Genomic DNA, 221,214 nt, shown 5'->3' on the forward strand with positions numbered 1-221,214 from the left:
GCCTCTACGACGCCATCTGGCAGGCCTTCGCCGTGCTTCTGCCGGTGCAGACCGTCGGCGTCATGGGCGATGGCCGCACCTACGAGTTCGTCTGTGCCCTTCGCGCCGTCACCTCGGTCGATGGCATGACGGCGGACTTCTACCACTACGACATGGAATTCCTCGGCCGCGCGGCGACGCGCATCATCAACGAGGTCCGCGGCATCAACCGCGTCGTCTACGACGTCACCTCGAAGCCGCCAGGCACGATCGAGTGGGAATAAACACGCGGACGCATCTGCTGCGTCGGCGATAGAAAGCGTTAAAGGGCGTGCTTCGGCGCGCCCTTTTTGCGTCCCGGCACAGACGCCGCCCGCATGCAGCCCTATTTCACCGCGTCGCGCATCCCATCGCGCAGTTTTCGGACCCGTTCGTTGAGGTCGATCATTTCCGGTACGGTAAAGCCGGAATTTTCCAGGAGCGCATCGGTCAGGCAACCGGTCTTCACGTGCAGGCTGCGCCCTTTCGCGGTGAGATGGACCTCGACCTGCCGCTCGTCCGTGACGCTGCGATGCCGACCCAGGAAGCCGGCGGCTTCGAGGCGCTTCACAGCCGGCGTGATGGTGCTCGATTCCAGACCCAGCCGATCGGCGATCGCCGAGATCGTCAGCCCATCCCGTTCCCAAAGCGTGCTCAGGACGAGATACTGCGTATAGGTCACGCCGAGTACATCGAGCATCGGCTTGTAGACGCGGTTGATGGCGATCGACGCCGAGTAGATCGAGAAACAGAGCTGGCTGTCGAGCGGCAGCGTTGTCGGGTCGTCGGACATTCCGGCCTCCTTGCGGCGCTTGCGGCCTTTCGCCGCAAAAATAGATATCGCGATAATTAATATCTTTACAAGAAAACCGAGTCGCCGTATACGATCCTTATCGCGATAATAAATGTCGCGAAAACAACTTATCGAAGGAGATCCGAAATGCTCAAGTCCCTGATCACCGCCGCTGCTTTCGCCCTCTCCGCAAGCGCGCTGACGCCAGCCCACGCGGCCCCCGCCACCAAGAATGTCGTACTCGTTCACGGCGCCTTTGCCGACGGCTCCGGCTGGCAGGGCGTCTACAACATCCTGAAGAAGGACGGCTACAACGTCACCATCGTCCAGAACCCGACTGTGACGCTTGCCGGCGACGTTGCGGCCACCAAGCGTGCGATCGCCGCGCAGGACGGACCGGTCGTGCTCGTCGGCCACTCCTATGGCGGCGTGGTCGTTTCGGAAGCCGGCACCGACGAGAAGGTGAAGTCGGTCGTCTACATCGCCGCCTTTGCGCCGGATAAGGGCGAGTCCGTTTCCTCGCTCATCGCCAACCCGCCGGCCGGCGCGCCCGTTCCGCCGATCCTGCCGCCGGTCGATGGCTTCCTCTCGCTCGACAAGGAAAAGTTCACTGCCGCCTTCGCGGCCGATCTCGATCCTGAGCTTGCCGCCTTCATGGCCGACTCCCAGGTACCGTGGGGCATTGAAGCGACGACCGGCGCCGTCACCGCTCCGGCGTGGAAGCAAAAGCCGAGCTTCTACCTGGTCGCGACCGACGACCACATGATCCCGCCGGCCGCCCAGCGCCAGATGGCAAAGCGGGCGGGTTCCACCGTCGTCGAGACACCCGGCAGCCACGCCATCTACGTCTCCAAGCCCGAGGCGGTGGCCGCGATCATCGAGCAGGCCGCGCAGGCGAGCAAATAAGCGGCCTCAACGGACAGCGACAGAAATGGGGGCGAAGCGCGAAGCTTCGCCCCTTCGCTTGTCTCCAGGGCCAGCCTAACGACCAATACGCGTGGAACCCTGCTCCACCGTCGCCATCATTGGTTAGAGCTTCTGACCACGCCATCCTCGATTGGCCGCTCGATCGAACGGATCGCCTTTTCTATCCTCCGTCTCATCAACTCAGGGGCATCAGCACCCGAGCCAATCAGAAACGGACCTCTTGAAAGGCGATACCCATGGAGAATGTTCAGGGAAAAGTCGTGGCCATCACCGGCGCAAGCAGCGGCATCGGCGAAGCCACCGCCAAGAAGCTGGCTGCGGCCGGCGCCAAGGTGGTGATCGGTGCACGCCGAGCCGACCGGCTGGAGCGCATCGCCGACGAAATCGCCGCTGCCGGCAGCGAAACGCGCTTTCGCGTGCTCGACGTTAACGACCGCGACGACGTTGCCGCCTTCGCCCGCTTTGCCCAAGCCGAATTCGGGCGCCTCGATGTCATCGTCAACAATGCCGGCGTGATGCCGCTGTCGCCGCTGGCAGCGCTCAAGATCGACGAGTGGGACCGCATGGTCGACGTGAACATCAAGGGCGTGCTCTACGGCATTGCCGCCGCCCTGCCGATCATGAGTTCGCAAGGATCCTGGCAGATCATCAACATCTCCTCGATCGGCGGCCATTCGGTGTCGCCGACAGCCGCCGTCTATTGCGCCACCAAGTACGCCGTCCGGGCGATCTCGGACGGCCTGAGGCAGGAGACCGACCGCATCCGCGTTACCGTCATCTCGCCCGGAACAACGACCTCCGACCTCGCCGATACGATCAGCGACCCCAGCGCGCGCGAGGCGATGAAGGAATGGCGGGCTATCTGCATCAGTCCCGACGCCGTTGCATCGTCGATCGCCTACGCCATCGGCCAGCCCGACGATGTCGACGTCAGCGAGATCATCGTGCGCCCGACGGCCAGCCCGCATTGAAGCAATCCGCTCCTGGGATCAAAGCGACAGAAAGGCACGCCTCGAGCGTGCCTTTCCCTTTCTGCAGCAGCAGAAAAATCAATAGCATTGACTAATCAATTAGTATCCGCTATTTATTTATTCATGATGATCGAAACCGCCCCTATCACCGCCGTCATGCGCGCCCTTGCCGATCCGACCCGGCGCGCCGTGTTCGAGCGCATCGCCAATGCCGAGGAAATCACAGTCGTCGAACTGACGCGCGGCAGCGGCGTGACGCAGGGCGCGATATCGCAGCACCTCAAATCGCTGAAGCAGGCGGGCCTCGTCGCCGAGCGTCCGGAGGGCCGCAACGTCTACTACCGCGCCGAGCCCGAGGGCCTGGCGCCGCTCGTCGACTGGATGAGCCACTACGGCAGCTTCTGGCGCGACCGCTTCGCCAATCTGCGCACCCTTCTCAAGGAGATCGATCCATGACCGACGCAGCAGCCTTGAAACTCGAGACCCAGGATATCGTCGTCGACGAGGTCTTTCCGCATTCACCCGAAACGATCTGGAGGACGCTGACCAACGGCGAATTGATGGGCCGCTGGATCATGCCGCCGGCGGGCTTCCAACCGGTGGAAGGCACCCATTTCACTTTCCAGACGACGCCCGCCGGCGCGTGGGATGGCACCATCCGTTGCCAGGTGTTGGAAGTGCGCCCGCATGAACGCTTCGTCTATTCCTGGAAAGGCGGCGACGTGGGCAATAGCGGCTATGGCTCGCGCCTCGATACGGTCGTCACCTGGACGCTGACGAAGGTCGACAACGGCACCCGCCTCCGGCTCGTTCATTCCGGCTTCGTCACGCCGAAGAACGACAGCGCCTATGCCAACATGAGCAATGGCTGGCCGAAGGTCCTGTCTCGCATTGGCACCGTTACCGACGAACAGCATTGAAGCCCGGGCGGATCGCCACGGCGATCCGGCACCGCACCCACCTCGATAGGCAAAGCGTTCGATCGGCGCCCGCCTGTGCGGCCGCGCGCCGGCTTTGTCGTGCCCGCAACAGGAGGAATGCATGAGCAAGTCATATATCGGCGGCTGCGCCTGCGGCGCCATCCGCTACGAGATCTCGAGTGAACCGGTCTTTTCCAACGACTGCCAGTGCCGTGATTGCCAGCACGAAAGCGGGACCGGGCACGGATCGCATATGACGTTCCGTCGCGAGGGCGTGAAGCTCGAAGGCCAGGCCTCGCATTGGGACATGGTCGCCGACAGCGGCCATGTGAAGACGCGCGGCTTCTGCCCCACCTGCGGCTCGCCGGTCTACATGACCTTCTCGGCCATGCCGGAATTCTTCAGCGTTCGCGCGGCAAGCCTCGACGATCCGAGCCGCTACAGGCCGCAGGCGGTGACCTATGCCGTGCGCGGCCTTGCCTGGGACCGTCTCGATCCGGACCTGCGGAAATTTAGCCGGATGCCGACGGAATAGCGAAGCAGGAGTCTCAGCCAACGGGCGAAGTCTTCCCTTGCCCACCGGATGTCCTTGGCATTGTCGGCCGGCATCCCCATCTGCCTTTGAGGCCACATGTCGTGGCGCGCGCCCCGGGCGGTGGAGGATGCCGTGTCGTCGAACCAATTCGCATTCGATCTCGGTGATCCCCAGCCGGCTCCGGCAACCGACATCCTCTACTTCGCGCTGCTTCCGGACGAGCCCGCCGCCACGCAGGCGCTGGCAATCGCCGAAAGGGATTTCGCCGACCAGGCGGCGGACGGCTTCATCTACCGGCCCGATCGCCTGCACGTCTCCGTCGACAAGCGCTGGCAGGGCCGCGGCATACCCGACTTCGCGGTCGCGGATGCGCTGCGGCAGGGTGCGTGCATCGACGTGCCGCCGGTCGAGATCCACCTCGACAGGCTGGTCAGCAACGGCAATGGCCGCGACCGCCCACGCACCCTGGCGACGAGCGACGCCGCACCGGGCTTCAGCGCGCTGGTTCGGCAAATCGGGGCGCTCAAACGCCCGCTCGCGGCAATCCCTCACATGACGCTCTACCGGAACGATCGGGTCGCGCCGGAGATCCGCGTTTCAGAACCGGTCTCGTGGGTGGCGCGCGAACTCGTTCTGATCCATGCGCGCAAGGGGATGGGCTCCGCGAAGATCCTCGCCCGCTGGCCGCTGCTGCCGGCGCGCTAAAGCGCCCGCGGTGCCATGACCGCCTTTGGCGGCCTACGGATTGCCGCAGCCAAAGGCAGGTCACCGCGAGACAGCATCGAGCGGCAGTGGCTCGAAATGCCGACTGCCGGGACGGCCTGAGATCAGGAATGCTTCAATTGCGTGTTGCAGATGCTGTAGTAGCCGCCACCCTTCTTGATCCAGGTGAGGCCGTTCAATGAATTGTTCGCCTTGTCGGCGTTGTACTGGTCGAGGCATGTGTGCATGCGCGCCTTGCCGGCTGTTTCCGTAGAGTATTTCGCATCGACCTTGCTCGGGAAGACCACGCCCTTCGGCGCCTTGGCCGTCGTCGCGGCCGGTTCCGGAGCACTTTCCGTGTTGCTTGCAGTGGGCTCTTCATTGGTCATGGCGGTCGGCTTGGCGGCAGCTTCCGTGCCACACTGGGCTTTTCGGAAATCGTTCCACTTCATGCCATTGAGCGAGCCGGCAGCCTGCGCCGACTTATACTTCGCGCTGCACTCGCTCATGCTCAGTGCGTGTGCGCCGGATGAAAAACCAGAGGCACCAAACGCCCAAGAGGCTCCTGAACGCCAGCCTCACCACGAGAATCTGCCGCGTTTGTGACCGGATGATGGAAATTGCACCGGGCTGAAGGTAGCCGGGCAATCACGCCTTGGTGATGTGGCGGCCAGGCTTAGACGAGAAGCCCTGCCCCTCATGCCGGCGGGATGAAGGGCTGGCTGATCGTCTGGAACACCGGAAGCGCTTCAAGCATGTCTGCATGCGCCTGCAGGCACGGATAGCGCCCCACCGCGACCAGATCGGGATGCACCTCCTTGAGGAAGCGCAACACGGCCGCAACGGCAATATCCGCATGGCCGATGCGCTCGCCGAACCAGTAGGCGCCCGTGCCTTCCGAGCGGCTCGTTTCGAGAACCTGAAGCGTCTCTTCGATCTGGCGACGGCAGCGGTCGACCCAGAGCGCCGAGACCGCGCCGTGCAGCCTTTTCTCGTAGAAGAGGCTGACGGCCTTGTCGCCGAGACCGGTCGCAAGCGTGGCGACCCTCAGCGCCCGATGGCGCGCCGGTTCCGTCCGCGGGAACAGGACCCGGTCGTCGGAAACGAGACTGTCGAGATAATCGAGGATGATATGGCTGTCGGCAAGCACCGTCCCATCGTCCAGCACCAGCGTCGGCACGCGCGTCAACGGATTGTAGACGCGAAGCTCGTCGGCATTGCCGAAGGACGACCACGGACGGTGCTCAAACGGAATGTCGTAGAGGCTGAGCGCGATGCCCACGCGTCGCACGAAGGGGGAGTCGTATTGGCCGATGAGGATCATCTTGCGGTTTCCTGCCTGTGGTAGGGGTTCAAGGAACAATAGGCCGGCCCTCCATGTCAAAGGCAAAGCGCCATCGGCGGAACCCGAAACCGCACCCCTGTTTTAGCGACTTGCGGAGCGCCGCCGGAATGCCGATAAGCGCCACCAGCATACGAAACGGGAGGAGCCCATGGACGTTTCCGAAATCATCATCGCCGGCGATACGCCCGGCATCGAATGGCGCCTGCCGGTCTTCCGTTTCAAGGGCAGGACAGCCGCCGCACCCAAGACCTACATCCAGGCGGCGTTGCACGCCAACGAGCTGCCGGGCACTGCCCTCGCGCATTTCCTGCTGCAGAGGCTGCAACAGGCGGAGAAGGACGGCGCCATCCTTGGCGACATCACCGTCGTACCCCAGGCAAACCCGATCGGAGCCGCGCAGTCGCATTTCGGCGAGCTGCAGGGCCGCTTCGACCTGGGGTCGCGCACCAATTTCAACCGTGATTTCCCGTTGATTGCGCTCGGCGACCGTGACCGGCTGATCGACGATCTCGACCGTTACTCCGCAACGGACCGGCTGAAGAGGCAGCTACTGCATATGGCGCTCGGCGCCGACCTGATGCTCGATCTTCATTGCGACGACGAGGCACTGCAATACGCCTATATCGACGACGCCTTCTGGCCGGAAGCCGGCGACCTCGCCTCGGCCCTCGACATGGAAGCGGTGTTCCTTTCGGACGGCGAAAGCTCCGCCTTCGAAGAGGCTGTCGCCTATGCCTGGAAATACGAAACCGGGCAGAAGAAGACGCGCCTGCCGGGACGCCTCTCGGTGACGGTCGAGCTTCGCGGCACGCGCGACGTCTATCCGGAGCTTGCCCGCAAGGATGCCGAAGGCGTCTTCCGCTTCCTCGTCGCCCGCGGCGTCGTGACCGGTGACGAAGAAACGATCGCCCCCTTCGCCGCCATCGTCGCGCCGCTCGACAACATCGAAATGATCCGGGCCCCTGAGGCCGGCGCCATCCTGTTCCACCGGGATATCGGCGAGAGCGTGAAGACCGGCGACCTGCTCGCAACGATCCTTACGCGCCCCGGCCAGGCGGATGGTGCCCTCGAAGTGCGCGCGCCGCAGGACGGGCTGATCGTCACCCGCGTCTCGACGCGCCTTGCACGCCGGCGCTCGGACCTGATGAAGATCGCCTGCGCCGCACCGTCGAGCGCCGTGCGCAAACCCGGGTCGCTCGAAGCCTAGGCCTGCCATTGAATGTTCAAGCGGCCGTCACGCCCCCGTGGCGGCCGTCATCTTTGGGCTGTCGAGCAGGATGGTCGAGCGCAAGGTCTTGATCTCGGCGATCTGCTCGAATTCGCTCCAGAGCAGGCGCTTGTAATCGGCAACGTCGCGCACCGCGATCTTCAGGAGAAAGTCGAAATCGCCGGCGACCGTGTGGCATTCCACCACCTCCGGCATGCGCGACACCAGCTCTATGAAGCGCTGGCCGACCTTGCTTGCGGTGCGCTCCAGCGTCACCTCGACAAAGGCCTGGAAGCCGATGCCAGCTGCCTTCGGATCGACGACCACCGTCTGGCGGATGACGCCGGCCGCATAGAGCCGGGCAAGGCGGCGCGACAGCGGCGCCGGCGAAAGGCCGACCCGCGCCGCAAGCGCATTGTTGCTGAGCGATGCATCCTCCACCAGCAGGCGGATGATCCGGCGGTCGATCTGATCCAATTCCATCGCTACCTTTTCAACCATCCTCGGCCCCTAGCGCGCAAATCAGCAAATCAATTGCAGAGTTTTGCGCAAATGGCACGCTGTCGATATTGTCGCCGTGGCAAATATCGCATCGATTTTGCGCTTGCGCTGACTTAAGAAGAAAGCCGCAGGGCAGCCGGAGGAACGGCGGCCGGCAGGCTTTCTCGACCGATATCGCATCGCTGCCATTCAAGGGGGAATTTCCGGCATGTTCGACGCTCTGACCCGCCAACCCGATGATCCGTTGCTGGCCCTGATCGGGCTTTACCGCAAGGACGAGCGCCCCGGAAAGGTCGATCTCGGCGTCGGCGTCTACCGCGACGAAACCGGCCACACGCCGATCTTCCGCGCCGTGAAGGCGGCGGAGAAGCGCCTGCTCGAAACGCAGGACAGCAAATCCTATGTCGGCCCCGAAGGCGACCTCGTCTTCCTCGACCATCTCTGGACGCTGGTCGGTGGCAACACGATCGATCGCAGCCATATCGCCGGCGTGCAGACGCCGGGCGGCTCCGGCGCGCTCAGGCTCGCCGCCGACCTCATCCACCAGATGGGCGGCAAGCGCATCTGGATCGGGCTCCCGAGCTGGCCGAACCATGCCAGCATCTTCAAGACCGCAGGCCTCGAGCCCGCCGGTTACCCGTTCTTCGACGTGCCGACGCAGACCGTGCTCTTCGACAACATGATGACGGCACTCCAGGGTGCTGCAGCCGGCGACGCCGTGCTGTTGCATGCGAGCTGCCACAACCCGACCGGCGGTGTCATCACTGAGGCGCAGTGGATGGAGCTTGCCGCCGTCATCGCCGAGCGCGGCCTGCTGCCGCTCGTCGACCTCGCCTATCAGGGCTTCGGCCGCGGCCTCGACGAGGATGTCGCCGGGCTCCGCCACCTGATCGGCGTCGTGCCGGAAGCGCTGGTTGCGGTCTCCTGCTCCAAGTCCTTCGGGCTTTACCGCGAGCGCGCCGGCGCGATCTTCGCGGTGACGAGCTCGTCGTCGTCGGCCGATACGGTCCGTTCCAACCTCGCCGGCCTTGCCCGCACCAGCTACTCGATGCCGCCGGATCACGGTGCTGCCATCGTGCGGATGATCCTTTCCGACGCCGAGCTCAAGCGTGACTGGCAAGAAGAGCTCGAAACCATGCGGCTGCGCATCACCAACATCCGCCGCGCGCTCGCCGAAGGCCTGCGCGATCGCTGGCAGGCGCTCGGCGCCGTCGCCAGCCAGGAAGGCATGTTCTCGCTGCTGCCGCTCGCCGAGGCCGACGTCATGAGGCTTCGGAACGAGCACGGCATCTACATGCCCGGTTCCGGCCGCATCAACATTGCCGGCCTGAAGACGGCGGAAGTCGACGGCGTCATCGCCAACTTCAAGAACCTCTGAGGACCATGATGGCCGAGCGCAGCATCGACGCGACAGAAACCCCGACCGAACGCCATCGCCTCTACGAGGATGCGCTGGCGATCCTGACGGGCACGCTGATCATGTCGCTCGGCATCATCATCTACAGCAAGGCGATGCTACTTACGGGCAGCACGTCGGGTCTGGCGCTGCTGCTGCAATATGCGACCGGCGCCGAGTTCTGGCTGGTCTTTTCGCTCGTCAACCTGCCCTTCTACATCCTGGCGGTCAAACGGCTCGGCTGGATGTTTGCACTGCGCACCTTCATCGCCGTCAGCCTCGTTTCGCTGTTTTCCCGGCTGACCGCCGGCTGGGTGGAGATCGCCCGGCTCGACCCGATCTATGCGGCGGTTGTCGGCGGCGGGCTGATGGGCATGGGCCTGTTGATCCTCTTTCGCCATCGCACCGGGCTTGGCGGAATCAACATCGTCGCAATCTATCTCCAAGAGAGGTTCGGCATCCGTGCCGGCTATTTCCAGCTGGCAGTCGATCTCGCCATTCTGGCGGCCGCCTTCTTCGTGCTGCCGCCATCGAACCTGGTACTTTCGGTGATCGGCGCGGCGGTCGTCAACATGACGCTGGCGATCAATCACAAGCCGGGGCGCTATGCCGGCGTGACCTGACGCAAGGTCTCGGTCTTCCCTCCCGCGCATCGGGCGGCTATCACTCCTGCCACGCTTTGAAATTGCGCGATTCCCGGCGTTCGGGAATTGTTCGCTGCGGCTGGAGCATGGGCATGACGGTTACGATTTACGGCATCAAGAACTGCGACACGATGAAGAAGGCGCGCACATGGCTCGACGGCCGGGGCGTCGCCTATCGCTTCCACGACTACAAGGCCGAGGGCATCGACCGCCCGCATCTGGAGCGCTGGTGCAAGGAAGCCGGGTGGGAAACGGTGCTGAACCGCGCCGGCACGACCTTCCGCAAGCTCGACGAGGCCGATCGACAGGACCTCGACGCGCAGAAGGCAATCGCGCTGATGCTCGCTCAGCCCTCGATGATCAAGCGCCCGGTGCTCGAAGCCGACGGCAACCTGCTGATCGGCTTCAAGCCGGACCTCTACGAGGCCGTGCTCGCCAAAGCCTGATCCCATTCGGAGCGACGACGATGTCGAAGACCACGCGCGCCACGCAGATGCTTTCGAAGGCCGGCGTCGCCTTCAGCGTGCATGCCTATGATTACGACCCCAATGCGGAGCGCGTCGGCCTACAGGCGGCCGAGGCGCTCGGCGAGGATCCGGGCCGGGTGCTGAAGACGCTGATGGCCGAGGTCGACGGCAAGCCGGTCTGCTGCGTCGTGCCCTCCGACCGCGAGGTCAGCATGAAGAAGCTCGCCGCTGCCTTCGGCGGCAAGTCGGCGGCTATGATGAAGCCGGCGGACGCCGAGCGGCTGACCGGCTACCATGTCGGCGGCATCAGCCCGTTCGGCCAGAAGAAGCTGGTGCCGACGGCGATCGAGGAGGCAGCACTTGCCGAAGCGCAGGTCTACATCAATGGCGGGCAGCGCGGCCTGCAGGTGCGGCTCGCACCGCGCGACGCCCAGTCCGCGCTAAAGGCGATCGCCGCACCGCTCATCGCCTGAGGCGCTGCCATCAAAATATCACAGATGCCTTATATGAGCCGCTGATGCGGGGACGGAAAGTGCAACTTTCACATGCATGCCCGCTTTCGAACGGCGTCGGGTCTCTCTCATGGCATTTGCAAGATTTCCCAGCGCGAAGCGTCTTTTAAAGCGTCTCGCCGTCGGCATGGCAGCGCTGGTCGCGGCCATGGTCATCTACCTCGTCGGTCTTCAGTGGACCGGCAATTTCCATACGCTCGTGGCCGGTGAGGTCTACCGTTCGGCGCAGCCGACGCCGGAAGCAATCGCCGCATACTCCAAGGCCTACGGCATCCGCACCATTCTCAACCTGCGCGGCGAGAAACCGGACGAGCGCTGGTATCGCGACGAGGTTGCCGCCGCAGAGCGCAACGGTATCCGGCTCATCAACTTCCCCATGTCCGCTTCGGCCGAGATCGACCGCAAGGAAACCGACGTGCTGATGGCGATCCTTCGGGACGCACCGAAGCCGCTTCTGATCCACTGCAAGGCCGGCGCCGACCGCACCGGGCTCGTCTCGACGATCTACCTGCAGCAGATCGCAGGGGTCGACGAGGAAACGGCCGAGTGGCAGCTTTCGCCGCTCTACGGCCATGTGGCCATTCCCTATCTCACCGGCACCTTCGCCATGGACGAGACCTGGGAAGCCCTTGAGAAGTCGTTCGGGCTGAGCAGCTAGGCGACGACGGCGTCCTGGATTGACGTTCGCCGCATCAGCCCCCTCATCCGGCCTGCCGGCCTCCCCCTCCGCAAGCGGGGCGAAGGAGACGCGTGGCGCCCGTTCGTCCTCATCAACACCCCCTCATCCTCGGCCTAACTTGAGAGTGGGGCAATTCGTGTCGACGTCGCAATTCAACGCCTGCGATGTCACTTTCCAAAACTAGAAGCCGCTACCTTAGCTTCGCCAGCAGCGCCGCCAGTTGCCGCGCTTCCGCTTCTGTCAGCCGGGCGCCGACATGGGCCTCGATCGACGGGCCGTAGGTCTGCCACATGCGGGCGCGCATCGCCCGGCCGGCCTCGGTGATGACAACCCATTGGCCGCGACCGTCGGCGTCGAAGGTTTCGCGGCGGACAAGGCCTTCCTTCACCAGACGATCGATCAGACGCGAAAGATTGTACTGCGCAAGGAGGGTCCGCGCCTCGATCTCGAAGGGCCGCAGCCGGCCGTCTTCCGCCTGAACCAGTTCCCACAACACGTCGTACCAGCCGAGCGGCGGCAGGCTGGCCGCCTTGAAATCGGCCTCGATCCGCGCAAGCACGCATTCGCGCGCGCGCATCAGCCCGATCCAGGCTGCGGTCGCGTCTGGGCCAGGGCCTTTTTTGTCGGTTTTCGTTTCTTTGCTCATAGATGCAATTACATCCATCTTGAAAGTCGAAGCAAGCCCACATACATGCATGTGCATCTACTTTTGTTCAACCGGGAGATCGCCATGCTTATCCTCGTCAGCCACCATCTCTGCCCCTATGTGCAGCGCGCCTCGATCGCGCTCGACGAAAAAAGCGTTCGCTTCGAGCGAACCTATATCGACCTCAAAGCCAAGCCCGACTGGTTCCTGAAGGTTTCGCCGCTCGGCAAGGTGCCGCTGCTGCAGGTGCCGCAGCCGGGCGGCGAAGCGGTGCTGTTCGAAAGCTCCGTCATCGCCGAATATGTCGAGGAAAGCCAAGCCGGCCCGAAGCTTCACCCGCAAGATGCGCTGGAGCGCGCCCGTCATCGCGGCTGGATGGAATTCGGCTCGTCGATCCTTTCTGACCTTTGGGGTTTCGAGACGGCCCGAGACCAGGAAACCTACGAGCAGAAGCGCCAGGCGATCACCGGCAAGTTTGCGACGATGGAAGCGGCGCTCGGCGACGGCCCCTACTTTGCCGGCACACAATTCTCGCTCGTCGATGCCGTCTTCGCACCGATCTTCCGTTACTTCGATCTCTTCGACACGCTTGCAGATCACGGCATTTTCGACGGGCTCGATCGTGTCGGCGCCTGGCGCAAGGCGCTCGCCGAGCGGCCGAGCGTCAAGGCGGCCGTGACGCCGGATTACGGTGAGCGGCTGATGACCTTTCTCAGGGAACACGATGCCTATCTGCTGCGCGCCGGACAGGCATAGCGAAGAGCGCGAGATCACGCCGTCCTTCAGTTTGGCGCGCGCCTGCTCTATGACAGGGCGCAAGCCATGCTGGAGGAGCGCCTTGTGACCGACATGATCTCGACCCTGACGATTCTTGAGCCCTATCCCGGCGTCTATGCCTACTATGACGGGCGCGTTGCCGGAGTGCGGCTCTATTCGCAGGCGGCGAACTGGCTCGATGACGGCGCCTACGAACTCGGCGTCGCCTCCTACGCCATCGTCGACGGCCGCGAGGCGCTGGTCTACGACACCCATATCTCGCTCGATCACGCCCGGGCGATCCGCAACCACCTCGAAAGCCTTGGCGTCACCACGATCCGCGTCGTGCTCAGCCATTGGCACAAGGACCACGTGGCCGGAAATGCCGTCTTTGCCGATTGCGAGATCATCGCGCTCAGGCTGACGGCAGAGAAGCTTGACGAGAACCGCGAGAAGATCGAAACGGCGACGCCACCGATCCAGCCGCTCGTCATGCCGAGCCGGCTGTTCGACGAGACGCTTCTGCTGACCGTCGGGACGCGGCCGGTGGAACTGCATCACTTCGCCATCCATAGCGCCGACGGCAACGTGATCTGGCTGCCCGAGGAAAAGTTGCTGCTGGCCGGTGATACGCTCGAGGATACGACGACCTTCATCAGCGAGGCCGATCGGACGGCGACGCACATCGCCGAACTCATGCGCCTGCGGCAATGGCCGATTGCTCGGATTCTCCCGGCCCACGGCGACCGCGAACGCATCGCCAGCGGCGGCTACGGGCCGGAACTGATCGACGCCAATCGCGGCTACATCGAGCGGCTGACGCAGGCGATCTCGACCGGTGCTGCCACAGGCACGCTCAAGGAATTCGCCGCCGCGGATATCGCCTCCGGCGCGATCCTTTATTTCGCGCCGTACGAGGCCGTGCACAGGAGCAATGTCGAGCGGGTGCGTGCGGCCCTCGGCGCGCGCTGATTGCACCAAACCTCCGGCACTCAGCCTTCATTTTCGCCGCAAAGCGCTCTAAGTCTTCTTCTTCCGATTTCAGAAAGACAGGTAGATCATGACCTTTCCCGCCAATACGCCCGATCCGATCGACCCGGTGAAACTCGACAAGCTCGCGGAAGTCGCGATCCAGGTCGGCCTGCAGCTTCAGCGCGGCCAGGACCTTGTCATGACCGCGCCGGTCGCGGCGATGCCGCTTGTTCGCCTTATCACCAAGCACGCCTACAAGGCCGGTGCAGGCCTCGTGACGACTCTCTATTCGGACGAGGACACGACGCTTTCGCGTTATGCCTATGCACCGGACGAGAGCTTCGACCGGGCAAGCGACTGGTTGTTCAAGGGCATGGCCGAAGCTTTCGCCGGTGGTGCAGCGCGGCTTGCGATCTCCGGCGACAACCCGATGATGCTGTCGGCGCAGGATCCGGCCAAGGTGGCGCGCGCCAACAAGGCGAACTCGATCGCGTACAAGCCGGCGCTCGAAAAGATCTCCAACTTCGACATCAACTGGAACATCGTCTCCTACCCGAACCCGTCCTGGGCGAAGCTCGTCTTCCCTAATGATCCGGAAGAGGTTGCCGTCGAGAAGCTCGCCAACGCCATCTTCGCCGCCTCGCGCGTCGACGTCGCCGATCCGGTGGCCGCCTGGAAGGAGCACAACGCCAACCTCGCCCGGCGCTCGGCCTGGCTGAACGGCGAACGCTTTGCAGCGCTGCACTTCACCGGCCCAGGCACCGATCTGACCGTCGGGCTTGCCGATGGCCATCTCTGGTGCGGCGGCGCATCGGAGGCCAAGAACGGCGTCACCTGCAACCCGAACATCCCGACCGAGGAGGTGTTCACGACCCCGCATGCGCTGCGTGTCGAAGGCCATGTCTCCTCGACCAAGCCATTGTCGCACCAGGGCACTCTGATCGACAACATCCAGGTGCGTTTCGAGGGCGGCCGGATCGTCGAAGCCAAGGCATCGCGCGGCGAGGAAGTACTGAACAAGGTGCTCGACACCGACGAGGGCGCGCGCCGGCTCGGCGAAGTGGCTCTGGTGCCGCATTCCTCGCCGATCTCGGCAAGCGGCATCCTGTTCTACAACACGCTGTTCGACGAAAACGCCTCGTGCCACATCGCGCTCGGCCAGTGCTATTCCGGCTGCTTCGTCGACGACGCCAAGCTGACACCTGACCAGATCCGCGCCCAGGGCGGCAATTCCAGCCTCATTCACATCGACTGGATGATCGGTTCGGGCCAGGTCGACATCGACGGCGTGCGCGCCGACGGCAGCCGCGTCCCGGTCATGCGAAAGGGCGAATGGGCCTGATCATGGCCCCTCTCCAGTATCGTCCGGCCTGAAAGGCTTGTGGCCGCCGCAGGACATGCGGCGGCCTTTTCTATTGGGGAAACTGCCCCTTCAAGCGTTGGCAGCCCGCTTCAGACGCGGCATCTCCGCCGACTGGTAGAGCGACAGGACATGACCATCAGGATCGGCAAACTCCGCCGACCAGCCGCCCGGCGCATGGCTCACCGGCGTGACGATGGTGGTTCCCTTTTCGGCGAGGCCGCCCACGACATCGTCGATGCCGCCTTCGGCGAGATCGAACACGACGATCGGCGTGTTGCCCGGTTTGCTTTCCGCGACGAAGAAGATCAATTCGACCTCGTCTTCTATCTTGGCCATCAGCCAGGCGCCGGCTTCGTCGTCCTCCATGCTCTGGACGTTGAGACCCAGGACATCACGGTAGAAGGCTTCCGTCCGGGTAAGTTCCGAGACGAAATAGCAGATGGCCCCGATACGTGGTTTCGACAGCATTGGTTGATTCCCTTGTGCTTGTTACGCCGGCTTGTTGCCGCCGGTTGCCGTTTCGTGAGACGCGCGCGGCGAAAAATTGATCGCAAAGAGATGTCCATCAGGATCGTGGCTGGCAAAGGCGGCGCGTCCGCTCCGCGTGATCGGCAGCAACGCCTGGCGGATGCGGCCGCTTTCGAGCGGATAACGAAGCCCGGTCAACTCCAGACTGGTCTCGACATGGCCGGCATCACGCCAGGCCCGGCGCAGCATCAGGATGCGCTGGCGCAGCGCTTCATCGGAAATGCCAAGGAGGTGACGGATTTCGAGGCGATTGTGGCCGGCGATCGCAAGCAGCATCACGATCCTGAGACTGGGGGAAAGCGTGGCGGCGAAGGCGAGCGGATCGGCGGAACTGGCGTCTTCCGCTTCTGGGATATCAAGCTGCTGCTCCCGGCGAAGTCGGCGAGCGGCAGTACGCGCCTGCATCGCCGCGAGCTTGCGGAGAACGCCGCAGAACCAGGCGCGATCGCTGCCGGTCGGAAAGCGCCCTGCTTTGAGCGCCACGATCAGCGCCTCATGCAGCAAATCCTCCGCTTCTGCTGCGCGGCGCGTCTGGCGCCTGGCGAAACGGAGGAGATCAAAATAGTGCGCCGGCGTCAGTTGCTCGGTCATTGCGGCATGCGCTTCCTGGGAATTGAGGTCCCGGCAATGTGAAGCGCATGCCCTGTGGTTGCAAGCCCGCTTTCAGGCCCGCGCCGGTCGCACCTTCGGGGCGAGTTGCGCGCGCTGGCTGAGCCAGACGCTGAGGAAGACGACGAGGATGCCGAGCGCCTGGACCGGTGTCAGCTGCTCTCCGAGCACGCCCCAGCCGAGCAGGATGGCGACGACGGGGCTCAAGAAACCGAGCGGCGACACGGCAGAAGGCTCGAGGCGCGAGAGGCCGCGGAACCAGAGCAGATAGGTGAAGGCGGCGCCGATCAGGCCGAGATAGGCAAGACCGAGGACGTTGGCCGTCGTCAGCGGCGGCAGCGACGGCTCGAAGAACAGCGCCACCGGCACGAGCATGAGGCCACCGGCCGCCAATTGCCAGGCGGTGAAGGTGAGCGGCGGCACCGGCGGCGCCCAGTGGCGGCTGAGCACCGTGCCGAAGGCCATAGAGACCGCGCCGGCGAGACCGGCGAGCACCCCGAGCGGATCGAGCGCGGCGCCGGGCGTGAGCACCAGTAGGGCAACGCCGGCGATGCCCGCAAGGCCGGCGACGACGCTGAGCAGACGGATCGGCGAGCCCAGGAAGACGCGCGACAGGAGGATGACGATCAGCGGCTGTACGGCACCCACCGTGGCGGCGACGCCGCCCGGCAACCTGTAAGCCGAAACGAAGAGCATCGCCCAGAAGAAGGAAAAGTTGAGTGCGCCGAGCACGAAGGTGCGTGGCCACCAGATGCCTTCCGGCAACCGCCGGACGATGAGCAGCAGGAGCAGCCCGGCCGGAAGCGCCCGTAGCATGGCGACCGTCAGCGGATAGCCGGACGGCAGGAACTGCGTGGTGACGAGGTAGGTGCTGCCCCAAATGGCAGGTGCCAGCGCGGTCAAGGCAAGGTCGACGGTGCGTTTCGAGCTCATATCTTTACCTCAAGAATCTCTATATCAAGATAAATTGAGGATAACGCGGTTTATCTCTAAGTCAAGATACTCTATGCTGAGATAAATGTATGGGGGTATTGATGGATCGCGTCGACAGGATTTTGGCCCAATGGCACCGGGAGCGGCCGGACCTTGACGTTTCGGCCATGGGCCTGCTTGGCCGGCTCTCACGGGTCTCGACACATATCGCCCGTGAAATCGAAAAGTCGTTTTCCGAACGCGGGTTGAATGCGTCGAGCTTCGACGTGCTTGCGACGCTTCGTCGGTCCGGGCCGCCCTATCGGCTTTCGCCCGGAGAACTTCTCGATACGACCATGGTCAGTTCCGGCACCATGACGAACCGCATCGATCAGTTGGAAAAGGCGGGGCTCGTCGAACGGATCGCCAATCCCGAGGACAGGCGGGGCGTGATCATCGCCTTGACGGAAGAAGGCTTGCGCCGTGTCGACGAAGCCGCGACCGCGCATGTGGCCAACCAGCATCGCGTGGTTTCCGCGCTCTCGCCCGAGGAACGCGTGGTGCTCAACGCACTGCTGCGCAAATATCTCGCGACGTTCGAGTAGCCGCGATCATAGACTTGAGGCAAGCCGGCGGACGCGCTCCAGATGCGCCTTGCGCTTGGCGTCGGTCGCCCGGTCCATGTCGTGCAGCGCCAGCATGCGGAAGTTCAGCCCCTTGGCGCAGAAGGCGGCGATGCCGCGCTTCAACAGCCGCTTCACCGGATTGCCCATATAGAGATGCACCACCCACCAGGGCGAGCCGGTCGTCGTCAGCGCCCAGAAGAGCTTGATATTGTTGAGCCGCGGAATGATGCGGCCGCCGGCCGGGTCGTTGTCGAAGGCGACACCCGGCGCAAAGACGCGATCGAAGAAGCCCTTCAGGATCGCCGGAAAATTGAACCACCACTGCGGAAAGACGAGCACCAGCCCGTCGGCCGCCTGCAGCCGCGCGATCCAATCTGCCGTGCTTGAGCGATCATAGGCGTCGGTGAAGTAGCTGCCGCGCTCGGCAACGGTGAGGCGCGGATCGAAATCCTCGCGATAGAGGTCGAGCAAGTCGACCGAATGACCGTTCGCCTCCAAGGCGGCGCGCGCCTGACGCGCTACGCTTGCGGCAAAACTGTCTTCGAGCGGGTGAGCAAGCACGAGCAGGATGCGCATCCGGCGTTCCCTAACATATCGATCTGGAATCAAGATCCGTAGCCGGGAAAATGAGCTGAAAAATCAACCGAATACAATGCCGTTTTTCGCGAGCGACGAGCGGCACCGAAGAATGATAGCCGGCTCACTGTTCTTAGACCTGAGATCCTCCAGATCCTGCCCGCGCCTCCAGCGCCAGTGCGTCGAAGGCGGAGGGCGCGCGGCGCACCGACCAGGCGGAAATCAACTGCGCGGCTTGGTCCTCGGCGGCCTGCCCCGGACCGAGCTCCAGATCGTAACGTTGTCCGAAGTGAATGCGGTGAAAATCATCCGCGGCGCTGCCAATCGGCCGGTCGGCGCGAAGCCGTACGCGCCGGACCAGTTCGTCGAGTTCACAGTGAAGCGCGACAAAAAACACGTCGAACGGCTGAAACATCACCGCGAGCTCGGACGCCCAGCCGGGCTCCTCGAGAATGTGCTCCAGCAGGAGATTGTTGCCGGCTGACGCATAGGCGACCAGCGAGCGGTGGAACCCGTCGAAGAAGCGCGCTCGATGTTCCTTCCAGCAAAAATCGCCGCGGCGGAACCGTTCCATCGGCACCGTTCCCGAATCGCGAAGATGGTCGATCGAGACATGCCAGAACGGCTCGCCCATCTGCGCCTGGACCGCCCGCGCCAACGTCGATTTTCCGCTGCTGGAGGCCCCGTGGATGAAGATAATCTTGGCTCGCTCGACCATGCCGGGCTCCGTCGCTGTCGTGGGAACGCTGGCGTTACGCCGTCGCCATGACAGCGGGATGACGCGCTAGAACAGGTTGCCCTGTTTCGGCGGGTCCCCCGCCGCCTCTGCAGGTTTTGTCTGCTTCTTGCGCGGCACAGTCGGCGGGGAAGCCGGCTCGCCCTCGCCTTCGCCGGCAATCGCCGAAACGCGACCGTCGGCGAACTCCAGGCTGAGCGTCATGCCAACCGAGACGGATGCAGCCTGGCGCACCGGCCCGCCTTCGGCGTCACGCACCAGCGCAAAGCCGCGCTGCAGGACGTTGCGATAGGAAAGCGACTGCAGGATGCGGTCCTGGGCGACGATGACGCTGCGCAGGCGGCGCACGTCGGCCCGCACGGCCGCATCGGACCGGGCCGCAAGGCCGGCGACGCGATCGGATGCCCGATGGATCTGGCCGATGAGGCGCGAAGGCAAGGCGCGCAATGCAGCGTCGGCCGCCGAAACCCGCGCCTCGCCGCGATGTACTTGCCGCTCGACGATGCGGTCGGCCTTGTTCATGGCGTCGACCAGGCGCTGGCGGCGCTCGGAAAGCTTGCCCTTGAGAAGATCGGCACGCAACTCGGCCGAGGCGCGCTCGAACTGGCGCCGCTTGTTGGCTGTGTTCATCGTGAGGCCGCGCCCGAGCCCGAGGGCGGCCTCGTCGAAGCGGCGGCGCGGCAACGCCAGCAACTGGTCGAGCGACGGCAGCGCCCGTGCGAGCGCCCGCACCGACTGGCGGCGATTGTCCATCTGGCGGCCGACGGCCGACTTGAGGCGGGCCGACAGGCCAGAGAGACCGGCTTCGAGATCGGCCCTGACCGGCACTGCCATTTCGGCAGCACCCGTCGGCGTTGGCGCGCGCTGGTCGGCGGCATAGTCGATCAGCGTCCAGTCGGTCTCGTGGCCGACGGCAGAAATCAATGGGATCTCGGAGGCGGCGGCTGCGCGCACGACGGCCTCGTCGTTGAAGCCCCAGAGGTCTTCGAGGCTACCGCCACCACGCGCAACGATCAGCACATCCGGCCGCGCAATCGGCCCGCCGGGCTCGACCGCGTTGAAGCCGCGGATCGCCGCTGCCACCTCGTCACCCGAGCCATCGCCCTGCACCCGAACCGGCCAGACGACGACATGGACGGGAAAGCGATCGGCAATGCGGTGCAGGATATCGCGGATGACGGCGCCGGTCGGCGACGTCACGACGCCGATCACCTTGGGCATATAGGGCAACGGCCTCTTGCGATTGGCGTCGAACAGCCCTTCGGCGGCGAGCTTGCGCTTGCGCTCTTCGAGCAGCGCCATCAGCGCGCCGGCGCCGGCGGGCTCCATCGTCTCGATGACGATCTGATACTTCGACGAGCCGGGGAAGGTCGTGACCTTGCCGGTCGCGATCACCTCCATGCCCTCTTCCGGACGGAAGCGCAGCCGCGAGAAGGTGCCCTTCCAGATCACCGCGTCGATGCGCGCGCGGTCGTCCTTGAGCGCGAAATAGGCGTGGCCCGAGGAATGCGGGCCGCGATAGCCCGAGATCTCGCCGCGCACGCGCACCTGGTCGAAGGTCTGTTCGACCGTTCGCTTGATCGAGCCCGAAAGCTCGGACACCGAATATTCGGTGAGGTTGCTCGGAGAATCGTTGTCGAAGAAAGAGGCCATTGCCTCTTTTACCGCACCCTTCGCCGAAGGCCAGCACATCCCTCACGCTTTCCACGCGCCAGGGGCGTGGCGCTCAAGGCGACAGCGTGTAGAGCCGGATGGGTGAGCCTTCCGACACCGGCAGCGGCGTCAGAAACGCCGGCACGCGCCCGGCGGCGAGGTCGGCATAGAGACCATCGGGGGCGCGGGCAGCTATGATCTGCGTTTGCACGTCGACGGCGCAGAAGGCGAGCACGGGCTGGCCGAGCTGATGCAACAGGACGGCTGCGACTTCAGGCTCGGCCAGGCCGATCTTCAATTCGCGGAGCATGCCGGCGGCATTGCGATGATAGGGGGCACTGAGCACGCGGTGTTCCGTGCGGCGAAGCAGCGTCGCGCCGATATCCGACGGCCCGACGACCAGCGACGGCGCAAGCCGCTCAATATCGGCAAGTGCGACGTCGCTCAGGCACGCCTCGCCGTTGGTGACCGCTCTTTCTGCCGCAGCAAACCCGTTGATCCCCTTTTCCGCAAGCGTTCCGGCAATGGCCCACGTCGCCGGAACGGAAACGAGCAGCGCGCCGACATAGAGAAGGGAGGCGCGGGACCCAGCCGTTCCGCCGCCCGACCGCGCGCGCAGATCGGCCAGCAGCAGCGCCATCGGCACGATGGCGAGCAGGTTGGAGAATGCCATGCCGCGGACCTGGACAAGCGCGATCGCCAGGCTCGAAAACACCAGGGCCAGGAGCACGAGATGGAGATCGACCCGGTCGCGACGCCAGATGCGCCAGACGCAGATGGCCGAGGCAAAGGCGCCGGTGAAATAGTAAGCGCCGATATTGGTCGGCTCCTGCGCCGCGATCAGCGCGACGGAACGGGCTTCGGAGACCTGGTCGAGCCAGAGCTCGACGAGCAACGGATCGAGACCGGCCAGCGGATTGCCGACGCATTCCGGCGCCACCGCCAGGGCGACCGCGACAACGCCGAGACCGCAGAGAGCGAGCGCGCCGAGGCGCAGCGCCGGCGCGCGGTGGCTGACCGTGACGGCCGCGAGCGCCAGGAGGACGCCGCCGGTCAGCGCCAGCGAGTAGAAGGCGATCGAGAGATTGTCGCAGGTCGCGACGAAATAGAGGCGCGGCGGCACGGTCGAAAAGAAGATGACGCTGAGGCCCGTTGCCAGCGACAGGCCGAATGCGACGGTCGCGCGGGCGGCCGGTTGGCCGGCCCAGAGCCATTGGCAGGCAACGATGGCGCAGACGACGGCCACGAAGGGCGTGGTTTCCGCACCGACGGCGATCGCGATGGCCGCCGCCACCCCGGCAAGCGCATAGTTCAGGGCACGATACCGGCGATCGACGAGCATGGCCACCATGACCGCGGCCAGCACCAGTTGTACATTGTGGTGGTCGATCGCGCCCCCGAGGAAGCGGTTCGACGTGGCGATGTAGATCGCAGTCAGCCCCAGGCAGAAATGCATGGCGGCCGTGCCGCCCGCCCGACGTCCGGCGAGCCCCATCACCGCCAGCAGCGCGACCGCGAGCGCCATCGGCCAGATCGCCAGCGCCAGGACTTCCGCCTGCGCCACGCCGACAAAGGGCCGGAACATGAACATCAGCCCGGCGATCGGCAGGTCGATCAGGCGCGACCAGTGCATCAGCGTCCCACCCTCGAGCCCCAGGCGGGGCTGCGTCAGGTCGAACCAGCTCTGGCCGGCAAGGAGGTCGCGCACCTCGACCAGGCGCATGGCATCGTCATTGTCGCGGCCGAGATAATCCGGTGCCCGCATGAACTGGATGACGAGGAAAAGAACCGTGGGCACGCCATAGGCGAGCCCCATCCATAGGAGGTTCGACGAGAACCGTCGCTGCCTGGGCATCGCCGCCATTTCCGGTAGTGCTGCCGTGCCGCCCGACATACGTCTCCGCCCCCTCTTGATCGCGCGGAGCTTACGCCCCTGCGATCAAGAAAGCGTAAAGCGCACGGCAGCGGCGCATGCCGCTTGGACCGCCCCGCGCGGCGCACCTTGGCACCTTGTTAACACCCTGATCCTATGATGGCGCGATCCAACAGCAACCGAGCCACCCTGATGTTCGACCGCTTCAACATCGCCGTTCTCCTGCCTTGCTACAACGAAGCGTCGACCATCGGACAGGTGGTCCAGGGTTTCCAGACGGCACTGCCGACGGCACGCATCTTCGTCTATGACAACAACTCGACCGACGGCACCGCGCTGAAGGCGATGCTCGCCGGCGCGACCGTCGTGCGCGAGCGCCGGCAGGGCAAGGGGCACGTGGTGCGGCGCATGCTCGCCGATATCGACGCTGACATCTACGTCATGGCGGACGGCGACAGCACCTATTGCCCGACCGATGCGGAAGATCTGATCCGCACCCTGATCACCGAGCGCGCCGACATGGTCGTCGGAACGCGTCGCGGGGTCCACGACGACGCCGGCCGGCAGGGCCACGCCTTCGGCAACAGGCTCTTCAACATTCTCTATCGGGAAATTTTCGGCACGGATTTCAACGACATCTTCTCCGGTTACCGCGTGCTCTCGCGGCGCTTTGCCAAGAGCTTCCCGGCCATTTCCAACGGCTTCGAAATCGAGACGGAGATGTCGGTCCATGCCTCGCGTCTCAAGTTGCCGGTCGCGGAACTTGAACTGGACTATGGCCGGCGCCCGGAAGGGTCCCATTCCAAGCTGTCGACCTACAAGGACGGCGCCAAGATCCTCTGGACCTTCGCGATGCTCATGAAGGAAACGCGGCCCTTCACGTTCTTCGGCGTGATCGCCATGGCCTTCTTTGCGACGAGCATCGGCTTCATGATGCCCGTCCTGCTCGAATATTTCGCGACCGGGCTCGTGCCGCGCATGCCCACCTGGGTCTTTGCGCTGGCCATGCTGATGATGTCGATCATCACGTTCACGGCAGGCCTGATCCTCGATTCGGTCTCGCGCGCCCGCACCGAGCAGCTCCGGCTGCACTACATCGCAACCCCTTCGCGGGCCATGCCGGCCGAGAGCGTCGACATCCAGGAGGCCGGATTGCAGTCGGCACCACGCATTGTGCGGGAGCGCCGCGGATGAACCGGGAAACGACCAATCGCATCCGCTTCCTGATCGAAGACGTCATTCCACCGATCCTCAGAGATTCGCGCCTGTTCAAGGGCATGGCGAGCCTCGCCTGGGGCAAGCACATCGCGCATCTCGCCGACTTTCGCGCACGGGCGCCGTTCCTGTCGGCGAACGAGTACGAGGACCTCTACCGGCAGCATCCCCGGGTGCACGAGGGAACGGATAACTCCGAAGCCTGCGTGCGCAAGATCGCGGCAAGCGTCGTCGGCGACAGCGTCTGCGACGTTGGTTGCGGCACCGGTGTTCTCCTGAAGCAGATCCGGGAGACCAAACCTGGCCTCACGCGCCTCGCCGGCGTCGACTTCGCAATCGACGATGCAGCCCGGATCGAAGGCATCGAATACCACGCCGCGATGATCGAAGACCTGCCCTTTGCGGACGGTGAATTCGACACGGTCGTCTGCACGCATGTGATCGAGCACATTCTCGACTATCGCAAGGCGATCGCCGAGCTTCGCCGGATCACCCGCCGGCGGCTGATCATCGTCGTGCCGCGCGAGCGCGAGTATCGCTACACCTTCAATCCGCACTTCAACTTCTTCCCCTACACCCACTCCTTCCTGCGGGCGATGCATCCGGTTCCAGCCGCGCACACATGTGTCGATATCGGCCGCGACATCTTCTATTGCGAAGACAGAACTGCCGCGGCGGAGTGAGGCATGGCGATGAACCTCAATCTCGCACCCACCGTCTGGTTCGGGCTGTTTTTCACCCCGGTGCTGATCTCGGCCGGGCAGATCCTCTTCAAGCTGACAAGCGCGAAGACCGGGAATGCCAGTGCCCAGGGGCTTCTGGCCCTGGCCCTCAGCCCGACCCTGCTGATCGCGCTCGCCGTCTATGGCATCGGAACGATCATCTGGATCTTCACGATCAAGTCGGTGCCCCTGACGATCGCATATTCCTTCATGGCGCTCACCTTCTGCATCGTGCCGCTGCTCGCCGCCGTCTTTCTCGGCGAGGCGGTGACGCTGCGCTACGCCTTCGGCGCCGCGCTGATCATCAGCGGCATGATCATCATCAACTCCTAAGGGGATAGCCGGGCCTCATGATCGTAACCGCATCTTTCGTCCTCGGCATTGCCATATGCGGCCTCAAATCCGCCCGCGCCTGCCTGTTTGCCGGCACGGGGCTGCTGGCGCTGGCCGGCGCAAACGGCGACTGGATCCAGGCGGCGGCAGCGATCGGCGCCTACAACATGGGCGTCGCGCTGATGATTTGCGGCGCAATCGCCATCGGCATCGAGCGCGACCGGTAGCCCGTCATCCCTTGCGTTCGAAGAACGCCCTGGTCTCCTCGTCCGCCGGAAAGAAGGATTCGATCAGCACGCCCTCGACCAGCGCATCCTGGGTCGAGCCGAAAGTCTGAAGCGTGGTGATGAAGCTTAGTCGCAGGCCGCCGATGTCGAGCTCGATCGGCAGAACCGGCAGCCGGTCGGTGTCCGGATGGTTCTCGATCGCACGCGCCACGGCCGGATTGGACGCGGCCTTTTCCAGCCGTTTGCCGAGACGGCTGCGCGGACCTTGCAACCAGGCTTCGGTCCTGACCCGCTGCACCAGATCGGCGGCAGCGGCCTCCCAGTTGACGACCAGCTTGCGCACATTGTCGTTGCCAAGAAACGTGTCGAGGAAGTTCTCTCCGGGCTGGAACGGAATGTCGGCGGCAACAGCAAGGCTCGCCAGCGCCGGATTGACGACAAGCAGCGTATATTCGTGGTCGAGCACCAGCCCCGGATAGGGATCGTGGCGCGCGAGAATCAGCCTGATGGCATTGGCAACGACCGGCGGCATGGCGTCCAGCCCGGCGGCAGGCCGCGTCGCCATGCGCGGTCGATAGCCGGCTGCCGAAAACAGCGTGCCCTGGTCGCGGGCGGGGACTTCCAGCACCGAGGCCAGCCGCAGGATCATGCCCTCCGACGGTTTCGAGCGGCCGGTTTCGAGAAAGGACAGGTGGCGCGCCGAGATGCCGGCGGCAACCGCAAGATCAAGCTGGCTCATGCGGCGGTGCCCGCGCCATTCCTTCAGATGTTCGCCAAACTGCATGGGTCGTGATTCTCCGTTTTGCCGGAGAGTGGCGCGCGGCGGACATAAAATCCATTACCTCAGAGGTAATTGGTTTAATGACACCGAACCGGCAGTCTCCGGCCATCGACAAACCGATGGAGCCGACGATGAACCTCTCGAACCGCAGCCTGCTCAACAAGACCTTCCTTGCCGACGGCGTCTACTCTCTTGCCGTCGGCGCCGTGTTGATCCTGTTTGCCGCCCCGCTTGCTTCGCTCTTCAGCCCTGCCGCGACGGCGACGATGATGAAGATGCTCGGCGTCGGGCTGGTCTTCTGGGGGATCTTTCACCTCGCCGCGGCGCGCGACGGCGGGCCGGTCGCTTCGGCGGCACGCGTCAGCATCGCCGGCGACATCCTCTGGCAGGTGGCAAGCGTCGCGCTGCTGGTCGCGGCCTATCCGTTGCTCACTGTCGCAGGTATCGGCTTCATCGCCATCGGCCTGATCACGGTCGCCGACTTTCTGATCTTCAAGCTGCGGGGCCTCGCACGAGAACAGGCAGCGCTTGCCTGACCGGATGGTCGCAGGAGATCAAGAGGCAAGGGCCTGCCGGCAAGACCGGCGGGCCCTTGCCGTCGATCAGATGGTCTCCCAACCGTCCTTGGCGCTGGCGCGGTAGATCGCGTCGATGAATTTCTGATTGAGGCGGGAGTTTTCCAGCGTCACCACTTCCTCGTCCTCGCCCCTGGCGGCGCGGGCGAAAGCCTCGGCCTGGAGCTTGTACTGCCGCGCGTCCTGGAAGCGGAAGAGCTGGGACTGGGCGTGGTTCTGGTTCGTCAGTTCCACTTCCTCGCGGCCATAGCGGTCAGCGTTGAAGGGCGACTTCACCTCGATGAAGCCCTTGTCGCCATGGAAGACCATGACCTGGCGGGCCGCCAACTGGGTGGAGATGTAGAAGCTCAGCTCGAAATCACCGAAATCGGCGCGCACGCTCGAATAGATATCCGTGCCGAATTCCGGATCGCGATCGGTGCTTGCCTGAACGCGCACCGGCTCCTTGCCCGTGACGAAGCGGGTGGTGATCGTCGGGTAGACGCCGATATCCGGCAGGCCGCCGCCGCCGAGCGCCGGGATGTTGCGCATGTTGTTGGGGTCGCGGTTGAAATAGGTGAAGGCACCCTGGACGTGGCGCAGCCGGCCGATCGCGCCCTCGGCGATCAGCGAGCGGACCTTTCGCCAGACCGGGCTGTAGGTGACCATGAAGGCTTCGGCGATCACGACGCCGTTGCGGTCACGCGCGGCGATGAGCTGGTCGATCTCGGAGGCACGCAGCGCAATCGGCTTTTCGCAAAGCACATGCTTGCCGGCATTGGCGGCCTTGACCGACCACTCCACATGCTGCGCCGTCGGCAGCGGAATATAGACCGCATCGATGACGTCGGAGGCCAGCATCTCTTCGTAGGAACCGAAGGCATGCGGCGCGGAGAAGCGATCGGCCATGGCCCGGGCCTTGGCGAAGTCGCGGCTGGCAACAGCCGAAACGACGGCGTTCTCCGCGTCCTGAATGGCCGGCACGACGAGGTCGCGGCCGATCCTGGCCGTGGACAGAATTCCGAAACGTAACATGACAAGGCTCCCTGATTTGGCGGCAGAGACTAGCGCCGAGGTACGTACCTAGCAAGCGGCAGAGCGCGGTTTGGCGAAGAAGGGTACCGTGCAGAAAATTGCCGAAAAGCGGGTGACAATGTCAGCCTTTCTGCCCTATCTTTCCCTCGCAATCCGCCCGATCGCAACATGCCTTCATCCAGTCCAATGGAGCGAAACCATGGAAAAACTGAGACTTGGCCGCACCGACCTGACAATCGCGCCCCTCGTCTTCGGCGGCAATGCCTTCGGCTGGACCGCCGATGAGAAGACCTCTTTCGCGCTGCTCGACGCCTTTTTCGATGCCGGGTTCAACGCCATCGACAGCGCCGATGTCTATTCTTCCTGGGCGCCCGGCAATCAGGGCGGCGAGTCCGAAACGATCATCGGCAAGTGGCTGAAACAGTCGGGCCGGTCTCGCGACAAGGCGGTCATCGTCACCAAGGTCGGCTCCGAACTCGGCCCCGATCGCAAGGGACTTTCGCGCCGGTGGATCCTGCAGGCGGTCGAGGATTCGCTGAAACGCCTGCAGACCGACCATATCGACCTCTATCTCTCGCACTGGCCGGATCCGGAAACGCCCTACGAGGAGACGCTTGCGGCCTATGACCAGCTTCTGTCCGAAGGCAAGGTGCGGGCGATCGGCGCCTCCAACCTCAATTCGCTGCAACTGCGCGAGGCGCTCGACGTGTCCGCCAACCAGGGCCTGCCCCGCTATCAGGTGCTGCAGCCGGAATATAATCTCTACGACCGCGATGCCTTCGAAGGGCCGCTGCGCGACCTCTGCATCACCGAGGAGATCGGCGTCATCAGCTATTTCGGGCTGGCGCGAGGCTTCCTTTCCGGGAAATACCGGACGCACAAGGACCTCGAAGGCTCGGTGCGCGGCAGCGGCGTCGAGAAATATCTCGACGGACGCGGAATGCGCATCCTCGGCGTGCTCGACGACATCTCGGCCGACACCGGAGCTACCCAGGCGGAAATCGCCCTTGCCTGGATCCGCACGCGCAAAGGCGTCACGGCCCCCATCGCCAGCGCCACCAGCCTTGCGCAATTGCAGAGCCTCATTCGGTCCGCCGAACTCAGGTTGTCGGACGAGGCGGTGCGAAAACTCAACGACGTCGGTGAATGACGGGAGCAAAAACAACACGATGGCATTGACGATACGCGCCGCGACAGGCGGCGACGAGGCGGACTGGCGTCGCCTCTGGGCCGGCTATGTCGCCTTTTCCGGCAGCGAACTCGCCGAAGACATCATCGATAGCACCTGGAACCGGTTGATCGATCCCGTCGCGCCGCTCTTTGCGCGGCTGGCGATCCTCGACGGGCAGGTGGTCGGCTTTGCGATCTGCCAGGAGCAGCTCGCCACCTTCTTCCGCCATCCGATCTGCTACATCGAGGATCTCTATGTCGAGCCTGCCGCACGCGGCCAGGGCGTGGCGCGGGCGATGATCGACGATCTGATCGCGCATTGCCAGGATAAGGGCTGGGACCGGCTCTACTGGTACACCGAGGCCGACAATGCAACGGCGCGGCGGCTCTATGACCGCTACTCCGGCACCGACGAGCATGTGCGCTACAAGGTCAATATCGGCGCGGTCCTCAAGTCAGGAAACCCGGCATAGGCCTCGGCATGGCGGCCTCCCTGGTTCGCCGCACCGGCCTTGGTCAAGACACCGCGCGGCTCGACGAAACTCATGATCCGGCGCGCCGGCCGCTCGTGCCATTGGATGTTGAAAGCCCAGAGCTTCGGGAAGAAACAGAGCGAGGCATAGGGCAGATGGTCGTGGATCCACCAGGCGATCGACTGCCAGCCGCCGATCTCGCCGCGCCGGTCCCAGACCCAGGGGATGACGATACAGGCGGTGGCGCCGATGCATCCGTCTGCATCGCGCATGTCCCAGATGTGATCTGCGGCCGAGGCCGCATTGGTCGAGCAGTTCAGCCCGTTGGCATTGCCGAAGCCGTTGACGGCGCGGTTGCGGTAGCCGGAGCGGATGACGAGACGACCGAAGGTCGCCTCCAGCGGCTCCAGCAACTCTTCGCATAGACGCCGCCCGGCCTCGATCGCCAGATCCGGATCATCGGGAATGTTCGGGATGCGGTAGAAATCGGCGATCTCCGAATGCAGGAAGTCGCGGAAGAAGAAGTTTCGGGAAAGCCGCACCCGGCCGAGGTCTTCAAGGCCCTTCATCGAACCGGGCTTCTTCATGGGCCTTCCTCTCATCAAGACACGAAACCGATGGCATTCCAGATCCGGGCCTGTCGCGCCACCCGATTTCGCGCCGCGGCTATCCGCTGTGCCGGAAGAAATCGATGAAGGCGCGCAGGGCCGGCCGCATCTGCCGGCGGCTCGGATAGTAGAGATAGGGACCGGCATAGGGTGCGCACCAGTCCGCCATGACGCGCTCCAGCTTGCCTTCGGCAATCGCGGTCTCGACGCGCGACAGGAAGAGATAGGCGAGACCGGCGCCACCCATTGTCGCCTTGATGATCGGCCGGTCCTCGCCAAGGATCAGCGGTCCCTCCACCGACACCGTCAGTTCCTCGCCATCCTTCTCGAATTCCCAGCGATAAAGCGTGCCGTTGGAGAAGCGCCGGCGGATGCAGCGATGCTGCGCGAGGTCGCGCGGATGCTGCGGCCGGCCGTAGCGTTGGAAGTATTCGGGCGACGCGACGACGGCGCTTTCGAGCTCCGGCCCGACCTTCACCGCGATCATGTCGGCCTCCAGGCTCTCACCGAGCCTGATGCCGGCATCGAAACCTTCTTCAACGATATCGGTGAAGCCGTCCTCGTTGGCGATTTCGAGCACAATCTCGGGATAGCGGTCCAGGAAGGCGCCCAGGCGCGGCGCAAGGATCAGATCGGCAGCGAAACGCGGTGCAGTGATGCGCAGGTTGCCGGCGGGACGCTCGCGGGCGTCCGACGCCGCTTCCAACGCATGGGCGATCTCGTCGAGCGCCGGCGCCAGCCGTTCGAGCAGCCGGCGCCCCTCCTCCGTCGGCGCGACGCTGCGGGTGGTGCGGGCGAGCAGGCGAATGCCGAGGCTCGCCTCGAGGCTGCCGACGGCGTGGCTGACAGCCGAAGGTGCGACGCCCAGTTCGCGCGCGGCTCCGCGAAAGCTGCCATGGGCGGCGACGGCGGCCAATACCGCGAGTTGGGAGAGCTGTGTTCTGTTCATTGATCGAAATAATAGAACAGCCCGTGAGAATTGACAGTGATTTTCAGTCGCCTCGCCGAGGCCTATTCTTCATGCGTTGCCAAAGCTCGAACGACGCGAGGAGCGCGTTCGGCAATGGCACAGAGGAACCTGCCGCTCCGTGATGGAAGGTGTAAGCGGCGGTTTTCACCCACCCATTCATGCCTCGGACGATAGACGTGTGCTCCCAGCGCGCTACCTCCGACGCATGGCAGCCAGACAGGATCAGACATGAAAACCCGCAACCTCGGAAGTGACCTTACCGTCTCCACAATCGGCCTTGGATGCATGGGCATGAGTTTTGCCTATGGCGCCGCCGACGATGCGGAATCGATCCGCACGCTACAGCGCGCCGTCGATCTCGGCATCACCTTCTTCGACACGGCCGAAGTCTACGGCCCGTTCGAGAACGAAAAGCTCGTCGGCAAGGCGCTCGGCCCGATGCGCGACAAGGTGGTCATCGCCACCAAGTTCGGCTTCCGCATCGAGACCGGCGTGCCGAGCGTCCAGGCGATCAGGGGCGTCGATGGCCGGCCGGAGCATGCGAAGGCGGTAGCGGAAGCCTCGCTCAAGCGACTCGGCACAGATGTCATCGATCTCTACTACCAGCACCGCGTCGACCCTGACGTACCGATCGAGGACACCGTCGGCGCCATGGCCGAGCTGGTGCGCGAGGGCAAGGTGCGCGCGCTCGGCCTTTCGGAAGCGAGTGCCGCCACCATCCGCCGCGCCCACAAGGTTCATCCGATCGCCGCGGTGCAGAGCGAGTATTCGCTCTGGTCGCGCGATCCGGAAGAAGACGTGCTTGCCACTTGCCGCGAACTCGGCATCGGTTTCGTGCCATACAGCCCGCTTGGACGCGGCATGCTGACCGGCGCGATCCGCAAGGCCGAGGATCTGGAAGCCGACGACTTCCGCCGCTCGCTACCGCGGTTCCAGGCGGAGAATCTCGACGCCAACGTCCGGCAGGTCGAAACGCTGCAGGCGCTGGCCGAGGAAAAGGGTGTCACCGCCGCCCAACTGGCCCTTGCCTGGGTGATCAACCAGGGCGACTTCATCGTGCCGATCCCCGGCGCACGCAAGCTTGAGCATCTGGAGCAGAACGCCGCCGCTGCGGACATCACGCTCACGGCCGAAGAATCGAGCCGGCTCGCCGAAGCCCTCTCCCCGGCCCTTGTGGCCGGAAAGCGCTACACGGATGCGTCGCTGGCGCTCACCAACCGCTGACACCTTCTCCTCGCGCCACCGGCGCGAGGAGATCACCCATCGAAATTCCCGCCGGGTGCCCTACCTCTCGATCGACGGTCAAAAGGTCAGGAGGAGCGGGGATGTCCGACGAACAGGCGATCAGTGCAGTGGTGCACCTCTATGTGGACGGCATGGCATTTGCCAACGAAGGGGCGCTGCGCAAGGCGTTCCATCCGGATGCTGCGATCATCGGCAACTACCAGGGCGCACTCGAATGGATGACGCGTGACGGCTTCATCAAGGCGATCCTCGACACCGGTGCGGCACCGCCCGGAACACAGCCGGAAATGGACGTGCAGATGATCGACATTACCGGCGACGCCGCCACGGTGAAGGTCATCGACAGCTTCGCCGGAGAGCGCTTCTCCGATTACCTGTCGCTGGTGAAGATCGACGGCCGCTGGCTGATCGTCAACAAGATCTATCACCTGCACGCGCAATGACGGACGGCGGACCCGAGTCCACATCGACCGGCCGGCTGCTTGCCATCGACCATGTGCAGCTTGCGATACCGGAAGGCGGCGAAGACTTGGCGCGCGGCTTCTATGGCGGATTGCTCGGGCTGACGGAGGTCGTCAAGCCCGCCAATCTGCTTGGCCGTGGCGGCTGCTGGTTCGAGCGGGGCAGCATCCGCCTGCACCTCGGCATCGACCAAGATTTCGTGCCGGCGCGCAAGGCCCATCCGGCCTTTTTGGTCGACGATCTCGAGCGTATGATCCTCAGGCTCGAAGCCGGCGGCGTGACGATCGCCGAGGACGAGCCGCTTGCCGGCTACCGCAGATGTTATGTCAACGACCCGTTCGGCAACCGCATCGAGCTGATGCAGCGCGCGCAATAGGCCGCAACGAAAAGGGCCGCTGCGGTGCAGCGGCCCTTCGGTATCCGTTTTGTCGAACGGATCAGGCGCGCAGTACGCCGCCGGTCGTCTTCGTCACATTGGCGACGATCTTGGCGGTGAGCGCCTCGAAATCCTCGTCGGTGAGCGTACGCTCGACCGGCTGGATGGTCACCTCGATGGCGATCGACTTCTTGCCTTCACCGAGCGATGCGCCCTCAAAGACGTCGAAGACGCTGACGCCGGTGACCAGCTTGCGGTCGGCACCGGAAGCGGCACGCAGGATGGCGCCGGCTTCCACCGTCTTGTCGACGACGAAGGCGAAGTCGCGCTTGACCGCCTGGAACGGCGAGAGGTCGAGCGCCGGCTTGGTGCGGGTTGCCTTCTTCTTCGACTCGGGCATGGCGTCGACATAGATCTCGAAGCCTGCAAGCGCACCCGAGACGTCGAGCGCTTCGAGCGTCTTCGGATGGAACTCGCCGAAGGTGCCGAGAACGATCTTCGGGCCGAGCTTGATCGTGCCGGAGCGGCCCGGATGGTACCAGGCGGGACCGCCCGGCTCGAACTGGACGTTGCCCATCGGCACGCCGCAGGCTTCGAGCACCGCAATGGCGTCGGCCTTGGCATCGAAGACGTCGACCGGCTTGCCGCCGCCCTTGGCGGCGTTCGACCACAGACGGCCGGCGCCGTTCAAGGACGCAGTACCACGACGAATACCGCCGGCAACGCGGCGCTGCGCGTCCGCCGTATCGCCTTCATAGGTGCCGGAGACTTCGAAGATTGCGACGTCGCCGAAACCCTTGTCGGCATTGCGCTGGGCGGCGGCCAGCAGACCCGGCAGCAGCGACGGACGCATATCCGACATGTCGGAGGCAATCGGGTTCGCGAGCTTCAGCGCCGGCGCGCCACCACCAAAGAGCTTGGCCTGTTCCTCGGAGATGAACGACCAGGTGACGGCTTCGAGCATGCCGCGGCTTGCAAGCGCGCGCTTGGCAAGGCGCGTGCGGATCTGCAGCGTCGTCAGGATCTTGCCGTTGACGGTGCCATGGCTCGGCAGCGGGGCGGCGACAATGTTGTCGACGCCGTGAATGCGCATGACCTCTTCGACGAGATCGGCCTTGCCGTCGACATCGGGGCGCCAGGACGGAACCGAGACCTTGAAGCGATCGCCGGAACCTTCGACGCCGAAGCCGAGCTTCTTCAGGATCGAGACGCTCTCCTCGGAGCAGACTTCGAGGCCTGTCAGGCGCTTCACTTCGGAAACCGGGAAGTCGACGATCTTCGGCTCATGACCGGCATAGCCGACGACTTCGGCCTTGGCTGCCGTGCCGCCGCAGAGTTCGAGCACCAGCTCGGTGGTGCGCTCGAGACCGGGCACCATGTATTCCGGGTCAACGCCACGTTCGAAGCGGTAGCGCGCATCGGTGATGATGCCGAGCGTGCGGCCGGTCTTGGCAATGTTCATCGGGTCCCAGAGCGCCGACTCGATCAGCACGTCGGTGGTGTTCTCGTCGCAGCCGGAATGTTCGCCGCCCATGACGCCGCCGATCGACTCGATCGCCTTTTCGTCTGCTATGACCACGTTGTTCGGGCCGAGCTTGTATTCGCGCTGGTCGAGCGCCAGCACCGTCTCGCCGTCCTTGGCGCGACGGACCGTCAGGTTGCCCTTGACCTTGGCGGCGTCGAAGACGTGCATCGGGCGACCCTGGTCGAAGGTCATGTAGTTGGTGATGTCGACCAGCGCGTTGATCGGGCGCAGGCCGATGGCGAGCAGACGCTGCTGCATCCACTTCGGCGACGGGCCGTTCTTGACGCCGCGCACCAGGCGCAGCGAGAAGCCGGGGCAGAGATGCTTGTCTTCGCCGAGGTCGAGCGTCAGCTTGGTGGGCGTGTCGCCTTCCACCTTGAAGGTCGGCGCGTTGCGCGCCTTCAAGGTGCCGAGGCCGGAAGCGGCGAGGTCACGGGCAATGCCGTAGACGCTGGTGCAGTCCGGCCGGTTCGGCGTCAGGTTGATCTCGATCATCGGATCGTCGAGGCCGGCGTAAGTCGCGTAGCTCGTGCCAACGGGTGCGTCGGCCGGAAGGTCGATGATGCCGTTGTGGTCCTCGGAGATCTGCAGTTCCTTTTCCGAGCACATCATGCCGCGGCTTTCGACGCCACGGATGGTGCCGACGGCGAGCGTCACGTCGATGCCGGGAACATAGGTACCGGGGGCTGCAAAGGCGCCGACAAGGCCGGCGCGCGCATTCGGTGCGCCGCAGACGACCTGGATCGGAGCGCCGGCGCCGGTGTCGACCATCAGCACGCGCAGCTTGTCGGCGTTCGGATGCCGCTCGGCCGAAACAACCTTGGCGATGACGAAGGGCTTGAAGGCGGCCTTGTCGTCGACGTCTTCCACTTCGAGCCCGATCATCGTCAGGCGCGCGCAGATCTCTTCCAGCGAAGCGTCGGTTTCAAGGTGGTCCTTGAGCCAGGAAAGCGTGAATTTCATGATTTCACCTGTGTCCTAAATATCTGCGCGCGATCAGGCCGAGAGGCCGCCGAACAAGGTCGGCATGTCCAGCGGGCGGAAGCCGTAGTGCGTCATCCAGCGAACGTCGGCGTTGAAGAAGTCGCGCAGGTCCGGCATGCCGTATTTCAGCATGGCGATACGGTCGAGGCCCATGCCCCAGGCGAAACCCTGGTACTCGTCCGGGTCGAGCCCGCCGGAGCGTAGCACGTTCGGGTGCACCATGCCGCAGCCGAGGATCTCCATCCAGTCGGTGCCTTCGCCGAACTTGACGATCGGGCCGGAACGGTCGCACTGGATATCGACCTCGAAGGACGGCTCGGTGAAGGGGAAGAACGACGGGCGGAAGCGCATCGTCACCTGGTCGACCTCGAAGAAGGCCTTGCAGAATTCTTCCAGCACCCAGCGCATGTTGGCGACATTCGCCGCCTTGTCGATCACCAGGCCTTCGACCTGATGGAACATCGGCGAATGGGTCGCGTCGGAATCCTGCCGGTAGGTCTTGCCGGGAATGATGATGCGGATCGGCGGCTTCTGCGCTTCCATGGTGCGGATCTGCACCGGCGAGGTGTGCGTGCGCAGCACCTTGCGCTCGCCCTTCTCATCCGGGTTGAAGAAGAAGGTGTCGTGCATCTCGCGAGCCGGATGCCCTTCGGGGAAGTTCAGTGCCGTGAAGTTGTAGTAGTCGGTTTCGATGTCCGGCCCTTCGGCGATCGAGAAGCCCATGTCGCCGAAGATCGCGGTGATCTCGTCGACGATCTGGCTGATCGGGTGAATGCGGCCACGCTCGGCCGGCGACGAGCGCACCGGCAGGCTGATGTCGACGGTCTCGCGCGCCAGGCGCTCGGCGATCGCCTGGTCCTTGAGCGCCGACTTGCGAGCGGCGATCGCTTCGGCGACCGTGTTCTTCAGCGCGTTGATCTGCGCGCCGCGGGTCTGGCGCTCCTCGGGCGTCATGGTGCCGAGCGTCTTCAACAGCTCGGAGATCGAGCCCTTCTTGCCGAGTGCGTTGACGCGCACCGCCTCGATCGATCCTTCGTCGCCGGCGGCGTCGATGTCCGCCAGGAGTGTCCGTTCCAGTGTTTCCAGTTCGCTCATTCTGTCCTGCCTCGATGCGGGAATGGGTTCGGTTCTATATCGGTTCTTGTCTTCAGGAATGTGATTGCGTCGCACCCGCCAGATAGTCCGTCGCAGCGATGAAACGGATGATATCGTTGCCCTTGCGGAAGCGCAGGAGGAAGCGCGCCAGCGGCAGCAAGCGGATGAAGAGCGGCATGATCTCGGTGAGCGCCCTGCTGGCTTCCGCCGGAGCGGCGGACTTCCAGGCGGCAAAGGCCACAGCCGGGGTCTCCGGCAGCAGGGCTCGGCTCGCCACCTGCAAAAACAGCAGCCAGAGATCGCGCGCCTGGGCGGTCGCCAGCGGCATGACGCTCGCAGGCACTTCCTCGAAATCGAGGAAGCCGAATTCGCCGTTGTCGATGATGAAATCGCGCGGATGCGGGCGTCCGTGGCAAAGGCCGGCGCGATGCAGGCGCCCGAGTTCCGCAGCGCAGCGCACCAGCAGCTGATCGTGCGCGGCGGCGTCGCTGTTGCGCAGCGGCCCCATATGCTTGCTGACCGGCAGGCCGAGATGGGAGAGAACCAGCACCTTCGGTCCGCGATAGACGACCTCGGGCGTCATGAAACCGGCCTCGGAGAAGGTCGCGATCTGGCGAACTTCGCGCTCGATCATGCCCTCGACGTCGAGAAGTGGGGAAGGCAGCAACACGGGAAGGCCACAGACCCGGGCGATGAAGGCTTGGGTGCGCAGCCAAAGACGGGGGCCTTGGCGACGATAGCGCTTGATCCAGACCATACGATCCTTGAGCTCGCAACGCTCAACACGCTCCCGGCCGGCTGCAAGCGCTGCCAGCAGAGACGTCATATCGTCGTCATCAAGCTCCGGGACCGCGCATGGTCCCCTTCGATCGTGGTACACTTTCGTCCCGTAAAACAAGAAAAACCCGCGCCAGCCCTGCCAGCGCGGGTTTCCCAACTAATTTCAAAAACGATTTTGGGAAAACGCTGGCTTAACGAACAGCGCTTTCAAACTCGTTTTCCGTACCGGCTTCCTTGAGGTAGGCGAGCGCCTTCTTGGAAGCTTCTACGAGGGCGCCGAATGCTGCCGGCTCATGGATAGCCATGTCGGACAGAACCTTGCGGTCGACTTCGATGCCAGCCTTGTTCAGGCCGTCGATGAAGCGGCCATAGGTCAGGCCGAATTCGCGGACGGCAGCGTTGATACGCTGGATCCAGAGAGCGCGGAAGTTGCGCTTGTTAACCTTGCGGTCGCGGTAAGCGTACTGCTTCGAACGGTCAACCGCTGCCTTGGCGGCGCGGATGGTGTTCTTGCGACGGCCGTAGAAGCCCTTGGCTGCCTTCAGCGTCTTCTTGTGCTTGGCGTGGGCGGTTACGCCGCGTTTTACACGTGCCATGTCATGATCTCCTTAACGTGTCCAATATGCCTGAAAGTCTTAGAGACCGTTCGGCAGGTAGTTCTTGACGACCTTCTTGCCATCGGGCTCAGCGAGGATCATCGTTCCACGTGCGTCGCGGATGAACTTATTGGTACGCTTGATCATGCCGTGGCGCTTGCCAGCAGCTGCAGCACGAACCTTGCCGGTGGCGGTGATCTTGAACCGCTTCTTGGCAGACGATTTCGTCTTCATCTTGGGCATTTTGCTACTCCATTGTTCTTAAGAATCGAAACGGACAGACGAGGTCCATTTCCAGCGTTAAGAACGGCCACGGCATGCCCTGCCGGACCGTTCGGACGGGGGCTTATAACCGCACATCCCGAAAAGCGCAACTGGGGAATCGAAGACACAGGCTGCAAGCGGCGATCCGATGCCTTCAGGGCCGGCACATTCCGCCATTTTGCGACGGCGCGTTGCGCCTCAGGCCGGATCACGCGGGCGGCGGCTGCCACCGCCGACGTCGAAGATCAGCGCTACCTCAAGACCACCCAACGCCGATTGCCCGAGCGACATGGTCGCACCATAGGCCTCCGCTATATCGGCGCTGATCGCCAGTCCGAGGCCATTGCCGGAAGCGTGGCCCGGCGCTGCATCGGCGCTGTGGCTCCCGCGGCGCATTGCCTGCGCGCGATCGCCCTCCGCAATGCCCGGTCCATCGTCACCGACGGCGATCCGAACGCACCCGTCGATCATCCCCGCCGAAAGCCGGATGCGCGCCCGCGCCCATTTGGCAGCATTGTCGAGCAGGTTGCCGAGACACTCGGCAAGGTCGGCCGGATCGACGTCGATCGAAATCGACGGATCGATATCGACCTCCCAGGCAACGTCGCGCTCGGCGGTCACGGGACGCAGGACGCTGACCAGCTTGTTGCCGAGGTCGGCGATCGAGGTCGTTGCCATGCGCTCGACGCCCATGCGAGCCGCCTGAAGCTGGCGGTCGGCGCGCTGGCGCACGAGGTCGACCTGTTCGAGGGCGATGTCGCGCTGCTGTTTCGGCAGGCCTTCGGCAAGTTGCGCCAGCACCGTCAGCGGCGTCTTCAGCCCGTGGGCAAGATCGCTGGCGCGCGCCCGGGCCTGCGCCAACGCCGTCGCGCGCTCCGCAAGCAGAAGATTGATTTCGCTGACGAGCGGCTGCACCTCGCTCGGGCCGGCCAGGCCAAAGTCCTTCTCCTCGCCGGACCGGACGCGGGCGGCCCGCTCCCGCAGCCGCACCAGCGGCAGGAGGCCGAGCGCACCTTGCAGGAATGCGGCGCCGGCAAGCACGGCCGCCGTCGCCAGCAGCATCAGCCGGATGCGGCCGTGAAAGGCGGACAAGGCGTCATCGAGTTCGCCGCGCGCAAAACCGGCGGTGACGGCGAACCGCTTGGCATCCGCGCCCTCGCCGAGCGTCAGGGCCTGGCGGTAGACGAGGATCGGCGCACCGTCAGGCCCCTCCGCCTCAAGAAAACCCAGGTGGTGCGGCGCCGACGGGCGATCGGCATCGATCACCGTGTCCCAGAGGGAGCGTGAACGCAGCGGCGTGCCGCCGTCGCGGTCGAGCTGCCAGTAGCGGCCGCCGGCCGGCAGGCTCAGGCGTGGATCGGCCGGCTCGCGCGGCAACAGCAGTTCACCGTTGCGCACCCGCACCTGGGCGGCAACGGTATCGACAAGCGTTGCCATTTCGGCGCGGTAGCGTCCGGCAACATAGTCGGTGAAAAGCCGGCTTAAAGACAGCCAGACCACCAGCAGAACCAGGCAGATGGCGACCGATGCGCCGATTGCCAGCCTCAGCCGCAACGAGCGGATCATGCGCCACCGTCCGGCAGCACATAGCCAAACCCGCGCCGCGTTTCGATCGCGCCGCTCTCGGTCTTCTTGCGCAGGCGGGCAATCATCGCTTCCACCGCATTCTTGGCGGCATCGTCGTCGCGGCCCTGCACGTGGCTTGCCAACTCGAGCGGCGTGACAACCTGGCCCTTGCGCTCCACGAACAGGGCGAGCATGCGATATTCGAGCGGGCTGAGGTCGAGCGGCTGCCCGTCGAAGGTCACCCGGCGCCCTGCCTCGTCGAGGGTGAAGCGCCCGGCAGCACGCACCGATGTCACACGCGGACCGGCGCGCCGCAGAAGCGCGCGCAGCCGCGCCAGGAGTTCCTCGGCGCGGAAGGGTTTCGGCAGATAATCGTCCGCCCCGGCATCGAAACCGTCGACGCGCTCCATCCAGGAGCCACGCGCCGTCAGCACCAGAACCGGCGTCTCCAGCCCCGCCTGCCGCCAGCGCTTCAGGATCGACAGCCCGTCCATGCCCGGCAGGCCGAGATCGAGGATGACCAGGGCGTAGTTACCGCTCTCCCCTTGCTCCCAGACATCCGGGCCATGGGTGAGCGTATCGACGCCGTAGCCTTCCGCCTCCAGCCGGCTTGCCACATGGGCTGCAATATTGGGATCGTCCTCCGCCAGAAGAATCCGCATGCCGCTCCTCTAGAACCCGAAAATGTTCACGAACTTGCCGGTTCGAGCATTGATGCGCAGGTTGCGGATCGTGCCCTGCCGGTCGCGGGTGCGGAGCCGGTAGATCTCGCTGCCGCCGGATCGCTTGAGATCGACCGCGATGACCCGGCCGTATTTGTCTTCGTCGACCAGCCGCAGAACCTCCTTCAGCGGCAGGATGTCGCCCTTTTCGACGCCGTCGCGCGCCCGCTCCTGATCGCTCCCCAGGGCACCGCCGGCGCCATCCGGCCCGAGGTCTTCATCGTCATCATCGTCTTCGTCGTCGTCATCATCATCGTCGTTGCCGTGACCGCCGCCGCCATGCGAGCCGCCGTCATCATCATCGTCATCATCCTTGGCCAGGGCCGCGATGCCGCCAGGCTGCGGCGCGAGCGAAAGCAGGAGCGAGCAGCAGAAGAGCGCGATCAGGTCTCGTCGTGTCATCGCCATGGCTTCATCCTGTCGCAACTGCTCCTCAGCTTCGGTTCCTTCCAAACGCGTTAGCGGATGCGCCCACCAGGTGGTTTCTCTACCGCGACGCCGCGGGCATCGTTCGGGGGCGAGCCTATGCCAGCCTTGGCGAGAACGCCAGCGACGCGCATGCCCCCAATGCCGTCTCGGGCACCGGGGGCATGCGCTTGCCGGGTCGAGCCGCCGGGCGGGCTGGTGACGGCCGACCATTGCTCCGGCGCATGGTGTGGGGCGAATGCGCCGGGCAAATCGTGACCGGATCAGAATGCCGGACGGATGGAGACGCTACCGATCGGCCCCGGATTGCGGCGGATATCACTGTCGTGCGGCTCGACCGTCACGACGCGAACACCGCGTTCGTATTCCACCTCGACCTCGAGCACCCGGCCGAGATTGTCGACGGCAACCAGCGAGCCATTGCGCAGGCCGCGGAGATTTTCATCGGTCACCCGCAGCTCGATCTCGTGATCATCCCGGGCATCGTCGAAGTCGTCGTCAATGTCGTCGAAGCGGTCGTCATCATCGTCATCGTCACGATGACCGGGACCGCGATCATCGTCATCGTCGCGATCATGGCCCCGATCGTCGTCGCGGTCGTCATCGCCACCACCGCGGTCATCGCTGTCGTTGTCGTCATCGTCGGCGAACGCCATGGTCGAGAAAGGATGCGACGGACCGGCGGCAACGAGCGAGGCGCCGATCGGCGCCGACACGAGGCCGCAGATACCGACCGTAGAAACGAGCAAGGCCTTTCGCAGCACTGAATTCATGATCTCGGCTCCTTCTCCCGATTTGATGCAGAGAGGATGGCACGAGATGCCTGACAGCTCGCTGAGGGCGACTGTCAGCATTCTGTCAGCAAAGCCGGAACGATCGCACAACGAAAAAAGCCGCCCGGAGGCGGCTTTCGTCATATCGACGGATGGGCGGAAGCGCTTAGCGCGGCGCGAGAACCATCATCATCTGGCGGCCTTCGAGCTTCGGCTCGGCTTCCACCTTGGCAATCGCCTGGGTGTCGTCCTTGACCTGCAGCAGAAGCTTCATGCCGAGTTCCTGGTGGGCCATTTCGCGACCGCGGAACTTCAGCGTGACCTTGACCTTGTCGCCGTCCTCGAAGAACCGGTTCATCGCCCGCATCTTCACGTCATAATCGTGCGTGTCGATGTTGGGACGCATCTTGATTTCTTTGATTTCGACGATCTTCTGCTTCTTGCGCGCTTCGGCCGCCTTCTTCTGGTTGGCGAACTTCAGCTTGCCAAGATCGAGGATCTTGCACACCGGCGGTTCGGAGTTCGGCGCGATTTCCACCAGATCAAGACCGGCTTCCTCCGCCATGCGGAGCGCCTGGTCGATCGGAACGGCGCCGATGTTCTGGCCTTCGGCGTCGATAAGCTGAACCCGGGGCACCCGGATTTCCTTGTTTGAGCGCGGCCCCTCCTTGACGGGGGCGTCCGCTTTGAACGGTCTGCGAATGGTCGTACTCTCCTCGAGCTATTTCGAAAAATGTTGTTTAATTCGTTCGCCGGCGCGATCTCAAACGAAGCGCCTGAATCTGTCACCGACGGCAATGTGTGAATTGCGACGGGAGAGTCAATAGCACGGCTTGCAAGGAAAATCACCACCTGTCGATAGCAAGACGAATCTGTTTTAGAAAGAAAATCGCCAGCGAAACGGGCCTTTGGAGAGAATTTGCATGCAGGATACGCCAGCCGAGACGAAAATCAGCTTCATCGAGGTCGGCGCAGCGGAGGCCGCGCGCAAGATCGCGATGCGCGTGCGGCATGCCGACAAGCCGACGGACGGGCAGCCGACATTGGTCTGGCTCGGCGGCTACCGCTCGGACATGACAGGCACCAAGGCGGTCGAGGTCGAGCGCTATGCGATGGAGCGAGGCGCTGACTGCGTGCGCTTCGATTATTCCGGCCATGGCGCCTCCGGCGGCGCCTTCGCCGACGGCACGATCTCGCGGTGGCTCGAAGAAAGCCTTGCCGTCATCGACCAGGCCGCACCCGGACGCGTGGTGCTGATCGGCTCGTCGATGGGCTGCTGGATTGCCTTGCGGGTCATCCAGGAACTCCGGCGCCGGGGCGACGGAAACCGGGTCGCCGGCCTCGTGCTGATCGCGCCGGCACCCGACTTTACCGCCGAACTGATCGAACCCAACCTGACGGATGCGGAGCGGGCTTCGCTTTCCGAACGCGGCTATTTCGAAGAGCCTTCCGAATATAGCCCCGAGCCGAACATCTTTACCCGCGCGCTGATCGAGGACGGGCGAAAGAACCGGGTGCTCGACGGCACGATCTCGACCGGCTGCCCGGTGCACATCCTGCAGGGCATGCGCGACCCCGACGTGCCCTATACCCACGCCCTGCGGCTGATGGAGCACCTTCCCGCCGACGACGTCGTGATGACGCTCATTCGCGATGGCGATCATCGCCTCTCGCGCGAAGAAGACATTGCTAAAATGAAACAGGCGATCGGCACGATGCTCGCCTGAGCCGTTGCCGGAATATCCCTTCCTTTCGACCAGAACCCAAGGACAAAACCGCTCCCGCGCCGCAGATCCCCTGCGGCGCAACGGTTCCCGTGCGTCCAGTTCCGGTTTTAACCATAAACTCCGATGTCCCGATTCCGGAGATTGACTCTGCAGTCCCGACGTTATTAACTCTTTATTAACGATTAGAGCAGCGCCGGGGACGAACCTAAACAAGCTGCCTTCAACTCAGGATTGCGCGAATGCGTCCGGACAAAGAGCGTCCGGCATACCGCGCCGCAGGGGACTTGTATGGCGTCTTGGACTGGAGTTAAGGGAAGTATCGCGGCGTTCTGCGCACTTTTCATTTCAGCAAACACGGCAATCCCCGCACAGGCGGGATCGTCTCCCTGGATGCAGACTGGCTCGGCGACCTCGCAGCCGATCGGCCACTACGAATTCTGCCAGAAATACAAGAGCGAGTGCAACGTACGCTCCAAGGGAACCGTCGCTGCACGCGTGACCGAACGGGGCTGGGCAACGATCCGGCAGGTGAACGCGACCGTCAACCGCGAGATCACGCCGATGACCGACCTGGAACTGCACGGCCGGGACGAAGTCTGGTCCTATCCGGACGGCGCTGGCGACTGCGAAGACTTCGTACTCGAAAAGCGCAAGCGCCTGATGAGCAAGGGCTTCTCGGCAAGCGACCTGTTGATCACGGTGGTGCGCAAGCCCGACGGCGAAGGCCATGCGGTATTGACCGTGCGCACCGCGCAGGGCGACTTCATCCTCGACAACCTCGAAAACGGCGTCAAGCTCTGGACCCATACGCCCTACCGCTACCTGAAGCGCCAGGCGTCCAACCACAGCGGCCGCTGGGTCACCATCCAGAACGGCGCGGAAGTCCTCGTCGGCTCGGTCGGCAACTGACCTCAAGGCAACACGAAAAATTTCAAAAAGGGCCGGTCGAACCGGCCCTTTTTCGTATCTGCCGCGCGCCGTCAGGCGTTGCCGATCAGGATGCCGGCCGCCAGCACCAGACCGCCGCCGAGCACCACCTGGAAAGCGGCCCTGAGGAACGGCGTTTCCATGTAGCGGTTCTGGATGAAGGCGATCGCCCAAAGCTCGACGAAGACGATCACGGCCGCCGTCGCGGTCGCCGTCCAGAAGTGCGGGATCAGATAGGGCAGCGCATGGCCGAGACCGCCAAGCGCGGTCATGATGCCCGACGCCAGGCCGCGTTTGATCGGCGAGCCGCGACCGGAAAGCTTGCCGTCATCATGGGCAGCTTCGGTGAAGCCCATGGAAATACCGGCACCGACGGAGGCCGAGAGACCGACGAGGAAGGTCTGCCAGGTGTCCTGGGTCGCGAATGCGGCGGCGAAGATCGGCGCCAGCGTCGACACCGAGCCGTCCATCAGGCCGGCGAGACCGGGCTGGACGTAAGTCAGGATGAACTGGCGGCGCGCGGTCTGGTCCTCCTCGGCGCGCACGTCCTCGGGCGTGTGCTGTTCGCCAAGCCGACGGGCCAGCGATTCATGCGACTTTTCGGCAATCGCGAGATCGCCGAGCAGCTTGCGGGTGGCCGCATCCTGGGTTCTGGTCGCGGCCTCGACATAGAAGCGGTGCGCCGCCGCCTCCATCGCTTCGGCTTCCTCGCGCGCCTTTTCGATCGGCATTTCGGCAATCAGCCAGTCGGGCTTGCGCTCGGGGAAGTCGCGCACATGCTCGCGCCGGATGAGCGGGATGCGGTTGCCGAAACGCTGGACGTGCAGATCGATCAACCATTGCCTGTGGTGACTTTCCTCCTCCGCCATCTCCTCGAACACTTTTGCCGAGTGGGGGTATTGCGCCCGAAGCGCATCGGCATAGGCGAGATAAATGCGCCCGTCGTCCTCTTCGGAGGAGATCGCGAGCGCCAGGATTTCCTGCTCGCTCAGGGACAAAAACGGGCGCTTGGAACGGGAGAAAAGACGGGAAAACATCGGGAGGAAACCTTCTTTAGAATAATTCTAAAATAGAAATGCGGGATCGCCCCGTCAAGGCCAAAGCCATGCAATCATGCGACAATCTCTCGACAGAGTGTCGCGGCTCGGCCACCATGCCGGCCACCCGCGAATCTCATTTCCTTCCCCGGAGCGATCGCCTCGATGAGGACCATCTATCCGCTTTCCGAAAGCAAAGACACAGTGTTGGATCGTCTCGGCGCAAGGCTCGCCGCGCGCCTGCAGGCGCAGACATCCGGCTACGAGCCCTACACGCCATCCGATCAGGAAACGCTGGCGCGCACGCTGCGCCCGGGCGACATTCTCCTGATCGAAGGTAACCAGAAGGTTTCGGCAGCGATCAAGTATCTGACGCAATCGACCTGGTCGCATGCCGCCTTCTTTGCCGGTGACCAGATGCCGCTGACGCTCGATCAGGCGACACTGCCCGTCATCGAGCGGCCGCAACTGATCGAGGTAAACATCGGCGAGGGCTGCGTTGCCGTGCCGTTGAAGAAATACGCCTCGTTCAACACCCGCATCTGCCGGCCTATCGCGCTGACGCCGGATGATCGCACAGCACTCGTCGGCTTCATGATCTCGAGGCTCGGGATGAAATACGACCTGAAGAACATTCTGGACATGCTGCGCTACTTCTTGCCGACACCGCCGGTTCCGGTGCGCTGGCGGCGGCGCCTGCTTGCCTTCGGTTCCGGCGACCCGACACGGGCGATCTGCTCGACGCTGATTGCCGCCGCCTTCGAGCAGATCCGCTATCCGATCCTGCCCGAGGTTACCCGCGCGCCCGGACGGGCGGCCGCAACCTCGACCTATTCACGCGAAGAGATCCTGCACATCCGCCACCATTCGCTCTACACGCCCAGGGATTTCGACCTCTCGCCGTTCTTTGCGATCGTCAAGCCGACGCTGGAGTTCGGCTTCGACTACAAGCGATTGCGCTGGCATGCGGACGAAGAGAGCAATTCCAGCAAGAGTGTGTAGCGGTTCTCCGTCCGGAATTGCGTCTCTTCTAGAGATGGAGCGCGAGCGCCTGTTCGCGGGCCATGTAGTCGCGCTGGCGGTCGGTGATGTAGTCGCGCACGATCGGCGCCGCATCGCGCGAGCGCGACAGCTGCATGTGGAAGACGAGCTGGCTGCCGGTGCGGAACATCATCTCGGCACTGATCAGATAGAACTCCCACATGCGGGCAAAGCGCTCGTCGTAGAGGGCGATCACCTTGTCGCGGTTCGCGTCGAAGCGCGCGCCCCAATGGGCTAGCGTCGTTGCATAGTGCACCCGCAGGAATTCGAGATCGGAAACCCAGAGGCTGTTGCGCTCGACGACCTCGAAGACCTCCGACAGCGCCGGCGAGTAGGCGCCCGGGAAGATGTACTTGCGAAGCCAGGAGCTCGCCATGCCGGGCGGGCTCATGTGGCCGATCGAATGCAGCACCGCAAGCCCGTCGTCCGGCATCAGTGCGTTCAGCTTCTTGAAGAACTCGTCATAGTGATGCACGCCGACATGTTCGAACATGCCGACCGAGACGATGCGGTCGAACGGCCCCTGGACATCGCGATAGTCCTTGAGTTCGAAGCGCACCCGATCCGAAAGGCCAGCCTTGCGCGCCCGTTCGGTGGCAAGCGCCTGCTGCTCCTTGGAAAGCGTCACGCCGAGCACCTGAACATCGGCGAGCTGCGCGAGATACATCGCAAGGTCGCCCCAGCCGCAGCCGATATCGAGCACCTTCATGCCGGGCTCCAGGCAAAGCTTGGAGGCAAGCAACCTCAGCTTGTTGCGCTGCGCCGTCTCGAGCGTCTCGTTCGGCTCGCGGAAGTAGGCGCAGGAGTAGAGCATGTTCTCGTCGAGGAACAGCTTGTAGAACTCGTTGCCGAGATCGTAGTGATGCGCGACGTTCTGCTGTGCCTTGCCCTTGGGGTTGGCCTGTTGGCGCTTGCGGAAGCGCATCTTTACCGCGCGCAGCAACTTCTGGATCGGGTAGGAGCCGAGCGACAGGCGGTTGATCGAAAACAGCGTCAGGAAATCCCGGAGGGTGGAGCCCTCCTCGAAGCGCATGGTGCCATCCATATAGGCTTCGCCGGCGGCCAGTTCCGCATTGAAGACGAGGCTGCGATAGAGCTTCTTGTCGGTGAGCCGCATCGTCACTTCCGGCCCGGGCGTCCCGGAATAAACGTGCCTCTTGCCATCGGCATCGATCACCGTCAGGCGACCCTTGCGAATGAACGACTTCATCATATGCGACAATGGGAACATGCAGGCCCTCTCGTGAGATGTCGTATCGGCGCCGCATCCTAGCACCCGTTTTTCGAAATGCGCCCCTTAAATTTCTGGTTGCTCACGCAACCTACCGGAAACGAAAACGGGGACGGCAACCTTCGCTGCCGTCCCCGTCCAAATTGACCTGGTCGATGCCTCAGTCCTTGGCGCGCTCGACGTAGGAACCGTCTTCCGTCGCAATGACGACGCGGGTGCCGGCCTGGATGTGCGGCGGAACGAGCGTGCGAACGCCGTTCGACAGAACCGCCGGCTTGTAGGACGACGAAGCCGTCTGGCCCTTGACGACCGGCTCGGTCTCGGTGATTTCGAGCGTCACGTGGCGCGGCAGGTCGATGGCGATCGCCAGGCCTTCGTGGATCGAAAGAATGACGGCCATGCCTTCCTGCAGGTAGGCCTTGAGGTCGCCGATATCCTCCGTGCTCATGACCAGCTGGTCATAGCTTTCCGGGTTCATGAAGTGGAAGCCTTCGGCGTCTTCGTAAAGGAAGGTGTGCTCGCGGTCTTCGACGAAGGCGCGCTCGACCTGTTCGGTCGTGCGGTAGCGTTCGGAGACCTTCACGCCGTCGGAAATGCGGCGCATGTCGACCTGGGTGACCGGCGTGCCCTTGCCCGGGTGGAAGTTCTGGGCGGTAAGCACGACATAGAGCTTGCCGTCGACGTCGAGAACGTTGCCCTTACGGACAGATGAAGCGATGACCTTGACCATTAGTCTTCCTTGTAACAGAGGTATGCGCGACACCGTGGGCCGGAAACACTGGCCCTGAAGGACGCGAAAATAAGGATTTCGCGCCGCCACTACCCTAATTTCGCGCAAATAGCCAGCCTGAGCCGGCATCTGCGCGAAGAAAGCCTGGACTGAACCGACCATGTCGCATGCCTCACCCTGGTGGACACCCGATGTCCATGCCGACCGGCGCCCGTTTCTTCTCGGCCGCAACCGGATCCAATCGGCATTGCGCCGGTTCTTCGAGACACGCGATTTCATCGAGGTCGACACGGCAACGCTGCAGGTCTCGCCCGGCAACGAGGCGCATCTGCATGCCTTCGCCACAGAAGCGCTCGACCATGACGGCTCCGGCCATCCGCTCTATTTGCACACCTCGCCGGAATTTGCCTGCAAGAAGCTGCTGGCGGCCGGCGAACAGCGCATCGCCTGTTTCGCCCATGTCTACCGCAACCGCGAGCGCGGACCACTGCACCACCCCGAGTTCACCATGCTCGAATGGTATCGCACTGGCGAGAGCTATGAGGCCTTGATGCGCGACAGCGCCGAGATCCTGGCGCTTGCGGCGGAAACGACCGGCACGAAGCAGTTCGTTTTCCAGGGGCAGGCCTGCGATCCCTTTGCCGCGCCGGAGCGCCTCAGCGTGGCGGACGCCTTCGAGCGTTTTGCCGGCATCGACCTGTTGGCCTCGATGGCCGCCAACGGCGAAACCGACCGCGAAACTCTTGCCGCAGCGATGGCCGCGGCCGGTCTTCGGGTCGCCCATGACGACACCTGGGCGGATCTCTTCAGCCGCGTGCTCGTCGAAAAGGTCGAGCCGCATCTCGGCTTTGGCCGCGCGACGATCCTCGACGAATACCCGACGGCGGAAGCCGCGCTCGCCCGCCCCGCCGCGCGCGACCGTCGCGTTGCCGAACGCTTCGAGCTCTATGCCTGTGGCGTCGAACTTGCGAATGCCTTCGGCGAGCTGACCGACGCGGCCGAGCAGCGCCGGCGCTTCGAGATGGAAATGGTCGAAAAGGCCCGCGTCTATGGCGAGACCTATCCGCTCGACGAGGATTTTTTGGCGGCACTCGCGATCATGCCCGAAGCAAGCGGCATTGCGCTCGGCTTCGACCGGCTGGTGATGCTCGCAACCGGGGCGTCGCGCATCGACCAGGTGCTCTGGGCGCCCGTGGCGGAGACACGAGCGTGAACGTGCACCGCCCGATCAAGACCGCGCGCGAACTCGTCGATACCGGCCTTATCGACGAAGCCAAGGAGGCGGCGGTTGCCGCTGTTGCCGAGCGTTATGCCGTCGCGATCAGCCCCGCCATCACCAGTCTCATCGATCCCGACGATCCCAATGACCCGATTGCACGGCAGTTCGTGCCCGACGCGGCCGAACTGACGCTGCTGCCTGAGGAACGCGAGGACCCGATCGGTGACAAGCCGCACAGCCCCGTCACCGGCATCGTTCACCGCTATCCGGACCGGGTGCTTCTGAAGGCCGTGCATGTCTGCCCGGTCTATTGCCGTTTTTGCTTCCGCCGCGAGATGGTCGGGCCGCAGGGTCTCGGCACGCTGACGCCGGCTGAACTCGATGCTGCGATCGCCTATATCGCCGCGCACGAGGAAATCTGGGAGGTGATCCTCACCGGCGGTGATCCGCTGGTGTTGTCGCCGCGCCGGCTCACCGAACTTATGGAACGGCTGAAGCCGATCCCACATGTGAAGATCGTCCGCTTCCACACCCGCGTTCCCGTGGTCGAGCCGGCGCGCATCGACGCCGACCTGATCGCGGCGCTGAAAGCCAGCGGCAAGGCGACCTATGTGGCGCTGCATGCCAACCACCCGCGCGAGCTGACGGACGAGGCACGTGCCGCCTCTGCCCGCCTGATCGATGCCGGCATCGTCATGGTCAGCCAATCGGTGCTCTTGAGGGGCGTCAACGACGATGCCGAGGTGCTTGCCAGCCTGATGCGCGCCTTCGTCGAAACGCGGATCAAGCCCTACTACCTGCACCACCCGGATCTCGCCCCCGGCACCAGCCATTTTCGCCTGACGATCGAGGAAGGCCAGGCGCTGGTCGCCGCCCTGCGTGGCCGGGTCTCCGGTCTCTGCCAGCCCACCTACATCCTCGACATCCCCGGCGGGCACGGCAAGGCGGTGATCAGCGCTGCCTCGATCGCGGACGAAGGCGGCGGCTGTTACACGGTCACGGATTTTCGCGGCGGCGAGCACAGCTACCCACCGAAAGCCTGATGACCGCGAGAAATCGCGACTCTCAAATTATTGAAACTTCTTCAAAATAATCAGCTCATGCATTTTTCTTCGCGTCCTGCGAGAAAAATCATTGAGCCCGCGTCACAGCTGTCCGGCGTCGATCGTCAATTGGTCATAAGCAACACGACAACGATGGAGTTGAGACCATGACCGATACCAAAGCCGTCCGCTACGAACAGGAAATCTCCGATGTGCTCGGCGCGCTCGCCGACGTGCACAAGACCATGGACCTGCACGGACTCGACCGCACGATCCACAATCTCGTCCAGCTGCGCGCCTCGCAGATCAACCGCTGTGGCTTCTGCGTGAAGATGCACACCAAGGAGTCCCGCGCCGAGGGCGAGAGCAACGAGCGGCTCGACCGCATCATCGTCTGGGACCAGGTCAGTGATTTCACCCCGCGCGAGAAGGCAGCCCTTGCCTGGACCGAGGCACTGACCGAACTCGAACCGCGCACCGACTTTGCGCCGCTTCGCGCCGAACTGCGCCAGCATTTCAGCGAAAAGGAGATCAGCGTTATCACCGCGACGGTGGCGATGATCAACCTTTGGAACCGCATCCAGATTTCGAGGCACTGACATGAACGACCGGCAGCATATGCAGATCTTCGAGGAGGCGCGTCCGCGCCTTCTCGGCCTTGCCTACCGCATCCTCGGCTCGCGCGCGGATGCCGAAGATGCGGTGCAGGACACGTTTCTGAAATGGCAGGAGGTCGACCGCCTGTCGATCGAAACGCCGGCTGCGTGGCTGACGACGGCCTGCACGCGGCGCTGCCTCGACCTCCTGAAAGCGGCTCACCGCAAGCGCGTCGACTATGTCGGCGCATGGCTGCCCGAGCCGATCCATACGGCGAGCGACGACAATGCCGAAGAGAAACTGGCGCTGACCTCCTCGCTCACCACCGCGTTCCTTTTGATGCTCGAACGGCTGACGCCGAAGGAACGTGCCGCTTACCTGCTGCACGAAATCTTCGGCCAGCCTTATGAGGAAGTCGCCGAGACGCTCGACATGCAGGAAACCGCCGCGCGCAAGCTGGTGTCACGCGCCAAGACCAACATCGGGCTCGAAAAGGCGCGGCACCAGACCCCGCGCGAACGCCAGGACGAACTGCTTTCCGCTTTCCATAGCGCAATCCACGGAGGCAATGTTACCGGGCTCTCGGCCCTGCTTTCGGCCGATGTGAAGCTAACGGCCGACGGCGGCGGCAAGGTGGCGACCGTGCTCGGCGTGCTCGCCGGCAAGGAAACGGTGCTCGCCTTCATCGTCGAGCGGCTTACCGAATACTGGTCGCATTACGTCTGGGAAATGGGCGACATCAATGGCGGCCGCGGCATCGTGCTTCGGGACGAAGCGAAAAACGAGATCGCGGCAACCGTCGCCTTCGGCTATGACGGCAACGGAAACGTCAACGACATCTTCATCATGCGCAACCCGGAAAAGCTCACGCGTTTCGGCGAGGCTGCGCTCCACTGATACTGGCGGCTTCGCCTTTGCAAACGTGATCCCAACGGCCAGGCCGGTCGCACGTTTACGGCGATACCCCTGCATGAGGTACTGACATGCTCGAAAAAACATCCGCTCCCCATCAGGAAACCGGCTGGCGCGCGCTTTTGACCGGCGGCAACGCCGTGCATTCGCTGGTGCTCAGCGGTGGCGTCGCGCTGCACGCGCTCAACATCTACGTCGTGACGACGATCATGCCGTCGATCGTGCGCGAGATCGGTGGGCTCGAATATTACGCCTGGAGCACGACCGTCTTCGTCGCCGCCTCGATCCTCGGCGCGGCCCTGTCGGCCCGGCTGCTTGGTGCCGTCGGCGCCGGCGGCGCCTATGCGATCGGTGCGCTCGTCTTCGGCCTGGGCACGCTCCTCTGCGCCGCGGCCCCGTCAATGGAGATGCTGCTTGCCGGCCGGGCGATCCAGGGCTTTGGCGGCGGGCTGCTCTATGCGCTTGCCTATGGCGTGATCCGCGAGGTCTTCCGGCCGGAGCTCTGGACCCGCGCCATCGGCCTGATTTCGGCCACCTGGGGCACGGCGACGCTGGTCGGCCCGGCGATCGGTGGCATGTTCGCCGAGTTTTCCACCTGGCGCGTCGCCTTCTGGTCGCTCTTGCCGCTGACGGCGTTATTGGCGACGCTCGCCTTCTCGACCTTGCCGCGCAAGGCTGCCGGCGAGAGCGTGCGCACACCGCTTCCCTTGGCGCAACTGGCGCTGCTCGTCGCCATCGTGCTTGCGCTTTCCGTCACCAGCACGCTGACCACGGCGGCCGAGCAGTTAGGCTGCGTCGGCGCCGCAATCCTCATGTTCCTGGCGCTGCTCGTCGTCGAGAAGCGGGCGACCGGCAAATTGCTCCCCTCCGGCAGCTTCACCCCGGCCTCCCCGCTCGCAGCCCTTTATGCTACGATCACCCTGCTGATGGTCGGCCTGCAGCCGGAAATCTATGTGCCGTACCTTTTGCAGGAGTTGCACGGCTTGTCGCCGCTGGTCGCCGGCTACATTGCGGCGCTGATGTCGATCGGTTGGACTGCCGGGTCGATGACAAGCGCCCACTGGCACGGCGAAAGGGCGAAGCAGACGATTTTTGCCGGCCCGGCCTTCGGCTTCGTCGGCCTGGCATTGATTGCGCTGTTCATGCCGATGACGGGCTCTGAATTCATGACGATCGCCGTGCCGCTCAGCATCGGCATCATGGCGGTCGGTTTCGGCATGGGCTTTGCCTGGCCGCACATCGTGACGGCCGTCTACGAATTTGCGCCGGAGGGCGAAGCGGAGAAGGCCTCGAGTTCGATTACCACGGTCCAGCTCTTCGCCGCAGCGCTCGGCGCGGCGCTTGCCGGACTGACAGCCAATCTCGCCGGCATCGAAACGCCGTCGACGGATGGCGTAGCAACGGCGACGCGCTGGCTCTTCTGGCTGTTCGCGCTGATGCCAGCGCTGGCCGTGCTGACAGCCGGACGCGTCTGGCGGGCGCGGCGGGTGGCAAATTAGGCGCATTGCTGGCTTTCCCCGGGGGTGGAAGGCCAGCAAATGCAAGCTGTACGAGGGGTGCGGGCGCCCTTGGGAGGAGAGGATGGAAGCCGAGGAGATCGGCCTTCATGGTGTACGGGAGACCCTGTTGGTCACGCTCCAGGCCAAGGCCGCGGAGAGCGCGTTCCCGGATTCCCTGCTCAACGATCACTTTGCCGCCGATCTGATGCGGCGGCTTGCCGGCAGGCCGAAACCGCCCGATGCAAGCCATGACATGACCATCGGCATCGCGGTGCGCGCCCATATGCTCGACCGCTGGACGAGCGACTTTATCGGGCGCCACCCGGACGCCATCGTGCTCAATCTCGGGTGCGGTCTTGATACGCGCGTGCTGCGGCTCGATCCGCCCGCATCCGTCGGCTGGTTCGACGTCGACTTTCCCGATGTGATCGCCTTGCGGCAACAGCTTTTCCCGAAGCGCCCGGGCTGCACGACGATCGCTTCCTCGATAACGGAGCGCGACTGGATCGACCTCGTTCCGGCGGACCGCCCGGCGATCGTCGTCGCCGAGGGCGTGTTCCCCTATCTTTGCGAACAGGAGGTCCGCGATGTCTTGCGACGGGTGACCTCCTGCCTTACCGGCGGGGAAATCGTTTTCGATGCCTACAGCCATCTGGGCATCGAACTTTTGCGACTAAACCCGTCCCTGCGGGCGACCGGGGCGGAGCTTCGCTGGGGGCTGGAAAACGCGCGGGCGCTGGAGCGGGACGTGCCCGGCCTGACCTTGCTCGACGAGATCAGCGAATACGATGCCGCTCAGGTCGCGCGCCTGTCGCCTTTGGCTCGGATAGCGGCGCATGTCGTCAGCGCCCTGCCGATGCTACGCCGGATGGGTCGCCTGTTGCGCTACGGCTTCTAGTTCGACGAAAATGAAAAAGGGCCGCGCCTTGCGGCGTGGCCCTTTCACTGAAAGCCGTCGATTTCGACCGATCAGGCCTTGATCGGCGCGATCGAGATTTCGACGCGGCGGTTCTGCGCGCGGCCGGCTTCGCTTCCGTTGGATGCGATCGGACGCTCCTTGCCGTAGCCCATGGCCGACATGCGGCGCTGGTCGACGCCCTGGCCCGCCAGGTAGTTGGCGACCGAAGCGGCGCGGCGCTCGGAGAGGCCCTGGTTGTAGGAGGCGCTGCCGGTCGCGTCCGTGTGGCCGTCGACGTCGATCATCGTCTTGTTGAACTTGCGAAGCACGATCGCCACCGAGTTCAGCGTGTCGTAGAAGGCCGGGATCACCTGATCGCGATCGGTCGCGAACGTGATGTTGGACGGCATGTTGAGGATGATGCGGTCGCCGGCGCGGGTGACCGAAACGCCGGTACCCTGCAGCTGGGCGCGCAGTTCGGCTTCCTGGTTGTCCATGTAGTTGCCGATCAGGCCGCCGCCGAGACCGCCGATTGCGGCGCCGACGAGGGCCGAGTCACGCCGTCCTGCTGCACTGCCGCCAACCAGCAGACCGGTTGCCGCGCCGAGGCCTGCGCCGATCAGCGCGCCACCGGCGGTGTTCGACATCTTCTGTTCGCCCGTATAGGGATCGGTGGTGGTGCATCCCGAAAGATAGATGGCCGCGACAGCCAGAATGGCGCATTTCTTGATCATGGAATCAGTTGTCCCCATTGGTGCTCGAAGTTGCTTCATACTAGCGATTGCGGCAGGAAGATGAAGAGGCGTCCCATTCACGCCACGGTTTGCCGGCAAATCCCGCTTCTCCAGCGGCCGGCGTGGCCATCAGGGCACACAATAACCGATCCTTCACACGCTCTTGATAGGACGGGCATCCAAGAAAAGAGAGGCAAGCTCCCATGGCAATCGAGTTCGGCGACACGCAACGCAGTCTCAGCGACACGCTCAACGGCATGATTGCCTCGATCCGCGGCGAGACGATCACGCTGCGTGAACTGATGACGGAAATCGGCGAGCAGGGTTTCCTGCTGCTGTGCGCCCTGCTGACGCTGCCGTTTCTGCTGCCGGTGTCGATCCCGGGCGTCAGCACCGTCTTCGGCGCGGCGATCATCCTGATTTCCGTATCGGTCACGCTCAATCGCCTGCCGTGGATGCCGCAGCGCATTCTCGATCGCCGGATCGAGACCGAGAAGCTGGTGCCGACGCTGCAAAAAGGCGCGGATATCGTTTCCAAGCTCGACCGCTATGTCCGCCCGCGTCTCGGCTTCCTGACGCAGGGCGCGCTGATGAACCGCTTCAACGGCCTGATGATCATGGCCGGCGGCATCCTGCTGATGTTTCCATTGGGCCTGATCCCGCTGTCGAACACGCTGCCTGGGATCGCGATACTGCTGCTCTCGCTCGGCATCATCCAGCGTGACGGACTGATGGTGGCTGGCGGCTATCTCTTCCTCGTCGCGACGACGGTCTATTTCACGGTGCTTGCCTATATGGCCTTTGCCGCCGGCCAGGGCCTGTCGACGTTCTTCGTTTCCTGACGCGCGTTCGCATCGGAAGCATGGATCGGCCCGGCTGACTGCCGGGCCTTTTTCATTCCAACCCTCTGTTACGCGCAATTCCGGACGGAAAACCGCTGCAACTGCTGGAACGGCCCTAGGCAGCCAGCCCGCCGAAGGCCCGGTAGCTGGCGAAATCGGTGCGGATGCCGAGCGTCTTCATCAGTGCCTCGCGATCGAGGCCGAGCTGGCGATCGAACTCGATCAGCGCGGCTGCGACCTTGGGCGCGACGTCGGCACTCGCGAATTCGATCATGGTGATGAAATCGAACTGGCCGGGACCGGCATGCTGCTCCAGGAACAGGTCCTTCACATAACCATCCTGCTTGCGGATGACGGCCAACGTCTTGTCGACCAGTTCGACGAATTGCGGCCGCGCTTCCGCCGGCACGGTGTATTTGTTGATGCGGTAAAGCGGCGCCACGCTATTTGACTGACTGCTCATAGCTTTTTTCCTCTGATCTCTTTTGAACGAGAGCAGTCGTACGACCTCAAGCAAAGTTGAGGTCAATAGCGGAAAGCGCATTTTTCCCAATGCTGACCTTTAGCCAGAAATACCCTTCAGCACATTGGCGACGTTGAGGCCGATTTCCGGCACGCCGTAGCCGCCCTCCATGCAGACGACGATGGGCAGGCCGGTGCGCTGCAGCGCTTCACCCATGCGCAGATAATCTTCGGATTTCAGTCGGAAGAATGAGATCGGGTCGCGCTCGAAGGTATCTACGCCGAGCGAGACGACCAGGGCTTCGGCACCGAAGGCCTCGATGCGCGAGAGCGCATCGGCCATCGCCGCCGACCAGGCGTCAAACAGCGTACCGCGCGGCAGCGGATAGTTCTTCGTCGTGCCGAGCCCGGCGCCGGCGCCCTCCTCGTCGGCAAAGCCGAGGAAATGCGGAAAAGCCTCGACGGGGTCGCCATGCAGCGAGGCGAAGTAGACGTCGCCGCGCTCGTAGAAGATATCCTGGGTGCCGTTGCCATGGTGGAAATCGACGTCGAGCACGGCAATCTTTTGAGCACCATGATCCCTTAGGCGCTGGGCGGCGCAGGCGGCGTTGTTGATGAAGGAATAGCCGCCATAGAGATCGATCGCCGCATGATGGCCGGGCGGGCGGCAGAGCGCGAAGGCGGCACGGTTGCCGGCATGGATGTGGTCGGCGGCCGAGATGGCGCAATCCATCGCGGCGCGCGCGGCCGCATAGGTACCCTCGGTGATCGCCGTTTCCGCCGCGAAGGAATAATAGCCGAGCGCTCCGTCGATATCCCTCGGCGGATGCTGGCGCATGCGCCGCGCCGGAAAGCAGGCCGGAATCGCCTCGCCGCGGTAGCCATCGGCAACCCAACGCGCCCAGGCGGTTTCGAGGAAGTCGAGATAATCGGGCGCGTGCAGCTTGAGGGCGACATCGAGACCGTGACGCTCGGGTGCCAGGACATCTTTGAAGCCCGCTTCCTTGACCGCCGCCAATATCCATTCGGCACGAAACGGCGCCTCGAAAGGCGGCACAAGTTCGCCGCCGAAAAGCTCGGTCTTGGCGTCACGGAGCTTGTGGTCTTCGGTGTAATAGATGCGCATGGAGTCTCCTGAGATGGAAACGGACGGGTGCCGGTACCCTACCCCAGGTTTCGAGGTTGGCAACCTCGAGCGGTCAGCCCCTGCCTCGTGCATGTCCCCCTCGCCCCGCGAGCGGGGAGAGGGTTAGTCCTCCGGTTAAACCGAGGAGAGGGGGAAAATCCCACCAATGCAACTGCTCTAAGCCGCGATCCGCTTGTAGAAGAACGTCGTGGCGCAGAGGCCGCCTTCCGGCCACATGGCATAATCCGGGATGACTCCGACGCGCTCCCAGCCGAGGCGCGGATAGATCGCCTCGGCATCGCTGCCGGTCGCGGTATCGAGCACCAGCAGCGTCTTGCCACGAGTAGCAGCCTCGCGCTCGACCGCGTCCATCAGCCGGCGCGCCAGGCCTTTGCCGCGGGCGTCGCGATGCACCAGCAGCTTCTTCAGGTCGCCGCGATGCGGCTGGTTCGGCATCTGCGCGACGCCGACCTGCACCGTACCGAGGATGCGGCCGGCAACCTCGGCAACCATCAGCAGCGTCTCACCGCCGGCAACCGCCTCGGCGACGCCTCGCCAGTAGGCGAGTGCCGCTTCCGGCGGATAGGGCTGCATGAAACCAACCGAGGCGCCGCCCTCGACGCAATCGGACAGCACCTCGGCAAGCGCCGGGATGGCGTCGCGGGCCTGGGCTTCATCGAGCAGACGGATCTGAATGTCGGACATGGTCAAACCTTGGTGCGGCAGAGGATGACGGCATAGTGAGCCGGCTCATCGTGGGGGTTGTGGAAGATGTGGCCCGCCTCCAGCCCCATGAACAGGCAGTCGCCTGGCTCGAGCGAATGGAAGCCGGATGCAGTCGTCATTTCGAGCCGCCCGGAAAACAGCCAGAGATGCTGGGTGATGCCGCGATCAGAGGGTTGCCGCTCGAAGACAACGCGGGCACCGGGCGGAAACTCGACCTCGACGATATCGATCGGCGAGCCAAGACCGTCCGGGGAGACGGAGCGGCGCAGATAGCCGGATTCCGGATCGCGCCAGAGCCGCTGATCGGCGCGCCTGGCAAGCGGCGATGCTTCCTCGGCTTCAAAGGCAAAGAGCGCAGAAAGCGTAGTCGAGAGCGCGCTGCAGAGCTTGGCAAGAAGCTGGGCGGTCGGGCTCGCCTCGCCGCGCTCGATGCGCGAGATCATCGCCCGGCTGACGCCGGAGCTTGAGGCGAGCTCGTCGAGCGTCAGGTTCTGTTGCGTCCGCAGCGTGCGAATGCGCTCGCCGATAGCATGTTCGAGGGGGTCGGTGACGTTTTCCATTATCTGAGATTGCATTCTTATATAGTGGAGTCAAGACTGAGAAAGACTGAAAATACAGGCATGCGATGCCGCATTGGCGACAGCGCGACACGGGTGTTTCGGCTATGGTGGCGGCTTCGGACGCTGAAACGAGAAAAGCTTTCACTTCAATACTTTAGACGGCCCTCATCCATCACGCCGGCGCACCCGCACGGGCGGCCTCCATCGACAGGTTGGACATGACCAAGCAGCCCTCCTCGCTGACCTCGATCGCCAGCATCGTCGCCTCGATGACGGCGGTCGCGATCGGCAACGGCATGATGCTCGCCTATGTGCCCTTCGCGTTGACGCGTTCGGACGCACCGGATTGGGTGCCGGGTGCGGCGGTCACGATGATCGCCTTCGGCGGGCTGATCGGCTGCGTCATCGCCGGGCCGATGATCCGTCGCGTCGGCCATGCGCGCGCCTTTTCCTGCTCGATGGCGCTCGTCATCCTCTCGGCCCTGACGATCGCGCTCGGCATGCATCCGCTGCTGTGGGTGCTTGCGCGCGGCCTCTATGGCGCATCCGGCAACACCAATTTCATCATCGCCCAGAGCTGGCTCAACCATGCGAGCGAAAACCACTGGCGCGGCAAGGCGATGGCGCTGTTCTACATGGCCTATGTCATCGGGCTCGGCACCGGCGCCTGGCTGTTCGGGCAGATCCCGGCCGACGGCAACCTGCCGCCGCTCGTCACCATCTTCTTCACGGCCCTTGCCCTTCTGCCGATCGGGCTTACGCGCCTGCCGACACCGCCGCCGCCGGCCAAGGTCAGCATCGACATCCCGATGGTCTGGCGCAATTCCCCCGTCGCCTTCATCGGCGTACTCGCCGCCGGCGGCCTTTCGATGGTGGTGCAAGGCTTCACGCCGATCTATGCGGCCGCCAACAATGTCAGCCAGGGCGACGTCGCCAACCTGATGTTCGTCATGCAGTTCGGCCTCATCGCCATCCAATATCCGATGGGGACGCTGTCGGACCGGATCGACCGGCGCCTGGTGCTGATCGGCACGTGCCTGCTGATCCTTGTTGCCGGCTTTTTCGCGCTGTCGGCCTCCTTCAGCAATCTGCTCCTGCTGATGCTGGTCTTTGCGCTCTTTGCCGGTGCGGTCGAGACCGTCTATTCGATCGCCAATGCGCACGCCAACGACCGCACGGATCCGGCCGATTTCGTGCCGCTTGCCAGCACCATGCTGGTCGCCTGGTCGATCGCCGCAACCGTCGTGCCGATGCTGGTAACGCTGCTGACACCGGTGTTCGGGCAGCGCACGTTCATCTATGCGGCGATGGTCGTTGCCGCCCTTTATGCCTTCTTCGTGCTGCTCAGGTTGCGCAAACGCGATGAGGTGCCGGCGGCCGAGCGCGAGAGCTTCGAGATCAGGAGTGCGCAGGTGCCCAATGCCGGCGCGCTCGTCGATGCGGAGGCGAGTGCCGAATAGCCTGATTTATAGTGAACGAAGCCTTCATTTCCCGCTTTGCGGCGGTTGAAGGCACTGCTATATGCGGCCCATGAGCACAACATCTTCGAAGACGCCCCTTTCGCATATCCGCAACTTCTCGATCGTGGCCCACATCGACCACGGCAAGTCGACGCTTGCCGACCGGCTGATCCAGTCCACCGGCGGCCTCGCCGAGCGCGAGATGTCCGAGCAGGTGCTCGACAGCATGGATATCGAGCGTGAGCGCGGCATCACCATCAAGGCCCAGACGGTGCGCCTGCACTACAAGGCCAATGATGGCGAAACCTATGTGCTGAACCTGATCGACACCCCCGGCCACGTCGACTTCGCCTACGAAGTCTCGCGCTCGCTGTCGGCTTGCGAAGGCTCGCTGCTCGTCGTCGACGCGTCGCAGGGCGTGGAAGCCCAGACGCTCGCCAACGTCTACCAGGCGATCGACAACAACCACGAACTCGTCACCGTGCTCAACAAGATCGACCTGCCGGCGGCCGAACCGGACCGCATCAAGGAGCAGATCGAGGAAGTGATCGGCATCGACGCGTCCGACGCCGTGCTGATCTCGGCCAAGACCGGCCTCGGCATCCCCGACGTGCTCGAAGCGATCGTCACCAAGCTGCCGGCGCCGAAGAGCGACGGCGGCGATGCGGCGCCCTTGAAGGCGCTGCTGGTCGACAGCTGGTACGACACCTATCTCGGCGTCATGGTTCTCGTGCGCATCATCGACGGCACGCTCAAGAAGGGCATGACCATCCGCATGATGGGCACCGACGCCAAGTACACGATCGAACGCGTCGGCGTGCTGACCCCGAAAATGGTGGCGATGGATGCGCTCGGCCCCGGCGAGATCGGTTTCATCACCGCTTCGATCAAGGAAGTGGCCGACACCCGCGTCGGCGATACCATCACCGAGGACAAGCGCCCGACCGCTACCGCACTGCCGGGCTTCAAGCCGGCGCAGCCGGTGGTGTTCTGTGGTCTCTTCCCGGTCGATGCCGCCGACTTCGAGGACCTGCGCTCGGCGATGGGCAAGCTGCGCCTCAACGACGCCTCGTTCTCGTTCGAAATGGAATCGTCGGCGGCACTCGGCTTCGGCTTCCGTTGCGGCTTCCTCGGGCTGCTGCACCTCGAAATCATCCAGGAGCGTCTCGAGCGCGAGTTCGACCTCGACCTGATCGCGACCGCGCCTTCGGTCGTCTACAAGCTGTTCATGACCGACGGCTCGGAACGCGAACTGCACAACCCGGCCGACATGCCCGACGTCGTCAAGATCGCTGAGATCCATGAGCCGTGGATCCGCGCGACGATCCTGACGCCCGACGACTATCTCGGCGGCATCCTGAAGCTCTGCCAGGACCGCCGCGGCATCCAGATCGAGCTGACCTATGTCGGCACCCGCGCGATGCTGACCTACGACCTGCCGCTCAACGAAGTGGTGTTCGACTTCTACGACCGCCTGAAGTCGATCTCCAAGGGCTATGCGTCGTTCGACTACCAGATCACCGACCACAAGGAAGGGAACCTGGTGAAGATGTCGATCCTCGTCAACGGCGAGCCGGTCGACGCGCTCTCGATGATGGTGCACCGGATGGCTGCGGAAAAGCGCGGCCGTGAAATGTGCGAGAAGCTCAAGGAGCTGATCCCGAAGCACATGTTCAAGATCCCGATCCAGGCGGCCATCGGCGGCAACGTCATTGCCCGCGAAACCATCTCGGCGCTGCGCAAGGACGTGACTGCCAAGTGCTACGGCGGCGACGCCACCCGCAAGCGCAAGCTGCTCGAAAAACAGAAGGCCGGCAAGAAGCGCATGCGCCAGTTCGGCAAGGTGGAAATCCCACAGGAAGCCTTCATCGCCGCCCTCAAGATGGGCGACGAATAAGCGGTAGCGCCACATGTTTCTACGTTTGAAAGGGCGGCCCTCGGGTCGCCCTTTTTGGTTTGTGGCCACCAGTCGCAGCTGCCCGTTACCTCGCCACACCTATTCCGGCAGCTTCTTCGGCAGCCAGAGCCAGGCAATGATACCCAATGCGAGCAGCGACAATGCGCCGACGCCGGCTGCGATGTGGAGGCCGGTGAGGAAGGCGTCCTTGGCCTGCAGCACCGCTTCGGAAGCAAGGTCCGGCTTATCAAGGGTTTCGTTGAGCGTGCCGGCGACGCCGGGGCCGAGCAGGCGGAAGCTGAGGGCGGCCAGTGAGCCGAGCAGCGTGATGCCAAGCGCGTTGCCGAGTTCGTTGCTGGTTTCGGCGATCGAGCCCGCGGCACCGGCGCGTTCAGCAGGCACGGCCGACACGGCGATCTCGGCGACGAGGCTGAAGGAGAGGCCGTAGCCGATGCCCGCAACCACCGTCGAGGCGATGAGCGCTGCCACGCCCGCCTCGACGCTCGTGAGGAGCAGCAGAAAGAGTCCGGCTGCGATCAGGAGATGCGTGGCGACAAGCGCCCTTTTGCGGCCGACCGCATCGACGATGCGCGCCGTCCCGACGCAGGTCGCCATCAGCACGACAGCGCCCGGCACGGTCAAAAGTGCCGCGGTAAAAACATCGAAGCCCAGAACCGATTGCAGATAGATGCCCGAGAGGTAACCGACGGCGGACCAGACTACCAGCGGCAGGAGGCCGGTGAGAATGGCGATGGAAAAGATGCGGTCGCGAAACAGGCCGAGATCGAGCAGCGGATAGGCGATCCGCGTCTGCCGGCGAAGGAAGAGCACGATGGCGAAGATGCCGACGATCCCGGAGAGCGTCTGCAGCGGCGTGAAGCCGTAGGCGGCCGCGGTCTTCAGCGAATAGGTGGTGAGCAGGATACCGGCAAAGGACAGGACAAGGCTTGGCAGGTCAATGCGGCCATAGGTCGTGGAGCGCACCTCGCGAAGCAGAATGGGTGCGGCGACCAGGAAGCCGAGCACGACGGGAACGTTGATCAGGAACACCACGCCCCACTCGAGCCGCTGCAACAGGATGCCGCCGATCACCGGACCGATGGCGAAGCCGGCTGCAAAGGTGGCGGCGAAGATGCCGATCGCCTGCGCCCGCAGTCGCGGATCCGGAAACAGCGCGCTGACGATTGCCAGCCCCGAGGGCAGCAATGTCGCGCCGCCGAGCCCCATCAGCGCCCGGGAAGCAATCAACGCCACGGGCGACTGCGCATAGGCCGCACCGAGCGATCCTGCACCGAAGATCACCGCGCCGATCATGATCAGCTTCAACCGCCCGTAGCGATCGCCGATATTGCCGAAGGCAATCAGCAGCGAACCGACGACGAAACCGTAGATATCGAGGATCCAGAGCGCCTGGTCGGCGGTGGGCAAGAGAGCCGAGGTCACGCGCGGCATGGCGAGATAGAGGATGGAGCCATCCATGGCCACGATGAGGACCAGTGGCAGCACGGCGATGAGGCCGAGCCATGCGCGTCGGCCTTGGGAGTGAGGGAGTGAGACGTCAGTCATTGGGCACGAATCCTTTGCAAACGGCACGCGTCGGCATGCCGCTTCGGCCGCCGCCCGTGAGGAGGCGGATGGTTGCGGTTGGGAGATATCTTCTATATACTTAAGGTAAGTTACTTTTGGTATATAGTGATGTCAAGCACCATGGAAAGAGACACGGTCACCGCCAAACGCGTTCGCCTCACCCGCGAGCAGCGGCTACGCCAGCTGCTGGACGTCGCCTGGAGGCTCGTTCGCGAGGAAGGGACCGATGTGCTGACGCTGCCGCGCCTGGCCGAGGAAGCGGCCGTCGCCAAGCCGGTCGTCTATGATCATTTCGGAACACGCAACGGACTGCTCGCCGCGCTCTACCAGGATTTTGATGTGCGCCAGACGGTGGTGATGGACGCTGCCATTGCCGCGAGCGACCCAACGCTGGAAGCGACAGTCAGGACGATTGCCGCCTCCTATGTCGACTGCGTGCTCACGCAGGGCCGCGAGATGCCCGGCGTGCTGGCGGCCCTCGCCGGCTCGCCCGAGCTTGCGGCCGTCAAACGGGACTATCAGCTGGTCTATATCGAAAAGTGCCGAAAGGTGCTGGGCCCGTTCATCGGGCAGGGGGGCATCGCACAGGCCGGTTTCTGGGCAATGCTCGGTGCAGCCGATGGCTTGTCCCACTCTGCAGCGACGGGCGAAATCACCGCCGACGAGGCTCAGGACGAGCTTTACGAGACGATCATTGCCATGGTGAACAGAAGCAGCCGTTAGAGCGGCACGCTTTCAAGAGGCGCCCTTTGCGAGCGTCGGCGCTTTTTTATCGCCGACGCCTCTCGCCAAGGCGTGGGCCGATCTCCTCAAGACCGATCCACCCTATGATGTCAGCTGCCTCTCCGGACTGAACTTCAGGCCCGGCGATGAAGACCGGGAGGGTGGCGCTGCCAGAGCGGCAGTGCTCGCCTCATCCGTCCTCAAGCACGTACCGCTTCGAAATGCGATCCACCAACTGCCCGTCCTTCAGCGGCACCGCCTTGTCGACCTTGTAGTCGACGAAACCCATTTTGCCGTAATAGCTGAGCCCGCTGACGTTGTCCGCACGGATGGTGGCGTTGAGGGCTTTCAGGCCGATCGAGCGGGCGAAGTCGCAAGTGGCATTAAAGAGCGCCGTGCCGGCGCCGGGCACCTTGTTGTCGGGGCGCGAGAAAGTGCCGATGTCGGCCCAATCCTGCGGTATGCCGTCCCACTGGTCGAGCGCCTGGAAGGCGCAAGGCTCACCCGCCTCGTCTTCGGCGACGAAACAACTGACGAAGCCCGGGCCGGCGAGATAATGCGCCACGAAGCTCTCAGGCGTGAACGGCGTCTGATGGGCGGTGGTGCCACCGATCGCGATGATCTCGTTGAGGAAAGCGCACAACGCAGGTGCATCTTCTGGCCGCGCCGGGCGCACATGGATCGTCTTCATCTCATTCGTCATCAAAAATCATTCCTCCTGAATCGCGTTACGTAGACACGCCGCGGAGCGGCCGCGCCGGGTTGCCGGCAACCACGGCGCCGGCCGCCACGTCCTTCGTCACCACCGAGCCCGCACCGACGATCGCGCCATCCCCGATCGTGACACCGCCGAGAATGATCGCGCCGCCGCCGATCCAGACATCGGCACCAATCGTCACCGGCTTGGCGACTTCGAGGCCTTGGCCGCGAAGCACGGCATCCCTGTGGTGCTCGGCGCAATAGATCTGCACGTTCGGCCCCAGCATCGTCCCCGCCCCGATCGCCACGCGGCCGCTGTCGAGGATCGTGCAGCCGGCGTTGAGATAGACGCGGCCGCCAAGGTGGATGTTGATGCCGTAGGAGCAATGGAACGGCGCCTCGATGAAGACGTCATCGGCAACGGCACCGAACAGCTCCCGCAGCGCCGACGCCATGTTTCCACGCTCCGCCGGCGGCATGGTGTTGTGCTGATGGACAGCAATACGCGCCGTCTTCCTCAGCGCCTCGAGTTCGTCGACGAGGCAGGAGTACCATTCTCCGGCTGCCATCTTGTCGCGTTCGCTGGCTGTCACGCTTTTGCCTTCGCTTCCGCGGCCGCGCGCCGTGCCAGGCTTTCCGGCGGCCACATGGTCTTCATGTCGTAGTAGACCTCGAAGGCCGGCGCGCCGCCTTCGAGCGACAGCCACTGAACCTTGGAGCGGGTGAAGATATGCGCGTCCGGCGGGAAGTTCGACGGGTGGTCAAGGCTTGCGATCCGGACGAAGGAAAGCCAGCCGCGCCGGCCGTAGTCGCTCCAGAGCGCCGTCTGGCATTCGGCGCAACGGTAGACGTCATGCGGGCGACCGCTGTCCGTCGGAAGCGTCACGACGACCGGCTCGCCTCCGGTAAGTTCGATGTTGTCACGCTCGATCACGCCGTTGACGACGAAGGCGCTGCCGACCTGGCGCTGGCAATCGCTGCAATGGCAGCAATTGACGAACATCGGCGCTGCCTTCAACCGATAGCGGATCCTGCCGCAGAAGCAGCCGCCGTTTCGTGCCTCGCTCATCCGCTAATCTCCTCCAACGCCGGTTCCTCATTTGCCGCGCTGCCCTGCTGGCGGATGATCGTCGCGACCCAGGCCCGGGCAAGAGCCAGGCCCGCGGTATCCGCCTGCCGGCCGTGGCGCGCGGCGTGTTCATGGTAGCGCGCAAGCCAGGTGGGATCGAGCCGCTTGATCGTGTCCGGGAAGGCGCGGTTCCAGTCTTCGACGAGGTGCGTGTCCGCCTCGAAATGGAACTGGGTGCCGTAGGCGGCACGGCCGATGCGGAAGGCCTGATGCCGGGTAACGGCGTTTTCGGCGAGATGGACCGCCCCTTCGGGCAGCGTGAAAGTGTCGCCATGCCACTGGAAGATCGGGAAGCGCTCGCCAACGCTGGAAAGGACCGGGTCCTCGGCACCTTCGCCGCGCACCTGCACCTCACACCAGCCGAATTCCTTGGCCTCGCCCAGCAGGTTGCGGCCCCCATAGGCGCGGGCGAGAAGCTGGCTGCCGAGGCAGATCCCGAGCACGGAACGGCCGCTGTCACCGAAGCGGCGCATCAGCGCGGCAAGCTCAGGCAGATAGGGATAGGCGGCGTCGTCGAGTGCGCTCTGCTCGCCGCCGAGCACCACAAGCGCGTCGTAGCCTTCCTGTGTTTCGGGAACGGCCTCGCCAAGATAGGCGCGGCAGATCTCGATCTCGGCCTTTGCCTCGCGAAGCGCCGTGCCGACCTGGCCAAGCTCGGTCTTCGCCATGTTTTCAACCACCAGCACCCGCATCATCGCATTCCCTTTGCATCGACCGTGGAGATTGACCACGAGCGCGGCCACTGTTCAAGAGGCCACATGGCGATGCGATGATGCCGACGGGTCCATGCGGGCCTTGACTTCGGGAGCGAACTTTCCGACCCTTGGGGCATGATGATGCCGATGATTTCTTCTCATTGCTGCTTCCGGGTGTGCCCGATCGCAGGAACCTGACCCCAGCCCGGACGCTTGCGCTCTCCGGGTCAGGGGAGCCTTTCGCGTCGGCAGAAGAAATTTCCGAGCGCGGCTGAACGAGCGCCTAATCTCCAGAAAACCTATTCGATTGCGCCCTGTCGTGCGCTTCGATTGAACGTGTCAGGTCCCATCATGGCGGCAACCCGCAAGAAACTTCCCCCGATCATCATCAATGCCGAAGACCACAAGCGGCTGACGGCGCTCGCCTCCTCCGCGCTCGAGCGCGTGCCTGATGTGGCCGAGGCACTGCTCTCCGAACTCGACCGCGCCCGCGTCGGCACGCCCGGCGCGCTGCCCGCCGATAGCGTGCAGATGGGCTCCACCGTCGCCTTCGAGGCCGACAACGGTTTTGCCAAGCAGGTGACGCTCGTCTATCCCGGCGAGGCCGATATCGAGGCCGGCCGCATCTCGGTGCTGACGCCTGTCGGCGCGGCGCTGATCGGGCTCTCCGTCGGCCAGTCGATCGACTGGCAGGACCGGTCGGGCAAGGTACACCGGATGACCATTCGCAGCGTCACGGCCAAGGAAAGCGCCTGAGCGATCAGCGACGGCGGAAGCCTCGCTGCCAGCCAGACGAAAACGGGGAGGCCGGTTTTCGCCGCCTCCCCGTTTGTCCGACCGTCGTTCGTTCGATCAGAACTGCTTGCCGAGCTTGGCGTCGACAGACTGGCTGTTGGCGCCGCGGATGGCGAAGAAGAACAGGATCGCTGCCCAGAGAATCGACTTCTCCGCGCCGAAGAGCCCCTCGCCCTGGACGATGCCGTGGAAGTAGACGGTGACGAGCAGAACGATCATGCCGGCAAAGGCGGCGGGGCGCGTCAACAGACCGATCGCGATCAGAATGCCGCCGAAGAACTCGGTGGCGGCGAGAAGCGGCGACCAGAAGACGCCCGGATAGAACCCGAGGCCCTCGACCATGCCGATCGCGCCGAAGGGATTGGTGATCTTGCCAAAACCGTGAACCGCGAGCAGAGCGCCGGCGAGCACACGCAACAGCGTTTCGGCGGATGTATTGAGCGGCAGATAGATCTTTTCCAGCGCCGGCAGGATGGCGCGCGGGCGGGAACTGGAAACGGTGACGTCGGTCATTAAGGAGCCTCTCCGGCGGTTGGTGCGACAATTTGTGCAATGCCGCATTGTCTCGCCGCGACGCCCACGCAAAGCAAGCTATCCGCCGATAAAAACATGACTAAATTGGTTGACAATCATGTGAGCACAGCGTGAGCATGAGCTCCCGGAACGCAGTTGTTTCCAACTGAGGCGACCGCTATGGTCGCCGCCCGAAGCACATCCGAGACACCGATGGACCAGAAGCCGCGCATCACCATCCTCTACTGCACCCAGTGCAACTGGCTGCTGCGCGCCGGCTGGATGGCGCAGGAACTGCTGCAGACCTTCGGGCAGTCACTCAGCGAAGTGGCGCTCATTCCCGGCACCGGCGGCAACTTCGAGATCCGTGTCGATGACGCGCTCATCTGGGAGCGTAAGCGGGACGGCGGTTTTCCCGGCCCCAAGGAACTGAAGCAGCGCATCCGCGACATCATCGAGCCGGAGCGCGATCTCGGCCATACGGACAGGAGCTGATCCTGGATTTCGGAATTCTTGCCGGCGTCTTTTCCGCAGCGTTCCTGTCGGCGACGCTGCTTTTCGGCATGTCGGAAGCCGCGATCGTCGCCGCCGCCCTGCACGGCGAAACGAGCCGCCCTGCCCTTTTCATCGCCGCGACGTCAGGCAACGTGCTCGGTGCCGTCGTCAATTTTGCGCTCGGGCGTTTCCTGATCCGCTTCGAGGGACGCCGCTGGTTTCCGGTTTCGCCGGCCAATCGGCAAAAGGCAGAGGCGCTCTTTGCCCGCTACGGCCAGCCGGTGCTGCTTCTTTCCTGGCTGCCGGTCATCGGCGACCCACTGACGCTGGTCGCCGGATTGCTGCGCATGAAGCTGCCGCTGTTCCTGCTGTTCGTCACCATCGGCAAGGCCGCGCGTTATGCGGTCGTCCTTTACCTGACGCCGTAGCCGCCCAACGCAGCTCAGCTGTGGGCGAAGATATCCGTCTCGTCCCAGCCGAGCAGGTCGAGCTTGGAGCGCGTCGGCAGGAACGCGAAGCAGGCATCGGCATGCTCCATGCGACCATCGCGGATGAGGCGCGCCGTCAGCTTGTCGCGCAGCGCATGCAGGTGCAGCACGTCGGAGGCGGCATATTCGAGCTGCGCCTGAGACAGGGTCTCTGCTGCCCAGTCGGACGATTGCTGCTGCTTGGAAATGTCGACGTCGAGCATTTCCTTGAGGTTGTCCTTGAGGCCGTGGCGATCTGTGTAGGTGCGGGCCAGCCGCGAGGCGATCTTGGTGCAGAAGACCGGCGTCGTCGTCACCCCGAAGGTATGGAAGAGGACGGCAATGTCGAAGCGGCCGAAATGGAAGATCTTCTGGCGGGCCGGATCGGCAAGCATGGCGACGAGGTTCGGCGCCTCCTTCTGGCCGGAGGCGATGCGGATCACGTCAGCCGTTCCGTCGCCCGATGACAGCTGCACCACGCAAAGACGATCACGGCGGGGGATGAGGCCGAGCGTTTCCGTGTCGATCGCGATCGCGCCTCGGTAACGGTCAGCGTCGGCCGCGGAGATATCGCCTTCATGGAACCGTATTGCATTCGCCATCGAAAATCCCCAGATCAAACGCAGTGACGTGGCCTATAGCGCAAGTTTGGCGTCGGCGATACCGTTGTCACGTTCCGCCCGCCGGATGCCCTTTGAAAGTCCTGACGATGACGTCTTTTCAACCCGCCCTCGCTCTTTCCACGCTCGCACTGGCGATCGGGCTGACGGCCGTGCCGGCGCCCGCACAGACCTATCGGGACCTGCCGGGCGTGCGACAGATGGATCCGTTGAACGGCGGTGGCGACCAAACCGTCTGCGAGCAGACCTTTGTCGACCGCAACTATCCGTTCGAATCGTCGGCCCGCGGCGGTCCCGTCTACGACACGATCTACAATTGCCGCCGTGGCGACGGGCCGGTGTTCCAGGGCAGCGACCTGCCGCCGTCGCTCTATCGGCAGAAGCGTGGCCTCGGTTACTAAGCAAAAACTGGGCAAGCCTGCTCGTCCGAAGGCAATCACCAAGACCGCCGCCAGTTGGCAAGCGGGGGATTTGTTCCTCGCCTCCGCTAGACGGGCGCATCCTCCGTCTGCAGCGCCCGGCATCCGCGCAAAGGTCGCTGTAGCACTTTGAACTCCTGCATGTTCTTATCCTCCGATCGACATGATCAAAGGAAACAGGCAGTGGGAGGAACCATGCCCGACAACCGGCCGCTTGCCATCAGTGTACCCGCACCACGCACGCTCGATCTCATCTTCACACCGGAAGCCCTCAAGGACCTGCATCGCCGCTACCGCATTGTCGAAGCGGATCCGGAGGATATCGCAAGCCTTGGCGACGAGGTACTCGGCAACGCCCACTATATCATCGGCCAGCCGCCACTCGACCACGCCACCCTGCAGCGCATGGGCCAGCTGAAAGCGATCCTCAACGTCGAAAGCAACCTGATCAACAACATGCCCTATGAGGTGCTGTTCGAGCGCGGCATCCATGTGGTGACCACCGGACAGGTCTTTGCCGAGCCGGTGGCGGAACTCGGCCTCGCCATGGCGCTCAATATCGCCCGCGGCGTCGTCGACGCCGACCTTGCTTTCCGCGAGGGGCGCGAACTTTGGGGCGGCGACGGCAACCGCTCGGCACGCCTTCTCTCCGGCGCCGAGATCGGCATCATCGGCTTTGGCGATCTCGGCAAGGCCTTGAACCGCGTACTCTCCGGTTTCCGGGCGAAGATCCGCGTCTTTGACCCTTGGATGCCGGCTTCGATCCTGCGGGACAACGGCGTCGAACCGGCATCGCTCGACACCGTGCTTGGCGAGAGCGACTTCGTCTTCGTCGTCGCTTCCGTGACCAGCGAGAATGAAGGCTTCCTTGGCGAGAAGGCGTTTGCTCGAATGCGTCCCGGTGCTGCCTTCATTCTGCTCAGCCGTGCCGGCGTCGTCGATTTCGATGCACTAATCGCCGCGGTCGAACGCGGCCATATCGTGGCGGCGAGCGACGTCTTTCCGCAGGAGCCCCTGCCGCTCGACCATCCTGTTCGCCGCCTGCCGGGCTTCCTGCGTTCGGCCCATCGCGCCGGCGCGCTCGACAGCGCCTTCAAGAAGATGGGCGAGATGGTGCTCGAGGACATGGACCTGATGGATCGCGGCCTGCCGCCGATGCGCTGCAAGCGCGCCGAACGCGAAACCGTCGCGCGCATGCGCTCGAAGCCCGTAACGGTGAACTGAGACATCGATTTTTCGCTGCTGATCTCGGCGGGATCGTGCATCCCGCCGGTTAACGTGTTTTATGGGATTCGCATTTAACTTTTCTTGCACATGCGACCGACCTTGCACGTTAAGGTCGTCGCCGAGGCATCGTTACGGATTCAGAGAAACGCGATGGTAGACACGGCGCCCGGCGCTCGACAAGGCAAGACACGCGATGGCTGGAACAGTTCGCTGCGATCGCTGTTCAGCCTCGTCATGGTCGCCATGCTGATCGTCGTTTCCGCGACGCTTGTCGGGCTCGACTACCATCGCTCGCGCAACGCCGCGATCGCCGACGCCGAAGCCAACATGCGCGGCTTCATGAACCGCCTTGTCGACCGGCTGGGCGTGCTCTCGGGCGACACGTCCGCCCTCGTCAATCTTGTCTCCTCCGTCGCCAATTCCTTCCTCGTGCCCCCGCCTGAGCGCATGAACGACAAGGTGGCGGTGCTTCGCGAAGGCATCACCCGCTCGCCGCACATCGATGGGGTCTATGTCGGCTATCCCAATGGCGCTTTCTTTCAGGTCGTCGACCTCAAGCAGGTTGCTTGGCGCATGGCGCTCGACGCGCCCCGTGGTGCCGCCATTGCGGTGCGCTCGATGGAACGGGATTCGAACGGCAAGCCGCTCCAGCGCGTTCTCTTCCTCGACAAGGACGGCACGCAGTTCTCCGAACGGCGGCTGCCACCATCGAGCTTCGACCCGCGCACCCGGCCCTGGTACCGCGCAGCAGTCAACGGCAAGGCCGCGGTCTCGACCGGGCCCTATGAAAGCGCCACCACCGAAACGCTGGGCATGACCATCTCGCAGGCGCATCGCGGCAATCCGCAGATCGTCATCGGCGCCGATGTCGTGCTCGATACGATCACCGACTTCCTCGCCCGCGAGCGGCTGACTGCTGGTTCGGTCTCCTTCATCCTCGATGCCGTCGGCCGGCCGATCATCCACTCCGACAGGGTGATGATGCGGCGTATCATGGCGGCCAAGGACAAGGACGCTCCGATCGTGCAGGCCGACAGCGACCCGTTGATCCAGAGCATCCGCCAGCATCCGCCAGCGCCCGGCAAGGCCGATTTCGTGCAGGTCGGTGACCGCACCTATCTGGTCATGGTGATGCCGCTCGAATCCGCGCTGCTTCTCTCCGGCAACCGGGCCGTGGTGGCCGCCCCGCTCGACGAACTGATGGCGGACGCCAACAAGACGCTCGTTCAGGGGTTGGCGATTTCCGGGGCCGTGGTAGCCTTGGCGGTGCTCGCCTCGCTGGTGCTGGCGCATCTGATCACCAAGGGGCTCAACCAGCTGACCGCCAGCGCCAACCGGCTGCAGGACCTCGACTTCACCACCCCGATCGACGTTTCCTCGCATGTCAGCGAAATCTCGACGCTCGGCGGCGCCATGAACCGAGCCCGCGACGCAATCTTCACCTTTGCGCTCTATGTGCCGAAGGAGCTGGTGCGCAAGGGCATCGAATCCGGACATTTTAGCGGCCGTGCCGCCTGGCGCCAGGAAGTCACCGCGCTCTTCACCGACATCTACGATTTCACCACGCTCAGCGAACGGCATTCGCCCGAGGAGGTGGTGGCAATGCTGTCGGAGTATTTCGACATCTTCAGCGAGACGGTCGGCGAGCACGACGGCACGATCATCCAGTTCCTCGGCGATTCGGTCTTCGCCATGTGGAACGCGCCTGCACCGGACGACAAACACGCGGAGAATGCCTGTCGGTGCGCGCTCGCGGTCCAGCAGCGCCTCAGCGTCTTCAACGAAGCACAGCGCAAGAAGGGACTGCCGGAGTTCCGCACGCGCTTCGGCATCCACACCGGCACCGCCGTCGTCGGCAATGTCGGCGCCAAGGAGCGGTTGCAATATACCGCCATGGGCGACACGGTGAACGTCGCCTCGCGCCTCGAGGGCATGAACAAGAACTACGGCACGACGATCATGGCGAGCGGCGCGGTCGTCGCCCATACGGGTGGCACGATCCACTTCCGGCCGCTTGGCACAGCACAAGCCAAGGGCCGAGCGTCGGCGCTGGAGATCTACGAAGTGCTGGGCGCCGAGCCGAAAGCCCTCGATGACGAGTCGACGACGCGCGACGGTTCGCCGGCCGGCTCCGAAAGCCGCGGATAGGCGTCAGGAGCCGAGGCTGCGGCCTTGCCGCGTGACCCAGCGGATGCCGCCGACCACGGCGAAGGCGAGTAGCGGCCAGACGGCCCAGAAGACGCCGCGCCAGGTCAAGAGATTAATGGTGAGAAGCACCAATCCCGAGAGCACCAGCATGCCGATGCTGCGATCCACCCACGGGTTGGCCTTGATCCAGGCAAGGCCGGCCAGGATGGCAAGGCCAAGCATCGGCCAGACGGACCAGAAGGTTCCGTTCCAGGTCAAAAGGTTGAGAGCGACCAATCCTGCAGCGACGATGCAGAGAACCGGGAGCGATCCGCTCCTGATCGCCGCAATCACGCCCACGGGTTCCGGCTCAGGGCGCGGTTGGGCCGCTTCCGGAGCGGCGGCTTCAACGCGACGGCCGAAGGTTTCGGCGGCAAAGGCCGGACGGGGATCGTCCGTGCCGATGCGCACGGCATAGCTCGGCACACCGCCATCGATGTTCTTGACCTCAAGGGGTCCCAGAAAATCGAAACCGACGGCGACCTTGTTGCGCACCTGGTCGTACACGGTGTTGGAGATGACGATGCCGCCAGCCGGGGCGGACGCCTGCAGCCTGGCTGCCACGTTGACACCGTCACCATAGAGATCGTCGCCCTCGGCGATCACGTCGCCGAGATTGATACCGATGCGAAACAGCATCTGCTCGTCCGCCGCACATTTCTCGTTGCAGCCGGCAAGTTCGTTCTGCACGTCGATAGCGGTGCGCAGCGCTTCCACGACGCTCGGAAACTCGGCGATCAGCCCATCGCCCCAGGTGTTGACGACACGGCCCTCATGCGCCTCGATCAGCCGTCCCATGGCATCGCGGTGGCGCTTCAACGTGGCGAGCGTGCCTTCCTCGTCGGCGCGCATCAACCGCGTGTAGTCCTGGACGTCCGCGGAGAATATGGTCGTCAGCTTGCGACGTGTCTCAGACATCGCTTCGTCCTCCTCAAAGCCGCCGCCCCGGCGGACGATAACATGGGCGCCGCCCTCGCTCGGAAAGCCTGCCCTTTCATTGCCGATAGAATATCAATGCTGCCGACCCAAGCTTCAAGGCGCACCGCGCGAAAATATCCCGAGCATGCAACCATTATGGTCGAAAATGAGGATTGGAAGGCAGGAGATCGCCGCGGAATCCGGCCAGAGGCTAGAAACGAAAAAACCCCGGCGAACCGGGGTTTTTCAAAACCAAATCAAAGATTTGGCTTGGGAATTTGGTGCCCAGAAGAGGACTCGAACCTCCACACCCTTTCGAGTACCAGCACCTGAAGCTGGCGCGTCTACCAATTCCGCCATCTGGGCGACGAGCGGGTGTGTAAAAGGCTCGAGTCGAAGTGTCAACAGGCTTTTTGAAGTTTTCGTGTCGAAGGACAAAAAACTCAGTTCGAGGTGGTTTTTGCCCAATGCCGGATTGTGGATAGACCGCTCGAAAGCAGCCGCTCGGCCGCCTCGACCGTATCCGCCTCGACATAGCAGCGCATCTCTGGCGCATTTCCGGAGGGGCGGAAGTGAATGATGCGACCGTCGTCGAGTGTCACCCGCAGCCCGTCAATGTCGCTGACACCCGCCGGCTTGCCGATCGGCGCCAGAAATGCGGCGAGGTTTTCGTCACCGCCGCGCAAATAGGCCATCAGCCGCGCGCTGGTTTCGACCGGAAAGTTCTCGAGCCGGTCGCTGAGCGCCACGGGAAGGCGATAGGATGCGGCCATCGCCGACAGCGAGAGATTGGCCTCTGCCGCCGCGGCCAGTGCAGCGACGATCGGCAGGACACAGTCGCGGGTGGGCAGCGGCTGGAGGGTTGCGCCGTTGACGACGAACGGGCTGGCCGTCAGCGTGCCGCCATTGGCCTCGAAGCCGGCGACTTTGGTCGAACCTTCGTCCAAGGCCTGCTGCATCCCGGCGATCACGAAGGGCGACCCGACACGGGTGCGCAGCACAGAGAGCCCTTCCCTGCGCTCCAGGCCGGAATTCGACGTGACCGGCGTAACGGCCCGCGTCGCACCGAGGAAGCCGCAGGCAATCAACCCGAGGAGATCGCCGCGCAACGGCGCGCCGTTCTCGTCCGCGACCAGCGGTCGGTCGCCGTCACCGTCGGCCGATACGATCGCGTCGAGCCGGTGTTCGCGGGCCCACTCCTGAAGCCGTTCGATCGTTTCAGCGGACACTGCTTCGGTGTCGACCGGGATAAAGTGTTCCGAGCGTCCAAGGGCGACGACCTCGGCGCCAAAGAAGGCGATCAGCTCGGCGAGAAGGTCCCGGGCGACGGTGCTGTGCTGGTAGACGCCGACCTTGAGGCCGACAAGCGCTCCGGCGGGCAACAACTGCCGGTTCCGCTCCATGAAACGCGTGGCTGCGCGGGACTCATGATCCTCACCGATCCCCTGATCCGCGACGGGTGCGACCTGCCCGGCGATTTCATCGGCAATCCGGCTGATGGCGACTTCATCTTCCTTGTCGATCTCGCCGTCCGGCCGATAAAACTTGATGCCGTTGCGATCGGCCGGGATATGGGAGCCGGTGATCATCAGGCCAGCGGCTCCGCATTCGCGGCCATAAAGCGCAAGCGCCGGCGTCGGCACCGTGCCGCAATCGAAGACGCGCAGCCCTTCGCGCGCAAGCGCCGAGGCGCAGACCGCGGCGATCTCCGGGCTCGAATCGCGAAAATCGCGGGCGATCACGATGGGATCACCCGGCTGGCTGCGCCCGGACGTCAGAAGATAGCGCGCAAACGCGGTCGCGTAGCGAGCCGAAGGCTCACCCTTCAGTTCCTCTGAGAGGCCACGCAGGCCGCTGGTACCAAACTTCAACTGCATCGCATTCTCCGCTGCCCAGATCCCGAGAAGACAGGGCAAATATTACAGTGACGCGCGGCACGGACCGGCGCATTCTGGACAAGACGATGCACGGACGGAAATCCGGTGGCTCTCCGCTACGCGCTCCTTGCCCGTTGCCATGAATAAACCAAGAAAAGAAAACGTAATACAGACAGGGACACAACCGGAAGGCAGTGCTTTCCGAAAGCGAGGACAAAATGACGGGATTTCGCAATTTCGTTATCGGCTGCAGCTTGGCCGCCACCTCCCTGATCACCCCCGTCGGACCTGTGCAGGCGATGCCGCTTCAGGCGCCCGACCTTCAGATCAAGGCACAAGGCGACGTCCAGAATGTGCAGTATTATCACCGCCGTTACGGCGGATATGGCGGATACGGCTGGCGCGGCGGTTGGGGAGGCCCCTACTACAGACGCGGATGGGGTAGCCCTTATTATGGCGGCTCCGGCCTGACCTTGTATTTCGGCTCGGGCGGCTACTACGGTGGCGGTTACTATGGCGGCGGTTACTACCCCCGCTACGGCTACTATCCCCGTTACGGCTACTATCGCGACTATCCCCGCCGTTACTACGGCGGCAACTACTACTATCGCGATCGCTATGTCGGTGGCGGCAACGCCCACGTCAGCTGGTGCCTGTCGCGCTACCGTTCCTACAATCCGGCAACCAACCGGTTCTTAAGCTACGGTGGCGCCTACAAGGTCTGCTATTCGCCTTACCGCTAGGGCCGATGCGTCCACGTGAACGCGCAAGAAAAGCTCTAGCGCCCTGACCGAGGCCCGGCCTGGCCGTGCCGCCTGCGCCCCTTTGGCCCCCGCGTCAGCGGGAGGAGGAAGCTTTGCGCGCCATCGCCGGCTATTGCGTGTCCCAACATCTCGGCAGCGCCAGTTAAACCGGCATTAACCGCGAAGGCCTACCGTTTCGAAACGATCCATCGTGCTGCCAGGATGAAACATGCTGCTTCCGACCCAGCAATCTGCCGCCACCGCGACGACCAATCTGGTCGGCTCGATCCTCAGGGACATCGAGAAGCGACAGACGGAGGAAGAGGAAAAGGCCAAGGGCACAAAGGACGACAGGCTCCTGAGGGAGCAGGTCAAGCCTGATGGCGCTCAAAAGGCGGCCAACGAGAAGATCAACGGCTACTTCTTCGATCATGCCCGCAACGACGCCAGCAACAACCGCGCCGTGCTCATCCGAGAGGTCGGAAAGATCTTCGGCGTCGAGCGCGAAACGTTCAAGTCCGATGCGGCCTTTGCAAGGGAAATCGAGAACCAGCTGAAGGAAATGAGCCCCGGCGCCATTGCCGGCGTCGAGAAGGCGCTTGGGCTTCACAAGCTCAGCATTTCTCTGAGCGAGTTGATCCAGGCGCTCAAAAATCCAACCGGCCGCGAAAACGACCTGCTGAAGGCCGCGCTTGGCGAAACGGCCGACAAGGGGCCGCAAAGCACCGCTCAAGCCGCAAATGCCGTCGACCGCCTGGCGCGCGCGACAGAGCCTCAGTCGATCAAGGAAGCGCAGCTCGACAGCCTGCGCAGCGACCCGACCCGCAGAACCGACAAGCTATCGCTGGACGAAGAGGAACAAAAGTTGCGGGCGCTCCAGCTCAAGGACGAGATGGAAGATGTCGCAGACCAGCGCGCGGCGGGCGCACCATCCTTGCTTCGCTTCGACGACAACGGCCTCTACAGGCTCGCTGCGCTAAGCCTCTGACCGCTTCCGGCGCACGATGCCGAGCCGCGCCATGACCTCCTTGGGTATGCCGTAGCGACGAACCACATCGCGGCTGTCCCGCAGGCCGCAAATCTCCCGCTGAATGAGGAAAGCCCAGACGGCATCGGCCGCCTCGTCGAGGACCCGCTCGCGCAGGTCCCTCGATGCATCGCCCTTTAACGCCGCAAGCGCGGCGAGCGCCTTTTCGACCTTGAGGCCATGCCGGCCAAGTGCGTCGGCGCGCTCGGACATCAATTCGTATTCGAGCACGTTGAAGGCGCTAGCCGTCGAGAAGCTCGGGCTTAGGGCTTTTGGGGGACGGACTGTCATCCGAAACTCCTGGCACAGACAACGTACGAGCCTGCAAAAAGGCTCCTTTAAAGATAGGCTTTGCCAACCCGTCCGCAAGCCGGACCGCGACAGGCGGGGGCGTCGAAACATGGTTAAGAATTCATAAACCTCTTTCTCCTAATCTCAAACCATCATGCCGATTCTCCTATCCGCGGCCGAGCCGCGGCTGTCTGGCCATTCGCCACGACGCGCATGAGGCGCCAACCCGCAAGTGATGAACAGAAAGTCGCGCGCAAGCTGAAAAGTCGGACCGCGCCCAAGCGCGTTTCGTCGCTCGACGACGATTGGTCAAACTGAGGTCAAGCGAGATGGAGACCAGAATGCTGATACCCATCCAGGCGGCCCGAACCGCGGCCAGCACAGAAGAGACGACCGCAAGGACGCTGCAGCCTGCAGCACCGTTGACCGCCAGCCAGCGTGGCGAAGCCATACAGAAAATCCTCGATGCGTTGACACGGCATCTGTCCGGTCGCGAGGTCCTTTCGAAGGACGCGCTGGTGCGACTGATGGAGGATCTGGCGCGCATCCTAAAATTCCCGCCACTGCCGCAGGAAGGTGGGCGCGATTTCGTCCGGCGGCTGGTCGCCTTCCTCGAATCCATGCCGACGTCCGACCGGGTGCTTTTGGAGCGGCAGCTCGGTGGGCGCAATCTTTCAATCCGCGTCGGCCTGCTGGCGGAGCTGCCGGCCATCCGCAACGGCACGAACACGCCGGGCGGCACTGCGACACCCATGCCGGCGCAGGCGCGTGACGTCATCCTGCGCAACCCCTCGCTCCAGCCGGCGCTGCCGTTGAGCCAGGCTGCCGCACGCACGCCGCTCGGCGGTGAAGTCGCCCTTCTACAGGCCGTGCTGCGCAAGACCTTTGGCGTCGGCAACGATGTGACCGAGCCGCGGGGCGAGGAACTGGAAACGTTCGGAACCGAAGCGTCGTCGAAGGGCCGGAGCGAAAAGCCCGCGGAGCGAGGCGACGCGCGCGCAAACGGCGCGAAGAGCGCTTCGTCAGGCGATACGCCGATCGGCAGCGCTGCCTCCCTGCTTGCCGGCGAAGGCGAGATTGCGGAAGCCGCATCGCTGGCCGGCCCCATGGCTGAGGCCGAGGAAGCCCTGCAATCCGGGAAGACCGGGCATGGAGAGATAGAAGCCCCGGCCGAAGACAGTGCAGCAGCGCCGCTCGACGCGCACGGCGCCGATGGGACGGAGGCGGCAGAAACGATCGAAGGCGAGGATCCCGACGGCACCTACGGACCGCTGCCCGATGCCGACGAGGAAGACGGCCACAGAACCACTACAGCCGGCCGCAACGATCCGGAGGTGCGCCCGGCACGCGTGCTTTCCGAGGCGATCAAGACGCTCATCCGCGACAGCGTGGCCTTGCCTACTGGCGCGGCCGATGGCGATCCCGGATCGGCGGCGCAGCAACCGATTGAGGAACCGGCCACCCAATCCCAGACGCCCGCCAAGGACGCCGGCACGCGCATCGCCGATGCCGCCGCCCGCCAGCGCGCCGCAACGGACGCCGACACGAGCTTGCCGTCGCTCCTGGATGATCGCTCCGAGGAGACGGTCCAGCCGCGCGCACCCGCGGACGTTCGCCCGCAACGCGCCACGGACGAACAGACGGTGCAGCAGATGATCGCCAGGCTGGTGGAAAACGGCCTGCCGCGTGAGGCCATCCCCTTCGCCATGATCCCCTATCCGACGGACGCGGGCGAGGTGGAAGGCGAAGACCATTCGCGCGGCATGCCTGGAGGCTCCGGCGAAGAGGCAACGGGCGAGGAAGAAACGGCACAAGAGGGCAGCGACGGAAATGCGGAAGACGGAGAGCCGACCGGCGAAGCCATGCCGGAGGACGAGGCACCGGAAACGCCCGACGCCTATGATCTTTACCGCAGGCTCGGCGGTCTCGGTTAGGACACCGGCTCAGACTTGGGTTCGGACCAGGCCGCGCCCGAAGCTGCGCGCCGATTTCACACTTCGGACTTACAAAGAAAAACCCGCGGAGATCGCTCTCCGCGGGTTTTTCAGTTCAGATGTCAGGCAACGATTACTCGTTGTTCTGGCGGTTCTTCAGAGCCGCGCCGAGGATGTCGCCGAGCGAAGCGCCCGAGTCGGACGAACCGAACTGAGCAACGGCTTCCTTCTCTTCAGCGATTTCCAGAGCCTTGATCGACAGCTGGATCTTGCGGTCCTTCTTGGAGAAGTTGGTGACGCGAGCGTCGACAACCTGACCAACCGAGAAACGCTCCGGACGCTGTTCGTCACGATCACGCGACAGGTCAGCGCGGCGGATGAACGAGGTGATGTCTTCGTGGTTGACGAGCTTCACTTCGATGCCACCATCGTTGATCGCGATGATTTCGGCCGAAACAACGGCGTTCTTGCGCAGTTCGCCCGAAGCAGCGGCGTCGCCGACTGCATCCTTGCCGAGCTGCTTGATACCGAGCGAGATGCGTTCCTTCTCGACGTCGACGTCGAGAACAACAGCGCGAACGACGTCGCCCTTGTTGAACTCTTCGATGACCTGCTCGCCCGGACGGTTCCAGTCGAGGTCGGAAAGGTGAACCATGCCGTCAACGTCGCCGTCGAGGCCGATGAACAGGCCGAATTCGGTCTTGTTCTTGACTTCGCCTTCAACTTCGGTGCCAGCCGGATGGCTGTGCGCGAATGCCTGCCACGGGTTCTCGAGCGTCTGCTTGAGGCCGAGCGAGATACGACGCTTGGTCGGATCGACTTCGAGAACGACAACGTCGACTTCCTGGCTCGTGGACAGGATCTTGCCGGGGTGTACGTTCTTCTTGGTCCAGGACATTTCGGAGATGTGGATCAGGCCTTCGATGCCCGGCTCCAGCTCGACGAACGCACCGTAGTCGGTGATGTTCGTGACGGTACCGGAGATCTTCTTGCCGACCGGGTACTTCGCACCGATGCCATCCCACGGATCCGACTCGAGCTGCTTCATGCCGAGCGAGATGCGGTGGGTTTCCTGGTTGATGCGGATGATCTGAACCTTGACCTGCTGGCCGATGTTCAGGATCTCCGACGGATGGTTCACGCGACGCCATGCCATGTCGGTGACATGGAGCAGACCGTCGATGCCGCCGAGGTCGACGAACGCACCGTAATCGGTGATGTTCTTGACCACGCCTTCGACAACCTGGCCTTCTTCAAGGTTCTGAACGATTTCAGAACGCTGTTCGGCGCGGGACTCTTCGAGAACCGTACGACGCGATACGACGATGTTGCCGCGGCGCTTGTCCATCTTGAGGATTTCGAAGGGCTGCGGGTTGTGCATCAGCGGGGTCACGTCGCGGATCGGACGGATGTCCACCTGCGAGCGCGGAAGGAAGGCAACGGCGCCGTCGAGATCGACGGTGAAGCCACCCTTGACCTGGTTGAAGATGATGCCTTCGACGCGTTCGCCGGCTTCGAACTTCACTTCCAGGCGCATCCAGCTTTCTTCGCGGCGAGCCTTTTCGCGCGACAGAACAGCTTCGCCGAGCGCGTTTTCGATGCGCTCAACGTAGACTTCGACTTCGTCGCCGACCTTGAGCGAGCCGTCCTTGGCCTTCGCGCCGAATTCCTTCAGAGCGATGCGGCCTTCGACCTTCAGACCGACGTCGACAACGGCGACGTCCTTTTCGATGGCCGTAACGATGCCCTTGGCAACATAGCCTTCGGCGAGATCGGTCTTCGCGAAGGATTCTTCGAGAAGCGCTGCGAAATCGTCACGGGTAGGGTTGGTAGCAGACATGGAATCTCCTGCATGCATCTCATTCGAGACGCACATGCGCCGGGGGCTGGTGTTGAACAGGCCTGAACCCAGTCCGCTCCATTTGAAGGAGCAATCCGGCGCGTGGACGGAATTTCAGGCTTATGCAAGAAGGGCGATCCTGACAGTGTCTGGGATGGGCTCTTCTTCAGATCTTCTTGATCAGGGCCGCCTCGATCAAAGTCTTCGCGGCCTGAAACGCCGCCTCTATACTCATTTCGGACGTATCAAGCAAGTGCGCATCCTCGGCCGGACGCAAAGGACTGTCGGCACGCCCCATGTCGCGCTCGTCGCGCTTCTTCACATCCTCGAAAATCGCCTGGTAGTCGGCCGGCTGGCCATTGCCGATGATCTCGTCGTAGCGGCGCTTGGCCCGCACTTCCGGCGAGGCGGTGACATAGAGTTTTACCGGCGCATCCGGGCAGACGACCGTGCCGATATCGCGGCCGTCGAGCACCGTGCCGGGCTCGCGCAGCGAAAAAGCCTGCTGCGCCTCGACCAGCGCCCTGCGCACGGCCGGCATGACTGCGATCTTCGAGGCCGCCTCGCCGATCGCGTGGGCGGAAAGGACCGAGCGATCGAGGCCTGCCAGTTCGACCTCGCGCGCCACCTTCTCGGCGACCGCCTCGTCGTCGAGCGATAGGCCGGCATCGAGCAGGGCCTTGGCGGTGGCGCGATAGGTCAGCCCGGTATCGAGATGATGGAAGCCGTATTCCTCGGCGATGCGGCGCGAGAGCGTGCCCTTGCCGGCTGCGGCCGGTCCGTCGATGGCGATGGTGAACGTCATTTTCCAACCTGCATATGTATATGGTCGTCGTGCCTGGCGGCCCGGCAACCCTGAAACCGAATGGACTCCGCTTCGACGCCAAGTCGCTGCGCCAGATGCGGCTCCACGAAAATCTTCTCGATGCCGAAACCGCTCCCCTCGCCCGAGAGCCAGCGGAGCGCCTCTGCGGTTCGGCCCTCCTCCAGCGGCAGGGGCTGCCACAGCGACTGCAAGAAGTCCAAGTCCCAGCGCAACGTCAAGAGGTCTTCGCGATCCCGGCATGGGAGAATGCTCTCCGCTCTCGGTTGCTCGAAGGCGAAATAGCCGATCGGCGAGCGGGTCGCCCTATCCTTATAGCTGCCCTCGGCATCCTGATAGAAGAATGCGACATCGAGCTTCCGACCATCCGAATGGGAGAGATGCGGGAAAAGCGGAAAACCGTCGAAGAACGGAAAGTTGGCGTCGAGCGCCAAGGTGGTCGTTTCGGGGAACGCCTGATCCATATGGCGCGACAGGGCGGTCGCCGCTTCCTTCAGTTCCGGAACGACATATTGGCGGTTCAGGACGCAGAAGAGCGGTGACTGCATCTTCAGCCGCGACGTGCCGTCGTCGAAACAGGGCAGAGGCAAGCGGCCGAAGATCGGCGCAACGGCATAGCTGAGCGCGGCCCCGCCGCATAGAGGCCGAGAAAGAGCGCGAGGAACATGGCAACGCCGGCCCTCCTTCGGCGCAAGAGCGCACGCGTGACGAGCCAGACGGCGCCGCCGATCTGCGTCAGCAGGGTCAGAAGCACCACGACCGCAAGGGTCAGCAGCCATCTCATTGTCACTGCCAGCGTCGTCGAACTCACGCGATCCTCGCGCCGAGGCCGGACATCAGGTCCAAGAAGCCAGGAAAGCTTGTCGCGATCATCGACACGTCATCGACGGTGACCGGATGTTCGGCTGCAAGTCCAAGAACCAGAAAGCTCATGGCGATGCGGTGATCGAGATGGGTCTTGACCGATGCACCGGCTGCGTTTCCGAGCCCTTTGCCGTCTCGACGGCCGCGCACCATCAGCGAAGAAGCCTCCTCCTCGCATTCGACGCCATTGAGCGCCAGGCTTGCGGCGATGGCGGCGAGACGATCGGACTCCTTTACCCGCAGTTCGTCGAGGCCGGCCATGACTGTCTTACCCTCGGCAAATGCGGCGGCGATGGCGAGAGCCGGGTACTCGTCGATCATCGAGGCGGCGCGCTCTTCAGGAACCGTGACGCCGCTCAGTTCGGAATGCCGTACGCGCAGATCCGCCACGTCTTCCCCGCCAACCTGGCTGCTGTCGATCACCTCGATATCCCCGCCCATCTCCTGAAGCGTCAGGATCAGGCCCGTGCGCGTCGGGTTCATCAGCACGTTGGTGATCGTGATGTCGGAGCCCGGAACGATCAGGGCCGCGACCAGTGGGAAAGCCGCCGACGAAGGATCGCCGGGCACGTCGATCTCCTGGCCGGTAAGCTTACCTCGACCTTCAAGGCGGATCGTGCGGACGCCGCTGATCTCGGTCTCGACAGAGAGTGCAGCGCCAAAAGCCTGCAGCATCCGTTCCGTGTGATCGCGCGTCATGACCGGTTCGATGACGGTGGTGATGCCAGGCGCGTTGAGACCGGCGAGCAGCACCGCCGACTTCGCCTGGGCAGAGGCGACCGGCACCCGGTAGGCGATCGGCGTCGGCGTCTTCGGTCCGCGAAGGGTCACCGGCAGGCGATCGCCTGCGGCCGCCCTCACCTGCACGCCCATTTCGCGCAAGGGGTCGAGAACCCGCGCCATCGGCCGGCGGCTGAGCGAGGTGTCGCCAACGAATGTCGTTTCGAAGTCATAGACGCCCGCCAGCCCCATCACCAGACGGCAGCCCGTGCCGGCATTGCCGAAATCGAGCGGCACCTCTGGTGCAAGCAGCGCGCCGTTGCCGACGCCATCGACGACAAAGGTGTTACCCTCCTTGCGGATGCGGGCCCCCATGGCCTGCATCGCGCGGCCGGTGGCCAGCACGTCCGCGCCTTCTAAAAGGCCCGTAATGCGCGTTTCGCCGCCAGCAAGCCCACCCAGCATCAGCGCCCGGTGCGAGATCGACTTGTCGCCGGGAATGCGGATCGAACCGCGCAGATCGGCGGACTTTCGGGCGGTGGCGGGTCTCGGGCCCGATCCATGAGACATGCGGCATCCTCTGGCCCGAAAAAGGGCGCTCTTGGCGAAAGGCGCAACCGCGCCCGTTCCGCAGCACTCCTATCACAACCCCTGCTGCGTGTTCCACAAATCGCGGCCGCACGGAGATCGCCACAGGGGGCGGCAAGGGCCGGAAAGCCGGCAACGCCGGGGCTTTGGCGATTTGTCTTTGACAGATGCGGTCAAGACGATTATGGGGACCGGCTAATCATCATAAGCTTGATACCCTTTCCACCCGCCGGCTTTCCGGCAAGCGCCGGCTCGGCCGGCCATTCAAGAGGCTTTGACTGTGGCAAAACCGGAACTTGGAACAAAGCGCATCGACCCGGAAACGGGGCGCAAATTCTACGATCTGAACAGTGATCCGATCGTTTCGCCCTACACCGGCAAGTCCTATCCGCTGTCCTTCTTCGAAGAAACCTCGGTCGCCAAGGTGCTCGAGAAGGAAGAAGAAGAAGACGTAACGGAAGTCGATGCAGAGAACACCGAAGTCGAACTCGTTTCGCTCGAGGATGCCGATGATGAGGCAGCCGGCGGCGACGACCTGCCGGATCTCGGCGACGACGACGTCGAAATCGACGGCGACGACGATGACGACACCTTCCTGCAGACCGACGACGAAGACGACGACGACGACATGAGCGACCTCATCGGCGTGTCGGACGACGAAGAAGACGTCTAAGCGCTTCAAATGACAAAGAAATGCTCCCGTCCTCGGCCAAAGTGGCCCGGACGGGAGAAAAATGGCCCGGACAAAAAATAAATCCACAGGCCACGCATTTTTCGGCTTGCCATCCTCAAAAAGGGGAAGTAATAAGCCGCCACTCGCCGAGCACAACAGTTCGACGAACTTCCCGGACCGGCCTAGCCGGAACCCGATATGGGGCTATAGCTCAGCTGGGAGAGCGCTTGCATGGCATGCAAGAGGTCAGCGGTTCGATCCCGCTTAGCTCCACCAAAATCTTCCTTCGATTGATCAGTACCCAGTCCTCAGGGACCTTCGTTCGCGGCCATTTCGTCCAGCGAATCCAGGATCATCGTCAGCAACCGGATGATGTCGGCGGATTCGAGCAGAGCATTGCGGATTTCGCGCTCGGACCGTTTGGGTATGGAACCGGCAATGTCCAGCAGGATGTTGGTCACGTCAGGCGCTTCGGTGTTCGGTTCCATCCCCGTCTGCTCGCGCATGCAGCGGATCAGCGCCACTGCGCCTTCAAGCAAACGCTGTGCCTGCACCGGGGTGAGGTCATGGACCTCGTTGGCGGCACGAAACAGCTGCGATCGGAAGCCGGCTATCGTGGTCATCTCGCGGATGATACTCCTTTCGGCTTCAAATGAAAGTGGTGGCCGGAGCCGCCCACGCAACGTTCGGATGAACAGGATGCATGCGCTAGCTTGCGCGAACACGAACAGCCGTTTCGCGCGCACCATCTGCCCGCGCCGCCATGCATTCATAATTTGTTAAGCAGCTGAACGCAGAAGCTGGTGCCATGTTTCTGATCTCGAAAATCTTCTGGCTCATTGTGCAGCCGCTGTCGTTCTCGCTGCTTGCCGTCATCGCCGGGCTGCTTGCGACGGCCATCGGCTGGCGCCGCATCGGCGCCGTTCTCGGCAGCCTGGGCGCGTTGGTGCTTTTCGTCAGCCTGTTCACCACCGCTGGCCCCTATGCGCTGCAAGCGCTTGAGGATCGATTTGCGCGCCCGACACCGCCGACGGCGCTCTCCTGCATCATTGTGCTCGGCGGCGCCTTCGAAAACGAAGTCATGGCGAGCCGTGGCGGCACGGAACTCAACCAGGCGGCAGACCGCTTCATCGAGACCGCGAGCCTCGCCAAGCGTTATCCCGAAGCGCGTATCCTCGTCTCCGGCGGCGACGGCTCGATCAGCGGCGCCTACGAGGGCGATGCGCTGGCCTCGAAGGCGTTCTTCGACATCTTCGGCATTGCGGCCGATCGGGTGATCCGCGAGGAAGATTCGCGCACCACTTTCGAGAACGCGCGCTACACCAAGGATCTTCTGGCGGCAAACGGACTTTCACAGTGCGCGCTCGTCACCTCGGCCTATCATATGCCGCGCTCCGTCGGGCTCTTCCGCGCCAACGACATCGATGTCCTGCCCTGGCCGACCGACTACCGCACCAGCGGCAAGGTGCGGCTTGGCTTCGATTTCACCCAGCCCTCGCTGAACGCGCAGCTGACGACGACGGCCGCCAAGGAATGGACCGGGCTTGTTGCCTATTACCTGCTCGGCCGCACCCAGGCCGTGCTGCCGCGATAGCAAGACATGACCCACTGCTGCAAATGGCAGTTCGCCCCCTGACTTCATCCTGGCGGTGCGCTAATGATCTGCGAGAGCCAATCGGGCTGAAACGGAGCGCCCATGCCGATCCTCGAAATCCTCGACTATGCCGGCGTGGCCGTGTTTGCCGCCACCGGGGCGCTGTCGGCGTCGCGTAAGCAGCTCGACATCATCGGCTATCTGTTCCTGGCCTCGGTCACCGGCATCGGCGGCGGCACGATGCGCGACGTCGTGCTCGGCGCCACGCCCGTCTTCTGGGTCACGAACCCGACCTATCTGCTGGTCTGCGCCACCGTCGCCGTTCTCCTGTTCTTCACCGCCCATCTCTTCGATTCGCGCTACCGGGTCCTCGTCTGGCTCGACGCGATCGGCCTGTCGGCCTATTGCGTGATGGGTGCGGCGAAAGGCTATGCGGCCACGGGGTCGCCGGGCGTCGCGCTCGTTACCGGCATGCTGACGGCGACGTTCGGCGGCGTGCTTCGCGATCTGCTGGCCGGAGAACCCTCGGTGCTGCTGCGGCCGGAAGTCTACGTGACGGCAGCACTGATCGGTGCCAGTGCCTACGTGCTGGCGACGATGGTGGGACTACCACTTGTGGCCGCCTCGGCGCTCGGCGTGGCCTCGGCCTTTGCCGTACGCGCCGGTGCGCTCAAGTTCGGCTGGACGCTGCCGACCGGCAAGGCATTGCCTGGCCGCGACCCGGACGACGTGATGTGAGCCTTGGGCACCCGCCTGCCTATGACAGGCGCCGGACAGCACGGGTAGCGTAGTTGATGCGGTGTCGGCCGCCACCCGGGCGGCTCCAGCGAAAGGGATACCGCATGCGCTTCCTCAACAACAAGCTTGCCGCACTCGCCCTTCTTTGCATGGCCTCGCCGGCATTTGCCGCCACGACGATCAAGGTCGTCGAAGGTGGTGAAGCGGGTGGTCCGATGACACTGACACTCGACCAGTCGACGATAGAGGCCGGAGAGACGGTCTTCCTGGTGCACAACGACGCCATGACCGAAGAGCACGAGATGGTGCTGGTGAAGCTGAAATCAGCCGACCAGAAGATCAATCTCATCGCGGCCAAGCATCGCGTCGACGAAAAGCAGCTCAAGAGCCTCGGTGAGGTTTCCGAGCTGAAGCCGGGAGCCGACGGCCAGCTGAAAGCCAAGCTCTCGCCGGGCACCTATGTGCTCCTTTGCAATATCAAAGGGCACTACGAGGCTGGCATGCGCGCCAATCTGACGGTGACGGAATAGCGGCGATCGATCGCCATCGCGGCCACCGTCACGGTGGCCGCCCTATTAGCGGCTGTTCTTGCGGCGCAGACGGATGACCACATCGACATGGGCGATCTCCATGCCCTCGGGCGGCTCCGGCAGATTGTCGATGTGGATGTTGCTGACCGGAATATCGAGAACCTCGTTCTGGCCCTCGACGAAGAAGTGATGATGGTCCGACACGTTGGTGTCGAAATAGGTCTTGGCACTTTCCACCGCCAGCACGCGGATCATGCCGGCCTCGGTAAACTGGTGCAGCGTGTTGTAGACCGTCGCCAGCGACACCGGCACGCCGGCCATGACGGCCTCTTCGTGCAATTCTTCGACGGTCAGGTGGCGATCACCCTTGGCAAAGATCAGATCGGCGAGGGCAACGCGTTGACGGGTCGGACGCAGGCCTGAGTGGCGAAGCCTTTCTTCCGAACTCACTTCTGTTGCTTTCGTCATCAAGGGTCGTTCCATGTATCCCGTCGAAATTCACAATACTTCCTCCGCGATATAACTTTTACGTCCTCGCCTTTCAATAGATTCCAGCCCTGACAGGCGTTGCAAAGCCCGAAAAACCGGTCAAACTCGGGGAATGCTGGCAATTAACTCTGGTCGCGCCCACATTGATCCTGTAAGCGACGGCGGAGTGAAATCGTCATCTGGAGCGATGGAGACCGGACGGAAAACCGCAAGATCCGGGTCGCCACGCTTCATTTCAAGCCAAACTTGCTCTAAAGCAGGTCGGACAACACAATTTGTTACGCGGGGAAACATCTATTCATGACGACCAGACAATCCAGCTTCAACTATGAGGAAATCCTGGCCTGCGGCCGTGGAGAATTGTTTGGCCCCGGCAATGCCCAGCTGCCGCTGCCGCCGATGCTGATGGTCCACCGCATCACCGATATCTCCGAAACCGGCGGAGCCTTCGACAAGGGCTACCTGCGCGCCGAATACGACGTTCGGCCGGACGACTGGTATTTTCCCTGCCACTTCCAGGGCAACCCGATCATGCCCGGCTGCCTCGGCCTCGACGGCATGTGGCAGCTGACCGGCTTCTACCTCGGTTGGCTCGGCGAGCCCGGCCGCGGCATGGCGCTTTCCACCGGCGAAGTGAAGTTCAAGGGCATGGTGCGTCCCCACACCAAGCTTCTCGAGTACGGCATCGACTTCAAGCGCGTCATGCGCGGACGGCTCGTGCTCGGCACGGCCGACGGCTGGCTGAAAGCCGATGGCGAGACTATCTATCAGGCGACCGACCTCCGCGTCGGCCTGTCGAAGGATAAGGCCGAGTAAGATCCAGGCCTTTCCGCAGCCAACGAAATAAAGAAAAGGTCAGTACCATGAGACGGGTTGTTGTCACGGGCCTCGGCATCGTTTCCTCGATCGGGAACAATGCAGACGAAGTCACGGCGTCGTTGCGCGATGCCAAGTCGGGCATCACGTTTTCTCCCGATTTCGCCGAGAACGGCTTCAAGTGCCAGGTTTGGGGCGCGCCGTCGCTCGATCCGACCGAACTCGTCGATCGCCGTGCCATGCGCTTCCTGTCGCAGGGCGGCGCCTGGAACCACGTGGCGATGAAGCAGGCAATCGCCGACTCCGGTCTGGAAGAAGCCGTCATCGCCCGCAACGAGCGCACCGGCATCATCATGGGCTCGGGCGGACCGTCCACCCGCACCATCGTCGAAGCGGCCGACATCACCCGCAAGAACGTCAGCCCGAAGCGTATCGGCCCGTTCGCCGTTCCGAAGGCGATGTCGTCCACCGCATCGGCGACGCTTGCCACCTGGTTCCAGATCCACGGCGTCAACTATTCGATCTCGTCGGCCTGCTCGACCTCGGCCCATTGCATCGGCAATGCTGCCGAGATGATCCAGTGGGGCAAGCAGGACGTAATGTTTGCCGGCGGTCACGAAGATCTCGACTGGACCATGTCCAACCTGTTCGACGCCATGGGCGCCATGTCGTCGAAGTACAACGAAACGCCGGCGACAGCTTCGCGCGCCTATGACGCCAACCGCGACGGCTTCGTCATTGCCGGTGGCGCAGGCGTTCTCGTTCTCGAAGAACTGGAGCACGCCAAGGCCCGCGGCGCGAAGATCTACGCCGAAATCGTCGGCTACGGCGCGACCTCCGACGGCTACGACATGGTGGCTCCGTCGGGCGAAGGTGCTGCCCGCTGCATGCGTCAGGCGCTCTCGACCGTGAAGGGCGATGTCGACTACATCAACACCCACGGCACATCGACACCGGTTGGCGACAGCAAGGAAATTGGCGCGATCCGCGAAGTGTTCGGCAGCAAGATTCCGCACATCCAGTCGACCAAGTCGCTCACGGGCCACTCGCTCGGTGCGGCCGGCGTACAGGAATCGATCTATGGCCTGCTGATGATGCAGGCCGGCTTCATCGGCGAAAGCGCGCATATCAGCGAACTCGACCCGGAATTCGATGGCGTTCCGATCGTTCGCAAGCGCATCGACAATGCCAAGATCGATACGGTTCTTTCGAACTCCTTCGGCTTCGGCGGCACCAACGCAACGCTCGTCTTCCAGCGCTACAACGGATAACACCATGACGGGACTGATGACTGGAAAGCGTGGCCTCATCATGGGTGTGGCCAACAACCATTCTATTGCCTGGGGCATCGCCAAGTCGCTTGCAGCGCAAGGCGCGGAGCTGGCCTTCACCTATCAGGGCGAAGCGCTGGGCAAGCGCGTCAAGCCGCTGGCGGCCGAACTCGGTTCCGACTTCCTGCTTCCCTGCGATGTCGAAGACATTGCGTCGGTCGATGCCGTCATCGATGCGATCAAGGAACGCTGGGGCAAGCTCGACTTCATTGTCCATGCCATCGGCTTCTCGGACAAGAACGAGCTGAAGGGCCTCTACGCCGACACCTCGCGCGACAATTTCAGCCGCACGATGGTGATTTCCTGCTTCTCGTTCACCGAGATCGCCAAGCGCGCGGCCGAGCTGATGGATGAGGGCGGCTCGATGCTGACACTCACCTATGGCGGCTCCATGCGCGTCATGCCGAACTACAACGTCATGGGTGTCGCCAAGGCGGCACTCGAAGCGTCCGTGCGCTACCTCGCCGCCGACTACGGCGTTCGCGGCATCCGCGTCAACGCGATTTCGGCAGGCCCGATCCGCACGCTTGCCGGCGCCGGTATTTCCGACGCTCGGGCGATGCTCTCCTGGCAGCAGAAGAACTCGCCGCTGCGCCGTACCGTCACGATCGACGATGTCGGCAGTTCGGCCCTCTATCTTCTTTCGGACCTTTCGCGCGGCGTGACCGGCGAAATCCACTATGTCGATTCCGGCTACAACATTACGTCCATGCCGGCACTCGATGCGCTCAGGACAGCCGACGCCGAGTAACGGCAGCGGCGAACGACCCAGCTTCTATCGAAAACCCCGGCGAGACATCTCGCCGGGGTTTCTTGTTTTGGGGTCGGTAAGGCTCGAGAAACATCAACCCGGAAGGCCGGCCTTGTGGAAGCCGTCGACGAAGTGCGCCAGCGTCGCTGCGTCACGAAACGGCTCGGTCGTCGCCCAGAAACCGGTCGTAAAATGCGGGTTGGCGACAAGGAACAGGTCGACCTCGGCGCGCGCCTCGTCGAACCGCCCCAATTGCGCGAGGCTCGCCGCCAGGAAGCGACGGGAGCTGGTACGGTAGGTCTCATCCTTGCGCAAAGTCTCGACCGCGGCTTCGTAGTCTCCGGCCGCATACTGCGCCTGGCCGAGGGTCAGATAGTACCAGCTTGCCGGATAGGGGTTCAGCCGGAACGCCTTGCGAATGTGTTCCAGCCCTTCCTCGACCCGGCCCGCCAGCACCGTGATGTCGGACAATGTCGCCCAGGTGTCGGCTTCGTTCGGGTCAAGCTCGATGGCCCTGGCAAACTCGGCGTCGGCCTCGGCGAAGTTGCGCTCGTAGGCAAGCAGGTTGGCCAGCACCCAGCGGCAGCCGGCGTCGCTGGGATCGATCGCGACGGCTTTGCGCGCCAATTCCAGAGCGATGCTGCGGGTCGGCTCGATCGGCGCGCCCCAGTGCACCCACCCCATCCAGTGGTTCATGGCGAGCCAGCGATAGGCCTCGGCATAATCAGGGTCGAGCGAAACGGCACGGGTGAGCATCAGATGCGCTTCCCGGGCGGTCTGCGGCGAATCGTCGATCAACTTGCGCGCCCGCACGCAGAGATCGTAGGCCTCGAGGCTCCTAGGGCGATTGCGTGACGGCGGGGTGCGCAGCCGGCCAAGCAGCGCCTCGACGATCTTCGCCGTCACCTCGTCCTGAACGGCAAAGATGTCTTCCAGATTGCGATCGAAGCGCTCGGCCCACAGGTGCTCTCCACTCAGCGCGTCGACCAACTGGGCATTGATGCGCACGCGTCCGGAGGCGCGCCGTGCGCTTCCTTCCAAGAGGTAGCGCACGCCGAGGTCTTCCGCGATCGCGCGCACGTCCATCGCCCTTCCCTTGTAGGCAAAGGTGGAGTTGCGGGCGATGACGAACAGGCCACCGCTCCGGGAGAGATCAGTGATCAGGTCTTCCGTCAGCCCGTCCGCAAAGGAATCCTGATCGGGATCGTTGCTGAGATTGACGAAGGGCAACACCGCGATCGACGGCCGGCTCGGCAACGGCAACGGCTTTCGCCCGCCCGCCAACCGCTCGATATTGCCCATGAAACGGTAGCCGATGCGCGGAACCGTTGAAATCCACTCGCCGCCGTCGGCAGCCCGGCCGAGCAGCTTCCTGAGCTGTGCGATCTGTACGGTGAGATTGCCTTCCTCGACGGCCGTGCCCGGCCAGGCGGCGTCCATCAGCTCGGTCTTGGCAAGGATTTCACCTGGCCGTTCCACGAGCGCCGCAAGCAACTTCACGCCGCGATGCCCGACTGCAACCGGATCATCGTTCCGCAGGAGCGTTCCCGCACCCGGATCAAGCACGAATGGACCAAAGGCAAACCGCGTCTCCTGCATGCGGCGATCTATAGCCCGTTTGGAAGTTTTTGAGAACTTTTTGGAAGGGCTTAAGTACGGCGTCGATCCTATTTCGCAGAATCCAACCTCCTTCAGATCGAGGATCTCCGGATCCCTCAAAGCCGATAGCGAGGTTGTCATGAGCAACGCCCCCTTTTCTCCCATCGTTTCCCCTCAGCCAGCGGCGCCAAAGACGCGGGGGAGCCCGACGCGTTCGCTTTACCCTGTCGAGACGCTGAGACGGGTGGTCGCCGCCTGGCGTGAACGGAACCATTTTCACGTCGAGCTCGAGCGAAAGCTCAAGGGCGATCCACATCTGATCGACGATATCGGCCTGACGCGACGCCAGGTCGAGGAGGAGCTCGCCAGACCCTTCTGGCAAGTGCTTTGAGGTGACCCGCGCAATGACATCGGACCAGCAGCCACCACCGGCGCCGCTCCTTGGCGAGGCGATCACAACGCTCCGGGAAGATCGGACCCCATGGGCGGCGATGGCGGGCATCATCGCGACGGTCACCGTCTTTGCGGTGGCGCAGGGGCTGACCTATCCGCTGCTCAGCTTCATCCTGGAGCGGCAGCGGACGGAACCTGCCCTCATCGGCCTGTCGGCGGCCATGACGCCGCTTGGGTTCATCCTGTCGGCGCCTCTGATCCCGATGCTTTCACGGCGGCTGGGCGGTGCCCGGCTCGCGGTCCTGTGTTCGGTGCTGGCCGCCAGCACGCTTGCCGCCATTGCCTGGACCGCCGACGTCTGGGCCTGGATGCCACTGCGCTTTCTGCTGGGCGTCTTCGCCAATCCGCTATCCGTGATCAGCGAGACCTGGCTGGTGGCGATTACGCCCGCATCCCGACGGGGCCGCATCATGGGCCTCTACTCTTCCGTCGTTTCGGCCGGCTTCGCCATCGGGCCGCTGTCACTCGGGCTGGTCGGAACGGCCGGCTGGTCGCCATTCCTGATCGGCATCGTGGCTTTCCTCGCCTGCGGCCTGATCCTGCTTGCCCTAGTGTCGCGCCTGCCGGAGATGCCGCAGCATGGGGAGGCGACTTCGGTCGCCGGCTTTTTCGCGCTGGCGCCGTTGCTGCTGTTTGCGGTCGCGACGGCTGCGGCCTTCGAGCAGACCCTGCTTTCGCTGCTTGCTGTCTATGGCGCAGCGCTTGGCAGCGACGAGGTGCGCGTCGCACCGCTCATCACCTGCTTCATTGCCGGCAATGCGTCGCTGCAGGTCCTGCTCGGACGGCTCTCCGAACGCAGGGGATCGAAGCGGACCATGCTGTTCTGCGTGCTTTCATCCCTGGCCGGATGCCTGCTGCTGCCATGGCTGTTCGACAGCTGGCTCATCTGGCCGCTCGTTTTTGTCTGGGGCGGGGTGACGTTCGGGATCTATACCCTGTCGCTGATCCAGCTCGGCGAGCGCTTCGGCGGTCGGGCCTTGATCGCCGGCAATGCCGCCTTTGCCTTCGCCTGGGGCCTTGGCGGCATGGTCGGCTCGCCGGCAACGGGACTTGCCATGCAAGTGACCGGACACCACGGCCTGCCGCTGTCTCTCGGCCTGCTCTGCGCCGCCCTCGCTGGGCTGTTGATCGTCAAGGAACGCCGCAGTTGACGGCCCCGGTCCGCCCGCTTTCTGCCGGCTGCCTCAAACCAGGATGAAGAGCACGAGCAACGCCACGATGACCGTCACTACGACGAAACCCGTATGGGTTCGGCGCGCCGGGTCAAGCGGCGAACGGTAGAGGCTCTGCAGGAACGACATGGGCACCTCGGAGGTCGCGCCATGTCCCTCGCCCTGCTTGATGTCCTTGGCGATAGCTTCGGCCGCATCCTCGCTCAAGGGCGGCCTGTTCACTCCCGACGTCATGGATGTCATCCTCCGGCAGCAAAACCGGGCACATGGTGAGCCGGATCTGCGGCGAAGGCAACGGGCAAAGTCTGGCGTGCGGCCAGATGCAAAAAAGCCGGGTCATTCGCCCGGCTTTTCCATTCTCGGTTCGTGCAAAATGGGCCCTACTGGGCCTAGCGCTTGGCCCAGAGCACCTTGAAACGGGCGTTGCGGCAGGTCTCGCCATATTCTTTGGAATTTTCGGCCAGCACCTGCTCGTAGGGCAGGCCACGATTGGCGACCATCATAAGCTTGCCACCCTGCTTCAGCGCCTTCAGCGCCGTCTTGATGATGGCGACGCCGAGCGCCGGCTCAGCCGCGTGGCCCTCATGGAAGGGCGGGTTCATGACGATGAGGTCGTACTTGTCGCGCGGCTCTTCGCTCGTCAGGTCGAACCAGTAGAAGCGCGCCGGCATGCGCGGCGCGTTCGCCATCATGTTGACGCGGGCCGCCTCGAGCGCCTCGTGATCGGCCTCGAAGAGATCGACCCCCTTGGTGCCCGGCGACGCTTCAGCGAGCTTGGCTGCGAGATAGCCCCAGCCGGCGCCGAAATCGGCGGCGTGGCCGTGGAAATCGATCGGCAGACGCGAGGCCAGCAGTTCGGAGCCGGCATCGATGCGGTCATGCGAGAACATGCCGGGCGATGCCTCGAACAGGCCATCGACGCGCACCGGCACCTTGGCGAGCTTCTGTACGGCGTCGGTGACATCTTCCGGACGGGTGAACCAGAAGGCGACGCCGTGGTATTTCGGCAGATGGTCGCCGTCCCATTCGAACTTGGCGATGCGCTTCTTCAGCGACTGGATGCCATCTTCCTTGCCGCCGGCAACGACGATCAGGCCGCCTTCGCGCGTGCGCTTCAGCGCCTCGGCGATCCGGTCTTCGTTCTCGCCCTTGTGCTTGCCGCACAGGATCAGCGTGACGTCGTAGTCCTCGCCGGTGATTTCAGGCGCCACGTCGGCACGGGCGGCCTCCAGGGCGCGATAGAGCGGCCGCAGCGGCTGTACGGCAGTGATCGACGCCTCGAAGCCCTGGGGCAGCCTGTAGCCCGCTTCCGCGCCAAGGAACAGCACGCGCTCGCCCGCGCCCGGCGGGTCGATCACGCCGCTGTCGAACGGGTAAAACAGGGTCTTCAACGAATCTCGGCTCATCGGTCTATCCGTCATCTTCTTACAAGAAAGGGGCGCGGAGCGAACCGCCCCGCGCCCCGAATGCATTCGGGTGAAGCGCGCTTATTCAGCGGCTTCGCCGTCGCCCTTCTTCTCGGACTTCTCGGCAGCGATTTCCTTGCCGGTGGCCTGGTCGACGACCTTCATCGACAGACGAACCTTGCCACGCTCGTCGAAGCCCATGAGCTTGACCCAGACCTTGTCGCCTTCCTTGACGACGTCGGTCGTCTTGGCGACGCGCTCGGAAGCGAGCTGCGAGATGTGGACGAGGCCGTCACGGGCGCCGAAGAAGTTGACGAAGGCGCCGAAGTCGGCGGTCTTCACAACGGTGCCTTCGTAGATCTGGCCGACTTCCGGCTCGGCAACGATCGAGTGGATCCACTTGCGGGCCGCTTCGATTTCCTTGCCCGACGAAGAGGCGATCTTCACGGTGCCGTCGTCTTCGATGTTGATCTTGGCGCCGGTCTTTTCGACGATTTCGCGGATGACCTTACCGCCCGAACCGATGACTTCGCGGATCTTGTCGACCGGGATGTTCATGACTTCGATGCGCGGGGCGAATTCGCCGAGCTGGCCACGGCTTTCGGAGATGGCCTTAGCCATTTCGCCGAGGATGTGGAGACGGCCGCCCTTGGCCTGGTTGAGCGCGATGCCCATGATCTCTTCGGTGATCCCCTCGATCTTGATGTCCATCTGGAGCGAGGTGATACCGGCGTCGGTACCAGCGACCTTGAAGTCCATGTCGCCGAGGTGGTCTTCGTCGCCGAGGATGTCGGAGAGAACGGCGAAGCGCTCATCTTCCTTGATCAGGCCCATGGCGATACCGGCAACCGGCTTTGCAAGCGGAACGCCAGCGTCCATGAGGGCGAGCGAGGTGCCGCAGACGGTAGCCATCGAGGACGAGCCGTTCGATTCGGTGATCTCGGAAACGACGCGCAGCGTGTAGGGGAACTGCTCGGCTTCCGGCAGCATCGGGCGGATAGCGCGCCATGCGAGCTTGCCGTGACCGATTTCGCGACGGCCCGGGGAGCCCATGCGACCGGTTTCGCCGACCGAGTAGGGCGGGAAGTTGTAGTGCAGCATGAAGCGTTCTTTGTACATGCCGGTCAGGCTGTCGACGTACTGTTCGTCTTCGCCGGTGCCGAGCGTGGCAACGACGATCGCCTGCGTCTCACCGCGGGTGAACAGGGCCGAACCGTGGGTGCGCGGCAGAAGGCCGACTTCGGAAACGATCGCCCGAACGGTTTCCAGATCGCGGCCGTCGATGCGGCTCTTGGTGTCGAGGATGTTCCAGCGAACGATCTTGGCTTGCAGGTGCTTGAAGACGGCGCCGATGACTTCGGCAGTGTGCTTCGGCTCGGCGCCTTCCGGGAAGAAGTGTGCCTTCACCTTTGCCTTGACGGCGTCGACGGCAGCGTAGCGGGCAGCCTTCTCGGTGATCTTGTAGGCGTCGCGCAGTTCGGCTTCGGCCATGCCGAGCATTTCGGCTTCGAGCGCGGAATGATCTTCCGGCTGGAAGTCGCGCGGCTCCTTGGCGGCAACTTCAGCGAGCTTGATGATCGCGTCGATGACCGGCTGGAAACCCTTCTGGCCGAATACGACGGCGCCGAGCATGACGTCTTCCGCCAGTTCCTTGGCTTCCGATTCGACCATCAGCACCGCTTCCTGCGTGCCGGCGACGACGAGGTCGAGGGTCGATTCGTCCATCTCGTCGAGATGCGGGTTCAGCACGTACTGGCCGTTGATGTAGCCGACGCGCGCGCCGCCGATCGGGCCCATGAACGGGACACCCGACAGCGTCAGCGCAGCAGAAGCGGCAACCATCGACAGGACGTCGGGGTTGTTTTCGAGGTCATGCTGCATGACCGTGACGACGACCTGGGTGTCGTTCTTGTAGCCCTCGGGGAACAGCGGGCGGATCGGGCGGTCGATCAGGCGCGAAACAAGCGTTTCGTTTTCGCTCGGACGGCCTTCGCGCTTGAAGTAGCCACCCGGGATCTTGCCGGCGGCGTAGGTCTTTTCCTGGTAGTTGACGGTCAGCGGGAAGAAGTCCTGGCCCGGCTTCGGCGCCTTGGCCGAAACGACGGTGGCGAGAACGACGGTTTCGCCATAGGTGGCGAGAACGGCGCCGTCAGCCTGACGGGCGACCTTACCGGTTTCGAGCTTGAGCGGACGCCCAGCCCATTCGATTTCAACCTTGTGGGTATCGAACATGTTCTGTCCTTCGTGTGCGGCGGACCTCTCCGCGGCTGTTGCAGCGCGGGCGGTCGAAGGGCCGCATGAAATGGCGCATCACGGGCAAGACAACGGGAGGCTTCACGCTTCAATCGGCTGGTTTCCGCTTTGCCCGTCCACCCGCTTTGAAGCGGCGTTTCCGGCAAGCAGGGGCCGAAGCATCCTGCAATCCTGCCCCATGACGGGCCATCGGTTGATCCGCGATACCGGCCCATCCGGCTCGCTGGACGCTCTCGTTTAGCCACGTTTCCTATGCGGCTGGAGAGTTTAATCGTCGAGCGTTCAACGCTCCATAAAAAAGCCGGCGGGCCGCAAAGACCCGCCGGATAAGTCGCTTAGCGACGGATGCCCAGGGCACCGATCAGCTTGGTGTAGCGCGCTTCGTCTTTCTTCTTCAGATAGTCGAGGAGCGAACGACGGCTGGAAACCATCGCGAGCAGACCACGGCGGGAATGGTTATCCTTCTTGTGGCCCTTGAAGTGTTCGGTCAGGTTGTTGATCCGTTCCGTCAGGATAGCAACCTGGACTTCCGGAGAACCGGTGTCGCCTTCAACGGTTGCAAATTCCTTGATGAGCTGAGCCTTACGCTCTGCAGCAATCGACATCGGATGATCCTTTCGATTTCGAGGATTTAGGGACGCCGTCAGCCGGGATGTCGTCCAGCTGCGGCCGTGAATGCAACGGGCATTTAGCCTTTTGCTGGCGTGCCTATAAACGAATTGGATGAAAAAGGAAAGGGTCATGGACCGGCGCTCGCGAAGGCCGGCGGATGGCCTCAATAACCGGTCGGGCACCGCTCCATCGGGGGCGATTTTATCCGGCCGCGATCGGCAGGTGTGCGGCTCGGATCGGCGGAGAAAACCCGCCGGCGGCCGGTCATGGCGCGTCGTCTTCGCCGGCCTGTCGCGGCACGGTGATCCGCCACTCGATACCGTCGGCATGCATCGTCCGCTCCAGCACCGCATTCAGGGCCATGCCGAGCATGCGTTCGAGCACGAGCGTGCCAAAACCCTTGCGGATCGGATCTGAGGGCTTGCCCGTGAGATCGGCCCCCTCCTCCCGCCAGCGAATGGCGATGCCCTCATCCTCCAGCGACCAGCTCAGCTTGACGACCCCGGTGGTATTGGCGAGCGCGCCGTATTTGGTGGCGTTAGTGGCGAGTTCGTGCAGAGCCATGCCGAGCGTCTGGGCGATCTGGGTCTCGAGCCGCAAAGGCGGGCCGGACAGGATCACCCGCCTCGGATCGTCAGGCGTGAACGGTTGCAGCTGGTTCTGGGCCAGTTCCCGAAAATCGACCCCTTGGGCGGCATTGGCGATCATCAGGTCGGTGGAGCGGGCGAGCCCGGCGATGCGCTTGCGGAAACTGTCGGCGAAATCGGCGGCGCTCTCGGCCGAATAGACCGACTGGTTCAACATCGACTGGATCACCGTCAGCTGGTTCTTCGAGCGGTGCGCCACCTCGCGCATCAGGAACCGGATTTCGCTCTCCGCCTTGGTGCGCGCGGCTGCCGCCCGCGCCAGTGCCGCCGAAACCTGCTCGACCTCGGCGATCATGTGCGGGCGCGGCTCGATCCGCTCGCCGGCGCCAAGGCGGCGCGCATCCTGCGCCACGAGCTTCACACCCTGCGACAGGAGCCGCGCGATGGCCAGCGAACCGGCGATCGCGATGCCGGCAAAGATGATGCCACCGAGCGAAAGCCACAGGAACGACCAGACGGCGGGCGCATCGACGATCGAGCGCGGCGCCCAGGCGATGATCCGCCAGCCGGTGATCACCGAGAATTCGGTCGCCACCCGATATTCCGTGCCGTTCTCCTTGATGTTGCGAACGCCGATGCTGATCGCTGGGACCTTGTCGAGAAAGAACGGCTTGCCGGCCTTGACCGCCGCATCCGAGGAGATGATGACCTTTCCCGCGCCGTCGACGAGGGCCGCGTTCCAGCCAGGCGTCAGCGTATCACGGTTAACGGCCTTGGCCATGTTCTCGGCGTTTTGCGTCAAGGCCAGCAGGTATTCCTCCCCGGTCGAGAGTTTTGCCGGCAGATAGACGTTGAACACCCATTTTCCGGCGGTCTTGCCGAAGAAGACATTGGAGACGAGCGGCGCGCCGTTGTTGGTGAAGGCGCGCTCGATGGAGTCCGGGTCGGACCCCTTGCCGAGCTGGGTGCCGAAGGGAACGCGGGTGTTGAGCCGCTGCTCGTGCTTGCGATCGATGACGATCAGGTAGGAATCGGTCTGCGCCAGCGCTGTCGAGGCTCTCTCGTAAAAGGCCTGCAAATTGGTGTCCTCGATCGCCCGCGAGGTCGAAAGCACCTTCAGCGTCGTCAGCATGCCCTCGATATCGCGCTCGACGATGCGCGTCACCGATCCGGTCGAGGCCTGCAGCAGCGAGGTGATAACCTGCTCCTGCGCATCGACACTGCGCTTCAGCACAACAAGCGAAAAGATGAAGGCCGGAACGATGGCGACCAGCAGCAGCGACGTCAGATAGAAACTGAACGGGCGGGTCAGCCGATGGCGGGCGCGATCGACCATCGCCGCCAGGCCATTGCTTGCCCTGCGTTTTCCTTCCTCCGTCACACCGGTCACCTGCAACGTCCCTTTCCGTTCCCTGCCGGCGGCATCAACGCCTTGGGCGCACGTCGCCGCAAATGGCGCAACCGCCAAACGGCAACGAAACGCGATACGGAAACGGAATCACCTCGGATGGACTGGGAACCCATGCCGGGATCATGCGTCAAGGATCAAGCAAAGGCAAATGGTTCCGGGCGCTTAGCTTCCGGCGAAGACACGCTTGGGGCGGAATTCGCCCTCGGCGATCTCACCGATAGCGACCAGCTTGCCGCGCGCCGTGGCATAGGCCTCGGGCGTCGCCAGCGGTGCGTCGCGGCCGCGCAGGATGATGGGATTGCCCATTCTGAGACGGTGCGCCTGGTCGTCGTTGACAGGCACGTGCGGCAGGCTGGAAAGCGCTTCGCCGGTCTCGATCAGATAGGCGTCGAGTGCCGCCAGACGTTCCTGGTCGTCCTCGATCTTTTCCAAAGCCACCAGGTCGGCAAGCGGCACCATGTCCTCTTCCCCGAACGGGGCGACGAAGGTACGTCGCAGCGACGCGATGTGGCCGAAACACCCGAGGTCGCGGCCCATGTCGCGGGCGAGCGAGCGCACATAGGTGCCCTTGCCGCATTCGATTTCGAAATGGGCGAGATTGGGTGCAGCACCCAGCAGCGTCAGCCGGTGGACCTCGACCTCACGGGCCGGGATCTCGACCGTCTCGCCGTCGCGGGCGAGATCATAGGCGCGCTCGCCATCGATCTTGATCGCCGAGAACTGCGGCGGGACCTGGCTGATGACGCCGGTGTATTTCGGCAGCAGCGCGCGGATCGCCTCTTCGTTCGGCCGCTCGGCCGAGGAATGGGTGACCTCGCCTTCGAGGTCGTCCGTTGAGCGCTCCTCGCCCCAGGCGACGGTGAATTCGTAGATCTTGCGTCCATCCATCACGTAAGGGACGGTCTTCGTCGCATCGCCGAGCGCAATCGGCAGCATGCCGGAGGCGAGCGGATCGAGGGTGCCGGCGTGGCCGGCCTTCTGGGCCTTGAACAGCCACTTGATCTTCGAGACGGCTTCGGTGGAGCCGAAGTCGAGCGGCTTGTCGAGGATCAGCCAGCCCGAGATCGGGCGGCCCTTGGGCTTACGCGGTTTGGACATGAAATCTACTATTCTTCGTCTTCGGTCTGGTCGAGATCGCGGCTGACTTCCGGCGAACGCAGGAGTTCATCGATCTTCTTGTAGTTGTCGAAGCTCGTATCGTCGCGGAAACGAACGTCGGGCATGTATTTCATCTGCCTGAGCTGCGGGCCGAGGCGGCCGCGAATGTACTTGGCATTGCGGTTCAGCGCTTCGATGACTTCGTCATGGTTCGGTACGCCGAGCGGGGTCACGTAGGCGGTGGCGATTTTGAGGTCCGGCGACATGCGCACTTCCGAGATCGCGATGACGGTCTTCTCGATCACGGGATCGCGAACTTCGCCGCGCTGCAGAACCTGCGTGATCGCAGCACGCACCTGTTCACCGACACGCAGCATGCGCTGGGAAGGGGCAGAGGATGTGGCTTTGGTCATGGTCGTTGGCTTTCCAAGGTATTGCGCCCGCCCGGGGCGGCAATCCGTTTTATTCTTAAGCGTAATATAGCGTCCCTGCCTCAGGCACGGGTAGCCCTGATTGCCTGCGCCCGCTTTCTTTGACGCAGCCACAGAAAGACGCCCGTAGCGGTCAACACGAGCGCGGACAGCAGATGGATCAGTTCGAACTGCGGATGAGCGCAACCCTCATTGATGGCCGACTGCCATACCCCGTGCTCGGCATCTCCCCAGGATGTGATGGCCATCAGCAGGAGGAGGCCGCCGAGAAGACTCTCGACCCAAAGCAGCGCCCGAAGGCGCAAAACCACTGAACCGATCAACAGACAGAAAAGCGCCGCCAGGCCGACCCAATTGGTCAGAAAAGCGGCCACCTCGTTGAAAACCGAGAAATCCTGCCCATCCCATCCGGGATAGATCTTGTCGCAGACTTCCGCGAAAGCCGGCGTCCGCCAAAACGACACAACAGCGGCCAAGGCCGCCGTTGTGCAAATTTGCCGGGCTTTCAGCCCCATTAGAGCGTCCGGGTGATATGCTCGACGCGGAAGCACTCGATCGTATCGCCGGCGCGGATGTCTTCGTAGTTCTCGAAGGCCATGCCGCATTCCTGACCGACGTTGACTTCAGAGACTTCGTCCTTGAAGCGCTTGAGGGTCTTGAGCTTGCCTTCGTGGATAACGACGTTGTCGCGAACCAGACGGACGCCGACGCCACGCTCGACCTTGCCTTCGGTGACGCGGCAACCCGCGACCTTGCCGACCTTGGTGATGTTGAACACCTCCAGGATCTCGGCGTTGCCGAGGAAGGTTTCGCGACGCTCCGGCGAGAGCAGACCCGACATCGCCGCCTTCACGTCATCCACCAGATCGTAGATGATGTTGTAGTAGCGGATCTCGATGCCGGCACGCTCGGCGGCCGAACGGGCCTGCGAGTTGGCGCGGACGTTGAAGCCGATGATCGCGGCGTTCGATGCCTCGGCGAGCGAGATATCGGACTCGGTGATACCACCGGCACCCGAATGCACGATGCGTGCACGCACTTCGTCGGTTCCGAGCTTGTCGAGCGCACCGGCGATCGCTTCGATCGAGCCCTGCACGTCGCCCTTGATGACCAGCGGGAACTCCTTGAGACCGGAGGTCTGGAGCTGGGTCATCATCTGCTCGAGCGAACCGCGCGAGCCGGACTGACGGGCAACCTGCTTCTCGCGGGCGAGACGCTGGCGGTATTCGGAGATCTCGCGAGCACGGCTTTCGTTTTCGACGACGGCGAACTTGTCACCGGCAGCCGGCGTACCCGACAGGCCGAGAACCTCGACCGGCATCGACGGGCCAGCTTCCTTGACGTGTTCGCCCTTGTCGTTGACGAGCGCGCGCACACGGCCCCACTGATCACCGGCGACGATGATCTGGCCCGGACGCAGCGTGCCCTTCTGAACGAGCACGGTCGCAACCGCACCACGGCCACGGTCAAGCTCGGCTTCGACCACCGTACCTTCGGCCGTCCGGTTCGGATTGGCGCGCAGGTCGAGGATTTCCGCCTGGAGCAGGATCGCTTCCAAAAGCTTGTCGAGGTTGGTGCCATTCTTCGCGGAGACTTCCACGTCGAGAACTTCACCGCCCATGGATTCGACGAAGACTTCGTGCTGCAGCAGTTCGGTGCGAACCTTCTGCGGGTTTGCCGTCGGCTTGTCGACCTTGTTGATCGCCACGATGATCGGAACACCCGCCGCCTTGGCGTGGTTGATCGATTCGATCGTCTGCGGCATCACGCTGTCGTCAGCCGCAACCACGAGGATCGCGATGTCGGTCGCCTGGGCACCACGGGCACGCATGGCGGTGAACGCCGCGTGGCCGGGGGTGTCGATGAAGGTGATCTTGTTGCCGTTCTGCTCGACCTGGTAGGCGCCGATATGCTGGGTGATGCCACCGGCTTCGCCGGCTACCACGTTGGCATGACGGATGGCGTCGAGCAGCGAGGTCTTGCCGTGGTCGACGTGACCCATGATCGTGACGATCGGCGGACGCGGCTCCATTTCTTCGTCCGAGTCCGAAACGTTGAAGATGCCTTCCTCGACGTCGGATTCCGAAACGCGCTTGACCGTGTGGCCGAATTCGCCAGCGATGAGTTCAGCCAGGTCGGCGTCGATCAGATCGCCGGGCTTCATCATCTGACCTTCCTTCATCAGGTACTTGATGACATCGACGGCGCGTTCAGACATGCGCTGCGACAGTTCCTGAATGGTGATGGTTTCGGGCAGAATGACTTCGCGAGAAATCTTCTCGCGGGTTTCCTGCATCTGGCTGCGCTTGAACTTCTCCTGGCGACGACGCATGGCCGACAGCGAGCGAGCGCGCTGGCCGGCATCCTCATCGCCCGCGGTGCTCAGCGTCAGCTTGCCCTGGCGGCGACCATCGTCACCCTTCGGGCGGGCCGGAACCTTTGCCGGCTCCGGACGCACGACCTTGCCGCGAACCGGTCCTGCGCCAGGACGCGGACCACGATCCTCATCCTTTTCGTTGTCGACCTTGCGGCCGCGCAGAGCGCCGGCCGGTGCCGGGGTCGGAAGTCCAGTTGCAGCTTCCGCAGGCCGTCCAGCCTGCGGGCGGCTGTCGGCGCGACGCTCGGTTGAAGCGGGTGCGCGAGCTGCCGCGGGGCGCTCTTCGACAACCTCTTCGACCTTTGCTTCGGGCTCAACTGCCGGACGGGCTGCTTCTTCAGCGGCGCGGCGTGCGGCTTCTTCCTTCTCCTGAAGGAGACGGGCTTCTTCCTCGCGCTTGCGGCGCGCTTCGTTCTCGGCGCGGATGACCGCTTCTTCGGCGTCGCGGATCTGCGCTTCGGCCAGAGCACGGCGGCGTGCGTCGATCTCACCGGCTGAAAGCTGGTTCAGAACGACACCCACACGCGGCCGGTTGGCCTGGTTGGCTTCCTGGCGCGTCGAGTGTTGCTGCGGCTGCGGGGCCGGGCGGCCGGAAGGCTGCGGCTGAGCCGGACGCTGCTCGACCGGACGTGCGGCGGGAGCCGCGGCAACCGGCGTGATCGGGCGCTCGTCCTTAGGGCGATGGAAGGGGCGTTTCTTGGTTTCGACCACGACCGCCTTGGTGCGGCCACGGCCCATGTCCTGACGCACGGTCCCCTGCGAAACCCCGTGGGGCTTCAGGGTCAGCGTCTTCTTGCCTGCTGCGCTGCCTGTCTTGTCGTCGTTGTTGTCGGTCATTCCGTTCCGTTCCTAGCGATCAGGGCCGGATGCGTATCACCTGACCCTGTCTTCCAAATTGTCTCAAACAATGTACGCGATGCCAGACTGTGCCGGTGACTCGGGTCATTGCTGTGGCTTGCCAGCGCCGCCTTCGGCCCGGACCGGGACGGATCCTCGGTACTTTTCGAGCATGATTGCGCGCTTCACTACACCCTCACCCGCCTGCCCTGCAAGCGCTGCGGCATGGATAAAAGCATTACTTCCTAAAAGGCCCTCCATTTCCGCCCCGGTGAAGGGACGGAACGAAGGTATTTCCGTTTCGTCGTCGGCCACGAAGCTCATCGCCTTGCGGGCCTGGTCTATCTTGCGCACGCCGTCGGCGGCAGCATCGGCCGCGTGGAACACGGCAAGCGCTGCCAGACCGCGCACGGCCTGCTCCGTCTTCGTCGCGCCGGAAATGAACTGGGCCGCCTTGCGCGCCAAGTTCATCATTCCGGCCAGCTGCTCACCGAGCAGCCGGTCGACATCGTCGGCGAGCGTCGCGTCAGCCTTGACGTCCGCCTTGAGTGCGCGGGCGAAGAACTTCTTCGCCACCGCCTTCTCGATCAGCGCCCGCTCGGCCTTCACCCAGCAGCCGCGCCCCGGAAGCTGACGCTTCAGATCCGGAACGACGCGACCGTCGGGCCCGGCCACGAAGCGGATCAGCTCGTCGGGCGATCCGCTTTCGCGGGTGACGATGCAGGTCCGCGTGCTGCCGCTGCGATCCTTCGGACCCCCATCTACAGGCAGGGTGTCCGAAGGCAGGCTGTCGGCCTCATCAGAGACGGTCATCGCCCTTAAGCGTCCTGCTCGGCGCCTTCGGCAACGTCGATCGGCTCTTCACCTTCGACCTCGTCGCTTGCCAGGTCCTCTTCCGTGATCCAGCCAGCCGCAAGGCGGGCCTGAACGATCATGGCTTCGGCTTCGGCGCGCGAAACTTCGAACTTCGAGAAGGTGCCCTCGAAACGCTTGGTCTCGCCGTCCTTGCGTTCGCTCCAGCCGACGAGATCGTCCGCGGCGCAACCGGCAAAGTCTTCGACCGTCTTGATGCCTTCTTCGCCGAGCGCAACGAGCATCTGGCTCGTCAGGCCGTCGATCGAGCGCAGTTCGTCGGCAACGCCGAGTTCCTTGCGCTTGGCATCCAGTTCGGCTTCCAGCTTTTCCAGGAACTCGCGGGCGCGGGTCTGGATTTCGGTCGCGGTCTCGTCGTCGAAGCCGTCAATCGAGGCGATTTCGTCGAGATCGACATAGGCGAGCTCCTCGACGGCGGCAAAGCCTTCCGAAGCCAGAACCTGGCCGACCATTTCGTCGACGTCGAGCGCGTCCATGAACAGGTTGGTGCGCTCGGTGAATTCCTTCTGGCGGCGCTCGCTCTCTTCCTGCTCGGTCAGGATGTCGATATCCCAGCCGGTCAGCTGCGAGGCGAGGCGAACGTTCTGGCCGCGACGGCCGATGGCGAGCGACAGCTGCTCGTCCGGAACGACCACTTCGATGCGCTCTGCATCCTCGTCGAGAACGACCTTGGCGACTTCCGCCGGCTGCAGCGCGTTGACGATGAACGATGCCGGGTCCTGCGACCACGGAATGATGTCGATCTTTTCGCCCTGCAGTTCGCCGACGACGGCCTGAACGCGCGAACCGCGCATGCCGACGCAGGCGCCGACCGGATCGATCGAGCTATCGTTGGAGACAACGGCGATCTTGGCGCGCGAACCCGGATCACGGGCAACCGACTTGATCTGGATGATGCCGTCGTAGATCTCAGGCACTTCCATGGTGAAGAGCTTCACCATGAACTGCGGATGGGTACGCGACAGGAAGATCTGCGGGCCGCGCTGTTCGCGGCGAACGTCGTAGACGAAGGCGCGGACGCGGTCGCCGTAGCGCATGTTTTCGCGCGGGATCATCTCGTCGCGGCGGATGATGCCTTCGCCACGACCGAGGTCGACGATGACGTTGCCGTATTCGACGCGCTTGACCGTGCCGTTGACGATTTCGCCGACGCGATCCTTGAACTCGTCGAACTGGCGATCGCGCTCGGCTTCACGAACCTTCTGCACGATGACCTGCTTGGCCGACTGGGCGGCGATGCGGCCAAAATCCATCGGCGGCAGCGGATCGGCGATGAAGTCGCCGAGCTTGGCATCCGGGTTGCGATCGCGAGCAAGCTCGAGCGGGATCTGCGTGGAGTAATCGTCAGCCTTCTCGACCACTTCCAGAAGACGCTGCAGGCGGATTTCGCCGGTCTTGGAGTTGATGTCGGCGCGGATGTTCGATTCCGACCCATAGCGCGAGCGGGCGGCCTTCTGGATCGCGTCGGCCATCGCGGCCAGAACGATCTCACGGTCGATCACCTTTTCACGCGCGACAGCATCCGCGATCTGCAGAAGCTCGAGCCGGTTAGCACTGACTGCCATGTCTTGTCTCCGTTGGGTTGCAGGGGGCTTCACGCTCCGCCCGACTTATTCCTCAATAGGTGAATCTTCGTCTTCGAAATTTTCATTCGCAGCGCGTGCTGCCTTCGCCTTCTTGTCGGCGGTCAGCGCATCACGGATCAGATCGTCGGTCAGGATCAGCCGCGCCTCGGAAAGCGTGGTGAACGGGATAACGACGACGGGCTCCTCGCCATAGGCAACCTGGTCGCGCTCGAGCCGGAAACCGTCGTCATCGACGGAAACGATCTTGCCGCGGAACCGCTTGCGGCCGTCGACCAAAACCGACGTCTCGCATTTCAGCAGGTGACCCTGCCAGCGGAAGAAGTCGGACTTGCGCACCATCGGGCGGTCGATGCCCGGCGACGACACTTCGAGATGATACGCCTTGTCGATCGGATCTTCCACATCGAGCACCGGCGAAATGGCCTTGGAGATCTCTTCGCAGTCCTCGACGGTCATGGTGCCGTCGGTGCGCTCGGCCATGATCTGCAGCGTCAGGCCATTCTGGCCGGACATGCGCACGCGCACGAGCTGGTAACCCATCGGCACGATGACCGGCTCGATGATGTCGGCGACGCGCTGGTCGAGACCGGTTTCGGTGATCAGGCGGGGTTCATGTGCATTTTCAGCCGTTGTCGTATCGGACAAACGATCATCTCCTCATCGGACCGGCTAATAAAAAAGAGCGGGTCCTGACGGGCCCACTCTTCATCTACCGATCAAGAATTTGAGGCTCATATACGCCCCATCGCCGCAAATTGCAAGGCGTTGGGCCACCCGACGCAAATCGCCGGACGATCCGCCGGCGAGCATCTTCGCCAACAAGGTCAGTTTCAGCGGGTGGCACTTCGCGTTGCCCGGCCTATAACAGGTAACGAACCGCTTCGAGACGACAATCAAGAAACGAAGAGAGAAGACGAGGTGCCCACCCGTATTTCGCCGCTTGCCCCCTTCAAGCACGACATCTTCCGCACGATCTGGATCGCGAGCCTCGCCTCCAATTTCGGCGGCCTCATTCAATCGGTCGGCGCCGCCTGGCTGATGACCTCCATTTCCTCATCAGCGAACATGGTGGCGCTGGTGCAGGCTTCCACCTCACTGCCGATCATGCTCTTTTCGCTCGTCTCCGGCGCGCTTGCCGACAATTTCGACCGGCGGCGGATCATGCTGGTGGCGCAGTGTTTCATGCTCTTCGTCTCGGCACTCTTGACGATCTTTGCCTATGTCGGGCTGATCACACCCTGGCTGCTCCTGCTCTTCACCTTCCTCATCGGCTGCGGCACGGCGCTCAACAACCCGTCCTGGCAGGCCTCGGTCGGCGACATGGTCCCGCGCGAAGACCTGCCGGCGGCAGTCGCGCTCAACAGCATGGGCTTCAACATCACCCGCAGCGTCGGCCCGGCGATCGGCGGTGCCATCGTTGCGGCACTCGGCGCGGCGGCGGCCTTCTTCGCCAACACGCTCAGCTATTTCGCCATCCTCTTTGCGCTGGTGCGCTGGCGTCGCGAGGTGCCGACGAACACCCTGCCGCGCGAAACGCTGGGTCGCGCCATTTCAGCCGGCCTGCGCTATGTCGCGATGTCGCCCAACATCGGCAAGGTGCTCTTGCGCGGCTTCCTCTTCGGCCTTTCGGCGAGCGCCATCCTCGCGCTTCTGCCGCTTGTTGCCCGCGACCTCGTCCAGGGCGGGCCGCTCACCTACGGCCTGATGCTCGGCGCCTTCGGCCTCGGCGCGATCGGCGGGGCGCTGCTCTCTGCCCGGCTGCGCGAGAAGCTTTCGAGCGAGGCGATCGTGCGCATCGCCTTTACCGGCTTTGCCGCCAGCGCCGCGATCACGGCCTGGAGCACCTATGCCTGGCTGAGCTGTCTCGTGCTGCTTATCTCCGGCGCCTGTTGGGTGCTGGCGCTGTCGTTGTTCAACACCACCGTGCAGCTTTCGACGCCGCGCTGGGTGGTCGGCCGGGCGCTGTCGCTCTACCAGACCATGACCTTCGGCGGCATTGCCGGCGGCAGCTGGCTCTGGGGTACGGCCGCCGAGCAATATGGCGCGGCCAACGCGCTGATGGGCTCCTGTCTGCTGATGTTCGCCGGGGTCGTGGTCGGCTTCCGCCTGCCCTTGCCGGAGTTCACCTCGCTCAACCTCGATCCGCTCAACCGCTTCAACGAGCCGCCGCTCGAACTGGACCTGAAGCCGCGCAGCGGCCCGATCGTCATCATGATCGACTACGAGATCGCCGACGACGATATCCCGGAGTTCCTGACGACGATGGCGGAACGGCGGCGCATCCGCATTCGCGACGGGGCGGGACATTGGGCGTTGATGCGCGACCTCGAAAACCCGACCACCTGGACTGAGACCTATCACGTGCCGACCTGGGTCGAATATGTGCGCCACAACCAGCGCCGCACCCAGGCCGACGCCGCCGTCGGCGACCGGCTGACGGCATTGCATAGCGGCAAGACACCACCGCGGGTGCACCGGATGATCGAGCGCCAGACGATCGTCCCGACGCATTACGAGCGCTACAAGCGACAGGTGAATGTGGACATGCACTAGGTACTGTTGCCGGCTCTTGCGCCGACATGGGGATCATGCGACGAAAGAGGCCCCGTCACCGGGGCCTTTTTCGTTTCGGCAATCGGCACGCCGGCGCCTCCGGCTGCAATTGGCTTTACCGCAGCTTCGCCTTCAGCGAGGCATCCGGGAAGCAGGTGGCGGCAAGGCCGCTCTTTGCCTGCCAGTCGCCGAGCGAGCGGCGCGTCTTGTAGCCGGGAAGACCATCGACCTTGCCGACGTCGTAACCCTTGGCAACCAGCGCCTTCTGCATCTTGAGAACGTCCGAACGCAGCATGTTGCCGACGTCGCCCCAGGTGCCGCGGAAGGCGCCGCCGCCGGTGGCGATGCGGTCGGCAAGGTTGCCGATGAACAGCGCGTAGAGGTCGGAATTGTTGTATTCCTTGAGCACGTAAAAGTTCGGCGTGACGATGAACTCCGGCCCGTGCCGGCCGGCCGGCACCAGCATCATCGAGGATGCCGACAGTTCGTGCGACGGGAAGGCCTTGCCGGAAATCCGGGTAATGCCCTTGTTCGCCCAATTCGACAGGGGTTGGGCGAGATCCGGGCCTTCCTGCGCACAGGAGACCGCTTCCGGGATCGACACCTCAAAGCCCCAGTCACGCTCGCGCTGCCAGCCCTTCTTGACGAGATAATTGGCGATCGACGCCAGACTGTCGGGCACCGAATTCCAGATGTCGCGGCGGCCGTCGCCATCGAAATCGACGGCGTATTGCAGGAAGCTCGACGGCATGAACTGCGGCTGGCCCATCGCGCCGGCCCAGGAGCCGCGCATCGCCGCCTCGTCGACGTCGCCGCTGTCGAGAATGTGCAGCGCCGCGATCAGCTCGCGGCGAAAGAGGTCCGGCCGCGTCGACATGAAGGCTTTGGTCGCCAGCACATCGACCACCGGATAGGGGATCTTGGCGCGACCGAAGCCGGACTCCCTGCCCCAGATCGCCACGATCACCGGGGCCGGTACGCCATAGGTGCGCTCGATCTTCTTGAGCGTCGAGGCATGGGTGGACGCCAGGCTGCGGCCGGTGCCGGCGAGCCCCTGCAGGCGCTTTTCCGAGAAGTAGTTTCCGGGCGAGGAAAACTCCGCCTGGCTCTGCTTCTGCTCCTTCGGCTTCGGGAAGCCGGGGGGCGCCAGATCCGGCAGATCCCAGTTGAGCTTCACGTCGGAAAACGCCGCCTTGAAGGATCCCGCCGAAATGCCCGCCTTCTTCGCTTCCGGCCACAGGTCATTCTGCAACCAGGTGCGGAATTGCGCCTCCACATCGGCCTTGGTGGCGGCGTGGGCGGGGAGGCTGAGAGCGAGGAACGCTGCGACGGCGGCGAGGAGGTGTGCACGGGGATTGCCTCCCTCTGCGCGACCGGAAAACAGCGAACGAACCAGAGACTTCAAACGCATCGGCATCCCTTCAGATCGACGTGCGGGCACGAAGGGCAGCTGCCAGCGTGCCCTCGTCGAGATAGTCGAGCTCGCCACCGACGGGCACGCCATGGGCAAGCCGGGTGATCTTCACCTCCATGCCTTCGAGCTGGTCGGTGATGTAGTGCGCCGTGGTCTGGCCCTCGACGGTGGCGTTGACGGCGATGATCAGTTCGCGCACACCGCCATTGGCGACGCGTTGCACCAGGCCCTTGATGTTGAGGTCGTCGGGACCGACGCCGTCGAGCGGCGAGAGCGTGCCGCCGAGCACGTGATAGGCGGCGTTCATCGCGCCGGCGCGCTCCAGCGCCCAGAGGTCGGAGACGTCCTCGACAACGATGAGCACGGAGTGGTCGCGACGCTCGTCGGAACAGACGGTGCAGGGATCGATCGTATCGACATTGCCGCAGCAGGAGCAGATGCGGACCTTGCGGTGCGCTTCGCCCATCGCGTCGGCGAGCGGACCCAGCAACTGGTCCTTCTTCTTGACGAGATGGAGGGCGGCACGCCGTGCGGAGCGTGGCCCAAGCCCCGGGACTTTCGCCAGGAGCTGGATGAGTTTTTCGATTTCGGGGCCGGTGACTCGTTTTGCCATGCGGCGCTTTTAGCCCATATCGGCCCGAAACGGAATCGCCTTCGAAACCCCGTCAACGCGGCATCCGGCGGCTCTCATCGTCGGCATGCAAAGGAAGCGGTCGGCAAGACCGCCCGCTTCCTGAACTTAACGCCTGGAAGCGATCAGAACGGCAGCTTCATGCCGGGCGGGATCGGCAGGCCGGCGGTCAGCTCGCGGGTCTTTTCCGCCTGCACGGCCTCGGCCTTGTCCTTGGCGTCCTTGTGGGCGGCGACGATCAGGTCTTCGAGGATCTCGACGTCGTCTTCCTTGAACAGCGAGGGATCGATCTTCAGGCTCTTGAGGGTGCCCTTGCCGTCGAGGCGAACCGTGACGAGGCCACCGCCGGAGGTGCCGTCGACTTCGAGTGCGGCGATTTCCGCCTGCATCTTCTCCATCTTGGCCTGCATTTCCTTGACCTTGCCCATCATCCCCATGATGTCGCGCATCGTCGTCTCCTGTTCTTCTGTTTCTGCTCGCAGACGGGATTATTCGATGTCGTCGCCAGGGACGATATCGCCGTCGGCGGATTCGGCTGTGGCCGGAGCCTGGCTCTCGACCTCTTCTTCAACGGCGCGAATGCGCACGTCGGTGATCTTGGCGCCCGGGAACCGGGCGAGAATGGCGGCGACATCGGGATCCTGGCGTGCGTCGTTGACGCGCTGCTCCTGCGCCCGCTGTTCCGCCTCGATCAGTGTCGGCTCGCCGGCCTCGCGGCTGTAGCTGACGATCCAGTGGATACCGGTCCATTCCTTGAGCTTGACCGCAACTTCGCCAAGCAGGGTCTTAGGCGCGTCGTCCGAGACGTTGACGTCGAGGCGACCGGGCTCGATCCGCACGAGCCGCAGGAAACCGCGCACGAGCGTCTTCAGCTTGATGTCGCGGTTCTTGGCGCAGAGATCGGCGATGTCGGCGATCGAATTGACCGGCACCGACGGCTGCGGCTTGGCCGCAGGCGCCGCCATCGGGCGTTCTTCGATGCGGCCGACCGCAACCGCCTGGGGCGCTACGTCCGGCACGGCGCGCAGCATGGTCGCGCCATTGCTCGTCGGGCGTTGCACCGGCATCGGCTGCAATGCCTGGGCCGACACGGACACGGAAGCCTGGGCCTGAGCGCCGCCGCCGTTTCCACCCGAAGGTCCAGGACGAGCGCCGCCGCCTTCATTACCGGAAAGCTCCAGCAAGCGCCGCGCAGCCTCTTCCGGCGCCGGCAGATGTGCCGCATGCGCCAGGCGGATCAGCACCATTTCGGCGGCACCCGCCGGGCGCGACGAGCTTTCGGCTTCCGGAATACCCTTGAGCAGCATCTGCCAGATGCGCGACAGCGCGGTGACCGCGACGCTTTCGGCGAAAGCAGCACCGCGGGTGCGCTCGATCTCGCTCAAGGACTGATCATTGACCGCCTCGGGCACGTATTTCATGCGGGTGACGAGATGGGTGAAATCGGCAAGGTCGGTCAAGACGACCGTCGGGTTGGCGCCGGCCTCATACTGAGCCGTGAATTCCTCGAGGGCCGCGGCGACATCGCCTTTGACGACGTGTTCGAAGAGATCGACGATGCGGGCGCGGTCGGCAAGGCCGAGCATCGAGCGTACGGTCTCCACCTCGACGGCGCCGCCGCCGTGGGCGATCGCCTGGTCGAGCAGTGACAGGCCGTCTCGGGCAGAGCCTTCGGCGGCGCGGGCGACCATGGCGAGCGCCTCCGGATCGAAGGAGACGCCTTCCTTGCCGAGGATCGTCGAAAACAGGCCGACGAGATCCGATGCGCTGATGCGGCGCAGGTCGAAGCGCTGGCAGCGCGACAGAACCGTGATCGGCACTTTGCGGATTTCGGTGGTGGCGAAGATGAACTTCACGTGCTCCGGCGGCTCTTCGAGCGTCTTCAGCAGGCCGTTGAAAGCCTGGGTCGAGAGCATGTGCACTTCGTCGATGATGTAGACTTTGTAGCGCGCCGAAACCGGGCGGTAGCGGACCTGCTCGATGATCTCGCGGATATCGTCGATGCCGGTGTGCGAAGCGGCGTCCATTTCGATGACGTCGACATGACGTCCATCCATGATCGCCTGGCAATGTTCGCCGGGAACGCGCAGGTCGATCGTCGGCCGGTCGATATCCGGCGTCTTATAGTTCAGCGCGCGAGCGAGGATGCGGGCGGTGGTGGTCTTGCCGACCCCGCGCACGCCGGTCAGCATATAGGCCTGGGCGATGCGACCGGTTTCGAACGCGTTGGTGAGCGTGCGCACCATCGGTTCCTGACCGACCATCAGGTCGGAGAAATCCTTCGGGCGATATTTGCGCGCCAGAACACGGTAGGCGGCTGGTTTCTCAACGGATGAAATGGACGTATCGTCGCTCATCGACCCTGCCGCTGTTCGAACTCTTGTCCCGACAGGACGGAAAAGGTGGGAGGCTGGCACGATGACCCGTGCCGGAGCTCGTTGGGGCTGCTTCCTTCCGGACCTGACCCGGTTGGCGAGTGGCTCGTCCACCACCAACCTCCCGGCTTCCATATCGGCAATATCGAAAGCAAATGCAAGCCAAGCCATCAAAAAACTGATATCGATATGCAAAACAAGGCGAATCCGCCATTCTCAATAGCCGAGGAGAACCCGTTGACGACCTTCACCCTCGACGAGCGGCTCGAACGCGACGGCATTCCGATCGCCTCGATCGGGCTTTGCCAGATGCGGCTGATGAACGATCGCCGCTGGCCCTGGCTCGTGCTCATTCCCCAGCGTGAAGGCATCTCCGAGATCTTCGACCTCACCCCGCTCGACCAGACGATGCTGACCTTCGAGACGACCATGGCGGCGACGGCGCTGAAGAAGGTCACAGGCGCCGAGAAGATCAATATCGGCGCCTTGGGCAACATCGTCCGGCAGCTTCATGTGCATATCATCGCCCGCAGCGACGGCGACCCGAACTGGCCGGGGCCGGTCTGGGGCTTCGGCAAGGCGGAGCCGTGGGACGAGAAAGAACATCAGGCCTTCGCAGCCCGCATTCTGGAAAACCTCTGAACATGACGAAATCGATCTTTGACCTTCGCAGCCCGCATCCAGAGCCAAGCACCCTCGTCGCCTTCTCGGAGAATCATCTGGATCGCCAGTCGGAACACCGCGCCGACGATTGCGTCGAAGTGGCGCTGAAACACCCGGGTGCGCACTTCCTCGCCTTCTCCGGAGCGAAGCTCATCGTCAAGCATGACGAAAAGATCATCGACCCGCTGTTTGCGCCTTATGAGCTCGAAGGCCTCGAACCCGTTCTCGACGAGACGATCCTGCTCGGCTACCTCGCGAACGGCGAACCACGGCTGGCTGTGCCGACGGGCCTCACCGAAGAGACGATCACCGAGCCCTTCAAGATCGCCGATGGCCGCACCCTCTATCGCCAGCAGATGCTGCCGGAGGAACTGCTCGGCCAGTTCGCGCAAGGCTCGAGCCTGATTACCTGGAATGCCAACAACCGCTTCTGCGGCCGCTGCGCCGGCCCGATGGAAGGCAAGTCCGGCGGTTACCGCCGGATCTGCACCGCCTGCGGCCACATGGTCTTCCCGCGGACCGACCCCGTCGTCATCATGATGACGATCGACCTTGAGCGCGATCTCTGCCTGCTCGGTCGCAGCCCGCATTTCGCGCCGGGCATGTATTCCTGCCTTGCCGGCTTCGTCGAGCCGGGCGAGACGATCGAAAACGCCGTGCGCCGCGAAACCCTCGAGGAGTCCGGCATTCATATCGGCCGGGTGCGCTACCATGCTTCGCAACCCTGGCCGATGCCGCACACGCTGATGATCGGCTGCTATGCCGAGGCGAAATCGACCAACATCAAGCGCGACGAACAGGAGCTGGAGGACGTGCGCTGGTTCACGCGCGAGGAAACGACCGCGATGCTCGAACGCTCGACCGGGGTCGCCGACACCGGCGACGTGCATATTCCGCCGCCGAAGGGCGCGATCGCACACCAGTTGATGCGCGACTGGCTCGCCTGGGGCGAGCGGGCGTAGGCGCGCTCTAGAGGAGACCGGCCTTGTCCCGCTCCGAACGGCTGCTCGACCTCCTGCAGGTGCTCCGGCGCTACCGCCAGCCGGTGAGCGGCCAGAGGCTGGCGGAAGAAACCGGTGTCAGCCTCCGAACGCTCTACCGCGATATAGCCAGCCTCCAGGCCCAGGGCGCCGATATCGAGGGCGAGCCGGGACTCGGCTATGTGCTGAAACCCGGCTTCATGCTGCCGCCGATGATGTTTTCCGCCGAGGAGATCGAAGCCTTGGTGCTCGGTTCGCGCTGGGTCTCCAAACGCACCGACGACGATCTCGCCGGCGCTGCCGCCAATGCGCTCGCCAAGATTGCTGCCGTGCTGCCCGCCGAGCTTCGCGAGGAACTGGACAGTTCGACCCTGCTCGTCGGCCCGAGCCCGCCGGCCACCAACGGCATCGACATCGCGGCACTCCGGCGCGCGATCCGCAACGAACGCAAGGTGGAGCTCGACTACGTCGACAATGACGGCAGCGCGACGCAGCGTACCATCTGGCCCTTTGCGCTCGGCTTCTTCGAAAACGTGCGCATGGTCATGGCCTGGTGCGAGCTGCGCCTGGACTTCCGGCACTTTCGCGCCGACCGCATGCAGCGGATGGCGGTGACCGAGGCGCGCTATCCCCGCCGCCGGCAGGTGCTGATGAAGGATTGGCGCGCGAGCCAGAACATGTCGGCATCAAAACGCCAGACGGTCGGCTCCTGACGGGCGCACATGCGCCGATGCTGACAGAAACTGGCAGCGGCCAGTCCTAGCCTTGGCACTCCCGCAACAAGGAGGAAAACCATGGCCAAGGCAAATCTCATCGTTCTCTACGTCAAGGATCCGCTCGCAAGCGTGACGTTCTACCGGGGGGTTCTCGCGCAGGAACCGCAGGTCGCCTACCAGACCTTCTCGTCCTTCGAGCTGCCGGGCGGTTTCACCCTCGGGCTCTGGGCCGAACATACGGTCTCGCCGGAGCCGGCGGCATCGGGCAGCCGATCGGAACTGGCCTTCATGGTGGAGGACGAGAGCGCGGTGCGCGCACATTACGAAGATTGGAAGGGGAAAGGCCTGCCGATTGCGCAGGAATTGACCGAGATGGATTTCGGTCCGACTTTCGTCGCGCTCGATCCGGATGGTCACCGGCTGCGCGTCTGCCTCTACGATTCATAAGCGAGAGGGTAGGCGGCGCGCATCCCGCCAGCCTGAAGCGGCGGGATGCGCGAATGGTATGGATTAACGGCCGTAAACGGCGGCCTGGATCTGCGAACGGGACAGACCAATGTCGCTCAGTGCGTGATCGTCGAGAGCGTTCAGCTCGCGGATCGCACGGCGGGTCTTCGCATATTCCATGATCTTCTGACGGATCTTCATTTTTAAAACTCCTTACTTGACGAGCGTCAAATAGGCATTTGCCTAAAATTTGTGTAGCGCCACGATTGCAAACTAGGCATGCACCAGACGCGTAGCCGGTTAACGAACTTTTGCCACTTTCGCCCCCGTAGGGCGTGGCGAAACCAATGATTCCCTCGGAGAATGATCGCGGACGGAACGCGCAGGACTTAAGCATGAAGCTGTAAAAATCTTAGCCAGATGGCAGACCCGCGAATACACAGCGCAAGAAGACCGCAACCATAGGCTTTATTTTGATTAGAAATCAGGCGCACTCGTGACCTGCGGCCTCCAGCTACGGGAAAGCGAAAACGACCGCCCCACCGGAGGCGGTCGGCGCTTGCCTGCGCAGGCTTTTCTCGCAGAAGTCTGGCGCCGGAGCGGATCTGCTCAGAGAACGCCGCGCATCGGGTGTGCGTTATAGGTTCCGAGGATGCGGACCTTTTCGGAGAAGAAACGCAGCTCGTCCATGGCGTGGCGCACGCCGACGTCGTCCGGGTGCCCTTCGATATCCGCATAGAACTGCGTCGCCACAAACCGGCCGCCGAGCTGGTAGCTCTCGAGCTTGGTCATGTTGATGCCGTTGGTGGCGAAACCGCCCATGGCCTTGTAGAGCGCTGCCGGGATGTTGCGGACATTGAAGACGAAGGTGGTGATCATCAGCTCTTCGTCGCTGGTCCGGGATATGCGCTGCTCTTCGCGGGACAGCACGACGAAGCGGGTGACGTTGCTCTCGGTATCCTCGACATTTTCAGCGATGATTTCGAGGCCATAGAGATCGGCGGCCAGTCGCGGCGCGAGCGCTGCCATCGAGCGGTCGCCCTTTTCGGAAACGAGCTTTGCCGCACCCGCCGTATCGCCGGCGACGACCGGCTTCCAGCCGTTGGAACGAACGATCTTGCGGCACTGGCCAAGCGCATGGATGTGGCTGTGCACGGTGCGGATCTCATCACGGGTGACACCCGGAAGCACCATCAGCTGGAAGCGGATTGGCATGAAGTATTCGCCGACGATATGCAGCCGCGATTCCGGCAGGAGGTGATGAATGTCGGCGACGCGGCCGGCGATCGTGTTCTCGATCGGGATCATCGCCAGATCGGCGTCGCCGTTCTCGACCGCGACGAAGGCATCCTCGAAGGTCTGGCAAGGCAACGGCTCCATCGACGGGAACATGTCGCGGCAGGCCATGTCGGAATTGGCGCCATAGTCGCCCTGGAAGGAAATCCTGTTGGTCTTGGCGGTCACGGTAGCGTCCTTCTCAGGTTCTGATATCAGCGGTTAAGGGCGGACAGGATGCGGCGGGCCTTTTCCAGCTCGACCGGCGTGTCCACACCAAGCGGGACCGAATCGACGATCTCGACATCGATGCGCATGCCGGCTTCAAGCGCACGCAGCTGCTCCAGCGATTCGCGGCGCTCGAGCACGGAGGGCCGAAGCGAGACGAAATGCTCCAGCGCCTGGCGGCGATAGGCATAGAGCCCGATGTGGTGATAGAGCGGGCCTTCGCCATAGGGCGCGGTCGCGCGGGTAAAATAGAGCGCGCGCAGGCGCGTGTCCGAAAGCGGCGAACCGACGACCTTGACGATGTTCGGGTTGGTCTTCTCGCTCTCTTCGGTGATCGCCACCGTCAGTGTTGCTATATCGGTGGCGGCATTTTCGAGCGGGTTCAGCGCCGCGCGGATCGAGGCCGGCTCGACCGTCGGAAGGTCACCCTGGACGTTGATGACGAACTCGGCTTCGCCGTTCGGATCGGCCTTCTGCAGCGCTTCGTAGATCCGGTCGGAACCGGACTGGTGGTCGACGCGGGTCATGATCGCTTCGAAGCCGGCCTCGCGCACCACGTCGAAGACCTGCTGGTCGTCGACGGCAACGACGACACGGCCGACGTCCGCTTCCTGCGCCCGGGTCGCTACCTGGACGATCATCGGCAGGCCGCAAATGTCGGCGAGCGGCTTTCCGGGTAGGCGTGTCGAAGCCATGCGCGCCGGAATGAGCACGATGACTTTACCTGAATTTTCGCGATTCATGATCTGGCCTTCAAAAACCCCGCCGAAAGTGTCAATAAGTCTCAGTTAGGGGCCGATAATCACTGTTGCAACGCAGAGCCAAAAGACATAGGTTCCGCGCGATTTCAAGATAGGCCGGGTTTTTGTTTGCGCCGGTGGCAAAGGGAGCGTTTGCAGATGAATTCATATGTGAACATGGGCGTGGGCGCCTTTCTGGGAACGGTCTTCGTTCTGATGTCCGTGTCCATTGCATCGGAAGGCATTTTCCATTCCGAAGCTCCCGAAAAGGAAGGCTTTACGATCGTCGCCGAAGAAGGCACGTCTGAAGCCGGTGCCGGCGGTGCCGCAGAAGTCGAAGTCGACATCAAGCCGCTGCTGCTCAAGGCCGATGCTTCCGCCGGTGAAGCCGTGTTCAAGAAATGCGCAAGCTGTCACACCGCCGACAAGGGCGGCGCAAACAAAGTCGGTCCGAACCTCTGGGGCCTCGTCAACCGCCCGATCGCTTCGCATGAGGGCTTCAGCTACTCGGCCGGCATGAAGACGTTTGCCGAAGGCGGCAAGGTCGTCTGGGACTACGACCACCTCAGCTACTTCATCGAAGCACCGAAGAAGCACGTTCCGGGCACCGCCATGGGCTTTGCCGGCGTCAAGAAGCCCGACGAGCGCGCCAACCTGATTGCCTGGCTGCGCGAGCAGGCCGACGCTCCGGCAGCACTGCCGGACGCATCTGCCGGTTCTGCCGAAGCCGCACCGGCTGCCGGCGAAGCAGCGCCGGCTGCTGGCGCCGAAGGTGCAAAGCCGGCCGAAGCCCCGGCAACCGAGACCAAGCCGGCCGAAGGCCAGCCGGCACCGGCGCAATAAGTTCAGCGGTCGGAAGCGACCCTATTGCAAAAGGCCCGGCTCGCGCCGGGCCTTTTCGTATTCGGGCACAGCGACGGATGTCGCGCACGGAACGTTGAGACGGATCCCCCTCTCCGGCGAAACAGTTTGCCGGAAAGTGCGACAATCACATCAGCAGATAGGCCCAGACCGAAACGCTGACGACGCCGAGCGCGGTCGTCAGCGTGATCGTCGAGGACGCCAGCCCATGGCCGACATTGAAATGGTTGGCGATCAGCCAGGCGTTCACACCCGTCGGAACGGCCGACGTCAGCACCAACGCCGTCGTCCAGTTGTCGTTGAGGCCGAGCAGGTGGCAGCTCGCATAGACGACCGCCGGCATGACGACGAGCTTCAAGGCGCTCGTGACCGAGGCGAGCCCAAGATTGCCGGCAAGGCCGTATTTATCCAGCGCCATGCCAATCGAGATCAGCGCCGCGGGTGCTGCCATCGACGCCAGCTGATCGACGACGGTCTTGACCGGACCGCCAAGCGGCTGGCCGACAAGATGGAAGGCGGCACCGCAGGCAAGACCGATCACCAACGGGTTGCGCACCAGATTGCGGGCGACGCCGGCCAGGAGCTGCAGCGGGCTCTGCCCCGGCTTGCCCCCGGCGCGCCGCTCCGCACGCTCCATCAGGAGCGTGCCCGCGATCATCATGACCGGCAGATGCACCGAAAGCAGGATCGAGATCGCAACGATGCCCTCCTCGCCGACGATTCGCGACACCAGCGGCAGGCCGATGAAGACCGTGTTGGCGAAGGCAGAGGAGACGCCGGCGAGAACCCCCATGCGCGCATCCCGCTTGAAGACGAGCGTCGCCGCCACGTGTCCCAACGTCCAGGTGACCGCAACGCCCGAGAAATAGGCGACCCAGAGCGGCCAGGGCGAACCGTCCTTGAAATCCGCCTCGGCGATCGTGCGAAACAGCAGGATGGGCACCGCGACGCGAAAGACGAAATCGCCCAAGGCTTCGCCGACGGCCGGTTTCAGGTAGTTCAAGCGCACCAGCAACCAGCCGGCAAGGATCAGGATGAAGATGGGCAGGACATTCTGGAAGATATCGGACATGCGCGGGCCCTGGATCACGATGGCCTTGGAGCGGATCGATCCAAGATCTTCGGGGTCGGTTGTCATGAGGTGAGCGGGAGCCGGGCGGAAGACCGTAAATGCTTTCCTCTTCCCGCTCCTGGAGTGGTCCTGCCAGCAATAACGTTGTTCGCACCTGCGCCGCAAGCGCGCGAACAGCTGGCAGAGAGAGGGGAACATTCACAGCCCGCAGGCGTTCCGAAACAGCATGAGGAACGAGCCATGCCGACAGAGAAGCCGATATACGCACATAAGGACGACGATCCGCATCTCACCGATGATGCGCTCGCCGACAAGGTGCTGCGCTACATCCAGTATGCGGCGATGATCGATACGCGCGACATCTCTGTGATGGCGCTCGGCGGGGTCGTTGTGCTTTCCGGCCATGTGGCGCAGGCATCCGACATCGCCTGTGCCGGCGACGCCGCAGCATCTGTGATCGGCGTGACCAGCGTCGAGAACCGGCTGGCAGTGACGCCGGGCGCGGGCGAGGCTGATCGCTGAGCGAGCGGTTGCCGTGCGGAAATCCGGATGATAGGACATGCCGGCATGAGATTTCGGCAGGCTTGGCGCTACCGCCGCAGAGCCGCCATAGGAGCCGCAGATGAGGACCGACCCGTCAGCAACCAGGTAAGCCGCAACAACGGTTGAATAAGTTGTTGCGGCGTCTGTCGGCTCACACTCAGAAGATTTGATGAAGTGGCAGATCGCCGCCGAATGTTTTCATTTGCGCGGATGTATCATCATGCCCGATCGTAATTCCCCCACCTGGTCCTACTCGCTGCCGGCAGCCCTTCTGCTGATGGCGCCCTTCGACATCCTGACGTCGCTCGCCATGGATATCTATCTGCCCGTCGTGCCCGACATGCCGGCCATTCTCGGCACGTCGCCCGCAGTCGTCCAGCTCACGCTCAGCCTTTACATGCTGCTTTTGGGCCTGGGCCAGTTGCTGTTCGGCCCGCTGTCCGACCGCTTCGGCCGCCGGCCCGTGCTTCTCGGCGGCGCGACGCTGTTTGCCCTGTCGTCGCTAGGACTGGCGGCAACCACCTCGGCGCCGGTCTTCGTCGCCTTGCGGCTCGTCCAGGCGGCCGGCGCCTCGGCCGCCCTGGTCGCGACCTTCGCGACCGTGCGCGATGTCTATGGCGCGCGTCCGGAAGGCGTGACCATCTATGGCCTCTTCAGCGCCATGCTCTCCTTCGTACCGGCGCTCGGGCCGATCGCCGGCGCGCTGATCGCAGGCGCTTTCGGATGGCAAGCGATCTTCGTGACGCTTAGCGTTCTTGGCCTTGCCGCACTCGGCCAGGCCTTGCCGCGCTGGTCCGAAACCCGGCCCGACGCCGCTGCACCGGCAAAGCCGAGCTTCATGCCCATGCTCACAAGTGGTGCCTTCTGGACCTACACGCTTGGCTTCAGCACGGCGATGGGCGCGTTTTTCGTGTTCTTCTCCACCGCCCCACGCCTGCTCATCGATCGCGCCGGCTATTCGCAGCTGGGCTTCAGCCTGGCCTTCGCGACCGCTGCCGTCGTGATGATCATCGCCACGCGCTTCGCCAGGGGCTTCGTCGCCCGCTACGGGACCGCCGGTTGCCTGACCCGCGGCATGGCCCTGATCATCCTCGGCGGGCTGCTGCTTGGCGCGGGCGAAGTCTTGGCCGCTCCGTCGTTCGAGAGCTTCGTGCTGCCGATGTGGGTGATCGCCTTCGGCATCGTCATGACCACCTCGGTCACCGCCAATGGGGCGCTCAAGGCCTTCGATGCCATCGCCGGGACGGCGGTGGCGCTCCACTTCTCGATCCAGAGCCTGATCGTCAGCCTTGTCGGCACTGGCGCCGTGCTGCTGCTTGGTGGCGATACGGCCTGGCCGCTCGTCGGCTATTGCCTCGGCATGGCGGCGATCACGCTGCTGGCGCTGGCGTTTCTCGACCGGCGCAAAATTCGATAGCCCTGCCCCTCCCGGAGCGGTCACCCACTCCGGGAGGTCTTCAACCGGAAAGACGGCAACATGCCCCTTGACCTCGCCCCTGGGGCTGGCCCCAGACTGCTCTCATGACCGATTCCTACTTCCTCGCAGGCCGCTTCGGCGCCGCCACACGATTGTCGCCGAAGGCGCTCCGGCTCTATGCCGAGCAGGGCCTGTTGGTGCCTGCCCATGTCGATCCCATAACCGGTTACCGCTACTACGCCGCCACGCAGGCAAGCCGCGCCAGACTGATTGCCCGGCTGCGGCAGCTGGGCCTACCGATCGCCCGGATCGCGCGGCTGATCGATCTTCAGCCTGACGTTCGCCTGACGGAGCTTCGCGCCTGGCTGGAGGTGCAGAGCAAGCGGCTCGAGGATCAGCGCGAGTTGGTGGAGGCCATCATCCGGCAATCGAGCGGCGGCGACGATCCGCTTGTCATGGCCGTTGCCGTGCGCGACGTCGCGCCTTCGAAAATCGTCTATCGCCAAAACCATGTGACGGTGGATGCTCGAGGCCTTCACCGAAAGCGCCGAAACGGAGATCCGCGGCTATCTTGCGCAATCGGGCAAGAGCGACGACGGGCCGATGACGCTGCATTTCCACGAGCCGGTCAATCACGACGGCAAGGGTCTCGTCGAGGTCGCGATCGGTTATGACGGCAGTCTCGAACCCACAGGCGATCTGCGCATCCGCCTCCAGCCGGCGGGGCGCGAGGCGTTCCTCGCCGTGGCCGAACCGTTCGAGACCTTTCCGGCGGTGCTTCGCGTCTATGATGCGATCGAGGCCTGGTTCGAGCAAAGCGACGACATCTGCTGCTTCGGCAGCCCCTACGAAATCTATCCCGGCAGCGGCAGCGCCCGCTTCGATGTCGCCTACCCCATCGTGCGCTAAGCCAATCCCCGCACGTCCCAATCACTTCCTCCCCGATTTCTCCTTCCCTCGATTACTCAAGGATCAACCGATGCAGCACTTTTCATATGTGGGTTCCGGCCCTTATTGCTACGCCAACTCGTTCGCGATGATGTTCGGCGAGGCTGCACCCTCGACCTCGACCATCGAGCTTGCCACCGGCAGTCCCTTCGGCATGCAGATCGTCGGCGGCACGCTGCCGTTCTTCGATCCCTATGGCTGGGATCCGGAGGCCGGGTTCGACGGCGCGCTGAACGCGCTCGGCTGGACGTCGCAGGTCAGCAGCGGCGGCGAGCCCGAGGACGCGCTTTCCCGCCTGCGCTCGGCACTGAAGGATGGCCCCGTCTGGGTCGGCCCGGTGGAGATGGGGCATCTGCGGCACCAGCCGGGCATGACTGGGCCGATCGAGGCCGATCACTACGTCGTGGTCCTCGCATTGGACGAGACGCGCGTGCTGATGCACGACCCGCAAGGATATCCCTACGCCTCTCTGCCGCTCCACGATTTCATGACGGCCTGGGGCGCCGAGACGCTGAGCTATGGCGACCCCTACACCATGCGATGGGGATTCTCGCGCGTCGCCGACGTGAGCGAGATCGAGGCAATTCGCGCCTCGGTGCCGGCCGCCATCCACTGGCTCTCGATGACCACGGACCGGCTGGTGCCGGTGGGCAGCCTTGGCAATGCCGACGCTGCCGAAGCGCTCGCTGCTCGGATCGAAGCTAACTGCGACAAGAACCTGCGGGCTCACCTCGTGCACTTCGCCGTTCGCGTCGGCGCCCGCCGCGCCGGCGACGCGGCATCCTGCCTGGCGCGGGCGGGCCTTGCCAAATCCGCCGCGATCGCCGGCGAGCAGGCACGGCTGATCGGCGCCCTGCAGTATCCGCTGGTCCTGCGCAGGGATGCCGAGGCGGCCGAAAGCCTGCGCCTGCTGGCGCCGACCTACGACCGGCTGCTCGCCACCCTGCAAGCCGGGGAGTGAACTTACAAGCCGCGCAGTCCCGGACGGAAAACCGCTGTGCACTTTTCCTTGGAATTCGCTCGTTTGGCTGGCGCAATCCCGGACGGAAAACCGCTACGCACTTTTCCTGGAATTCGCTCGTTTGGCTGGCGCAATCCCGGACGGAAAGCCGCTACGCACTTTTCCTGGAATTCCTCGTTTGGCTGGCGCAATCCCGGACGGAAAACCGCTACGCACTTTTCCTGGAATTGCTTTAGGCAATGAGCTCCGAGAAGCTTTTCGGGCGCGCCGACTTCGTGTCGCGCACCGTCTCGTAGTGAAGCCCGACGACGCCGTTGTCGTAGTGCTCGCTGCCGATCAGCCGCAGCTCGTTCTTGTCGCGCAGCCGGGCGAACCATGGTTCGCCCGGCGATACGACCGGGTAGACGAAGAAGTGGTAGCGATCGACGAGGCCGAGGCCAATCACCGTCTGTGCAAGGCTCGCGCCGCCGGACAGATGGATATCCCGGCCGGGTTCAGCCTTCAGGCTGGTCAGGAAGCGCGAGAGCGCCGCATCATCATGAACCACCGCCCGCTCGGCATTGTGCCAGGGGCTGATTGCCTGCTCGCCGGTTCGGGAGAACACGATCTTGCGATAGTCGTGCATGCGCCCTGCCATCACCCGATTGGTCTCGCCGCCCGCCTCGTCGTTCAGTGCGCCCGGCCAGTAGCCGACCATCTCCTCATAGGTCGTGCGACCGACCAGAACCGTGTCGTAGCCGGCGTAAAGGCGGTCGATCGCCCGGTATTGTTCCTCGACCACCGTGCCCATCCAGGCAAGCGGATCGTCCAGGCGGCCATTGAGCGTCGTCATCATCTGCAGCACGATGTTGCGCATGGGATCGGCTCCTCAGTGGGTTTGCTCGACGAACCGGGCCAGTTGCTCGGCGACAGTCCCCCAACCGTCGTGAAAGCCCATCTCCTCGTGCATCTTCCGGTCCGCGCCGCTGCGATGCATCACATGGGCGGCGTACTCCGTACCGCCAGGATGATCGCTGAGGGTGATGATCGCCGTCATGAAAGCGTTTTCCGCCGGGCGCCAGCCGGCAAGCAGCGTGTCAGTGAAGACGATGCGCGAGAGTTCGTCGACCGCGAGAAAGCAGGCATCGATATGCGGCACGAAAGCGCCGCCGCCTTCGCTGATCCGCGTTACGAAGCTGCCGCCGGGCCTGAGATCCATGTCGATCACCTTGCATCTTGCCGGCTCGGGAACCCACCATTGTTCGAGCCGCGTGGGATCGCTCCAGGCGCGCCAGACGGTCGCGCGTGGCGCCTTGATGACGCGGGCCATCGTCAGGTCGAGTTCAGGATCGGGAGAGCGGGTCATGTCATTCCTCCTCGTGTTCAGTGACGAATTTTTCCAGCCGGTCGGCACGGCCTTCCCAGAGCGCGCGCTGCGCCGAGAGCCAGGTTTCGACTGCAGCGAATTGCGCCTTCTCGATCGCGCAGGTGCGCACCCGGCCCTGCTTGTGCGTGCGGATGAGCCCGCTGCCCTCGAGGAAGTGGATGTGCTTCATGAAAGAAGGCAGGGCCATGTCGAAGGGTCTGGCGAGATCGCTGATGCTCGCCGGACCGCCGCCGAGCCGCGAAAGCACGGCACGCCGGGTCGGATCGGCGAGCGCCTGAAAGATCACGTCCAATCGGTCCGAATACTGTTCCATAAGGCTAAGTATCATGCGCAAATACTTAGTGCAATAGCTAACTATTGATCGACGCGAAGCCACCGGCGGCAGCCAATTTGTCACATCGCCGTTTTCTTGACCTCAAGCCTGGTTGAGCTTCTACAAACCCCGTCGGTTCAATAGGACAAGGGGGCCGACGTGGCATTCAAAAACCAGATGAAGACTGAAAATACCGGGACCGGCACCGCATCCGCGGGCATCGCCGAGCCCCGCGGCGCATCGTACGCCGCCGACTGGCTCGCAGGCCTCGCCACCGGGCCGGCATTGCCAAGTGCAAGCGCGCGCAACGCCTCCCTCCTTACAGCAAGGAAGGAATGATCCGATGTCCGGCCCTATCGCAAGGATTCTCGATTCGCGCGCCTTCGGCATCCTCGCCCGCGTGCTGCTGACGCTCGTCTTCTGGTCGAGCGGCCTTGCCAAGCTCTTCGACTTCAACGCCAACGCCGCGGTCATGGAAGGCTTCGGCCTGACGCCAGGATGGCTGTTCAATACGGCGACGCTGATCCTGCAGATCGGCGCCTCTCTCCTGATCATCCTCAACCGCTGGGTCTGGCTTGCTGCCGGCGCGCTCGCCGTCTTCACCATGCTGACGGTCCCGATCGCCCATCCCTTCTGGCTGAAGCAGGGCGAAGAGGCCTTCCGCGACATGACCGTGGCGCTGGAGCACGTCTCGGTGATCGGCGGACTGGCGCTGGTATCGATCCTGTCGCGCAAGCGTTGAACGTCAACAACGACGGCTCGGCGGGCGGCTCAACCTTCGCCGATCTCGGCCAGGAAGCTCGTCAGCACATTGTGGTTCTGCGCCAGCTTTTCCGTCTTTTCCTCGACGAGGCGGATCTGCTGACGCAGCGTCACGCGCGACTCGTCGCAGGGCTCGAAAATCGGCCCCTCGCCGCGCACGCAGGCCAGGAACTGCAGGATGGTCGGAAGGGTCATGCCGCCGGCCCCGAGCAGCTTGATGCGCTCGACGGTGCGCACCTCCGCCATGTCATAATCACGATAGCCGGTTTCGGTGCGCTCCGGCTTCAACAGACCTTCCGCCTCGTAGTAGCGCAGCATCCGGATGCTGACGCCGGTGCGTTTCGACAGCTCGCCGATCTTCATGCAATCACCCTTGAAAGCGCCCTTCAACACACCCTTGACTCTGACAGCGCTGTCAGACCTTAAGGCTATGGCTCCCTTATGCAAACCGCACCCAGGAGCAAAATCATGGCGACCGAAACCCACCACTATCCGGCAGCAATCGACGGCCGCCCGGCCGACGCGGCGGAGCTGACTGCGCTCGCCTTCGCCGGCTTCGCGCACTTCACGGCGATCCAGGTCCGGGACCACAGGATCAAGGGCCTGGACCTGCATCTCAAGCGCCTGCACGGCGCGTCGATCGAATTTTTCGGCCGTGCCGTGCCCGAAGAAACCCTGCGCGCCCGCATCCGGGCCGCGGTCGACGCCGGCCCGGCCGACCAGTCCCTGACCGTCACGGTATATTCGCCGGACGGCGAGTTCACCGCCGACAGCATGCAGGGAGACCTCTCGGTCCTCGTGCGCAGCGGCCCGCCCTCCAACGGGCCGAAGGGACCGCTCAGGCTCGCCGTCGTCGAGCACGAACGCCCGCTCGCGACCATCAAGCACGTCGGAGAATCCGGCAAGACCTATTACCTGCATCAGGCGATAAGGCAGGGCTACGACGACGCCGCCTTCATCGACCGTCGAGGGCACCTCAGTGAAGCGACGATCTGGAACCTGGTCTTCTGGGATGGCCAAGCCGTCATCTGGCCCAAGGCCGAGATGCTGACCGGTACGATGATGGGCACGGTCCAGCGCCAACTCGAACGTCTCGGTGTTCCGCAGCGGCAGGAGGAAATCACCCTCGACCGGCTGAAGACGCTCTCCGGCGCTGCGGTACTCAATTCCTGGACGCCTGGCATCGCCGTCAGCGCCATCGGCTCGACGGCGATCCCGGACGCGGAGGCGTTTATCAGCCTGCTGCATCGGGCACATGCCGCCGAACCGGCTGCGCGCGGCTAGGACGCATCAAGACCGGGGCCGCGCCGCCGCTCCGGTCTTCAGCGCTTGCGAGCGACGATGTAGGGACGGTTGTCGTTGCTCGCCGATGCGTGATTTTCCGCCGACAGAAGTTCGAAGCCGGCAGCGACAATGTGCCGTCTGAGCTCGGCCGCACTGAAGGCTCCCGCATAGGGCGCCAAGCCGACCGCCCGCATCGCCGGCAGCAGGAGCCGGACGAGCGGGTTCATGTCGCCGACGCAGGGCGTCTTGGAGATGAACACCCCCTTGGAGGCAAGCAGGGTGTGAATGTTGTCGAGCGTGGCGGGCAGGTCGCGCACGAGATGCAGGTAGTTGAAGCCCAGCACCGCATCGAACTGACCGCATTCGGCCGCAAGCGTTTCGGCCGTCGCGGTGCGAAAGGCGAGGTTCGGAACCAGGTCGACGGCATATCTCTCCCGAGCAATGGCGATCATCTCGGTCGAAAAATCGGTCGCAAGATAATCGCGCACATCGCCCGCCAGCCGAAACGCCGTCGTTCCCGTGCCGCAACCGAGTTCAAGCACCCGGTCATCGGGCAGAAGCAAGGCGCGGGTGCGGTCGAGCGTGTGTTCATAGGCGGCCGGGTCCGCGATCGTGCCCTTGGCGTATCGCCGCGACGTCCGGTCCCAGAAACGCGCGTCGCTCGCCAAACTCATGCTGCCTCTCCCCAGATCGCAACCAGTCCCCCCCGCTGCGATGCCCGGCGCCGGTGCAAGACCGGCCAGGAAAACCTGCCAAGAGCCAACGGCTGCCGACACCAGCGAAGGTTCAGCAGTAGCGCGGAACCGTCAACACTTGGCGAAGAACCGCCCCTCAATCGGCAAAGAGCCGCTCTCCCGCAACTCAAGCGAGCCGAACCCAATCGACGGTTTCAAGCACATAGGGAGCGAAGAGAAAATCGCGCATCGCGACGATCTCGTCGCCGCGCCAGTCGAGAACGACGAAGTGCGCCGGCTTTTCCATCGGGCCGACACTGTCGAAAACCAGCATGGCCGGCCGCCCTTCGATCGCCCCCAGCGCAAAACGCCACCGCGTCTCATGCGCGTAGCGGGTGAAATAGCGGCCGATTCCCTCCCGGCCCTCCAGCTTCAGCCTGTTGACCAGCTCAAGCTTCACATCGTCGGCCAGCATGGCGCGGATGGCATCGAAGTCTCCGCCTTGAAAGAAGCGCACGAAGCTTGCCATTTTCTGCCGGTTCGCATCGGACATCAGCGGCAGCCGCATATCTTCCGGGCGTTGGGCCAGCTGCCGGAGCGCCACCCTGGCGCGCTGCAGCGCCGACTTGGCCGCCGCCGGCGTGCAGTCGGCGATATCGGCGATTTCCTCGATCGAATGGCCGAGCACATCTTTCAGGATCACGGCGCAGCGCTGAAGTTCCGGCAGCTGCAGGAAGGTTTGATAGCCGACCGCGACGATGTCCGCCTCGGGCAGCGGCGCGTCTTCCATGTCATCGAAAAGCGGGACGATCTTGTGCCGGGACCGTCGGCGCAGAAAATCGAGGCTGGTGTTGTGGGCGATGCGCAGCAGCCAGCCTTCGAGATTGTCCACTTTCACGCCATCCGCCCGTGCCTGCACGGCCTTGATCAACGTGTCCTGCAGCACGTCCTCGCCATCCACGGCCGAGCCGGTCATGCGCGCGCAATAGCGGTGCAGCCGCGGCCGGAGTTCCCTCAGCCGATCCTCGAAGTCTTCCGCATTCATGGTATCGAGTTCCATCGGGATATCTCCAGGCGTCCGGTTCGGACGATAGCGTGGACGAAAGAAAATGTCCGCTGCCTGACTGATCGCAACCCGTCTTGGCAGCGGACTACCGTGCAGCGTCACCTGTTATCGCTGAGGACTACCTCGCCGACGACCGATTCGAGGCTCGCCAGTTCTAGGATCTGTGGGAAATAGGCCTTCATCCTGGCATCGGCGCGCATCGCCTCGACGGCCGCGGGCGTCTCCCATTCCGAATAGATGATGACACTTGTGCCGTCCCTGGCGGCAATCAGCCGGCTCGTCCGCCAGCCATCGAGCGTGCGGATGACGGTGTCGATGTTGCGCTTCAGAAGCGCGATCAGCTGCGCCTGCTTGCCGGGTTCGACCTTCAGAACGTTGACGAGAGTGACGGGTGCAGTGGTCATGGTGCTTCTCCTTCGTTGCAGATGCAGCAAAGACGAAGCGAAGAGGCGAAACGGATCGCGCACGCGAAGATTTTTTGGCGCCAGGCGATTCGAACGTCGGGCAACACTCCTTTGGCAAGGGAGTGCCTTCAGCCGGTTTCGTGGCTCGGACCATCCGTCCTTGGCACATGGCCCGCCGACAGAGACCGACCGTCAGAGAGCAAAGCCGCCGGCGGCCACCGGCTCGCCGTCGTCGCGAACCTTGAGGATGGTGTCGATCAGCCCCCACTCCAGAGCCTCCTCGGCCGTCATGAAACGGTCCCGGTCCATGGCGCGTTCGAACTCCTCGTAGGTCCGTCCGCAATGTTCCGCATAGAGCCGCGTCATGCGCTGCTTGGTGCGAAGGATCTCCTCGGCGTGGATTTGCATGTCGGACGCCTGGCCCTGAAAACCGCCCGATGGCTGGTGCACGAGGATGCTGGCATTGGGCAAGGCGGCCCGCTGTCCCGGCGTACCGGCCATCAGCAGAAACGAACCCATGGAGCGTGCGGTCCCCATGCATAAGGTATGCACCGGCGCCCGGATGTAGCGCATGGTGTCGTACATGGCGAAACCGCTGGTCACGACGCCGCCCGGCGAATTGATGTAGAGATGGATGGGTTTCTTCGGGTTTTCCGCTTCGAGAAGAAGCATCTGGGCGCAGACCAGCGCGGAGACCGTGTCGTTCACCTCACCATTGAGAAAGATGATTCGCTCGCGCAACAGGCGGGAATAGATGTCGAACGATCGCTCTCCACCATTCGACTGCTCAACGACCATAGGGACGAGTTGCATCGCTTCGCGCATCGGCGAACTCCATTTAACCAGAGTTTGTGGGGAAGCCCGTCGGCTTACGCGGCGAGCATGAGGGTATCGTTGTTGTTCGCGGCCCTCCTGGTTACGCGACCGCTGCGAGCATTCGGCAGTTCGTGCACGATCCGCAGCCTGGTTCTGTCGGCACCGATCGGCGCGATCCGGAAGGTGACGGTACTTTCGAGATACGGAGCCTCGGTTTCGCGCAGCCTGTAGCGGACCTCCTCTCCAGGCACGACAACGGCGCCTTCGGGATCAGCCAAGGCCTCCTTCGGCAGCCAGTTTTCACGAAACGCCGGGATGCTGATTGCGCGCCAGACCTTCTGCGGCGCCTCGTCGAGTTCGTATTCCAGCTCAAGGCTGTTTTCGTTCGGAGCGCTGCTTTCACGGTTCATTGGTCCATATCCTTCAGCAAGATCTTCAGAGCTTCGATGCGCGCGGGCCAGTAGGCACGGTACTTCGCGAGCCATTGCGCAATATGGGTCAGCCCGTCCGGATCGACTTCGTAGTTTACGAACCGGCCTTGCCGCTGCTCCTTCACCAACCCGGCACTCCGCAACACCGAAATGTGCTGGGACATCGCCGGCTGGCTGATGTCCATGCCTTCTCGCAAGGCGCTGGCATTCATGCTTCCGTCGGCAAGCTTCTCGAAGATGGCGCGGCGCGTCGGGTCAGCCAGGGCTCGGAATATCTCGTTCTCGATCATGACCAACACATAAGCACGGACTTATCTCAATAACAAGTGCGCTGTTCAGCAGGAGGAGAAAAGAAAGGATCGCGGCTTTTGCGCGCCGCAAGATGCGGTCAAGGCGCCGCAGATCGATACCTGCCAGCAGACAGGAATGGGTCGCGCTGTGAACAAATTGGCATGGGAAGCAGAACAAGGGGGAGATGGCGGACAGAGAGGGATTCGAACCCTCGATACGCTTTCACGTATACACGCGTTCCAGGCGTGCGCCTTCAACCACTCGGCCACCTGTCCATCCGTCAGCAGCCGACGGTCAATCCGGCTGGATGGGAAGGGCGGGGCCCTTCGGCGTCAGCCAGCTTAGAACCGGCGGACGCGCGTCTATATACCGATGATTTGCCCGGGATCAACTGCTTTCTGACAGATTATTGACATCTTGTGACGTGAGCGGGTTTCCGGTTCCCATTGTGCACTCCGGGCAAGGGGCTTATCTCTTGCGTCAGGGCGCGCCCGATGCGTCCGGCCGGTCTCCGCCACATCCTCCGGCCTGCCAGGTTGCCGCATATTTTCATTGCCGGGCCTTGTCCGAGGCACGGGCGATCGGAGAAGATGCGGCGGGGCGACGCGCCGAGCCGACGACTGGGCGCCAGCCAGCGAATTGAAGGGAATGCCGTGCGATGCGATTTCTATTGAGGCTGGCGAGCGCCATCGTGTTGTTTGCCGCCGTGCTTGCCGGTGCCGTCGACGCGATCCAGTCGGTCGCCGCATCGGAACTGGTGATGACGTCGCTCGGCGACGACCTGGAGGCGCTTGGCGCCGACACGGCAAGCTGGGTCCAGTTTGCCCAACGTTCCGATACCGCACCGACGATCTGGCACGGGATGCTGCATTGGCTGCTGCAGCAGCCGGCCTTCGCGGTGCTCGCACTGATCGCTCTCATCCTGTGGATGGCCGGATACAAGAAGCGGCCGGCGGCTGGACGGTTCGCCGCCTGACACGGCGCGGGCCACCTTCGCACCGAAAGGAGTATGCTGTTGTTCCTGATCGACATGTTCAACAAGAAGACGATCATGCCGGACGCGCAGACGGCGCTGCCGGGCCGTGACGCCGCGATCCCGACGGCCGAGACGCATTTCGTTTCCGGCCGGCCGTTGAAAGGCCCCTACCCCGACGGCACCAAGCGCATCCTTCTGGGCATGGGCTGCTTCTGGGGCGCCGAACGATTGCTGTGGAACATCCCCGGCGTCTACGTGACGGCGGCCGGCTATGCCGGCGGGCTGACGCCGAACCCGACCTACCAGGAAACGACGACCGGGCTTACCGGCCATGCCGAAGTGGTCCTGGTCGTCTATGATCCGGAAAAGGTGAAGCTCGCGAGCCTGCTCAGGACCTTCTTCGAGGAACACGACCCGACGCAAGGCATGCGCCAGGGCAACGACATCGGAACCACCTACCGCTCGGCGATCTATGCCTATGACGACGAGCAGTTGGCCGAAGCCAAGGCCGCGCGCGCCACGTTCCAGACCGCGCTGAAGCACGCCAACCACGGCGGCAGGGTGACGACCGAGATCGGCATGGCAGGCCCGTTCTATTTCGCCGAGGACTACCACCAACAGTATCTGGCCAAGAACCCCAGCGGCTATTGCGGCCTGCGCGGCACCGGCGTCAGCTGCCCGATCGGCCACTAGGCGCATACCCCCCGGGTGGTATCCCGCGTGCGGTCGCGATACCCACAACCCTGAGGCCGCGCCGGACCGGTCGGGACACCTCGCCCGGATCTCAAAAACGCAACAGAACCGGTGCCTTACGGGTGCCGATATCCGTGGCTTCAATTTTTACCATCTGAAAAATTTTGAGTGTTTTTTTTGCCGTGACCGTGCAAGGATGCGCCACCCTAGCCCCAAGGAGAAGGGGGTGGGTTCCGCAGACAGGCTTCTGTCAGGGAGCCGGCGGGAGGACCCAATAAGATCAATAGCGACAACAGGGCTGCACGATGAAAAAAACAATTCTCGGTCTCTTTGCCTTTTCAATGATGTCCGCGACGGCACTGGCCGCCGACATCAAGCCGGCCATCATCTACGATCTCGGCGGCAAGTTCGACAAATCCTTCAACGAGGCTGCCTTTAACGGCGCCGAGAAGTTCAAGACGGAATCGGGTGTCGAATACCGCGAGTTCGAAATCGCCAACGACGCCCAGCGCGAACAGGCGCTGCGGCGCTTTGCCAGCGACGGCAACAGCCCGATCGTCATGGCCGGCTTCAACTGGGCGGCTTCGCTCGAAAAGATCGCCCCGGAATATCCGGACATCAAGTTCGCTATCATCGACATGGTCGTCGAGAAGCCGAACGTCAAGTCGGTCGTCTTCAAGGAACAGGAAGGCTCCTACCTCGTCGGCGTTCTCGCCGGTCTCGCTTCCAAGTCGAAGACCGTCAGCTTCGTCGGCGGCATGGACGTTCCGCTGATCCACAAGTTCGCCTGTGGCTACGTTGGCGGCGCCAAGTCGACCGGCGCTGACGTCAAGGTTCTGGAAGCCTACACCGGCACGACGCCGGACGCCTGGAACGACCCGGTCAAGGGCGGCGAAATCGCCAAGTCCCAGATCGACCAGGGCTCGGATGTCGTCTACCACGCAGCAGGCGGCACCGGCGTCGGTGTTCTGCAGGCAGCTGCGGACGCGGGCAAGCTCGGCATCGGCGTCGATTCGAACCAGAACGCCCTGCAGCCGGGCAAGGTCCTGACCTCGATGCTGAAGCGCGTCGACGTCGCCGTCTACGAAGCCTTCACGGCGGCCAAGAACGACAAGTTCGAGTTCGGCATTTCCAATCTCGGCCTCAAGGAAGACGGCGTCGGCTATGCCCTCGACGACAACAACAAGGCGCTGATCACGCCTGAGATGCTCGACGCGGTGGAAAAGGTGAAGGCCGAAATCATCGCCGGCAAGGTCCAGGTCCACGACTACATGAGCGACGAGTCCTGCCCCTACTAAGAGCAGCGCTTGCGTCATAAAAAAGGCCGCCGGTTCGTTGGACCGGCGGCCTTTTGTTTGTCCTGACTTGATCGCGGCGATCAGTAATGCGGCGGCTTCGTAATGGCCGGCGCGTCGAGCGACTGCTCTTCGAGCGACAGGAACCTTTCGGTCAGCCGGTCGAGCTTGGCGCGGGTCTGCTCGACCACCTTCCACTGCTCGGCAAGCTGATCGGAAAGCTCCTCGATGGTCTTGGCCTGGTGGGCCACGGTCTCCTCAAGGCGGGTGATCCGTTCGTCCGTGTTGCTCATTCCTGCAAACTCCATGGGCGCGCAGCGCCGTTTGCCGGCAGATTGGCCACCGCCGGCCTTATGTCAAGCAACAGCCTTACGCCTTCGCCGCGACACGCAGCGAGAACCCGGGATCTTTCGCCGACAGCCGCTTGTGCAGATGCACCATCAGGCCGGCGGCAAAGAGCGGCGTCAAAAGGTTGACGAAGGGTACCGCCAGGAAGCCGGCGAGCAGCAGCCCGGCGAGAAAGACGGTCGAGCGATGCTTTTCCCGGAAGAGCCGCGCCTCCGCCGGCGCGCGATAGCGCATCGCCGCAAACTCGAAGAATTCGCGGCCGAGCAGATAGCCGTTGACCAGGAAGAAGGCGACGAGATTGACGCCCGGAACGAGCAGCAGCACGAGCGCCAGGAGGTTGCCCAGGATGACGACGCCCAGGAACTTGAGCGAGCCGGCAATCGCCTCGCCGAGCGGCAGCGGCCGGCCCTGGGGCTCGTTCGGATAGTCACGCTTCTCGATGACATCGGCGACGTCGTCGAGGAAGAAGCCGGCAATGAGCGCGGTGACGGGGGCAAGAAGCAAGGCGAGCACGAGGGCCAGGCCAAGGCTTGCGAAGATGCCGAGCATGAAGGTCAGCCAGCCGGCCCAGACGGGCGTGCCCGGCATCAGCGTGTCGATCCACGGCAAGGCCAGCCAGATGAACACTTCGCGCACCGCAAACCACAGGGCGGCAAGCGCGAGGACCGTCAGCCCCAGCACCTTCCAGAAGACCGATCGGGTCTCGGATGCAAACAGGTTGGCAAGCGACAGCCGCGCCGCGTCCAGGATCATCATCGCTCTCCAGCATGGGCCAAGGTTCGATGGTGCATGTAGGCAGAGGCGCTACCGGCGACAAGATCGTTCCGGCGGGCACCCGTCTTTATGCAAGATTCATGCACCTCATCTAAGGGAAGCATGGAAAACGCCGGGAGCGGCGATATTGTAGACATATGGGATGCCGGCAGCAGCGCTCCGCGGAGGATGACATGACAGAACAAAAGACACTCGCCAGCCTTTCCGTGCTGGTGCAGAGCGGCAAGCTGGATCCGGTGGAGCTCGCCAAGGAAACCTATGCGGCGATCGACGCCCACGGCGATTACGCCATCTTTGTCGAGCTGACGCCGGAGCGCGCGACACGGGATGCGGAGGCTGCCTCGAAGCGTCTGAGGGCCGGGCGGTCGCTCGGCCTGCTCGACGGCCTGCCGGTCGCCTGGAAGGATCTGTTCGACACCGCCGGCAGCGTCACGACCGCCGGGTCGGCGGTGCTGCGCACGAACGCGCCGGCCACGAGCGACGCACCCGTCGTCGCCGCCGTTTCCGCCGCCGGCATGGTCAGTGTCGGCCGCACCAATCTCAGCGAATTCGCCTTCTCCGGCCTTGGCATCAACCCGCACTACGGCACGCCGCGCAACCCCGTCGCCACCGACGTCGAGCGCATTCCCGGCGGCTCGTCGTCGGGCTCGGCGGTCGCGGTTGCGGCCAGGCTGGTGCCGGCGGCCATCGGTACCGACACCGGCGGATCCGTCCGCATTCCCGCAGCCTTCACCGGCATCGTCGGCTATAAGGCGACACGCGGCCGCTATGCGATGAAGGGCATCTTTCCGTTGGCGGAAAGCCTGGATTCGCTCGGGCCCCTTTGCCACACGGTGCAGGATGCCGTCTGGGTGGACGCCGCCATGCACGGGCTGACGGCGCCGACCGTGCGCCGCGCCGACCTCTCGAGCATCGCGCTGGTGATCCCGGAAACGGTGGTGTTCGACGATGCGGAGCCGGAAGTCGTCGAGGCCTTCGAGGACGCGATCAAGCGGCTCGAAAAGGCGGGCGTTGCCGTCAGCCGCCGCGCTTTCCCGTCCTTCTCGGCCGTGTTCGGGCTGATGGCCCGTCATGGCGCCCTGGTAACGGCCGAGGCCTATGCGCTGCACCGCGAGCGTCTCGCCGGGCCCGAGGCCAATGCGATGGATCCACGCGTCGTCGCCCGCACACGGCTCGGCGAGAAGATCTCCATGCCCGACTACATCGCGCTCCTCGACGCGCGCGACCAGCTGATCCACGAGACGGTCGAAAGTCTGAAGCCGAACGAACTCATCGCCCACCCGACGCTGCCCCATGTCGCCCCACCGATCGCGCCGCTTCTCGAAGACGACGAACTGTTCTTCAAGATCAACGGCAAGACGCTGCGCAACACCTCGATCGGCAACTTCCTAGATTTCTGCGGCATCTCCATTCCTTGCGGGCTCGGGGCGGCGGAAATGCCGGTCGGCTTCCAGCTTGCGGCCCCGCATCACCAGGACGACCGGCTGCTTTCGGTGGCGCTTGCGGCCGAGGCGATCATCCGGGGTGAGGCATGATCGTCTGTTTCGATATCGGCGGCTCTGCAATCAAAGGCGCGATCGTGCATTCGCGCGACCGGATCTTTCCGCTGCCGCGCCGAACCACGCCGCTTACCAATTTCCGCCAGTTCGTGCAGGCGCTCGAATCGGTCCTCGACGAAGCGGGCGGACATCCGGCTTGCGTCGCGATCTCGATCACGGGCGTCATCGATCCCGAGACGCAGCGCATCAAATGCGCCAACATCCCCTGCATCGACGGTCGCGAACTGGTCGCCGAGCTGGAAGCGGCGCTGCATCTTCCCGTGAAGATCGCCAATGACGCCGACTGTTTTGCGCTGGCCGAGGCCGGAGCGGGTGCAGGGCGCGGTCATCGCATCGTCTTTGGTGCCATCCTCGGCACCGGCGTCGGCGGCGGCCTTGTCATCGACGGCCGGCTGATCAATGCCGATGGCGGCTTTGCCGGCGAATGGGGCCATGGCCCGGCAATCGCGTCGGAGGCCGGGGATCCACCAATGGCGATTCCCGCCTACGCCTGCGGCTGCGGCCAGAAGCGCTGCGTCGATACCGTCGGCGGCGCCCGCGGGCTGGAACGGCTGCACCAGACCGCTCACGGCAAGACGCTTTCGAGCCAAGAGATCATCGAGGCCTGGAAGGTTGGCGACGCCGAGGCGAAACGCACGGTCGAGCTCCTCGTCGACCTCGTCAGCTCGCCGCTGGCGCTGGTCATCAACATAACCGGGGCAACGATCGTGCCCGTCGGCGGCGGCCTTTCCAATGCCGAGGAGTTGCTTACCGAGATCGACAGGGCGGTGCGTAGCCGGATTCTGCGGCGGTTCGACCGGCCGTTGGTTGTGCGCGGCGAATGCCGGATCGAGCCCGGCCTGATCGGCGCGGCGCTGCTCGGGCTTTCAGGAGACAAGGCATGAGCGACATCAAACTCGAAGTCTGCGTCGACGATGCAGACGGGCTTTACGCGGCCATCGAAGGCGGCGCCGACCGGATCGAGCTTTGCGCCGCCCTTTCCGTCGGTGGCCTCACGCCCAATCCCGGCCTTATGGCGCTGGCTGGCCCGCCACGAGTGCCCGTCTACGCGATGATCCGGCCGCGGCCCGGCGACTTCATTTTCTCAACCGCGGACCTCGATGTGATGCGTCGCGATATCGACGCGGCGCGAGACGCCGGTCTGGCCGGTGTCGTGCTCGGCGCGTCGCTGGCCGATGGCCGGCTCGACGCGTCGATGCTCATCAAACTCACCGGCCACGCGGCCGGGCTCGGCATGACGCTGCACCGGGCGTTCGATCTCGTGCCGGATTTTGCCGAGGCGATGGAAACGGCGGTGGAACTCGGCTTCGAACGCATACTGACCTCGGGCGGCGCGAAGAGCGCGCCGCAGGCGATCGACCGCTTGGCGGACATCATCGAGCGTGCAGCCGGGCGATTGTCGATCATGCCCGGGTCCGGCGTGACGCTGGAAACCGCGGATGCCCTCTTAAGTAAACTGAGTGTCGGCGAGGTTCACTCCTCCTGTTCCGTTCGTGAGCCGGCTCAGGATCCGCGACTGGTGGAGATGGGCTTCGTCTCCGCCGACCGGCGTCGCACCGATGCGGACACGGTGCGAGCGATGAAGGCGAAGCTTGCGGCCCTTAGCCCGCGCTAACAAAAAAGCCCAAAAAAAAGACCCGGAGAGCGAAGCGCTTTCCGGGTCTTTCTGTCAGGTCTTGTTGTCCGTGACGTCGCAATCAGGCTGCGTAAACCTGCGTGCCGCCGATCCAGGTGGAACCCATGCCGAGTTCCGGCGTGAGCAGCACGAAATCGGCATCCGCTCCGGGCTTCAACCGGCCCTTGTGGGTGGCGAGACCCATGGCGTCGGCCGGATAGGCGGAAGCCATGCGCAACGCTTCCTCGACCGGCAGGCCAAGCTTTTCGTGCACGAAACGAACCGAGGACAGCATGTCGATGTCGGCACCGGCGAGCGTGCCGTCGGCAAGCGTCAGGCGGCCGCCCTCGCGCAGGATTTCGCGGCCGTTGAGCTGGAAGCTCTTCATGTCGGTGCCGATCGGCGACATCGCGTCGGTGACCAGGAAGATCTGGCCCGGCCCCACCTTGGCGCGCAGCGCCACGCCCATCGACGCCGGCTCGACGTGATAGCCGTCGGCGATCATGCCCGCATGCAGCGTGCCGGTGGCAAGCGCTGCACCGACCACGCCCGGCTCACGATGGCCGAGACCGCTCATGGCGTTGAAGAGATGGGTTACCGTGCGTGCGCCCGCCTTGGCATAGGCGACCGCGGTTTCATAGCCGACATCCGTATGGCCGAGGCTGACGACGGCGCCGGCGTCAGTGAGCGCCCTCACCTGTTCCTTGGTGGCGTTTTCCGGCGCCACGGTCACCATCAGGACGCCGAGCGCCCTGGCGCAATCGAGCATTTCGGCGAGATCGGCGTCGTCCATCGGGCGGATCAGTTTCGGATCGTGCGCACCCTTGCGCACGACCGAAAGATGCGGGCCTTCGAGATGCAGCCCGAGGAAACCGGGCACGCCGGCAGCCTTGGCCTCAAGGCCGGCCTTGATGGTGGCGCTTCTAATTTCGCGCGTATCGGTGATCAGCGTCGGCAGAAGTGCCGTCGTGCCGAACTTGGCATGGGCCGAGCAGATCTGCCGGATGCCTTCGACCGTCGGCTCCTCGTTCAGAAGCGCACCACCGCCGCCGTTGACCTGCAGGTCGATGAACCCCGGCGCCAAAAGCATGCCGTGAGCATCGATCCGCTCGGCGTCGGCGGGAACGTCGGCTGACGCCACGATCGCCTTGACCCTGCCGGCCTCGATCACGAGGGCGCAGCCGTCGTGCCATTCGACGCCGTCGAACAGGCGGGCGCCGGTGATTGCCTTCCTCTCGCTCATCTCGTCTCCGTTACCTTCTTGAGGCTTGCGGGCGCATCGGGGTTGAGACCGCGCGAACGCGACCAAGCCTCGACGAAACCGTAGAACGGCAGGATCAGCGTCAGCGCGTCGGTGATCGGGTGACCGGTCTCGACGAAGGGCAGGCGCTTGGCCTTGGCCGCAAGACCAGAGGTAGCATGAACCACCGCGCCCTTTTCCGCCATACCGTCGGCGATGCCGGCGACCGAGGTCTCGGCCGCATCGCGAGCCGCGAGCGTCAGCACCGGGAACTTGGCGCCGACGAGCGCCACGGGTCCGTGCAGCACTTCAGCCGCGGAGTAAGCTTCCGCGTGCATGCCGGAGGTTTCCTTGAACTTCAGTGCCGCTTCGCTGGCGATGGCGAGCGCCGGGCCTCGGCCGAGCACGTAGAGCGATTCGGCTTCGCCGAGATCGTCGGCAAAGGCCTGCCAGTCGAGCTTGACGGCCTTGGCAAACTGGTTCGGCAGGTCGGCGACCGCACGCTGAAGCGCCGCATCACCGGTCCACTCGCCGAGCACGGCAAGGCCGGCGACGATCGAGTTGACATAGGACTTGGTGGCGGCGACGGCGATTTCCGGACCGGCCAAGATGTCGAGCGGGTTGGTGCAAGCCTCGGAAATCGGCGAGGGCAGCGTGTTGGTAAGCGCGATCGAGACCGCGCCGGCATCGGTGGCAGCCTTCGCCATGGCGACGATGTCAGGGCTCTTGCCCGACTGCGAAATCGCGATCGCTGCGGCGCCGCCGAGCTTCAGCTTGGCACCGTAGATCGAGGCGAGCGACGGGCCGAGCGAGGCGACGGGCACGCCGGCCTGCAGCTCGATCGCATATTTGAGGAACAGCGCCGCATGGTCGGAGGAGCCGCGGGCGATGGTGACGAGGAAGGCCGGATCCTTGGCGCGGAGTGCCGCACCGGCAGCCTTGAGTTGGTCGGCGGAGCGTTCCAGCAGACGCTGGGCGGCTTCGGGGATTTCGTCGATTTCTCGGCGCATATTGGTCTGCATGGTCAATTCCCTTTCTTGGCGGAGCCGTCGCTTTAGGATTCCGACAGCGTCAGTTCCGCGACAAAGTCATAGGCATCGCCCCGGTAGAGCGAGCGGGTGAATTCGACGACGCGTCCCGATGCGAGATAGGAAACACGTTCGATGGAAAGGCCGGCCGAACCGACGGCGACGCCGAGCATCGAGGCATCCGGATCCTTGATGTTGCAGGCGGAGATGCGCTGCACGGCGCGCACCGGTCGCGAGCGCGTCTTGTCGAGCGCAGTATAGAGCGACGAGGTAACAGTCTGCGGGTCCGGCAGGAACTCCGCCGAAATGCTGGCGCGCTCGATCGCAAGCGGCATGTCGTCGGCGATGCGTAGGCGCCCGAGGCGGGCGACCAGCGCGTCGGCCGGAAGGCCGAGCGCCATCATTTCATCCGGCGAGGGATGAAACAGGCCGCGCTCCAGCCAGCGGGCATGGGTGTTCAGGCCACGGCGGGCCATGTCCTCGGTGAACGAGGTCAGCCGCGACAACGACTGCTGCACCTTGGAGACCGGCTTGACGACGAAGGTGCCGGAGCCGTGGCGGCGAACCAGCAGCCCGTCGCGCACGAGATCGTCCACCGCCTTGCGCACGGTGACGCGGCTGATATTGGCGTAGTCGGCAAGGTCGCGCTCCGGCGGCAGAGCGTCGCCGTGATTGAGCTTGCCCGACTGGATCGCGTCTTCGAGCGATTGCCTGAGCTTGAGATAGAGCGGCCCCGACCCTCCGGACTGCAGGCCCTCGAGCGGCAGAATGGAAGCGAGCTGGTGCGTCATGCCCCTGCCCTCGCCTGGGTGCCGAAACGCTGGGCGGCAACGGCGACCGATCCGGTCAGCGCGTCGGCCTCCGCTTCGACGAGCAAGGCCTGATGCCGATCGGCAAGCCAGGGGCGATAGAGCGGCGCCAATCCACCGAGAAGGCACAATCTGTCGCAGCCCCTTGCGACGACGACATCAAGTGCCTCGTCCACTGTAAGCGCGGCGGCCTTCAGGATGCGCACGGCAACCGGATCACCGGATGCGGCCCCCTCGAACACGCGCGGCGCATAGCGGCCGAATTCGCCGGGCTTGGCGAGGCGGGCGAAATCGACGACGTCCCGCGCGTCGTTGTTGAATTCGGCAAGGACCGATGCCGTCACCGCCGAGGCTTCATGAATATTGTCGAAGGCAAGCAGGCTTTCCTGCAGAAGCGCGTGGCCGATGCGGGCGCCGCTGCCATGGTCACCGATGGTGAAGCCCCAACCGCCGACATAGCTGACGGTTTCGCCCTGGCGCAGGATATAGATGCTGCCGGTACCAAGAATGGCGACCGCGCCGTCACGATTGCCGAGCGCGCCCTGTAGGGCGATCAAGCCATCGGATTCGATGTCGGCGGCGGCGAACGGAAGGCGGCGCTTCACATAATGCACGGCGTCGCCGACATTGTGCCCGGCGACACCGACGATCGCCTTGGCGGCGCTAATACCCTGGGGATCAAGGCCCGCCTCTACAAAGGCGGCGCGTGCGGCCTCACCGATATTGGCAAGCGCGGTTTCCGGATCCGTCAGGATATTGGCGGCGCCGGACTTGCCGCGCCCGAGAATGCGCCCGTCCGCCGTTGCCACGGCAGCCCGGCAGCTCGTTCCGCCGCCATCGATTCCGATCAGGTAATTTGTCATGAGCACCTCCGCCCATTGAGGATACCAAAAAAATACCAATATCCAAGCCTGAATCCACTCGCGGTTTCGATTTCGTTGCAATACGTTGAAATCTAAGGGCTAATTTAGCTGTTTAGTTTTTTCAGGCGCCAAAACTTAAATTCTGCTGGACAATTGGTATTTTTTTGGCATTAATTTGACCAAGAGGAGACACAACCCATGCCGTCAGCCAAGACCGAAGAGCGCCACGACAACGCCAAAGGCCTGGATCTTATGCATCCGGCGCTGGCGCTCCGGCTGCTCGCGTCCGGCCAGCAGGCGGCCGCCAAGGCCGTCGACGCGGCGATCGAGTCGATCTCGGCTGCGGCATCGATCGCGGCCGAATCCCTCGCATCCGGCCGGCGTCTCGCCTATGCCGGCGCCGGCAGTTCCGGCCTGATGGCCATGGCCGACGCGCTCGAACTGCCCGGCACCTACGGCATTGCCCAGGACCAGATCGTCGTTCTGCTTGCCGGCGGCACCGCCAGTCTCAGCGACCTTGCGGGCGGCTACGAAGACGACATGGACCTTGCCCGTGAAGACGTGCGCAAGGCCGGCATCGGCGCGGGCGACTGCCTCGTTTCCGTTTCCGCCAGCGGCTCCACCCCTTACGCGCTTGCTGCGGCCGACGAGGCCCGCAAGCTCGGCGCCAAGGTGATCGGGGTCGCGAACAATCCGGGTGCGGCGCTGTTCAAGGACGCCGACGTGTCGATCCTTCTGCAGACTCCGCCGGAAGTGGTTTCCGGCTCGACCCGCATGGGCGCCGGCACCGCGCAGAAGATCGCCTTCAACATGTTCTCGACGCTGGTCGGCATTCAGCTCGGCCACGTGCTCGACGGCCACATGGTCAACCTGCGCGCCGACAATATCAAGCTGCACGGCCGCGCAATCCGCATCGTTACCGACATTACCGGCATCAGCGCTGCCGAGGCCGGCCGGCTGATCAACATGGCCTCCGGCTCGGTCAAGGTCGCGATCCTGCTCGCCTCTGGCGCAAAGGACGTTGCGGTCGCGGAGGCGGCACTGAAAGAGACCAGGCAGAATCTGCGCCAAGCGATCGACATCGTCTCGGCCTGAGTAATTCCGGGATCCAAACCGCGCCGGAGGGCGCTTATAAAGAGGGAGAAACTGCATGATCCGTACGACAATCAAAGGCCTGCTGCTCGCTTCGAGCATTCTCGGCACGGCCGGGCTGGCGCACGCCGAGGACGTGACGCTGACCATCGAAAGCTGGCGCAACGACGACCTGGCGATCTGGCAGGAAAAGCTGATCCCGGCGTTCGAAGCCAAGCACCCGGGCATCAAGGTCAAGTTCGCGCCGACCGCGCCGACCGAGTACAACGCCGCACTCAACGCCAAGCTCGACGCCGGCTCCGCAGGCGATCTCATCACCTGCCGTCCGTTCGACGCCTCGCTCGAGCTTTACAACAAGAAGCACCTCGCTGACCTGACGGGTCTGGCCGGCATGGAGAACTTCTCGCCGGTCGCCAAGTCCGCCTGGACCACCGACGACGGCAAGGCCACATTCTGCGTGCCGATGGCTTCGGTCATCCACGGCTTCATCTACAACAAGGACGCCTTCGACCAGCTCGGCATCCAGATCCCGACGACGGAAGCGGAATTCTTCGCCGCCCTCGACAAGATCAAGGCCGACGGCAACTACATCCCGATGGCGATGGGCACCAAGGACCTCTGGGAAGCCGCGACCATGGGCTACCAGAACATCGGCCCGACCTACTGGAAGGGTGAAGAAGGCCGCGCCAAGCTGATCAAGGGCGAAGAGAAGCTGACCGACGACGCATGGGTCGAGCCCTATCGCGTTCTTGCCAAGTGGAAGGATTATCTCGGCGACGGCTTCGAAGCACAGACCTATCCGGACAGCCAGAACCTCTTCACGCTCGGCCGCGCTGCAATCTACCCGGCCGGCTCGTGGGAAATCGGCCTGTTCAACACGCAGGCCCAGTTCAAGATGGGTGCCTTCCCGCCGCCGGTGAAGAACGCCGGTGACGCCTGCTACATCTCCGACCACAACGACATCGGTGTCGGCCTGAACGCCAAGAGCGCGCATGCCGAAGAAGCCAAGAAGCTGCTGACCTGGATCTCCTCGCCGGAATTCGCCGAAATCTACGCCAACGCGCTGCCGGGCTTCTTCAGCCTGAACTCGACGCCGGTGAAGATGGCCGATCCGCTCGCCCAGGAATTCGTCTCCTGGCGCGAAAAGTGCAAGCCGACGATCCGCTCGACCTACCAGATCCTGTCGCGCGGCACGCCAAACCTGGAAAACGAGACCTGGGTCGAATCGGCCAACGTGATCAACGGCACGGATACGCCTGAGGTTGCCGCCGAGAAGCTGCAGAAGGGCCTCGACGGCTGGTACAAGCCGGCGAAGTAAGACGTAAGCGCAACAGGTTCCCTCCCCTTGACGGGGGAGGGTCGGCCCTACAGCGCCGCACGTCCTGGACGTGCATAGAGCACCTTAAGCCAGATGGATTTAAGGATGCCGTGGGGACCGGGCGGGGCGACATGCCGAATGACGGCACTCCCCCAGCCGAAGCGTCACCGGCCTCCCCCAGTGGGAGGCCGCCGACGCAGTCGTTTGCAAAAGAACGCGATAGACTTAACCTTCGTCATGAGCCCTCGATAAAGGGGCAGACGGCATGCGGCGCGACCGGCCGCGTGGCGCCGGTGCGCATCATGATTGCCTGGGGACCGGTCTTCTAGAAACGGATGGATCCATGAGTGACGCTCTTTCAGTGCAAGACGGACAGCCGACCGCAAGGCGGCCGAAACGCTGGCACATCCTCGTCTTCCTGCTGCCGGCCTTCCTGGTCTATTCGGCGGTGATGATCCTGCCGTTGATCGAGACGCTCAGGCTTTCGCTGTTCAACACGGTCGACGGCCAGCCGGCCTTTGTCGGCCTTGCGAATTTCCAGACGCTGTTCGGCGACGAACGCTGGGCGCACGATTTCTGGAACGCGCTGAAGAACAACGTCATCTTCTTCATCATCCACATGTGCGTGCAGAACCCGATCGGCGTCGCGCTCGCCGCCATGCTGTCGATCCCGAAGCTGCGCTTCGTGACCTTCTACCGCACGGCGATCTTCCTGCCGACGCTGCTCTCCTTCGTGATCGTCGGCTTCATCTGGAAGCTGATCCTGTCGCCGATCTGGGGCGTTGCACCCGGCATGCTCGATCTCGTCGGCCTGAAGTCGCTGTTTGCCCCCTGGCTCGGCAAGCCCGGTTCGGCGCTCGTCACCGTGTCGCTGATCTCGGTCTGGCAATATGTCGGCATCCCGATGATGCTGATCTACGCCGCCCTGCTCAACATTCCGGATGAGGTGATCGAGGCTGCCGAATGCGACGGCGTCACCGGCTGGAGCCAGTTCTGGAAGATCAAGCTGCCGCTGATCCTGCCGGCCATCGGCATCATCTCGATCCTGACCTTCGTCGGCAACTTCAACGCCTTCGACCTGGTCTACACGGTGCAGGGCGCCCTTGCCGGCCCAGACGGCTCGACCGACATTCTCGGCACGTTGCTCTACCGCACCTTCTTCGGTTTCCAGCTGCAGCTCGGCGACCGCTCGATGGGCGCGACGATCGCCACGGTGATGTTCCTCATCATCCTCGCCGGCGTCTCGCTCTACCTCTTCGTCATTCAGCGCCGCATGCGCCGCTACCAGTTCTGAGGAGACCGGAGATGTCGAAAGCACGCGATTCATTTCTCCGCACCGGCTTCGTGCATGCAGCGCTCATCGCCTACACGCTCATCTCGCTGTTCCCGGTGTTCCTGACGATCATCAACTCGTTCAAGGATCGCAACGCGATCTTCCGGGCGCCGCTGACGATCCCGACGCCGCAGACCTTCAGCCTGATCGGCTATGAAACGGTCCTCGGCCAGGGCGACTTCGCCACCTATTTCCAGAACAGCTTCATCGTCACGATCGTCTCGATCGCGCTGGTGCTGCTCTTCGGGGCGATGGCCGCCTTCGCGCTGTCGGAATACCGCTTCCGCGGTAACACGCTGATGGGGCTTTATCTCGCGATCGGCATCATGATCCCGATCCGCCTCGGTACCGTCGCCATTCTGCAGGGCATGGTCGCTGCCAACCTCGTCAACACGCTGACGGCGCTGATCCTCGTCTATACCGCCCAAGGCCTGCCGCTTGCGATCTTCATTCTCTCGGAGTTCATGCGCACGGTCTCCGATGACCTGAAGAACGCCGGACGCATCGACGGGCTGTCGGAATATTCGATCTTCTTCCGCCTGGTTCTGCCGCTCGTCCGGCCGGCCATGGCAACGGTCGCGGTCTTCACCATGATCCCGATCTGGAACGACCTCTGGTTCCCGCTGATCCTCGCGCCGGCGGAAGCGACCAAGACCGTGACACTCGGCTCGCAGATCTTCATCGGCCAGTTCGTCACCAACTGGAACGCGGTTCTGGCGGCGCTGTCGCTCGCCATCCTTCCGGTTCTCGTCCTCTACGTCATCTTCTCGCGGCAACTGATCCGCGGCATCACGGCAGGAGCAGTCAAGTGAGTGCAAGCAGCAAACCGGTCCGGGTCCTCGTCGCGGGGCTCGGCAACATGGGGCGCAGCCACGCGCTCGCCTATCACAACAATCCCGGCTTCGAGATCGTCGGCCTCGTCAACCGTTCGAAGGTACCGTTGCCGGAGGAACTGAGCGGCTACACGATCCATCAGGACTTCAAAGCGGCTTTGGCCGAACTGAAGCCCGAGCTCTGCTCGATCTGCACCTATTCGGACAGCCATGCCGACTTTGCGGTCATGGCGTTCGAGGCCGGCGCCGACGTCTTCGTCGAAAAGCCGCTCGCGACCACCGTCGCCGACGCCGAGCGCGTCGTCGCGGCGGCGAAGAAACACGGCCGCAAGCTGGTGATCGGCTACATCCTTCGCCATCACCCCTCGTGGATCCGGCTGATCGCCGAAGCGCGCAAGCTCGGCGGCCCCTATGTCTTCCGCATGAACCTGAACCAGCAGTCGAGCGGACCGACCTGGGAGACGCACAAGTCGCTGATGAAGACGACGTCGCCGATCGTCGATTGCGGCGTGCACTATGTCGACGTCATGTGCCAGATCACCGACGCCAAGCCGGTGGAAGTGCGCGGCATGGGGCTTCGCCTCTCCGACGAGATCGCGCCCGACATGTACAATTACGGCCACCTGCAGGTGATCTTCGAGGATGGTTCGGCCGGCTGGTACGAAGCCGGCTGGGGACCGATGATCTCGGAGACCGCCTTCTTCGTGAAGGACGTGATGTCGCCGAAGGGATCGGTGTCGATCGTCATGGACCAGAATGCGAAGTCCGACGACATCGACATGCACACCAAGACCGCGGTGATCCGGCTGCACAATGCCGAAACCGGTCCCGATGGCCGATTCCTCAAAGCCGACGAGGACCTGAAGATGGACGGCGAACCCGGCCACCAGGAACTCTGCGACCGCGAACAGGCCTATGTGCTGAAGGCCATTCGCGAAAACATCGACCTCGACCGTCACATGAACGACGCCGTGCAGTCGCTCCGCATCTGCCTTGCAGCAGACGAAAGCGTGCGCACCGGCAGACCAGTCAAACTTTAAAGGGGGCAACCAGGTGGGATCGCTTCAACTCAAATCCATCCGCAAGGCCTACGGTAGCCATGAGGTGCTGAAGGGCATCGACCTCGAGGTGAAGGACGGCGAATTCGTCATCTTCGTCGGCCCGTCCGGCTGCGGCAAGTCGACCTTGCTGCGCACCATCGCCGGTCTCGAGGACGCGACCTCCGGCAGCGTGCAGATCGACGGCACGGAAGTCGGCCATGTGGCGCCCGCCAAGCGCGGCATCGCCATGGTGTTCCAGTCCTACGCGCTCTATCCGCACCTGTCGGTGAAGGACAATATGGGCCTTGGCCTGAAGCAGGCAGGCGCGCCGAAGGCGGAGATCGAGGACAAGGTCGGCAAGGCAGCGAGCATGCTGTCGCTCGATCCCTACCTCGCCCGTCGCCCGGCCGAGCTTTCCGGCGGCCAGCGCCAGCGCGTGGCGATCGGCCGCGCGATCGTGCGCGAACCGAAGCTCTTCCTGTTCGACGAGCCGCTTTCGAACCTCGATGCGGCCTTGCGCGTCAACACCCGGCTCGAGATTGCCCGGCTGCATCGCAGCCTGAAGGCAACGATGATTTACGTGACCCACGACCAGGTGGAGGCGATGACGCTCGCCGACAAGATCGTCGTCCTCAACGCCGGCAAGATCGAGCAGATCGGCTCGCCGATGGACCTCTACAACAGGCCTGCCAACGTCTTCGTCGCTGGCTTCATCGGCTCGCCGCAGATGAACTTCATCGAGGGCGCCCGGCTCGGCGATGTCAAAGCCAAGACGATCGGCATCCGCCCGGAGCACATGGCGCTTTCGCGCGAGAGCGGCGACTGGAAGGGCAAGGTGGTGCATGTCGAGCACCTCGGCGCCGACACCATCGTCTACATCGACAGCGAGCAGGTCGGCACCATCACCGTCCGCCTCTTCGGCGAACACCGCTACGCGCCTGACGACATCGTCTATGCGACGCCGACGGTCGGCGCCATGCACCGTTTCGGCGACGACGACCGCGTTCTCGCCTGATCCGCTTTGAGGCCGAGGCCTCATCACAGCTACGTGAAAAGCAACCGCCATGGGCTTAAACCCCTGTGGCGGTTGATTTATTTTTTGATTGTCCGTGCTGAACGACTCTGTTGCACCGCAAAGCAATTTAACATACATTTGTGTTTGTATATTAGCTTTCCGGTATTTTCCCCAAGCGATACCGGTTCTGCTCCCCTTCACTTCCGGACCGTACGGGCACCTTGCGAGATGCACCTGTCGCCTGCGGTCACCGAATATGGACATCGCTATGCGCATGAACCGACCGACACTGGCCGCCGCCTTGGCAACTGTGATTCTTCTTTCCGGCTGCCAGAAAGAGGAAGCACAACAGGGCGCCGCCGCATTCCCACCGTCCGCCGTCGCGGTCTTCACGACCAAGGCCGAAACCCTGCCGATCACCAACGAGCTGCCGGGCCGCATCGCCGCGACCCGCGTCGCCGAGGTCCGTCCGCGCGTTTCCGGCATTGTCGTCGAACGCGTCTTCCAGCAGGGCTCCAAGGTCAATGAGGGCGATGTGCTTTACCGCATCGATCCTGCGCCCTTCCGCGTTCAGGTTGAAAAGGCAGAGGCAACGCTTCGGCGTGCCCAATCCATTCGCCAGCAGGCCCAGCAGAAGGCCGATCGCCAGGAACAGCTGAGGAAGGCGAACGTCGTCGCCGCGCAGCAATTGGAAGATGCGGCTGCGCTGCTTGCGACCGCCGACGCCGATGTCGCGATCGCCGAAGCCGGCCTCGCGGCGGCCAAGCTCGACCTGCAATATGCCGACGTGACGGCGCCGATCAGCGGCCGCATCGGCCGTGCGCTGATCACCGAAGGCGCGCTTGTCAGCACCAACAGCTCGGAAAACCTCGCGACGATCCAGCAGCTCGACCCGCTCTACGCCGACTTCACCCAGTCGGCGACCGACCTCATCCGCCTGCGCAAGGCGCTCGAGGATGGCAAGATGATGAACGGTGACGGCGAGGAAGCCGAAGTCCAGCTGGTGCTCGACGACGGCACGGTCTACGAGCACAAGGGCAAGCTCCTGTTCTCGGAAGCCGCCGTCGATGCGACGACCGGCCAGGTAACCCTGCGCGGTGAGTTCCCGAACCCCGACAACGACCTGCTTCCCGGCATGTATGTTCGCGTGCTCGTGCAGCAGGGCGTCGAGAAGGACGCGATCACCGTTCCGCAGCAGGCCGTCCAGCGCAACAATGCCGGCCAGTCGCAGGTCTATATCGTCGGCGCCGACAACAAGGTCGAGTTCCGCAACGTGACCCTCGGCCGCACGATCGGCACCCGCTGGCAGGTGACCTCCGGTCTCAAGGCCGGCGAGAAGGTCATCGTCGAGGGCTTCCAGAAGATCGGCCCCGGTGCCCCCGTCGAACCGACGGACTGGAACCCGGACGCCAAGCCGACTGCCGAAGCAGCGCAGACGACGGCCTCTGCCGACGAAAAGCCCGCTGAAGCCACAAAGTGAGTGCTGATTAATGCCCAGTTTTTTCATCGACAGGCCTATTTTTGCCTGGGTGGTGGCGATCTTCATCATGCTCGCCGGCATCATCGCGATACCGCTTCTGCCGGTATCGCAATATCCTGATGTCGCACCGCCGCAGATCTCGATCAACACGAGCTATCCCGGGGCGTCGTCCCAGGACACCTACCAGAGCGTCACTCGGCTGATCGAAAATGAGCTGAACGGCGTCGAAGGCCTGCTCTATTTCGAGTCGACCTCCAGCGCCTCCGGCTCGGTCGAAATCAGCGCCACCTTTGCACCGGGCACCGACCCGGGACAGGCGGCCGTCGACATTCAGAACCGCGTTCGCCGCGTCGAACCGCGCCTGCCCGATTCGGTCAAGCGCCAGGGCGTGCAGGTCGATGAAGCCGGCTCCGGCTTCCTGATGATCGTCGCGCTCACCTCGACCGACGGCCAGATGGACGCCATCGCTCTCGGCGACTATCTCAGCCGCAACGTTCTGAACGAAGTCCAGCGCGTGCCCGGCGTCGGCCGTGCGCAGCTGTTTGCCACCGAACGCTCGATGCGCATCTGGCTCGATCCGGACAAGATGCTCGGCCTCAACCTGACGGCTGCCGACGTGACCAATGCGATCCAGGCCCAGAACGCCCAGATCGCATCCGGCTCGATCGGCGCCCAGCCGAACCCGATCACACAGCAGATCAGTGCCCCCGTCGTCGTCAAGGGCCAGCTGTCGAGCGCCGAGGAATTCGGAGCGATCGTGCTTCGCGCCAATCCGGACGGTTCCTCCGTTCGGCTGCGCGATGTCGCCCGCGTCGAAATCGGTGGCGAGAGCTATGCGTTCTCGACCCGCCTGAACGGCAAGCCGTCTGCGGCTATCGCCGTGCAGCTGTCGCCGAGCGGCAACGCCATGTCGACATCGGCCGCGATCAAGGAGCGCATGGACGAACTGTCGAAGTTCTTCCCGCAGGGTCTCGAATATTCGGTTCCCTACGACACTTCGCCGTTCGTTGCCGTTTCGATCGAGAAGGTGCTTAAGACGCTGCTCGAAGCTGTCGCGCTCGTCTTCGTCGTGATGTTCCTGTTCCTGCAGAACATCCGCTACACCATCATCCCGACGCTCGTCGTTCCGGTCGCCCTGCTCGGCACCTGCGCGGTGATGTTGGCGATGGGCTTCTCGATCAACGTGCTCACCATGTTCGGCATGGTGTTGGCGATCGGCATTCTCGTCGACGATGCGATCATCGTCGTCGAAAACGTCGAACGCATCATGTCCGAAGAGGGGCTGACGCCAAAGGACGCGACCCGCAAGGCGATGAAGCAGATCACCGGCGCCGTCATCGGTATCACGCTGGTTCTGGCTTCGGTGTTCATTCCGATGGCCTTCTTCCCGGGCGCCGTCGGCGTGATCTATCGCCAGTTCTCGCTGACGATGGTCGTGTCGATCCTGTTCTCGGCGCTGCTTGCCCTGTCGCTGACGCCAGCCTTGTGCGCCAGCTTCCTCAAGCAGGTTCCCAAGGGCCACCACCACGCCAAGCGCGGCTTCTTCGGGTGGTTCAACCGCTCGTTCGACAAGACCTCGCATGGCTATAGCGGCATCGTGAAGCGCCTGGTCCACCGGACCGGCCGTTACATGATCATCTATGTCGCCGTGCTTGCCGGCCTCGGCTGGCTGTTCATGAAGCTGCCGTCGTCGTTCCTTCCGGACGAAGACCAGGGCTTCGTGATCGTCATGATGCAGCTTCCCTCCGAGGCGACGGGCAACCGTACGACCGAGGTGGTTGAGCAGGCCGAGAACATCTTCGGCAAGGAGCCGGCTGTCGAACGCATCATCGCGATCAACGGCTTCTCCTTCTTCGGCACCGGACAGAACGCAGCGCTCGCCTTCGTGACGCTGAAGGACTGGAGCGAACGCGACGCCGACAATGCTGCTCAGTCGATTGCCATGCGGGCAACGATGGCTATGAGCCAGATCAAGGATGCGATCAGCTTCGCGCTGTCGCCGCCGGCGATCCAGGGCCTCGGCACCACAGGCGGCTTCTCCTTCCGCCTGCAGGATCGCGGCGGCCTCGGCGAAGCGGCTCTGTCGCAGGCCCGGGACCAGCTTCTCGGCCTTGCGGCTGAGAGCAAGATCGTCACCGGCGTTCGTTTCGAAGGCATGCCCGATGCGGCTCAGGTCAGCGTGACCATCGACCGCGAGAAGGCCAACACCTTCGGGGTTACCTTCGCCGATATCAACTCGACGATCTCGACCAACCTTGGCTCGTCCTATGTCAACGACTTCCCGAATGCCGGCCGCATGCAGCGCGTGACGGTGCAGGCGGACGAGGGTCAGCGCATGCAAACGACTGATCTGCTGAACCTCAACGTTCGCAATGCCAATGGTGGCATGGTGCCACTCTCGGCCTTTGCGACCGTCGAGTGGGTCAAGGCATCGACCCAGACGATCGGCTACAACGGCTACCCGTCGGTGCGTATCAGCGGCGAAGCAGCCCACGGCTACTCGTCGGGTGACGCGATCGCCGAGATGCAAAGGCTTGCGGGCGAGCTCCCGGCAGGCTTCGGCTACGAGTGGACCGGCCAGTCCCTGCAGGAAATCCAGTCCGGTACCCAGGCGCCTCTCCTGATCGCGCTGTCGTGCCTTCTGGTGTTCCTGTGCCTTGCCGCCCTCTATGAGAGCTGGTCGATCCCGGTCGCGGTGATCATGGTCGTTCCGCTCGGCGTCATCGGCTCGGTTCTCGCCGTGATGATGCGCGACATGCCGAACGACGTGTACTTCAAGGTCGGCCTGATCGCGATCATCGGACTCTCGGCCAAGAACGCGATCCTGATCATCGAGTTTGCCAAGGAACTGCGCGAACAGGGCAAGTCGCTGATCGACGCGACGCTGGAGGCGGCACACTTGCGCTTCCGGCCGATCCTGATGACGTCGCTGGCCTTCACGCTCGGCGTTCTGCCGCTCGCGATCGCCACGGGTGCCAGCTCCGGCAGCCAGCGCGCCATTGGCACGGGCGTCATGGGCGGGATGATCTCGGCAACGGTGCTCGCCATCTTCTTCGTTCCTGTCTTCTTCGTGTTCGTCACGAAGCTGTTCAGCCGAAAGAAGGTGGAAAACACACCGACAGCCGCAGAAAACCCCACACCCGCCGAGTAAAACAAGATTGGACGGCCCGCCTCTGGCGGGCCGTCGCATGAGGAGGAATGAATGCGCCGAACAAAGGCCGATGCAGAAGCAACAAGACAGAAGATCCTGAGCGCCGCCGAGCGCGTCTTCTACGAAAAGGGCGTCTCGAACACGACGCTGGAAGAAATCGCCAAGGCCGCCGGCGTGACCCGTGGCGCCATCTACTGGCACTTCGCCAACAAGACCGACCTGTTCCTCGCGCTGCACGACGCCGTGCCCCTGCCGCAGGAAGACATGGTCGCCCGCGAGATCGAAGCGGAAGCTGCCGACACCCTCTCCATCCTCGAAGGCGCCATGGGCGACTGGCTGGATGTTCTGGCCGCCGACGAGCAGCGCCAGCGCATCCTTACGATCATGCTGCGCACCAATTACGACGGCGACCTCGGCGAAGTGCTCGCCCGCCAGAAGGAACTCGACGAGCACCATAATGTCGTGCTCGAACTCGCTTTTTCCCGCGCGCTCGCCAAGGGGCAGATGCACGAGACCTGGACCCCCGCCTCGGCGACGCGGACGCTGCACTGGATGATGCTGGGGCTCTGTACGGAATGGCTGCTCTTCGGCCGCCGCTTCGACCTGGCAGCCGAGGGGCGCGAAGGCCTGAGCCGGCTCTTTGCCAGCTTCCGCGCGCCGGCCGTTACGGCAACGGCCGTGGTCGCACGCCTGTAACCACCGTAGCCGGCACTCCAGAAAGTACCGGCTACACGAGGGCCTTCCGGACCCCTTAGCTGAACACCACGGTCTTGTGGCCGTTGAGCATGACGCGCCGCTCCAGGTGCAGCTTGACGGCGCGCGCCAGCACCCGGCTCTCGATATCGCGACCGGTGGCGACGAAATCTTCCGCTGTCAGCGCATGGCTGACGCGCTCGGTTTCCTGCTCGATGATCGGCCCCTCATCGAGGTCCGGCGTAACGTAATGCGCGGTCGCCCCGATCAGCTTCACCCCGCGCTCATGCGCCTGATGGTAGGGCTTTGCCCCCTTGAAGCTCGGCAAGAACGAGTGGTGGATGTTGATCGCCTTGCCGTAGAGGCGCTTCGACAGATTGTCCGAGAACACCTGCATGTAGCGGGCGAGGATGACGAGATCGGCGCCGGTCTCCTGAACCAGACGCAGAAGCCTTTCCTCTTGCTCGGCCTTGTTGTCCTTCGATACCGGCCAACAGTGATAGGCGAGCCCTTCGGCCTCGGCCGTGCGCCGGCTGTCTTCGTGGTTGGAGACGATGGCGACGACCTCCGCGTTCAGCCAGCCCACACGGATCTGGTAGAGCAGGTGCAGCAGCGCGTGGTCGAACCTGGATACGAGAACGAGGATCTTCGGTTTGACCGCAGCATCCGTGAGCGTGGTCCGCATCTGGAAGCGCTCGACCGCCGGGTGAAGCGCCCGCTCGACATCACCTGCCTGAACGCTCGCTGCAACCTGAAAGGCGATGCGCATGAAGAAGCTGTTGGTCCTGGTATCCCAGAACTGATTGCTCTCGGCGATGTTTGCGCCAAGGGCGGCAAGCTCCGTGGTGACGGCGGCGACGATGCCGGGTTTGTCGTCGCAGGACAGGACAAGAATGAAAGTCTTCGGCGCCATGATCTCCTCCGATTGTAGCCGTTTCGGACGAGGCTTCCAGCCCCTTCCCTAGGGCTGCCTATGAGGAGTCGAACGCGCCGGCAATCGTTCCGGCTGCGGCGGCCTACGCTTTCTATCATCCTGATGGAAAGGCGCCCGGGAGCATGAAATGCCCCCGGGCGCTGCAAGATTCGTCGCATCCGACTTTTGAGGTTTTCTGAGAGGATTCCATCAGAAAACCCGCTGCGCACGACTGGATCAGTGTGCCTCGTCCCAATTGGTCGCCGCGCGCGCGTCGACCTTCAGCGGCACCTTCATGTCGAGCGCCGGCATGGCGGCGTTCTCCATCACCGAGACGACGACCGGAATGGTCTTTTCGACCTCGGCGTCCTCGACTTCGAAGATCAGTTCGTCGTGCACCTGCAGCAGCATGCGGGCCGAAAGCTTCGCCTCCGCAAGCGCCGGTTCCATCTTGACCATGGCGCGGCGGATGATGTCGGCGGCCGAGCCCTGGATCGGTGCGTTGATCGCTGCGCGCTCGTTGAAGGCGCGATGCGAGGGGATCGACGAGCGGATGTCGGGATAATGCGCGCGACGGCCGAAGATCGTCTCGACGTAGCCGTGCTCGCGGGCAAACACCTTGGTGCCTTCCATGTAGTCGCGAATGCCCGGGAAGCGCTCGAAATAACGCTTTATGTAGTCGCTGGCTTCCGAGCGTTCGATCGACAGCTGGTTGGCAAGGCCGAAGGCAGAGATGCCGTAGATGATGCCGAAGTTGATCGCCTTGGCGCGCCGGCGGATTTCGCCGGGCATGCCCTCGACCGGCACGCCGAACATTTCCGATGCGGTCATCGCATGGATGTCGACGCCGTCGGCGAAGGCCTGGCGCAGCTGCGGAATGTCGGCGACGTGGGCAAGCACGCGCAGTTCGATCTGGCTGTAGTCCGCCGAGAGCAGCTTGTGGCCCGGCGTCGCGATGAAGGCGGTGCGGATCTTGCGGCCTTCGGCGGTGCGCACCGGAATGTTCTGCAGGTTCGGGTCGGACGACGACAGGCGGCCGGTGGTCGTGGCGGCGAGCGCATAGGACGTGTGCACGCGCTTCGTCTGCGGATGGACGAAGCCCGGAAGCGCATCGGTGTAGGTGGACTTGAGCTTGGTCAGCTGCCGCCAGTCGACGATCTTGCGCGGCAGTTCGTGCCCTTCGGCTGCCAGGTCTTCCAGAACCTGCGCCGAGGTCGACCATTGCCCGGTCTTGGTCTTCGAGCCGCCGGCAAAGCCCATCTTGCCGAAGAGGATATCGCCGAGCTGCTTCGGCGAGCCGATCGTGAAGGTTTCGCCGGCGAGCTTGTAGATCTCGTCCTCGAGACCGGCCGCACCCTGGGCGAGCTCGCCCGAAAGCCGCGACAGGATCTGGCGGTCGACGGTGATGCCGCGGTTTTCCATGCGTGCCAGAACGTCAACCAAGGGCCGCTCCAGACGCTCGTAGACGCGCGTCAGTCCCTTGGCGGCCAATCGGGCCTTCAGGATATGCCAGAGCCGCAGCGTGACGTCCGCGTCCTCGGCGGCGTAGGCGGTCGCCCGGTCGATGTCGACGAAGTCGAAGGTCACCGACGACTTGCCGGTTCCGGTGATGTCCTTGTAGGCGATCGGCTTGTGGTTCAGCCAGCGCTCGGACAGCGAGTCCATGCCATGGGTGCCGTTGCCGGCATCGACGACGTAGGACATCAGCATCGTGTCGTCGAAGCTTTCGACGGTGACGCCGTGCCGCTTCATCACGAGGTAGTCGTATTTCAGGTTCTGCGCGACCTTGAGGACGGACGGGTCCTCCAGCAGGCGCTTCAGCCGGCTCAAGGCTTCGGCGACCGGGATCTGGTTTTCGGCGAGCCCGCCGCCGAGCAGGTCGCCGACGCCGGTCTTGTGGATCAGCGGCACATAGGCCGCCCGGATCGAAGCGCCGGTCGGATCGGCCTTGTGGTCGGCGATCGCCAGCGAGAAGCCGACGAGGTCGGCCTGCATGGCATCGAGCGAGGTCGTTTCCGTGTCGAAGCCGACGACACCGGCTTCGCGCGCGTCCGATATCCACCGGTCGAGGGTGGCGATGTCGCGGATCGTCACATAGGCGCTCCGATCCATCGGCGCCTTGGCGAAGATTTCAGCGCGCGCGGCAGCGAGCGCCTCGGGCGTCGCGTCCGCGCCATTCGCTTCGGCGCCACGCGACAGGACGGCGGCCGCTTCCGCGGCCTCGCCACGGGCGACAGCCGCCGTGGAAGAGCCTTCGCTGACCTTCGCCGCTCCATCGCCCTTGTCGAGATCAGGGCCGCGCGCATCGGCGCCCCATTCCACCGGCACTGCGGCTGCTTCGACGGCATCGGCGTCCGTGCCGGTCGCAGCGGCAACACGACGTGTCAGCGTGGTGAATTCCATCGCCTTCAGAAAGGCGATCAGCTTGGGACCGTTCTGCGGCTCCAGGCTCAGATCTTCCAGCGGAACGTCGAGCGGCGTGTCGGTCTTGAGTTCGACGAGCTGTCGCGACAGCCGCGCGAGGTCGGCATTGGCGATGATGTTTTCGCGGCGCTTGACCTGCTTGATCTCGCCGGCGCGGGCCAGCAGCGTTTCGAGATCGCCGTACTCTTCGAGCAGCTGTGCGGCCGTCTTCGGGCCGATGCCGGGAATGCCGGGCACGTTGTCGGTGGAATCACCGGTCATCGCCTGCAGATCGATCATCTTTTCCGGCGGCACGCCCCATTTCTCGATCACTTCCGGGATCGAGATCTGCTTGTCCTTCATGCTGTCGTACATCGACACGTTCGAGGTCACGAGCTGCATCAGGTCCTTGTCGGACGAGACGATGGTGACGTCGGCGCCGGCGGCTTCCGCAAGCCGGGCGTAGGTGGCGATCAGGTCGTCGGCCTCATAACCTTCCTTCTCGATGCAAGGCAGGTTGAAGGCGCGCGTCGCGTGACGGATCAGGCCGAACTGCGGGATCAGATCTTCCGGCGGCGCCGTGCGGTTTGCCTTGTACTGATCGTAGAGCGCGTTGCGGAAGGTCTTCGACGAATAGTCGAAGATAACCGCGAAATGGGTCGGCGTAACGCCGACCGACGTGTCACGCGCATCGGTGAGCAGCTTCCACAACATGTTGCAGAAACCCGATACCGCGTTGACCGGAAGGCCATCGGATTTGCGGTTGAGCGGCGGGATGGCGTGGAACGCCCGGAAGATGAATCCGGAGCCGTCGACGAGGAAGAGATGATCACCGTTTTTCATGGGCAAATGGATAGCGCGGGGCAAGCCAAAGGTCCATTGCGGTTTTCCCGCCAGACACTACATTCTCCACCAGTCGCGGTAGCCGCGATCGCCACCGCGGATTGCGGAAACGGGGGTCGATTTCGCCCTGGGATCGAGCGCCTGAAGGCTTCGCAAGCGGCCGTTCAGCTTCACGCAAACGTTACGTATTTGTAATGTCCGATTCAGCCCTGGTATCCTTGAAAAGCCACATTTGAATCCTCAAATCTTAGTCAACGGCACCGAGTGATGCCGTCTTCTGGTGATTGGCCTGTCCCCCGCCCGCACCAGATGAGGACAAAGGCCTTATCCCCCTCTCCGGGCCTTTGTCCCGTTTTCAAAAGACCGTCACGGCGCCGCCTCCGCACCGTGACGGTTTTTTGTTTCTGCCGTCCGATCACCTCCGCTCAAATCCCGGTGAACCGCGACAGTCTCAAGGTCCATCGCCTGCATTGTAACTTGTCTTCATGGCGGTTCGGGCGTACCGATAGGCATGGCCTTCAATCGTATGGAATCTGCGACCTACCTGGCCAGCCTGCTGGCGAAGAGCTTTTCGCGCGCGCTTCACGAGCGCGGCCAGAAGCTTGGTTTCGCGCCAGGTCAGTTTCCCATCCTGCTCGAGCTTTGGGCCGAAGAGGGCCTGACGCAGAAACAGCTGCTCGATCGGCTCGACATCGAACAGGCGACGATGGCCAACACGCTCGCTCGCATGGAGCGTGACGGGCTCATCCTGCGCCGCAAGCATCCGCAGGACAAGCGCTCGCAACAGATCTACCTGACCGAAAAGGCAAAGGAGATGGAGGCGGCCGCCAAGGAGGCAGCGCTTGCCGCCGACCAGTCGCTGCTTGCCGGCCTCAGGAACTTCGAGCGCGAACTGATGCTCGAATATATGCGCATGGCGCTCGCCAGCGTGGCACGAAGCGACAGTCGCGCCTGATGCGCCATCGCCCGGCCTGATCGTTCCATCAAAAAATTTGGCTTAAATCGGGCGTGCGCCCGTTCTAATGCAGGAGGCAGACGCGCCGATCCGGGCGCCCCGGCACTCCCCTTGCCAAGGCGCCAGGCTCTCCGTTCACCGTCACCTGGGACCTCTGCCCAAAATCGCTCAAATCGATTTCGCTTTGGCGGCACATGCAGTAGGTTCCGGCGAAACTTGAAGCAAGGATATGCATGATGGCTGACATCACCCCCGTTCTCGAACGCGCAGACGCCAACCTGCCAAAGAGCCTCGATCGGCTGTTCGACCTGGTTCGCATCAAGTCGATCTCGACCGACCCGGCCTTCAAGGCGGAATGCCGCAAGGCGGCAGAATGGCTGGTGGCCGAGCTCAACGCTCTCGGCTTCACCGCATCGGTCCGCGACACCCCCGGCCATCCGATGGTCGTCGCCCACCATGACGGCGCCAAGCCCGATGCGCCGCATGTGCTGTTCTATGGCCACTATGACGTTCAGCCGGTCGATCCGCTGAACCTCTGGGACACGGATCCGTTCGAGCCCGGCATCAAGGAGATCGAGCCCGGCCGCAAGGTGATCACCGGCCGTGGCACGGCCGACGACAAGGGCCAGCTCCTGACCTTCGTCGAAGCGGTGCGCGCTTACAAGGACGTGCATGGCGCCCTGCCCTGCCGCGTCACCATCCTGTTCGAAGGCGAGGAGGAGTCCGGCTCGCCGTCGCTGAAGCCCTTCCTCGAAGCCAATGCCGCCGAACTCAAGGCTGATTATGCGCTGGTGTGCGACACCAGCATGTGGGACCGCGATACGCCGGCGATCTCCGCTGGCCTGCGCGGCCTCGTCGGCGAAGAGGTCATCGTCCGGGCTGCCGACCGCGACCTGCATTCCGGCTACTTCGGTGGTGCTGCCGCCAACCCGATCCGCATTCTCACCACCGTTCTCGCCGGCCTTCATGACGAAAACAGCCGCGTGACGCTGCCGGGCTTCTACGACGGTGTCGAAGAGACCCCCGCCCAGATCAAGGCTGCCTGGGAAACGCTTGGCCAGACGGCAGAAAAGTTCCTCGGCGAAATCGGCCTGTCGATCCCGTCGGGCGAAAAGAACCGCTCGGTTCTGGAACTGACCTGGGCGCGACCGACCGCGGAAGTCAACGGCATCACCGGCGGCTATACCGGCGAAGGCTTCAAGACGGTGATCGCGGCCGAGGCTTCGGCAAAGGTTTCCTTCCGCCTCGTCGGTAACCAGAACCCGGAAAAGATCCGCGAAGCGTTCCGCGCCTATGTGCGCTCGAAAGTTCCGGCCGATTGCTCGGTCGAGTTCCACGCCCATGGCGGCTCGCCGGCGATCCACCTTCCGTACGAATCGCCGCTGCTCAACACCGCGAAGGTGGCCCTTTCCGACGAGTGGCCGAAGCCGGCCGTCATCATCGGCATGGGTGGCTCGATCCCGATCGTCGGCGACTTCCAGAAGATGCTCGGCATGGAATCGCTGCTGGTCGGCTTCGGGCTCTCCGACGACCGCATCCATTCACCGAACGAGAAGTACGAGCTGCAGTCCTATCACAAGGGCATCCGCTCCTGGATCCGCATCCTCGACGCGCTCGCCGCCTGATGATCCGTGCGGGACGGGTCGCGGTTTTCCGGGCATCCCGCCCCGCATATTTGACCCCGGAAGCCGTGGCGAAGCCCTCCGCCACGGCTTTTTTCGATTTGATTGCGCGGCCGCCGATAATGCAGCCCTTGCGCGCAAACCCCGCTTCGACGCGCACGCATCCCTGCCCGATCGGCGCCATGCCCGCGCTTTACCGTTTCCCCTTCATTGTTTCCCGGCGGTTTCTCCGCTGTCGGCAGGCCGTCAATCCTTGACCTCCGAGGTCTCAGGTGCTTCCTTTTTGTGAAACAAATCACAAAGGGAAATCGGATCGTTGGCAAGGGTAAGGACCGAAGCGTCGCGCTGCGGGCGTGATGCTATGACAAAGCGGCTCAGAAAACAGAACGTCTCCGCTCGGAGAATCCCTCCGGCCGCTGCAACGGAAGTGTCCTTGAAACACCCCTGCCACGCCCTCGCACCGATCACGGCACCGGCATGAAGCGGCTGCAGACCTATTTCTGGCCCGTCGTCGGCCTTCTCGCGATCCTGTTTTCGGTCAACGCGCTCTACCATGAGCTGCGCGGCCTGTCGTTCGACGAGTTTCTCGCAAGCTTCAATGCGATTTCGCTGAGGAGCTGGCTCCTGGCGATCGGCTCGACGCTCCTCGCCTATGCGGCTCTGGCGGCCTACGACCGACTTGCGCTCGACCACCTCGGCCACCGCATTTCGCTCTGGTTCATCACGCTCTGCTCGTTCACGACCTACGCGCTGTCGCACAATCTCGGCGCCTCGGTGTTCTCCGGCGCGGTCGTGCGTTACCGCGCCTATCGCTCCAAGGGGCTTTCCCCGGGCGAGGTCGGCGTGCTGGTCGCCTTCTGCTCCTTCACCTTCACGCTCGGCACCTTGGTTCTATCGGCCGTCGTGCTGCTGATGCGTCCCGACATCATCGAACGTTTTGCCGAGTTCCTGCCGGTCGAAATGTCGCTGACCACGGGCGTGCTGATCCTCATCGTCATTGGGCTCTATGTCATCGGCAGCCTCGTCGGGCTGCCATCGTTCCGCACCCGCTGGTTCCAGCTGCACTACCCCAAGCCGAAGATCGTATTCCGGCAGCTGGTGGTCGCGCCGGTGGAGCTGATCGGCGCCGCCGGGATCATCTATTTCGCCCTGCCGGAAGCCGGCAATCCGGGTTACATCGTCATTCTCGGTATCTTCCTCGCCTCGTTCTCGGCGGCCCTGCTTTCGCATGCGCCGGGCGGGCTCGGCGTGCTGGAACTGATCTTCATCGCCGCTTTGCCGGAAATGGATCCGGCAGCCGTGCTTGCGGCGCTTGCGATCTTCCGGCTGCTCTACCTGATCATCCCCTTCATCCTGGCGCTGGTGGTAATCCTGGTGTTCGAGCGAGCGCGGTTCGTGGCGGAGCGCCACCAGCCGAAGGAAAGCGACCTCCCCTAGGCGAGGGGCGCGTCCATTATCAGGGCGCGTTGCAGACCGTCGGCAGCGCCTGTTCGAGCGGCCCCTTCACCTCGTGCAGGCGCGCCGCTTCGATCTGGTAGGGTGTGAACGGCGGCACCTGCAGCGACGGATTGATGATGCGGGTGACGTAGCAGCCGGCGAAGAACCGCACCCGCCCCCGCTTCTCGATCGATTTCACCGCGACGGGAACGGCGGAATAAATGCTGCCCGCCCCGGCCTCCGTCTTCACCTTGCCCACCTTGATCTCGACAGACACCGTGCGCTCATAGCCGCGGGTGAAGGCCTTGAAGCCGCCGACAGGCTTCGATTCGCCGAAATAGCCATAGGCGCGGGCATATTCCTTGCGGTTGACGGCATTGTAGAGCGAGCGCACGAGCGCTGGCCCATCGGACCGGTCATCGACATAGGCGACGCTGTCCTGCGCCAGAGCCTCGCCGTTCAGGGCTGCAAAGGCGCCGAGGGCGAAGACGGTGGATCGAAGCTTCATGGCAGTCCTCCTTTGTCGTGGCGGCAGCCGAACACAACAATGAGGCGAAGCCATAGCAGGATTCGCGAGGAGATCGATAACGGCATAGGCCATCGTCCGGCGCGGCGCCGGCGATCCGTATGACCTCAGGAGATATGGGAGGCGGTGGCGTCCTGATGCCGATGAGCAAAAAGCCACGGGCGTACGCGCAAATGAAAAGAGCCCCGTGTGGGAGGAGGTACACGGGGCTCTCGAACTTGATCGACAGCTGGGAGGAGGAGTGCCGCCGATCCGCATCGGGCGCCGCGGGAGGAGGTGCAGCGCTTCGATAAGTCGTATAATAATTATGCGTCGCAACAATTTCAAGACATCATTTTTGCACTGCACAAAATCGTGAAGAGAAGGCAGGGGCGAGAGGCATCTTTCCTGATGTCCAGCCTCAAGGCGGCGCTCCGATGGTCAGCCGAGCCCCGGTAACTTCATGGAAACCACAACCACTGATGGACGTTTCCTTTCATTCAGCTTTTTCGATATACGACTATACGTAAGTCGATAAGAAATTTTCACTCAGTAATTGCAGGCGCTCAGATGAAATTGCTGCTCCAGATTCCGACCGCGCTCATCGTTGTGCTGATCCTCGCGACCTGGCTTGCCAGCCTGCGCCTCGTCGTGCTGCCGCCCGGCTCCCTGAAGCTGAGGTCAATGACGGCGCTCGTCTATCAGGGGCATGGCTTCCGCCTGGTCGACAGCCCGCTCGGCATGTGCGGACGTCAGGCCTACCCGGCGGCCGACTGCGAGGAGGTGGCCGTGAACCATCTGGGCAAGCGGGTTCTGCTGCGCCTGCCCTTCAGCCAATGGCTCTACGATTTCACCGATCCCTATCCGGTGAGCCCCACGGCATCGGTCGAAGCGACACCGCTTCGAAACTCCATCCAGTAGGAACCGGCGCGCGCAGGTGGGACTTGGGGCGCATGCGAGCCGCCGTCAAGGTTTTGAACCGTCAGGCTTTTTCACAACGACTTTCTTAACCACCCCTTAAATTGCCGCATTTAAAGTTCACCCGGTCGCCGTGGCGGATGGGCGTGGGACGCCGTTACCACCGTCGAAATCGATTGGCCGCAACGATAGCGCCAAGGGCCACCGCTGAGCGGTGAGGGATAGATCAAACGGCATGGCAGCAAGCGGCAGGTCAGGACAGCGGATCGAGCCATCGTTCGGCGGAAACGAGGACGATGACGACGACGATTTTCGCGTCGAGGCCAGCGACCGCGTGACCACCAGCCGCAAGACGCCCCGCAGCAAACCTTCCGGCAACAGCAGCAGAGGCAGCGGCAAGAAGAAGCCAGCAAGCAAGCGCGGCGGCGGCCGTCGCGGCTCTGGTGGCGGTGGTCTTATCGGCCTTGTCCGCACCCTGTTCTATTGGTGCATCGTGCTCGGCATCTGGGGCGCCATGGGCGTCGGCGGCCTGGTGCTCTACTACGGCGCGCGCATGCCGAGCGCCGAAAGCTGGTCGATCCCGGAGCGCCCGCCGAACGTCAAGATCCTTGCCGTCAGCGGCGACATCATCGCCAATCGCGGCACCACCGGCGGCGAAGCGCTGTCGCTGGAAAACATGTCGCCCTACATTCCGCAGGCCGTCATCGCCATCGAGGACCGCCGCTTCTATTCGCATTTCGGCATCGATCCCCTGGGCTTGGCCCGCGCCATGCTGACGAACCTCACCACCGGCCGCATGGTCCAGGGCGGTTCGACGCTGACGCAGCAGCTGGCCAAGAACCTGTTTCTGTCGCCGGAGCGCACGCTTGAGCGCAAGGTGCAGGAAGTGCTGCTCGCCTTCTGGCTCGAGCAGAAATATTCCAAGGACCAGATCCTGGCGATGTATCTCAACCGGGTGTTCTTCGGCTCCAACGCCTATGGCGTCGAAGCCGCCTCGCGGCGCTACTTCAACAAGTCGGCGCGCGACGTGAACCTCGGCGAGGCGGCCCTGCTCGCCGGCCTTTTGAAAGCACCGTCCCGCCTGTCGCCGGCGCGCGACCCGAAGGCCGCGGAAGAGCGCGCCCAGGTCGTTCTCGGCGCCATGCGCGAGGAAGGCTACGTCACCGACAGCGAAATCAAGACGGCGATGTCGCAGACCCCGACCAAGGCCAAGAGCTATTGGTCGGGCGCCGAGCACTATGTCGCCGACATGGTGATGGACCAGCTTCCCGGCATGATCGGCGAGATCAAGGAAGATCTGGTCATCGACACGACGATCGACCTCAACCTCGAGAAGAAGGCCGAAGAGGTCATCGCCGCGACGCTGGACGCCGAGGGCAAGAAGCTCGACGCCTCGCAGGCCGCCCTCGTCTCGGTCGACGGCACCGGCGCCATTCGGGCGCTCGTCGGCGGCAAGGACTATGCCGAGAGCCAGTTCGACCGCGCCTCCAAGGCCAAGCGCCAGCCGGGCTCGGCCTTCAAGCCCTTCGTCTATGCCGCGGCGATGGAGATCGGCCGCACGCCGATGTCGATCCGCAACGACGGGCCGGTCCGGATCGGCAACTGGACGCCCGAGAATTACGACCAGAAATACCGTGGTGAAGTGACGCTGGCCGATGCGCTCGCCAATTCGCTGAACACGATTGCCGCGCAGCTCGTCATGGAGGTTGGCCCCTCGAACGTCGTCAAGGTCGCACACCGCCTCGGCATCGATTCCGAAATGCAGGCGAACGCTTCGATCGCGCTCGGCACCTCGGAAGTGAGCCTCGTCGAACTGACGTCGGCCTATGCCCCCTTCATGAATGGCGGCTTCAAGGCAACGCCACACGTGATCCGCCGCATTTCCAAGGCGGACGGCACGGTGCTTTACGAAAACACCTACGACAACCCGCCCCGCGTGCTCGATCCGGCGATCGTCAGCGAGATGAACCAGATGCTGCTGCGGGTGCTGACCAAGGGCACCGGCAAGAAGGCGCAGCTGAAAGGCTGGGAAGCGGCCGGCAAGACCGGCACGACGCAATCCTTCCGCGACGCGCTGTTCGTCGGCTACACCTCCAACCTCACGACCGGCGTCTGGTTCGGCAACGACGACGGCAAGTCGATGAAGAAGGTCACCGGCGGCGGCCTGCCGGCCAAGGCCTGGCACGATTTCATGATGGCCGCCCACGAGGGGCTTTCGCCGTCGCCGCTGTTCGGGACGACCGGCGTGCAGCCGGTCTTCGACGACGGAACCGCGCCGCCGTCAGGCGACCTGATGTCCGGCGATCCGGAAGCCTTTCCGGACGCACCCGTCGGCGTCGATGGCGGCGTTGCGGTCGGGCAGCGTCCGGTCGATCAGGGCGGCGATCCATGGGGTGGCCAGACGGCGGACCAGGGCAACGGCGGCATGGTGCCGCCGGCCGATGTCGGCCAGACGACCGGGGCCACGCGCCGCACCACGCTTTTCGATATTCTGACCGGCGGCTGAGCCGCCCGTGAACCTCGATTTGACAGGGGATCCGGCCTGTAGGCAGGCTGCGGCCGGTGGCCCATTTCGGGCTAGACAAATCCCGGGCTTGCTTTTGCCCCCAAACGCCCCGCAGAATGCCTTGCAGTCCGAAACGCCGGTCCTTATATACGCCGCATCGGCGCAGTCTAAGCTGCGAAGAAATCCAAAGACCATCCCGTTAGGGGCTGTCTCACGAATGCCTGACCGGGTTCCGACAGTCCGCTGCAAGGAGAGAACGACATGGCTAAAGTTATTGGTATTGACCTGGGAACGACCAACTCCTGCGTCGCCGTCATGGACGGTAAAGACGCGAAGGTGATCGAAAATGCCGAGGGTGCGCGCACGACCCCCTCGATGGTGGCCTTCAGCGAAGACGGCGAACGTCTCGTTGGCCAGCCGGCCAAGCGCCAGGCTGTCACCAATCCGGAAAACACGCTTTTTGCGATCAAGCGACTGATCGGCCGGACCTTCCAGGATCCGACCACGCAAAAAGACAAGGACATGGTTCCTTACAAGATTACCAAGGCCGACAATGGCGACGCCTGGGTCGAAGCGCATGGCACGGATTACTCACCGTCGCAGATCTCCGCCATGATCCTTCAGAAGATGAAGGAAACGGCCGAATCCTACCTCGGTGAAAAGGTCGAGAAGGCCGTCATCACCGTACCGGCCTACTTCAACGACGCTCAGCGCCAGGCAACCAAGGATGCCGGCAAGATCGCTGGTCTCGAAGTTCTGCGCATCATCAACGAGCCGACCGCGGCAGCGCTCGCCTACGGCCTCGACAAGAAGGACGGCAAGACGATCGCCGTTTACGACTTGGGTGGTGGTACCTTCGATATCTCGGTTCTCGAAATCGGCGACGGCGTCTTCGAAGTGAAGTCGACCAACGGCGACACCTTCCTCGGTGGCGAAGACTTCGACATGCGTCTCGTCCAGTACCTCGCCGGCGAGTTCAAGAAGGAACAGGGCATCGACCTGAAGAACGACAAGCTCGCTCTTCAGCGCCTGAAGGAAGCTGCCGAAAAAGCCAAGATCGAGCTGTCCTCGTCGCAGCAGACCGAAATCAACCTGCCGTTCATCACGGCTGACGCTTCCGGTCCGAAGCACCTGACGATGAAGCTGACCCGCGCCAAGTTCGAAGCGCTTGTCGACGACCTGATCCAGCGCACCGTCGCGCCGTGCAAGGCAGCCCTCAAGGATGCCGGCGTCTCGGCTGCCGAGATCGATGAAGTCGTTCTCGTCGGCGGCATGAGCCGCATGCCGAAGGTGCAGGAAACCGTGAAGCAGCTGTTCGGCAAGGAGCCGCACAAGGGCGTGAACCCGGATGAAGTGGTCGCCATGGGCGCCGCGATCCAGGCCGGCGTTCTGCAGGGCGACGTCAAGGACGTTCTCCTGCTCGACGTAACCCCGCTGTCGCTCGGCATCGAAACGCTCGGTGGCGTCTTCACCCGCCTGATCGAACGCAACACGACGATCCCGACGAAGAAGTCGCAGACCTTCTCGACCGCCGACGACAACCAGTCGGCCGTGACGATCCGCGTCTCCCAGGGCGAGCGTGAAATGGCTGCAGACAACAAGCTGCTCGGCCAGTTCGACCTCGTCGGCATTCCGCCGGCACCGCGCGGCATGCCGCAGATCGAAGTGACCTTCGATATCGACGCCAACGGCATCGTGCAGGTTTCGGCCAAGGACAAGGGCACCGGCAAGGAACACCAGATCCGCATCCAGGCATCTGGCGGCCTCTCCGACGCCGACATCGAAAAGATGGTCAAGGACGCCGAAGCCAACGCTGAAGTCGACAAGAAGCGTCGCGAAGGCGTGGAAGCCAAGAACCAGGCCGAAAGCCTGATCCACTCCAGCGAGAAGTCGCTGAAGGATTACGGCGACAAGGTTTCGGAAACCGACCGCAACGCGATCTCCGACGCGATTGCCGCGCTGAAGACCGCCGTCGAAGCTTCCGAGCCGGACGCAGAAGACATCAAGGCCAAGACCAACACGCTCATGGAAGTATCCATGAAGCTCGGCCAGGCGATCTACGAAGCGCAGCAGACGGAAGCCGCCCATGCGGATGCCGCCGCCGACGCTGCCCGTGACGGCGATGTCGTCGATGCCGACTACGAAGAAGTCAACGACGAAGACGATCGCAAGCGTTCGGCCTAAGTCGCCCTTCAAACAGACGAAGAAGCCCGGGTTCGCCCGGGCTTTTTTGTTGCCGGTCTCGCCCGTCAGGGCCTGCAATATCGGCGATCGGCACTGTGACTTGGCGCAAACGTACCTTTTCCGACAAAAAACCGTATCTACCGCTGTTCGGGCTATGGTATCGCGCTTCAAGGTTTACTAAATCGGTGGCAAGGTAAACGGGCAGCCGCCGAGCCATCGCGCTGGCTTGCCAACAGGATAATCTTCTACGAATGAAACGTGATCTCTACGAAACGCTTGGTGTTGCCAAGAACGCCGACGAAAAGGAGCTGAAGAGCGCCTTCCGCAAGCTCGCGATGAAGTATCATCCGGACAAGAACCCCGGCGACGCGGCAGCGGAGAAGACCTTCAAGGAAATCAACGAAGCCTATGAGATGCTCAAGGACCCGCAGAAGCGGGCGGCCTATGACCGCTACGGTCATGCGGCTTTCGAGCAGGGCGGCATGGGCAACGGATTCGGCGGCGGTGGTGCCGGCGGCTTCTCCGACATTTTCGAAGACATCTTCGGCGAGATGATGGGCGGCGGGCGCCAGCGGCGCTCATCGGGCGGTCGCGAGCGCGGCGCCGATCTTCGCTACAACATGGAGATTTCGCTCGAGGAAGCCTTCGGCGGCAAGACGGCGCAGATCCGCGTTCCGACCTCGATCACCTGCGACGTCTGCACCGGCTCCGGCGCCAAGCCCGGCACCAGCCCCAAGACCTGCGGCACCTGCCATGGCTCGGGCCGCGTGCGCGCCGCTCAAGGCTTCTTCTCGATCGAACGCACCTGCCCCACCTGCGGCGGCCGCGGCCAGACGATTACGGATCCCTGCGGCAAGTGCCACGGCCAGGGCCGCGTCACTGAAGAGCGTACGCTCTCGGTCAACATTCCGGCCGGCATCGAGGACGGCACCCGCATCCGCCTCTCGGGCGAAGGCGAAGCCGGGCTTCGCGGCGGACCGGCAGGCGACCTCTACATCTTCCTCTCGGTCAGGCCGCATGAGTTCTACCAGCGCGACGGCGCCGATCTCTATTGCAGCGTGCCGATCTCAATGACGACGGCTGCCCTTGGCGGCAAGTTCGACGTGACCACGCTCGATGGCACCAAGTCGCGCGTGACCGTTCCCGAGGGCACCCAGGCCGGCAAGCAGTTCCGCTTGAAGGGCAAGGGCATGCCGGTGCTGCGTTCGGCGCAATCTGGCGACCTCTACATCCAGATCCAGATCGAAACGCCGCAGAAGCTGACCAAGCGCCAGCGCGAGCTGCTGCAGGAATTCGAGCAGATCTCGTCCAAGGACAACAATCCGGAATCGACCGGCTTCTTTGCCCGGATGAAGGATTTCTTCGATACGCTGAGCGACTAAGGCTTCAAGCCCGACGCATTATAGAGCGCCGCGCGCCGGAAACGGTTGCGCGGCGCTTCTGTTTCAGAGCAAGGCCACGAGCTGCCACAACCCGGCCAAAACGAGCGCTACCCCGGCGATACGGGATAGGACCCTGCCGCCGGGCACCACCTTCTCCGCTAGAACGAAGATGGCGATGGCAGCGATCCACAACACGTTCATCACCCCGCCGACGAACAGCAGCGCCATCAGCGCCCAGCAGCAGCCGACGCAATAGAGCCCGTGCCGCACACCGAGGCCAAAGGCGCCGCGAGCTTCGCGACGAAAGCCGCCGTGGTTCTGGATGAAAAGCAGCGGCGCCTGGCATTGGCTGAGACAGCGATTCTTGAGTGACGTGAACTGGAACAGGCCGACAGCGACCAGCACGATGCCGCTGAGAAGCCCACTGGCGCTTGAAAGCGCCGGTGTGAGCAACAGGGCGCGATCGAGCAGCCATTGCCCGAGAACGGCGACGAGCGCGAACAGGAGCCACGCCGACAGGTAGCCGACGGCAAAGAAACCGGTGGCGGCAAAGGGCTTGCCCTGTTGTGCCGCCTGGCGGCCGACGCGGGCGTAGAGCAGGATCATCGGCGTCGCCGACGGTACCATCATGCCGACCATCATCACGGCCCACATGACGAAGGCATAGGCGAAGGTCGTGGCGGTCCAGGGAGTGGCAACCGCGCCCGCCATCGATGCCATCGAGCCCTCCTGCGCGCCCGTGGTCATTGGCATCTCCATGGGCATATCCATGTCCATGCCGGAGCCCATGTCCATGCTGCCGGAGGGAACCGGGGGAGCAGCCATGTCCATGGCCGACGCCAGCCACAGTACGTAGAGCCAGCTGATCACCGTCAGGGTAACCAACGCCGCCACGACGACGACGCGGTCACGTCTGAGCAGGGTTTCGAGCGCCGTGTCTCCCATCGGCGTCAGTGGATCACGCCGCTTTCGGTCAAATGCATCGTGGCGAAATGGGCATGCGAATCCGCAAGCGCCAAGGTCAGTGGCCCTTTCGTATCGGCCCACCCCCGTCCGACTTCGCAAAGATCGTATTCGAAACCGTGAGGCAGATTGATGCGTGCCTGGTGAGCCATGCCGGTCACCGGATTGAGGATCGGCTCACCGCGCGCGACAAGCCAGCCCGGCACCTCCAGCCGCGCCGTTCGGGCGCCGATATCGACCTCGAAATCGATGTCGGCAAAGACCGGATCGTGCATGGTCTCGAAGGTGGTCGCGAAGACCTGGAAGAAGGTCGCCCCGGGCTCCGTATCCTCGCCGCTCATGATGCGTAGCAGCGCGCCGCGCTGCTCGCCCGATGCGCGGATATCGACGATCGGCACCACCTGCCCCCTGCCCTCATGGATCGCGCCCGGCCAGGCGGCGATCAGGCCGCCGCGAAGCCCATCGAGCCGCGTGTCGCCGTGATAACCTTCCTCGATCTCGAAGGCGCCAACGGCGCTGCAATGGCCTTGGGTCGGCAGGGCATTGAACTGGCAGGGGCAGCCATAGGCGCAATTGCAATGAATGAACTCACGCCCCTTCATCATCCATCTGACACTCGTCATCGTCTCCTCCTGGGATCTGATCGGTGTTCGTCTCGCGTATTCGCGCAAACGGATGCCTTTTATTAGAGTTGGAAAATATACTCTTCTCCGTCGCCGATGCCAACGGCGGGCAATGCCAGAGACGGCAACACGATGGCGCCGCGGGTCGGCTGGACCCGCGGCGCTTGGATCATCAGGCATTTGCGCCTTTTATCGGCGCCTGTCCTAGAGCGTCGCCATGCCGCCATCGACGATCAGTTCGGCGCCGACGGTGAAGGTGGCTTCGTCGGAGGCGAGGAAGACCACCGCCTTGGCAATCTCGCTCGCGTCGCCAAATCGGCCGAGCGGGATCTGCGCGGCGATCGCATCGACCACCTGCTTGTTCTCTTCGGGCGTCGGGGCGTGGCCGTCATGGAGCGGTGTGCGGATCGGGCCAGGGCTGACGGCATTGACGCGGATGCCGCGACCGATGAGTTCACCCGAAAGCGTGCGGGCCAGCGACAGCAGCCCCGCCTTGGTCAGCGCATAGACGCTGGAGGTCGGCATGCCGATATGGGCGTTGATCGAGGTGTTGAGCACGACCGAAGCGCGTTTCGAGAATACCGGCAGCAGCGCCTGGATCAGGAAATACGGGCCCTTGACGTTGATGGCGACCGAGCGGTCGAAGCTTGCCTCGTCCCACTGCTCGACCGGCTGCAGCTTGGCGATGCCGGCATTGACGAACAGGATGTCGAGCGTGCCGAAGGCGGCGCGGATCTTTTCGGCAACGGCCGCCTGGCCGGCGACATTGCCGGCATCGGCCTCGATGATGAGCGCGGCCTCGCCAAGGACAGCGCGGGCTTCCGCGATGTTCTTCGGGTTGGTGCCGGTGACGGCAACACGTGCGCCTTCGGCAATGAACTGGCGGGCGGTTTCGAGACCGATGCCGCTGGTGCCGCCGGTGATGAGCGCCGTCTTGTTCTCCAAACGTGACATGATGAAATCCTCTTGCTGGGTTGATGAGGAGGCCGGTTCGATTGGCCGTCCTTCGATGCCCACAGATATGGCGGAAAACGGTCGTTCGGATTAGTCTTCCAATTGTGGAACTCGAATTCGGAAAAACCGAACGATGATGAAGATCGAAGGGATAGCTGCCTTTGTCGCCGTGGCCGAAGCCGGCTCGATCAGCGAGGCGGCACGTCGCCTGCGGCTGTCGAAATCCGTCGTCAGCGAGAGAGTGGCAGAACTGGAACGCGGGCTCAACGCCACACTTCTCCACCGCACCACACGCAAGCTGACGCTCACGGAGGATGGCATCGCCTTTCGCGAGCGCGCCATCCGGATCGTCGGCGAAATGCAGGCCGCCGCCGACGATCTTGCCGAACGCCGCGGGTTGCTGACGGGACCGCTTCGGATCGCAGCCCCCGTCAGCTTCGGCAGACGGCATCTCGGCCCGGCGCTCTATCCCTTCCTGACCCAACACCCGGAGATCGAGCTGACGCTCGACCTGGACGACCGTCGGGTCGATGCCGCCTCCGAAGGCTACGATGCGATCGTGCGCCATGGCGTGATCGCCGATTCGCGGCTGGTCGTGTGGAAGCTTGCCAGAAGCCGGCGCCTGCTGGTCGCCGCGCCCGACTATCTCCACCGGCACGGTACACCGGCGTCGCTTGCCGAACTCGAAGGCCATCGCGGCATCTTCTACACCAACCGGGGTGCTGCCGATTGGCGCTTCGAAGGGCCTGGCGGCGCGACGGTTGTACGGGCCCGCCTGGCGCTCGGCATGAACAACGGCGACATGCTGCACGACGCCGCCGTCGCCGGGCTCGGCATCGCGCTTTTGCCCGCCTTCATCGCCGGTCCGGCCGTGCGGGAAGGGCTATTGAACGAGATCGACGTAGGGCTCAGTCCAGAGCCGGAGTTCATCTACATGGCGCATCCGGAGGGCCGGCGCGCCTCCACCAAGCTCAGAGCCATCGCCCAGCACCTCAAGGAAGCCTTCGGCGATCCACCCTATTGGGATCCGTGACGGCTGCTGCAATGCCGGCACAATCGTTGCGGGCGACGGTATCGCGCCGATCGCCGATCAAGTCTTGACCAAGGCTTGACCGAAACCGGCTGGCATCATCAGCGCATCCCCTGACAACCGAAAACTGGATTCCTATCTCTCATGCGGAACCGCTTTCTGAACTGGATCGTCCTTATGGCGCTTGGCACCAACGCTCACGCAAGTCCGCTTCCCCCGCCCACCGACGCAGAAATTCAGGAGACCCTGGCCGACCGGATCGACAAGCAGCAGCAGTCGGTCGGCATCGTCGTCGGCATCATCGATGCCAATGGCCGGCGCGTCATCGCGCATGGCCATCCGACCAAAGGCGATCCGCGCGCTGTCGACGGGCAGACGGTGTTCGAGATCGGCTCGATCACCAAGGTCTTTACCGCGCTGCTGCTGGCCGATGCGATGGAGAAAGGCACGCTCAGCTTCGGCACACCTGTGGCCACGCTTCTGCCCGAGCGCGTGATCATGCCGGAGGACAAGCAGACCCCGATCACGCTCGGCGACCTCGCAACGCACATGTCCGGCCTGCCGCGGCTGCCCAGCAATCTGGTGCCGGCCGACATGAGCAATCCCTATGCCGGCTACGACGCGGCGAAGCTCTATGCCTTCCTCTCCAGCCACAAGCCGCAGCGCCGCCCCGGCGTCGAGCATGAATATTCCAACCTTGGCGCCGGGCTTCTCGGCCATGCGATCGCGCTGAAGTCCGGGCTCTCCTATGAAGACCTCATCGTCAGCCGCATCGCCCTTCCCCTCGGCATGAAGGATACGGCCATCACGTCGCGACCCGCCTGGGCCGAACGCCGGGCAACGGGCCACGATGCGGCCATGGAGCCGGTCAGCGACTGGGATCTCGACGTTCTGCAGGGCGCAGGCGCCCTCCGCTCGACCGTGGACGATCTCCTGCTTTTCCTCGAGGCGGCCATGGGAAAGACGGCATCGCCGCTCGCTCCCGCCTTCACCACGCTGCTGGCGACCCGCCAGCCGATCGGCAACGGCGATCAGCAGGCGCTCGGCTGGGTCGTCTCGGGCAAGGGCGACGAGCAGTTCATCTGGCACAACGGCGGCACCGGCGGTTACCGATCCTTCGTCGGCTACCGTCCGTCGACGGGTGTCGGCGTGGTCGCTCTGTCGAATGCGTCGACCGACGTCGGCGTCGACGACATCGGCCGCCATCTGCTCAATCGCAACGCGCCGCTCGCGCCGCCAATCGTCAAACGCACGGCCATAGCGATCGATCCGGCGCGCTATGATGCCTATATCGGCACCTACAGGCTGGCGCCGGATTTCGAACTTACGATCTTTCGGTATGGTGAAAGCCTTTTTGCCCAGGCGACCGGGCAGGATCGGCTCGAAATCCTTCCGGAGGCCCATCACCGCTTCTTTACGAAGCTCATCGATGCCCAGATCAGCTTCACGCTCAAGGGCGACCGTGCCGAAAGCCTGACCTTGCACCAGGGCGGGCAGAACAGCCTCGCGCCTCGGGTCTCGAAATGATGGGTGCCTCCCGCCTCATAAGCAGGCGGGAGGCGATTTCCGCATCGATCAGAACAAGAGGTCGATGGTGAAGTAGGCGAGCGCCGAAATCGCCGCCGCCGCCGGCATGGTGATGAACCAGGCAATCACGATGTTGCCGGCAAGCCCCCAGCGGACCGCCGAGACCCGGCGGGCCGCGCCGACGCCGATGATCGCGCCGGTGATGGTGTGCGTGGTCGAGACCGGGATGCCGAGCCAGGTGGCGGCAAAGAGCGTGATTGCCCCGCCGGTCTCGGCGCAGAAGCCCTGCATCGGATTGAGCTTGGTGATCTTCGAGCCCATCGTGTGGACGATGCGCCAGCCGCCGAACAGCGTGCCGAGCGCGATCGCCGCCTGGCAGGTGATCACCACCCAGAAGGGCACGTAGAATTCCGAACCGAGATAGCCCTGCGAGAACAGGAGCACGGCAATGATGCCCATGGTCTTCTGCGCGTCGTTGCCGCCGTGGCCGAGCGAATAGAGCGAGGCCGAGATGAACTGCATCACGCGGAACGTGCGGTCGACGGCAAAGGGCGTCTGCCGAACGAAGATCCAGGAGACGATCAGCACCAGGAGCAGCGCCAGGAAGAAGCCGATCGCAGGCGACATGAAGATGGCACCGACGGTCTTCAAAAGGCCGGTCCAGACGATCGAACTGAACCCGGTGCTGGCAAGACCGGCGCCGACGAGGCCGCCGATCAGCGCGTGCGACGAGCTCGACGGGATGCCGAACAGCCAGGTGACGATGTTCCAGACGATCGCGCCGATCAGCGCCGAGAAGATCACCAGCGGCGTGACGATGCCGGGATCGATGATGCCCTTGCCGAGCGTTTCGGCCACGTGCAGGCCGAAGAACAGGAACGCGATGAAGTTGAAGAAGGCCGCCCACATGACCGCATATTGCGGCCGGAGCACCCGTGTCGAGACGATCGTCGCGATCGAGTTGGCGGCGTCGTGCAGACCGTTCAGGAAGTCGAAGAACAGCGCGATGCCGATCAGCCCGACGAGCAACGGAAAGGCGAGCGTCGCATCCATCAGACGTTCTCGATCACGATGCCGCTGATTTCATTGGCGACGTCCTCGAAGCGGTCGACCACCTTTTCGAGCTCGCCATAGATCTCGCTGCCGATGATGTAGGCCATCGGGTTGCTGGCGCCGTGGCGGCGGAACAGGTCCTTAAGGCCCTGTTCGTGCAGTTCGTCGGAACGGCCCTCGATGCGGGTGACCTCTTCGGCGATCGCGATCAGGCGGTCGTGATTGGCGCCGATCCTATCGAGCAGCGGAATGGCCTCGGCGATCAGGTGCGCGGCCTTGACGACCGTGGTGCCCATTTCGCGCATGCCGGGATCGAAGCTCTTCTGTTCGTAAAGGCGGATCGTCTTGACGGTCTTGTGCATCATGTCGATGGCATCATCCATCGACTGGATCAGATCCTTGATGTCGCCGCGGTCGAAGGGCGTGATAAAGGACCGGCGCACGGCCAGCAGTACCTCGGCGGTGATGTGGTCCGCCTCATCCTCGAGCGCGACGATCCGGTCGCAGTGTTTTTCCAGATCGTCGCCGCCAGCGAGAACCTTGTCGAGCGCATCGGCAGCACCGACGACGGTGCGCGAATGTTTTGCGAAGAGGTCGAAGAAGCGATCCTCGCGGGGAAGAAGTTTGCGGAACCAGGCCAGCATCACACGTATATCCATCTGTGGATTGTCATGCGGCTGTCATATTTCACTAGGTCCTTTATGAAAAGCACCGAATCAAAGGGGTTTGTCGCCTTTCCCCTGTCGATATCGGCCTATCTTGCACGATATGGCGACGCGCCCCATTTCGCCTTGCCTTGGCAGGCGCTTTCGTCCTAGCTGCGCCCAACGTCGAATCCGGACTGCCGATGCCAAACAAGGTCTTTCTCAACCGCCTGAAGCTTACGGAGTTCCGCAACTATGCGGCCCTCTCGCTTGAGCTCGATCAGCGCCATGTGGTGCTGACGGGGGAGAACGGCGCCGGCAAGACCAACCTCATGGAAGCCGTCTCTTTCCTTTCGCCCGGACGCGGCCTCAGGCGCGCAGCCTATGCGGACGTGACCCGGGTCGGTGCCGGCGACGGGTTCTCGGTCTTTGCGGAAGTCGAGGGCATGGAGGGAACCGTCGAGATCGGCACCGGGACTGCCGGCGTCACGGAAGGGCAATCCCGGCGGCTGCGGCTGAATGGAACACCGGCAGCGACCGTCGACGAATTGACCGACCACCTGCGCGTTCTCTGGCTGACGCCATCGATGGACGGGCTCTTTACCGGCCCTTCAGCCGACCGGCGACGGTTTCTCGACCGGCTGGTGCTTTCGCTCGATCCGGAACACGGCCGGCGCGCCAGCGAATTCGACCGGGCGATGCGCAGCCGCAACCGGCTGCTCGGCGAGTTCCGTCCGGACCCGGCCTGGCTGACGGCGATCGAGCGCGAAATGGCCGGCCTCGGCGTCTCCATGGCGCTGGCGCGGCAGGAAATGCTTGGCCTGCTGACGGCTCTCGTCGAGCGCACTGTCGACGAGAGCGTCTTTCCGTCGGCCCGCCTGGCGCTATCGGGCTTTCTCGACGACGAAGGCCATCGTCCGGCCTATGATCTGGAAGAACAATATCTGACGATGCTGCGCGACGGGCGTGCGCGCGATGCGGCGGCCGGCCGCACGCTCGACGGGCCGCACCGCAGCGACCTGCTCGTGCGTCACCGGGAGAAAGACATGGAGGCGGCGCGCTGCTCCACCGGAGAGCAGAAGGCGCTGCTCGTCGGGCTGGTGCTGGCGCATGCGCGCCTCGTCGGCGACATGACCGGCCACGCGCCAGTGCTGCTCCTTGACGAGATCGCCGCCCATCTCGACGTCAACCGGCGCGCCGCGCTGTTCGATCTCGTCGATGGGCTTGGTGGTCAGGCCTTCATGACCGGGACGGACCAATCGATGTTCGAAGCGCTGGGAGAGCGCGGCCGTTTCCTGACCGTTTCGCACGGCAGCGTTACGGGATAAGCAGAAGTCAGCGAGGAGGATTGCCATGACCGGTGAGAACAAGCTCGACCAATCGGAGATCACCCGCTACGCCCGCCATATCGTGTTGCCGGAAATCGGCGGCGCCGGGCAACAACGACTGAAGGCAGCCCGTGTGCTGGTGATCGGGGCCGGCGGCCTCGGCGCTCCGGTGCTCGTCTATCTTGCCGCCGCCGGCATCGGTCGGATCGGCATCGTCGACGACGATACGGTCGCGCTTTCCAACCTGCAGCGGCAGATCATCCACCGCACCGAAGACATCGACCGTGCCAAGGTCGAGCGGGCCGCCGAAGCGATCACCTCGCTCAACCCGCATGTCTGCGTCGACGAACACAGGCTGCGCCTCAACGCCGACAATGCCGAAGCGCTTTTCCGGCAGTACGATCTGGTCATCGACGGCTCGGACAATTTTGATACCCGCTACCTCGCCGCCGATACGGCGGCAGCAGTCGGCATTCCGCTGGTGACCGGCGCCGTCGGCCGCTTCGACGGCTCGCTGACGGTGCTTATGCCCTATAGCGCCGGCCCCGATGGACGGCCGAACCCCTCCTACCGAGATCTCTTTCCAGAACCGCCACCGGCCGGCGTCGTGCCCTCCTGCGCGGAGGCCGGCATCGTCGGCGCGCTGACTGGCGTCATCGGCACGCTGCAGGCCATGGAGGCGATCAAGGTGATTGCCGGTTTCGGAGAACCGCTGGTCGGGCGGCTGTTGATGTATGACGCCTTGACGGCACAGTTCAACACCATCCGTTACCGCAAGAGAGCATAGGCGATGGTGCAGATCTTTCGTATCGACGAAGCATTCGACCGGCACGAGGAACTGCTGGCGCTGATCCTTGGCGCCTTCTCCTACATGGATGGGCGGATCGACCCACCCTCGTCGGCGCATGCTTTGAACATCGAATCGCTGCGCAACAAGATTGCCGACGAGATCGCCTTCGGCGTCAGCGATGGCGAGCGGCTGGTCGGCTGCATCTTCTGCAAACCGGAGGACGACTGCCTATATATCGGCAAGCTTGCCGTCGCGCCTGAGACGCAAGGAAAGGGCATCGGCCGAATGCTGCTCGCTGAAGCCGAAGCGACGGCGCGTGCGCTGAAACTTCCGGCGCTGAGACTCCTCACCCGCGTCGAACTCGCCGACAACCACCGCGCTTTTGCCGCCTGGGGCTTTGTTCAGAGCGACACGATGTGTCATCCCGGTTTCACCCGGCCGACGGCGATCGAGATGCGCAAGACGCTTTAGTTTTCGAACGTCAGCGAAGCAGCTGGCGACCGCACGATAGGATCGTGCGGCGTTTCGCTATCAGTCGCGGCCCGGCAGAACCCGGTCCGGCGGGCGGTGGCCGTCAAAGAAGGTGCGGATGTTGATCACCACCTTCTCGCCCATGTCGATGCGGCCTTCGAGCGTGGCCGAACTCATATGCGGCAGGAGCACGACCTTGCCTTCGCCGGCAAGTTTGATCAGCTTCGGATTGACCGCTGGCTCGTTCTCGAAGACGTCGAGGCCGGCGCCGGCGATCTTGCCTTCACGCAGGCACTTGATCAGCGCCGTCTCGTCGATAATGCCGCCGCGGGCGGTGTTGACGATGTAGCTGTCCGGCCGCATCAGGGCGAGCCGGCGGGCCGAAAGCAGATGATAGGTCGCCGGCGTCGACGGGCAGTTGACCGAAACGATGTCGACGCGGGCGAGCATCTGGTCGAGGCTATCCCAATAGGTCGCCTCCAGCATCTCCTCGGTTTCGGCCTTCACCCGGTGACGGTTGTGGTAGTGGATCGAGAGGCCGAAGGCCTTGGCGCGGCGGGCCACAGCCGTCCCGATCCGGCCCATGCCGACGATGCCGATGCGCTTGCCGGCAATGCGGCGGCCGAGCATCCATGTCGGCGACCAGCCGGCCCAATCGCCCTTGCGGTCGGTCAGGATCTGCGCACCCTCGGCAAGCCGGCGCGGCACCGCGAGGATAAGCGCCATCGCCATGTCGGCAGTGTCTTCCGTCAGCACGTTGGGCGTGTTGGTGACGGTGATGCCTTTGCGGGCGGCGGCATCGACATCGATGTTGTCGACGCCGTTGGAAAAGCTTGCGATCAGTTTCAGCTGCGGGCCGGCCTGCTCGATCAACGCCGCGTCGATGCGATCGGTCACCGTCGGCACCAGCACGTCGGCGCGCTTGACCGCGGCCACAAGCTCCGGCTGGCTGCGCGGCGTATCGTCGATGTTCAGCTCCGCATCGAAGAGCTCGCGCATGCGCGTCTCGACGATGTCTGGCAATTTGCGGGTGATGTAGACCGTGGGCTTCTTCTTGCTTGTCATTGCTGCGACGGGCCTTGTTGACGGGTCCTTAACCAAGTTGGGCGATACTTTCTCCCTGTAGCCGCAATTTCTACCAGACCCCACCGGGAAGACAAACAAAACTCGCGTCGTCGTCCCCGCGATTTCCGCCCGACCCATGGGCCTCAAGTGAACTGCGCCTGCAAAAGCTAGTGCCACGGAAAATGGGCTTCGTCATGCGTCACGTCATTTCCAGATTCTCGCTCTCGTTGATCGCCGCCTGCCTCGGCGCCGCGATCATGACGTCGGCGGCTTACGCTCAGGGCGCCAGCGGGCTGCCGCTGCCGCGCTTCGTCAGCCTGAAATCCAAGAGCGTCAATCTCAGGATCGGCCCGAGCGTCGATTACGCGGTCGCCTTCCGCTACATGAAGCCGGGCGTGCCGGTCGAGATCATCCAGGAATACGATAACTGGCGCCGCATCCGCGACGCCGACGGCACCGAAGGCTGGGTGAACCAGGCGCTGCTCTCCGGCGACCGCACAGCCGTCGCAGCCCCCTGGATGCGCGGCAAGGGCGAAGGCGTCTTCGTCAACATGCGCCGCGACGCGCAGGGCAATTCCCCGATCGTCGCCCGCATGGAGCCCGGTGTCATCGTGAAAGTCGGCGAGTGCAATGGCGACTGGTGCCATGCCGAAGCGCAAGGCGTCGAAGGCTGGATCGCCCAGGGCGAAATCTGGGGCGCCTATCCGGGCGAGGCCTTCAAGTAAGGCCGCGCCCGTCTTTAACCAAAAATCAATTCGGTCGGATCAGGCGAGACCGGCCTGCTTGGCGGCCGTTTCCAGCGAGACCATCGGCCGCGGCCCGATCTGGCCGATAACAATGCCGGCCGCAAGATTGCCGAGCTTGCTGCAGTCTTCCAGCGAACGCCCCGTCGTGTAGCCATGCAGGAATCCCGCGGCATAGAGGTCGCCAGCACCTGTCGTGTCGACCACCTGGGCGATCGGCGTTGCGCCGACACGAACCCGTTCCTCTCCACGCACGACCACCGAACCTTCTTCGCTGAGCGTCACGGCGGCGAGCTTGCAATCCTTCGACAGCTTCTCCAGCGCCAGATCGAAATCCTCGGTCTCGTAAAGTGCCAGCGCTTCCTGCTTGTTGGCAAAGACGATATCGACCGTGCCGGAACGCATGAGGTCCAGGAACTCGTCGCGATAGCGGTGAACGCAGAAGCTGTCCGACAGCGTGATCGCGGTCTCGCGGCCGTTTGCGTGGGCGATCCGCGCGGTCTCGCGAATGGCGTCCTTGGCGCGCGGCGGATCCCAGAGATACCCTTCGAAATAGGTAACCTTGGATTGGGCGACGACCTCGGGCTCCACGTCCTCGGGGCCGAGTTCGACGCAGGCGCCGAGATAGGTGTTCATCGAGCGCTCACCGTCCTCGGTGACGAAGATCATCGAGCGCGCGGTCGGCGGCGTGTTCTCCAGCGGCTTGGTCTCGAAATAGACGCCCTGCGCGCGAATGTCGTGGGCGAAGATCTCGCCGAGCTGGTCGCTCGCGATCTTGCCGAAATAGGCGGCGCGACCGCCGAGGCTGGCAACGCCCGCTGCCGTATTGCCGGCACTGCCGCCGGAGGCTTCGACCGCCGGGCCCATGCGCGAGTACAACAACTCGGCTCTTTCGGCGTCGATGAGGTTCATCGCGCCCTTTATGATGCCGTTTTCATTGAGAAAGGCATCGTCGCAGCGCGCGATGATATCAACGATGGCGTTGCCGATCGTCAGCACGTCGTATTTTGTCATGAACCTCGTCCGGTCTCCGTGATGGCCGGTGTTCGTTAATACCGGTTTTCCGGCCATTTGGAAGACAAAAGACGCGTGCGGGCGGCTTCACGCCGTAGGAAGCGCGCTTTCGTCATAGGCGGCGGCGAATTCGGCACTCGGGGGAATGGGCTTGATGATGTCGATCAGCACGCCATTCGGATCGGCCGTAATGAAATGACGCTGGCCGAAATCCTCGTCGCGCAAGGTCTTCAGGACCGGCAGGCCGGAGGCAAGCGCTTGCGCATAGATGCGATCGGGATCCTCGACCTCGAAGTTGAGGAGAAGACCGCGGGTGGGCGCGCGCGCCTCTTCGGGGATCGTCTCGTGGCGGTAGTCGAGCACGGCAAGCGTCACATGTTCGTCCTCGATCGATTGCAGATGCACATACCAGTCGCTGGTGAAGAGCGCCTGGAAACGGAAGTGATCGATGTAGAAAGCGGCAGTGGCGGCAACGTCAGCCGTCATGATGACCGGGTAATAGCTCGTCGATTTCATGGCTTTTCCTCGCTCCTGCAATATCATACAATCTGTATGTTTCTTTAATTAACATACAGGCTGCATGTATGCAACAAGACATTTCCCGCCGCTCCAACCGCGAGCGATCCGACACGACTCGTGCCGCGATCCTCGATGCTGCCCGCGGCCTCTTCGTTACCAGGGGCTATGCCGACACCTCGACGCCGGACATCGTCGCAACCGCCGGCCTCACCCGCGGCGCGCTCTATCACCACTTCGAGGACAAGAAGGCGCTGTTTCGCGCGGTGGCGGAGCGGGAAGCAATTTCGGTGGCGACGTCGATCGAACAAGCGACATCACGCGACCTCTCAGCCCGAGAGGCACTGAAGGTCGGCGCCCGCGCCTATTTCGACGCCATGCGCGAGCCGGGGCGTATCCGCCTGCTCCTGCTCGATGGGCCGGCCGTCCTCGGCAAGCGGGAAATGATGGCGATCGACGCGGCCAACGCGCAAAGAACGCTCGAGGAAGGGATCGCCGAGGCAATGGCTCCGGAAACCGTTTCGGCCGACAGACTGTCGGCCATGGCCTCACTGCTTTCGGCTGCCTTCGATCGTGCGGCGCTCGACATTGCCGATGGCGCGTCGAGCGAGGTCTACGTGGAAACGATCGGCACGCTGATCGACCGGATGGTTTCGGCCTGACGGCTCAACCAGCAGCCGAGATCATCTGCGGCGGCAGTTCGACCAGCGGCGCCGGGATATCGCAGGTCTTTTCCGGCGACTTGCAGAGATCGGCGATGACGCAGCGCTCGCATTCGGGCTTGCGCGCCTTGCAGCAGTAGCGCCCGTGCAAGATCAGCCAGTGGTGAGCGTGGTAGAGATACTCGTCGGGGATGATCCTGATCAGCTTGTCTTCGACCTCGTCCGGGGTCTTGCCCGGCGCCAGACAGATCCTGTTGGCGATGCGCAGGATGTGGGTGTCGACGGCGATCGTCGACTGGCCGAAGGCCATGGAAAGCACGACATTGGCGGTCTTGCGACCGACGCCCGGCAGCGTCACCAGTTCCTCCCGCGTGCGCGGCACCTCGCCGCCGAAATCCCGGATGAGCTTCTCACTCAGCGCGATGACGTTCTTTGCCTTGTTGCGAAAAAGTCCGATCGTCTTGATGTAGTCCCGAACCTTCTCCTCGCCGAGCGCCAGCATTTTTTCCGGCGTATCGGCGATGGCAAAGAGCGCGCGCGTCGCCTTGTTGACGCCGGCATCGGTCGCCTGCGCCGAGAGCGCCACGGCGACGACCAGCGTGAAGGGATTGACATGCTCGAGCTCGCCCTTCGGCTCCGGCCGCTGGATCGAGAAGCGCCGGAAGATCTCCTTGAGCTCGTCCTGGCTATAGAGGCTCTTCACCCGCGGCATGGCGCGACGACCGGCTGCAGGCTTTGGTTTGGCGGCGCGAACAGGCAATTTCGGCTTCACGTTTTTCATGATGCATCTATAGTCAAAGGTCATGATCAATGGCAACGCCACCACCCCATCCGAGGACGCTCCGGTCTTCACCGCCGAGCTCAAGCCCTATCGTTCGCTCGGGCGCCGCGGCTTCAAGATGTTCTTCCTGATCGCCGGGCTCCTGAGCCTCGTTCACGGTATCGTCTTCCTCATCATCGGCGCCTGGCCGGTGGTGTTCTTTTTCGGGCTCGACTACCTGCTGCTGTTCGGCGCCTTCTGGCTGAACAACCGCTCGGGGCTCAGCCGCGAAGAGGTCAGCGTCAGCAGGACGGACGTTTCAGTGCGCAAGTTCACGCCCTCGGGCCAGATCAGCGAACATCGCTTCAATCCGTTCTGGGCACGCTTGAATGTCGCCCGGCATCAGGAAATCGGCATCGTCTCGATGACGATCAGCGGCGGTGGCCGCCGAACCGATATCGGCTCGTTCCTCAACCGCGACGATCGCGAGACCTTTGCGCTGGCGCTCTCGGGGGCGCTTGCGACCGTGCGCCGCCGCTGACGCCCGGCGCTTACAATCGCGGCACCGGGCGATCGCATGTTTTCAAGTTTCGGGTGGTTGACGGGGCCAGCAAATGGTTACCTGTGGCAAGACAGGAGAAGAGCCATGAACATTGCGACATCCGTACCCACCGACATCACGCCGAAGGGCACCGACTACGATACGGTCAGCCGCGTGATCGAAATGCTCACTGAGGACTATCGCGACCAGCCGTCGCTCGAATCCGTGGCGCAGCGCCTGAAGCAGTCGCCGACCCAGCTCCAGAAGGTCTTCACCCGCTGGGCGGGCCTGTCGCCGAAGGCCTTCCTGCAGGCCGTGACCCTCGACCATGCCAAGCGCCTGCTGCGCCAGGAAGACATGCCGCTGCTCGAAACCAGCATCGAAGTGGGCCTGTCAGGACCAAGCCGGCTGCACGACCTGTTCGTCACCCACGAGGCGATGTCGCCAGGCGAATGGAAGGCCCGCGGCGAGGGTCTGACGATCCGCTACGGCTACCACCCCTCGCCCTTCGGCACGGCGCTGGTGATGATCACCGAGCGCGGCCTCGCAGGACTTGCCTTCAACGATATGGGCGGCGAGCAGGCGAGCTTCGAGGACATGGCGCAACGCTGGCCGAACGCCCGCTACATCGAGGACAGCGCGGCGACGGCCCAATATGCCGCGCGCATCTTCGATCCGTCGCGCTGGCGACAGGACGAGCCGCTGCGCATCTTCCTCATCGGCTCCGACTTCCAGATCCGGGTCTGGCAGGCACTGCTGAAGATCCCTCTCGGCTGCGCCACCACCTATTCGAACATCGCCGGGAACATCGGCCAGCCGACGGCATCGCGCGCGGTCGGTGCTGCTGTCGGCCGCAACCCGATTTCCTTCGTCGTCCCCTGCCATCGCGCGCTCGGCAAGAGTGGGGACCTCACCGGCTATCACTGGGGCCTGACGCGCAAACGCGCCATCCTCGGCTGGGAAGCCGGCAAGGCGGCTGACGGCACGATCTGATCGCCAGGTTTGCCGGCATTATCGGAGACACAAAAAAGGGGCGCCAGCGCCCCTTTTTCATTTCCTGGCCATCAGCGATCAGTGGGCGCCGGACATGTCGCCGAGCACTTCCTTGGAAGCGACGGTCGAATTGGCGTTGAGCTTGTAGACCATCGGCACGCCGGTCGCGAGGTTGAGCTTCAGGATCTCTTCCTTCGACAGGCGATCGAGCACCATGACCAGCGAACGCAGCGAGTTGCCGTGGGCGGCGACCAGCACCTTCTGGCCGGAGAGCACGCGCGGCAGGATCTCGGTCAGGTAATAGGGCCAGACGCGGGCGCCGGTGTCACGCAGGCTCTCGCCGCCCGGAGGCGGGATGTCGTAGGAGCGGCGCCAGATATGCACCTGCTCTTCACCCCACTTCTCGCGGGCGTCATCCTTGTTGAGGCCCGAGAGGTCGCCATAGTCGCGTTCGTTCAGCGCCTGGTCGCGGATCGTCTCGAGCGAGGACTGGCCGACGGCGTCGAGCACGAACTGGCACGTGCGCTGGGCACGGACGAGATCCGAGGTGAAGGCGATATCGAACTTGATGCCGTAGTCGGCAAGCGCCTTGCCGCCGGCCTTGGCTTCCTCGACGCCGAGTTCCGTCAGATCCGGATCACGCCAGCCGGTGAACAGGTTCTTCAGGTTCCAGTCGCTCTGGCCATGCCGGACGAGGACGAGAGTACCGCTCATGTCGAATTCCCCTTGAGACTTGAGAGTGGAAAGGTCAGTTGAGCCCGAGAACGTCGAGCATAGAATAGAAACCGGGCTTCTGGCTGCGAGCCCAGAGTGCGGCGGTGACGGCACCGCGCGCGAAGATCGAACGGTCCGTGGCGCTGTGCGACAGGGTCACCTGCTCACCTTCGCCGGCGAGAATCACCGAGTGCTCGCCGATGACGGAGCCGCCGCGCAGGGTGGCAAATCCGATGGTGCCGACCGGGCGCGGGCCTGTATGACCGTCACGCACGCGCACCGAATGGTCGGCAAGAGCGATATCGCGCCCCTTCGCCGCCGCAGCACCGAGAAGCAGGGCCGTGCCCGAGGGCGCATCGACCTTGTGCTTGTGGTGCATTTCGAGGATTTCGATGTCCCAGTCGGCCGGACCGAGCGCACGCGCCGCCTTCTCCGTCAGAACGCCGAGCAGATTGACCCCGAGGCTCATATTGCCCGACTTGACGATGCGGGCGTGGCGGGCGGCGGCGCGGATCTTCGCCTCGTCGTCGGACGAGCAGCCGGTGGTGCCGATCACATGGACGATGCGGGCCTGGGCCGCGAGACCGGCAAACTCGACGGTGCTCGCCGGTGCGGTGAAATCAAGGACGCCTTCGGCTTCGACGAAGGCTTCGAGCGGCTGGTCGCTCACCGGCACGCCGATCGGACCAAGCCCGGAGAGTTCGCCCGCATCGCGGCCGATGAAGGGAGAACCCGTGCGCTGGACGGCCGCATGCAGGCGCACGCCGTCCATCGCATGAACCGTCCTGATCAGCGTCTGGCCCATACGGCCTGCCGCACCCACCACCACGAGCTTCATATCGTTCGCGCCCATCGGTGAGTTCCTTCTTGTCCGCTAGTGGATTTGGGCGCCGGCCGGCGCTTCGGGCGTTTCGCCATCCGGAGACTGCTCCTCCGAATTCTGGCCCTGGAGATTGTGGAGCCGAGCGTAGAGACCGTCCGGCCGCCGTGCAAGATCCGCATGGGTGCCTTCCTCGACGACGCAACCATCCTTCATGACGATGATCTTGTCGGCGTTGACGACGGTCGAGAGGCGATGCGCGATGACGATCACCGTGCGGCCATCCATGGCGTGGTCGAGCGCCTTCTGCACCGCGGCTTCCGATTCGGTGTCGAGCGCAGAAGTGGCCTCGTCGAGCAGCAGGATCGGCGCGTTGCGCACGAGCGCGCGCGCAATCGACAGGCGCTGGCGCTGGCCGCCCGAGAGCGTCATGCCATTTTCGCCAACCGGCGTGTCGTAGCCCTGCGGCTGCGCCAGGATGAAATCATGGGCGTAGGCAAGCCGTGCGGCTTCCTCCACCTCGGCATCCGTCGCGTCGATGCGGCCGTAGCGGATGTTGTCGCGGATCGAGCCTTCGAAGAGATAGGGCTGCTGCGACACATAGGCGATGCCCTTGCGCAGCGACAGTTTGGTGACGTCGGCGATATCCTGACCATCGACCAGGATCTGGCCGGACGCCGGATCGTAGAACCGCGGAATGAGGCTGATGACGGTCGATTTTCCGGCCCCTGACGGACCGACAAGCGCCGTCGTCTTGCCGCCCTCAGCCATGAAGCTCACGCCCCGCAGCACGTCGTCGCCATTCGGATATTTGAAGCGCACGTCGCGCAGCTCGACGGTCGCATTGGTAAACGTCAGTTCCTTGGCATCGGGCTTGTCGCGCTGGTGCGGCACGGTATCGAGGATCTCGTAGACCATGCGGGCGTTGACGGCGGCACGCTCGAGCGAGACCTGAAGCCGCGCCAGGCGGCGGGCCGGGTCATAGGCCATCAGCAAAGCGACGACGAAAGCGAAGAAGGCGCCGGGCGGTACGTCGGCATAGATGGCGCGGAACGCCGAATAGGCAAGCACCGCCGAGATCGCCAGGCCGGCGAAGGTTTCGGTCATCGGCGCCGTGCGCTCGCTCAACCGGGCAATGCGGTTGGCGCGGTTTTCGGCGCGATCGACAATCGCCTCGACCTTGCCGCGAAGCTCGCTCTCCATCGTAAAGGCCTTGACGATGGTGATGCCCTGAATGGTTTCCTGCATCGCGCCGAGAACGCGGCTGTTGACTTCGATCGCCTCCCGGGTGGCCGAACGCAGGCGCTTGGACACATAGCGCAGGCCCAAAAGCAGCGGAGGTGCGGCGACGAAGACGATGATCGACAGCAGCCAGTCCTTGGCAAACATGACGCCGACCAGACCGATCAGCGTCAGCAGGTCGCGCGCGATCGAGGTAACGGTCAGATTGAGCACGTCGCGAATGCCGCTGACGTTCTGGCTGATCTGGGCGGCGAGTTGCGCCGAACGGGTCTCGTTGAAATAGCCGACGCTGAGCGCCATCAGATGGGCGTAAAGACGGCGCTGATAGCGCGCGACGATGTTGTTGCCGATCTTCGAAAGCGCGACGGCCTGGCCGTAAGTGGCAAAGCCGCGCAGCACGAAGGCGGCGAGGATCGCGCCGCAGACGAGCAGAACGATGTCCGCCCGCTTGTTGGCGAAGGCCTCGTTGATGACGGTTTCCATGATCGAGGCGGTAAAGCCTGTCGTGGCAGCGACCACCGCCAGGCAGCCGATGGCAAAAGCATAGCCGCGAATGTGGTCACGACCGTTTTCCGCAATGACCCGCTTGAGGATCCCGCTGATCGTATCCGAATCGACCGCGTGCTGTTTTTTCTTGCTGACGCTCAAAAAGCCCGTCTTCCCTGGAACCAATCTGGAGGGCCGGCATCCGGCCCGATCTTTCCCGGGGCTCTATAGTGGTTTGATATCGCTTTGGCGAGTCTTTGCGCACGCCACGGTCTCAGCTTCTCCAGCGGCGTCCCTCCGTTGCCACACCGAAATCCCTCGGCGTGCGGGCAAAGGCTGCCAATCCCGAGAGCGCGGCCATCGGGTGAATGACGGCAAAGGTCGGGATCGTTTTCATCAGCGCCGAATGCGGGGCCTTGTCCTCGAAGGCGGCCCGGAAGGGCGACTTCATCAGCGCCGGCAGGATCTTCTGCGAGATACCGCCTGCCAGGAAAACGCCGCCACGGGCCATGAAGATCAGCGCCATGTCGCCGGCCACGCGACCGAGATAGGTCGAAAACAGCGAGATGGTCTCGATCGCCGCCCTGTCGCTCTCGGCAAGGGCGTGCGTCGTCACTTCCGCGGGGTCCGTCAGAACCGGATCCACGCCATCGGCGGCGCAAACGGCGCGGTAGAGGTTCATGATGCCACGGCCGCAGAGAATCTGCTCGCCGGCCATGCGGCCTTCGATCGGCTCCAGAAATGGCCAGATGTGGAAATCGCGTTCGGTGCGCGGGCCGATATCGACATGGCCGCCTTCGCCCGGCACCGGGAACCAGGTGTGCTGGGCAAAGACCAGGCCGCCGACGCCAAGGCCCGTTCCCGGTCCGAGCACGACGCGGGAGGTCAGCGGCCGGATGCTGCCGCCGCCGATCTGCACCAGGTCCTCGTCCGCCGGAGCGGCGACGGCAAGCGCCTGAGCCTCGAAGTCGTTGATGATCAGCACGTCTTCGAGGCCGAGGCTCGAAAGCATGTCCTTCGGCCGGATCACCCAGCCGGCGTTGGTCAGGGGAATTTCATCACCCCGAATCGGACCGGCCACCGCCAGGATCGCCGAGCGCGGCTGCACGGAGGTCTTGTCGAGAATGCTCTTTTGCAGCGCCTCCTCGATCGTCTCGAAATCGCCGGTCTTGATCGGCGGCAGTTGCTTCGGGTCGGCAAAGGCGTCGATGAGCAAGGCAAAGCGCGCGTTGGTGCCGCCGATGTCACCGATCAGGATCGGAAAAGGAAAGCTGTGTTCATTGTTGCCGGACATCGCAAGATCCATCCTGATCGTCATCTTGGGTTGCTGAACTGTCTATCAGACAGAACGGGATGAGGAAAAGTGCGGGAGGATTGTCGCATCCACCCGCCGGAGCCCGCATCATCTGGGGTTGAGGTCGATCAACTGCTCGGCCGTTGCACGATTGAGCGCCATCGGAATGTCGTAGACGATGGCGAGGCGCATCAGCGCCTTGACGTCGACATCGTGCGGCATGGCGGTCAGCGGGTCGACGAAGAAGATCAGCAGTTGCACTTCGCCGGTCGCGATCATCGCGCCGATCTGTTGGTCCCCGCCCAGGGGACCGCTTTTCAGCCGGGTGATATCGAGGCCTGGGCAGACGTCGAGAACACGGCCGCCGGTCGTGCCGGTGGCGACGATCCGCCAGTCAGCCAGTACCGCTTCATGCGCCTTGGCAAAGTCCGCAAGATCGTCCTTCTTCTGATCATGCGCGATCAGCGCAACACATTTCCGATCCGCCATGCCGGGCCTCGCATCAATATTTAAATCGATTTGATTGCCCTATACATGAGCGCCACGGGAATGGGAAGGCTGATGCCTCCCCGCCCCGCTCGGGTTGCTGGCCTACTGCAGCGTCGGACGCGCCATCGGCACGGGGATATCGGCCGGCGGGACATCGCCGGACGCACCGATCACCTGCTCGATACTATCGCTCGCTGCGGCCGGCGCGGCAGCCCGGTAGGCTGTGCCAAAAGTGGCGGCCGCTTCCGAGGCGGGCGCCGGGCCGTTGAGCACGAGAGCGCAGGCCTTCGGCAGGTCGGCAAGCGTCGTTACCTTCGGCTTGACCGGCTTCGCGTCCGGCTTCTTCGTCGGTTTTGCCCACGGCTCGTCGGTGAACCACCAGGCCAACGACTTGTCGCAGCCGTCGCCGGCCGGCACCTCCGCCTGGTCCTTGCAGGTCGAAGCACCCGCGGGGCACTTGATGCGGATGTGGAAGTGATAGTCGTGGCCGTAGATCGGCCGAACCTTGCCGAGATTCGTGCGGTCGCCCGTCCAGGTATCGCAAAGCTTCTTCTTGATCGCCGGATTGACGAAGACGCGCTCGACCTGCGGATAGCTCGCCGCCAGCATGATCAGTTGCGCGTGCTTCGGCGTCCAGATCGAACGGTCGACCGTCAGGAACTTGTTCTTCTGCAGCATCGAGGTGGCGGAGATATCCTCGCGTTCGCGATAGCTGAGCGTACGTTGCGGCATTGGGGTGAGCCAGATGTCAGCATCGAGCCCGATCTGATGCGAGGCGTGGCCCGACAGCATCGGCCCGCCGCGTGGCTGAGAGATATCGCCGAGCAGCAGACCCGGCCAGCCGACCTTGTTGGCGGCATCATGGGAAAACTGCTCGATCAGCGCGATCATCTGCGGGTGGCCCCAGCGGCGGTTGCGCGACAGCCGCATTGCCTGCCAAGTCGGCCCGTCAGTCGGGATGGCGACACCGCCGGCAAGGCATCCCTTGGCATAGAAGCCGTAGGAATTTGCCGCCATCTCGGCAGGCAGAGCCTTGGCGCCGAAGAGCGTCTTTGCAGGCACGTCGTCTGCCGCGGCGTTGTCGGCGATCAGGAGGCTGGTTCCAAGCAGCAGCGCAAGAAACGCCGAGCCGCAACGTCGAAATGGAGCAATCATTGAATTTCGTCCCGTTTGTCTCGCAGACAGCAGCGCCGATCTACGCATGCCGTGTCCGGCGAACCCCATCCTAAGGCCCCGTCTTTGCCTCAGCCTTGCGCCTCACACGCATGTGAATCACCGGGATGTGACTCAAAAATTTGGCCTGATTTGCGGCGGTGCCTGTCATTTGCCCTGATTTCGCCTATGCTCTCGCAAAAGAAGATTGAAATATAAAGGGGTAAGGGCTGGATGCCATACGTCTGCAGGACCATGAAATCAGGCCTCGCTGCATCGCTACTGACAGCGGCGTTTCTTCTTTTTCCTGCTGCAGGCAATGCCCAAGAACAGCCCGTCTGGCGTCACGGAACATCGTCAATCGGTGAGTTGAAATACAAGCCTGATTTTGCGCGCTTCGACTACGTCAATCCTGACGCTCCCAAGGGTGGAGAGCTGCGCCTGTCGGAGAGCGGTACCTTCGACACCTTCAATCCTATACTCTCCAAGGGCGAGGCGGCGAGCGGCGTAACCTCGCTCGTCTTCGATACATTGATGAAATCGGCCGAGGACGAGATCACCACCGCCTATGGGCTGCTGGCCGAGGGCGTTTCATACCCCGACGATATTTCCTCCGCGACGTTTCGCTTACGCTCCGAGGCCAAATGGGCCGATGGCCAGCCGGTGACGCCGGAGGACGTCGTCTTTTCGTTTGAAAAGGTGAAAGAGCACAATCCGCTGCTCTCCAACTACTACCGCCACGTTGTTTCGGCGGAAAAGACGGGCGAGCGCGACGTCACTTTCCGCTTCGACGAAAGGAACAATCACGAATTGCCGAACATTCTCGGTCAATTCCCGATCGTGCCGAAACACTGGTGGGAGGGGCAGGACGCCAAAGGCAACAAGCGCGACATCAGCCGTACGACTCTGGAGCCGGTGATGGGCTCAGGCCCCTACAAGATCGCCTCGTTCCAGGCCGGTGGCTCAATCCGCTTCGAGCTTAGAGACGACTATTGGGGCAAGAACCTCAACGTCAACGTCGGGCAATATAATTTCGGCGTGATCAGCTATGCCTTTTTCGGCGATAGGAACGTGCAGTTCGAGGCCTTCCGCGCCGGCAACGTCGATTTCTACCAGGACAATAGCGCCAGCCACTGGGCGACGGCCTATGATTTCCCGGCGATGAAAGACGGCCGTGTGGTCCGCGAGGAGATCGAGAATCCGTTGCGCGCAGCTGGCATCATGCAGGCCTTCGTGCCGAACATGCGCCGCGAGAAGTTCAAAGACCAGCGGGTGCGCGAAGCGCTGAACTACGCCTTTGATTTCGAGGATCTGAACCGCAGCCTTGCCTACAACGCCTTTCAACGCGTCGACAGCTACTTCTGGGGCACCGAGCTTGCCTCCAAGGCTTTGCCGGAAGGGCGCGAGAAGTCCATTCTGGAGGAACTGAAAGACAAGGTTCCTCCGGAGGTCTTCACAACGCCCTACACGAACCCGGTCAACGGCGACCCGCAGAAGGTGCGCGACAACCTGCGGAAGTCGTTGGCGCTGTTCAAGGAGGCGGGCTACGAACTCAAGGGCAACCGCCTGGTCAATGTAAAGACCGGCGAGCCCTTCAGCTTCGAATTGCTTTTGTCCAATCCGTCCTTCGAGCGCACCGTCACGCCGTTCATCAACAGCGTGAAGAAGATCGGCATCGATGCACGCATACGGACCGTCGACGACTCGCAATACACCAACCGTGTGCGAAGCTTCGACTATGACATGATCTACGGCATCTGGGCGCAGACGCTGGTGCCCGGAAACGAACAGATCGACTACTGGGGATCCGGCTCCGTCAACCAGACGGGATCGAGGAACTATGCCGGCATCGCCGATCCCGCGATCGACGAACTCATCCGCAGGATCATCTTCGCGCCCAACCGCGAGGAGCTGGTGGCAACGACGCGGGCACTCGACCGGGTCCTGCTCGCCCACCACTACGTCGTGCCGCTGTTCTATTCGAAGAACGTTCGTGTCGCCTATTGGAAACAGCTCGCCCGCCCGCAGGAGCTTCCCTATTATGGCATCGGGTTTCCGGATGCCTGGTGGTCGAAAAACGCCTCCCCCAAATGAAGTCCTTGCGCTCAGATGGCGTCTCGATTCCAAATGCAAAAAAAACGAATCACTGAAACAAGCCCCGATCCGGGGCACGCAAGGAGACACAGGGATTGAGACACCATAGACGGCATGCCGACGCTTCGCGGTTAAGGGCCATCGCCCCCACGTCGATCGAAAGGCCCGCCTGATGGGTGCCTATATCCTGCGCCGCCTGCTTCTGATGATCCCGACGATCTTCGGGATCATGGCGATTTCCTTCATTGTGGTGCAGTTCGCGCCGGGCGGCCCGGTCGAGCAGGTGATCTCGGACCTGACCAATGCCGGCGGCTCCGATCGCCTGTCGGGCAGCAGCGGCGACCTGATGCAAGCCGGCGGAGACGAGGGCGGCCGCTATCGCGGCGCTCAAGGCCTCGATCCGGAATTCATCGCCAAGCTCGAAAAGCAGTTTGGCTTCGACAAGCCGCCGCTCGAGCGCTTCGCCACCATGATGTGGAACTATATGCGCTTCGATTTCGGCGAGAGCTTCTTCCGCAACACCTCGGTGATCGACCTGATCAAGGAGAAGATGCCGGTCTCGATCTCGCTCGGGCTATGGATCCTGCTGTTCTCCTACGCAATCTCGATCCCGCTCGGCATCAAGAAGGCGGTGTCCGACGGTTCCGCCTTTGACGTGTGGACCTCCGGCATCATCGTCGTCGGCTACGCCGTGCCGAGCTTCCTCTTCGGCATCCTGCTGATCGTCGTCTTTGCCGGCGGCTCGTTCTTCGACTGGTTCCCGCTGCGCGGCATCGTCTCCGACAATTTCTGGCAACTGCCCTGGTGGCAGAAGATCCTCGATTACATCTGGCACATGACGCTGCCGCTGATCACGCTGCTGCTGTCGGCCTTTGCGACGACGACGCTGCTCACCAAGAATTCCTTCATCGACGAGATCAAGAAGCAGTATGTGACGACCGCACGGGCCAAGGGCCTCACCGACGGTCAGGTGCTCTATGGCCATGTGTTCCGCAATGCCATGCTGATCATCATCGCCGGCTTCCCCGGTGCCTTCATCTCGGCCTTCTTCACCGGTTCGCTTTTGATCGAATACATATTCTCGCTCGATGGCCTCGGCCGGCTCGGCTATGATTCGGTCGTCAAGCGCGACTATCCGATCGTCTTTGCCACCCTCTTCATCTTCTCGCTGATGGGCCTGCTCGTCAGCCTGCTGTCGGACCTCATCTATACCTGGGTCGATCCGCGCATCGACTTCGAGCGGAGGGATGTCTGATGGCAAGCGTCACGACATCCCCGGCCGCTGTGGCGCCGCGCGGCTGGCTGTCACCGGTCAACCAGCGCCGCTGGCAGAATTTCAAGGCGAACCGGCGCGGCTACTGGTCGCTCTGGCTGTTCCTGGCGCTGTTCGGGCTCAGCCTGGTCGGCGAACTCATCGCCAATGACAAGCCGATCATCGCCTCCTACAAGGGCGAGCTATTGTTCCCCGTCGTCATCGACTATCCGGAGGAAAAGTTCGGCGGCTTCCTGGCCGAGACCGACTATCGCTCCGATTTCATCCGCGACGAGATCGAGGCCAATGGCTGGATGATCTGGCCGCCGGTGCGCTATTCCTACCAGACGGTCAATTCCAACATCCCGCATTCGGCGCCGACCAAGCCCTTCTGGCTGATGGACAAGGAAGAGCGCTGCTCCGCCTATCCGGACAAGACCAACGACCGGAACTGCATCGTCGGAAACCTCAACTGGCTCGGCACCGACGACCAGGCTCGCGACGTCTTTGCGCGCATGATCTACGGCTTCCGTCTTTCGGTGCTCTTCGGCCTGACGCTCACCATCGCCTCGGCGGTGATCGGTGTCACCGCCGGCGCCATCCAGGGCTATTTCGGTGGCTGGACCGATCTCCTGATGCAGCGTTTCATCGAGATCTGGTCGTCGATGCCGGTGCTCTACATTCTGCTGATCATCGCCGCGATCCTGCCGCCGGGCTTCTTCATCCTGCTCGGAATCATGCTGTTGTTCTCCTGGGTCGGCTTCGTCGGCGTCGTGCGCGCCGAGTTCCTGCGGGCGCGCAACTTCGAATACGTCAACGCGGCACGCGCGCTCGGCGTCGGCAACGGCACGATCATGTATCGCCACCTCCTGCCGAACGCGATGGTAGCGACGCTGACCTTCCTGCCCTTCATTCTCTCCGGCTCGATCACGACGCTGACCTCGCTCGACTTCCTCGGCTTCGGCATGCCGCCCGGATCGCCCTCGCTCGGCGAGATGATCGCCCAGGGCAAGTCCAACCTGCAGGCGCCCTGGCTGGGGCTGACGGCCTTCTGCGTCATGTCGCTGATGCTGTCGCTGCTGATCTTCGTCGGCGAAGCCACGCGCGATGCCTTCGATCCGAGAAAGACGTTCCGGTGAGCGCGACGATGACAGACCCCCTTCTCTCCGTCCGCGACCTCTCCGTCGCCTTTCACCAGGGCGGCAACACGTCCGTTGCCGTCGATCACATCTCCTTCGACATCAAGCGCGGGGAAACCGTGGCGCTTGTCGGCGAATCCGGTTCGGGAAAATCGGTCTCGGCCAACTCGATCCTGAAGCTCCTGCCCTACCCGTCGGCCAGCCATCCGAGCGGCGAAATCCTGTTCAACGGCAAGGACCTCTTGAAGGCCAGCGATGCGGAACTGCGCCATGCGCGCGGCAACGACATCACCATGATCTTCCAGGAGCCGATGACCTCGCTCAACCCGCTGCACTCGATCGAGCGGCAGATCGGTGAGATCCTCGAACTGCACCAGGGGCTGCAGGGTGCGGCGCGGCGCACGCGCATCCTCGAGCTACTCAACCAGGTCGGCATCCGCGAGCCGGAAAAGCGGCTCGGCGCCTACCCGCACGAGCTCTCGGGTGGCCAGCGCCAACGCGTGATGATCGCGATGGCGCTCGCCAACCGGCCGGAACTCTTGATCGCCGACGAGCCGACGACAGCGCTCGACGTCACCGTACAGGCACAGATCCTCGAACTCTTGAAGTCGCTCAAGGATGAGCACGGCATGTCGATGCTGTTCATCACCCATGACCTCGGCATCGTGCGCAAGATCGCCGATCGGGTCTGCGTTATGACCAAGGGCAAGATCGTCGAAACCGGACCGACCGCCGAAATCTTCGCCAATCCCCAGCACGCCTATACTCGCCATTTGCTCGCCTCCGAACCGAAGGGCAATCCGCCGCTATCAGACGCGTCGAAGCCGATCGTGATGGAAGCCTCCGACATGAAGGTGTGGTTTCCGATCAAGGCCGGCTTCCTGCGCAAGGTGGTCGACCATGTAAAGGCGGTCGACGGCATCGACCTGAAGCTGCGCGCCGGCCAGACGCTCGGCGTCGTCGGCGAATCCGGCTCCGGCAAGACGACGCTCGGGCTGGCGCTGACGCGACTGATCTCGTCGAAGGGACGCATCGCCTTCATCGGCAAGGACATCGACCGCTACAGCTTCAACGAGATGCGGCCGCTTCGAAACCGGATGCAAATCGTCTTTCAGGACCCCTATGGCTCACTCAGCCCGCGCATGTCGGTGGCCGATATCATCGCCGAGGGCCTGAAGATCCACGAGCGATCGCTGTCGGACAACGCGCGCGATGCTCGCGTCGCCGCGGCGCTCGAAGAAGTAGGCCTCGATCCTGCGACCCGGTGGCGCTATCCGCACGAGTTCTCCGGCGGCCAGCGCCAGCGCATCGCCATTGCGCGCGCCATGGTGCTGAAGCCGCAATTCGTGATGCTCGACGAACCGACCTCGGCGCTCGACATGAGCGTTCAGGCGCAGGTGGTCGACCTCCTGCGCGACCTGCAGGTGAAGCATGACCTCGCCTATCTGTTCATCAGCCACGACCTCAAGGTCGTGCGCGCCCTTGCCAATGAGATGATCGTCATGCGCATGGGCAAGGTGGTGGAGCAGGGTCCGGCCGAGCGCATCTTCAATGCGCCGAGCCAGGACTATACCAAGGCGCTGATGGCAGCCGCCTTCAACCTCGAAGCCGTCAACTTGACCGCGATCCGCCAATAGGTGTCCGAATGTCCGCAAAAAGCCCCGTCATCGTCGATCTGAAGTTCATTCCAGAGGAGGTCGAGGCGGCGCTTCGCGGGGCCTTCCCGGATCGCGAGGTGATCAACCGCGCCGATGCGGTTCAGCACAACCGCGATCTCTCGGGCATCGACTATGCGGTCGTCTGGAAATCGGCGCCGGATCTTTTCGAGCGGGCGCCCGATCTCAAGGTGGTGTTCTCCGGCGGCGCCGGCGTCGATCACGTGCTGACGCTGCCTGGTCTTCCCGAGGTGCCGCTGGTGCGCTTCGTCGACCAGACGCTGACGACGCGCATGAGCGAGTGGGTGGTCATGCAGTGCCTCCTGCACCTGCGCCAGCACCGCGCCTATGAGGCGCAGGCGGCGAAACGCGAATGGCGCGACCTGACCCAGCCGGAAGCGGCCGACATCACCGTCGGCGTCATGGGCATGGGCGTGCTTGGCCAGGACGCCGCCCGCAAGCTATCTACCATGGGGTTCAAAGTCATCGGCTGGTCGCGCAGCAAGCGCGACGTCGCCGGCATCGAGACCTTTGGCGGCAACGAACTCGACAGCTTCCTGGCGCGCAGCGACTTCCTCGTCGGCCTGCTGCCGCTGACGCCGGACACCCGCGGCATATTCAACCTGCGCCTGTTTGCAAAGCTTAGCCGCAATGGGCCGTTCGGCGCACCTGTCTTCATCAATGCCGGCCGCGGCGGCAGCCAGGTCGAAGCAGACATCCTGAAGGCGCTCGACAGCGGCGTGCTCGCCGGTGCCTCTCTCGACGTGTTCGAGCAAGAGCCGCTCGCCCAGGGCAGCCGCTTCTGGACCCTGCCCAACGTCTACGTCACGCCGCACGTGGCGGCATCCTCCGACGTCAAGGCGCTCTTCCGCCACGTGGAGCAGCAGATCTCCCGCTTCGAAGGCGGGCAGACGCTCGAACATGTCGTCGACAAAGTAGCCGGCTACTGATTTAGCGAGAGCGTGGTGCAGCGCTTGCTGCGCCGAAGCTGCTGCCAGAGACGCAACGTCTGATTCCGCATGGCGAATGGTTGTCTTGCCTCATCGGCAATGATCGAGGAAACTCGCTTCTCCGGTCCCGCTGGCAGGCGATCAAGGGCGGCGATAGCCCGTCGGCTGCTCATAGAGCCAGCCGATCCGTTCGATCGAGGCTTCCAACCCTTCGCGCGCTACCGTCATCGTGTGGCCGTTGGCATGGATCAGGGTTTCGTCGTCCTCCATCAGCGCGACGTGGCCTTTCCAGAAAACGAGGTCGCCGCGCTTGAGTTCTTCGCGCACAATCGGTGTTCCCAGCCCCGTCGCCTGCATATCGGAATCGCGCGGCGCCTGCCTGCCGACCATCATCATCGACAATTGCACAAGACCGGAGCAATCGATGCCGAAGCCGGAACGCCCGCCCCAGAGATAGGGCGTTTCGACGAAGCGGGCAGCGACCGAGACATAGTCTCCCGGCAAGACATTGCCGACCTCGATGCAGTGATTGGCGATGACCGCCTGGCCGCCGTCGAGCAGGAAATAGCGCGTTCCCCGGGTCTCGCGCTCATCGATAACCGTCAGCCGGCTGCCCATCGACAGCGGATAGACGGTCGGGAAACGCAGATCATGGCCGGTATAGACGAAGGTGCGCGGCGCGGTCACGACATGGGTCGGGCTCTTGATAACCGGCGCCAGGCAATATTCCGGAAGGTAGCCGACATAGCCGTCGAGGTCGGCCTTTACCCAGCACCAGCTGTTGCTGGTGTCGAGCACCCGGACCGATTCGCCGAGCAAGAGTTCGGTATCGGTGCCGCAGGCGAGATCGGGCTTGGCACGCAGCGGCGCAACCGGAACCGAGACGCGCGCAACGCTGCCCTCGACATACCGTTCAGCCTCTACGACGCCGCGAAGGCGGCTTTCGGCAAGGTCTGGTCGATAGGCATTCAGACGGCGATCGGGCAGTGTCGACATATCTTACTCACTTCAGCTGCTTGCGGCCCTGATCAATGATCAGGTCACCGAGTTTTTCAAGATAGAGAGCACCCTCAACTGTCCTTTTGATGACGACGTTGCGGCGATCACGATCGTCGCGGACGCGATCGACAAGGCCAAGCGCGCCCATGGTATCGAGCGCGCGGGTGATGACCGGCTTGGTGACACCGAGCGTCGCTGCCAGTCCGCGCACGGTGTGCGGCGGCGGCACGAGGTAGATCTGCAGCAGGATCGCCAGCTGCCGCAAGGTCAGGTCGCGGCTGTCGACGCGAACCTGGGCGAGCGACACCGAATGCCAAAGCCCGAGGGCCTGGGAGGGCGTTAGCTCGATCGGCAATGGCAGCTCCTACGCAAGATACAGATCCGCCACGATAGCGGCGGATCGTTACGCAAGCGTTTCTTTGCCGGTTCCGCCTGGCTGCGGTTACTTCGCGATCTTCTGGACGTGCTGGTAGAGCGCGCGGATCGCCTGCGCCTCCCCGCCAACCGTCGAATGCGGACGCTCGGACGGAGCCCATCCGAAGATATCGAAATGCACCCAGCTCTTGGCGTTGGTGACGAAGCGCCGGAGGAAGAGTGCCGCGGTGATCGATCCGGCCATGCCGCCCGCCGGCGCGTTGGTCAGGTCGGCGATACGGGCCGAGACATCCTTGTCGTAGCCGTTATAGAGCGGCATCCGCCACATCGGATCGTCGACCTCGAGGCTTGCTTCCGTGAGATCATGGGCGAGATCGGCATCGTCGGTGAAGAAGGGCGGCAGATCCGGACCGAGCGCGACGCGGGCGGCACCGGTCAGCGTCGCCATGTCGACGAGCAGATCGGTCTTTTCCTCGTCTGCATAGGCGAGTGCGTCGGCGAGGATCAACCGGCCCTCGGCATCGGTGTTGTCGATCTGAACGGTCAGACCCTTGCGGCTGCGGTAGATGTCGCCGGGCCGGAAGGCGTTGGCCGAGATCGAGTTTTCGACCACCGGCACGATGACGCGCAGATCCACCTTGAGCTTGGCGTCCATGATCATCAGCGCCAGGCCAAGCACGTTGGCGGCACCGCCCATGTCCTTCTTCATCAACAGCATGGAGGCCGACGGCTTGATGTCGAGACCACCGGTATCGAAGCAGACGCCCTTGCCGACGAGCGTTACCTTCTTGTGGCCCTTTTTGCCCCAGCGCAGCTCCAGCAGGCGCGGAGCCTCGGCGCTGGCGCGGCCGACGGTGTGGACCAGCGGGAAATTCTGCGTCAGCAGCGCCTCGCCCGTAATGACCGAAACATCGGCCTTGTAGTGGGCGGCCAGCGCACGGAACGCCGCTTCGAGCGCTTCCGGCCCCATGTCGTTGGTCGGCGTGTTGATGAGGTCACGGGCAAGGAACACGCCGGCGAGCTGGCGCTTGATATCGGTTGCGTCCGCATCTGCCGGAATGAGCAGCGTGGGCGGTTCGCCCTTGGCGGACTTGTAGCGCTCGAAGCGATAGGAGCCGAGGCCGTAGCCGAGCGCCAGCCGGTTGGCCGTCAGCGGCGCCGTTTCGATATGCCATTTGCCCGCCGGCAGCGCTCGCGCCAGCTTGCCGGCCAGGAACGGGGCTTCCGACGGATTGCTGCCGAGGCCGAAGAGCGCGCCGCCGAGATGGCCGTCGGCGGACGGGATCAACAGCACCGCGCCGGAATCGGCCGTGAAGCCTGCCTTGCGCGCCCAGTCCAAAGCGATCGGGTCGATCGTCCCCGTCTCGATATGCGCCGGCGTGACGGCGAAGATCGGCAGGGTCTTGCCGGCGCTGGTGTTGAACGGCGACGGCCGCTCGATGAACTGATAGGGGGCCATGAAAGTCCTCGGCTGACAGAGATGGAATCGCGCCATTAACGCTCTGTTAGGGTTAACAGATTATTGCTGGAGTGAAAGTTGCGCCGGTGTTGTCTGAAGTTCAGGTGCGCGAATGCATGCTGGGGACACACATGGCCAAATATACGACCTCATCCTCGAAACACGCCCGTTTCTTGCAGGGCGCGGCAATCGCGCTGGTGGCGCTTGCCCTTGCCGGCTGCGCCAACCAGCCGAAGAAGGAACTGACGACGGGGTCGATCTCCAGAACGTCGAAACCGGTGCAGTCCATGACCGCGACCGAGCTTTCGGCCGCTGCCGAAAGCATCGGCCAGGCCTACGAGAAGAACCCCAAAGACCGCGAAGCGGGCCTCAACTACGCCAATCTGCTGCGCATGACCGGACGTAACGAGCAGGCGCTTGCGGTGATGCAACAGGTCGCGATCAACCATCCGTCCGACCGCGAAGTGCTCGGCGCCTACGGCAAGGCCCAGGCCGCCGCCGGCCAGCTCGAGCAGGCACTTGCGACGATCGGCCGGGCGCAGACGCCCGACCGTCCGGACTGGAAGCTGAAATCGGCCGAGGGCGCGATCCTCGACCAGCTGGGCCGCGCCCAGGAAGCACGGCTGCGCTACCGCGAGGCCCTCGAGCTCAAGCCGAACGAGCCGTCGGTGCTCTCCAATCTCGGCATGTCATACCTTTTGACCAAGGACCTTCGCACCGCGGAAACCTATCTCAAGTCTGCGGCAAGCCAGCCCGGCGCCGATAGCAGCGTGCGGCAGAACCTTGCGCTCGCCGTCGGCCTTCAGGGCCGCTTCCAGGAAGCCGAGACGATCGCCCGCCAGGAGCTTTCCAGCGAGCAGGCCGAAGCGAACGTCGCCTATCTGCGCTCGATGCTGTCGCAGCAGGGCGCATGGAAAGAGCTCGCCAAAGCCGACGACAAGAAGGTCGCCAACTAAAGGCGAACCGCATTCTTCGGAGACGCCCTTGGCGCCTCCAGGCTTCCGATCTACTGCCTAAACAGTCCGCGAGGCGCGCCGCACACATTCGCGCGGCATGCCTGTCTACGGCTGCGCACAGGCAATCCTCTGACGATGATTGAGCGCTGCCGGCGGCGCGCCGCTGCCTAGAACTTGTCGGCGACCTGGATGCCCGCCGGTCCAAGAATGACCGCGACCAGTACCGGCAGGAAGAACAGGATCATCGGCACGGTCAGCTTCGGCGGCAGGGCGGCCGCCTTCTTCTCGGCTGCGGTCATGCGCTGGTCGCGGCTTTCCTGTGCAAGCACGCGCAGGGCCTGGGCGATCGGCGTGCCGTAGCGGTCCGCCTGGATCAGCGCCTGGACCACGGATTTGACCTCATCGAGGCCGGTGCGCTGACCGAGATTTTCAAGCGCAACCCGGCGCTCGGGCAGGAACGACAGTTCCGCCGTCGTCAGCACCAGCTCTTCCGCAAGCTGCTGCGACTGCGACGCCACTTCGTCGGCGACGCGGCGCATGCCCAGTTCCATCGACACGCCCGATTCGACGCAGATCAGCAGAAGGTCCAGCGCGTCCGGCCAGGCCCGGCGTATAGACGCCTGGCGCTTGGAGATCGCATTGGTCACGATGATGTTCGGCGCGTAGAAGCCCAGATAGGCGAAGCCGATCGCGAAGAACAGCCGCACCATGAACGGTTTGTCGACAAAGTTGCCGAGGACGAAGATGTAGACGAGCGCGATGAGCAGGAACAGGAAGGGCAGGCAGAAGCGCGCGAACAGGAAGGTGTTGAGCGCGTTCTGCGAGCGGAAGCCGGCCATTTTCAGCCGGTTGACGGTGTTGTCGTCGACAAGCGCGGAGCGCAGATTGAGGCGTTCGACGATCTGCCGGATGGAGGCGTTGTTCTGCCCGCGCAGGCTTGCCCTGCCGTTCTGTACCTCGGCGGCAAGCCGCGCGCGTTCGCGCGCCCGGATCTGCTCGCGCTCAGTGGCAACGGACTTCATCCGCTTGCCGAGGTCACCGCGATCGAACAGCGGCACGATCAGCGAATAGAAGGTCGCGAGCACGGCGAGCGAAACCAGGACGGCGATGACGACGTTCGGATCGGTCAGGGTCTTGATCAGGTTCGTGCTCATCGACGCGCCCCTCAGATGTCGAAGTTGATCATGTTGCGCATCACCCAGATGCCGATGCTCATCCAGAACAGGCCGGCACCGATGATCAGATGACCGCGCGGGTCGGTGAAAAGCACCATCATGTAGGCGGGCGATGTCAGGTAGACCAAGAGCGCGACGATGAACGGCAGGGCGCCGATGATGCAGGCCGAGGCCTTGGCTTCCATCGACATGGCGCTGACCTTTGCCCGCATTTTCTTGCGCTCACGCAGGACCTTGGACAGGTTGCCGAGGGCTTCCGATAGGTTACCGCCCGCCTGCGCCTGGATGGCGATCACGATGGCGAAGAAATTCACCTCCGGCAGAGGAATGCTGTTGACCATGCGGGCGCAGGCCTCGGTCACGCTCAGGCCCACCTGCTGGGATTCGACCACGCGGCGAAACTCGGTCTTGACCGGCTCCTGACCGTCGGCGGCGATGAGACGCAACGCGTCGTTCAAGGGAAGGCCCGACTTGATCGAGCGGACCATGACCTCGAGCGCGTTCGGGAACTCCTCGAGAAACTTCTTGCAGCGCCGCTTGATCAGGTAGCCGATGAACCAGCGCGGCAGGCCGAGACCGGCCACCAGGCCAAAGCCGGCGGCAATGGCAAGCCCGGCCCCCGCCATCAACACGACAAGAAAAGCAAAGAAGCCGAACAGTGCACTGAACAGATAGAAGCGCCCGATAGAGATCGACAGGTCCGCCTGTGTCAGACGCACCTTCATCGAGGGGGCAGTCTTGGCCGAGCGCTCCTGCTGTTTCTTTTCCAGCTCCTTCAGCGAATCCTGGACGGATTTTCGCCGTTTCGACAATTCGCTCACGCGGTCGCGCGCAGCCTTCATCTTGGCGCGGTCGGTTTCCGCTGCGCTGATCTTGCGCACGCGGCCTTCCGCCTTCCTTTCGCTTTCGATGCGCGAGAACAGCAGGCCGTAGGCAAGCGCCGCCGCCGATATGGCGACGAGGGCCGCGAGTGCCAGAACGGTGATGTCTATCCCGAACATCCCAGCTCCTAGCCCTTGTCCATCGCGTCGAGGGTCGCTGCCAGGCGCTTGTCCTCGTTGAAGTAACGGGCACGATCCCAGAAATGCGGCCGGCCGATGCCGGTCGACATGTGGCGGCCGATAATCCGTCCGCCGGCATCTTCACCGTCAATCTCGTAGCGCATCAGGTCCTGGGTGATGATCACGTCGCCTTCCATGCCCACCACCTCGGTGATGTGGGTGATGCGGCGGGACCCGTCGCGAAGGCGGGACGCCTGGATGATCACGTCCACCGATCCGGCGATGATCTCGCGCACGGTCTTTGCCGGCAGCGTATAGCCGCCCAAAGCGATCATCGACTCCATGCGACTCAGGCATTCGCGCGGCGTGTTGGCGTGGATCGTCCCCATCGAACCGTCATGGCCGGTGTTCATCGCCTGCAGCAGGTCGAAGACTTCCGGGCCGCGCACTTCGCCGACGATGATGCGTTCGGGGCGCATGCGCAGGCAGTTCTTGATGAGATCGCGCATGGTGATCTCGCCTTCGCCTTCGATATTCGGCGGGCGGGTTTCGAGGCGCACGACATGCGGCTGCTGCAATTGCAATTCGGCCGTGTCTTCGCAGGTGATCACCCGCTCATCCGTGTCGATGTAGCGCGTCAGGCAATTGAGCAGCGTCGTCTTGCCCGAACCCGTGCCGCCCGAAATGACGATGTTGCAGCGGACGCGGCCGATGATCTGCAGGAGAACAGAGCCCTCTTGCGTGATCGAACCGAAGCGGACCAACTGTTCGAGCGTCAGCTTGTCCTTCTTGAACTTGCGGATGGTCAGCGCCGTGCCGTCGATGGCGAGCGGCGGGGCGATGACGTTGACGCGGGACCCATCCGGCAGGCGCGCGTCGCAGATCGGGCTCGATTCATCGACGCGACGGCCGACCTGGCCGACGATGCGCTGGCAGATCGAGAGAAGCTGCGCGTTGTCGCGAAACCGGATTTCCGATTCCTGCACCTTGCCGGAAACTTCGATGAAGGTCTGGCCGGCACCGTTGACCATGATGTCGGCGATGTCGTCGCGGGCAAGCAGCGGCTCGAGCGGACCGTAGCCCAGAACGTCGTTGCAGATATCGTCGAGCAGTTCCTCCTGCTCGGAGATCGACATCGCGAAATTCTTGATCGTGATGATGTCGTTGACGATATCGCGGATTTCCTCGCGCGCGCTCTCCGTATCGAGCTTGGCGAGCTGCGACAGGTCGATCGTGTCGATCAGCGCGGAAAAGACCTGCGATTTGGTGTCGTAATAGTCTTCCGTTCGCGCCTGCCGCCGCCTTGCCGGCGGGGCGGGCGTCGGCAATCTCGCGCCAGCGGAGGGTGTATCGGCGAGAACCGGAACGGCGCGCTCGACCACCGGCGCTTGCACCGCAGCCACGATCGGCGGCGGGGCGGAAACCGGGGTGCCGCCGCCTTTACCGAAGCCTTCGTTTCCGCGCTTGCCAAACATCTGGGTAATCCTACGTTCCTATTTTCTGCCGAGCGCTGCGAGCATCTTGCCAAGGCCGCCGCGCCGCGCCTTCTTCATCGTCACGCGGCCGGTCAGGAGATGTGCGAGCTGCGAGAAGGTTTCGGCGGCCGGCGCTTTCTTGTCGATTTCGGCAATCATCCGCCCGCTGTTCGAAGCGTTTCCGAACAAGGCCGCGTCGAAGGGAATGATGGCTGCCGCTTCGATTTCCAGCGAATCGCAGAACTCGTTGGCGGCAATCTCCGGCCGCTTCGGCATGCCGACCTGGTTCAGCACCAGATGGGGCGGCTTGTCGTTCGGGCGTAGCCTCTTCATGGCATCGAGCAGGTTCTTGGTGTTGCGCAGGCTGGCAAGGTCGGGGATCGCCGTGATCACCACCTCGTCGGCTTCGCCGAGCACGGAGCGCGTCCAGTCCGTCCACAGATGCGGGATGTCGAGAACGGAAACAGGAGCGCTACGCTGAAGGATCTCGAGGATCGGGTGGAAAGCTCCGGTCTCGAAATCATAGGCGCGGTCGAGCATCGACGGTGCGGCAAGCAGCGACAGGTGCTCGGAGCATTTGGTCAGCAGGCGATCGAGGAACACCTCGTCCAGGCGCTCCGGCGCAAAAACCGCTTCGGCAATGCCCTGCGGCGGATCCTGGTCGAAATCGATGTTGGCCGTGCCGTAGGGCAAGTCGAGATCGGCGAGAATGGTCTCGGTCGAAAACAGGCTGGAGATGCCCCAGGCGCAATTGTGCGCAATCACGGACGATCCGCAGCCGCCCTTCGCACCGATAAAGGCGATGCTTCGCCCCAAGGGTTCGGCATCCGGGTCGACGAAGATCGCCGACACGGCCGTGAGAATATCCGGCATCGATACCGGCGCGACCATGTATTCGGAAATGCCGTTGCGGATGAGTTCGCGGTAGAGCCCGATATCGTTGTGCTTGCCAACGAGGATCACCTTGGTGCTGGGGTCGCAAACCTCAGCCAGCGGCGCCAGTTCCGTCAGCAGCGACCGCGGCTCCGTCGCCGTCTCGAGAATGATCAGGTTGGGCGTCGGTACGGTCGCAAACATGTTCGCGGCGGCGTCGATGCTGCCGCTGTTGATGCGCAGGCTCACCTTCGCCATGCGTCGATCCTGCCCGCAGCGCTCCATCAGCCGCAACATCGCGTTGCTTTCGCAAAACGCGTGGATCGAAATCCGCGGCAACGGCCGAACCTGCTCCAGATCGCTCGTGCGCGCGTCGAAGGACGGGTCGTCCCCCTCGGCGCCAGTTTCGATCCTGTAATCGATGGTACTCATCTTTTCATCCAGCCGATATCAGTTGAAGGTGATGACCGTGCCGTCCTTCTTCTCGGTTCCACGCCAGTCCGAGATCACCTTGCCGCGCTGCACCGCGTCGATCGGCGACGTTTGACGCGGCCCGAGGAGGTCCGTCGGATTGGCGATCTGAGCCGCCAGGTTTGATTGCGTGGCGCAACCGAAGTTGTAGTAGTTTTTGTTTTCCATGGTGTTGAGGTTCAGGTCCTCCGGCCAGGTGCCGCAAGGTCCCGTCTGCGCCGTGATCGCCACATAGCTCAGACGAATGGGCGCGGCATCGCCGTAGGGTCCGGCGTCATAGCTCGTCTCCAGCAACCTTTTGGGCGGCACACCGGCGCTCGCCAGCACGCCGCGGATCTCCCGGCGCATCGCCTGGGCTGCGTGGCTGTTGGCAGCCCCCCGCGGCATCATGATCTGCACGACCCCGCTTGCGGAATTGCGATAGTCGGCTGCAAAGCCGGCGATGACATCGCGCGTGCCCTGGGTAAGACGGCGATCGCCCGAGGCAATCGGGATGTCGATGACCCGCTCCCCTTCGGCAAGCACGATCGGATGCCGGGTGCGGTAGTCGTCGGGTATGGAGCCGGTCGCCAGATTGTCCCGCGTGCCGCAACCGGCAAGCAGGGAACCGGCCAGCACCAGGACGGCTGCCCGGCTCGTGCGACGGATGAATGTTCCTGACGGACCTGAGGACATGGCGTTCGGCCTTTCGGAATTCGCGTGACAAACGGTTCGAAGCGTCATGACCCAGCCTATTTGTAGATGAAGCCAACGTTGCCGTGGTAGCGGCCTGCCGGAGCGACTGCCTCCGGACGGCCGTAGATGCGGTTCACGCGACCGAGGAAGTAGCTGTCGAGGTCGTTTACCGGATTGAAGTTGTCGTCAGGCCGGGAGATCGCGCTTCTGGCAACCGGACGGACCAGATAGGGCGTGGCGATGATGACCAGTTCGGTCTCGTTGCGCACGAAGTCCTTGCTGCGGAACAGCGTGCCGAGGACCGGGATCTTTGAAGCGCCCGGCAGGCCGGACATCGCCTGGCGAATGTTGTCCTGAACCAGGCCGGCGATCACGATCGAGCCGCCGGACGGGAGCTCGACGCTCGTCGAAGCTTCGCGCTTGCGAATACCAAGGAAGGTGTTGCCCGGGATCGTGTTCTTGCCGTTGCCGGTAACGACAGATCCCTCGTAGGTGGGCTCGGAAACGTTCGTCTCGATCTTCAGGCTGATGCGGCCAGGCCCAAGCACGACCGGCTTGAAGTTCAGGCGGATGCCATATTCGACATCGTTGACTTCACGTGTAACCTTTTGCTCGCCGGTCTTGTCATCAGTTGTGACTTCCTGCGTTCCCGGCAGACGGAATTCGCCGCCGACGTAGAACTTCGCTTCCTGTCCTGAAATCGCCGTCAGGCTTGGCTCAGCCAGCGTCCGCATGACGCCAGCCTGCTCCATCGCGTTGATGTAGCTGGAAATCGTCGTGCCGCCGACTGTCTTGTTGATGATCGCGTTCACGCCGACGCCGACCGCATCGCCGAGGTTGGCCGGGTTGCGGAAGGCGATACCGCTTTCGCCGTCGCCAACACGGCCGTTGAAGCCGAGCTGTTTCAGCACCTGGCGGCTGACCTCAGCCACGGTGACCTTGAGATTGACCTGGTCGTCGCCGTCGATCGTTAGAAGGTTGACGATCTGCGATACCTGCCGGTCTTCGGCGAAGATATCAGCGTCGCCATTGTTGCCCTGGGCCGTGATGTTGCGCGTGGTCGCTTCACCGCCCTGGAGGAAGGCCTTGGCAAGGTCGACGGCGCGGGTGGAATCGAGCGGCGTGCGCACGGTACCGGTCAGCACGATGTTGTCCGAGACGATCTCGACATTGATATCGGCGTCCGGAATGAAGCGGCGCAGGTTGGACTGAAGGTTGGACACATCGCGCTCGACCTCGATGTCGAGGGAGACGATCTCCTCACCGTTGGGACCGAAGACGAAGATGTTGGTCTGGCCGACGGACTTGCCGAACAGGTAGATGCGCCGCGACGTACGGGTCACGGCGTCGGCGAGCGACGGGTCGGCGACGAGGATATCATGCGCGTCCGCTGGCAAGTCGACGACTACGGCCTTGTTCAAACCGAGGCTGACCTTCTTCTTCACGCCCGGGCCGCTTTCGACGATGCGGACGACCGAGGACGCGCCGGCAAAGGCTTCCGTCGGCGCCGGCAGATACATGCCGGTAACCGCCAGGCAGAATGATAGGCCGGCTGCGACAGACGCCCGAAATTTGTTTTCGCTCCGCTTCACCTTTTGCCCCGTGCTCACCTGGTTCCTGCCCGTGTCTGTCATTGCTGCGTCTGGCCGACCGTGCCATCGCCCTTGACGATGGAGCCGGACTTGATGACCTGAATGTTCGGTTGGCCGTCGCCGCTCAGCAGATAGTCTGCTGCATCCGTGTCAGGCTCCTGTGCGTCGGCGACGCTTCGAAGCGCCAGCGAAATGCGTTCCGCCATCTGCTGTGCGACCGTCATCACCTTCGACTGGTCAGGCGTAAGTTCCAGCGTGGCCGTGGTTCCGACCACCGCCTTGGTGCCGTCATCCTTTTCCTCGACCTGCTGGTCGATCGCGAGCACACGCACATTGCTGAGCACGGTTTCGGTCAGGTAGAGCTCGCCGTCACCTTTGCGCACCATGATCACGTCGACGCGGTCGTTCGGCAGGATGAAGCCGCCGGCACCGGTGGCGACCGTGATTTCGGTCGCGACGGCGCGCTTACCCGCTGGGAGCAGCGACGACATGATGCGGCTGGACGAATCGGCCACCTTTTCGTGACGAACGGGTTCGCCGTTGAAGATCGGCAGGCGGACGACCGCGCCGGTCAGATCGTCGATCGCAGTCGGCTGGTTTTCTTCCGTGATGATGCCATCGACCACGCCGTCCTTCGGCCAGGCCATCCATTGGATGCTGTCACCGCCCAGTCGCGATCCGACGGGCAGGCTCTTGCTGGCGACAAGCACGTTGACGGTGGGGGCACGCTCGACGACCGGTTCAGCCATCTGCGGCGCAGGCGCGCCTGTCAGCCTCATCGCCAAAAGACCGGCCATCGCAGCCGAGAGAACGGCCACTGCCAGTATGATGATGCGAACCGGTTTCATGATTGTTTCCGAGCCCCGAAAAAATGCCAGGGTCAGATTGATCAGGAATTGGTGTAATTATGGTTAACGGATTACTTATGAGCGCAGTTAACAAAAGTTGACCAGCCGGGCGCGTGACCTTTCAGGACAGCCGCGCGAAGGCCGCCTCCATCAGCGGCGACGAGGGATAGGCGGCAAAGCCCCCAAGCGCGATCGCGATCCCGTAGGGAACTTTCTTGGCGGTGAGTAGCAGCTGCGGGAAAGGAATGCCGCTCGCAAGGATCGTATGCTCCTGCCGGCGCAACAAAAGCACCGCGAGCGTCAACAGCCCACCGAAGATCGAGACATAGAGCAGGAAGGCCGTCAACGACGGCGTCAGGCCGAACCAGATGGCGCTGGCCGTCAGCAGCTTCGCGTCTCCGCCCCCCATCACGTTCGTCGCAAACAGGGCAAAACATGCGGCAAGGACTGCGGCGGCTGCGAGCAGATGCAGGCCGATTTCCGTAAGCCCCAAGCCAGACATCGGCGCCACCAGGAAAAAGGCGCCAAGCAGGATCACCGAAACACGGTTCGGGATCGTCATCGTCAGCAGGTCAGAAAACGCCGCGAATCCCAGACAAAAGGGAAAAACCACAAAAATGGCGGCTTCAATCATGCTTCCTGCCTCCGAAATGAGAGCAAACAATCTGCGATGCCTGCTGGCTTCCAGATAACAATAGAGCCGCCTTTTGGGGGCGGCTCTATTGCAGGTTCTTGCGAAACCTGTTTCGTCAGAGCTTGCCGGCCGTGGTCGTCGTGATCTTGCCACCGATCCCATTGAACGTGGAATCGAGCGAGTTCCCGAGCGTGGTTGCACCAGCAATCAGGGCGACGGAAATGAGCGCCGCGATCAGGCCATACTCAATGGCAGTCGCGCCGGCTTCATCCCGTATCAGGCGAGGAAAAGCTTCGTCACGCGAATTTTTCCTCGCTTGCGTTTAGCTGATTAAAGCTTGCCCGCGGTGGTGTCGGTCAGCTTGCCACCGAGGCCCTCGAACGTGCTGTTCAGCGAGTCGCCGAGGGTGCTGGCACCAGCGATCAGGGCAACCGAGATGAGGGCTGCGATCAGGCCGTATTCGATGGCGGTCGCGCCGGACTCGTCCTTCATCAGACGGGCAAAAATCTTCTTCATGATGATTCTCCTACTTCACGTTTGTTGTTCAGCACTTCCGCCAACTGTTGCCGTTGATCGGATGAACTCCAAACTAGTCCTGGTGCATTGCCATCGACTTAAAGAAGGCGGTTACCTGAAGGTTAACGAAGCGTCCCTGATTTTTGGGTAAACGAACAGAAAACGACGAGGCCTCCGCAAAGCCTCGACGGGGCCGACTTAACGGTTCATTCACCAAGACAAGGGAGTATGGCGTGAACACCACCTAGGGACCCGCCATGACCACGCCATTCGCGACCGGCCGAGCCGCCATATTCGCATTCGCGATCGCTGCCCTTGCTCCATCGTGTGCCGCCGCGGCCGAGAGCGACATGATGCGCGTGTATATGGATCACGCGCGCGTACTGAAGCTCGATCGCCCGGTCAGCAAGGTCATTATCGGCAATGCCGAGGTTGCGGACGCAACGGTTGCCGACGCCCGTACGATCGTGATCACCGGCCGCAACTTCGGGACGACCAACCTGGTCATCCTCGATCAGGACGGAAACGCGATCGTCGACGAGCGCATCCTGGTGTCGATCGACGAAGGCAACACCGTGCGCGTCTACAAACAGACGTCCCGCACCGTGCTCTCCTGCACACCAAATTGCGAGCGTCACGCCGAACGTAAAACCGCAGGTAGCACCAATTGATTTTTATGGGTTCCAGGCCGGTGATTCGTTAAAATACACGTCACCCCTGAGAACGAAATATCAATGGTTGCTCCATAATCTGCCGCCCGTCTGGCGTAACATGATGGGACGGCGCAATGAACATCGAGCAGGGCACAGGGCGGCCGAGCGGGGCCGAAAAAAGGCGAAAAGGCATCTTCAGCCGCTTCCTTCGCAACCGCAAAGGCACGACGAGCATCGAGTTCGCCATTCTCGCGCTCCCCTTCTTCGTGGTGATCTTCGCGTCGCTCGAAACCTTCGCCGCCTTCTACGGCGACCAGCTCCTTGCGAATGCGACGGAGACGATGGCGCGCAAGGTCCGCACCGGTCAGATCACCTTCCAGCAGGGAAAACAGACCGACATGAGCGAGGCGCAGTTCCGCCAGGCGTTCTGTGAAGAGATCTCGGTGCTGATGAAATGCTCGGCGACCGAAGCCGGCCAACCCTCGCAATTCTATCTGGACGTCAGAGCGGTCGCCGATCTCAGCAAGTTTCCCGTGCTGATCCCGCGCAAGACCGATTCCACCGACATCGACACGACCGGCTTCAAGTTTGCCCCTGGCGGTCCCGGCTCGTTCAACGTGCTTCGCGCCTATTATCGCTGGAGCGTCTTCACGGACCTCGTCAGGCCGTTCATCACCAACCTGCGGCCAGCCGGTTCAAGCATGCCGAAGGACTATCTCATGGTGGCGACCGCCACCTTCCGAAACGAGAGCGAGTGAGGCGCCCTGCGATGTCGTATTCCGCGTTAGAGATTCTGCGCCTCAAGCCGATCACAAAAACTCTTGGCGCGCTGCGGCGCGACAAGAGCGGCGTCGGTGCGGTCGAATTCGCGATGGTCGCCCCGCTTTTGGTGGTGGCTTATCTCGGCGCCTTCGAACTTTCGGTCGGCTTTACCGTTGCCGGCAAGACCGCGCGCGCCGCAAGCGCTACGGCCGACGTCGTCGCGCAGCAGACGGAGGTCAACAAGGCCTTCCTCACCAATGTGTCGAACATCGCAAAGAGCATCCTGGCGCCCTACGGGAACACCAACTACACGCTGAAGATCAGCGGCATCGCGGTCACGAACACCAATGAGGGCACGATCCTGTGGTCGCGCGATCAGGCAGGCGCCACGCCCTATGCCGTCAATACGAAGGTTTCGCTGCCCGCCCAGTTCGCGGCGACCAACTCCTTCGTCATTCGCACGGAACTGACCGTACCGCATGAACTCCTGCTCTACGCGCCAAGCCTTCAAGCGACGGCAAAGACCATCGATCTCTCCAAGACGGCCTACTTCCACGCACGCCTCTCCCAGCCGATAAAATGCTCGGATTGCTGATCGGACGGGTGTCCGACGCAATTGCATTGAACAACAAGCGGCGCTATCCCTTCGAGATTGCGCAGGTGCCCAAGAGGCGCGCCTGCGCTTTTCCGTAGGTTTCGGGCCGCAATCGCTGCGCGCCCGCTGTCAGGTGCATCATGGCGCGTGCCTTTCTATTCGTTCTCGATTCCTTTGGCATAGGTGGGGCGCCTGACGCCGAAGCCTTCGGCGATCTCGGTGCCAATACGCTTGGCCATATCGCCGAGTTCTGCGCTATCGGCGCTGCCGACCGGCCAGGCTTGCGTGAAGGCCCGCTCAGTCTGCCGAACATGTCCGCGCTTGGTCTGATCCACGCGGCAAAACTTGCGACCGGCACCGTTCCCCAGGGCATGCCTGTGCCCAATCGCGTCTATGGCGCCTATGGCGCGGCAAGCGAGGTATCGCGCGGCAAGGACACGCCCTCCGGTCATTGGGAAATCGCCGGAACACCGGTCATGTTCGACTGGGGCTACTTCTCCGCCGAAGGCGACGCCTTTCCGCCGGAGCTCGTCGAAGCGATCTGCCGCGAGGCCAACATTCCCGGCATTCTCGGCAACTGCCACGCCTCCGGCACCGATATCATCGCCCGCCACGGCGAGGAGCATATGCGCAGCGGCAAGCCGATCTGCTACACTTCGTCGGACTCGGTCTTCCAGATCGCGGCGCACGAGCAAAGCTTCGGCCTTGACCGGCTGCTCGAGCTTTGCCTGATCGTTCGCCGCCTGCTCGACGACTACAATATCGGCCGCGTCATCGCCCGCCCCTTCGTCGGCACGAGCCCGCAGACCTTTGTGCGCACCGGCAACCGCCGCGACTTCTCGGTGCTGCCGCCCGAGCCGACGATCCTCGACCGGCTTGTGGAGGCCGAGCGCACGGTTCACGCGATCGGCAAGATCGGCGACATCTTCGCCCACCAGGGGGTGACGAAGCTGACCAAGGCCGACGGCAACATGGCGCTCTTCGATGCCAGCCTCGCGGCCATCGACGAGGCCGAGGACGGCAGCCTGGTCTTCACCAATTTCGTCGATTTCGACATGCTCTACGGCCATCGCCGCGACGTTGCCGGCTATGCGGCGGCGCTCGAGGCCTTCGACGCACGCCTGCCCGATCTCGACCGGCGCCTGCAGCCGGGCGACATCGTCATCCTGACGGCCGACCATGGCTGCGATCCGACCTGGCGCGGCACCGACCATACGCGCGAGCGCGTGCCGGTGCTGATGTTCGGGCCGTCACTGCGCAGTCGCTCGCTCGGCATTGCCAACACCTTCACGCATATCGGCGAAACCGTCGCCAAGCATCTCGGCATCGCGCCGGGCCACCATGGGAGAAGCCTCATTTGACCGCACATCTGAAGAAGGCGGAGCTGCATTGCCACATCGAGGGCGCGACGCCGCCCGAACTGGCTCTGGCCCAGGCCGAGAAATACGGCGTAGACACCAGTGCAATCATCCGCGACAAGACCTATCTCTGGGAAGACTTCACCAGCTTCGTGAAGTGCTACGATGCCATCGCCTCGCTGTTCAAGACCGAGGAAGACTACGCGCTGCTCGCGGAAGCCTACCTGACGGAACTCGCCGAAGCGGGCACGATCTATAGCGAGATCATCGTTTCGCCTGATCACGGCAAGACGATCGGCCTGGGTGCCCATGCCTATCTCGAAGGCCTTGCGGCCGGCATGGAAGCGGCCCGGCAGAAGACCGGCATCGAATCGCGCATGCTGATCACCGGCATCCGCCATCTCGGCCCGGAATCGGTGATCAAGACAGCCGAGTTCGCCGCCAAGCGCGAGCACAAGCTCGTCACCGGCTTCAACCTCGCCGGTGAGGAACGCATGCACAAGGTCGCCGACTTCGCGCGCGCCTTCGATATCGTGCGTGATGCCGGCCTCGGGCTGACGATCCATGCCGGCGAACTCTCCGGCGCTTTCAGCGTGCGCGACGCGCTCGACCATGTGCGCCCGTCGCGCATCAGCCACGGCGTGCGGGCGATCGAAGACGCGGATCTGGTGCGGCGCCTGGCGGACGCCGGCGTGGTGCTCGAGGTTTGCCCCGGCTCCAACATCTCGCTTCAGGTCTTCCCGGATTTCGCGTCGCATCCGCTGCGGGCACTGCACGAGGCCGGCGTGCGCGTGACGCTCAACTCCGACGATCCGCCGTTCTTCCACACGTCGCTCGCCCAGGAATACGACATCGCCTCCGCGGTGATGGGCTTCAGCGACGCTGAGATCAAAGGCATGACCAGGACCGCGATCGAAGCCGCCTTCGTCGACGAGCCGACGCGTAAGCTGCTGTTGGCGCGGATCTAGGGCACAGGTCACGATTTGCCGGCTGGGGATGACGGTCTCCCGCCGGCCAATACCCTTGCGGCGACGACGCATTCCATGGAAAAAGGACGGATACAAAAATCCGGAAAGGTGAGCCATGAACGGCGTTACAGTGATCGATCATCCGCTTGTGCAACACAAGCTGACCATCATGCGCAAGAAGGAGACCTCGACTGCGGGTTTCCGCCGGCTTCTTCGGGAAATTTCGACGCTGCTCTGCTACGAGGTGACGCGCGATCTCGAACTGACGATGGAGCGCATCGAAACGCCGCTGCAAGAAATCGACTCGCCGGTCCTCGAAGGCAAGAAGCTTGTCTTCGCCTCGATCCTGCGGGCCGGCAACGGGCTGCTCGAAGGCATGCTGGAACTGGTGCCTTCCGCCCGCGTCTCCCATATCGGCGTCTATCGCGACCATGAGACGCTCGAAGCGGTGGAATACTACTTCAAGGCACCCGAGAGCCTGTCAGAGCGCCTGATCATCGTCGTCGATCCGATGCTTGCCACCGGCAACTCGTCGATCGCCGCGATCGACAAGCTGAAGGAACGTGGCGCCAAGAACATGCGCTTCCTCTGCCTGCTCGCCGCGCCCGAAGGCATCCGCAACTTCCAGAGCGCGCACCCGGACGTGCCGATCTTCACGGCCTCGATCGACAGCCACCTGAACGAACTCGGCTACATCATGCCCGGTCTGGGTGACGCCGGCGACCGCATGTACGGCACCAAGTGATTTGCCGCTCCTTAACCAGGATCTGAAATCGATCAAAAAACCGCCGGATCCCGGCGGTTTTTTTATGCCCTCTTATGCGTCATCCGTTCTACTTGAACGAGCATTTCTGTTCGATCGAGAGGTGATGTCCATGCTCGTCCGTCTGCTTACATTGGCCGGTGTGGCCGCGCTTGCGGCGATGCTGGTGCCTCACTTCGCGACGAGCGTCCTGACACAGGCCGACAGCAACTCGGCCGTCGAAACGACGCCTGCCGCGCCGGCAATGACAGCGAAATACGCGTCTGGACGCAGCGTCGTGCTCGACGCGGACGGAAGGGGACACTTCTTCGGCACGTTTGGCATCAACGGCCGCACCGAACGCGGGCTGGTCGACACGGGCGCCAGCGCCATTGCCATCAACATTTCAACCGCGCGCCGGCTCGGCATCTCACCGAGCTCGCTCTCGTTTGCCTCCCGCGTCAGCACCGCCAACGGGGTCATCGAAGCGGCTCCGACCATGCTAAGCCGGATCGAGATTGGCGGTATCGTGGTGCGCGACGTGCAGGCGCTTGTGCTGCCGGACAAGGCGCTTTCCGGCACGCTGATCGGCATGACGTTCCTCAACCGATTGTCGTCCTTCCGCGTGGAGGACGGCGCCCTGCATCTCGTCAGGTGATCTTGGCAAGGATCGGAGACCTCGTCTCCGGCTCGACGTCGTCGATCGTGTAGAGTTCCAACAGGCGTCGCCGGGCCGCTTCCGCAGCCCCCTGGTCTGCCGCGTGAACGAAGGCGATCAGATCGCCCTTCTCGACCCGCGTTCCAAGCGGCTTCAGGGCGTCGAAACCGACGCGA

237 protein-coding genes, 3 tRNA genes, 1 other RNA gene and 1 pseudogene (2 of these 242 running past the window's edge) are annotated in these 221,214 nt (G+C 63.6%); 117 read left to right on the plus strand and 125 right to left on the minus strand.

Features of this window, described 5'->3' with window-relative positions:
* Positions 1-263 carry the 3' portion of a glutamine-hydrolyzing GMP synthase gene (gene guaA / locus IB267_RS13845; RefSeq protein ID WP_192448096.1) on the plus strand. 1,300 nt of this gene lie to the left of the window's left edge, so 263 of the gene's 1,563 nt are visible here — the last part of the coding sequence; the start codon falls outside the window, past its left edge; it ends in the stop codon at positions 261-263.
* A gap of 101 nt (positions 264-364) precedes the next feature.
* Here the strand turns inward: guaA and IB267_RS13850 are convergent, their stop codons facing one another.
* Positions 365-811, minus strand: coding sequence for a MarR family winged helix-turn-helix transcriptional regulator (locus IB267_RS13850; RefSeq protein WP_192448097.1), 447 nt, complete (start codon positions 809-811; stop codon positions 365-367).
* 147 nt (positions 812-958) lie between these two features.
* Here IB267_RS13850 and IB267_RS13855 point away from each other — a divergent pair, with 147 nt between their 5' ends.
* From IB267_RS13855 to IB267_RS13880, 6 genes are all read left to right on the plus strand, one after another.
* The gene (locus IB267_RS13855; protein ID WP_192448098.1) at positions 959-1,717 is read left to right on the plus strand and encodes an alpha/beta hydrolase; all 759 of its coding nucleotides are present in this window, start codon (positions 959-961) and stop codon (positions 1,715-1,717) included.
* Positions 1,718-1,974: 257 nt separating this feature from the next.
* Entirely contained in the window at positions 1,975-2,709 is a 735-nt protein-coding gene (locus IB267_RS13860) for an SDR family oxidoreductase (RefSeq protein WP_192448099.1), read from the plus strand.
* A gap of 126 nt (positions 2,710-2,835) precedes the next feature.
* Complete coding sequence (locus IB267_RS13865) at positions 2,836-3,165, plus strand: helix-turn-helix transcriptional regulator (protein ID WP_192448326.1); 330 nt, start codon at positions 2,836-2,838, stop codon at positions 3,163-3,165.
* A complete protein-coding gene (locus IB267_RS13870) occupies positions 3,162-3,629 on the plus strand; it encodes an SRPBCC domain-containing protein (protein ID WP_192448100.1) in 468 nt (155 codons plus the stop codon). The genes IB267_RS13865 and IB267_RS13870 overlap by 4 nt, the downstream gene beginning before the upstream one ends.
* Before the next feature lie 121 nt (positions 3,630-3,750).
* A complete protein-coding gene (locus IB267_RS13875) occupies positions 3,751-4,164 on the plus strand; it encodes a GFA family protein (RefSeq protein WP_192448101.1) in 414 nt (137 codons plus the stop codon).
* A 96-nt stretch (positions 4,165-4,260) separates the two neighbouring features.
* Positions 4,261-4,869 (plus strand): 2'-5' RNA ligase family protein, encoded by a 609-nt coding sequence (locus tag IB267_RS13880; RefSeq protein ID WP_192448102.1) that lies wholly within the window; start codon positions 4,261-4,263, stop codon positions 4,867-4,869.
* A gap of 122 nt (positions 4,870-4,991) precedes the next feature.
* Here IB267_RS13880 and IB267_RS13885 read toward each other — a convergent pair whose 3' ends face one another.
* Together IB267_RS13885 and IB267_RS13890 are read right to left on the minus strand one after the other, a co-directional pair.
* Entirely contained in the window at positions 4,992-5,375 is a 384-nt protein-coding gene (locus IB267_RS13885) for a hypothetical protein (protein ID WP_192448103.1), read from the minus strand.
* 188 nt (positions 5,376-5,563) lie between these two features.
* Positions 5,564-6,190 (minus strand): glutathione S-transferase family protein, encoded by a 627-nt coding sequence (locus IB267_RS13890; protein WP_192448104.1) that lies wholly within the window; start codon positions 6,188-6,190, stop codon positions 5,564-5,566.
* 169 nt (positions 6,191-6,359) lie between these two features.
* Here IB267_RS13890 and IB267_RS13895 point away from each other — a divergent pair, with 169 nt between their 5' ends.
* Positions 6,360-7,418, plus strand: coding sequence for a succinylglutamate desuccinylase/aspartoacylase family protein (locus tag IB267_RS13895; RefSeq protein ID WP_192448105.1), 1,059 nt, complete (start codon positions 6,360-6,362; stop codon positions 7,416-7,418).
* A 27-nt stretch (positions 7,419-7,445) separates the two neighbouring features.
* Here the strand turns inward: IB267_RS13895 and IB267_RS13900 are convergent, their stop codons facing one another.
* Positions 7,446-7,901 carry an Lrp/AsnC family transcriptional regulator gene (locus tag IB267_RS13900; protein ID WP_246764919.1) on the minus strand — a complete coding sequence of 152 codons (456 nt, stop codon included), beginning with the start codon at positions 7,899-7,901 and terminating at the stop codon, positions 7,446-7,448.
* A gap of 10 nt (positions 7,902-7,911) precedes the next feature.
* Positions 7,912-8,112, minus strand: coding sequence for a hypothetical protein (locus IB267_RS13905; RefSeq protein ID WP_192448106.1), 201 nt, complete (start codon positions 8,110-8,112; stop codon positions 7,912-7,914).
* Between the two features lie 15 nt (positions 8,113-8,127).
* Between IB267_RS13905 and tatA the strand changes: the two genes are divergently transcribed.
* From tatA to IB267_RS13930, 5 genes are all read left to right on the plus strand, one after another.
* Positions 8,128-9,297 carry a tyrosine aminotransferase gene (tatA, locus tag IB267_RS13910; protein WP_192448107.1) on the plus strand — a complete coding sequence of 390 codons (1,170 nt, stop codon included), beginning with the start codon at positions 8,128-8,130 and terminating at the stop codon, positions 9,295-9,297.
* 8 nt (positions 9,298-9,305) lie between these two features.
* Positions 9,306-9,938 carry a YitT family protein gene (locus IB267_RS13915; RefSeq protein WP_192448327.1) on the plus strand — a complete coding sequence of 211 codons (633 nt, stop codon included), beginning with the start codon at positions 9,306-9,308 and terminating at the stop codon, positions 9,936-9,938.
* 113 nt (positions 9,939-10,051) lie between these two features.
* Positions 10,052-10,405, plus strand: coding sequence for an ArsC family reductase (locus IB267_RS13920; RefSeq protein ID WP_192448108.1), 354 nt, complete (start codon positions 10,052-10,054; stop codon positions 10,403-10,405).
* A 20-nt stretch (positions 10,406-10,425) separates the two neighbouring features.
* Entirely contained in the window at positions 10,426-10,899 is a 474-nt protein-coding gene (gene ybaK / locus IB267_RS13925) for a Cys-tRNA(Pro) deacylase (RefSeq protein WP_192448109.1), read from the plus strand.
* Positions 10,900-11,008: 109 nt separating this feature from the next.
* Complete coding sequence (locus IB267_RS13930; protein ID WP_246810625.1) at positions 11,009-11,596, plus strand: dual specificity protein phosphatase family protein; 588 nt, start codon at positions 11,009-11,011, stop codon at positions 11,594-11,596.
* Positions 11,597-11,807: 211 nt separating this feature from the next.
* Here IB267_RS13930 and IB267_RS13935 read toward each other — a convergent pair whose 3' ends face one another.
* Complete coding sequence (locus IB267_RS13935) at positions 11,808-12,263, minus strand: MarR family winged helix-turn-helix transcriptional regulator (protein ID WP_246810626.1); 456 nt, start codon at positions 12,261-12,263, stop codon at positions 11,808-11,810.
* A gap of 84 nt (positions 12,264-12,347) precedes the next feature.
* Here IB267_RS13935 and IB267_RS13940 point away from each other — a divergent pair, with 84 nt between their 5' ends.
* The 3 genes from IB267_RS13940 to IB267_RS13950 all read left to right on the plus strand — a co-directional run bounded on the left by IB267_RS13940 (position 12,348) and on the right by IB267_RS13950 (position 15,333).
* On the plus strand, positions 12,348-13,019 hold the full coding sequence (locus IB267_RS13940; protein ID WP_246810627.1) for a glutathione S-transferase family protein: 672 nt from the start codon (positions 12,348-12,350) through the stop codon (positions 13,017-13,019).
* Between the two features lie 93 nt (positions 13,020-13,112).
* Positions 13,113-13,991, plus strand: coding sequence for an MBL fold metallo-hydrolase (locus IB267_RS13945; protein WP_246810662.1), 879 nt, complete (start codon positions 13,113-13,115; stop codon positions 13,989-13,991).
* Between the two features lie 88 nt (positions 13,992-14,079).
* Complete coding sequence (locus IB267_RS13950; protein ID WP_192448113.1) at positions 14,080-15,333, plus strand: aminopeptidase; 1,254 nt, start codon at positions 14,080-14,082, stop codon at positions 15,331-15,333.
* Between the two features lie 90 nt (positions 15,334-15,423).
* Here IB267_RS13950 and IB267_RS13955 read toward each other — a convergent pair whose 3' ends face one another.
* The 3 genes from IB267_RS13955 to IB267_RS13965 all read right to left on the minus strand — a co-directional run bounded on the left by IB267_RS13955 (position 15,424) and on the right by IB267_RS13965 (position 17,424).
* Positions 15,424-15,822 carry a VOC family protein gene (locus tag IB267_RS13955; protein WP_192448114.1) on the minus strand — a complete coding sequence of 133 codons (399 nt, stop codon included), beginning with the start codon at positions 15,820-15,822 and terminating at the stop codon, positions 15,424-15,426.
* Positions 15,823-15,843: 21 nt separating this feature from the next.
* Entirely contained in the window at positions 15,844-16,473 is a 630-nt protein-coding gene (locus IB267_RS13960) for an RNA polymerase sigma factor (RefSeq protein ID WP_192448115.1), read from the minus strand.
* Between the two features lie 72 nt (positions 16,474-16,545).
* Positions 16,546-17,424, minus strand: a complete 879-nt coding sequence (locus tag IB267_RS13965) for an EamA family transporter (RefSeq protein WP_192448116.1) — start codon at positions 17,422-17,424, stop codon at positions 16,546-16,548.
* A 101-nt stretch (positions 17,425-17,525) separates the two neighbouring features.
* Here IB267_RS13965 and IB267_RS13970 point away from each other — a divergent pair, with 101 nt between their 5' ends.
* Positions 17,526-18,008 carry a MarR family winged helix-turn-helix transcriptional regulator gene (locus tag IB267_RS13970; RefSeq protein ID WP_371742533.1) on the plus strand — a complete coding sequence of 161 codons (483 nt, stop codon included), beginning with the start codon at positions 17,526-17,528 and terminating at the stop codon, positions 18,006-18,008.
* 6 nt (positions 18,009-18,014) lie between these two features.
* On the opposite strand, the gene IB267_RS13975 is transcribed toward IB267_RS13970, so the two are convergent.
* The 4 genes from IB267_RS13975 to IB267_RS13990 all read right to left on the minus strand — a co-directional run bounded on the left by IB267_RS13975 (position 18,015) and on the right by IB267_RS13990 (position 22,849).
* A complete protein-coding gene (locus tag IB267_RS13975; protein WP_192448118.1) occupies positions 18,015-18,605 on the minus strand; it encodes an NAD(P)H-dependent oxidoreductase in 591 nt (196 codons plus the stop codon).
* 133 nt (positions 18,606-18,738) lie between these two features.
* Entirely contained in the window at positions 18,739-19,323 is a 585-nt protein-coding gene (locus IB267_RS13980; RefSeq protein WP_192448119.1) for a chloramphenicol phosphotransferase CPT family protein, read from the minus strand.
* A 66-nt stretch (positions 19,324-19,389) separates the two neighbouring features.
* On the minus strand, positions 19,390-20,994 hold the full coding sequence (gene xseA, locus IB267_RS13985; RefSeq protein ID WP_192448120.1) for an exodeoxyribonuclease VII large subunit: 1,605 nt from the start codon (positions 20,992-20,994) through the stop codon (positions 19,390-19,392).
* 73 nt (positions 20,995-21,067) lie between these two features.
* The gene (locus tag IB267_RS13990) at positions 21,068-22,849 is read right to left on the minus strand and encodes a hypothetical protein (protein WP_246810628.1); all 1,782 of its coding nucleotides are present in this window, start codon (positions 22,847-22,849) and stop codon (positions 21,068-21,070) included.
* Positions 22,850-23,026: 177 nt separating this feature from the next.
* Here IB267_RS13990 and IB267_RS13995 point away from each other — a divergent pair, with 177 nt between their 5' ends.
* From IB267_RS13995 to IB267_RS14010, 4 genes are read left to right on the plus strand one after another with little or no spacing between them, the layout of a single operon-like run.
* Entirely contained in the window at positions 23,027-24,061 is a 1,035-nt protein-coding gene (locus tag IB267_RS13995) for a glycosyltransferase family 2 protein (RefSeq protein WP_192448329.1), read from the plus strand.
* Positions 24,058-24,765, plus strand: a complete 708-nt coding sequence (locus IB267_RS14000) for a class I SAM-dependent methyltransferase (RefSeq protein ID WP_192448122.1) — start codon at positions 24,058-24,060, stop codon at positions 24,763-24,765. Before IB267_RS13995 ends, IB267_RS14000 begins: the two co-directional genes overlap by 4 nt.
* A 3-nt stretch (positions 24,766-24,768) precedes the next feature.
* Positions 24,769-25,137, plus strand: a complete 369-nt coding sequence (locus IB267_RS14005; protein WP_245281632.1) for a transporter — start codon at positions 24,769-24,771, stop codon at positions 25,135-25,137.
* A 17-nt stretch (positions 25,138-25,154) separates the two neighbouring features.
* Positions 25,155-25,364 carry a hypothetical protein gene (locus IB267_RS14010; RefSeq protein ID WP_043617063.1) on the plus strand — a complete coding sequence of 70 codons (210 nt, stop codon included), beginning with the start codon at positions 25,155-25,157 and terminating at the stop codon, positions 25,362-25,364.
* A gap of 4 nt (positions 25,365-25,368) precedes the next feature.
* Here the strand turns inward: IB267_RS14010 and IB267_RS14015 are convergent, their stop codons facing one another.
* Entirely contained in the window at positions 25,369-26,148 is a 780-nt protein-coding gene (locus tag IB267_RS14015) for a helix-turn-helix domain-containing protein (protein ID WP_043617066.1), read from the minus strand.
* Between the two features lie 77 nt (positions 26,149-26,225).
* On the opposite strand from IB267_RS14015, the gene IB267_RS14020 reads away from it, so the two are divergent.
* Positions 26,226-26,681, plus strand: a complete 456-nt coding sequence (locus IB267_RS14020; protein WP_246810630.1) for a hypothetical protein — start codon at positions 26,226-26,228, stop codon at positions 26,679-26,681.
* Positions 26,682-26,747: 66 nt separating this feature from the next.
* On the opposite strand, the gene IB267_RS14025 is transcribed toward IB267_RS14020, so the two are convergent.
* Positions 26,748-27,734: a Gfo/Idh/MocA family protein gene (locus tag IB267_RS14025; protein WP_043617070.1), complete on the minus strand. Its 987-nt coding sequence runs from the start codon at positions 27,732-27,734 to the stop codon at positions 26,748-26,750.
* Between the two features lie 199 nt (positions 27,735-27,933).
* On the opposite strand from IB267_RS14025, the gene IB267_RS14030 reads away from it, so the two are divergent.
* On the plus strand, positions 27,934-28,884 hold the full coding sequence (locus tag IB267_RS14030; protein WP_192448123.1) for an aldo/keto reductase: 951 nt from the start codon (positions 27,934-27,936) through the stop codon (positions 28,882-28,884).
* A 19-nt stretch (positions 28,885-28,903) separates the two neighbouring features.
* Positions 28,904-29,377 carry a GNAT family N-acetyltransferase gene (locus IB267_RS14035; protein WP_192448124.1) on the plus strand — a complete coding sequence of 158 codons (474 nt, stop codon included), beginning with the start codon at positions 28,904-28,906 and terminating at the stop codon, positions 29,375-29,377.
* On the opposite strand, the gene IB267_RS14040 is transcribed toward IB267_RS14035, so the two are convergent.
* Positions 29,329-29,964 (minus strand): hypothetical protein, encoded by a 636-nt coding sequence (locus IB267_RS14040; protein ID WP_192448125.1) that lies wholly within the window; start codon positions 29,962-29,964, stop codon positions 29,329-29,331. The genes IB267_RS14035 and IB267_RS14040 overlap by 49 nt on opposite strands.
* A 79-nt stretch (positions 29,965-30,043) precedes the next feature.
* The gene (locus IB267_RS14045) at positions 30,044-30,934 is read right to left on the minus strand and encodes a LysR family transcriptional regulator (RefSeq protein WP_192448126.1); all 891 of its coding nucleotides are present in this window, start codon (positions 30,932-30,934) and stop codon (positions 30,044-30,046) included.
* A 249-nt stretch (positions 30,935-31,183) separates the two neighbouring features.
* Between IB267_RS14045 and IB267_RS14050 the strand changes: the two genes are divergently transcribed.
* From IB267_RS14050 to IB267_RS14060, 3 genes are all read left to right on the plus strand, one after another.
* Entirely contained in the window at positions 31,184-32,179 is a 996-nt protein-coding gene (locus tag IB267_RS14050; protein ID WP_192448127.1) for an aldo/keto reductase, read from the plus strand.
* 101 nt (positions 32,180-32,280) lie between these two features.
* Positions 32,281-32,643, plus strand: coding sequence for a nuclear transport factor 2 family protein (locus tag IB267_RS14055; RefSeq protein WP_034804642.1), 363 nt, complete (start codon positions 32,281-32,283; stop codon positions 32,641-32,643).
* Complete coding sequence (locus IB267_RS14060; protein WP_089043130.1) at positions 32,640-33,038, plus strand: VOC family protein; 399 nt, start codon at positions 32,640-32,642, stop codon at positions 33,036-33,038. The genes IB267_RS14055 and IB267_RS14060 overlap by 4 nt, the downstream gene beginning before the upstream one ends.
* A 61-nt stretch (positions 33,039-33,099) precedes the next feature.
* On the opposite strand, the gene pheT is transcribed toward IB267_RS14060, so the two are convergent.
* From pheT to infC, 10 genes are all read right to left on the minus strand, one after another.
* On the minus strand, positions 33,100-35,526 hold the full coding sequence (pheT, locus tag IB267_RS14065; protein WP_192448128.1) for a phenylalanine--tRNA ligase subunit beta: 2,427 nt from the start codon (positions 35,524-35,526) through the stop codon (positions 33,100-33,102).
* Between the two features lie 33 nt (positions 35,527-35,559).
* Positions 35,560-36,642: a phenylalanine--tRNA ligase subunit alpha gene (gene pheS / locus IB267_RS14070; protein WP_192448129.1), complete on the minus strand. Its 1,083-nt coding sequence runs from the start codon at positions 36,640-36,642 to the stop codon at positions 35,560-35,562.
* Positions 36,643-36,694: 52 nt separating this feature from the next.
* Positions 36,695-37,468: a serine/threonine protein phosphatase gene (locus IB267_RS14075; RefSeq protein WP_192448130.1), complete on the minus strand. Its 774-nt coding sequence runs from the start codon at positions 37,466-37,468 to the stop codon at positions 36,695-36,697.
* A gap of 145 nt (positions 37,469-37,613) precedes the next feature.
* Positions 37,614-38,018, minus strand: a complete 405-nt coding sequence (gene rplT, locus IB267_RS14080; RefSeq protein ID WP_043617092.1) for a 50S ribosomal protein L20 — start codon at positions 38,016-38,018, stop codon at positions 37,614-37,616.
* Positions 38,019-38,057: 39 nt separating this feature from the next.
* Positions 38,058-38,261, minus strand: coding sequence for a 50S ribosomal protein L35 (rpmI, locus tag IB267_RS14085; protein ID WP_043617095.1), 204 nt, complete (start codon positions 38,259-38,261; stop codon positions 38,058-38,060).
* 219 nt (positions 38,262-38,480) lie between these two features.
* Complete coding sequence (locus IB267_RS14090; RefSeq protein WP_192448131.1) at positions 38,481-39,848, minus strand: ATP-binding protein; 1,368 nt, start codon at positions 39,846-39,848, stop codon at positions 38,481-38,483.
* Positions 39,845-40,510 (minus strand): response regulator transcription factor, encoded by a 666-nt coding sequence (locus IB267_RS14095; protein WP_192448132.1) that lies wholly within the window; start codon positions 40,508-40,510, stop codon positions 39,845-39,847. The genes IB267_RS14090 and IB267_RS14095 overlap by 4 nt, the downstream gene beginning before the upstream one ends.
* A 9-nt stretch (positions 40,511-40,519) precedes the next feature.
* Complete coding sequence (locus IB267_RS14100) at positions 40,520-40,978, minus strand: PepSY domain-containing protein (protein WP_246810631.1); 459 nt, start codon at positions 40,976-40,978, stop codon at positions 40,520-40,522.
* Positions 40,979-41,259: 281 nt separating this feature from the next.
* Positions 41,260-41,769, minus strand: a complete 510-nt coding sequence (locus tag IB267_RS14105; RefSeq protein ID WP_192448133.1) for a hypothetical protein — start codon at positions 41,767-41,769, stop codon at positions 41,260-41,262.
* Between the two features lie 166 nt (positions 41,770-41,935).
* The gene (infC, locus tag IB267_RS14110; protein WP_034804663.1) at positions 41,936-42,472 is read right to left on the minus strand and encodes a translation initiation factor IF-3; all 537 of its coding nucleotides are present in this window, start codon (positions 42,470-42,472) and stop codon (positions 41,936-41,938) included.
* A gap of 220 nt (positions 42,473-42,692) precedes the next feature.
* Here infC and IB267_RS14115 point away from each other — a divergent pair, with 220 nt between their 5' ends.
* Together IB267_RS14115 and IB267_RS14120 are read left to right on the plus strand one after the other, a co-directional pair.
* Positions 42,693-43,496 (plus strand): carboxylesterase, encoded by an 804-nt coding sequence (locus IB267_RS14115; RefSeq protein ID WP_192448134.1) that lies wholly within the window; start codon positions 42,693-42,695, stop codon positions 43,494-43,496.
* Between the two features lie 288 nt (positions 43,497-43,784).
* Positions 43,785-44,405, plus strand: a complete 621-nt coding sequence (locus IB267_RS14120; RefSeq protein WP_043617116.1) for a transglutaminase-like cysteine peptidase — start codon at positions 43,785-43,787, stop codon at positions 44,403-44,405.
* 71 nt (positions 44,406-44,476) lie between these two features.
* On the opposite strand, the gene mbfA is transcribed toward IB267_RS14120, so the two are convergent.
* Entirely contained in the window at positions 44,477-45,460 is a 984-nt protein-coding gene (gene mbfA, locus IB267_RS14125) for an iron exporter MbfA (RefSeq protein WP_192448135.1), read from the minus strand.
* Between the two features lie 165 nt (positions 45,461-45,625).
* On the opposite strand from mbfA, the gene IB267_RS14130 reads away from it, so the two are divergent.
* Positions 45,626-46,462, plus strand: coding sequence for a lipo-like protein (locus IB267_RS14130; RefSeq protein ID WP_192448136.1), 837 nt, complete (start codon positions 45,626-45,628; stop codon positions 46,460-46,462).
* Between the two features lie 28 nt (positions 46,463-46,490).
* On the opposite strand, the gene IB267_RS14135 is transcribed toward IB267_RS14130, so the two are convergent.
* Both IB267_RS14135 and efp read right to left on the minus strand, forming a co-directional pair.
* Positions 46,491-47,732 carry a cyclopropane-fatty-acyl-phospholipid synthase family protein gene (locus IB267_RS14135; protein WP_192448137.1) on the minus strand — a complete coding sequence of 414 codons (1,242 nt, stop codon included), beginning with the start codon at positions 47,730-47,732 and terminating at the stop codon, positions 46,491-46,493.
* A gap of 160 nt (positions 47,733-47,892) precedes the next feature.
* Positions 47,893-48,462 (minus strand): elongation factor P, encoded by a 570-nt coding sequence (gene efp, locus IB267_RS14140; RefSeq protein ID WP_192448138.1) that lies wholly within the window; start codon positions 48,460-48,462, stop codon positions 47,893-47,895.
* Between the two features lie 160 nt (positions 48,463-48,622).
* Between efp and epmA the strand changes: the two genes are divergently transcribed.
* The 6 genes from epmA to IB267_RS14170 all read left to right on the plus strand — a co-directional run bounded on the left by epmA (position 48,623) and on the right by IB267_RS14170 (position 54,630).
* Positions 48,623-49,675, plus strand: a complete 1,053-nt coding sequence (gene epmA / locus IB267_RS14145; RefSeq protein WP_192448139.1) for an EF-P lysine aminoacylase EpmA — start codon at positions 48,623-48,625, stop codon at positions 49,673-49,675.
* A complete protein-coding gene (locus tag IB267_RS14150) occupies positions 49,672-50,724 on the plus strand; it encodes a lysine-2,3-aminomutase-like protein (protein ID WP_192448140.1) in 1,053 nt (350 codons plus the stop codon). The genes epmA and IB267_RS14150 overlap by 4 nt, the downstream gene beginning before the upstream one ends.
* Before the next feature lie 167 nt (positions 50,725-50,891).
* Positions 50,892-51,323, plus strand: coding sequence for a carboxymuconolactone decarboxylase family protein (locus IB267_RS14155; protein ID WP_192448141.1), 432 nt, complete (start codon positions 50,892-50,894; stop codon positions 51,321-51,323).
* Between the two features lies 1 nt (position 51,324).
* Entirely contained in the window at positions 51,325-52,218 is an 894-nt protein-coding gene (gene sigJ, locus IB267_RS14160; RefSeq protein ID WP_192448142.1) for an RNA polymerase sigma factor SigJ, read from the plus strand.
* Between the two features lie 86 nt (positions 52,219-52,304).
* A complete protein-coding gene (locus IB267_RS14165) occupies positions 52,305-53,732 on the plus strand; it encodes an MFS transporter (RefSeq protein ID WP_192448143.1) in 1,428 nt (475 codons plus the stop codon).
* A gap of 82 nt (positions 53,733-53,814) precedes the next feature.
* Positions 53,815-54,630 carry a class I SAM-dependent methyltransferase gene (locus IB267_RS14170; RefSeq protein WP_192448144.1) on the plus strand — a complete coding sequence of 272 codons (816 nt, stop codon included), beginning with the start codon at positions 53,815-53,817 and terminating at the stop codon, positions 54,628-54,630.
* 71 nt (positions 54,631-54,701) lie between these two features.
* Here the strand turns inward: IB267_RS14170 and IB267_RS14175 are convergent, their stop codons facing one another.
* Positions 54,702-55,364: an OmpA family protein gene (locus IB267_RS14175; protein WP_029742421.1), complete on the minus strand. Its 663-nt coding sequence runs from the start codon at positions 55,362-55,364 to the stop codon at positions 54,702-54,704.
* Between the two features lie 203 nt (positions 55,365-55,567).
* Between IB267_RS14175 and IB267_RS14180 the strand changes: the two genes are divergently transcribed.
* Positions 55,568-56,206, plus strand: coding sequence for an exopolysaccharide biosynthesis protein (locus IB267_RS14180; RefSeq protein ID WP_192448145.1), 639 nt, complete (start codon positions 55,568-55,570; stop codon positions 56,204-56,206).
* 115 nt (positions 56,207-56,321) lie between these two features.
* On the opposite strand, the gene IB267_RS14185 is transcribed toward IB267_RS14180, so the two are convergent.
* The 4 genes from IB267_RS14185 to IB267_RS14200 all read right to left on the minus strand — a co-directional run bounded on the left by IB267_RS14185 (position 56,322) and on the right by IB267_RS14200 (position 59,080).
* Positions 56,322-56,669: a hypothetical protein gene (locus IB267_RS14185; RefSeq protein ID WP_043617159.1), complete on the minus strand. Its 348-nt coding sequence runs from the start codon at positions 56,667-56,669 to the stop codon at positions 56,322-56,324.
* 99 nt (positions 56,670-56,768) lie between these two features.
* Positions 56,769-57,794, minus strand: a complete 1,026-nt coding sequence (locus IB267_RS14190) for a histone deacetylase family protein (protein ID WP_192448146.1) — start codon at positions 57,792-57,794, stop codon at positions 56,769-56,771.
* Positions 57,795-57,971: 177 nt separating this feature from the next.
* Positions 57,972-58,499 (minus strand): GNAT family N-acetyltransferase, encoded by a 528-nt coding sequence (locus IB267_RS14195; protein WP_192448147.1) that lies wholly within the window; start codon positions 58,497-58,499, stop codon positions 57,972-57,974.
* 2 nt (positions 58,500-58,501) lie between these two features.
* A complete protein-coding gene (locus IB267_RS14200) occupies positions 58,502-59,080 on the minus strand; it encodes a helix-turn-helix domain-containing protein (protein WP_192448148.1) in 579 nt (192 codons plus the stop codon).
* A 218-nt stretch (positions 59,081-59,298) separates the two neighbouring features.
* On the opposite strand from IB267_RS14200, the gene IB267_RS14205 reads away from it, so the two are divergent.
* Both IB267_RS14205 and lepA read left to right on the plus strand, forming a co-directional pair.
* Positions 59,299-60,540 carry an MFS transporter gene (locus IB267_RS14205; RefSeq protein WP_192448149.1) on the plus strand — a complete coding sequence of 414 codons (1,242 nt, stop codon included), beginning with the start codon at positions 59,299-59,301 and terminating at the stop codon, positions 60,538-60,540.
* Between the two features lie 70 nt (positions 60,541-60,610).
* Complete coding sequence (gene lepA / locus IB267_RS14210; RefSeq protein ID WP_371742535.1) at positions 60,611-62,437, plus strand: translation elongation factor 4; 1,827 nt, start codon at positions 60,611-60,613, stop codon at positions 62,435-62,437.
* A 99-nt stretch (positions 62,438-62,536) separates the two neighbouring features.
* Here the strand turns inward: lepA and IB267_RS14215 are convergent, their stop codons facing one another.
* Positions 62,537-64,003 (minus strand): MFS transporter, encoded by a 1,467-nt coding sequence (locus IB267_RS14215; RefSeq protein WP_192448151.1) that lies wholly within the window; start codon positions 64,001-64,003, stop codon positions 62,537-62,539.
* Positions 64,004-64,132: 129 nt separating this feature from the next.
* Here IB267_RS14215 and IB267_RS14220 point away from each other — a divergent pair, with 129 nt between their 5' ends.
* Positions 64,133-64,747 carry a helix-turn-helix domain-containing protein gene (locus IB267_RS14220; RefSeq protein ID WP_192448152.1) on the plus strand — a complete coding sequence of 205 codons (615 nt, stop codon included), beginning with the start codon at positions 64,133-64,135 and terminating at the stop codon, positions 64,745-64,747.
* A gap of 190 nt (positions 64,748-64,937) precedes the next feature.
* On the opposite strand, the gene IB267_RS14225 is transcribed toward IB267_RS14220, so the two are convergent.
* The 4 genes from IB267_RS14225 to IB267_RS14240 are packed head-to-tail and all read right to left on the minus strand — an operon-like array spanning position 64,938 to position 67,267.
* Positions 64,938-65,450, minus strand: coding sequence for a GNAT family N-acetyltransferase (locus IB267_RS14225; RefSeq protein WP_246764925.1), 513 nt, complete (start codon positions 65,448-65,450; stop codon positions 64,938-64,940).
* A gap of 25 nt (positions 65,451-65,475) precedes the next feature.
* Positions 65,476-66,039 (minus strand): sugar O-acetyltransferase, encoded by a 564-nt coding sequence (locus tag IB267_RS14230; RefSeq protein ID WP_192448153.1) that lies wholly within the window; start codon positions 66,037-66,039, stop codon positions 65,476-65,478.
* The gene (locus tag IB267_RS14235; RefSeq protein ID WP_192448154.1) at positions 66,036-66,515 is read right to left on the minus strand and encodes a GFA family protein; all 480 of its coding nucleotides are present in this window, start codon (positions 66,513-66,515) and stop codon (positions 66,036-66,038) included. Before IB267_RS14235 ends, IB267_RS14230 begins: the two co-directional genes overlap by 4 nt.
* A complete protein-coding gene (locus IB267_RS14240; protein WP_192448332.1) occupies positions 66,512-67,267 on the minus strand; it encodes a type 1 glutamine amidotransferase in 756 nt (251 codons plus the stop codon). Before IB267_RS14240 ends, IB267_RS14235 begins: the two co-directional genes overlap by 4 nt.
* 354 nt (positions 67,268-67,621) lie before the next feature.
* Between IB267_RS14240 and rnk the strand changes: the two genes are divergently transcribed.
* Positions 67,622-68,026, plus strand: a complete 405-nt coding sequence (gene rnk / locus IB267_RS14245; protein WP_192448155.1) for a nucleoside diphosphate kinase regulator — start codon at positions 67,622-67,624, stop codon at positions 68,024-68,026.
* Positions 68,027-68,122: 96 nt separating this feature from the next.
* Here rnk and IB267_RS14250 read toward each other — a convergent pair whose 3' ends face one another.
* Positions 68,123-68,578 carry a DoxX family protein gene (locus IB267_RS14250; protein ID WP_029742404.1) on the minus strand — a complete coding sequence of 152 codons (456 nt, stop codon included), beginning with the start codon at positions 68,576-68,578 and terminating at the stop codon, positions 68,123-68,125.
* A gap of 213 nt (positions 68,579-68,791) precedes the next feature.
* Here IB267_RS14250 and IB267_RS14255 point away from each other — a divergent pair, with 213 nt between their 5' ends.
* Both IB267_RS14255 and IB267_RS14260 read left to right on the plus strand, forming a co-directional pair.
* Entirely contained in the window at positions 68,792-69,073 is a 282-nt protein-coding gene (locus IB267_RS14255; protein ID WP_192448156.1) for a SelT/SelW/SelH family protein, read from the plus strand.
* Positions 69,074-69,156: 83 nt separating this feature from the next.
* Positions 69,157-69,501 (plus strand): YqaA family protein, encoded by a 345-nt coding sequence (locus IB267_RS14260; protein ID WP_043617238.1) that lies wholly within the window; start codon positions 69,157-69,159, stop codon positions 69,499-69,501.
* Positions 69,502-69,515: 14 nt separating this feature from the next.
* Here IB267_RS14260 and IB267_RS14265 read toward each other — a convergent pair whose 3' ends face one another.
* Positions 69,516-70,142, minus strand: a complete 627-nt coding sequence (locus IB267_RS14265; protein WP_192448157.1) for a ribonuclease D — start codon at positions 70,140-70,142, stop codon at positions 69,516-69,518.
* Positions 70,143-70,249: 107 nt separating this feature from the next.
* Here IB267_RS14265 and IB267_RS14270 point away from each other — a divergent pair, with 107 nt between their 5' ends.
* From IB267_RS14270 to IB267_RS14280, 3 genes are all read left to right on the plus strand, one after another.
* Positions 70,250-70,561: a hypothetical protein gene (locus IB267_RS14270; RefSeq protein WP_192448158.1), complete on the plus strand. Its 312-nt coding sequence runs from the start codon at positions 70,250-70,252 to the stop codon at positions 70,559-70,561.
* A 213-nt stretch (positions 70,562-70,774) separates the two neighbouring features.
* The gene (locus IB267_RS14275; RefSeq protein WP_192448159.1) at positions 70,775-71,803 is read left to right on the plus strand and encodes a hydroxyacid dehydrogenase; all 1,029 of its coding nucleotides are present in this window, start codon (positions 70,775-70,777) and stop codon (positions 71,801-71,803) included.
* A gap of 153 nt (positions 71,804-71,956) precedes the next feature.
* Entirely contained in the window at positions 71,957-73,954 is a 1,998-nt protein-coding gene (locus tag IB267_RS14280; protein ID WP_192448160.1) for an adenylate/guanylate cyclase domain-containing protein, read from the plus strand.
* A gap of 3 nt (positions 73,955-73,957) precedes the next feature.
* Here IB267_RS14280 and IB267_RS14285 read toward each other — a convergent pair whose 3' ends face one another.
* From IB267_RS14285 to IB267_RS14295, 3 genes are all read right to left on the minus strand, one after another.
* Positions 73,958-74,911, minus strand: coding sequence for an adenylate/guanylate cyclase domain-containing protein (locus tag IB267_RS14285; protein ID WP_192448161.1), 954 nt, complete (start codon positions 74,909-74,911; stop codon positions 73,958-73,960).
* 279 nt (positions 74,912-75,190) lie between these two features.
* A tRNA-Leu gene (locus tag IB267_RS14290) sits at positions 75,191-75,277 on the minus strand.
* Between the two features lie 77 nt (positions 75,278-75,354).
* A complete protein-coding gene (locus tag IB267_RS14295) occupies positions 75,355-76,782 on the minus strand; it encodes a phosphomannomutase (RefSeq protein ID WP_192448333.1) in 1,428 nt (475 codons plus the stop codon).
* 224 nt (positions 76,783-77,006) lie between these two features.
* Between IB267_RS14295 and IB267_RS14300 the strand changes: the two genes are divergently transcribed.
* Positions 77,007-77,531, plus strand: a complete 525-nt coding sequence (locus IB267_RS14300; protein WP_192448162.1) for a BA14K family protein — start codon at positions 77,007-77,009, stop codon at positions 77,529-77,531.
* 229 nt (positions 77,532-77,760) lie between these two features.
* Complete coding sequence (locus IB267_RS14305) at positions 77,761-78,519, plus strand: hypothetical protein (RefSeq protein WP_192448163.1); 759 nt, start codon at positions 77,761-77,763, stop codon at positions 78,517-78,519.
* Here the strand turns inward: IB267_RS14305 and IB267_RS14310 are convergent.
* Positions 78,508-78,849 (minus strand): DUF6665 family protein, encoded by a 342-nt coding sequence (locus IB267_RS14310; RefSeq protein ID WP_192448164.1) that lies wholly within the window; start codon positions 78,847-78,849, stop codon positions 78,508-78,510. The genes IB267_RS14305 and IB267_RS14310 overlap by 12 nt on opposite strands.
* A 341-nt stretch (positions 78,850-79,190) precedes the next feature.
* On the opposite strand from IB267_RS14310, the gene IB267_RS14315 reads away from it, so the two are divergent.
* A complete protein-coding gene (locus IB267_RS14315) occupies positions 79,191-80,783 on the plus strand; it encodes a hypothetical protein (protein WP_192448165.1) in 1,593 nt (530 codons plus the stop codon).
* 133 nt (positions 80,784-80,916) lie between these two features.
* On the opposite strand, the gene rpsA is transcribed toward IB267_RS14315, so the two are convergent.
* From rpsA to aroA, 5 genes are all read right to left on the minus strand, one after another.
* Complete coding sequence (gene rpsA / locus IB267_RS14320; RefSeq protein ID WP_082005877.1) at positions 80,917-82,641, minus strand: 30S ribosomal protein S1; 1,725 nt, start codon at positions 82,639-82,641, stop codon at positions 80,917-80,919.
* Between the two features lie 148 nt (positions 82,642-82,789).
* Positions 82,790-83,428 carry a (d)CMP kinase gene (gene cmk / locus IB267_RS14325; RefSeq protein WP_192448166.1) on the minus strand — a complete coding sequence of 213 codons (639 nt, stop codon included), beginning with the start codon at positions 83,426-83,428 and terminating at the stop codon, positions 82,790-82,792.
* Positions 83,425-83,994 carry a hypothetical protein gene (locus IB267_RS14330; protein WP_246810633.1) on the minus strand — a complete coding sequence of 190 codons (570 nt, stop codon included), beginning with the start codon at positions 83,992-83,994 and terminating at the stop codon, positions 83,425-83,427. Before IB267_RS14330 ends, cmk begins: the two co-directional genes overlap by 4 nt.
* Positions 83,995-83,996: 2 nt before the next feature.
* Positions 83,997-84,230 carry a hypothetical protein gene (locus tag IB267_RS33265; RefSeq protein WP_246810634.1) on the minus strand — a complete coding sequence of 78 codons (234 nt, stop codon included), beginning with the start codon at positions 84,228-84,230 and terminating at the stop codon, positions 83,997-83,999.
* 23 nt (positions 84,231-84,253) lie between these two features.
* On the minus strand, positions 84,254-85,600 hold the full coding sequence (gene aroA, locus IB267_RS14335) for a 3-phosphoshikimate 1-carboxyvinyltransferase (protein ID WP_192448167.1): 1,347 nt from the start codon (positions 85,598-85,600) through the stop codon (positions 84,254-84,256).
* Between the two features lie 298 nt (positions 85,601-85,898).
* Between aroA and IB267_RS14340 the strand changes: the two genes are divergently transcribed.
* The gene (locus IB267_RS14340; RefSeq protein WP_043611865.1) at positions 85,899-86,291 is read left to right on the plus strand and encodes a TIGR02300 family protein; all 393 of its coding nucleotides are present in this window, start codon (positions 85,899-85,901) and stop codon (positions 86,289-86,291) included.
* 200 nt (positions 86,292-86,491) lie between these two features.
* Positions 86,492-86,567 (plus strand) — tRNA-Ala (locus tag IB267_RS14345).
* Between the two features lie 32 nt (positions 86,568-86,599).
* Here IB267_RS14345 and IB267_RS14350 read toward each other — a convergent pair.
* Complete coding sequence (locus IB267_RS14350) at positions 86,600-87,040, minus strand: hypothetical protein (RefSeq protein WP_192448168.1); 441 nt, start codon at positions 87,038-87,040, stop codon at positions 86,600-86,602.
* 59 nt (positions 87,041-87,099) lie between these two features.
* Here IB267_RS14350 and IB267_RS14355 point away from each other — a divergent pair, with 59 nt between their 5' ends.
* From IB267_RS14355 to IB267_RS14365, 3 genes are all read left to right on the plus strand, one after another.
* Positions 87,100-87,885 (plus strand): YdcF family protein, encoded by a 786-nt coding sequence (locus IB267_RS14355; protein ID WP_192448169.1) that lies wholly within the window; start codon positions 87,100-87,102, stop codon positions 87,883-87,885.
* A 102-nt stretch (positions 87,886-87,987) separates the two neighbouring features.
* Positions 87,988-88,623 (plus strand): trimeric intracellular cation channel family protein, encoded by a 636-nt coding sequence (locus IB267_RS14360; RefSeq protein WP_077962782.1) that lies wholly within the window; start codon positions 87,988-87,990, stop codon positions 88,621-88,623.
* A 104-nt stretch (positions 88,624-88,727) separates the two neighbouring features.
* Positions 88,728-89,153: a plastocyanin/azurin family copper-binding protein gene (locus IB267_RS14365; RefSeq protein ID WP_192448170.1), complete on the plus strand. Its 426-nt coding sequence runs from the start codon at positions 88,728-88,730 to the stop codon at positions 89,151-89,153.
* Between the two features lie 45 nt (positions 89,154-89,198).
* Here the strand turns inward: IB267_RS14365 and irrA are convergent, their stop codons facing one another.
* Complete coding sequence (gene irrA / locus IB267_RS14370) at positions 89,199-89,621, minus strand: iron response transcriptional regulator IrrA (protein ID WP_192448171.1); 423 nt, start codon at positions 89,619-89,621, stop codon at positions 89,199-89,201.
* Positions 89,622-89,942: 321 nt separating this feature from the next.
* Between irrA and fabA the strand changes: the two genes are divergently transcribed.
* Genes fabA through fabI form a run of 3 tightly spaced genes read left to right on the plus strand, consistent with a single transcriptional unit; the run spans position 89,943 to position 92,540 of the window.
* The gene (fabA, locus tag IB267_RS14375; protein WP_043611857.1) at positions 89,943-90,458 is read left to right on the plus strand and encodes a 3-hydroxyacyl-[acyl-carrier-protein] dehydratase FabA; all 516 of its coding nucleotides are present in this window, start codon (positions 89,943-89,945) and stop codon (positions 90,456-90,458) included.
* Positions 90,459-90,505: 47 nt separating this feature from the next.
* Positions 90,506-91,729, plus strand: a complete 1,224-nt coding sequence (fabB, locus tag IB267_RS14380; protein ID WP_192448172.1) for a beta-ketoacyl-ACP synthase I — start codon at positions 90,506-90,508, stop codon at positions 91,727-91,729.
* Between the two features lie 4 nt (positions 91,730-91,733).
* Positions 91,734-92,540, plus strand: a complete 807-nt coding sequence (gene fabI, locus IB267_RS14385) for an enoyl-ACP reductase FabI (RefSeq protein WP_043611851.1) — start codon at positions 91,734-91,736, stop codon at positions 92,538-92,540.
* A gap of 93 nt (positions 92,541-92,633) precedes the next feature.
* On the opposite strand, the gene IB267_RS14390 is transcribed toward fabI, so the two are convergent.
* On the minus strand, positions 92,634-94,139 hold the full coding sequence (locus tag IB267_RS14390) for a winged helix-turn-helix domain-containing tetratricopeptide repeat protein (protein ID WP_192448173.1): 1,506 nt from the start codon (positions 94,137-94,139) through the stop codon (positions 92,634-92,636).
* 139 nt (positions 94,140-94,278) lie between these two features.
* Between IB267_RS14390 and IB267_RS33270 the strand changes: the two genes are divergently transcribed.
* Positions 94,279-94,530, plus strand: coding sequence for a DUF1127 domain-containing protein (locus IB267_RS33270; RefSeq protein WP_246810635.1), 252 nt, complete (start codon positions 94,279-94,281; stop codon positions 94,528-94,530).
* Between the two features lie 100 nt (positions 94,531-94,630).
* Positions 94,631-95,743: an MFS transporter gene (locus tag IB267_RS14400; protein WP_371742542.1), complete on the plus strand. Its 1,113-nt coding sequence runs from the start codon at positions 94,631-94,633 to the stop codon at positions 95,741-95,743.
* Between the two features lie 33 nt (positions 95,744-95,776).
* On the opposite strand, the gene IB267_RS14405 is transcribed toward IB267_RS14400, so the two are convergent.
* From IB267_RS14405 to rimP, 12 genes are all read right to left on the minus strand, one after another.
* Positions 95,777-95,998 carry a hypothetical protein gene (locus IB267_RS14405; RefSeq protein WP_192448175.1) on the minus strand — a complete coding sequence of 74 codons (222 nt, stop codon included), beginning with the start codon at positions 95,996-95,998 and terminating at the stop codon, positions 95,777-95,779.
* A 155-nt stretch (positions 95,999-96,153) separates the two neighbouring features.
* Positions 96,154-97,170, minus strand: coding sequence for a class I SAM-dependent methyltransferase (locus IB267_RS14410; protein ID WP_192448176.1), 1,017 nt, complete (start codon positions 97,168-97,170; stop codon positions 96,154-96,156).
* Positions 97,171-97,251: 81 nt separating this feature from the next.
* Positions 97,252-99,402, minus strand: coding sequence for a polyribonucleotide nucleotidyltransferase (gene pnp / locus IB267_RS14415; protein WP_043611841.1), 2,151 nt, complete (start codon positions 99,400-99,402; stop codon positions 97,252-97,254).
* Positions 99,403-99,758: 356 nt separating this feature from the next.
* The gene (gene rpsO / locus IB267_RS14420) at positions 99,759-100,028 is read right to left on the minus strand and encodes a 30S ribosomal protein S15 (protein WP_029742369.1); all 270 of its coding nucleotides are present in this window, start codon (positions 100,026-100,028) and stop codon (positions 99,759-99,761) included.
* A 271-nt stretch (positions 100,029-100,299) separates the two neighbouring features.
* The gene (locus IB267_RS14425) at positions 100,300-102,012 is read right to left on the minus strand and encodes a sensor histidine kinase (protein WP_192448177.1); all 1,713 of its coding nucleotides are present in this window, start codon (positions 102,010-102,012) and stop codon (positions 100,300-100,302) included.
* A 183-nt stretch (positions 102,013-102,195) separates the two neighbouring features.
* Positions 102,196-103,131, minus strand: coding sequence for a tRNA pseudouridine(55) synthase TruB (truB, locus tag IB267_RS14430; protein WP_034804752.1), 936 nt, complete (start codon positions 103,129-103,131; stop codon positions 102,196-102,198).
* Between the two features lie 8 nt (positions 103,132-103,139).
* Positions 103,140-103,544: a 30S ribosome-binding factor RbfA gene (rbfA, locus tag IB267_RS14435; protein ID WP_192448178.1), complete on the minus strand. Its 405-nt coding sequence runs from the start codon at positions 103,542-103,544 to the stop codon at positions 103,140-103,142.
* A gap of 80 nt (positions 103,545-103,624) precedes the next feature.
* On the minus strand, positions 103,625-104,077 hold the full coding sequence (locus IB267_RS14440; RefSeq protein ID WP_192448179.1) for a hypothetical protein: 453 nt from the start codon (positions 104,075-104,077) through the stop codon (positions 103,625-103,627).
* A complete protein-coding gene (infB, locus tag IB267_RS14445) occupies positions 104,077-106,776 on the minus strand; it encodes a translation initiation factor IF-2 (protein WP_192448180.1) in 2,700 nt (899 codons plus the stop codon). The genes IB267_RS14440 and infB overlap by 1 nt, the downstream gene beginning before the upstream one ends.
* Positions 106,777-106,881: 105 nt before the next feature.
* Positions 106,882-107,589 carry an RNA-binding protein gene (locus IB267_RS14450; protein WP_043611830.1) on the minus strand — a complete coding sequence of 236 codons (708 nt, stop codon included), beginning with the start codon at positions 107,587-107,589 and terminating at the stop codon, positions 106,882-106,884.
* Between the two features lie 5 nt (positions 107,590-107,594).
* On the minus strand, positions 107,595-109,214 hold the full coding sequence (nusA, locus tag IB267_RS14455) for a transcription termination factor NusA (protein WP_192448181.1): 1,620 nt from the start codon (positions 109,212-109,214) through the stop codon (positions 107,595-107,597).
* Between the two features lie 45 nt (positions 109,215-109,259).
* Positions 109,260-109,880: a ribosome maturation factor RimP gene (gene rimP / locus IB267_RS14460; RefSeq protein ID WP_043611825.1), complete on the minus strand. Its 621-nt coding sequence runs from the start codon at positions 109,878-109,880 to the stop codon at positions 109,260-109,262.
* Positions 109,881-110,153: 273 nt separating this feature from the next.
* Here rimP and IB267_RS14465 point away from each other — a divergent pair, with 273 nt between their 5' ends.
* The gene (locus tag IB267_RS14465) at positions 110,154-111,788 is read left to right on the plus strand and encodes an MFS transporter (RefSeq protein WP_192448182.1); all 1,635 of its coding nucleotides are present in this window, start codon (positions 110,154-110,156) and stop codon (positions 111,786-111,788) included.
* A gap of 115 nt (positions 111,789-111,903) precedes the next feature.
* On the opposite strand, the gene IB267_RS14470 is transcribed toward IB267_RS14465, so the two are convergent.
* The 5 genes from IB267_RS14470 to ffs all read right to left on the minus strand — a co-directional run bounded on the left by IB267_RS14470 (position 111,904) and on the right by ffs (position 116,333).
* Entirely contained in the window at positions 111,904-113,199 is a 1,296-nt protein-coding gene (locus IB267_RS14470) for a lytic murein transglycosylase (protein ID WP_192448183.1), read from the minus strand.
* A gap of 10 nt (positions 113,200-113,209) precedes the next feature.
* Positions 113,210-113,815, minus strand: coding sequence for a recombination mediator RecR (recR, locus tag IB267_RS14475; protein WP_029742358.1), 606 nt, complete (start codon positions 113,813-113,815; stop codon positions 113,210-113,212).
* A gap of 143 nt (positions 113,816-113,958) precedes the next feature.
* Positions 113,959-114,282 (minus strand): YbaB/EbfC family nucleoid-associated protein, encoded by a 324-nt coding sequence (locus tag IB267_RS14480; protein ID WP_029742357.1) that lies wholly within the window; start codon positions 114,280-114,282, stop codon positions 113,959-113,961.
* A gap of 39 nt (positions 114,283-114,321) precedes the next feature.
* Positions 114,322-116,190 (minus strand): DNA polymerase III subunit gamma/tau, encoded by a 1,869-nt coding sequence (locus IB267_RS14485; RefSeq protein ID WP_192448184.1) that lies wholly within the window; start codon positions 116,188-116,190, stop codon positions 114,322-114,324.
* A gap of 45 nt (positions 116,191-116,235) precedes the next feature.
* Positions 116,236-116,333: signal recognition particle sRNA small type (gene ffs / locus IB267_RS14490), an RNA gene on the minus strand.
* Positions 116,334-116,397: 64 nt separating this feature from the next.
* On the opposite strand from ffs, the gene IB267_RS14495 reads away from it, so the two are divergent.
* From IB267_RS14495 to IB267_RS14510, 4 genes are all read left to right on the plus strand, one after another.
* A complete protein-coding gene (locus IB267_RS14495) occupies positions 116,398-116,850 on the plus strand; it encodes an HIT family protein (RefSeq protein ID WP_052201563.1) in 453 nt (150 codons plus the stop codon).
* Positions 116,851-116,852: 2 nt separating this feature from the next.
* Positions 116,853-117,833, plus strand: a complete 981-nt coding sequence (gene nudC / locus IB267_RS14500) for an NAD(+) diphosphatase (RefSeq protein ID WP_192448185.1) — start codon at positions 116,853-116,855, stop codon at positions 117,831-117,833.
* A 23-nt stretch (positions 117,834-117,856) separates the two neighbouring features.
* Positions 117,857-118,564, plus strand: a complete 708-nt coding sequence (locus IB267_RS14505) for a YafY family protein (RefSeq protein WP_192448186.1) — start codon at positions 117,857-117,859, stop codon at positions 118,562-118,564.
* 81 nt (positions 118,565-118,645) lie between these two features.
* A complete protein-coding gene (locus IB267_RS14510) occupies positions 118,646-119,014 on the plus strand; it encodes a VOC family protein (protein WP_192448187.1) in 369 nt (122 codons plus the stop codon).
* 63 nt (positions 119,015-119,077) lie between these two features.
* Here IB267_RS14510 and IB267_RS14515 read toward each other — a convergent pair whose 3' ends face one another.
* The 3 genes from IB267_RS14515 to IB267_RS14525 all read right to left on the minus strand — a co-directional run bounded on the left by IB267_RS14515 (position 119,078) and on the right by IB267_RS14525 (position 121,260).
* Positions 119,078-119,215, minus strand: coding sequence for a DUF1127 domain-containing protein (locus IB267_RS14515; RefSeq protein ID WP_064817013.1), 138 nt, complete (start codon positions 119,213-119,215; stop codon positions 119,078-119,080).
* 408 nt (positions 119,216-119,623) lie between these two features.
* Entirely contained in the window at positions 119,624-120,478 is an 855-nt protein-coding gene (locus IB267_RS14520) for a prephenate dehydratase (protein ID WP_192448188.1), read from the minus strand.
* 26 nt (positions 120,479-120,504) lie between these two features.
* Positions 120,505-121,260, minus strand: coding sequence for a 3-deoxy-manno-octulosonate cytidylyltransferase (locus IB267_RS14525; RefSeq protein WP_192448189.1), 756 nt, complete (start codon positions 121,258-121,260; stop codon positions 120,505-120,507).
* 156 nt (positions 121,261-121,416) lie between these two features.
* On the opposite strand from IB267_RS14525, the gene IB267_RS14530 reads away from it, so the two are divergent.
* A complete protein-coding gene (locus IB267_RS14530; protein ID WP_192448190.1) occupies positions 121,417-122,100 on the plus strand; it encodes a cytochrome c family protein in 684 nt (227 codons plus the stop codon).
* A gap of 145 nt (positions 122,101-122,245) precedes the next feature.
* Here IB267_RS14530 and IB267_RS14535 read toward each other — a convergent pair whose 3' ends face one another.
* Positions 122,246-123,190: an AEC family transporter gene (locus IB267_RS14535; protein WP_192448335.1), complete on the minus strand. Its 945-nt coding sequence runs from the start codon at positions 123,188-123,190 to the stop codon at positions 122,246-122,248.
* Between the two features lie 240 nt (positions 123,191-123,430).
* On the opposite strand from IB267_RS14535, the gene IB267_RS14540 reads away from it, so the two are divergent.
* From IB267_RS14540 to IB267_RS33890, 3 genes and pseudogenes are all read left to right on the plus strand, one after another.
* Positions 123,431-123,712, plus strand: a complete 282-nt coding sequence (locus IB267_RS14540) for a BON domain-containing protein (protein WP_192448191.1) — start codon at positions 123,431-123,433, stop codon at positions 123,710-123,712.
* Positions 123,713-123,953: 241 nt separating this feature from the next.
* Complete coding sequence (gene cml, locus IB267_RS14545) at positions 123,954-125,150, plus strand: CmlA/FloR family chloramphenicol efflux MFS transporter (protein ID WP_192448192.1); 1,197 nt, start codon at positions 123,954-123,956, stop codon at positions 125,148-125,150.
* Positions 125,151-125,254: 104 nt separating this feature from the next.
* A pseudogene (locus IB267_RS33890) lies at positions 125,255-125,416 on the plus strand (MerR family DNA-binding transcriptional regulator); the annotation flags it as partial.
* 27 nt (positions 125,417-125,443) lie between these two features.
* Here the strand turns inward: IB267_RS33890 and IB267_RS33275 are convergent.
* Complete coding sequence (locus tag IB267_RS33275) at positions 125,444-125,662, minus strand: hypothetical protein (protein ID WP_246810636.1); 219 nt, start codon at positions 125,660-125,662, stop codon at positions 125,444-125,446.
* Between the two features lie 10 nt (positions 125,663-125,672).
* Between IB267_RS33275 and IB267_RS14555 the strand changes: the two genes are divergently transcribed.
* Positions 125,673-126,059, plus strand: coding sequence for a hypothetical protein (locus IB267_RS14555; RefSeq protein WP_246810637.1), 387 nt, complete (start codon positions 125,673-125,675; stop codon positions 126,057-126,059).
* 70 nt (positions 126,060-126,129) lie between these two features.
* A complete protein-coding gene (locus tag IB267_RS14560) occupies positions 126,130-127,059 on the plus strand; it encodes a hypothetical protein (protein WP_192448195.1) in 930 nt (309 codons plus the stop codon).
* A 232-nt stretch (positions 127,060-127,291) separates the two neighbouring features.
* Here the strand turns inward: IB267_RS14560 and IB267_RS14565 are convergent, their stop codons facing one another.
* Genes IB267_RS14565 through IB267_RS14575 form a run of 3 tightly spaced genes read right to left on the minus strand, consistent with a single transcriptional unit; the run spans position 127,292 to position 128,738 of the window.
* On the minus strand, positions 127,292-127,915 hold the full coding sequence (locus tag IB267_RS14565) for a dihydrofolate reductase family protein (RefSeq protein WP_192448196.1): 624 nt from the start codon (positions 127,913-127,915) through the stop codon (positions 127,292-127,294).
* A gap of 12 nt (positions 127,916-127,927) precedes the next feature.
* Entirely contained in the window at positions 127,928-128,404 is a 477-nt protein-coding gene (locus IB267_RS14570) for an SRPBCC family protein (protein WP_043611790.1), read from the minus strand.
* Position 128,405: 1 nt separating this feature from the next.
* Positions 128,406-128,738, minus strand: a complete 333-nt coding sequence (locus IB267_RS14575; protein ID WP_192448197.1) for a helix-turn-helix transcriptional regulator — start codon at positions 128,736-128,738, stop codon at positions 128,406-128,408.
* Between the two features lie 159 nt (positions 128,739-128,897).
* Between IB267_RS14575 and IB267_RS14580 the strand changes: the two genes are divergently transcribed.
* Together IB267_RS14580 and IB267_RS14585 are read left to right on the plus strand one after the other, a co-directional pair.
* Entirely contained in the window at positions 128,898-129,077 is a 180-nt protein-coding gene (locus tag IB267_RS14580; protein ID WP_192448198.1) for a hypothetical protein, read from the plus strand.
* Positions 129,078-129,081: 4 nt separating this feature from the next.
* Positions 129,082-129,480, plus strand: a complete 399-nt coding sequence (locus IB267_RS14585) for a DoxX family protein (protein ID WP_192448199.1) — start codon at positions 129,082-129,084, stop codon at positions 129,478-129,480.
* A gap of 29 nt (positions 129,481-129,509) precedes the next feature.
* Here IB267_RS14585 and IB267_RS14590 read toward each other — a convergent pair whose 3' ends face one another.
* Positions 129,510-129,863, minus strand: a complete 354-nt coding sequence (locus IB267_RS14590; protein ID WP_192448200.1) for a MerR family transcriptional regulator — start codon at positions 129,861-129,863, stop codon at positions 129,510-129,512.
* 105 nt (positions 129,864-129,968) lie between these two features.
* Here IB267_RS14590 and IB267_RS14595 point away from each other — a divergent pair, with 105 nt between their 5' ends.
* The gene (locus tag IB267_RS14595) at positions 129,969-130,784 is read left to right on the plus strand and encodes an aminotransferase class IV family protein (RefSeq protein ID WP_192448201.1); all 816 of its coding nucleotides are present in this window, start codon (positions 129,969-129,971) and stop codon (positions 130,782-130,784) included.
* A gap of 38 nt (positions 130,785-130,822) precedes the next feature.
* Here the strand turns inward: IB267_RS14595 and IB267_RS14600 are convergent, their stop codons facing one another.
* From IB267_RS14600 to IB267_RS14630, 7 genes are all read right to left on the minus strand, one after another.
* Positions 130,823-131,458, minus strand: coding sequence for a bifunctional 2-polyprenyl-6-hydroxyphenol methylase/3-demethylubiquinol 3-O-methyltransferase UbiG (locus IB267_RS14600; RefSeq protein WP_192448202.1), 636 nt, complete (start codon positions 131,456-131,458; stop codon positions 130,823-130,825).
* A 187-nt stretch (positions 131,459-131,645) separates the two neighbouring features.
* Positions 131,646-132,518, minus strand: a complete 873-nt coding sequence (locus IB267_RS14605; protein ID WP_192448203.1) for a sigma-70 family RNA polymerase sigma factor — start codon at positions 132,516-132,518, stop codon at positions 131,646-131,648.
* A gap of 104 nt (positions 132,519-132,622) precedes the next feature.
* Complete coding sequence (locus IB267_RS14610; protein ID WP_052201559.1) at positions 132,623-132,928, minus strand: putative quinol monooxygenase; 306 nt, start codon at positions 132,926-132,928, stop codon at positions 132,623-132,625.
* A gap of 192 nt (positions 132,929-133,120) precedes the next feature.
* Complete coding sequence (locus tag IB267_RS14615) at positions 133,121-133,753, minus strand: ATP-dependent Clp protease proteolytic subunit (RefSeq protein WP_192448204.1); 633 nt, start codon at positions 133,751-133,753, stop codon at positions 133,121-133,123.
* Between the two features lie 44 nt (positions 133,754-133,797).
* A complete protein-coding gene (locus tag IB267_RS14620) occupies positions 133,798-134,154 on the minus strand; it encodes an SRPBCC domain-containing protein (RefSeq protein WP_192448205.1) in 357 nt (118 codons plus the stop codon).
* Positions 134,151-134,465, minus strand: coding sequence for a helix-turn-helix transcriptional regulator (locus IB267_RS14625; RefSeq protein WP_192448206.1), 315 nt, complete (start codon positions 134,463-134,465; stop codon positions 134,151-134,153). Before IB267_RS14625 ends, IB267_RS14620 begins: the two co-directional genes overlap by 4 nt.
* 186 nt (positions 134,466-134,651) lie before the next feature.
* A tRNA-Ser gene (locus IB267_RS14630) sits at positions 134,652-134,741 on the minus strand.
* Between the two features lie 383 nt (positions 134,742-135,124).
* Between IB267_RS14630 and IB267_RS14635 the strand changes: the two genes are divergently transcribed.
* From IB267_RS14635 to IB267_RS14645, 3 genes are all read left to right on the plus strand, one after another.
* Positions 135,125-135,442, plus strand: a complete 318-nt coding sequence (locus IB267_RS14635) for a membrane protein (protein WP_043626572.1) — start codon at positions 135,125-135,127, stop codon at positions 135,440-135,442.
* A 39-nt stretch (positions 135,443-135,481) separates the two neighbouring features.
* Positions 135,482-136,135, plus strand: coding sequence for a peptide-methionine (S)-S-oxide reductase MsrA (gene msrA, locus IB267_RS14640; RefSeq protein WP_192448207.1), 654 nt, complete (start codon positions 135,482-135,484; stop codon positions 136,133-136,135).
* A gap of 305 nt (positions 136,136-136,440) precedes the next feature.
* The gene (locus IB267_RS14645; RefSeq protein ID WP_034804831.1) at positions 136,441-137,433 is read left to right on the plus strand and encodes a BMP family protein; all 993 of its coding nucleotides are present in this window, start codon (positions 136,441-136,443) and stop codon (positions 137,431-137,433) included.
* Between the two features lie 80 nt (positions 137,434-137,513).
* On the opposite strand, the gene IB267_RS14650 is transcribed toward IB267_RS14645, so the two are convergent.
* Both IB267_RS14650 and IB267_RS14655 read right to left on the minus strand, forming a co-directional pair.
* A complete protein-coding gene (locus IB267_RS14650) occupies positions 137,514-137,723 on the minus strand; it encodes a SlyX family protein (protein ID WP_192448208.1) in 210 nt (69 codons plus the stop codon).
* Between the two features lie 76 nt (positions 137,724-137,799).
* A complete protein-coding gene (locus tag IB267_RS14655; RefSeq protein ID WP_192448336.1) occupies positions 137,800-138,531 on the minus strand; it encodes a sulfate transporter family protein in 732 nt (243 codons plus the stop codon).
* 194 nt (positions 138,532-138,725) lie between these two features.
* On the opposite strand from IB267_RS14655, the gene IB267_RS14660 reads away from it, so the two are divergent.
* Genes IB267_RS14660 through IB267_RS14670 form a run of 3 tightly spaced genes read left to right on the plus strand, consistent with a single transcriptional unit; the run spans position 138,726 to position 141,726 of the window.
* A complete protein-coding gene (locus tag IB267_RS14660) occupies positions 138,726-140,087 on the plus strand; it encodes an amidase (RefSeq protein ID WP_192448209.1) in 1,362 nt (453 codons plus the stop codon).
* Positions 140,084-140,995 (plus strand): ROK family protein, encoded by a 912-nt coding sequence (locus IB267_RS14665; protein WP_192448210.1) that lies wholly within the window; start codon positions 140,084-140,086, stop codon positions 140,993-140,995. The genes IB267_RS14660 and IB267_RS14665 overlap by 4 nt, the downstream gene beginning before the upstream one ends.
* Positions 140,992-141,726: a copper homeostasis protein CutC gene (locus IB267_RS14670; protein ID WP_192448211.1), complete on the plus strand. Its 735-nt coding sequence runs from the start codon at positions 140,992-140,994 to the stop codon at positions 141,724-141,726. Before IB267_RS14665 ends, IB267_RS14670 begins: the two co-directional genes overlap by 4 nt.
* Before the next feature lie 82 nt (positions 141,727-141,808).
* On the opposite strand, the gene nagA is transcribed toward IB267_RS14670, so the two are convergent.
* From nagA to IB267_RS14690, 4 genes are read right to left on the minus strand one after another with little or no spacing between them, the layout of a single operon-like run.
* Positions 141,809-142,969, minus strand: coding sequence for an N-acetylglucosamine-6-phosphate deacetylase (gene nagA / locus IB267_RS14675; RefSeq protein ID WP_192448212.1), 1,161 nt, complete (start codon positions 142,967-142,969; stop codon positions 141,809-141,811).
* On the minus strand, positions 142,966-143,988 hold the full coding sequence (locus IB267_RS14680) for an SIS domain-containing protein (protein WP_192448213.1): 1,023 nt from the start codon (positions 143,986-143,988) through the stop codon (positions 142,966-142,968). The genes nagA and IB267_RS14680 overlap by 4 nt, the downstream gene beginning before the upstream one ends.
* 32 nt (positions 143,989-144,020) lie before the next feature.
* On the minus strand, positions 144,021-144,785 hold the full coding sequence (locus IB267_RS14685) for a GntR family transcriptional regulator (RefSeq protein ID WP_043626596.1): 765 nt from the start codon (positions 144,783-144,785) through the stop codon (positions 144,021-144,023).
* The gene (locus tag IB267_RS14690; protein WP_192448214.1) at positions 144,782-145,666 is read right to left on the minus strand and encodes an N-acetylglucosamine kinase; all 885 of its coding nucleotides are present in this window, start codon (positions 145,664-145,666) and stop codon (positions 144,782-144,784) included. Before IB267_RS14690 ends, IB267_RS14685 begins: the two co-directional genes overlap by 4 nt.
* A gap of 198 nt (positions 145,667-145,864) precedes the next feature.
* On the opposite strand from IB267_RS14690, the gene IB267_RS14695 reads away from it, so the two are divergent.
* The 9 genes from IB267_RS14695 to IB267_RS14735 all read left to right on the plus strand — a co-directional run bounded on the left by IB267_RS14695 (position 145,865) and on the right by IB267_RS14735 (position 157,624).
* Positions 145,865-146,761, plus strand: a complete 897-nt coding sequence (locus IB267_RS14695) for an N-acetylmuramic acid 6-phosphate etherase (protein WP_043626602.1) — start codon at positions 145,865-145,867, stop codon at positions 146,759-146,761.
* A gap of 55 nt (positions 146,762-146,816) precedes the next feature.
* Positions 146,817-148,076 carry an ABC transporter substrate-binding protein gene (locus IB267_RS14700; RefSeq protein ID WP_192448215.1) on the plus strand — a complete coding sequence of 420 codons (1,260 nt, stop codon included), beginning with the start codon at positions 146,817-146,819 and terminating at the stop codon, positions 148,074-148,076.
* A gap of 343 nt (positions 148,077-148,419) precedes the next feature.
* The gene (locus tag IB267_RS14705) at positions 148,420-149,370 is read left to right on the plus strand and encodes a carbohydrate ABC transporter permease (RefSeq protein WP_043626608.1); all 951 of its coding nucleotides are present in this window, start codon (positions 148,420-148,422) and stop codon (positions 149,368-149,370) included.
* A gap of 11 nt (positions 149,371-149,381) precedes the next feature.
* Positions 149,382-150,221: a carbohydrate ABC transporter permease gene (locus tag IB267_RS14710; RefSeq protein ID WP_043626614.1), complete on the plus strand. Its 840-nt coding sequence runs from the start codon at positions 149,382-149,384 to the stop codon at positions 150,219-150,221.
* Positions 150,218-151,282, plus strand: a complete 1,065-nt coding sequence (locus IB267_RS14715) for a Gfo/Idh/MocA family protein (RefSeq protein ID WP_192448216.1) — start codon at positions 150,218-150,220, stop codon at positions 151,280-151,282. Before IB267_RS14710 ends, IB267_RS14715 begins: the two co-directional genes overlap by 4 nt.
* Before the next feature lie 13 nt (positions 151,283-151,295).
* On the plus strand, positions 151,296-152,297 hold the full coding sequence (locus tag IB267_RS14720) for an ABC transporter ATP-binding protein (RefSeq protein WP_192448217.1): 1,002 nt from the start codon (positions 151,296-151,298) through the stop codon (positions 152,295-152,297).
* A 256-nt stretch (positions 152,298-152,553) separates the two neighbouring features.
* A complete protein-coding gene (locus IB267_RS14725; protein WP_192448218.1) occupies positions 152,554-153,777 on the plus strand; it encodes an efflux RND transporter periplasmic adaptor subunit in 1,224 nt (407 codons plus the stop codon).
* Positions 153,778-153,787: 10 nt separating this feature from the next.
* Positions 153,788-156,928: an efflux RND transporter permease subunit gene (locus IB267_RS14730; RefSeq protein WP_192448219.1), complete on the plus strand. Its 3,141-nt coding sequence runs from the start codon at positions 153,788-153,790 to the stop codon at positions 156,926-156,928.
* A gap of 51 nt (positions 156,929-156,979) precedes the next feature.
* A complete protein-coding gene (locus tag IB267_RS14735) occupies positions 156,980-157,624 on the plus strand; it encodes a TetR family transcriptional regulator (RefSeq protein WP_192448220.1) in 645 nt (214 codons plus the stop codon).
* A 55-nt stretch (positions 157,625-157,679) separates the two neighbouring features.
* Here the strand turns inward: IB267_RS14735 and purU are convergent, their stop codons facing one another.
* On the minus strand, positions 157,680-158,534 hold the full coding sequence (gene purU, locus IB267_RS14740) for a formyltetrahydrofolate deformylase (RefSeq protein WP_192448221.1): 855 nt from the start codon (positions 158,532-158,534) through the stop codon (positions 157,680-157,682).
* 237 nt (positions 158,535-158,771) lie between these two features.
* Positions 158,772-161,780 carry a DNA polymerase I gene (gene polA / locus IB267_RS14745; RefSeq protein WP_192448222.1) on the minus strand — a complete coding sequence of 1,003 codons (3,009 nt, stop codon included), beginning with the start codon at positions 161,778-161,780 and terminating at the stop codon, positions 158,772-158,774.
* Positions 161,781-162,291: 511 nt separating this feature from the next.
* Here polA and IB267_RS14750 point away from each other — a divergent pair.
* The 3 genes from IB267_RS14750 to IB267_RS14760 all read left to right on the plus strand — a co-directional run bounded on the left by IB267_RS14750 (position 162,292) and on the right by IB267_RS14760 (position 165,794).
* On the plus strand, positions 162,292-162,735 hold the full coding sequence (locus tag IB267_RS14750; protein ID WP_192448223.1) for a MarR family winged helix-turn-helix transcriptional regulator: 444 nt from the start codon (positions 162,292-162,294) through the stop codon (positions 162,733-162,735).
* Between the two features lie 233 nt (positions 162,736-162,968).
* Positions 162,969-164,360 (plus strand): M20/M25/M40 family metallo-hydrolase, encoded by a 1,392-nt coding sequence (locus tag IB267_RS14755; RefSeq protein WP_192448224.1) that lies wholly within the window; start codon positions 162,969-162,971, stop codon positions 164,358-164,360.
* A 474-nt stretch (positions 164,361-164,834) separates the two neighbouring features.
* Positions 164,835-165,794, plus strand: coding sequence for a YbhN family protein (locus IB267_RS14760; protein ID WP_192448225.1), 960 nt, complete (start codon positions 164,835-164,837; stop codon positions 165,792-165,794).
* Between the two features lie 19 nt (positions 165,795-165,813).
* Here IB267_RS14760 and IB267_RS14765 read toward each other — a convergent pair whose 3' ends face one another.
* Complete coding sequence (locus IB267_RS14765) at positions 165,814-166,302, minus strand: hypothetical protein (protein WP_192448226.1); 489 nt, start codon at positions 166,300-166,302, stop codon at positions 165,814-165,816.
* Positions 166,303-166,869: 567 nt separating this feature from the next.
* Here IB267_RS14765 and IB267_RS14770 point away from each other — a divergent pair.
* From IB267_RS14770 to dnaJ, 4 genes are all read left to right on the plus strand, one after another.
* Complete coding sequence (locus IB267_RS14770) at positions 166,870-167,220, plus strand: hypothetical protein (RefSeq protein ID WP_192448227.1); 351 nt, start codon at positions 166,870-166,872, stop codon at positions 167,218-167,220.
* 232 nt (positions 167,221-167,452) lie between these two features.
* Entirely contained in the window at positions 167,453-169,723 is a 2,271-nt protein-coding gene (locus IB267_RS14775) for a transglycosylase domain-containing protein (RefSeq protein ID WP_192448228.1), read from the plus strand.
* Between the two features lie 261 nt (positions 169,724-169,984).
* Positions 169,985-171,907, plus strand: coding sequence for a molecular chaperone DnaK (dnaK, locus tag IB267_RS14780; protein WP_043622688.1), 1,923 nt, complete (start codon positions 169,985-169,987; stop codon positions 171,905-171,907).
* Positions 171,908-172,158: 251 nt separating this feature from the next.
* Positions 172,159-173,289: a molecular chaperone DnaJ gene (gene dnaJ, locus IB267_RS14785; protein ID WP_192448229.1), complete on the plus strand. Its 1,131-nt coding sequence runs from the start codon at positions 172,159-172,161 to the stop codon at positions 173,287-173,289.
* Positions 173,290-173,352: 63 nt separating this feature from the next.
* Here the strand turns inward: dnaJ and IB267_RS14790 are convergent, their stop codons facing one another.
* From IB267_RS14790 to IB267_RS14800, 3 genes are all read right to left on the minus strand, one after another.
* Positions 173,353-174,234, minus strand: a complete 882-nt coding sequence (locus IB267_RS14790) for a DUF2182 domain-containing protein (RefSeq protein WP_192448230.1) — start codon at positions 174,232-174,234, stop codon at positions 173,353-173,355.
* A 5-nt stretch (positions 174,235-174,239) separates the two neighbouring features.
* The gene (locus tag IB267_RS14795; RefSeq protein WP_192448231.1) at positions 174,240-174,875 is read right to left on the minus strand and encodes a DUF1326 domain-containing protein; all 636 of its coding nucleotides are present in this window, start codon (positions 174,873-174,875) and stop codon (positions 174,240-174,242) included.
* Between the two features lie 204 nt (positions 174,876-175,079).
* On the minus strand, positions 175,080-175,829 hold the full coding sequence (locus tag IB267_RS14800) for an SDR family oxidoreductase (RefSeq protein ID WP_192448232.1): 750 nt from the start codon (positions 175,827-175,829) through the stop codon (positions 175,080-175,082).
* A gap of 133 nt (positions 175,830-175,962) precedes the next feature.
* Between IB267_RS14800 and IB267_RS14805 the strand changes: the two genes are divergently transcribed.
* Together IB267_RS14805 and IB267_RS14810 are read left to right on the plus strand one after the other, a co-directional pair.
* Positions 175,963-176,862, plus strand: a complete 900-nt coding sequence (locus IB267_RS14805) for a LysR family transcriptional regulator (protein WP_192448233.1) — start codon at positions 175,963-175,965, stop codon at positions 176,860-176,862.
* Positions 176,863-177,003: 141 nt separating this feature from the next.
* Complete coding sequence (locus IB267_RS14810) at positions 177,004-178,386, plus strand: serine hydrolase (protein ID WP_210335841.1); 1,383 nt, start codon at positions 177,004-177,006, stop codon at positions 178,384-178,386.
* Between the two features lie 48 nt (positions 178,387-178,434).
* On the opposite strand, the gene IB267_RS14815 is transcribed toward IB267_RS14810, so the two are convergent.
* Entirely contained in the window at positions 178,435-179,439 is a 1,005-nt protein-coding gene (locus IB267_RS14815) for an inorganic phosphate transporter (RefSeq protein ID WP_077962852.1), read from the minus strand.
* On the minus strand, positions 179,439-180,083 hold the full coding sequence (locus IB267_RS14820; RefSeq protein ID WP_043622835.1) for a DUF47 domain-containing protein: 645 nt from the start codon (positions 180,081-180,083) through the stop codon (positions 179,439-179,441). Before IB267_RS14820 ends, IB267_RS14815 begins: the two co-directional genes overlap by 1 nt.
* Positions 180,084-180,286: 203 nt before the next feature.
* On the opposite strand from IB267_RS14820, the gene recF reads away from it, so the two are divergent.
* The 3 genes from recF to IB267_RS14835 are packed head-to-tail and all read left to right on the plus strand — an operon-like array spanning position 180,287 to position 182,672.
* Positions 180,287-181,411: a DNA replication/repair protein RecF gene (recF, locus tag IB267_RS14825; RefSeq protein ID WP_192448234.1), complete on the plus strand. Its 1,125-nt coding sequence runs from the start codon at positions 180,287-180,289 to the stop codon at positions 181,409-181,411.
* A gap of 25 nt (positions 181,412-181,436) precedes the next feature.
* Positions 181,437-182,198 (plus strand): molybdopterin-synthase adenylyltransferase MoeB, encoded by a 762-nt coding sequence (locus IB267_RS14830; protein ID WP_192448235.1) that lies wholly within the window; start codon positions 181,437-181,439, stop codon positions 182,196-182,198.
* A gap of 6 nt (positions 182,199-182,204) precedes the next feature.
* Positions 182,205-182,672 (plus strand): GNAT family N-acetyltransferase, encoded by a 468-nt coding sequence (locus tag IB267_RS14835; RefSeq protein ID WP_192448338.1) that lies wholly within the window; start codon positions 182,205-182,207, stop codon positions 182,670-182,672.
* A gap of 60 nt (positions 182,673-182,732) precedes the next feature.
* Here IB267_RS14835 and IB267_RS14840 read toward each other — a convergent pair whose 3' ends face one another.
* Entirely contained in the window at positions 182,733-183,737 is a 1,005-nt protein-coding gene (locus IB267_RS14840; protein WP_192448236.1) for a D-glycerate dehydrogenase, read from the minus strand.
* A gap of 182 nt (positions 183,738-183,919) precedes the next feature.
* Here IB267_RS14840 and IB267_RS14845 point away from each other — a divergent pair, with 182 nt between their 5' ends.
* Positions 183,920-184,462, plus strand: a complete 543-nt coding sequence (locus IB267_RS14845) for an SH3 domain-containing protein (RefSeq protein WP_192448339.1) — start codon at positions 183,920-183,922, stop codon at positions 184,460-184,462.
* Between the two features lie 39 nt (positions 184,463-184,501).
* Here the strand turns inward: IB267_RS14845 and IB267_RS14850 are convergent, their stop codons facing one another.
* Positions 184,502-185,494 carry an adenosine kinase gene (locus IB267_RS14850; RefSeq protein ID WP_192448237.1) on the minus strand — a complete coding sequence of 331 codons (993 nt, stop codon included), beginning with the start codon at positions 185,492-185,494 and terminating at the stop codon, positions 184,502-184,504.
* An 87-nt stretch (positions 185,495-185,581) separates the two neighbouring features.
* Positions 185,582-186,010, minus strand: a complete 429-nt coding sequence (locus IB267_RS14855; RefSeq protein WP_192448238.1) for a VOC family protein — start codon at positions 186,008-186,010, stop codon at positions 185,582-185,584.
* Positions 186,011-186,078: 68 nt separating this feature from the next.
* Here IB267_RS14855 and IB267_RS14860 point away from each other — a divergent pair, with 68 nt between their 5' ends.
* A complete protein-coding gene (locus IB267_RS14860) occupies positions 186,079-186,672 on the plus strand; it encodes a TetR/AcrR family transcriptional regulator (RefSeq protein ID WP_192448239.1) in 594 nt (197 codons plus the stop codon).
* Between the two features lie 4 nt (positions 186,673-186,676).
* On the opposite strand, the gene nth is transcribed toward IB267_RS14860, so the two are convergent.
* Positions 186,677-187,453 (minus strand): endonuclease III, encoded by a 777-nt coding sequence (nth, locus tag IB267_RS14865; RefSeq protein WP_192448240.1) that lies wholly within the window; start codon positions 187,451-187,453, stop codon positions 186,677-186,679.
* Between the two features lie 22 nt (positions 187,454-187,475).
* Between nth and IB267_RS14870 the strand changes: the two genes are divergently transcribed.
* Both IB267_RS14870 and IB267_RS14875 read left to right on the plus strand, forming a co-directional pair.
* Positions 187,476-187,973, plus strand: coding sequence for a DUF2244 domain-containing protein (locus IB267_RS14870; RefSeq protein WP_192448241.1), 498 nt, complete (start codon positions 187,476-187,478; stop codon positions 187,971-187,973).
* A 105-nt stretch (positions 187,974-188,078) separates the two neighbouring features.
* The gene (locus tag IB267_RS14875) at positions 188,079-188,966 is read left to right on the plus strand and encodes a bifunctional helix-turn-helix domain-containing protein/methylated-DNA--[protein]-cysteine S-methyltransferase (protein WP_192448242.1); all 888 of its coding nucleotides are present in this window, start codon (positions 188,079-188,081) and stop codon (positions 188,964-188,966) included.
* A 78-nt stretch (positions 188,967-189,044) separates the two neighbouring features.
* On the opposite strand, the gene IB267_RS14880 is transcribed toward IB267_RS14875, so the two are convergent.
* The 6 genes from IB267_RS14880 to mepA all read right to left on the minus strand — a co-directional run bounded on the left by IB267_RS14880 (position 189,045) and on the right by mepA (position 195,166).
* Positions 189,045-189,680, minus strand: coding sequence for a 2,3-bisphosphoglycerate-dependent phosphoglycerate mutase (locus IB267_RS14880; RefSeq protein ID WP_043622730.1), 636 nt, complete (start codon positions 189,678-189,680; stop codon positions 189,045-189,047).
* Between the two features lie 34 nt (positions 189,681-189,714).
* Positions 189,715-190,533 (minus strand): 4-hydroxy-tetrahydrodipicolinate reductase, encoded by an 819-nt coding sequence (dapB, locus tag IB267_RS14885; protein WP_192448243.1) that lies wholly within the window; start codon positions 190,531-190,533, stop codon positions 189,715-189,717.
* A gap of 21 nt (positions 190,534-190,554) precedes the next feature.
* Positions 190,555-192,390 carry an ABC transporter ATP-binding protein gene (locus IB267_RS14890; RefSeq protein WP_192448244.1) on the minus strand — a complete coding sequence of 612 codons (1,836 nt, stop codon included), beginning with the start codon at positions 192,388-192,390 and terminating at the stop codon, positions 190,555-190,557.
* Between the two features lie 112 nt (positions 192,391-192,502).
* Positions 192,503-193,522: a glucokinase gene (locus IB267_RS14895; RefSeq protein WP_192448340.1), complete on the minus strand. Its 1,020-nt coding sequence runs from the start codon at positions 193,520-193,522 to the stop codon at positions 192,503-192,505.
* 108 nt (positions 193,523-193,630) lie between these two features.
* Positions 193,631-194,011 (minus strand): methylglyoxal synthase, encoded by a 381-nt coding sequence (locus tag IB267_RS14900; protein WP_043622736.1) that lies wholly within the window; start codon positions 194,009-194,011, stop codon positions 193,631-193,633.
* Positions 194,012-194,113: 102 nt separating this feature from the next.
* Positions 194,114-195,166, minus strand: a complete 1,053-nt coding sequence (mepA, locus tag IB267_RS14905; protein WP_192448245.1) for a penicillin-insensitive murein endopeptidase — start codon at positions 195,164-195,166, stop codon at positions 194,114-194,116.
* A 231-nt stretch (positions 195,167-195,397) separates the two neighbouring features.
* Here mepA and IB267_RS14910 point away from each other — a divergent pair, with 231 nt between their 5' ends.
* The 5 genes from IB267_RS14910 (at position 195,398) to IB267_RS14930 (ending at position 202,253) form a co-directional block, all read left to right on the plus strand.
* Positions 195,398-197,257 (plus strand): extracellular solute-binding protein, encoded by a 1,860-nt coding sequence (locus IB267_RS14910; RefSeq protein WP_192448246.1) that lies wholly within the window; start codon positions 195,398-195,400, stop codon positions 197,255-197,257.
* A 172-nt stretch (positions 197,258-197,429) separates the two neighbouring features.
* Positions 197,430-198,512, plus strand: coding sequence for a microcin C ABC transporter permease YejB (locus IB267_RS14915; protein ID WP_043622746.1), 1,083 nt, complete (start codon positions 197,430-197,432; stop codon positions 198,510-198,512).
* A complete protein-coding gene (locus tag IB267_RS14920; RefSeq protein WP_192448247.1) occupies positions 198,512-199,648 on the plus strand; it encodes an ABC transporter permease in 1,137 nt (378 codons plus the stop codon). Before IB267_RS14915 ends, IB267_RS14920 begins: the two co-directional genes overlap by 1 nt.
* Before the next feature lie 8 nt (positions 199,649-199,656).
* Positions 199,657-201,285: an ABC transporter ATP-binding protein gene (locus tag IB267_RS14925; RefSeq protein ID WP_192448248.1), complete on the plus strand. Its 1,629-nt coding sequence runs from the start codon at positions 199,657-199,659 to the stop codon at positions 201,283-201,285.
* An 8-nt stretch (positions 201,286-201,293) separates the two neighbouring features.
* Positions 201,294-202,253: a glyoxylate/hydroxypyruvate reductase A gene (locus tag IB267_RS14930; RefSeq protein ID WP_192448249.1), complete on the plus strand. Its 960-nt coding sequence runs from the start codon at positions 201,294-201,296 to the stop codon at positions 202,251-202,253.
* A gap of 141 nt (positions 202,254-202,394) precedes the next feature.
* On the opposite strand, the gene IB267_RS14935 is transcribed toward IB267_RS14930, so the two are convergent.
* From IB267_RS14935 to IB267_RS14945, 3 genes are all read right to left on the minus strand, one after another.
* A complete protein-coding gene (locus IB267_RS14935) occupies positions 202,395-203,249 on the minus strand; it encodes an NlpC/P60 family protein (protein WP_192448250.1) in 855 nt (284 codons plus the stop codon).
* Between the two features lie 7 nt (positions 203,250-203,256).
* On the minus strand, positions 203,257-203,607 hold the full coding sequence (locus IB267_RS14940; RefSeq protein ID WP_043622758.1) for a helix-turn-helix domain-containing protein: 351 nt from the start codon (positions 203,605-203,607) through the stop codon (positions 203,257-203,259).
* Positions 203,608-203,694: 87 nt separating this feature from the next.
* Positions 203,695-205,086, minus strand: coding sequence for a M17 family metallopeptidase (locus IB267_RS14945; protein ID WP_192448251.1), 1,392 nt, complete (start codon positions 205,084-205,086; stop codon positions 203,695-203,697).
* Positions 205,087-205,217: 131 nt separating this feature from the next.
* On the opposite strand from IB267_RS14945, the gene IB267_RS14950 reads away from it, so the two are divergent.
* Positions 205,218-206,042 carry a tetratricopeptide repeat protein gene (locus IB267_RS14950; RefSeq protein WP_192448252.1) on the plus strand — a complete coding sequence of 275 codons (825 nt, stop codon included), beginning with the start codon at positions 205,218-205,220 and terminating at the stop codon, positions 206,040-206,042.
* A 167-nt stretch (positions 206,043-206,209) separates the two neighbouring features.
* Here IB267_RS14950 and IB267_RS14955 read toward each other — a convergent pair whose 3' ends face one another.
* The 10 genes from IB267_RS14955 to IB267_RS15000 form a co-directional block, all read right to left on the minus strand.
* Positions 206,210-207,196: a type II secretion system F family protein gene (locus IB267_RS14955; protein WP_192448253.1), complete on the minus strand. Its 987-nt coding sequence runs from the start codon at positions 207,194-207,196 to the stop codon at positions 206,210-206,212.
* An 11-nt stretch (positions 207,197-207,207) separates the two neighbouring features.
* Entirely contained in the window at positions 207,208-208,218 is a 1,011-nt protein-coding gene (locus IB267_RS14960; protein ID WP_192448254.1) for a type II secretion system F family protein, read from the minus strand.
* An 8-nt stretch (positions 208,219-208,226) separates the two neighbouring features.
* Positions 208,227-209,693 (minus strand): CpaF family protein, encoded by a 1,467-nt coding sequence (locus IB267_RS14965; protein WP_192448255.1) that lies wholly within the window; start codon positions 209,691-209,693, stop codon positions 208,227-208,229.
* Positions 209,694-209,711: 18 nt separating this feature from the next.
* The gene (locus tag IB267_RS14970) at positions 209,712-210,998 is read right to left on the minus strand and encodes a CpaE family protein (protein WP_043622773.1); all 1,287 of its coding nucleotides are present in this window, start codon (positions 210,996-210,998) and stop codon (positions 209,712-209,714) included.
* A gap of 18 nt (positions 210,999-211,016) precedes the next feature.
* A complete protein-coding gene (locus tag IB267_RS14975; RefSeq protein ID WP_371742536.1) occupies positions 211,017-211,760 on the minus strand; it encodes a CpaD family pilus assembly protein in 744 nt (247 codons plus the stop codon).
* Positions 211,761-211,768: 8 nt separating this feature from the next.
* Positions 211,769-213,346 (minus strand): type II and III secretion system protein family protein, encoded by a 1,578-nt coding sequence (locus IB267_RS14980; protein WP_192448257.1) that lies wholly within the window; start codon positions 213,344-213,346, stop codon positions 211,769-211,771.
* A complete protein-coding gene (gene cpaB / locus IB267_RS14985; RefSeq protein WP_043622779.1) occupies positions 213,343-214,152 on the minus strand; it encodes a Flp pilus assembly protein CpaB in 810 nt (269 codons plus the stop codon). Before cpaB ends, IB267_RS14980 begins: the two co-directional genes overlap by 4 nt.
* 121 nt (positions 214,153-214,273) lie before the next feature.
* A complete protein-coding gene (locus IB267_RS14990; protein ID WP_192448258.1) occupies positions 214,274-214,786 on the minus strand; it encodes a prepilin peptidase in 513 nt (170 codons plus the stop codon).
* A gap of 115 nt (positions 214,787-214,901) precedes the next feature.
* Positions 214,902-215,066 (minus strand): Flp family type IVb pilin, encoded by a 165-nt coding sequence (locus IB267_RS14995; protein WP_192448341.1) that lies wholly within the window; start codon positions 215,064-215,066, stop codon positions 214,902-214,904.
* A 50-nt stretch (positions 215,067-215,116) separates the two neighbouring features.
* Entirely contained in the window at positions 215,117-215,302 is a 186-nt protein-coding gene (locus tag IB267_RS15000) for a Flp family type IVb pilin (protein WP_192448259.1), read from the minus strand.
* A gap of 257 nt (positions 215,303-215,559) precedes the next feature.
* On the opposite strand from IB267_RS15000, the gene IB267_RS15005 reads away from it, so the two are divergent.
* The 7 genes from IB267_RS15005 to IB267_RS15035 all read left to right on the plus strand — a co-directional run bounded on the left by IB267_RS15005 (position 215,560) and on the right by IB267_RS15035 (position 221,038).
* Entirely contained in the window at positions 215,560-215,973 is a 414-nt protein-coding gene (locus IB267_RS15005; protein ID WP_192448260.1) for a pilus assembly protein N-terminal domain-containing protein, read from the plus strand.
* A gap of 116 nt (positions 215,974-216,089) precedes the next feature.
* Positions 216,090-216,713 carry a TadE/TadG family type IV pilus assembly protein gene (locus IB267_RS15010; RefSeq protein ID WP_192448261.1) on the plus strand — a complete coding sequence of 208 codons (624 nt, stop codon included), beginning with the start codon at positions 216,090-216,092 and terminating at the stop codon, positions 216,711-216,713.
* An 11-nt stretch (positions 216,714-216,724) separates the two neighbouring features.
* The gene (locus IB267_RS15015) at positions 216,725-217,312 is read left to right on the plus strand and encodes a TadE/TadG family type IV pilus assembly protein (protein WP_192448262.1); all 588 of its coding nucleotides are present in this window, start codon (positions 216,725-216,727) and stop codon (positions 217,310-217,312) included.
* A gap of 140 nt (positions 217,313-217,452) precedes the next feature.
* Complete coding sequence (locus IB267_RS15020) at positions 217,453-218,673, plus strand: phosphopentomutase (protein WP_192448263.1); 1,221 nt, start codon at positions 217,453-217,455, stop codon at positions 218,671-218,673.
* Positions 218,670-219,638, plus strand: a complete 969-nt coding sequence (locus tag IB267_RS15025; RefSeq protein WP_192448264.1) for an adenosine deaminase — start codon at positions 218,670-218,672, stop codon at positions 219,636-219,638. Before IB267_RS15020 ends, IB267_RS15025 begins: the two co-directional genes overlap by 4 nt.
* Positions 219,639-219,753: 115 nt before the next feature.
* The gene (upp, locus tag IB267_RS15030) at positions 219,754-220,383 is read left to right on the plus strand and encodes a uracil phosphoribosyltransferase (RefSeq protein WP_034805105.1); all 630 of its coding nucleotides are present in this window, start codon (positions 219,754-219,756) and stop codon (positions 220,381-220,383) included.
* A 130-nt stretch (positions 220,384-220,513) separates the two neighbouring features.
* Positions 220,514-221,038 (plus strand): TIGR02281 family clan AA aspartic protease, encoded by a 525-nt coding sequence (locus IB267_RS15035; RefSeq protein WP_192448265.1) that lies wholly within the window; start codon positions 220,514-220,516, stop codon positions 221,036-221,038.
* Here IB267_RS15035 and deoA read toward each other — a convergent pair.
* On the minus strand, positions 221,031-221,214 hold the 3' portion of the coding sequence (gene deoA / locus IB267_RS15040; protein WP_192448266.1) for a thymidine phosphorylase. The gene runs 1,133 nt beyond the window's last position; the window shows 184 of its 1,317 coding nt (coding positions 1,134-1,317); its start codon lies off the right edge, out of view; it ends in the stop codon at positions 221,031-221,033. The genes IB267_RS15035 and deoA overlap by 8 nt on opposite strands.

Origin of the sequence: Ensifer sp. ENS09, from assembly GCF_014852425.1 — a bacterium.
GTDB lineage: Bacteria > Pseudomonadota > Alphaproteobacteria > Rhizobiales > Rhizobiaceae > Ensifer.

Excerpts from the sequence above, each read along its gene's own strand:
- IB267_RS14315 (WP_192448165.1), top strand. The coding sequence starts at position 79,191 with ATGCTGATACCCATCCAGGCGGCCCGAACCGCGGCCAGCACAGAAGAG.
- IB267_RS13995 (WP_192448329.1), top strand. The coding sequence starts at position 23,027 with ATGGCGCGATCCAACAGCAACCGAGCCACCCTGATGTTCGACCGCTTC.
- IB267_RS14735 (WP_192448220.1), top strand. The coding sequence starts at position 156,980 with ATGCGCCGAACAAAGGCCGATGCAGAAGCAACAAGACAGAAGATCCTG.
- mepA (WP_192448245.1), bottom strand. The coding sequence starts at position 195,166 with ATGATTGCTCCATTTCGACGTTGCGGCTCGGCGTTTCTTGCGCTGCTG.
- IB267_RS14255 (WP_192448156.1), top strand. The coding sequence starts at position 68,792 with ATGGACCAGAAGCCGCGCATCACCATCCTCTACTGCACCCAGTGCAAC.
- irrA (WP_192448171.1), bottom strand. The coding sequence starts at position 89,621 with ATGACGAAAGCAACAGAAGTGAGTTCGGAAGAAAGGCTTCGCCACTCA.
- IB267_RS14095 (WP_192448132.1), bottom strand. The coding sequence starts at position 40,510 with ATGCGGATTCTTCTGGCGGAGGACGATCCCAATATTGCAGCCCATGTG.
- IB267_RS15015 (WP_192448262.1), top strand. The coding sequence starts at position 216,725 with ATGTCGTATTCCGCGTTAGAGATTCTGCGCCTCAAGCCGATCACAAAA.
- IB267_RS14860 (WP_192448239.1), top strand. The coding sequence starts at position 186,079 with ATGCAACAAGACATTTCCCGCCGCTCCAACCGCGAGCGATCCGACACG.
- IB267_RS14635 (WP_043626572.1), top strand. The coding sequence starts at position 135,125 with ATGCGATTTCTATTGAGGCTGGCGAGCGCCATCGTGTTGTTTGCCGCC.
- IB267_RS14275 (WP_192448159.1), top strand. The coding sequence starts at position 70,775 with ATGCCCGACAACCGGCCGCTTGCCATCAGTGTACCCGCACCACGCACG.
- IB267_RS13975 (WP_192448118.1), bottom strand. The coding sequence starts at position 18,605 with ATGCGCATCCTGCTCGTGCTTGCTCACCCGCTCGAAGACAGTTTTGCC.
- IB267_RS14855 (WP_192448238.1), bottom strand. The coding sequence starts at position 186,010 with ATGAAATCGACGAGCTATTACCCGGTCATCATGACGGCTGACGTTGCC.
- IB267_RS13880 (WP_192448102.1), top strand. The coding sequence starts at position 4,261 with ATGTCGTGGCGCGCGCCCCGGGCGGTGGAGGATGCCGTGTCGTCGAAC.
- fabI (WP_043611851.1), top strand. The coding sequence starts at position 91,734 with ATGACGGGACTGATGACTGGAAAGCGTGGCCTCATCATGGGTGTGGCC.
- IB267_RS14265 (WP_192448157.1), bottom strand. The coding sequence starts at position 70,142 with ATGGCGAATGCAATACGGTTCCATGAAGGCGATATCTCCGCGGCCGAC.
- IB267_RS15000 (WP_192448259.1), bottom strand. The coding sequence starts at position 215,302 with ATGAAGAAGATTTTTGCCCGTCTGATGAAGGACGAGTCCGGCGCGACC.
- IB267_RS14155 (WP_192448141.1), top strand. The coding sequence starts at position 50,892 with ATGACCGATACCAAAGCCGTCCGCTACGAACAGGAAATCTCCGATGTG.
- fabA (WP_043611857.1), top strand. The coding sequence starts at position 89,943 with ATGACGACCAGACAATCCAGCTTCAACTATGAGGAAATCCTGGCCTGC.
- IB267_RS14655 (WP_192448336.1), bottom strand. The coding sequence starts at position 138,531 with ATGATCCTGGACGCGGCGCGGCTGTCGCTTGCCAACCTGTTTGCATCC.
- IB267_RS33270 (WP_246810635.1), top strand. The coding sequence starts at position 94,279 with ATGAGCAACGCCCCCTTTTCTCCCATCGTTTCCCCTCAGCCAGCGGCG.
- dnaK (WP_043622688.1), top strand. The coding sequence starts at position 169,985 with ATGGCTAAAGTTATTGGTATTGACCTGGGAACGACCAACTCCTGCGTC.
- IB267_RS14005 (WP_245281632.1), top strand. The coding sequence starts at position 24,769 with ATGGCGATGAACCTCAATCTCGCACCCACCGTCTGGTTCGGGCTGTTT.
- IB267_RS14010 (WP_043617063.1), top strand. The coding sequence starts at position 25,155 with ATGATCGTAACCGCATCTTTCGTCCTCGGCATTGCCATATGCGGCCTC.
- IB267_RS14035 (WP_192448124.1), top strand. The coding sequence starts at position 28,904 with ATGGCATTGACGATACGCGCCGCGACAGGCGGCGACGAGGCGGACTGG.
- pheT (WP_192448128.1), bottom strand. The coding sequence starts at position 35,526 with ATGAAATTCACGCTTTCCTGGCTCAAGGACCACCTTGAAACCGACGCT.
- nudC (WP_192448185.1), top strand. The coding sequence starts at position 116,853 with ATGACGAAATCGATCTTTGACCTTCGCAGCCCGCATCCAGAGCCAAGC.
- IB267_RS14560 (WP_192448195.1), top strand. The coding sequence starts at position 126,130 with ATGCAGCACTTTTCATATGTGGGTTCCGGCCCTTATTGCTACGCCAAC.
- IB267_RS15005 (WP_192448260.1), top strand. The coding sequence starts at position 215,560 with ATGACCACGCCATTCGCGACCGGCCGAGCCGCCATATTCGCATTCGCG.
- IB267_RS14135 (WP_192448137.1), bottom strand. The coding sequence starts at position 47,732 with ATGTTCCCATTGTCGCATATGATGAAGTCGTTCATTCGCAAGGGTCGC.
- IB267_RS14525 (WP_192448189.1), bottom strand. The coding sequence starts at position 121,260 with ATGAATCGCGAAAATTCAGGTAAAGTCATCGTGCTCATTCCGGCGCGC.
- aroA (WP_192448167.1), bottom strand. The coding sequence starts at position 85,600 with ATGTCTCATGGATCGGGCCCGAGACCCGCCACCGCCCGAAAGTCCGCC.
- IB267_RS13865 (WP_192448326.1), top strand. The coding sequence starts at position 2,836 with ATGATCGAAACCGCCCCTATCACCGCCGTCATGCGCGCCCTTGCCGAT.
- IB267_RS14215 (WP_192448151.1), bottom strand. The coding sequence starts at position 64,003 with ATGACTGACGTCTCACTCCCTCACTCCCAAGGCCGACGCGCATGGCTC.
- IB267_RS14795 (WP_192448231.1), bottom strand. The coding sequence starts at position 174,875 with ATGACGAGTGTCAGATGGATGATGAAGGGGCGTGAGTTCATTCATTGC.
- IB267_RS14485 (WP_192448184.1), bottom strand. The coding sequence starts at position 116,190 with ATGAGCGACGATACGTCCATTTCATCCGTTGAGAAACCAGCCGCCTAC.
- IB267_RS14440 (WP_192448179.1), bottom strand. The coding sequence starts at position 104,077 with ATGGGGCTGAAAGCCCGGCAAATTTGCACAACGGCGGCCTTGGCCGCT.
- IB267_RS14410 (WP_192448176.1), bottom strand. The coding sequence starts at position 97,170 with ATGAGCCGAGATTCGTTGAAGACCCTGTTTTACCCGTTCGACAGCGGC.
- fabB (WP_192448172.1), top strand. The coding sequence starts at position 90,506 with ATGAGACGGGTTGTTGTCACGGGCCTCGGCATCGTTTCCTCGATCGGG.
- IB267_RS14360 (WP_077962782.1), top strand. The coding sequence starts at position 87,988 with ATGCCGATCCTCGAAATCCTCGACTATGCCGGCGTGGCCGTGTTTGCC.
- IB267_RS13870 (WP_192448100.1), top strand. The coding sequence starts at position 3,162 with ATGACCGACGCAGCAGCCTTGAAACTCGAGACCCAGGATATCGTCGTC.
- IB267_RS14555 (WP_246810637.1), top strand. The coding sequence starts at position 125,673 with ATGCTCGAGGCCTTCACCGAAAGCGCCGAAACGGAGATCCGCGGCTAT.
- IB267_RS14600 (WP_192448202.1), bottom strand. The coding sequence starts at position 131,458 with ATGAGTTTGGCGAGCGACGCGCGTTTCTGGGACCGGACGTCGCGGCGA.
- IB267_RS13955 (WP_192448114.1), bottom strand. The coding sequence starts at position 15,822 with ATGCTGTCGAAACCACGTATCGGGGCCATCTGCTATTTCGTCTCGGAA.
- IB267_RS13930 (WP_246810625.1), top strand. The coding sequence starts at position 11,009 with ATGGCATTTGCAAGATTTCCCAGCGCGAAGCGTCTTTTAAAGCGTCTC.
- IB267_RS14030 (WP_192448123.1), top strand. The coding sequence starts at position 27,934 with ATGGAAAAACTGAGACTTGGCCGCACCGACCTGACAATCGCGCCCCTC.
- IB267_RS14790 (WP_192448230.1), bottom strand. The coding sequence starts at position 174,234 with ATGGGAGACACGGCGCTCGAAACCCTGCTCAGACGTGACCGCGTCGTC.
- IB267_RS14690 (WP_192448214.1), bottom strand. The coding sequence starts at position 145,666 with ATGACAAATTACCTGATCGGAATCGATGGCGGCGGAACGAGCTGCCGG.
- IB267_RS14935 (WP_192448250.1), bottom strand. The coding sequence starts at position 203,249 with ATGTCGACACTGCCCGATCGCCGTCTGAATGCCTATCGACCAGACCTT.
- IB267_RS14495 (WP_052201563.1), top strand. The coding sequence starts at position 116,398 with ATGCAAAACAAGGCGAATCCGCCATTCTCAATAGCCGAGGAGAACCCG.
- IB267_RS14510 (WP_192448187.1), top strand. The coding sequence starts at position 118,646 with ATGGCCAAGGCAAATCTCATCGTTCTCTACGTCAAGGATCCGCTCGCA.
- rpmI (WP_043617095.1), bottom strand. The coding sequence starts at position 38,261 with ATGCCCAAGATGAAGACGAAATCGTCTGCCAAGAAGCGGTTCAAGATC.
- IB267_RS14565 (WP_192448196.1), bottom strand. The coding sequence starts at position 127,915 with ATGCGCAACATCGTGCTGCAGATGATGACGACGCTCAATGGCCGCCTG.
- IB267_RS14595 (WP_192448201.1), top strand. The coding sequence starts at position 129,969 with ATGGCGACCGAAACCCACCACTATCCGGCAGCAATCGACGGCCGCCCG.
- cpaB (WP_043622779.1), bottom strand. The coding sequence starts at position 214,152 with ATGAAACCGGTTCGCATCATCATACTGGCAGTGGCCGTTCTCTCGGCT.
- IB267_RS14875 (WP_192448242.1), top strand. The coding sequence starts at position 188,079 with ATGAACATTGCGACATCCGTACCCACCGACATCACGCCGAAGGGCACC.
- IB267_RS14575 (WP_192448197.1), bottom strand. The coding sequence starts at position 128,738 with ATGGAACAGTATTCGGACCGATTGGACGTGATCTTTCAGGCGCTCGCC.
- IB267_RS14060 (WP_089043130.1), top strand. The coding sequence starts at position 32,640 with ATGACGGACGGCGGACCCGAGTCCACATCGACCGGCCGGCTGCTTGCC.
- IB267_RS14530 (WP_192448190.1), top strand. The coding sequence starts at position 121,417 with ATGAATTCATATGTGAACATGGGCGTGGGCGCCTTTCTGGGAACGGTC.
- IB267_RS14960 (WP_192448254.1), bottom strand. The coding sequence starts at position 208,218 with ATGTTCGGGATAGACATCACCGTTCTGGCACTCGCGGCCCTCGTCGCC.
- nth (WP_192448240.1), bottom strand. The coding sequence starts at position 187,453 with ATGAAAAACGTGAAGCCGAAATTGCCTGTTCGCGCCGCCAAACCAAAG.
- IB267_RS14760 (WP_192448225.1), top strand. The coding sequence starts at position 164,835 with ATGAAGCGGCTGCAGACCTATTTCTGGCCCGTCGTCGGCCTTCTCGCG.
- polA (WP_192448222.1), bottom strand. The coding sequence starts at position 161,780 with ATGAAAAACGGTGATCATCTCTTCCTCGTCGACGGCTCCGGATTCATC.
- IB267_RS14615 (WP_192448204.1), bottom strand. The coding sequence starts at position 133,753 with ATGCGCGAAGCGATGCAACTCGTCCCTATGGTCGTTGAGCAGTCGAAT.
- IB267_RS14660 (WP_192448209.1), top strand. The coding sequence starts at position 138,726 with ATGACAGAACAAAAGACACTCGCCAGCCTTTCCGTGCTGGTGCAGAGC.
- truB (WP_034804752.1), bottom strand. The coding sequence starts at position 103,131 with ATGTCCAAACCGCGTAAGCCCAAGGGCCGCCCGATCTCGGGCTGGCTG.
- IB267_RS14130 (WP_192448136.1), top strand. The coding sequence starts at position 45,626 with ATGAGGACCATCTATCCGCTTTCCGAAAGCAAAGACACAGTGTTGGAT.
- IB267_RS14015 (WP_043617066.1), bottom strand. The coding sequence starts at position 26,148 with ATGCAGTTTGGCGAACATCTGAAGGAATGGCGCGGGCACCGCCGCATG.
- IB267_RS14280 (WP_192448160.1), top strand. The coding sequence starts at position 71,957 with ATGGTAGACACGGCGCCCGGCGCTCGACAAGGCAAGACACGCGATGGC.
- IB267_RS14625 (WP_192448206.1), bottom strand. The coding sequence starts at position 134,465 with ATGATCGAGAACGAGATATTCCGAGCCCTGGCTGACCCGACGCGCCGC.
- IB267_RS14965 (WP_192448255.1), bottom strand. The coding sequence starts at position 209,693 with ATGTTTGGCAAGCGCGGAAACGAAGGCTTCGGTAAAGGCGGCGGCACC.
- IB267_RS14165 (WP_192448143.1), top strand. The coding sequence starts at position 52,305 with ATGCTCGAAAAAACATCCGCTCCCCATCAGGAAACCGGCTGGCGCGCG.
- IB267_RS14910 (WP_192448246.1), top strand. The coding sequence starts at position 195,398 with ATGCCATACGTCTGCAGGACCATGAAATCAGGCCTCGCTGCATCGCTA.
- IB267_RS14920 (WP_192448247.1), top strand. The coding sequence starts at position 198,512 with ATGGCAAGCGTCACGACATCCCCGGCCGCTGTGGCGCCGCGCGGCTGG.
- IB267_RS13875 (WP_192448101.1), top strand. The coding sequence starts at position 3,751 with ATGAGCAAGTCATATATCGGCGGCTGCGCCTGCGGCGCCATCCGCTAC.
- IB267_RS13895 (WP_192448105.1), top strand. The coding sequence starts at position 6,360 with ATGGACGTTTCCGAAATCATCATCGCCGGCGATACGCCCGGCATCGAA.
- IB267_RS14605 (WP_192448203.1), bottom strand. The coding sequence starts at position 132,518 with ATGGAACTCGATACCATGAATGCGGAAGACTTCGAGGATCGGCTGAGG.
- cmk (WP_192448166.1), bottom strand. The coding sequence starts at position 83,428 with ATGACGTTCACCATCGCCATCGACGGACCGGCCGCAGCCGGCAAGGGC.
- IB267_RS14480 (WP_029742357.1), bottom strand. The coding sequence starts at position 114,282 with ATGCGCGACATCATGGGGATGATGGGCAAGGTCAAGGAAATGCAGGCC.
- IB267_RS14170 (WP_192448144.1), top strand. The coding sequence starts at position 53,815 with ATGGAAGCCGAGGAGATCGGCCTTCATGGTGTACGGGAGACCCTGTTG.
- IB267_RS14930 (WP_192448249.1), top strand. The coding sequence starts at position 201,294 with ATGTCCGCAAAAAGCCCCGTCATCGTCGATCTGAAGTTCATTCCAGAG.
- IB267_RS14220 (WP_192448152.1), top strand. The coding sequence starts at position 64,133 with ATGTCAAGCACCATGGAAAGAGACACGGTCACCGCCAAACGCGTTCGC.
- IB267_RS14390 (WP_192448173.1), bottom strand. The coding sequence starts at position 94,139 with ATGCAGGAGACGCGGTTTGCCTTTGGTCCATTCGTGCTTGATCCGGGT.
- IB267_RS13920 (WP_192448108.1), top strand. The coding sequence starts at position 10,052 with ATGACGGTTACGATTTACGGCATCAAGAACTGCGACACGATGAAGAAG.
- IB267_RS14450 (WP_043611830.1), bottom strand. The coding sequence starts at position 107,589 with ATGACCGTCTCTGATGAGGCCGACAGCCTGCCTTCGGACACCCTGCCT.
- IB267_RS14915 (WP_043622746.1), top strand. The coding sequence starts at position 197,430 with ATGGGTGCCTATATCCTGCGCCGCCTGCTTCTGATGATCCCGACGATC.
- IB267_RS14350 (WP_192448168.1), bottom strand. The coding sequence starts at position 87,040 with ATGGTGCGCGCGAAACGGCTGTTCGTGTTCGCGCAAGCTAGCGCATGC.
- recR (WP_029742358.1), bottom strand. The coding sequence starts at position 113,815 with ATGGCAAAACGAGTCACCGGCCCCGAAATCGAAAAACTCATCCAGCTC.
- IB267_RS14665 (WP_192448210.1), top strand. The coding sequence starts at position 140,084 with ATGATCGTCTGTTTCGATATCGGCGGCTCTGCAATCAAAGGCGCGATC.
- IB267_RS33275 (WP_246810636.1), bottom strand. The coding sequence starts at position 125,662 with ATGGTTTTGGCGATAGACGATTTTCGAAGGCGCGACGTCGCGCACGGC.
- IB267_RS14190 (WP_192448146.1), bottom strand. The coding sequence starts at position 57,794 with ATGCGCATCTATTACACCGAAGACCACAAGCTCCGTGACGCCAAGACC.
- IB267_RS14100 (WP_246810631.1), bottom strand. The coding sequence starts at position 40,978 with ATGGCGATGACACGACGAGACCTGATCGCGCTCTTCTGCTGCTCGCTC.
- IB267_RS15035 (WP_192448265.1), top strand. The coding sequence starts at position 220,514 with ATGCTCGTCCGTCTGCTTACATTGGCCGGTGTGGCCGCGCTTGCGGCG.
- IB267_RS14620 (WP_192448205.1), bottom strand. The coding sequence starts at position 134,154 with ATGAACCGTGAAAGCAGCGCTCCGAACGAAAACAGCCTTGAGCTGGAA.
- IB267_RS13960 (WP_192448115.1), bottom strand. The coding sequence starts at position 16,473 with ATGACCGAGCAACTGACGCCGGCGCACTATTTTGATCTCCTCCGTTTC.
- mbfA (WP_192448135.1), bottom strand. The coding sequence starts at position 45,460 with ATGTTTTCCCGTCTTTTCTCCCGTTCCAAGCGCCCGTTTTTGTCCCTG.
- IB267_RS14770 (WP_192448227.1), top strand. The coding sequence starts at position 166,870 with ATGAAATTGCTGCTCCAGATTCCGACCGCGCTCATCGTTGTGCTGATC.
- IB267_RS14540 (WP_192448191.1), top strand. The coding sequence starts at position 123,431 with ATGCCGACAGAGAAGCCGATATACGCACATAAGGACGACGATCCGCAT.
- IB267_RS14570 (WP_043611790.1), bottom strand. The coding sequence starts at position 128,404 with ATGACCCGCTCTCCCGATCCTGAACTCGACCTGACGATGGCCCGCGTC.
- IB267_RS14365 (WP_192448170.1), top strand. The coding sequence starts at position 88,728 with ATGCGCTTCCTCAACAACAAGCTTGCCGCACTCGCCCTTCTTTGCATG.
- IB267_RS14240 (WP_192448332.1), bottom strand. The coding sequence starts at position 67,267 with ATGCGGGTGCTGGTGGTTGAAAACATGGCGAAGACCGAGCTTGGCCAG.
- infB (WP_192448180.1), bottom strand. The coding sequence starts at position 106,776 with ATGACCGACAACAACGACGACAAGACAGGCAGCGCAGCAGGCAAGAAG.
- IB267_RS14955 (WP_192448253.1), bottom strand. The coding sequence starts at position 207,196 with ATGAGCACGAACCTGATCAAGACCCTGACCGATCCGAACGTCGTCATC.
- IB267_RS14845 (WP_192448339.1), top strand. The coding sequence starts at position 183,920 with ATGGGCTTCGTCATGCGTCACGTCATTTCCAGATTCTCGCTCTCGTTG.
- IB267_RS14115 (WP_192448134.1), top strand. The coding sequence starts at position 42,693 with ATGCAGGATACGCCAGCCGAGACGAAAATCAGCTTCATCGAGGTCGGC.
- IB267_RS14040 (WP_192448125.1), bottom strand. The coding sequence starts at position 29,964 with ATGAAGAAGCCCGGTTCGATGAAGGGCCTTGAAGACCTCGGCCGGGTG.
- IB267_RS14820 (WP_043622835.1), bottom strand. The coding sequence starts at position 180,083 with ATGCTGGCCTGGTTCCGCAAACTTCTTCCCCGCGAGGATCGCTTCTTC.
- IB267_RS14950 (WP_192448252.1), top strand. The coding sequence starts at position 205,218 with ATGGCCAAATATACGACCTCATCCTCGAAACACGCCCGTTTCTTGCAG.
- IB267_RS14050 (WP_192448127.1), top strand. The coding sequence starts at position 31,184 with ATGAAAACCCGCAACCTCGGAAGTGACCTTACCGTCTCCACAATCGGC.
- IB267_RS14895 (WP_192448340.1), bottom strand. The coding sequence starts at position 193,522 with ATGTCCGGCAACAATGAACACAGCTTTCCTTTTCCGATCCTGATCGGT.
- IB267_RS14305 (WP_192448163.1), top strand. The coding sequence starts at position 77,761 with ATGCTGCTTCCGACCCAGCAATCTGCCGCCACCGCGACGACCAATCTG.
- IB267_RS14870 (WP_192448241.1), top strand. The coding sequence starts at position 187,476 with ATGATCAATGGCAACGCCACCACCCCATCCGAGGACGCTCCGGTCTTC.
- IB267_RS14850 (WP_192448237.1), bottom strand. The coding sequence starts at position 185,494 with ATGACAAAATACGACGTGCTGACGATCGGCAACGCCATCGTTGATATC.
- IB267_RS14650 (WP_192448208.1), bottom strand. The coding sequence starts at position 137,723 with ATGAGCAACACGGACGAACGGATCACCCGCCTTGAGGAGACCGTGGCC.
- pheS (WP_192448129.1), bottom strand. The coding sequence starts at position 36,642 with ATGAGCGAACTGGAAACACTGGAACGGACACTCCTGGCGGACATCGAC.
- IB267_RS14700 (WP_192448215.1), top strand. The coding sequence starts at position 146,817 with ATGATCCGTACGACAATCAAAGGCCTGCTGCTCGCTTCGAGCATTCTC.
- IB267_RS14610 (WP_052201559.1), bottom strand. The coding sequence starts at position 132,928 with ATGACCACTGCACCCGTCACTCTCGTCAACGTTCTGAAGGTCGAACCC.
- IB267_RS15020 (WP_192448263.1), top strand. The coding sequence starts at position 217,453 with ATGGCGCGTGCCTTTCTATTCGTTCTCGATTCCTTTGGCATAGGTGGG.
- IB267_RS14590 (WP_192448200.1), bottom strand. The coding sequence starts at position 129,863 with ATGAAGATCGGCGAGCTGTCGAAACGCACCGGCGTCAGCATCCGGATG.
- IB267_RS14670 (WP_192448211.1), top strand. The coding sequence starts at position 140,992 with ATGAGCGACATCAAACTCGAAGTCTGCGTCGACGATGCAGACGGGCTT.
- IB267_RS14750 (WP_192448223.1), top strand. The coding sequence starts at position 162,292 with ATGGCCTTCAATCGTATGGAATCTGCGACCTACCTGGCCAGCCTGCTG.
- lepA (WP_371742535.1), top strand. The coding sequence starts at position 60,611 with ATGAGCACAACATCTTCGAAGACGCCCCTTTCGCATATCCGCAACTTC.
- IB267_RS33265 (WP_246810634.1), bottom strand. The coding sequence starts at position 84,230 with ATGAGATGGCTGCTGACCCTTGCGGTCGTGGTGCTTCTGACCCTGCTG.
- IB267_RS15010 (WP_192448261.1), top strand. The coding sequence starts at position 216,090 with ATGAACATCGAGCAGGGCACAGGGCGGCCGAGCGGGGCCGAAAAAAGG.
- nagA (WP_192448212.1), bottom strand. The coding sequence starts at position 142,969 with ATGAGCGAGAGGAAGGCAATCACCGGCGCCCGCCTGTTCGACGGCGTC.
- IB267_RS14880 (WP_043622730.1), bottom strand. The coding sequence starts at position 189,680 with ATGAGCGGTACTCTCGTCCTCGTCCGGCATGGCCAGAGCGACTGGAAC.
- IB267_RS14120 (WP_043617116.1), top strand. The coding sequence starts at position 43,785 with ATGGCGTCTTGGACTGGAGTTAAGGGAAGTATCGCGGCGTTCTGCGCA.
- xseA (WP_192448120.1), bottom strand. The coding sequence starts at position 20,994 with ATGGCCTCTTTCTTCGACAACGATTCTCCGAGCAACCTCACCGAATAT.
- ybaK (WP_192448109.1), top strand. The coding sequence starts at position 10,426 with ATGTCGAAGACCACGCGCGCCACGCAGATGCTTTCGAAGGCCGGCGTC.
- IB267_RS14815 (WP_077962852.1), bottom strand. The coding sequence starts at position 179,439 with ATGGATGCGACGCTCGCCTTTCCGTTGCTCGTCGGGCTGATCGGCATC.
- IB267_RS14270 (WP_192448158.1), top strand. The coding sequence starts at position 70,250 with ATGACGTCTTTTCAACCCGCCCTCGCTCTTTCCACGCTCGCACTGGCG.
- IB267_RS14810 (WP_210335841.1), top strand. The coding sequence starts at position 177,004 with ATGCGGAACCGCTTTCTGAACTGGATCGTCCTTATGGCGCTTGGCACC.
- IB267_RS14355 (WP_192448169.1), top strand. The coding sequence starts at position 87,100 with ATGTTTCTGATCTCGAAAATCTTCTGGCTCATTGTGCAGCCGCTGTCG.
- IB267_RS14175 (WP_029742421.1), bottom strand. The coding sequence starts at position 55,364 with ATGATCAAGAAATGCGCCATTCTGGCTGTCGCGGCCATCTATCTTTCG.
- tatA (WP_192448107.1), top strand. The coding sequence starts at position 8,128 with ATGTTCGACGCTCTGACCCGCCAACCCGATGATCCGTTGCTGGCCCTG.
- IB267_RS14980 (WP_192448257.1), bottom strand. The coding sequence starts at position 213,346 with ATGACAGACACGGGCAGGAACCAGGTGAGCACGGGGCAAAAGGTGAAG.
- cml (WP_192448192.1), top strand. The coding sequence starts at position 123,954 with ATGCCCGATCGTAATTCCCCCACCTGGTCCTACTCGCTGCCGGCAGCC.
- rpsA (WP_082005877.1), bottom strand. The coding sequence starts at position 82,641 with ATGCATGCAGGAGATTCCATGTCTGCTACCAACCCTACCCGTGACGAT.
- recF (WP_192448234.1), top strand. The coding sequence starts at position 180,287 with ATGCCAAACAAGGTCTTTCTCAACCGCCTGAAGCTTACGGAGTTCCGC.
- IB267_RS14200 (WP_192448148.1), bottom strand. The coding sequence starts at position 59,080 with ATGGAAAACGTCACCGACCCCCTCGAACATGCTATCGGCGAGCGCATT.
- IB267_RS14800 (WP_192448232.1), bottom strand. The coding sequence starts at position 175,829 with ATGTCACGTTTGGAGAACAAGACGGCGCTCATCACCGGCGGCACCAGC.
- IB267_RS14185 (WP_043617159.1), bottom strand. The coding sequence starts at position 56,669 with ATGAGCAGTCAGTCAAATAGCGTGGCGCCGCTTTACCGCATCAACAAA.
- IB267_RS14075 (WP_192448130.1), bottom strand. The coding sequence starts at position 37,468 with ATGACGTCTCTGCTGGCAGCGCTTGCAGCCGGCCGGGAGCGTGTTGAG.
- rnk (WP_192448155.1), top strand. The coding sequence starts at position 67,622 with ATGGCGGCAACCCGCAAGAAACTTCCCCCGATCATCATCAATGCCGAA.
- rplT (WP_043617092.1), bottom strand. The coding sequence starts at position 38,018 with ATGGCACGTGTAAAACGCGGCGTAACCGCCCACGCCAAGCACAAGAAG.
- IB267_RS14945 (WP_192448251.1), bottom strand. The coding sequence starts at position 205,086 with ATGGCCCCCTATCAGTTCATCGAGCGGCCGTCGCCGTTCAACACCAGC.
- IB267_RS14755 (WP_192448224.1), top strand. The coding sequence starts at position 162,969 with ATGATGGCTGACATCACCCCCGTTCTCGAACGCGCAGACGCCAACCTG.
- IB267_RS14990 (WP_192448258.1), bottom strand. The coding sequence starts at position 214,786 with ATGATTGAAGCCGCCATTTTTGTGGTTTTTCCCTTTTGTCTGGGATTC.
- IB267_RS14765 (WP_192448226.1), bottom strand. The coding sequence starts at position 166,302 with ATGAAGCTTCGATCCACCGTCTTCGCCCTCGGCGCCTTTGCAGCCCTG.
- IB267_RS14830 (WP_192448235.1), top strand. The coding sequence starts at position 181,437 with ATGACCGGTGAGAACAAGCTCGACCAATCGGAGATCACCCGCTACGCC.
- IB267_RS14925 (WP_192448248.1), top strand. The coding sequence starts at position 199,657 with ATGACAGACCCCCTTCTCTCCGTCCGCGACCTCTCCGTCGCCTTTCAC.
- IB267_RS13885 (WP_192448103.1), bottom strand. The coding sequence starts at position 5,375 with ATGAGCGAGTGCAGCGCGAAGTATAAGTCGGCGCAGGCTGCCGGCTCG.
- IB267_RS14775 (WP_192448228.1), top strand. The coding sequence starts at position 167,453 with ATGGCAGCAAGCGGCAGGTCAGGACAGCGGATCGAGCCATCGTTCGGC.
- IB267_RS13935 (WP_246810626.1), bottom strand. The coding sequence starts at position 12,263 with ATGAGCAAAGAAACGAAAACCGACAAAAAAGGCCCTGGCCCAGACGCG.
- IB267_RS14285 (WP_192448161.1), bottom strand. The coding sequence starts at position 74,911 with ATGTCTGAGACACGTCGCAAGCTGACGACCATATTCTCCGCGGACGTC.
- IB267_RS14045 (WP_192448126.1), bottom strand. The coding sequence starts at position 30,934 with ATGAACAGAACACAGCTCTCCCAACTCGCGGTATTGGCCGCCGTCGCC.
- IB267_RS14180 (WP_192448145.1), top strand. The coding sequence starts at position 55,568 with ATGGCAATCGAGTTCGGCGACACGCAACGCAGTCTCAGCGACACGCTC.
- IB267_RS13850 (WP_192448097.1), bottom strand. The coding sequence starts at position 811 with ATGTCCGACGACCCGACAACGCTGCCGCTCGACAGCCAGCTCTGTTTC.
- purU (WP_192448221.1), bottom strand. The coding sequence starts at position 158,534 with ATGGCGCCGAAGACTTTCATTCTTGTCCTGTCCTGCGACGACAAACCC.
- IB267_RS14055 (WP_034804642.1), top strand. The coding sequence starts at position 32,281 with ATGTCCGACGAACAGGCGATCAGTGCAGTGGTGCACCTCTATGTGGAC.
- IB267_RS13945 (WP_246810662.1), top strand. The coding sequence starts at position 13,113 with ATGATCTCGACCCTGACGATTCTTGAGCCCTATCCCGGCGTCTATGCC.
- IB267_RS14515 (WP_064817013.1), bottom strand. The coding sequence starts at position 119,215 with ATGAAGATCCGTCAGAAGATCATGGAATATGCGAAGACCCGCCGTGCG.
- IB267_RS13890 (WP_192448104.1), bottom strand. The coding sequence starts at position 6,190 with ATGATCCTCATCGGCCAATACGACTCCCCCTTCGTGCGACGCGTGGGC.
- IB267_RS13855 (WP_192448098.1), top strand. The coding sequence starts at position 959 with ATGCTCAAGTCCCTGATCACCGCCGCTGCTTTCGCCCTCTCCGCAAGC.
- IB267_RS13900 (WP_246764919.1), bottom strand. The coding sequence starts at position 7,901 with ATGGAATTGGATCAGATCGACCGCCGGATCATCCGCCTGCTGGTGGAG.
- epmA (WP_192448139.1), top strand. The coding sequence starts at position 48,623 with ATGTCGCATGCCTCACCCTGGTGGACACCCGATGTCCATGCCGACCGG.
- IB267_RS14680 (WP_192448213.1), bottom strand. The coding sequence starts at position 143,988 with ATGCAGACCAATATGCGCCGAGAAATCGACGAAATCCCCGAAGCCGCC.
- IB267_RS14330 (WP_246810633.1), bottom strand. The coding sequence starts at position 83,994 with ATGCAGTCACCGCTCTTCTGCGTCCTGAACCGCCAATATGTCGTTCCG.
- IB267_RS14900 (WP_043622736.1), bottom strand. The coding sequence starts at position 194,011 with ATGGCGGATCGGAAATGTGTTGCGCTGATCGCGCATGATCAGAAGAAG.
- IB267_RS13915 (WP_192448327.1), top strand. The coding sequence starts at position 9,306 with ATGGCCGAGCGCAGCATCGACGCGACAGAAACCCCGACCGAACGCCAT.
- IB267_RS14710 (WP_043626614.1), top strand. The coding sequence starts at position 149,382 with ATGTCGAAAGCACGCGATTCATTTCTCCGCACCGGCTTCGTGCATGCA.
- IB267_RS14730 (WP_192448219.1), top strand. The coding sequence starts at position 153,788 with ATGCCCAGTTTTTTCATCGACAGGCCTATTTTTGCCTGGGTGGTGGCG.
- IB267_RS13940 (WP_246810627.1), top strand. The coding sequence starts at position 12,348 with ATGCTTATCCTCGTCAGCCACCATCTCTGCCCCTATGTGCAGCGCGCC.
- IB267_RS14000 (WP_192448122.1), top strand. The coding sequence starts at position 24,058 with ATGAACCGGGAAACGACCAATCGCATCCGCTTCCTGATCGAAGACGTC.
- IB267_RS14205 (WP_192448149.1), top strand. The coding sequence starts at position 59,299 with ATGACCAAGCAGCCCTCCTCGCTGACCTCGATCGCCAGCATCGTCGCC.
- IB267_RS14195 (WP_192448147.1), bottom strand. The coding sequence starts at position 58,499 with ATGTCCGACATTCAGATCCGTCTGCTCGATGAAGCCCAGGCCCGCGAC.
- IB267_RS14725 (WP_192448218.1), top strand. The coding sequence starts at position 152,554 with ATGGACATCGCTATGCGCATGAACCGACCGACACTGGCCGCCGCCTTG.
- IB267_RS14310 (WP_192448164.1), bottom strand. The coding sequence starts at position 78,849 with ATGACAGTCCGTCCCCCAAAAGCCCTAAGCCCGAGCTTCTCGACGGCT.
- IB267_RS14970 (WP_043622773.1), bottom strand. The coding sequence starts at position 210,998 with ATGAGTACCATCGATTACAGGATCGAAACTGGCGCCGAGGGGGACGAC.
- IB267_RS14225 (WP_246764925.1), bottom strand. The coding sequence starts at position 65,450 with ATGACGAATGAGATGAAGACGATCCATGTGCGCCCGGCGCGGCCAGAA.
- upp (WP_034805105.1), top strand. The coding sequence starts at position 219,754 with ATGAACGGCGTTACAGTGATCGATCATCCGCTTGTGCAACACAAGCTG.
- IB267_RS14695 (WP_043626602.1), top strand. The coding sequence starts at position 145,865 with ATGCCGTCAGCCAAGACCGAAGAGCGCCACGACAACGCCAAAGGCCTG.
- IB267_RS14105 (WP_192448133.1), bottom strand. The coding sequence starts at position 41,769 with ATGAATTCAGTGCTGCGAAAGGCCTTGCTCGTTTCTACGGTCGGTATC.
- sigJ (WP_192448142.1), top strand. The coding sequence starts at position 51,325 with ATGAACGACCGGCAGCATATGCAGATCTTCGAGGAGGCGCGTCCGCGC.
- IB267_RS13980 (WP_192448119.1), bottom strand. The coding sequence starts at position 19,323 with ATGGTCGAGCGAGCCAAGATTATCTTCATCCACGGGGCCTCCAGCAGC.
- IB267_RS14585 (WP_192448199.1), top strand. The coding sequence starts at position 129,082 with ATGTCCGGCCCTATCGCAAGGATTCTCGATTCGCGCGCCTTCGGCATC.
- IB267_RS14685 (WP_043626596.1), bottom strand. The coding sequence starts at position 144,785 with ATGACGCACCAGCTCGCTTCCATTCTGCCGCTCGAGGGCCTGCAGTCC.
- IB267_RS14645 (WP_034804831.1), top strand. The coding sequence starts at position 136,441 with ATGAAAAAAACAATTCTCGGTCTCTTTGCCTTTTCAATGATGTCCGCG.
- efp (WP_192448138.1), bottom strand. The coding sequence starts at position 48,462 with ATGGTCAAGGTCATCGCTTCATCTGTCCGTAAGGGCAACGTTCTCGAC.
- nusA (WP_192448181.1), bottom strand. The coding sequence starts at position 109,214 with ATGGCAGTCAGTGCTAACCGGCTCGAGCTTCTGCAGATCGCGGATGCT.
- IB267_RS14805 (WP_192448233.1), top strand. The coding sequence starts at position 175,963 with ATGATGAAGATCGAAGGGATAGCTGCCTTTGTCGCCGTGGCCGAAGCC.
- IB267_RS14235 (WP_192448154.1), bottom strand. The coding sequence starts at position 66,515 with ATGAGCGAGGCACGAAACGGCGGCTGCTTCTGCGGCAGGATCCGCTAT.
- rbfA (WP_192448178.1), bottom strand. The coding sequence starts at position 103,544 with ATGACCAAAGCCACATCCTCTGCCCCTTCCCAGCGCATGCTGCGTGTC.
- IB267_RS14025 (WP_043617070.1), bottom strand. The coding sequence starts at position 27,734 with ATGTTACGTTTCGGAATTCTGTCCACGGCCAGGATCGGCCGCGACCTC.
- IB267_RS14090 (WP_192448131.1), bottom strand. The coding sequence starts at position 39,848 with ATGATCCGCTCGTTGCGGCTGAGGCTGGCAATCGGCGCATCGGTCGCC.
- IB267_RS14705 (WP_043626608.1), top strand. The coding sequence starts at position 148,420 with ATGAGTGACGCTCTTTCAGTGCAAGACGGACAGCCGACCGCAAGGCGG.
- IB267_RS14250 (WP_029742404.1), bottom strand. The coding sequence starts at position 68,578 with ATGACCGACGTCACCGTTTCCAGTTCCCGCCCGCGCGCCATCCTGCCG.
- IB267_RS14975 (WP_371742536.1), bottom strand. The coding sequence starts at position 211,760 with ATGACGCTTCGAACCGTTTGTCACGCGAATTCCGAAAGGCCGAACGCC.
- rpsO (WP_029742369.1), bottom strand. The coding sequence starts at position 100,028 with ATGTCGATTGCTGCAGAGCGTAAGGCTCAGCTCATCAAGGAATTTGCA.
- IB267_RS13970 (WP_371742533.1), top strand. The coding sequence starts at position 17,526 with ATGGATCGCGTCGACAGGATTTTGGCCCAATGGCACCGGGAGCGGCCG.
- IB267_RS13965 (WP_192448116.1), bottom strand. The coding sequence starts at position 17,424 with ATGAGCTCGAAACGCACCGTCGACCTTGCCTTGACCGCGCTGGCACCT.
- IB267_RS14535 (WP_192448335.1), bottom strand. The coding sequence starts at position 123,190 with ATGTCCGATATCTTCCAGAATGTCCTGCCCATCTTCATCCTGATCCTT.
- dnaJ (WP_192448229.1), top strand. The coding sequence starts at position 172,159 with ATGAAACGTGATCTCTACGAAACGCTTGGTGTTGCCAAGAACGCCGAC.
- IB267_RS13860 (WP_192448099.1), top strand. The coding sequence starts at position 1,975 with ATGGAGAATGTTCAGGGAAAAGTCGTGGCCATCACCGGCGCAAGCAGC.
- IB267_RS14405 (WP_192448175.1), bottom strand. The coding sequence starts at position 95,998 with ATGACGTCGGGAGTGAACAGGCCGCCCTTGAGCGAGGATGCGGCCGAA.
- IB267_RS14470 (WP_192448183.1), bottom strand. The coding sequence starts at position 113,199 with ATGCGTTTGAAGTCTCTGGTTCGTTCGCTGTTTTCCGGTCGCGCAGAG.
- IB267_RS14840 (WP_192448236.1), bottom strand. The coding sequence starts at position 183,737 with ATGACAAGCAAGAAGAAGCCCACGGTCTACATCACCCGCAAATTGCCA.
- IB267_RS13950 (WP_192448113.1), top strand. The coding sequence starts at position 14,080 with ATGACCTTTCCCGCCAATACGCCCGATCCGATCGACCCGGTGAAACTC.
- IB267_RS14020 (WP_246810630.1), top strand. The coding sequence starts at position 26,226 with ATGACACCGAACCGGCAGTCTCCGGCCATCGACAAACCGATGGAGCCG.
- dapB (WP_192448243.1), bottom strand. The coding sequence starts at position 190,533 with ATGGGCGCGAACGATATGAAGCTCGTGGTGGTGGGTGCGGCAGGCCGT.
- IB267_RS13990 (WP_246810628.1), bottom strand. The coding sequence starts at position 22,849 with ATGCCCAGGCAGCGACGGTTCTCGTCGAACCTCCTATGGATGGGGCTC.
- pnp (WP_043611841.1), bottom strand. The coding sequence starts at position 99,402 with ATGTTCGATACCCACAAGGTTGAAATCGAATGGGCTGGGCGTCCGCTC.
- IB267_RS14400 (WP_371742542.1), top strand. The coding sequence starts at position 94,631 with ATGGCGGGCATCATCGCGACGGTCACCGTCTTTGCGGTGGCGCAGGGG.
- IB267_RS14300 (WP_192448162.1), top strand. The coding sequence starts at position 77,007 with ATGACGGGATTTCGCAATTTCGTTATCGGCTGCAGCTTGGCCGCCACC.